Origin of the sequence: Asaia sp. W19, from assembly GCF_003994335.1 — a bacterium.
Classification (GTDB): domain Bacteria; phylum Pseudomonadota; class Alphaproteobacteria; order Acetobacterales; family Acetobacteraceae; genus Asaia.
On record NZ_PNQZ01000025.1, the window covers coordinates 57,672 to 234,187 of the forward strand.

The 176,516-nt window shown below is 60.9% G+C and carries 137 protein-coding genes, 2 pseudogenes and 1 riboswitch (1 of these 140 only partly in view); of the genes and pseudogenes, 72 read left to right on the forward strand and 67 right to left on the reverse strand.

What is annotated here, in order from left to right; all coding sequences use genetic code 11:
* The 3 genes from C0V97_RS06180 to C0V97_RS06190 form a co-directional block, all read right to left on the reverse strand.
* Nucleotides 1–387, reverse strand: the start of a protein-coding gene (locus C0V97_RS06180; RefSeq protein WP_127101754.1) for a hypothetical protein. It extends 987 nt beyond the left edge of the window; the window shows 387 of its 1,374 coding nt (coding positions 1–387); the start codon lies at nucleotides 385–387; its stop codon lies beyond the left edge, outside the window.
* Between the two features lie 311 nt (nucleotides 388–698).
* Nucleotides 699–974 carry a hypothetical protein gene (locus tag C0V97_RS06185; RefSeq protein ID WP_127101756.1) on the reverse strand — a complete coding sequence of 92 codons (276 nt, stop codon included), beginning with the start codon at nucleotides 972–974 and terminating at the stop codon, nucleotides 699–701.
* A 195-nt stretch (nucleotides 975–1,169) separates the two neighbouring features.
* Nucleotides 1,170–2,015, reverse strand: coding sequence for an aldo/keto reductase (locus tag C0V97_RS06190; protein WP_127101766.1), 846 nt, complete (start codon nucleotides 2,013–2,015; stop codon nucleotides 1,170–1,172).
* Between the two features lie 175 nt (nucleotides 2,016–2,190).
* On the opposite strand from C0V97_RS06190, the gene C0V97_RS06195 reads away from it, so the two are divergent.
* Nucleotides 2,191–3,156 (forward strand): cupin domain-containing protein, encoded by a 966-nt coding sequence (locus C0V97_RS06195; protein ID WP_127101767.1) that lies wholly within the window; start codon nucleotides 2,191–2,193, stop codon nucleotides 3,154–3,156.
* A 192-nt stretch (nucleotides 3,157–3,348) separates the two neighbouring features.
* On the forward strand, nucleotides 3,349–4,719 hold the full coding sequence (locus C0V97_RS06200; RefSeq protein ID WP_127101768.1) for an L-serine ammonia-lyase: 1,371 nt from the start codon (nucleotides 3,349–3,351) through the stop codon (nucleotides 4,717–4,719).
* A 66-nt stretch (nucleotides 4,720–4,785) separates the two neighbouring features.
* Here C0V97_RS06200 and C0V97_RS06205 read toward each other — a convergent pair whose 3' ends face one another.
* The 3 genes from C0V97_RS06205 to C0V97_RS06215 form a co-directional block, all read right to left on the reverse strand.
* Nucleotides 4,786–5,565, reverse strand: coding sequence for an acetoin reductase (locus C0V97_RS06205; RefSeq protein WP_127101769.1), 780 nt, complete (start codon nucleotides 5,563–5,565; stop codon nucleotides 4,786–4,788).
* Between the two features lie 234 nt (nucleotides 5,566–5,799).
* The gene (locus tag C0V97_RS06210) at nucleotides 5,800–6,246 is read right to left on the reverse strand and encodes a DNA polymerase III subunit chi (protein WP_127101770.1); all 447 of its coding nucleotides are present in this window, start codon (nucleotides 6,244–6,246) and stop codon (nucleotides 5,800–5,802) included.
* Nucleotides 6,243–7,742, reverse strand: a complete 1,500-nt coding sequence (locus tag C0V97_RS06215) for a leucyl aminopeptidase (protein ID WP_127101771.1) — start codon at nucleotides 7,740–7,742, stop codon at nucleotides 6,243–6,245. Before C0V97_RS06215 ends, C0V97_RS06210 begins: the two co-directional genes overlap by 4 nt.
* A gap of 187 nt (nucleotides 7,743–7,929) precedes the next feature.
* Between C0V97_RS06215 and C0V97_RS06220 the strand changes: the two genes are divergently transcribed.
* Nucleotides 7,930–8,715: a sulfite exporter TauE/SafE family protein gene (locus C0V97_RS06220; RefSeq protein ID WP_127101772.1), complete on the forward strand. Its 786-nt coding sequence runs from the start codon at nucleotides 7,930–7,932 to the stop codon at nucleotides 8,713–8,715.
* A gap of 106 nt (nucleotides 8,716–8,821) precedes the next feature.
* Here the strand turns inward: C0V97_RS06220 and C0V97_RS06225 are convergent, their stop codons facing one another.
* From C0V97_RS06225 to C0V97_RS06245, 5 genes are read right to left on the reverse strand one after another with little or no spacing between them, the layout of a single operon-like run.
* Complete coding sequence (locus tag C0V97_RS06225) at nucleotides 8,822–9,250, reverse strand: molybdenum cofactor biosynthesis protein MoaE (protein ID WP_127101773.1); 429 nt, start codon at nucleotides 9,248–9,250, stop codon at nucleotides 8,822–8,824.
* The gene (locus C0V97_RS06230; protein ID WP_233582008.1) at nucleotides 9,247–9,510 is read right to left on the reverse strand and encodes a MoaD/ThiS family protein; all 264 of its coding nucleotides are present in this window, start codon (nucleotides 9,508–9,510) and stop codon (nucleotides 9,247–9,249) included. Before C0V97_RS06230 ends, C0V97_RS06225 begins: the two co-directional genes overlap by 4 nt.
* Nucleotides 9,491–9,967, reverse strand: coding sequence for a cyclic pyranopterin monophosphate synthase MoaC (gene moaC, locus C0V97_RS06235; RefSeq protein WP_127101774.1), 477 nt, complete (start codon nucleotides 9,965–9,967; stop codon nucleotides 9,491–9,493). The genes C0V97_RS06230 and moaC overlap by 20 nt, the downstream gene beginning before the upstream one ends.
* A gap of 1 nt (nucleotide 9,968) precedes the next feature.
* Nucleotides 9,969–11,024, reverse strand: a complete 1,056-nt coding sequence (gene moaA / locus C0V97_RS06240) for a GTP 3',8-cyclase MoaA (protein ID WP_127101775.1) — start codon at nucleotides 11,022–11,024, stop codon at nucleotides 9,969–9,971.
* Nucleotides 11,014–12,213: a molybdopterin molybdotransferase MoeA gene (locus C0V97_RS06245; RefSeq protein WP_127101776.1), complete on the reverse strand. Its 1,200-nt coding sequence runs from the start codon at nucleotides 12,211–12,213 to the stop codon at nucleotides 11,014–11,016. The genes moaA and C0V97_RS06245 overlap by 11 nt, the downstream gene beginning before the upstream one ends.
* 536 nt (nucleotides 12,214–12,749) lie before the next feature.
* On the opposite strand from C0V97_RS06245, the gene C0V97_RS06250 reads away from it, so the two are divergent.
* From C0V97_RS06250 to cobJ, 22 genes are all read left to right on the forward strand, one after another.
* Entirely contained in the window at nucleotides 12,750–13,874 is a 1,125-nt protein-coding gene (locus C0V97_RS06250; protein WP_127101777.1) for an HlyD family secretion protein, read from the forward strand.
* The gene (locus tag C0V97_RS06255; RefSeq protein WP_127101778.1) at nucleotides 13,871–15,451 is read left to right on the forward strand and encodes a DHA2 family efflux MFS transporter permease subunit; all 1,581 of its coding nucleotides are present in this window, start codon (nucleotides 13,871–13,873) and stop codon (nucleotides 15,449–15,451) included. Before C0V97_RS06250 ends, C0V97_RS06255 begins: the two co-directional genes overlap by 4 nt.
* A gap of 62 nt (nucleotides 15,452–15,513) precedes the next feature.
* On the forward strand, nucleotides 15,514–17,067 hold the full coding sequence (locus C0V97_RS06260) for an efflux transporter outer membrane subunit (protein ID WP_233582021.1): 1,554 nt from the start codon (nucleotides 15,514–15,516) through the stop codon (nucleotides 17,065–17,067).
* 96 nt (nucleotides 17,068–17,163) lie between these two features.
* Entirely contained in the window at nucleotides 17,164–18,669 is a 1,506-nt protein-coding gene (zwf, locus tag C0V97_RS06265; RefSeq protein ID WP_127101779.1) for a glucose-6-phosphate dehydrogenase, read from the forward strand.
* A 110-nt stretch (nucleotides 18,670–18,779) separates the two neighbouring features.
* Nucleotides 18,780–20,588: a glycoside hydrolase family 15 protein gene (locus C0V97_RS06270; protein ID WP_199751678.1), complete on the forward strand. Its 1,809-nt coding sequence runs from the start codon at nucleotides 18,780–18,782 to the stop codon at nucleotides 20,586–20,588.
* Between the two features lie 266 nt (nucleotides 20,589–20,854).
* Complete coding sequence (locus tag C0V97_RS06275; RefSeq protein WP_127101781.1) at nucleotides 20,855–21,310, forward strand: NADH-quinone oxidoreductase subunit A; 456 nt, start codon at nucleotides 20,855–20,857, stop codon at nucleotides 21,308–21,310.
* 2 nt (nucleotides 21,311–21,312) lie between these two features.
* The gene (locus C0V97_RS06280) at nucleotides 21,313–21,954 is read left to right on the forward strand and encodes an NADH-quinone oxidoreductase subunit B (protein WP_023979422.1); all 642 of its coding nucleotides are present in this window, start codon (nucleotides 21,313–21,315) and stop codon (nucleotides 21,952–21,954) included.
* A gap of 64 nt (nucleotides 21,955–22,018) precedes the next feature.
* Nucleotides 22,019–23,746 (forward strand): NADH-quinone oxidoreductase subunit C/D, encoded by a 1,728-nt coding sequence (nuoC, locus tag C0V97_RS06285; RefSeq protein ID WP_127101892.1) that lies wholly within the window; start codon nucleotides 22,019–22,021, stop codon nucleotides 23,744–23,746.
* Nucleotides 23,733–24,242: an NADH-quinone oxidoreductase subunit NuoE gene (gene nuoE / locus C0V97_RS06290; RefSeq protein WP_127101782.1), complete on the forward strand. Its 510-nt coding sequence runs from the start codon at nucleotides 23,733–23,735 to the stop codon at nucleotides 24,240–24,242. Before nuoC ends, nuoE begins: the two co-directional genes overlap by 14 nt.
* Complete coding sequence (nuoF, locus tag C0V97_RS06295; RefSeq protein ID WP_127101783.1) at nucleotides 24,242–25,558, forward strand: NADH-quinone oxidoreductase subunit NuoF; 1,317 nt, start codon at nucleotides 24,242–24,244, stop codon at nucleotides 25,556–25,558. Before nuoE ends, nuoF begins: the two co-directional genes overlap by 1 nt.
* Before the next feature lie 13 nt (nucleotides 25,559–25,571).
* Nucleotides 25,572–28,283: an NADH-quinone oxidoreductase subunit NuoG gene (gene nuoG / locus C0V97_RS06300; protein WP_127101784.1), complete on the forward strand. Its 2,712-nt coding sequence runs from the start codon at nucleotides 25,572–25,574 to the stop codon at nucleotides 28,281–28,283.
* The gene (nuoH, locus tag C0V97_RS06305; protein ID WP_127101785.1) at nucleotides 28,280–29,242 is read left to right on the forward strand and encodes an NADH-quinone oxidoreductase subunit NuoH; all 963 of its coding nucleotides are present in this window, start codon (nucleotides 28,280–28,282) and stop codon (nucleotides 29,240–29,242) included. The genes nuoG and nuoH overlap by 4 nt, the downstream gene beginning before the upstream one ends.
* A 13-nt stretch (nucleotides 29,243–29,255) precedes the next feature.
* Nucleotides 29,256–29,768, forward strand: coding sequence for an NADH-quinone oxidoreductase subunit NuoI (gene nuoI, locus C0V97_RS06310; RefSeq protein ID WP_023979429.1), 513 nt, complete (start codon nucleotides 29,256–29,258; stop codon nucleotides 29,766–29,768).
* Nucleotides 29,769–29,770: 2 nt separating this feature from the next.
* The gene (gene nuoJ / locus C0V97_RS06315; protein WP_127101786.1) at nucleotides 29,771–30,274 is read left to right on the forward strand and encodes an NADH-quinone oxidoreductase subunit J; all 504 of its coding nucleotides are present in this window, start codon (nucleotides 29,771–29,773) and stop codon (nucleotides 30,272–30,274) included.
* Between the two features lies 1 nt (nucleotide 30,275).
* Complete coding sequence (gene nuoK, locus C0V97_RS06320) at nucleotides 30,276–30,587, forward strand: NADH-quinone oxidoreductase subunit NuoK (protein ID WP_023979431.1); 312 nt, start codon at nucleotides 30,276–30,278, stop codon at nucleotides 30,585–30,587.
* 10 nt (nucleotides 30,588–30,597) lie between these two features.
* Nucleotides 30,598–32,430, forward strand: a complete 1,833-nt coding sequence (gene nuoL / locus C0V97_RS06325) for an NADH-quinone oxidoreductase subunit L (protein WP_127101893.1) — start codon at nucleotides 30,598–30,600, stop codon at nucleotides 32,428–32,430.
* Nucleotides 32,427–33,929, forward strand: coding sequence for an NADH-quinone oxidoreductase subunit M (locus C0V97_RS06330; protein WP_336984976.1), 1,503 nt, complete (start codon nucleotides 32,427–32,429; stop codon nucleotides 33,927–33,929). The genes nuoL and C0V97_RS06330 overlap by 4 nt, the downstream gene beginning before the upstream one ends.
* Entirely contained in the window at nucleotides 33,929–35,380 is a 1,452-nt protein-coding gene (locus C0V97_RS06335; protein ID WP_127101787.1) for an NADH-quinone oxidoreductase subunit N, read from the forward strand. Before C0V97_RS06330 ends, C0V97_RS06335 begins: the two co-directional genes overlap by 1 nt.
* Nucleotides 35,381–35,491: 111 nt before the next feature.
* Nucleotides 35,492–36,604, forward strand: a complete 1,113-nt coding sequence (locus C0V97_RS06340; RefSeq protein WP_158625357.1) for a precorrin-3B synthase — start codon at nucleotides 35,492–35,494, stop codon at nucleotides 36,602–36,604.
* Complete coding sequence (locus tag C0V97_RS06345) at nucleotides 36,601–37,236, forward strand: precorrin-8X methylmutase (RefSeq protein ID WP_127101789.1); 636 nt, start codon at nucleotides 36,601–36,603, stop codon at nucleotides 37,234–37,236. The genes C0V97_RS06340 and C0V97_RS06345 overlap by 4 nt, the downstream gene beginning before the upstream one ends.
* The gene (locus C0V97_RS06350) at nucleotides 37,233–37,955 is read left to right on the forward strand and encodes a precorrin-2 C(20)-methyltransferase (protein WP_127101790.1); all 723 of its coding nucleotides are present in this window, start codon (nucleotides 37,233–37,235) and stop codon (nucleotides 37,953–37,955) included. Before C0V97_RS06345 ends, C0V97_RS06350 begins: the two co-directional genes overlap by 4 nt.
* A complete protein-coding gene (gene cobJ, locus C0V97_RS06355) occupies nucleotides 37,952–38,713 on the forward strand; it encodes a precorrin-3B C(17)-methyltransferase (protein ID WP_127101791.1) in 762 nt (253 codons plus the stop codon). The genes C0V97_RS06350 and cobJ overlap by 4 nt, the downstream gene beginning before the upstream one ends.
* On the opposite strand, the gene C0V97_RS06360 is transcribed toward cobJ, so the two are convergent.
* On the reverse strand, nucleotides 38,689–39,429 hold the full coding sequence (locus tag C0V97_RS06360; RefSeq protein ID WP_127101792.1) for a cobalt-precorrin-6A reductase: 741 nt from the start codon (nucleotides 39,427–39,429) through the stop codon (nucleotides 38,689–38,691). The two genes, cobJ and C0V97_RS06360, sit on opposite strands and share 25 nt — an antisense overlap.
* Before the next feature lie 3 nt (nucleotides 39,430–39,432).
* On the opposite strand from C0V97_RS06360, the gene cbiE reads away from it, so the two are divergent.
* The 3 genes from cbiE to cobM are packed head-to-tail and all read left to right on the forward strand — an operon-like array spanning nucleotide 39,433 to nucleotide 41,823.
* The gene (gene cbiE, locus C0V97_RS06365) at nucleotides 39,433–40,671 is read left to right on the forward strand and encodes a precorrin-6y C5,15-methyltransferase (decarboxylating) subunit CbiE (protein WP_233582009.1); all 1,239 of its coding nucleotides are present in this window, start codon (nucleotides 39,433–39,435) and stop codon (nucleotides 40,669–40,671) included.
* The gene (locus tag C0V97_RS06370; RefSeq protein WP_158625358.1) at nucleotides 40,665–41,036 is read left to right on the forward strand and encodes a cobalamin biosynthesis protein; all 372 of its coding nucleotides are present in this window, start codon (nucleotides 40,665–40,667) and stop codon (nucleotides 41,034–41,036) included. Before cbiE ends, C0V97_RS06370 begins: the two co-directional genes overlap by 7 nt.
* A 4-nt stretch (nucleotides 41,037–41,040) precedes the next feature.
* Nucleotides 41,041–41,823 (forward strand): precorrin-4 C(11)-methyltransferase, encoded by a 783-nt coding sequence (cobM, locus tag C0V97_RS06375; protein WP_127101794.1) that lies wholly within the window; start codon nucleotides 41,041–41,043, stop codon nucleotides 41,821–41,823.
* Between the two features lie 234 nt (nucleotides 41,824–42,057).
* Here cobM and C0V97_RS06380 read toward each other — a convergent pair whose 3' ends face one another.
* Nucleotides 42,058–42,504, reverse strand: a complete 447-nt coding sequence (locus C0V97_RS06380; protein ID WP_127101795.1) for a helix-turn-helix domain-containing protein — start codon at nucleotides 42,502–42,504, stop codon at nucleotides 42,058–42,060.
* Nucleotides 42,505–42,841: 337 nt separating this feature from the next.
* Here C0V97_RS06380 and C0V97_RS06385 point away from each other — a divergent pair, with 337 nt between their 5' ends.
* From C0V97_RS06385 to C0V97_RS06400, 4 genes are read left to right on the forward strand one after another with little or no spacing between them, the layout of a single operon-like run.
* On the forward strand, nucleotides 42,842–43,543 hold the full coding sequence (locus C0V97_RS06385) for a pirin-like bicupin family protein (protein WP_127101796.1): 702 nt from the start codon (nucleotides 42,842–42,844) through the stop codon (nucleotides 43,541–43,543).
* A 42-nt stretch (nucleotides 43,544–43,585) separates the two neighbouring features.
* Nucleotides 43,586–43,852, forward strand: coding sequence for a metal-sensing transcriptional repressor (locus C0V97_RS06390; protein ID WP_127101797.1), 267 nt, complete (start codon nucleotides 43,586–43,588; stop codon nucleotides 43,850–43,852).
* Nucleotides 43,853–43,864: 12 nt separating this feature from the next.
* The gene (locus C0V97_RS06395) at nucleotides 43,865–45,046 is read left to right on the forward strand and encodes an efflux RND transporter periplasmic adaptor subunit (protein ID WP_127101798.1); all 1,182 of its coding nucleotides are present in this window, start codon (nucleotides 43,865–43,867) and stop codon (nucleotides 45,044–45,046) included.
* A gap of 7 nt (nucleotides 45,047–45,053) precedes the next feature.
* Nucleotides 45,054–48,170, forward strand: coding sequence for an efflux RND transporter permease subunit (locus tag C0V97_RS06400; RefSeq protein WP_127101799.1), 3,117 nt, complete (start codon nucleotides 45,054–45,056; stop codon nucleotides 48,168–48,170).
* On the opposite strand, the gene C0V97_RS06405 is transcribed toward C0V97_RS06400, so the two are convergent.
* Both C0V97_RS06405 and C0V97_RS06410 read right to left on the reverse strand, forming a co-directional pair.
* Nucleotides 48,158–48,538: a VOC family protein gene (locus C0V97_RS06405; RefSeq protein ID WP_127101800.1), complete on the reverse strand. Its 381-nt coding sequence runs from the start codon at nucleotides 48,536–48,538 to the stop codon at nucleotides 48,158–48,160. The two genes, C0V97_RS06400 and C0V97_RS06405, sit on opposite strands and share 13 nt — an antisense overlap.
* Before the next feature lie 346 nt (nucleotides 48,539–48,884).
* Complete coding sequence (locus C0V97_RS06410; RefSeq protein ID WP_233582010.1) at nucleotides 48,885–51,422, reverse strand: TonB-dependent siderophore receptor; 2,538 nt, start codon at nucleotides 51,420–51,422, stop codon at nucleotides 48,885–48,887.
* A 694-nt stretch (nucleotides 51,423–52,116) separates the two neighbouring features.
* Between C0V97_RS06410 and C0V97_RS06415 the strand changes: the two genes are divergently transcribed.
* Nucleotides 52,117–54,207, forward strand: a complete 2,091-nt coding sequence (locus C0V97_RS06415) for a S46 family peptidase (protein ID WP_127101801.1) — start codon at nucleotides 52,117–52,119, stop codon at nucleotides 54,205–54,207.
* A gap of 490 nt (nucleotides 54,208–54,697) precedes the next feature.
* Here the strand turns inward: C0V97_RS06415 and C0V97_RS06420 are convergent, their stop codons facing one another.
* Both C0V97_RS06420 and C0V97_RS06425 read right to left on the reverse strand, forming a co-directional pair.
* Nucleotides 54,698–55,561: an SDR family oxidoreductase gene (locus C0V97_RS06420; RefSeq protein ID WP_127101802.1), complete on the reverse strand. Its 864-nt coding sequence runs from the start codon at nucleotides 55,559–55,561 to the stop codon at nucleotides 54,698–54,700.
* Nucleotides 55,562–55,691: 130 nt separating this feature from the next.
* A complete protein-coding gene (locus tag C0V97_RS06425; RefSeq protein WP_127101803.1) occupies nucleotides 55,692–57,062 on the reverse strand; it encodes an NAD-dependent succinate-semialdehyde dehydrogenase in 1,371 nt (456 codons plus the stop codon).
* A gap of 246 nt (nucleotides 57,063–57,308) precedes the next feature.
* Nucleotides 57,309–57,524: riboswitch (cobalamin riboswitch) on the forward strand.
* Nucleotides 57,525–57,637: 113 nt separating this feature from the next.
* Between C0V97_RS06425 and C0V97_RS06430 the strand changes: the two genes are divergently transcribed.
* Nucleotides 57,638–58,672, forward strand: a complete 1,035-nt coding sequence (locus C0V97_RS06430) for a HoxN/HupN/NixA family nickel/cobalt transporter (RefSeq protein ID WP_127101804.1) — start codon at nucleotides 57,638–57,640, stop codon at nucleotides 58,670–58,672.
* Nucleotides 58,673–58,808: 136 nt separating this feature from the next.
* Here the strand turns inward: C0V97_RS06430 and C0V97_RS06435 are convergent, their stop codons facing one another.
* The 7 genes from C0V97_RS06435 to frc form a co-directional block, all read right to left on the reverse strand.
* Nucleotides 58,809–62,102 carry a TonB-dependent receptor domain-containing protein gene (locus C0V97_RS06435; protein ID WP_127101805.1) on the reverse strand — a complete coding sequence of 1,098 codons (3,294 nt, stop codon included), beginning with the start codon at nucleotides 62,100–62,102 and terminating at the stop codon, nucleotides 58,809–58,811.
* A gap of 201 nt (nucleotides 62,103–62,303) precedes the next feature.
* Nucleotides 62,304–64,157, reverse strand: coding sequence for a hypothetical protein (locus tag C0V97_RS06440; protein WP_127101806.1), 1,854 nt, complete (start codon nucleotides 64,155–64,157; stop codon nucleotides 62,304–62,306).
* A 204-nt stretch (nucleotides 64,158–64,361) separates the two neighbouring features.
* Entirely contained in the window at nucleotides 64,362–64,649 is a 288-nt protein-coding gene (locus C0V97_RS06445; protein WP_127101807.1) for a GNAT family N-acetyltransferase, read from the reverse strand.
* A 104-nt stretch (nucleotides 64,650–64,753) separates the two neighbouring features.
* Entirely contained in the window at nucleotides 64,754–65,476 is a 723-nt protein-coding gene (locus C0V97_RS06450; RefSeq protein ID WP_127101808.1) for a YoaK family protein, read from the reverse strand.
* Entirely contained in the window at nucleotides 65,473–66,666 is a 1,194-nt protein-coding gene (yfdE, locus tag C0V97_RS06455; RefSeq protein ID WP_127101809.1) for a CoA:oxalate CoA-transferase, read from the reverse strand. Before yfdE ends, C0V97_RS06450 begins: the two co-directional genes overlap by 4 nt.
* An 8-nt stretch (nucleotides 66,667–66,674) precedes the next feature.
* Nucleotides 66,675–68,396 carry an oxalyl-CoA decarboxylase gene (oxc, locus tag C0V97_RS06460; RefSeq protein ID WP_127101810.1) on the reverse strand — a complete coding sequence of 574 codons (1,722 nt, stop codon included), beginning with the start codon at nucleotides 68,394–68,396 and terminating at the stop codon, nucleotides 66,675–66,677.
* A gap of 108 nt (nucleotides 68,397–68,504) precedes the next feature.
* Complete coding sequence (gene frc, locus C0V97_RS06465) at nucleotides 68,505–69,815, reverse strand: formyl-CoA transferase (RefSeq protein WP_127101811.1); 1,311 nt, start codon at nucleotides 69,813–69,815, stop codon at nucleotides 68,505–68,507.
* Between the two features lie 302 nt (nucleotides 69,816–70,117).
* On the opposite strand from frc, the gene C0V97_RS06470 reads away from it, so the two are divergent.
* The 5 genes and pseudogenes from C0V97_RS06470 (at nucleotide 70,118) to C0V97_RS06490 (ending at nucleotide 79,268) form a co-directional block, all read left to right on the forward strand.
* Nucleotides 70,118–71,881, forward strand: coding sequence for an NAD(P)-binding protein (locus tag C0V97_RS06470; RefSeq protein ID WP_127101812.1), 1,764 nt, complete (start codon nucleotides 70,118–70,120; stop codon nucleotides 71,879–71,881).
* A gap of 21 nt (nucleotides 71,882–71,902) precedes the next feature.
* Nucleotides 71,903–75,655 carry a pyruvate:ferredoxin (flavodoxin) oxidoreductase gene (nifJ, locus tag C0V97_RS06475; RefSeq protein ID WP_233582012.1) on the forward strand — a complete coding sequence of 1,251 codons (3,753 nt, stop codon included), beginning with the start codon at nucleotides 71,903–71,905 and terminating at the stop codon, nucleotides 75,653–75,655.
* Nucleotides 75,656–75,931: 276 nt separating this feature from the next.
* Nucleotides 75,932–76,883, forward strand: a pseudogene (locus tag C0V97_RS06480) (bifunctional enoyl-CoA hydratase/phosphate acetyltransferase).
* Nucleotides 76,884–77,199: 316 nt separating this feature from the next.
* The gene (locus C0V97_RS06485) at nucleotides 77,200–78,183 is read left to right on the forward strand and encodes a putative oxygenase MesX (protein WP_127101813.1); all 984 of its coding nucleotides are present in this window, start codon (nucleotides 77,200–77,202) and stop codon (nucleotides 78,181–78,183) included.
* A gap of 44 nt (nucleotides 78,184–78,227) precedes the next feature.
* Nucleotides 78,228–79,268 (forward strand): methionine synthase, encoded by a 1,041-nt coding sequence (locus tag C0V97_RS06490; protein WP_127101814.1) that lies wholly within the window; start codon nucleotides 78,228–78,230, stop codon nucleotides 79,266–79,268.
* A 62-nt stretch (nucleotides 79,269–79,330) separates the two neighbouring features.
* Here C0V97_RS06490 and urtE read toward each other — a convergent pair whose 3' ends face one another.
* From urtE to urtA, 5 genes are read right to left on the reverse strand one after another with little or no spacing between them, the layout of a single operon-like run.
* On the reverse strand, nucleotides 79,331–80,026 hold the full coding sequence (gene urtE, locus C0V97_RS06495; protein WP_127101815.1) for an urea ABC transporter ATP-binding subunit UrtE: 696 nt from the start codon (nucleotides 80,024–80,026) through the stop codon (nucleotides 79,331–79,333).
* 10 nt (nucleotides 80,027–80,036) lie between these two features.
* Entirely contained in the window at nucleotides 80,037–80,777 is a 741-nt protein-coding gene (urtD, locus tag C0V97_RS06500) for an urea ABC transporter ATP-binding protein UrtD (protein ID WP_127101816.1), read from the reverse strand.
* The gene (urtC, locus tag C0V97_RS06505) at nucleotides 80,774–81,898 is read right to left on the reverse strand and encodes an urea ABC transporter permease subunit UrtC (RefSeq protein WP_127101817.1); all 1,125 of its coding nucleotides are present in this window, start codon (nucleotides 81,896–81,898) and stop codon (nucleotides 80,774–80,776) included. The genes urtD and urtC overlap by 4 nt, the downstream gene beginning before the upstream one ends.
* Nucleotides 81,895–83,508, reverse strand: a complete 1,614-nt coding sequence (gene urtB / locus C0V97_RS06510) for an urea ABC transporter permease subunit UrtB (RefSeq protein ID WP_127101818.1) — start codon at nucleotides 83,506–83,508, stop codon at nucleotides 81,895–81,897. Before urtB ends, urtC begins: the two co-directional genes overlap by 4 nt.
* The gene (gene urtA, locus C0V97_RS06515) at nucleotides 83,501–84,829 is read right to left on the reverse strand and encodes an urea ABC transporter substrate-binding protein (RefSeq protein WP_127101819.1); all 1,329 of its coding nucleotides are present in this window, start codon (nucleotides 84,827–84,829) and stop codon (nucleotides 83,501–83,503) included. Before urtA ends, urtB begins: the two co-directional genes overlap by 8 nt.
* 125 nt (nucleotides 84,830–84,954) lie before the next feature.
* On the opposite strand from urtA, the gene C0V97_RS06520 reads away from it, so the two are divergent.
* Nucleotides 84,955–88,374, forward strand: a complete 3,420-nt coding sequence (locus C0V97_RS06520) for an ATP-binding protein (protein WP_233582013.1) — start codon at nucleotides 84,955–84,957, stop codon at nucleotides 88,372–88,374.
* Nucleotides 88,371–89,258 (forward strand): response regulator, encoded by an 888-nt coding sequence (locus tag C0V97_RS06525; RefSeq protein WP_127101820.1) that lies wholly within the window; start codon nucleotides 88,371–88,373, stop codon nucleotides 89,256–89,258. Before C0V97_RS06520 ends, C0V97_RS06525 begins: the two co-directional genes overlap by 4 nt.
* A 19-nt stretch (nucleotides 89,259–89,277) precedes the next feature.
* On the opposite strand, the gene C0V97_RS06530 is transcribed toward C0V97_RS06525, so the two are convergent.
* The 12 genes from C0V97_RS06530 to gspG are packed head-to-tail and all read right to left on the reverse strand — an operon-like array spanning nucleotide 89,278 to nucleotide 100,651.
* Entirely contained in the window at nucleotides 89,278–90,099 is an 822-nt protein-coding gene (locus C0V97_RS06530; RefSeq protein ID WP_127101821.1) for a general secretion pathway protein GspK, read from the reverse strand.
* Nucleotides 90,096–92,525: a type II secretion system secretin GspD gene (gene gspD, locus C0V97_RS06535; protein ID WP_199751684.1), complete on the reverse strand. Its 2,430-nt coding sequence runs from the start codon at nucleotides 92,523–92,525 to the stop codon at nucleotides 90,096–90,098. The genes C0V97_RS06530 and gspD overlap by 4 nt, the downstream gene beginning before the upstream one ends.
* The gene (locus tag C0V97_RS06540; RefSeq protein ID WP_127101822.1) at nucleotides 92,522–93,250 is read right to left on the reverse strand and encodes a hypothetical protein; all 729 of its coding nucleotides are present in this window, start codon (nucleotides 93,248–93,250) and stop codon (nucleotides 92,522–92,524) included. The genes gspD and C0V97_RS06540 overlap by 4 nt, the downstream gene beginning before the upstream one ends.
* Nucleotides 93,247–93,855 carry a type II secretion system protein GspM gene (gene gspM / locus C0V97_RS06545; protein WP_127101823.1) on the reverse strand — a complete coding sequence of 203 codons (609 nt, stop codon included), beginning with the start codon at nucleotides 93,853–93,855 and terminating at the stop codon, nucleotides 93,247–93,249. The genes C0V97_RS06540 and gspM overlap by 4 nt, the downstream gene beginning before the upstream one ends.
* Complete coding sequence (locus C0V97_RS06550; RefSeq protein ID WP_127101824.1) at nucleotides 93,852–94,949, reverse strand: PilN domain-containing protein; 1,098 nt, start codon at nucleotides 94,947–94,949, stop codon at nucleotides 93,852–93,854. The genes gspM and C0V97_RS06550 overlap by 4 nt, the downstream gene beginning before the upstream one ends.
* A gap of 19 nt (nucleotides 94,950–94,968) precedes the next feature.
* Nucleotides 94,969–95,556 carry a prepilin-type N-terminal cleavage/methylation domain-containing protein gene (locus tag C0V97_RS06555; protein WP_127101825.1) on the reverse strand — a complete coding sequence of 196 codons (588 nt, stop codon included), beginning with the start codon at nucleotides 95,554–95,556 and terminating at the stop codon, nucleotides 94,969–94,971.
* Nucleotides 95,553–95,948: a type II secretion system protein J gene (locus C0V97_RS06560; RefSeq protein ID WP_127101826.1), complete on the reverse strand. Its 396-nt coding sequence runs from the start codon at nucleotides 95,946–95,948 to the stop codon at nucleotides 95,553–95,555. The genes C0V97_RS06555 and C0V97_RS06560 overlap by 4 nt, the downstream gene beginning before the upstream one ends.
* Nucleotides 95,945–96,409: a prepilin-type N-terminal cleavage/methylation domain-containing protein gene (locus tag C0V97_RS06565; protein ID WP_127101827.1), complete on the reverse strand. Its 465-nt coding sequence runs from the start codon at nucleotides 96,407–96,409 to the stop codon at nucleotides 95,945–95,947. Before C0V97_RS06565 ends, C0V97_RS06560 begins: the two co-directional genes overlap by 4 nt.
* The gene (locus C0V97_RS06570; protein WP_127101828.1) at nucleotides 96,399–97,637 is read right to left on the reverse strand and encodes a type II secretion system F family protein; all 1,239 of its coding nucleotides are present in this window, start codon (nucleotides 97,635–97,637) and stop codon (nucleotides 96,399–96,401) included. The genes C0V97_RS06565 and C0V97_RS06570 overlap by 11 nt, the downstream gene beginning before the upstream one ends.
* An 8-nt stretch (nucleotides 97,638–97,645) precedes the next feature.
* The gene (locus C0V97_RS06575) at nucleotides 97,646–99,355 is read right to left on the reverse strand and encodes a GspE/PulE family protein (protein ID WP_233582014.1); all 1,710 of its coding nucleotides are present in this window, start codon (nucleotides 99,353–99,355) and stop codon (nucleotides 97,646–97,648) included.
* 52 nt (nucleotides 99,356–99,407) lie between these two features.
* Complete coding sequence (locus C0V97_RS06580; RefSeq protein WP_127101829.1) at nucleotides 99,408–100,196, reverse strand: A24 family peptidase; 789 nt, start codon at nucleotides 100,194–100,196, stop codon at nucleotides 99,408–99,410.
* An 8-nt stretch (nucleotides 100,197–100,204) separates the two neighbouring features.
* On the reverse strand, nucleotides 100,205–100,651 hold the full coding sequence (gene gspG, locus C0V97_RS06585; protein ID WP_127101830.1) for a type II secretion system major pseudopilin GspG: 447 nt from the start codon (nucleotides 100,649–100,651) through the stop codon (nucleotides 100,205–100,207).
* Nucleotides 100,652–100,746: 95 nt separating this feature from the next.
* Here gspG and C0V97_RS06590 point away from each other — a divergent pair, with 95 nt between their 5' ends.
* Complete coding sequence (locus C0V97_RS06590) at nucleotides 100,747–101,160, forward strand: lytic transglycosylase domain-containing protein (RefSeq protein WP_127101831.1); 414 nt, start codon at nucleotides 100,747–100,749, stop codon at nucleotides 101,158–101,160.
* A gap of 5 nt (nucleotides 101,161–101,165) precedes the next feature.
* On the opposite strand, the gene C0V97_RS06595 is transcribed toward C0V97_RS06590, so the two are convergent.
* The 5 genes from C0V97_RS06595 to C0V97_RS06615 all read right to left on the reverse strand — a co-directional run bounded on the left by C0V97_RS06595 (nucleotide 101,166) and on the right by C0V97_RS06615 (nucleotide 111,824).
* Nucleotides 101,166–102,851, reverse strand: coding sequence for a glycoside hydrolase family 32 protein (locus tag C0V97_RS06595; RefSeq protein WP_127101832.1), 1,686 nt, complete (start codon nucleotides 102,849–102,851; stop codon nucleotides 101,166–101,168).
* 150 nt (nucleotides 102,852–103,001) lie between these two features.
* Entirely contained in the window at nucleotides 103,002–104,741 is a 1,740-nt protein-coding gene (locus tag C0V97_RS06600; protein ID WP_127101833.1) for a glycoside hydrolase family 68 protein, read from the reverse strand.
* 430 nt (nucleotides 104,742–105,171) lie between these two features.
* Nucleotides 105,172–106,086, reverse strand: coding sequence for a LysR family transcriptional regulator (locus C0V97_RS06605; protein ID WP_127101834.1), 915 nt, complete (start codon nucleotides 106,084–106,086; stop codon nucleotides 105,172–105,174).
* A gap of 342 nt (nucleotides 106,087–106,428) precedes the next feature.
* Complete coding sequence (locus C0V97_RS06610) at nucleotides 106,429–110,541, reverse strand: Hint domain-containing protein (protein WP_127101835.1); 4,113 nt, start codon at nucleotides 110,539–110,541, stop codon at nucleotides 106,429–106,431.
* A 17-nt stretch (nucleotides 110,542–110,558) separates the two neighbouring features.
* The gene (locus C0V97_RS06615) at nucleotides 110,559–111,824 is read right to left on the reverse strand and encodes an autotransporter strand-loop-strand O-heptosyltransferase (protein WP_127101836.1); all 1,266 of its coding nucleotides are present in this window, start codon (nucleotides 111,822–111,824) and stop codon (nucleotides 110,559–110,561) included.
* 365 nt (nucleotides 111,825–112,189) lie between these two features.
* On the opposite strand from C0V97_RS06615, the gene C0V97_RS06620 reads away from it, so the two are divergent.
* The 4 genes from C0V97_RS06620 to C0V97_RS06635 all read left to right on the forward strand — a co-directional run bounded on the left by C0V97_RS06620 (nucleotide 112,190) and on the right by C0V97_RS06635 (nucleotide 116,435).
* Nucleotides 112,190–113,122 (forward strand): LysR family transcriptional regulator, encoded by a 933-nt coding sequence (locus C0V97_RS06620; RefSeq protein ID WP_127101837.1) that lies wholly within the window; start codon nucleotides 112,190–112,192, stop codon nucleotides 113,120–113,122.
* 191 nt (nucleotides 113,123–113,313) lie between these two features.
* Entirely contained in the window at nucleotides 113,314–114,579 is a 1,266-nt protein-coding gene (locus tag C0V97_RS06625; RefSeq protein ID WP_127101838.1) for an NAD(P)/FAD-dependent oxidoreductase, read from the forward strand.
* On the forward strand, nucleotides 114,572–115,717 hold the full coding sequence (argE, locus tag C0V97_RS06630; protein WP_127101839.1) for an acetylornithine deacetylase: 1,146 nt from the start codon (nucleotides 114,572–114,574) through the stop codon (nucleotides 115,715–115,717). Before C0V97_RS06625 ends, argE begins: the two co-directional genes overlap by 8 nt.
* Before the next feature lie 40 nt (nucleotides 115,718–115,757).
* Nucleotides 115,758–116,435, forward strand: coding sequence for a DUF1028 domain-containing protein (locus C0V97_RS06635; RefSeq protein WP_127101840.1), 678 nt, complete (start codon nucleotides 115,758–115,760; stop codon nucleotides 116,433–116,435).
* Between the two features lie 38 nt (nucleotides 116,436–116,473).
* Here C0V97_RS06635 and C0V97_RS06640 read toward each other — a convergent pair whose 3' ends face one another.
* The 7 genes from C0V97_RS06640 to C0V97_RS06670 all read right to left on the reverse strand — a co-directional run bounded on the left by C0V97_RS06640 (nucleotide 116,474) and on the right by C0V97_RS06670 (nucleotide 125,926).
* A complete protein-coding gene (locus tag C0V97_RS06640; RefSeq protein ID WP_127101841.1) occupies nucleotides 116,474–118,096 on the reverse strand; it encodes a GMC family oxidoreductase in 1,623 nt (540 codons plus the stop codon).
* Nucleotides 118,097–118,135: 39 nt separating this feature from the next.
* Nucleotides 118,136–120,523, reverse strand: coding sequence for a TonB-dependent receptor (locus C0V97_RS06645; protein WP_127101842.1), 2,388 nt, complete (start codon nucleotides 120,521–120,523; stop codon nucleotides 118,136–118,138).
* Between the two features lie 80 nt (nucleotides 120,524–120,603).
* The gene (locus tag C0V97_RS06650) at nucleotides 120,604–121,017 is read right to left on the reverse strand and encodes a RidA family protein (protein WP_127101843.1); all 414 of its coding nucleotides are present in this window, start codon (nucleotides 121,015–121,017) and stop codon (nucleotides 120,604–120,606) included.
* Nucleotides 121,018–121,231: 214 nt separating this feature from the next.
* A complete protein-coding gene (locus C0V97_RS06655; RefSeq protein ID WP_233582015.1) occupies nucleotides 121,232–122,656 on the reverse strand; it encodes a cytosine permease in 1,425 nt (474 codons plus the stop codon).
* Entirely contained in the window at nucleotides 122,653–124,017 is a 1,365-nt protein-coding gene (gene hisD, locus C0V97_RS06660; RefSeq protein ID WP_127101844.1) for a histidinol dehydrogenase, read from the reverse strand. The genes C0V97_RS06655 and hisD overlap by 4 nt, the downstream gene beginning before the upstream one ends.
* A 29-nt stretch (nucleotides 124,018–124,046) precedes the next feature.
* The gene (locus C0V97_RS06665; protein WP_127101845.1) at nucleotides 124,047–124,814 is read right to left on the reverse strand and encodes an SDR family NAD(P)-dependent oxidoreductase; all 768 of its coding nucleotides are present in this window, start codon (nucleotides 124,812–124,814) and stop codon (nucleotides 124,047–124,049) included.
* On the reverse strand, nucleotides 124,811–125,926 hold the full coding sequence (locus C0V97_RS06670) for a zinc-binding dehydrogenase (RefSeq protein ID WP_127101846.1): 1,116 nt from the start codon (nucleotides 125,924–125,926) through the stop codon (nucleotides 124,811–124,813). Before C0V97_RS06670 ends, C0V97_RS06665 begins: the two co-directional genes overlap by 4 nt.
* 300 nt (nucleotides 125,927–126,226) lie before the next feature.
* Here C0V97_RS06670 and C0V97_RS06675 point away from each other — a divergent pair, with 300 nt between their 5' ends.
* The 3 genes from C0V97_RS06675 to C0V97_RS06685 all read left to right on the forward strand — a co-directional run bounded on the left by C0V97_RS06675 (nucleotide 126,227) and on the right by C0V97_RS06685 (nucleotide 130,913).
* Nucleotides 126,227–127,612 carry a cytosine permease gene (locus C0V97_RS06675; RefSeq protein WP_127101847.1) on the forward strand — a complete coding sequence of 462 codons (1,386 nt, stop codon included), beginning with the start codon at nucleotides 126,227–126,229 and terminating at the stop codon, nucleotides 127,610–127,612.
* Complete coding sequence (locus tag C0V97_RS06680) at nucleotides 127,612–129,240, forward strand: amidohydrolase (protein ID WP_127101848.1); 1,629 nt, start codon at nucleotides 127,612–127,614, stop codon at nucleotides 129,238–129,240. Before C0V97_RS06675 ends, C0V97_RS06680 begins: the two co-directional genes overlap by 1 nt.
* Before the next feature lie 188 nt (nucleotides 129,241–129,428).
* The gene (locus tag C0V97_RS06685) at nucleotides 129,429–130,913 is read left to right on the forward strand and encodes an aldehyde dehydrogenase (protein WP_127101849.1); all 1,485 of its coding nucleotides are present in this window, start codon (nucleotides 129,429–129,431) and stop codon (nucleotides 130,911–130,913) included.
* Between the two features lie 147 nt (nucleotides 130,914–131,060).
* Here C0V97_RS06685 and C0V97_RS06690 read toward each other — a convergent pair whose 3' ends face one another.
* Entirely contained in the window at nucleotides 131,061–132,485 is a 1,425-nt protein-coding gene (locus C0V97_RS06690; RefSeq protein WP_127101850.1) for an aminotransferase class III-fold pyridoxal phosphate-dependent enzyme, read from the reverse strand.
* Nucleotides 132,486–132,600: 115 nt separating this feature from the next.
* On the opposite strand from C0V97_RS06690, the gene C0V97_RS06695 reads away from it, so the two are divergent.
* A complete protein-coding gene (locus C0V97_RS06695) occupies nucleotides 132,601–133,380 on the forward strand; it encodes a helix-turn-helix transcriptional regulator (protein WP_199751687.1) in 780 nt (259 codons plus the stop codon).
* Between the two features lie 299 nt (nucleotides 133,381–133,679).
* A complete protein-coding gene (locus C0V97_RS06700) occupies nucleotides 133,680–134,171 on the forward strand; it encodes a lipocalin-like domain-containing protein (protein ID WP_233582016.1) in 492 nt (163 codons plus the stop codon).
* A gap of 39 nt (nucleotides 134,172–134,210) precedes the next feature.
* On the opposite strand, the gene hutG is transcribed toward C0V97_RS06700, so the two are convergent.
* A complete protein-coding gene (gene hutG, locus C0V97_RS06705; protein ID WP_127101853.1) occupies nucleotides 134,211–135,011 on the reverse strand; it encodes an N-formylglutamate deformylase in 801 nt (266 codons plus the stop codon).
* Nucleotides 135,012–135,030: 19 nt separating this feature from the next.
* On the reverse strand, nucleotides 135,031–136,410 hold the full coding sequence (locus C0V97_RS06710) for a formimidoylglutamate deiminase (protein WP_127101854.1): 1,380 nt from the start codon (nucleotides 136,408–136,410) through the stop codon (nucleotides 135,031–135,033).
* A gap of 105 nt (nucleotides 136,411–136,515) precedes the next feature.
* Here C0V97_RS06710 and hutI point away from each other — a divergent pair, with 105 nt between their 5' ends.
* The 5 genes from hutI to C0V97_RS06735 all read left to right on the forward strand — a co-directional run bounded on the left by hutI (nucleotide 136,516) and on the right by C0V97_RS06735 (nucleotide 143,304).
* On the forward strand, nucleotides 136,516–137,802 hold the full coding sequence (gene hutI, locus C0V97_RS06715) for an imidazolonepropionase (RefSeq protein ID WP_127101855.1): 1,287 nt from the start codon (nucleotides 136,516–136,518) through the stop codon (nucleotides 137,800–137,802).
* A gap of 96 nt (nucleotides 137,803–137,898) precedes the next feature.
* Nucleotides 137,899–138,624, forward strand: a complete 726-nt coding sequence (gene hutC, locus C0V97_RS06720) for a histidine utilization repressor (protein ID WP_199751689.1) — start codon at nucleotides 137,899–137,901, stop codon at nucleotides 138,622–138,624.
* Between the two features lie 242 nt (nucleotides 138,625–138,866).
* Complete coding sequence (hutU, locus tag C0V97_RS06725; RefSeq protein WP_127101857.1) at nucleotides 138,867–140,591, forward strand: urocanate hydratase; 1,725 nt, start codon at nucleotides 138,867–138,869, stop codon at nucleotides 140,589–140,591.
* Nucleotides 140,592–140,605: 14 nt separating this feature from the next.
* On the forward strand, nucleotides 140,606–142,153 hold the full coding sequence (gene hutH, locus C0V97_RS06730) for a histidine ammonia-lyase (RefSeq protein ID WP_127101858.1): 1,548 nt from the start codon (nucleotides 140,606–140,608) through the stop codon (nucleotides 142,151–142,153).
* A complete protein-coding gene (locus C0V97_RS06735) occupies nucleotides 142,150–143,304 on the forward strand; it encodes an alpha-hydroxy acid oxidase (RefSeq protein ID WP_127101859.1) in 1,155 nt (384 codons plus the stop codon). The genes hutH and C0V97_RS06735 overlap by 4 nt, the downstream gene beginning before the upstream one ends.
* Here the strand turns inward: C0V97_RS06735 and C0V97_RS06740 are convergent.
* The 4 genes from C0V97_RS06740 to hisC are packed head-to-tail and all read right to left on the reverse strand — an operon-like array spanning nucleotide 143,259 to nucleotide 147,481.
* Nucleotides 143,259–144,233: an isopenicillin N synthase family oxygenase gene (locus C0V97_RS06740; RefSeq protein ID WP_127101860.1), complete on the reverse strand. Its 975-nt coding sequence runs from the start codon at nucleotides 144,231–144,233 to the stop codon at nucleotides 143,259–143,261. The genes C0V97_RS06735 and C0V97_RS06740 overlap by 46 nt on opposite strands.
* Complete coding sequence (locus C0V97_RS06745; RefSeq protein WP_127101861.1) at nucleotides 144,226–144,930, reverse strand: HutD family protein; 705 nt, start codon at nucleotides 144,928–144,930, stop codon at nucleotides 144,226–144,228. The genes C0V97_RS06740 and C0V97_RS06745 overlap by 8 nt, the downstream gene beginning before the upstream one ends.
* Nucleotides 144,927–146,318 carry an FAD-binding oxidoreductase gene (locus C0V97_RS06750; RefSeq protein WP_127101862.1) on the reverse strand — a complete coding sequence of 464 codons (1,392 nt, stop codon included), beginning with the start codon at nucleotides 146,316–146,318 and terminating at the stop codon, nucleotides 144,927–144,929. The genes C0V97_RS06745 and C0V97_RS06750 overlap by 4 nt, the downstream gene beginning before the upstream one ends.
* Entirely contained in the window at nucleotides 146,315–147,481 is a 1,167-nt protein-coding gene (gene hisC / locus C0V97_RS06755; protein ID WP_127101863.1) for a histidinol-phosphate transaminase, read from the reverse strand. The genes C0V97_RS06750 and hisC overlap by 4 nt, the downstream gene beginning before the upstream one ends.
* 207 nt (nucleotides 147,482–147,688) lie before the next feature.
* On the opposite strand from hisC, the gene C0V97_RS06760 reads away from it, so the two are divergent.
* The 13 genes and pseudogenes from C0V97_RS06760 to ureG all read left to right on the forward strand — a co-directional run bounded on the left by C0V97_RS06760 (nucleotide 147,689) and on the right by ureG (nucleotide 159,970).
* Nucleotides 147,689–148,498 carry a phytanoyl-CoA dioxygenase family protein gene (locus C0V97_RS06760; protein ID WP_127101864.1) on the forward strand — a complete coding sequence of 270 codons (810 nt, stop codon included), beginning with the start codon at nucleotides 147,689–147,691 and terminating at the stop codon, nucleotides 148,496–148,498.
* Nucleotides 148,499–148,500: 2 nt separating this feature from the next.
* Nucleotides 148,501–149,376 (forward strand): ABC transporter substrate-binding protein, encoded by an 876-nt coding sequence (locus C0V97_RS06765; protein WP_127101865.1) that lies wholly within the window; start codon nucleotides 148,501–148,503, stop codon nucleotides 149,374–149,376.
* A gap of 7 nt (nucleotides 149,377–149,383) precedes the next feature.
* Nucleotides 149,384–150,085, forward strand: coding sequence for an amino acid ABC transporter permease (locus tag C0V97_RS06770; protein ID WP_127101866.1), 702 nt, complete (start codon nucleotides 149,384–149,386; stop codon nucleotides 150,083–150,085).
* On the forward strand, nucleotides 150,082–150,843 hold the full coding sequence (locus C0V97_RS06775) for an amino acid ABC transporter ATP-binding protein (protein WP_127101867.1): 762 nt from the start codon (nucleotides 150,082–150,084) through the stop codon (nucleotides 150,841–150,843). Before C0V97_RS06770 ends, C0V97_RS06775 begins: the two co-directional genes overlap by 4 nt.
* Before the next feature lie 323 nt (nucleotides 150,844–151,166).
* Nucleotides 151,167–153,569, forward strand: coding sequence for a TonB-dependent receptor (locus tag C0V97_RS06780; protein WP_127101868.1), 2,403 nt, complete (start codon nucleotides 151,167–151,169; stop codon nucleotides 153,567–153,569).
* 230 nt (nucleotides 153,570–153,799) lie between these two features.
* Nucleotides 153,800–154,762 carry a HoxN/HupN/NixA family nickel/cobalt transporter gene (locus tag C0V97_RS06785; protein WP_127101869.1) on the forward strand — a complete coding sequence of 321 codons (963 nt, stop codon included), beginning with the start codon at nucleotides 153,800–153,802 and terminating at the stop codon, nucleotides 154,760–154,762.
* Nucleotides 154,763–154,787: 25 nt separating this feature from the next.
* Nucleotides 154,788–155,672: an urease accessory protein UreD gene (locus C0V97_RS06790; RefSeq protein ID WP_233582018.1), complete on the forward strand. Its 885-nt coding sequence runs from the start codon at nucleotides 154,788–154,790 to the stop codon at nucleotides 155,670–155,672.
* Nucleotides 155,673–155,729: 57 nt separating this feature from the next.
* A complete protein-coding gene (locus C0V97_RS06795) occupies nucleotides 155,730–156,032 on the forward strand; it encodes an urease subunit gamma (RefSeq protein ID WP_127101870.1) in 303 nt (100 codons plus the stop codon).
* On the forward strand, nucleotides 156,016–156,360 hold the full coding sequence (locus tag C0V97_RS06800) for an urease subunit beta (RefSeq protein ID WP_127101871.1): 345 nt from the start codon (nucleotides 156,016–156,018) through the stop codon (nucleotides 156,358–156,360). Before C0V97_RS06795 ends, C0V97_RS06800 begins: the two co-directional genes overlap by 17 nt.
* Entirely contained in the window at nucleotides 156,357–158,063 is a 1,707-nt protein-coding gene (ureC, locus tag C0V97_RS06805; protein ID WP_127101872.1) for an urease subunit alpha, read from the forward strand. The genes C0V97_RS06800 and ureC overlap by 4 nt, the downstream gene beginning before the upstream one ends.
* Nucleotides 158,063–158,566 (forward strand): annotated as a pseudogene (locus C0V97_RS06810) (urease accessory protein UreE); the annotation flags it as partial. The gene ureC and the pseudogene C0V97_RS06810, both read left to right, overlap by 1 nt.
* A gap of 106 nt (nucleotides 158,567–158,672) precedes the next feature.
* On the forward strand, nucleotides 158,673–159,359 hold the full coding sequence (locus tag C0V97_RS06815) for an urease accessory protein UreF (protein WP_127101874.1): 687 nt from the start codon (nucleotides 158,673–158,675) through the stop codon (nucleotides 159,357–159,359).
* Nucleotides 159,356–159,970, forward strand: a complete 615-nt coding sequence (ureG, locus tag C0V97_RS06820) for an urease accessory protein UreG (protein ID WP_127101875.1) — start codon at nucleotides 159,356–159,358, stop codon at nucleotides 159,968–159,970. Before C0V97_RS06815 ends, ureG begins: the two co-directional genes overlap by 4 nt.
* A gap of 124 nt (nucleotides 159,971–160,094) precedes the next feature.
* Here ureG and C0V97_RS06825 read toward each other — a convergent pair whose 3' ends face one another.
* The 3 genes from C0V97_RS06825 to C0V97_RS06835 all read right to left on the reverse strand — a co-directional run bounded on the left by C0V97_RS06825 (nucleotide 160,095) and on the right by C0V97_RS06835 (nucleotide 163,431).
* On the reverse strand, nucleotides 160,095–161,159 hold the full coding sequence (locus C0V97_RS06825; RefSeq protein ID WP_127101876.1) for an ornithine cyclodeaminase: 1,065 nt from the start codon (nucleotides 161,157–161,159) through the stop codon (nucleotides 160,095–160,097).
* Between the two features lies 1 nt (nucleotide 161,160).
* On the reverse strand, nucleotides 161,161–162,099 hold the full coding sequence (gene rocF, locus C0V97_RS06830; protein ID WP_127101877.1) for an arginase: 939 nt from the start codon (nucleotides 162,097–162,099) through the stop codon (nucleotides 161,161–161,163).
* A 198-nt stretch (nucleotides 162,100–162,297) separates the two neighbouring features.
* A complete protein-coding gene (locus C0V97_RS06835) occupies nucleotides 162,298–163,431 on the reverse strand; it encodes a major royal jelly family protein (RefSeq protein WP_233582019.1) in 1,134 nt (377 codons plus the stop codon).
* A gap of 508 nt (nucleotides 163,432–163,939) precedes the next feature.
* Between C0V97_RS06835 and C0V97_RS06840 the strand changes: the two genes are divergently transcribed.
* Together C0V97_RS06840 and C0V97_RS06845 are read left to right on the forward strand one after the other, a co-directional pair.
* Complete coding sequence (locus C0V97_RS06840) at nucleotides 163,940–164,629, forward strand: response regulator transcription factor (protein ID WP_233582020.1); 690 nt, start codon at nucleotides 163,940–163,942, stop codon at nucleotides 164,627–164,629.
* A 1-nt stretch (nucleotide 164,630) separates the two neighbouring features.
* Complete coding sequence (locus C0V97_RS06845; RefSeq protein ID WP_158625359.1) at nucleotides 164,631–166,013, forward strand: sensor histidine kinase KdpD; 1,383 nt, start codon at nucleotides 164,631–164,633, stop codon at nucleotides 166,011–166,013.
* Here C0V97_RS06845 and C0V97_RS06850 read toward each other — a convergent pair.
* The 4 genes from C0V97_RS06850 to C0V97_RS06870 all read right to left on the reverse strand — a co-directional run bounded on the left by C0V97_RS06850 (nucleotide 166,003) and on the right by C0V97_RS06870 (nucleotide 174,093).
* Nucleotides 166,003–168,399 carry a TonB-dependent siderophore receptor gene (locus C0V97_RS06850; protein WP_127101879.1) on the reverse strand — a complete coding sequence of 799 codons (2,397 nt, stop codon included), beginning with the start codon at nucleotides 168,397–168,399 and terminating at the stop codon, nucleotides 166,003–166,005. The genes C0V97_RS06845 and C0V97_RS06850 overlap by 11 nt on opposite strands.
* A gap of 355 nt (nucleotides 168,400–168,754) precedes the next feature.
* Nucleotides 168,755–169,504 carry a hypothetical protein gene (locus C0V97_RS06855; protein WP_127101880.1) on the reverse strand — a complete coding sequence of 250 codons (750 nt, stop codon included), beginning with the start codon at nucleotides 169,502–169,504 and terminating at the stop codon, nucleotides 168,755–168,757.
* Complete coding sequence (locus C0V97_RS06860) at nucleotides 169,504–171,738, reverse strand: TonB-dependent siderophore receptor (protein WP_127101881.1); 2,235 nt, start codon at nucleotides 171,736–171,738, stop codon at nucleotides 169,504–169,506. The genes C0V97_RS06855 and C0V97_RS06860 overlap by 1 nt, the downstream gene beginning before the upstream one ends.
* Nucleotides 171,739–173,335: 1,597 nt before the next feature.
* A protein-coding gene (locus C0V97_RS06870; RefSeq protein WP_127101882.1) for an IS5 family transposase occupies nucleotides 173,336–174,093 on the reverse strand; the annotation gives its coding sequence in 2 pieces (ribosomal slippage) (nucleotides 173,336–173,760 and nucleotides 173,760–174,093; 759 coding nt in all).
* A 704-nt stretch (nucleotides 174,094–174,797) separates the two neighbouring features.
* On the opposite strand from C0V97_RS06870, the gene C0V97_RS06875 reads away from it, so the two are divergent.
* The coding region (locus C0V97_RS06875) for an AMP-binding protein (RefSeq protein WP_158625360.1) at nucleotides 174,798–176,516 on the forward strand (1,719 nt) is incomplete at its 3' end.

Sequence of the window (176,516 nt, forward strand, 5' to 3'; positions counted from 1 at the left end):
CGCCAGGGCGGGGACGAATGGAAGCAGGGCAAGGAGACAGGAGGCCGGCGCCAGCAAGCCCAGCCGCCAGGCTGAGTGGGGCGGCGCCACGTCTGCATCCGGTATCTGTCTGTGTGTCTGCGCGAGACAGGGCAGAAAGCAAAGCAGGGCGAGCGTCGTGCTATCGCAAAGCAGGCCAAGCCCGCCCAAGGCCTCTGTCAGGGCATTCTGTCTCGCGGCGTGAGGGATGCGCGACACCGTCCAGAGCAGCAGCCAGCAGGCATTGAGCGGGTCGAGCGTCAGGGCGGAAAGATTGGCTTCATGCGGACTGAGCGCGCCACAGAGCGCTGCAATTGCTTGCAGGCCAAGAACGACGCCGCGCAACACTGCCGCTGTCGGTCCCTTCAAAGGTGCCGATACCAGGCGCACGACCAGGCAGATCAGCAACAAGGCGAGGGCGAAAGCTGGAAACAGGGGAAAGTCCTGACATGGCCGGGGTGTTCAGGACCTGTCTTAACGCAATTCCCGGTCGAGCCCAATTCCTGCGTGGGAAATCCGGGGATGCGAAGCTTCCTCCGGCGCGTCCCGTATCCGGCGCGGTGGGTGGAAGGCGCTTCGCTAAAACCAGTCGATCCAGTGCGCCAATAGGTCCTCGGAGGGTCCTGAGCGCCTCGCCGTCATTTCAGAGCGTCGGATCACGCGCTGTTCACCATGGCGCTTCAGAGCGGACCGTATTCCCCGGCGCGCTGCTGCGCGAGCGTCAGCAGATCATTGCTGCCATTGCCTGCGGCTTCGGGGTCGTAGAGCACGAATTCCAGTTCAGGCTCGATCTGCCTGAAGGCGAGAGTCATACCAAGACGCTCGCCAAGAAATGCCGTGAAACGCTCTATCTGGGTGCTGGGAAGGCTCGAAACCCAGACCCGGCGCTCACGCTCCAGATCACGGGAAATCTGGGGGTGTGCCACGAGATAGGTCTCAAATTCTGCTTTCGTCATCCCGTTTCTCCGCCGGAGATTGTTTTATGTCAGGATTATCGCGCGGGGAATGTGCGTTATCCAAGTAAACAATTCTATGACTTCAAGCATTGCAGGCTATTCTACTGGTATGAAACGTAGGCAAGGAGCGATCGGAACGCATCTCGCACCTGGATTGCGTCTGCCAGTCCAGGTTGCCTGCGTCATTCTGTGGTGTCAGATCATTTCGAGAGGCCTCTTTTCATCAGGTGGTGTGAAATGCGCGTCCAGCTGGGCCAGATCCTCTGACGTCAACTCTATGGACAGCGCCGCTATGTTTTCACGCAGATGGCGGCGTGAGCCTGCCTTGGGGATAGAGAGAAGGTTCGGATGCCTGATCGTCCAGGCAAGGGCGATCTGGGCCGGTGTGGCAGGGCCGTTTTTCGTCTCATGGGCGCGGGCTATGGTGGCAAGTACGGGCTCGTGCAACAGGGCGCCCCCCTGACCCAGGGGCGAGTAGGCCATCGAAACGATCTGCGCCTGCCGGTCGCGCGCCAGCAGGTCATGATCCACGCCGCGCGCTTCGAGATTGTACAGAATCTGGTTTGCGGCACAGTCCTCGTTGAGGCTGTCCAGCTCCTCCATATCTTCCGTGTCGAAATTCGAGACCCCCCAGTGTCGGATCAATCCCTGATCCTGCAGATGAACGAGCGCATCCAGCGTTTCCTCAAGCGGTACGCCACCACGCCAGTGCAGCAGATAGAGATCGAGATGATCGGTTCCCAGCCTTTCGAGCGAGGCCGTGCAACTGCTGAGCGTTCCCTCATAGGTGGCATTGGAGGGCAGAACCTTGGAGACGAGAAAGACCTGATCCCGCCTGCCGCGTATGGCCTCTCCTACCAGCCGCTCAGACCGGCCACCGCCATACATCTCCGCTGTGTCGATCACGCTGAGCCCCAGATCGAGCCCCTCCTGCAGGCTGGCGATCTCCTCAGCGCGCGAGGCCACCGAGTCGCCTATGTTCCAGCTGCCCATTCCCAGTGCTGGAACCGAGAGGCCATCGCGAAAAACCACCTGTTTCATGAAAACTTCCTTTTCATTCCAGGGATCGAAGCGCCAGATGAGGAAAGACGTTTGTTGACGTGCTTCAGCGACCGATCACGACTCCGTGAATATTAGGCGTTTCTTTCCGGCCTGACGTTATCCTGCGCGCGGGGAATCATGGAGATCGCAGCCGAACCAGAAAAGGAGGCCAGCCATGGCGTCTTTCGACCATCGCGTTATCCAGCGACTGTTCGGGCTGAACGGGTCGATGGCTGAACCGTCCAGCGAGGGACGGCCTGGTCCGTTCTGGGCGACGCGTTTTCGTGACAGAGCGCGCTGTCGCGTGCGGTCGCCAGGCGCAGGAACCGAGGGATGGGCGTGGTCTGAACGCGTTGCCCCTTATGGCGTGCCCGATGTCAGGGTCGAACATCATCATCTCGGTGCCGGTTCGGATGAGGGGGCTTCCCGCTGCAAGGCCAGAGGTTGGGGGATGGTGATCTCCGGTTCTGCCCGGCTCGAAATGGCGTATGGAAGCTTGGGTGATCACCGCCATGACATGCTCGAGGCGGGTGACGTCTGGAGCGTTCCCGCTGATGCAGAGGCATCTTTTCACGCCCATGGTCCAAGCGGGGCGAGTCTCATAGCCTTCATAGGAGGTCGCGAAACCCAGGATAACGCGCTTGGCGAGCCCTGGGGACGTGAGGACAGCTATGGCCATAAGGGCGCGCTGCGCCATGGTCTGCTGTCCCAGGAGGCCGAACGGACGGGCTGGGGCAGCATCAGGGTGGTCGAGGCCGACGTCTTCAGCGATCCCGATGCGCTTTCTGCAGCCTTCGTTGAAATCATGCCGGATTGCCGGACGGATCTGCATTGGCATCTCAATACGGCGGTCTGGCAGATCTGCATTGAAGGCACTGGCCTGTTGACCCAACTCGCATCAGGACACAGAGGCGAAGTCACGCGTCTCGCACCGGGAATGGTGTGTCATGTGCCCCGTGGGGAGGGGTATCATCTGCGGAATGATGGAGAGACCACACTGACAGTGTTGGAAATCTTCCGTTCGGATCATTATCACGACCTTTCCCTGCCACAATGGCTTGCCGCCGCCTCCCCTGAGGCGATCGCCGCGCATCTCTGTGTCGATGTGGGCACGATCGCCCGTCTCTCCCGCGCAGGCTGACGGATCGAGCCCGTCAGCGCGCGGACCGAAGCTGGAAACAGGCATGGTCAGCTGAGGCTCAATCTGAAGGCAACATGGGGCGGTCGGCTGACGGTCGGGTCCCGTCTCTCTGGCTGGACCTCGGGAGACGGAATAGGGTAGTCGTGAGGACAGGCTTCCTGGTCCATCGGACCGTCTGTCGATGAGTCCTGCATGATCAGCCTGTTCGATCTCTTTAAAATCGGTATCGGTCCGTCCTCCTCACATACGGTTGGCCCCATGCGGGCAGCGCAGCGTTTCATGGCAGGGCTTCATGACCTTGCTTCTGTCGCAAGCCTCCGTGTCACGCTCTATGGCTCTCTGGCCTGGACGGCCCAGGGTCATGCGACGGACAAGGCGGTGATTCTCGGCTTGTGCGGCGAAATGCCCCAGAGCGTCGACCCTGATGCTGCCGACGGGATCGTGTCACGCGTTGCCGAGATGAAACAGATCAGTTTTCAGGACTGCTTCATCCCTTTCGATCCGGAGAAGGATCTGGTGCTTGACCGGGAAACCGTCCCACCTGTCCATCCGAACACCCTGCAATTCGAAGCGCTCGATGCGGACGGTGACGTGCTTGATCGCGCGCGTTTTTGCTCTGTCGGCGGTGGGTTTATCGTTTCCGAAAGCGTGACCGAGAGCGCGGGCTATGCCCAGCCCGTCGTGCCTCACCCTTTTACCAGCGGGGCGGAGCTGCTGCATCACGCTAGGACCAGCGGGCTCAGCATCGCTGCCCTGGTTCTGGAAAACGAATGTGCCCTGCGGCCAAGGCAGGAGGTCGAGGCGTATCTCGATGAAATCATCGCCGTGATGATGGCCTGCATCGCGCGTGGCATGGGTCAGACCGGTATCCTGCCGGGCCGGTTGAAAGTACGGCGTCGCGCTGCCGCCCTGCATGAAAAACTGATCGAGCGCGAACGTGCCAATATGCGTTCGGCCCATGGGATCATGGACTGGATCAGCCTCTTCGCCATTGCGGTGAATGAGGAGAATGCGGCGGGGGGCCGTGTGGTTACAGCCCCAACAAACGGGGCGGCGGGCATCATTCCATCTGTCCTGCGCTATTATCGCGATTACTGCATGCCGTTACCCCCTGCGAGTACCCAACAGGGGATGCGTGATTTCCTGCTGACGGCGTCAGCCATTGGAGGGTTGTTCAAGCTCAATGCCTCGATTTCGGGCGCCGAGGTCGGATGCCAGGGTGAGGTCGGTGTGGCCTCCTCCATGGCGGCGGCGGGGCTGGCGGCAGCCCTGGGCGGCACGCCCGAACAGATCGAAGATGCGGCCGAGATCGGCATGGAGCATCATCTGGGTATGACCTGCGATCCTGTAGCGGGCCTCGTGCAGATCCCATGCATCGAGCGTAATGCCTTCGGTGCGGTGAAGGCCATCAATGCGGCCTCGCTTGCGCTGAATGGCGATGGTGCCCATCTCGTCTCACTCGATCAGGTTATCCGCACCATGGCCGAAACCGGGCGGGATATGAACCAGCGCTACAAGGAAACCTCGCTGGGCGGGCTCGCCGTCAACCTGCCGGAATGCTGAGCTTCTGAACGGATAATCGCCTGGCGGGGCCGGCATGGTTTGCGGACCCCGACGATGGATCTGGACTTATCGATAGACGATTCCGCCATCGGTCAGGATCGACTGGCCGGTGATATAGTCGGAGTCCGCGCTGGCCAGAAACGCGACGAGGGCTGCCACGTCATCCGGCGTCTGGGCCCGGCCAAGAGCGATGCCATCGACATATTTCTTGTAGGTCTCGCCTTTGGGCGTCCCTGTCAGCGTCGAGAAGCGCTCATCGATTTCGACCCACATATCCGTACCCACGATACCCGGACAATAGGCGTTCACCGTAATGCCTGAGCGCGCATATTCCTTGGCTGCCGATTGCGTGAGGGCGCGTACCGCAAATTTCGTCGCGGAATAGACACCCAGCAGGGCAAACCCGTCATGCCCGGCGATCGAGGACGCATTGATGATCTTGCCTTTCTGGCCGCGTGCCTTGAATTTGGCCGCTGAGGCCTGAATACCCCAGAGCACACCCTGGATATTGATGCGCAAGATGCGCTCGACCTCCTCGGGCATCACATCGGCAATCGGGTTCACCTGCGCGATCCCGGCATTATTGATCATCACATCAAATCCGGCGAGTGCAGTCTCGGCATGATCGATGGCGGCATAGACCGCATCGCGCTGGCTGACATCAGCAGCAAAGACGCTCGCCTTGCGGCCAAGAGCCTCGATCTCGCCGCGTACGCTCTCAAGCTTGTCCGTCTTGAGATCCACAAGGGCAATGTTTGCCCCTTCGCTGGCCAGTCGCAGCGCAATGCCGCGCCCGATCCCCTGAGCCGCACCGGTGACCAGAACGATTTTTCCATCGAGACGCATGGGTGGTTTCTCCCTCATCATGGGCGGGCAACACCCGTGATGGCGTCGCATGGCCCCGTGTCCGAGAGGGAAACGGCGGAACCCAGGCTCAGGTCAGGGTCATGAGCGTCTTGTGAACTTCGAGACAGAACATGTCATGACCTGGGATGAAGGTTCTTGATTCAAGAAGGCAGAAACGGGTGTTCTGGCGTGGAGCTCGTTGTGACGGGGCAGGAGGGGCCCGTTCAGTCAGGCTCAACCGGCTTTCTGCCAGCCCCGTTCCTGCTGCTGCCAATAGGCCAGGTCATGTCCGGCCTGTTTCGCGCTGCTCCACAAGCTGCGCGCGCGACTGACGGCCTGAGTGTCATTGCCATCGAAAAGGGTGAAGATACGTTCGAAACGCTCGAGCGCCGTATCGATGCCGCCATCAAGCAGAAACAGAAAACGCGCCTCATTGGGCACGTCATCGCCCTTTGTAAGCCAGATGGGCTGTCTTGGACCATGCCCCATGCTCTGGCTGCCATGAGGCAGCCAGAGGGGGGATTTTGCTTTCCACAGGGCTTCATCGAGTTGCTTGACCTGTGCGGCATCACGGCACCGGATCACGGCGCGCTGCCCGGAGTCGAGCGTCCGCCCCAGAAGGGGAGGCAGCGCGTCTTCCAGCGTTGTGCGCGTCAGGTGATAGAAGCCGATTGCGCTCATGAAGCGGCTGTTTCTCCCTGCTCGTGATGGCGCACGAGCGCATCGAGCAAACGCACGCCGAAGCCGGTTGCGCCCTTGGGGCATTGCGGTGCCGCGTCGGAGCGCCAAGCCACCCCCGCAATATCGAGATGCGCCCAGGGCGTGTCGCCGACGAACCGCGCAAGAAACTGGGCGGCGGTGATGGAGCTGCCCGGACGGCCCGTGATGTTCTTCATATCGGCAATATCCGAGCGCAGCTGTCGGTCATAGGCCTTGCCCATCGGCATGCGCCATACGGCCTCACCCGTTGTCTCGCCTGCTTCGAACAAAGCCTTGGCCAGCGCGTCGTCATTGCTGAACAGACCCGCGCGCACATGGCCCAGACTGACCACAATGGCCCCGGTCAGCGTGGCGAGATCCACCATCAGGCGCGGCTGGAAGCGCTCCTTTGCATAGGCCAGCACATCGGCAAGAACCAGACGCCCCTCAGCATCGGTATTGAGCACTTCGATGGTCTTTCCAGCATAGCTGCGCACCACGTCGCCGGGGCGTTGCGCATTGCCTGACAGCATGTTCTCGACCAGACCGACGACCCCGATCACATGGGTGGTGGCCTTGCGTCGCGCCACGGCCTCGAGCGCGCCGACCACGGCGGCGGCCCCGCCCATATCGGTCTTCATCTCATCCATGCCAGCGGCTGGCTTGATGGAGATACCGCCGGAGTCGAAGGTCACGCCCTTGCCGATGAAAGCGATCGGTGCGTCCTCCGAGCCACGATAGCGCATGATCGCAACCCGGGCTTCCTGATCGCTGCCCTGGGCCACGCCCAGCAGCGCTCCGAAACCCAGCTCGCGCAGACGCGCGGCATTGAGGATCTCCACCTCCACGCCTAGATCGCGCAGTGTCTCGATGCGGCGGGCGAATTCCGGCGGGTTGAGCACGTTGGGCGGCTCGCTTACCAGATCCCGAGCGCGGAAGACGCCCTTGGCCACGGCCTGCAGGCTCTCCCACTGAACGCGCACGGTTTCGGTATCATCCACACCCAAATGCAGGCGCTGAAGCTGCGGCGCGTTCTCGGCTTCATCCGTGTGATAGAGGTCGAAGCTGTAGCGTCCCAGTGCAGCGCCATAGGCGGCATGGGCAGCAAACTCGGCGCATCGACCGGCGAAGGCAAGATCGGCATGGGTCGTGTCGCGCACGGCACGCGCCGCCTGACCTCCGGCGGCTTCCATGCACGGGATATCCAGTTCGTCCTCCGGTCCGCAGCCGATCAGCACGATACGCGCGAGTGCGGCGCAAGGAGCCAGCAGCGTGCAGCTCTGATCGCGCTGGCCCTTGAAGCGTGAAATGGCAACAGCGCGACGAAGAGCCCCGCCAGTCGCCGCATCGAGATGGGTGAACGGTCCGTGCGCCACATCGAAATCCGGTCCGGTGAGCAGTACCAGCGTCTGTTCCGATTCCGGGGCACCCTTGCCCTGCAGGATTGGAAACGGCGCCTGAATCTGGATGTCGAGCATGGTTCGTCCGGTCAAAATCTGAGAATTCCGCCACTATTGGCATGCCTCGTGCAGATGGCAAGGCGGGACATGAATAACAACGATATTGGATCGTTCATTAAATTCAAACCACTATGAGCGTTGATTGTTGACTGGAATTATGGCCTAGTCGCGCCTCACGCCACCCGACGCCCATCAAGGCCCCGCCATGTCATTGCTTGCCGATCTGAATCTGCTTTTCGTCCTCTCTGGTCTCGGGGTTGGCTTTCTGGTCGGTATGACCGGAGTCGGCGGCGGCTCGCTCATGACCCCGTTGCTGATCCTGTTATTCAAGGTGCATCCCCAGGCGGCAGTGGGCACCGACCTGCTCTATGCCGCGATCACCAAGTCCGTAGGAACGCTGGTTCATGGGCATCGTGGCGCTGTGGAGTGGCGTGTGGTGCTGCGCATGCTGGCAGGCAGCCTGCCTGCCACGGTAATATCCCTGATGTTTCTGCACTGGTATGGCAGCCCGTCTCACGACACGACCCGTCTTGTCTCCACGGCTTTGGGCGTTGCCCTTCTGATCACCGCGCCGAGTGTGTTCTTTCGCAAGGAATTGCAGGAATGGTCGCATCGCCATGCTGGTGAGCTGTCGGCGCGCAGTGCGGCGGCGTTGACCGTCATATTGGGGGCCGTGCTGGGTGTGATGGTCACGCTGTCTTCGGTGGGCGCCGGGGCAATCGGCATGACCGTCCTGATCCTGCTCTATCCCAATCTCAGCACCGCCCGTCTCGTGGGGTCCGATATCGCCCATGCCGTGCCGCTGACGCTTATTGCCGGTATGGGACATTGGTGGCTGGGCGCGGTCAAGATTCCCATGCTGGTTTCGCTGCTTTGCGGCTCGATCCCTGGCATCGTGCTTGGCAGCCTTTGCGTCGGGCAGGTCAATGAGCGCGTTCAGCGTACAGTGCTTGCCGCCGTTCTCTTCATCGTCGGTTGGCGCCTGGTCTGACCTCCCCTGAAAAAGGGTCGCGGGAGCGCGATGGTCCTTCGGCTGGGAGTGGCGCATAGCCTTCTACACGCCACGCGGAGAGGGAGTGGTCCTTCCTCTGCGTGTTTCAGAGTTCGGTATCGTGACAGGCAATCCATTCAGAATGACCGTCGGCATAGCGTTCACGTTTCCAGATGGGCACACGGCGCTTGAGTTCGTCGATCACGAAGCGGCACGCCAGAAAGGCGCCGTCGCGATGCGCGGCTGAGACCCCGATCCAGACGGCCATATCCCCTATCGCGAGACTGCCGAAACGGTGAATGGCCGAAGCGGCAAGGATCTCAAAGCGCGTTTCGGCCTCGCGCAACACGGCCAGAGCCTCGGCTTCGGCGAGGGGGCGGTACGCCTGATAATCCAGCCCGAGCACATCCTGCCCGTCACTGTGATTGCGCACCCAGCCTTCAAAACTGCAATACCCGCCTGCCTCGTCGCGTCTCAAGGCGTGAGCGAATGCCGTGGGATCGATGGGCTGATCTGTCAGAAGGAACGCGCTCATCCGCCGGATACCGGTGGAATGAACACGATATGATCGCCCTCACTGACGGGCTGATCCCAAGGGGCAAAACGCGCATTTACCGCCACGCGCAAACGCGCGCGCGGCAGGGTGAAGCCGCGCGAGTGCGCGAGAGCATCGTAAAGCGCGGCGAGATCCGGTGCCTCGGTCCGCAGCGTTTCGCTCTGACATCCAGCCTCGTCACGCAAAAGGGCAAAGTATTCGAGTGTCACGCTGGCCATGTCAGCCTGCTCTGAAATCACGCTTGCCACCGCTCTTGCCCATGAGGCGAACATTTTCGATCACCATGTCATGGCTGAGTGCCTTGCACATGTCATACAGGGTGAGGGCGGCAACGGTGGCGCCGGTGAGGGCCTCCATTTCCACACCCGTCTTGCCTTCGCATTTCACACGGCAATCGATGAGCGCGGTGCATCCCTCAATGGTAATGTCGAGCTTGCATCCGGTCAGGGCGAGGGGGTGGCAGAGCGGAATGAGCTGCGCGGTCGATTTGGTTCCCATGATCCCGGCAAGCTGTGCCACGGTCAGCACGGCGCCCTTGCTGGTCATGTAGCCGGACTCGGCAAGGGACTGGGCGACATCGGGGGGGAAACGCAGCGTGGCGCGCGCATGGGCCTCGCGCCGGGTCACCTGCTTGTCGCCTATCTCGACCATGCGAGGCCGTTCGCCGTTTTCATCCACATGGGTCAGGGATGTCATCTCAGCCTCCTATATAATACATCTCGATGCGCTCTTGCGGGTCATGCGCCCCTCCCGCCCGTGACGCAGGCGCCCCGTCATGGCGTTGTTCACTATAGCGATCTGCGCGGGCCTGCCAGATAGCGCGCAGCACTGCCTCGAGGTCTTCATCCGAGTTCTGGGCCAGGGCCGGGCGCAGATCTGTGCCCTGGCTGGCGAAGAGGCATGTGAAGATCTGCCCCTCCGATGAAAGGCGCGCACGCGAGCAATCGCCACAGAACGGGGCGGTGACAGAGGAAATGAACCCGATCTCACCGCCGCCATCCACGAACCGATAGCGCCGCGCCACCTCACCTCGATAGAGCGGGGCCAGTGCCTCGACAGGCCAGGTCTCAGCGATGCGCGACAGGAGCTCGGCTGAGGGCACCACCTCTCCTTGCGACCAGTGATTGCGGGTGCCAACATCCATGTATTCGATAAAGCGCAAGGTGACCCCGCTATGGCGGAAGCGCGCCGCCAGAGGCAGGATTTCGCTTTCATTCACCCCGCGCTGGATGACGGTATTGATCTTGATCCCGCCGGAGAAGCCGCGTTCCGCCGCCTGGTCGATGGCGGCCAGAACGGTCTCAACCTGAGCACGCCCGCCGCTCATGCGACTGAAAATTGCGGGATCGAGGGCATCGAGACTGATCGTGAGCCGGGTCAGACCAGCCTCGTGCAGCGCGTCGAGATGGCGGTCGAGGAGAACCGCATTGGTCGTGAGCGCCACATCATCAATACCCTCGAGCGCCACGAGGCGGGCAACCAGATCGGGCAGCCCCGGTCTCAGGAGCGGCTCCCCTCCGGTCAGACGCAATTTGCTGACACCCAGCCCCGCCGAGACACGCGCTATGCGGGTGATCGCCTCGAAATCGAGTCGTGCTGCGGGGTCGAGAAAGGCGAAATCGTCATGGAACACCGATTGCGGCATGCAATAGGGGCAGCGAAAATTGCATCGGTCCATGACCGAAATGCGCAGATCATGCCAGGGGCGCGCAAGACGATCACGCGGCGCCGCTCGGGTCGTCTCACCACGCATGAAAAACCAGGCCGGTCCCTGCGGACAAGGGCGTATCGCCCGGCGGCAAGGTCACAAGACCATCGGTCGCGCCGAGCCGATTGAAATCGCCGGAAGTCGTCATGGGGCATGGATAGGCAAGCGTCCGGCCTTGATCGTCATGACCGAGACGCACAGGGACGAAGCGCGTCATGGTGGCGATGGGGGTGAGCGGCGCAGCGAGCATAACGTGGCGGGGCGGCAGATTCAGGCCCTGGGCATGCAACAGCGCCGGCACGACATGACGGCTGCAGCAGGCCAGAGCGGAAACAGGATTACCCGGAAGGGCGAAGACCGGCTGGCCGGATTTACCGATGCCGAACCAGAACGGCTTGCCCGGGCGCTGGGCCACCTTATGGAAAATCCGTTGCACGCCCAAGGCTGCAAGCACCTTGGGAACGAAATCGAAATCGCCCATGGAGACACCCCCGCTGAGCACCACGGCATCATGGGTATCGAGCGCTTCGTCGAGTTTGAGCGTCAGGATCGCCAGATCATCGGGCAGTGTCAGCAGGGTCTGTCGGGTGAGACCCCGGCGGGCGAGCGAGGCTGCGATGGCGTAGTCGTTCGAGCGTCTGATCTGCCAGGGAGCGACGGGCGCGTCGGGCGCTACCAGTTCATCCCCGGTTGAAATGACCGCGATAGAAGGAATTGCCGAAACCAGAGGCTGGCTGATCCCGTTCGCGGCCAGAACCGCCATCTCGGGCGGAGACAATATCAGGCCGCTTTCGAGTAACGCCGCACCCGCAGCGCAATCGGCTCCCATGGGGTGGATGTGCTGCCCACGTTTTGGAGAGACACCCTTCTGCAGGATGAGCGTATCTCCTTCCCGACGGTAATCCTCACGCGGGATAACGGTATCAGCCCCACGGGGCAGGACCGCCCCTGTCATCACGGCCAGTGCCGCCTCATGGCCTGGGTCAAGGGTCAGAGGAGGGTGCCCGGCCGCCTGGGTACCGCTCAGAACCCAGGCTGTCTGTCTGTCACGCCAGGCGACGGCGATCCCATCAAGTATCACGCGGTCATAGGGAGGGAGGGCGCGCTCGGCATGAACTGCCTGGCGCAGGACACGCCCGTACGCGGCTTCCAGCGGGACAGCCTCAACCGGAAACGGCGTCATGGCCTGCCGGATGAGTCGTTCGGCCATAGTTAGGGGCAGGAGATCACTCATGGGCGTTCCATATGGGCATTCCGGCAGGGCACGCCAATGCGCCCGACCAGCATCCTGCGTGAGAGAAAGGTGATGCCCGACGATCCGCCGGGCATCAAGTGCATCAAGAAAAGAGGGGCAGCGCATCGATGTCCTGCGGGAAGGGCCCTGTGCGTGGGCCGAAATGGTGGTGAGAAACGCTGCCATGCCGATTTACGGTGTGCCGGGCAGGGTGTGCCACATGAGAGCTTCTGTGCTGCGCGTCGGTCTGTGTCTTTCCCGTAACAGAAAACGCACTTCATCAAATGGCAAGTTTTGCAGGTGCAACCTATTCTCATCACAGCGCCTTGATCTGCGGAACGAAGGGTGAGGGGCGTGTGACAGTTCCGCGAAAGGCCAGACATTCTCTGCAACGGATGATTGATGGCTTCTGGAAGCTATGCTAGTTCGTGACCGAACCGAACGGTCATTTTCAGATCAGGCGATGAGATTTCGGGGTAACGGACCCAAAAACTGAGTTGCTTCGGACAAAGCGGGGCAACGCCGAGAGGATGCACATGGCGCAGGGCGACGAGCAGGATAATCGCGCATCGCAGGGTGATGACGGTAAGAGCGACAATCAGAACAACAAGAAGAACGGGGGCAAGAAACGCAGCCCGCTTCTGCGTGTGATCCTGATTCTCGTGGTCATCGTCGTGGCGATCGCCTGGCTTGGATACTGGTTGCTGACACGCAACCAGATCGAAACGGATGACGCATACACGACAGGGCGCAAGGTCTCGATCGCCCCGCATGTGAACGGCTATGTCACGCAGCTTCTGGTCAATGACAACCAGTTCGTCCATGCCGGACAGTTGCTGGTCAAGATCGATGATCGCGACTACATCGCCTCGCTGCACAAGGCCGAGGCCAGCATCGCGCAGGCCCAGGCCAATTTCTCGGCTGCCCAGCAGATGCTTCAGGTGGCGCAACAGAACTATCCCGGTCGTCTGATCGCGGCAAAGGGTGCGCTGACCTCCGCCCAGGCCCAGCTTTTCAAGGCCGAAACGGATTATCGCCGCCAGCACAGCGTGTCGCGTGCAGCGACCACCCAGCAGGATATCGATTACTCGAAGGCAGCACTCGACCAGGCCCGCGCCGAAGTCATGCGCGCCGAGGGTGAATTCCAGCAGGCTACCCCGGTCAAGCCGAATATCGAAAACCAGCGCGATACGATGGCGCAGCAGAAAGCGGCTCTGAAGGCCGCCGAGGCCGATCTGGTGCAGGCCCAGCTCAATTATGGCTGGACTGAAGTGCGCGCGCCGCATGATGGCTGGATTTCGCAGCGTAATGTCGAGCAGGGTGATTTCGTCCAGACGGGTCAGAAGCTGTTTTCGATCGTCGAGCCTGAAGTCTGGGTCGTGGCCAATTACAAGGAGACGCAGATCACCAAGATGCGTCCCGGGCAGAAGGTCGAGATCGACGTCGACGCCTATCCCGGTCTGACTCTGCATGGCCATGTGGACTCGATCCAGCTTGGGGCAGGCTCGGCCTTCAGTGCCTTTCCGCCCGAGAACGCGACGGGCAACTTCGTGAAGATCGTCCAGCGCGTACCGGTCAAGATCCTGATCGATAGCGGGCTCGATCCCAACGTGCCGCTGCCTCTGGGTGTTTCTGTCGTCCCGACGGTGACTGTCCAATGAGCGACGCGTCCAGCGAAAACAACCATGCCGACTGGAAGCCCAAAGCCAACCCCTGGTTGATTGCAGTGGTTGTGACGCTGGGCGCCTTCATGGAGGTGCTCGACACCACCATCATCAACGTGGCGCTCCCACATATTTCGGGCGCGCTCGGCAGTTCCTATGACGATGCCACCTGGGCGCTGACCTCCTATCTGGTTGCAAACGGGATCGTGCTGACCATTTCCGCATGGTTCGGCAAGCTTCTGGGGCGCAAGCGTTACTTCCTGATCTGCATCGCCATGTTCACGGTCTCGTCCTTCCTGTGTGGATTGTCGACGAGCCTGCCTATGCTGATCATCTTCCGCCTGATGCAGGGCTTTTTCGGGGGCGGTCTGCAGCCGAATCAGCAATCCATCATTCTCGACACCTTCCCGCCGGAAAAGCGCGGCGCGGCTTTTGGTCTGACCGCCATCGCCACCATCGTGGCCCCCATTCTCGGACCGCTGCTCGGGGGCTATCTGGTCGATAACTATTCCTGGCGCTGGATTTTCTATGTCAATGTGCCGTTCGGCATTCTCACCCTGGTTGGTGTTTCGGCCCTTGTCGAGGATCCGCCATGGGAAAAGCAGAAGCGTGAGAAAGTAGACGTCATCGGGATCTGCCTGATCTCTCTCGGTCTGGGTTGTCTCGAAGTCATGGCCGATCGTGGCGAAGACGATGACTGGTTCGGGTCGAATTTCATCATCACCATGGCGGCGCTCGGTGTGGCCGGTGTGGTGGGCGCCGTCATCTGGCTGCTGCGCGCCAAGAACCCGCTTCTGAATCTGGCCATCTTCAAGGATCGCAATTTCGCGGTCGGGACGTTCCTGATGGCCATGGTCGGCGGGCTGCTCTATGCCTCCGCCATCATCGTGCCCCAGTTCGCCCAGCAGGTCCTGGGCTATACCGCCACGATCTCGGGTGAGGTTCTGGCACCTGGCGGCGCGGTCATCATCTGTCTGATCCCTATAGTCGGGAAGTTGATGGGCTTCATTCAGGTGCGCAACCTGATTGCCTTCGGCTTCTTCCTGATGGGGCTGGCGATGTTCTATTCGGCTCAACTCGTCCCCACCACAAGCTATGCCCATCTGGTCGAATACCGAATCTTCCAGACCTCGGCCCTGGCTTTTCTCTTCGTGCCGATCTCGACGATCGCCTACTCGACCCTGCCCAAGGAACTGAACTCCGATGCGTCGGCCATGTTCAGCATGTCCCGCAACTATGTAGGGTCGCTGGCAATCTCTCTGGCCACGGCGGCAATCACTGAAACGAAGCAGGTGCGTCAGAGCCTGATGGCCCACTGGTCATCAGACTACAACGCCAATGGACAGGACTACCTGAATACGGTGCAGAAAGTCGCCACCGATGCAGGCATGACCTCATCGGCAGCGCATCAATATGCCATCCACAGTTACTATCAGAGCTTCATGCAGCAGGTTTCCATGGTCGCCTACAACCAGACATTCATGGTGATCGGCATCATGGCGTTCTTCGTTGTTCCCTTCTGCTTCCTGCTCTCCCCTGTGGCCAAGAAAGGCCCGGCCGGAGGTGCCCATTGATGACCCCCTTCATGATTTTCCGGAGCTTCGCCTTGAAGACAGGCCGTTCCCCGCGCGCGCTCATGCTGTGCGGTGCTTCCCTCGCCATGGCCATCTCGCTTGGGGGCTGCGTGGGGCCCAAATACCAGAAGCCCGATCTTTGGTCGCCCAGCCAGTATGACATGCATGCTCACGCAGGTCAGGCAGGCAGTCGTACAACACCCGACGCCCCCGATCCAAACTGGTGGAAGATCTTCAACGATCCGACCCTGACCTCGCTCGAAACGCGCCTGGCTACACAAAATCTGAGCATTCAGCGTGCCACGGCCCAGCTTGCCCAGAGCCGTGCCCAGCTGCTGATGGCGGGTGCCGAGCGTTTTCCGGGGCTGTCAGCCAGCGGCTCCTATACGCGCTCGCAATACAGCACCAAGTCGCTGCAGCGCATCCTGTCCGGTGTCGCAAAGGATAACGCTACGGCACTTGGCCAGCAGAACGCCAATTTGCTCGATCAGAGCGTCGGTAGTGCCACGATCCCAGTGCTGAACCAGTGGAAATATTCCATCGACGCCCAATACGAGATCGATCTGTGGGGGCGTGTTGCACGGCAGTATGAGGCGGCAAAAGCCGATCTGCAGGCGAGCGACGAGCAACGCCGTGGCGTGCTGATCGCGCAGCAGGCCGACATGGCGAATGATTACCTCACCCTGCGTGGCTTGCAGGAGCAACTGCGTATCACGCGGGCGAACCGGGACACGCAGGTCCGGACGCTTTCCCTGGCAAAGGAGCGTCAAAAGACCGGTCTGGTGACCGAGCTCGACGTAACCAGTGCAGAGAGCCAGCTTGACTCGACCACGGCCCAGATCGCCCAGCTGGAGCAGCGCGTTGACCAGCAGATCAATGCGATCAGCCTGCTTCTGGGCTCACCGCCAGGAACGCTCAATGACGAGCTGACCCGTACGGCAGGCATTCCGGTCGTGCCGCCGCGTGTGCCGGTGGGGGTGCCGTCCGAGCTGGCACAGCGCCGCCCGGATATTCGTCAGGCTGAAGCGCAGCTTCACGCCGCTGTGGCGAATGTGGCTGAGGCAGAGGCCGAGTTCTATCCCAAGGTCACGCTCAACGCTGATTTCGGACTGCAATCGCTCTCCTTCCGCGATCTCGGGTTCTGGAATGCGCGCGCCTGGAATATCGGGCCGTCCATCTCATTGCCGATCTTCCAGGGCGGACGGTTGCGCGGGCAGCTGATGCTCAACCGCTATGCCCAGAAAGCAGCGGCCATCACCTATCGTGAGACGGTGCTCGAGGCCTGGCGCGACGTCGATAATGCGCTCATCGCCTATCGTGACGAGCAGCATCGCCGTGACGGGTTGCAGGCCGCCGTGGAGGCGGGTCAGCGCGCGCTCAGCCTGTCTCAGGACCAGTATCGCAGCGGTCTGACGAATTACCTCAATGTCCTGTCAGCCCAGCGTGACCTGCTGTCGGCGCAGCTGCAGCTGGCGGATAGCACGACCACCATAGCAAGCAATCTGGCCCGACTTTACAACGCATTGGGTGGAGGCTGGGAAACGCAATTCCCGCAAGACAAGCCTGAAGACGCCACCATTCGCCAGCTGGGGGGAGATAGTCCCCGTCACGGCTGATCACGTTATTGTTTGAGATCGCGAAAATAATTCGACGATCTATTGGTGTCGGATAAGCTTTTCCATCTTGCTCATTGAGAAAGATGGAGGAGCATCATGTCGATAACCACTGACCAGCTTCAGAATGTCATCGGGCAAGCCTCCGGATCTCAACCCTGCAAGCTGGTCATTTTCGGGGCAGGGGGCGATCTGACGCGCCGCCTGCTTCTACCCTCTCTTTACGATCTCGCCGTGGCCGATGCCCTGCCGGCCGATTTCCAGGTCATTGCCGTCGACCGACCCGAGCAGACCGGAACCGAATGGGCTGCGCGGCTTTTCGGCTTGGCCGAACAGGACGCCAGGGATCCCTCCGCCGAGTTCTCCTGCCCCCATCTCGACCGTGATGTGTGGGACAAGGTGACAGCGCGGGCGCTCTATCTGCCCGGTGATTTTACCCGACCCGATATCTTTGCTGCACTGGCCACGACCCTTGGGAACAGCAATGTCATTTTCTACATGGCGGTGGCCTCGCGCTTCTTCGCGCAGATCGCCTCCGGCCTGGGTCAGGCTGGCCTGCTCAAGGAGGATGGATGCTTTCGCCGCATCGTGGTCGAAAAGCCTTTCGGTCATGACCTGACGTCGGCACGGGAGCTCGACGGGCAGTTGCGGGCCCAGGCGCAGGAAAGCCAGATCTACCGGATCGATCATTTTCTGGGCAAGGAAGCCAATCAGGGCATCATGATCGCGCGTTTCTCGAACGTGCTGTTCGAGCCGATCTGGCGCCGCGAATATATCGATCATGTCCAGATCACAGCGTCGGAGACGATCGGTGTCGAGCAGCGCGGAGCGTTTTACGAGCGGACGGGCGCGTTGCGCGATATGGTGCCCAATCATCTTTTCGTCTTGCTCAGCCTGATTGCCATGGAGCCGCCAGCCTCCCTCGCAGCCGAGGCTGTCAGGCAGGAAAAGACGCGGCTCCTGCAGGCTATCAGACCGATCACGCCCGATGATTACGTTTCAGGGCAGTATGCGGATGGCGTTCTCAACGGAACCAAGGTGCCGGGTTATCGCAATGAGCCTGGCGTGGCATCTGACAGCGAGACCGAAACCTACGCCTCGATGCGGCTGTTCATAGATAACTGGCGCTGGGGCGGCGTGCCTTTTTATCTGCGCACAGGCAAGCGGCTCTCGGGGCGTCGAACAGAGATCAGTATTGTCTTCAAAAAGCCACCTTACGCTCTCTTCAATCAGGACATGAACGATCCGCGCATCGGCAATGTCATCCGGTTCCTGCTGGATCCCGTAAGGGGGGTATCGATCAATTTCGATGCCAAGCAGCCCGGACTTGAGGAGGCGATAGCCCCCGTGCGCAGCACGTTCCTTTATGATGATTTCTTCAAAAAGGAGCCGAATGTGGGCTACGAGGCGCTGCTGCACGACTGCATGGCAGGGAACCAGATGCTGTTCCAGAGTGCCGAGACCATCGAGGCCTCCTGGGCTGCGATCGATCAGATCGTCGATCCTGCCAAGTCTCCATGCCTCTATCCTGCAGGGTCACAGGGACCGGACGAGGCAGATGCCCTGCTTGCACGCGATGGTCGCCGCTGGCTTCCTGTCACCTGAATGAATTCGGCATGTTGTCGCATGGGGGCGATGTCCCCGCGACAATGCTGCTTATCCTCCCCCTTATCAGCCTGATGAAAAGGGCTGGGTCGAAAGAACTGATGATGAGTATGGCGATCGAGAATCATGCCGTGATCGGCGATCTGAGAACGACGGCGCTGGTGGCGCTCAACGGATCGATCGACTTCATGTGCTGGCCCCGTTTCGACTCCCCGAGCGTGTTTGCCTCCCTGCTGGAGCCGAATGCCGGGTTCTTCGAACTGGCGCCCGTGCTGGAAGGGGGGCGTTTTCGCCAGTTCTACGTGCCGGACACCAATGTTCTGCTCACACGGGTCCTCTCGCCGGAAGGGGTGAGCGAGATCTCCGATTTCATGACGCTTGCCCCCGATTACCCCGAACAGCGTGTGATCCGCCGGGTGAAGGCCGTACGGGGTACACTGAAGTTCCGACTGCATTGCGCGCCGCGTTTCGATTACGCCCGTGTGGGGCACCGGACGCGCGCGCTCAATGACAAGGTGATCCTGTTCGAGCCGCTGCGGTCCGACCTGCCGACGCTGCGTATCAGCTCGACAATTCCCATGCGGATCATCGAGCAGGATGCCTGTGCGGAATTCGTGCTCGAGCTCAACGAAACCGCCATCTTCATGCTCGACAGCGTCACCACCGACGAGAATCTGTGCCTGGAAGATCACTGGACCTCAAACGCCTTCAAGGCCACGGCCAATTACTGGACCGACTGGGTGGCGCGTGCGGAATATCATGGGCGCTGGCATGATCACATCACGCGTTCCACCCTCGCGCTCAAGCTGCTGACGTCTGCAGAATATGGCTCGATGGTGGCGGCAGCGACCTTCGGCCTGCCAGAAGACCCCGGCGGGGTGCGCAACTGGGACTATCGTTACTGCTGGATCCGTGATTCCTCGTTCATGGTCTACGCCTTCATGAAGACCGGTCACACCGAAGAGGCGACCGCTTTCATCCGATGGCTCCATCAACGGCGTCTCGAGGCGCAGCCCGGTGAGGCCCGCCTGAAGGTCATGTACGCCATTGATGGCAAGGCCTTCGTGCCCGAAACCGATCTGACCCATTTCCGCGGTTTCAGGGAGTCCCGTCCGGTGCGTATCGGCAATGGGGCCGAGGACCAGCTTCAGCTCGATATCATCGGCGAGATGATGGACGCGGTCTATCATGCCGATCGTCACTGCGAGCGCATCAGCTGGAAGGCCTGGGAGTCGATCGCCGAGGGGATCGACTGGCTGTGCGTGAACTGGAACCAGCCCGATGAAAGCATCTGGGAGGTGAGGGGCGGGAAGAAGCACTTCCTGTTCTCGCGCATCATGTGCTGGGTCGCTCTGGATCGCGCCATTCGTCTCTCGGAAGAACGGGGTTTGCCAGCGCGCATTGCAGTCTGGGTGCGTGAACGCAATGCCATCTACATGGATGTCCAAAATAATTTCTGGAGCGACGAGCTTCAGTATTACGTCCAGTACAAGGGCGGTACTGCAATCGATGCGTCCTGCCTCCTCATGCCGCTGATGGGCTTTATTGGCGATCACGACTCCCGCTGGAAGGCCACGCTCAAGGCAGTGGGTGATCAGCTGCTCGATGACAGCCATGTCTTTCGTTATCACGTGGCCGAGGGCGATAACGAGGACGGGCTGGAGGGCCGTGAGGGCACGTTCACCATGTGCTCTTTCTGGTACATCGAGTGCCTGGCGCGGTCGGGCGACCTGCTCATGGCGCGCTTCCTGTTCGACAAGACCCTCTCCTACGCCAATCACGTCGGCCTGTTTTCCGAGGAGATCGGGCCTGCGGGCGAGCATCTGGGCAATTTCCCCCAGGCTTTCACCCATCTGGCGCTGATCAGGGCTGGTCAGTATCTGGACCAGGCCCTGTCCGGCGAAAAAGCGCGAAGTTGAGAATAAATATCAACAAGTTTCTGGACGAATTTCGTCCAGAAAAGGAGCAAGTTGATAACTGATATCAACAAAAAGAGGACTGTTTAAATACTAATAATCACGGGTTCGTGTGCTCCCCTTCAGGTGATAGGCAGGGACTTGATGTGATGCTAGGCAATGGCGCAGAAAAAAACCTCACGACCACTGGCAACTTGCATGCGGATAGGCGTTTCACGCCCTGAGCACACGCAGGCCTGTGGTCCCGTCGGGAATAGGTGGTTGCGCCAGTGTCTCAGTTTCTCGCAGATCATGCTCTAGCGATCTACGTGGCCTTTACGGTCATTTTCCTTTGCATCGTGGTGGCGCTGTCAGCTGCTCTTGGCCCTCGTCGTGTCGGTGCGGCACGCGGTCGCTCGATGAGCCTCCCTTATGAATCAGGTATTCTCTCCACCGGTTCGGCGCGCATTCGCCTGCCGGTGCAGTATTATCTGCTGGCCGTCTTCTTCGTCATTTTCGACGTCGAGGGCGTGTTCATCTATTCATGGGCCTCCGTGGTGGTCGAGGCCGGCTGGGCCGCCTTCATCTCGGTCGTGACCTTCGTCGTCTTTCTGACGCTTGCTCTGGTCTATCTCTGGCGCAGCGGCGCCCTCGAATGGGGCCCCAAGCACCGCCGCATGCCGGTCAAGGTGCCGCCCAATTCCCCCGTCGAACTTGTCAAAATCCCCGAGCGCGAGGTCGTATAACGATGACTTGGACTCTTACCTCCGCCGTCGGCGAGCCCCGTCTGCAATCCCCTGAAGAACTTCTGGCGCACGAGGACGTGCGCCGTAATCTTGTTGTGGGCAAGCTTCAGGATTTCATTTCCTGGGGGCAGAAGAATTCGGTCTGGCCGTTCAATTTCGGCCTGTCCTGTTGCTATGTGGAAATGGCGACGGCCTTCACCAGCCGCTACGACATCGCGCGCTTCGGCTCAGAAGTGTTGCGCGCTACCCCTCGCGAGGCCGATCTGATCGTGATCGCCGGTACCGTGTTCCGCAAGATGGCCCCTATCGTGAAGTATCTGTACGACCAGATGCTTGAGCCGCGCTGGGTCATTTCCATGGGCTCCTGCGCCAATTCGGGCGGTATGTACGACATCTACAGTGTCGTGCAGGGCGTCGATAGCTTCCTCCCCGTCGACGTATACGTGCCGGGCTGTCCGCCGCGCCCCGACGCTTTGCTCGAGGGGTTGATGCTGCTCCAGGATTCGATCGGCAAGCAGCGTCGCCCGCTCAGCTGGATGGTGGGCGATCAGGGCGTCACCAAGGTGACCCCTGCCAGCATGCGCGACCTCAAGCGTGAAGAGCGCATGGCGGTCACCAAGCTGCGTACGCCCGACACGATCTGAGGAGCCTGCAGCAATGAGCGAAGTTTTCGACAACAGCCGCGCAGCAGGCACGGTCACGGGCAGCATGGGGGCTTCGGTCGCTGCCTTCCCGCCGCACATGATCATGATGGAAGAGGCTACGCGCGACGGCGTGCCCACTTTCTGGGTCTCGCGTGGCCAGATCCGCGCCGTGCTTCAGGCCGTCAAGGCCGGCGGCGCGCTGCGCATGCTGCTCGACCTGACCTGTGTGGATGAGCGTCAGCGTATCCATCGTGACGGCCTTCCAGCATCCGACTTCACGGTCATCTACCACATTCAGTCCTTCGACGGGCCGATCGATGAAGTGCGCTTCAAGGTGCCTCTCGCCGTCGATGACGCCAATATCGCCTCCATCACTGATATCTGGCCGAATTCGAACTGGCTGGAGCGCGAAGCCTGGGATCTGTTCGGTGTCGTGTTCGAGGGGCACCCGCATCTCTCGCGCATTCTGACACCGCCGACCTGGGTCGGTCATCCCCTGCGCAAGGACCATTACGCCCGCGCAACCGAGCGCCCGCCTTACACGCTCTCCGAAGACCAGGTTTTCGACGAGCAGGAAGCGCTGAAATTCGACCCCGAATCCTGGGGCATGAAGCGTCACTCCGACAATAGCGACTTCATGTTCCTCAATCTCGGCCCGAACCATCCTTCGGTCCATGGCGTGTTTCGCGTCGTGCTGCAGCTCGAGGGTGAGTTCATTGTCGATGCGGTGCCCGATATCGGCTTCCATCATCGCGGCGCCGAGAAAATGGCCGAGCGCCAGACCTGGCACAGCTACATCCCCTATACCGATCGTATCGACTATGTCGGTGGGGTGATGAACAACTTCCCCTATGTGATGGGTGTCGAAAAGCTGGCTGGCATCACCGTGCCGCCGCGTGCGCAGCTCATCCGCATCATGCTGGCCGAGTTCTTCCGTATCTCCAGCCATCTCGTGTTCTACGGAACGATGGTGCAGGATCTGGGCCAGCTCTCGCCGGTCTTCTACATCTTTACCGACCGTGAGCGCGTTTTCGAAATCATTGAAAAGATCTGCGGCTTCCGCATGCATCCGGCCTTCTTCCGCATCGGCGGCGTGGCGATGGATCTGCCGCAGGGCTGGGATGGCGAGGTTCGCGCCTTCCTCGATTATCTGCCCAAGCGTCTGGACGAGTACAACGAACTCGTCATGAAAAACCCGATCTTCAAGGCCCGTACCAAGGGCGTTGGCGTCTATAATACCGAAGAGGCGGTGGATTGGGGCGTGACGGGGCCGGGGCTTCGCGCCACGGGTCTGGAATGGGATTATCGTCGCAAGGCGCCCTATTCGGGCTACGACCAGATCGATTTCGATATTCCGACAGCTGTCAACGGCGATTGCTATGACCGCGCAGCGGTGCATATCGAAGAGATCCGCCAGAGCCTGCGCATCATTCGCTACTGCCTCGATAACATGCCGGGCGGGGCCTACAAGGCCGAGCATCCGCTGGCCATGCCGCCGCCGAAGCCGCGCACGATGCATGACATCGAGACGCTCATCCATCACTTCGTGGGCGTCAGCTGGGGGCCGGTCATTCCGCAGGGCGAAGTGCGCTCCTGCATCGAGGCGACCAAGGGCCTGAACCAGTATTACCTTGTGAGCGATGGCGGCACGATGTCCTACCGGACGCGTATCCGCACACCGTCGTTCATTCATCTGCAACAGCTTCCGATGCTGTCACGCGGCACCATGATTGCCGATCTGATCGCCATTATCGGAAGCATCGATTTTGTGATGGCCGATGTCGACCGCTGAACTCACGGCGCAGGACGCCGAACTCCCTCAGGATCTCGTCGATACGTTCATCGACATGGCCGCCCACGAGCATCACCCTCGTGGCGCCGCCATCGAGGCGCTGCGCCTCGTGCAGGAGCGTTTCGGCTGGATCAACGATGCGCATCTCGCCCATACGGCACGCATCCTGGGCATGTCCCAGGCCGATCTGGATGGGATTGCCACCTATTTCAACCTGCTGTTCCGCAAACCGGTCGGCAAGAACGTGGTCATGCTCTGTGACTCCGTTTCCTGCTACATCATGGGTGCCGAGCAGACACGCGAGCGGCTGTGCAAGAAGCTGGGCGTGAAAATGGGCGAGACGACACCGGACGGTGAATTCACCGTTCTGCCCATCGTCTGCCTCGGTCATTGCGACCATGCGCCGGCCATGCTGGTCGGCAAGGACCTGTTCGGTCCTGTCCGTCCGGAAGATATCGACGGCATCATCGACGACATTCGGGCGAGGAAGAAGTGATGACTGGTCTCAACCCCGAAAAGCAACCGCTTCTGGCGCTCGTCAATCGCGAGACACCGCTTGATCCGGCTGGCTACGACAAGAAGGGTGGCTGGCGCGGTCTGCGCCGCGCCCTGGGCATGAGCCCTGCGGAGATCATCACCGAGGTGACGGACTCCAAGCTGCGCGGACGCGGCGGCGCCGGGTTCAGCACCGGCATGAAATGGAGCTTCGTTCCCAAGGAATCCTCCAAGGACCGCCTCAAATACATCGTCGCCAATGGCGACGAGATGGAGCCGGGCACCTTCAAGGATCGTATCCTGGTCGAGGGCAACCCGCTTCAGCTCATCGAAGGCATGATCATCTCGGCCTATGCCATCCAGGCACGGCACGGCATCATCTTCCTGCGCGGTGAATATCATCTCGGTCTGGAGCGTCTTCAGCAGGCGGTCATCCAGGCGCGTGAGGCCGGTTTCCTTGGCGAGAACATTCTCGGCTCGGGCTTCGATTTCGATCTTCACGTCCATCCCTCCGCAGGGCGCTATATCTGCGGTGAGGAAACGGCTCTGATCACGGCGCTGGAAGGCCGTCGCGCCAACCCGCGCGCCAAGCCGCCTTTCCCCCAGATCGGTGGTCTTTGGGGCGCGCCGACGGTCGTGAACAATATCGAGACCTTCAGCAACATCCCGCATATCCTGGCCAATGGCACGGAGTGGTATCTGGGACTGAGCGCCTGCGCCGATGGTGGCACGAAGCTCTACGGTGTCAGCGGTCGCGCCAAGCGTCCGGGTGTGTTCGAGTTGCCGCTGGGCACGTCGCTGGGCGTGATCCTGAACGAGTGTGCGGGCGGCATGCAGGATGGCTACAAGCTGCGCGCCTTCCTCCCCGGTGGTGCCTCGACAGCGTTCCTCGGGGCCGAACACGCTGACATCATCATGGACTATCCGACGCCGGAAAAGGCGGGCAGCCGCCTCGGCACGGGTCTGGCCATCCTGCTCGATGACAAGACCAGCCCGATCGGGATGATCCGCAATCTCGAGCATTTCTTTGCGCAGGAATCCTGTGGCTGGTGCACGCCCTGTCGTGACGGGCTGCCCTGGGTTGAGCGTCTTCTGATTGCCATTGAGGAAGGGCGCGGCACGCCGGAGGATATCGATCGCCTCCATGACGCAGCCCGCCTGATCGGCCCGATGGGGCGCACTTTCTGCGCCCATGCGCCGGGTGCGATTGCACCTCTGGCCAGCGGTCTGAAGATGTTCGCCGAGGATTTCCAGCGAATGGTTAGCAAGCCCGCCTCCGGCACCGCAGAGAGCGGCGCCGCAGGGCAGGCGGCGTAGGAGGAACGGCCCGATGGCAAAAATCGTAATCGACGGCCGCGAGGTTGAAGCACGTTCAGACGTGAACCTTCTGCAGGCCTGTCTCGAGGCAGGGGAAGACCTGCCCTATTTCTGCTGGCACCCGGAACTCGGGTCTGTCGGTGCGTGCCGTCAGTGCGCCGTCAAGCAATATGCCAATGCCGACGACACACGCGGTCGTATCGTCATGGCCTGCATGACGCCGGTGACTGAAGGCGCGATCATCTCGGTTGAAGACCCTGAAGCCAAGGAATTCCGTGGCGAGGTGGTCGAGTGGCTCATGACCAACCACCCGCATGACTGCCCGGTCTGTGAAGAAGGTGGTGAATGCCATCTTCAGGACATGACCGTCATGACCGGTCATCGCGAGCGTCGCTACCGTTTCGACAAGCGCACCCACAACAACCAGGAACTCGGTCCTTTCGTGAAGCACGAAATGAACCGCTGCATCGCCTGCTATCGTTGCGTGCGCTTCTATCGTGACTACGCGGGCGGCCAGGATCTGGGCGTGTTTGCCTCGCATAACAACGTCTATTTCGGACGCCATGAGAGCGGCACGCTGGAGAGCCCCTTCTCAGGCAACCTCATCGAGGTCTGCCCGACCGGCGTGTTCACCGACAAGCCGTTCTCGAAGATGTACAGCCGCAAATGGGACATGCGCGGCGCGCCGTCCGTCTGCTCCAACTGCGCAACGGGCTGCAACACCATCATCAATGAGCGCGCCGGCAAGGTTCGCCGTACGCTCAACCGCTATAATGATGAGGTGAACCGCTACTTCCTGTGCGATCGCGGTCGCTTCGGTCATGGCTGGGTCAATGCCCCGACGCGCCTGCGTTCGGCTGGTTATGTGATCAATGGCGACATGACGCCGGTACCGGCCCAGGCTGCTCTGGATCATTTCGGCAAGATCGCGGCTTCGGGCAAGCTGGTGGGCATCGGCTCGCCGCGCGCCTCGCTGGAATCCAACTACGCCCTGCGCAAGCTCGTCGGTGCCGAGAACTTCTCGACAGGCATGGCCGAGCCGCAGCACAGCCTGGTCAAGCTGGCCGTGTCGCTTTTGGCCGCTGGTCCGGCACGCATCGCCACCATGCATGAGATGGAAACCGCTGACGGCGCCCTGATCCTGGGTGAGGATGTCTCGGCAACCTCGCCACGCATGAGCCTGGCACTGCGCCAGATCAAGCGCACCGCCTTCAACAAGGCGGCCGATCAGGCCCGTGTCCCTCACTGGATGGACGCCTCCGTACGGACGCTGGGTCAGGACACGATCTCGCCGCTCTTCGTCGTGTCCCCCACCGTGACCGATCTGGACGGTTTCGCGCAGGACGCGATCCGCGCCATGCCGGAAGATGCCGCGCGTCTCGGGTTCGCCATCGCGCATCGTATCGACGCGTCGGCTCCCGATGTGGCTGGACTGACCGAGGCCGAGGCGGCTTCCGCTTCGCTCATCGCTGATGCTCTGCTGGCTGCTGAAAAGCCGCTTCTGGTTTCGGGCCTGCAATACGCCTCCGCTGCCCTGCTTCAGGCAACGGCGAACATCGCCTCTGCCCTGGCCGCCAAGGGAAAGACGCCGCTCATCAGCTTCGTCCTGCCGGAAGCCAACTCGATGGGCCTCGCGCTGATGGACGGGCTCTCGCTCGACACGATCGCGGCCCGCGCCGCCAATGCCACGCTGATCGTTCTCGAAAACGATCTGAGCCGCCGCCTCGATGGCGCGCAGTTCGAGGCGCTGGTTGAAAGTGCCGCCAATCTGGTGGTGCTCGATCACTCGGTTACGCCGACGGCTATCCGCTCTCAGGTCACCTTCCCCTCGGCAGCCTATTCCGAGACGGATGGCACGCTGGTCAGTGCAGAAGGCCGCGCCCAGCGCTTCTTCCAGGTGGTCTATCCTGACGCGCCGCTTCAGGCGGGCTGGCGCTGGATTGCCGATATGGCGCAGGCCGCTGGCCTCAGCCATGTGCAGCCCTGGGGCAAGCTGGATGATCTGATTGCTGAAATCGCGACGACGATGCCGGCTTTCGCCCGCATCCCCGAGGCGGCACCGGGTTCGGATTACGAGCTGGAAGGCACGCCGCTCCGCAGCCAGACGCATCGCGTCAGCGGACGCACGGCTATTCGCGCCAATATCAGCGTGCGCGACATTCCGCCGCCGAGCTCGCCCGACACACCGCTGCATTCCACGATGGAAGGCTCCTACAGCACCGACATGCCCGGCACGCTCGTGCCGTTCTACCAGGTGCCCGGCTGGAACTCCGAGCAGTCGCTGAACCGCTTCCAGCAGGAAATCGGCGGCAAGATGCGCGGTGGTGATTGCGGCGTGCGTCTGGTGGAAGGGGGGACCAATGCGGCTGGCTCCTATGCCATGGACGTACCGTCGGCTTTTGCCCCCCGCACCGGTCAGTTCATGCTTCTGCCCGAAGCCCGCGTATTCGGCACGGATGAGATGAGCATGATGGCCCAGCCGATTGCCGAGCGCGCTGCCCCTGCGGTGGTCCGTATCGGTGGTGCCATGGCCAAGGGCGCACAGGTTCGTCTGTCGCTGAATGGCGAGGTCTTCACGGTCGATGCCGTATCCGATCCGGCCCTTCCCGAAGGTGTCGCCACCTGCCCGCCGCATATGGTGTCCCGCTCCTGGTCGGCTCCGGGCTGGGTCTCGCTTGAAATCACGGCGCCTGCCGAGCGTATTGGAACGGAGAGCGCGGTATGATGCCCATCGTGTGGCCAATTCTTGTGATCGTCGTGACCGTCTTCGGCGTTCTCGGCGTCGCAGCGGTCTCGACCATGCTGGAGCGTCGCCTGCTTGGCGTGTTCCAGGATCGCCCCGGCCCGAACCGCGTCGGCCCGTTCGGCCTGTTCCAGGTCATCGCCGATGCCATGAAGATGCTGTTCAAGCAGGACTGGATTCCGCCTTTTGCGGACAAGCCGGTCTTCCTTGTCGCGCCGATCATCGGCTTCCTCGCCGTTCTGCTCTGCTTTGGCGTCGTGCCCATCACGCCCATCTGGGGTGTAGCGGGTGAGCTGAATGTCGGCCTGCTCTTCATCTTCGGCATGCTGGGGCTTGGCGTGTATTCGGTGGTTCTCGCCGGATGGTCGTCCAATAACAAATACGCCCTGCTCGGTGGCATGCGTGCCGCCGCGCAGATGATCTCCTATGAAGTGTTCATGGGCCTGTCCGTCATGGGCGTGGTCATGGCGGCAGGTTCTTTCAGCATCCGTGATATCGTCGAAGCGCAGACCCATTGCTGGTTTATCATCCCGCAATGCCTCGGTGCCGTGATCTTCCTGCTGGCCGGTATTGCCGAGACGCATCGTCTGCCTTTCGATTTCCCTGAAGGTGAAAACGAGATCGGCGCAGGCTTCCATACCGAGTATTCGGGGATGAAATTCGGCATGTTCTACCTTGCCGAATATGCCGGTGTCGCGCTCAGCTCGGCCCTGATCACCACGCTTTACCTCGGTGGTTGGCATGGTCCGTTCCTGCCGCCCTTCCTGTGGTTCGCGATCAAGGTCTTCCTGCTGATCTGCTTCTACATCCTGCTTCGTGCAGCGCTGCCGCGTCCCCGTTACGACCAGTTGATGTCGTTCGGCTGGAAGGTTCTGCTGCCGCTGTCTCTTCTTAACATTCTGGTCACCGGCGCGGTCATTCTGCTGCGCGCGGGCGTCTGAGAGGGGGCGCGCCATGCTCGGTATTCTCCGCACTATATGGATGACGTTCCTGCACATGTTTCATCGCAATGAAACGGTGCAGTATCCGGACGTCAAACCCTACCTGTCCCCCCGCTATCGCGGCCGTATCGTCCTCACCCGCGACCCCAGCGGCGAAGAACGCTGCGTGGCCTGCAATCTTTGCGCCGCAGCCTGTCCGGTGGATTGCATCAGCTTGCAGAAGGGCGAGAAGGAAGGACGCTGGTATCCGGAATTCTTCCAGATCAATTTCTCACGCTGCATTTTCTGCGGTTTCTGTGAGGAAGCCTGCCCGACCTACGCCATTCAGCTCACGCCCGATTTCGAGATGAGCGAATATGTGCGCCAGAACCTGGTTTACGAGAAGGAAGACCTCCTGATCAGCGGACCCGGCAAGGTACATGATTACAGCTTCTATAATGTGTCGGGTCTCAAGATCCCGGGCAAGAACAAAGGTGAAGCCGAAAATGAAGCCAAGCCCATCGACATTCATGCGCTGATGCCCTGATCATGAATATCATGCTTGAACTCTATGGGCTGATCGCCATCGGCGCGACCGCGTTGGCGATCACCCGCACCATTCCCGTGCACGGCCTGCTTTATCTTGTCGTGTCGCTTCTGGCCCTGGCCTGCATGTTTGAAGAGCTGGGCGCGCCTTTTGCCGCCATGCTCGAGATCATCGTTTATGCCGGCGCGATCATGGTCCTGTTCGTGTTCGTGGTCATGATGATCAATCTTGGCCAGCCCGACCAGCTTCGTGAAAAAGGCTGGTTCGCCGGGGGCGCCTGGGTCGGACCGGGTGTGATTTCGATCCTGTTGATGGGTCTTCTGGTTTATGGCGTGAGCCACAACACCATGGCAGTGGGTACCGTGGGCGCGCCGATCGGCCCCAAGGCTGTCGGCCTGACGCTTTACGGCCCCTATATCCTGACCGTCGAGCTCTCCTCGTTCCTGCTTCTGGCGGGGCTCGTGAGCGCCTATCACATCGGCCGCCGGATCGGAGGGAAATCCTGATATGACTGCTGCCGATCCCAATGGCGCGCTCATCGTCGCCGTCATTCTCTTTTCACTCGGAGCGTTGGGCGTCCTCGTGCGCCGCAACCTGCTCTTCATGCTGATGTCGACCGAGATCATGCTCAATGCCGCCTGCCTCGCATTCATTGCGGCGGGTAATCGCTGGCATATGGCAGATGGTCAGGTCATGTTCATCATGGTGGTTGCCTTTGCCGCTGCGGAATCCGCGGTAGGCCTGGCCATCATCCTGCGCATGCATGCAGCCGGACGCTCCACGCTTGATGCCGATACCGGCAATCGTCTGGGGGGTTAGTCACGTGGCTATGCTGCTTCCGCTCGTCATTTTCTGCCCCCTGGCGGTCTCCATCATCCTGATGCTGACCGGGGGCAAGCTCCCGGCACGGGCGACGACACTTCTCGTCGGCGCCGGTATGGGGCTTTGCGCGCTCTTCGCCGTGATTTCGGCCTATAGCTTCCTCTCCGGTCCGGATTCCCTCGGTTCGCTGCACGTCGTGCTGTGGAACTGGATGAATGTCGGTTCCTTCAACGCCCAGATCGCGCTGACGCTCGACCGGCTCTCGCTGGTCATGATGCTTGTCGTCTCCTGCGTCGGCTTTCTCATTCTCGTCTATGCCTGCGCCTATATGTATGACGACGAGGATATCGCGCGCTTCTTCACCTATATGACGCTCTTCGTGGCCTCCATGCTGCTGCTGGTCCTGGCTTCGGACCTTCTGGGCGTCTTCATCGGGTGGGAAGGCGTGGGGCTGTGCTCCTATCTGCTCATCGGCTTCTGGTATGGCGAGCAGGCTAATGCCATCGCGGCGCGCAAGGCCTTTGTGGTCACGCGTGTAGGTGATGCCCTGTTCCTGCTTGGCATGCTGCTGATGGCAACCGCCGTTGGCTCGCTCGACATCCCGACCCTGCTCGCGCTCGGCCCGCATGCCGCGCCGCGCACGCTCACGCTTGGCATGTTCCTGCTGCTGGGTGGCGCCATGGCCAAATCGGCCCAGGTGCCGCTTCAGACCTGGCTGCCTGACGCCATGGCTGGCCCGACACCGGTTTCGGCGCTCATTCACGCTGCCACCATGGTGACGGCGGGCGTGTACCTTCTGGCGCGTCTGCATGGTCTGTTTGTGCTCACGCCGCTGGCGATGTTTGCCTGCGCCATCGTGGGTTTCGTGACCATTCTGCTCGCTGCGGGTAGTGCTCTGGTACAGACGGACATCAAGCGTATCCTCGCCTATTCCACCATGAGTCAGCTCGGTTACATGTATCTGGCGCTCGGTTGCGGTGCCTGGCATGCAGCCATGTTCCATCTCGTCACCCACGCATTCTTCAAGGCACTCCTCTTCATGGCGGCAGGATCGATCATTCTGCGCGTCCATCACGAGCAGGACATCTTCAAGTTGGGTGGGCTGCGCAAGGACATGCCCTGGGTGTTTGCCGCGTTCCTTGCCGGTTCGGCTGCTCTGGCTGGTCTGCCGCTGATCACGGCCGGTTATTTCTCGAAAGAACTCATCCTTGGCAGCGCGTATGATCTGAGCCCGATCTTTTGGGCCGGTGCGCTTTTCGGTGCCTTCCTGACCTCGATCTATATCTTCCGCTGCGTGTTCATCGTGTTCTGGGGCGGTCATCGTACCCATGCTCACGGCAAGTCAGGTCTGGCGATGGCCCTGCCCATGGCGATCCTGTCGGTTCTGGCCATCGGTGGCGGCTGGATGGAAATGCCGGACGCCATCGCCAACGTGCATATCTTCTCCAACCTTCTCTCCCCTGTGCTCGGGGCCCTGCCCGAAGAGCACAATACCAGCCTGCTCATTCTCGGCTCTCTCGTGCCGATTGCCGGCGTGACCATTGCCTGGACGCTGTGGCGTCCCAAGGGCGAGGCACCGGTTGCAGCCCAAAGCCCCGCCATTTCGACGCTCCGCGCCGATTGGGGCTTCGACACGCTGTATGACTGGGTTTTCGTGCGGCCGTTCATGGTGCTTGCCCACCTGAACCGTCGCGATTTCATCGATCGTTTCTATGATCTGGTTGCAGCCCTGACCCAGGGCAGCGGATACGCTGTTGCGAAGCTGCAAAGCGGCCAGGTGCGTCGCTATGCCGGCTGGATCGCAGCAGGAACGGTTGCAGCTCTTTGTCTGGCGGTATGATGATGTTGGCACTTCCCGCTCTCGTTCTTATCCCGTTTATCGGGGGCCTCGCCGCCTGGCTCGTCGGGCTGCGTGGCGCTTCACGGGCTGCCTGGGCCTCGTCGCTCATCACCCTCGTTCTCATGGTGGTCCTGCTCGCGCAGGTCACCATCAGCAGCCTTGCCGCCGGGGCAGGCACGGGGGGATGGTTCGGCCATTTCTCCATGGCCTGGGTCCCGATGCTGGGTATCAATGTCCGTTTTGACATCGACGGCCTGAGCCTGGTCATGCTGTGGCTCAACGCGCTCATCTCCCTGCCTTGCGCTCTTCTGAGCGCGCGCAACGTGGCTGATCGCGCCGGATTGTTTCACTGCCTGCTTCTTGCAACGGTGGCCGGGATCAATGGCGTCTTTATGGCGACCGATCTGTTCCTGTTCTTCTTCTTCTGGGAACTGATGCTTCTGCCGCTCTTCGGGATCATCCTGATCTGGGGCGATGCGGGCCGCCAGCGCGCCGCGCTGAAGTTCTTCCTGTTCACGCAAGGTAGCGGTCTCCTGATGCTGTTGGCCATTCTCGGCCTCGTCATCGTCAATGCGCAGCGCACCGGGGTGATCACCTTCGATTACTTCGCCCTGTCGCAGACGGCTCTGATCGCTCCGATCGCGCCCGTGCTGATGCTCGGCTTCTTCATCGCCTTTGCGGTCAAGCTGCCGATGGTACCCTTCCATGCCTGGCTGCCTGACACCTATGCCGCATCGCCCGCCGCTGCGAGCATTCTCCTTTCAGGTGTGCTGGCCAAGACGGGTGGTTACGGTCTGATCCGCTTCGTGGTCATGCTCTTCCCTGGTGCGTCGGCGCATCTGGCACCCATCGCCATGACGCTTGGCGTGGTGGGTATTCTGTACTGTGCGTGGCTTGCAGTGGCGCAGGACGATATCAAACGCCTGATTGCCTATTCCTCCATCAGCCATCTCGGCTTTATCCTGCTGGGTGTGTTCTCGGGCACGCGCATCGGCATGGAGGGCGCGATCGCCCAGATGGTGGCCCATGGTCTGAGCACCGGCGCCCTCTTCGTGATCGCCGGGCTTCTGGAAGAGCGTCTCGGTACGCGTGACATGTCCAAGATGGGCGGGCTGTGGCCTGCCATGCCGCAATTCTCGGCGCTCGCCATGTTCTTTGCCGCTGCTTCGCTTGGCCTTCCCGGTCTGGGCAACTTTGTCGGTGAGTTCCTGGTGTTGATGGGAACGTGGCAGGTCAGCCATACCATGACGTTCTTTGCAGCGGCTGGTCTGGTTCTTTCCTCGGTCTATTCGCTCACCATGATGCTGCGTGTCTTCTACGGTCCGAAAAAGACCGATGCGGTGGCACCGCTTGGTGCGCCTTCGGTTCCGCATCTGGCCGTTCTCGGTGTGGCAGCCCTTCTTCTCCTTGCGCTTGGCGTCTATCCGCAGCCGGTTCTGAACCTCTCGGCACCGGCCAGCCCCCATGTCGTGAGCATCGCTCAGGAGCAGGCCCAGTAATGTCTTTCTCGTTCCTCCCCAATGCGGTGCTGGTGTTGTGCCTTGGTAGCCTGGTGCAACTCGCAGCCATCTCCTGGCGGCGTCATGTGGCACGCGACGCCATTCTGTGCGTGATCGTGCTGTTGGCGGCTCTCGCCTCCATCATGATGCCGACCTTCCTGATCATGACCGGCACCACCCCGCTTTTTGCGCCGGACACCTGGGCGTCCTTCTCAGGCGCACTGATTATCCTGTCGGTTCTGGCCATCGTTCTCATGTCGCGCCACGGCGCGATCAGCGCCGATCCGAGCGTGAACAGCGAATATTTCCTGCTGCTCACACTGGGCACGCTGGGTGCGGTAGCCATGACAGGCGCCGTCCATTTCGTGTCGTTCTTCCTCGGTCTGGAAACGCTCAGCCTGTCGCTTCTGGGTCTGATTGCCTTCCGCAACCAGCGCCTTGATGCGGGCGAAGCAGCGATGAAATATCTGCTGCTTTCCGGCGTGGCCTCGGCCGCCATGGTGTTCGGCTTTGCGCTGATTTATGCCGAGACGGGCGCGCTGCGTTTCGCCGCTCCGGATCTGAGCCATGCCCCGGAGCCGATCATCGGCGTCATGGGGGTCATCCTGATCCTGACTGGCATGTTCTTCAAGCTCTCTGCCGTGCCGTTCCATCTCTGGCTGGCGGACGTTCTTGAAGGCACATCCGTGCCGGTGGCGGCACTCGTGGCTGTCACTTCCAAGATTGCCCTCTTCGCTGCCATGCTGCGCTATTTCTCGTCGGTCAATCTCTATGTGCCCAGCGCTCAGGTGAACGAAATCCTGATCGTTGCGGTGCTGAGCATGTTGGGTGGTAACCTGATGGCGGTGGTGCAGACCGATCTGCGCCGCTTGTTGGCGGGATCGTCCATCGCCCATGTTGGGTATCTGCTGGTGGCGTTCCTCTCACCCGGACCGTTCGGTGTGGCTTCGGCAGCATTTTATCTTGCTGCCTATGCCATCTCGACGCTCGGCGTATTCGCCATCATGAACGGCGTGCTGCCGCAGGGCACAGACATCCGCGAGTGGCACGGCCTCTTCCGTCGCAAGCCTGCTGCGGCTCTGGCCATGTCGGTGATGCTGATCTCGCTTGCCGGTATCCCGCCTGCCGTCGGCTTCTTCGCGAAGTTCTATGTCGCGGCGGCCGGTGTATCGGCTCATCAGACGCTCCTGCTTCTGGTGCTCATCCTGAGCAGCACCATCGGCCTGTTCTATTATCTGCGCCTGATCCTGATCATGGTGACCCCTGCGCCTGCCGACCGCGAGACGCGCGCCGAACTGACGGCGCCTACGCCGGTCAACGCTGCGCTGATCACGGTTCTCGCCTGCGCCACCATTCTGCTGGGCATCTGCCCGAGCACCCTGGTGCAGCGCAGCCAGGGCCTTGTCGTGGCTCCGACCTTGCCGGTAGCGGCTCCGGCCCAGCTTCCCTGAGCCAATTCGGGTTCATGGGTCTCAGAAAGCTGCATGTCGCAAGGCATGCAGCTTTTTTTGTGAGCGCGAACGGGCTTTGAGCGCTATCAGGCAGTGATGAGCCCCGACGTGATGAGAAGAGGCTGGTGCCCGAGCCTTCATGCCCCCATGCAGACGCATGATGGGTGGCTTGTGCGCGTCACCCCCGATCTTGAGGGGCTCGGTCCGGAACAACTCGCTTTTCTGGCCAAGTATGCAGCGCGTTTCGGCAACGGACGCATGACGCTCACGTCGCGCGGTAACCTGCAACTGCGCGGCCTCGATGAGGTGAGTGCGCGGGATTTCCCCCAGCTCGCTGCTGCACGGGGCCTTGGCCTGGCGGATCCAGAGGCGGAATCCCGAAGGCGTATTCTCTTCGTGTCCCCCCTCGCTGGGAAAGATTCCAGTTGCGCGCCCGAGACGCTCCCCCTGGCGCGTGCGCTCGAGGCGGCGCTGATATCGTTTCCCCCTCTGTGGCGTCCGCCCGAAAAGTTCTCCCTTGCTGTCGATGGGGGCGGCCATGTTCCGGTAGGCGCGCTGCGGGCAGATATCGCTCTGCGCCATGATCGCGGGACGTGGAGGTTGTGCCATGGCCCGTCTTCCGACCTCCTTCAGCCGCATGAACTTATCGGCGCGACTGTGGCGCTTCTGAAGCGTCTGACAGCGCGCATAGGGATGCCGCGTGCCCTCCATTTGGCGCCGCCATTCATGGCGGAGGTGCCGCCTCTGATGGGGCAGTTTCTGCCCGGTTGCCATGGCGTGAAAGCGGTATTGGGCGAGGTGAGTGCCGCAAGCTGTGCTGGCATGGCGCGCGCCGGAATCAGTGCGCGCCTCACACCCTGGCGTGGGCTCATACTGGATCAACCGTTCGAGGCCCCGGACCTCATGCATGACCCTGCCGATCCGCGTCGTCTGGCGGAGGCCTGCGCCGGGCAGGGAGGCTGTGCGCGGGGCCAGGCACTGACGCAGCGCGATGCCCTGTCTCTCGTTCCCGACCTCGGGGGAAGAACCCTCCATGTTTCGGGCTGTGCCAAGGGCTGCGCCGTACGCGATACGCGTGATGTGACGCTCGTGGCGCAGAAGGACGGGTATGATCTCATATGGTACGGCACGACCGCAGACAGACCGGTAGAGTCTGGTCTTGGCGTCGAGGACGTGCGAAGGCGTCTGCGTCAGAGCCGACACGAAGGAAGGACACCGCCATGACCGAGGCGCATTACGAGTATAGTCGCGATGGCGCGGCAATTTATGCGCAGTCCTTCGCCACGATCAGGGCCGAGGCCGATCTTTCGGGGTTCTCCGCCGAGGAAGCGCGTGTGGCAGTGCGGGTGATCCATGCCTGCGGTATGGTGGAAGTAACGCGCCATTTGGCTTTTGCCCCCGGATTTGTTTCCGCAGCCCGAACGGCGCTCCTGAATGGCAAGCCGATCCTCTGCGACTCCGAGATGGTTGCCCATGGTGTGACACGCGCACGCCTGCCTGCGGACAACCAGGTCATCTGCACCTTGCGTGACAGGCGCACACCCGAGGTGGCGCAGTTCATCGGCAATACGCGCTCGGCTGCGGCAGTCGATCTCTGGGGCGCCGATCTCGATGGTGCGCTTGTGGCGATCGGCAACGCTCCGACGGCGCTGTTTCGCCTGCTTGAATTGATGGCGCGCGGCGGTGTGCGCCCCGCTGCGATCATCGGCATGCCGGTCGGCTTCGTGGGTGCCGCTGAGTCGAAGGAGGCGCTGGCGGCGCTCGATACCATCCCGTGGGCGATCGTGCGCGGCAGGCTGGGCGGCAGTGCCATGGCGGCTGCCTGTGTGAATGCGTTGGCCAGCGAGAAAGAATGAGCGGTATCTGCCAGATTCTGGGAATGGGTCCGGGCGATCCGGAGCTCCTGACCCTAAAGGCCGTGCGTCTGCTTGCCGGTGCTGACTGCGTGGCGTGGTTCGCCGCCTGTGGGCGCCCCGGCCATGCGCGGGTAATCGCAGGCGCGCATGTGCCCGATCACGCCGAGGAATTGCGGTTCGACTATCCCTTCACGACCGGAGTGTCCGTAGAGGACCCGCGTTACCTGATCGAGATGGCGGCATTTTATGATGACTGTGCCGCCCGCCTCGCCAGGGAGCTTGAAAGAGGGCGGCGTATTGCCCTGCTTTGTGAGGGTGACCCGTTCCTGTACGGTTCGGCGATGTATCTTTTCGACCGGCTGAGCCCGCATTTCCGTTGCGAGATCGTGCCGGGTATTACTGGTATGAGCGGATGCTGGTCGGCGGCATCGCTCCCCATGGTGCACGGCGATGACGTGCTGAGCGTGCTGCCTGCGACCATGGATGAGGAAAGCCTTGTCACATGGCTGTGCAAGGGGGATGCGCATGTGATCATGAAGATCGGGCGTAATCTGGACAAGGTACGCGCTGCGCTGGCCAGGAGCGGGCGTGAAAGCAAGGCGATCTATGTGGAGCGGGGCACGCAATCGGGCCAGCTCTGCCTGCCGCTTGAACGCGCGCCTGAGAAAGCCCCCTATTTCTCGATGGTGCTCGTCCCCGGCAGGGCGCGCGCGCGGTGAGTGGCATTCTGTTCATCGTCGGGCTCGGGCCGGGTGCGCCTGGACAGATCACCGATGACGCGCGTGATGCGCTGTCCCAGGCGAGCGATCTCCTTGGCTACGGGCTGTATGTGACGCGGGCGCGGGCGTTAGGGGCCTCGCCACAGGCAGTCTCCCATGAAACCGATAATCGCGAGGAACTGGACCGGGCCCGTCACGCGCTCGATCTCGCTGCGCAGGGGCGGTGCCCGGTTGTCGTATCCGGTGGGGATGCAGGCGTGTTCGGCATGGCGAGCGCCGTGTTCGAGGCTGTCGCAGAAGGACCTGTCTCGTGGCGTGGGCTCGATATCAGGGTTATCCCCGGCGTGACGGCGGTGCTCGCGGTGTCAGCTCGGCTGGGTGCGCCCTTGGGGGGAGATTTCTGCGTGATCTCGCTTTCCGATAATCTGAAACCCTGGGAGGTCGTGGCGCGGCGGCTTTCTTTCGCAGCTCAGGCCGGGCTGGTGATTGCGCTTTACAACCCCCGCTCCCTGGCCCGCCCGGACCAGCTCGACAAGGCGTTCGATGTGTTGCGCGATGTGCTGCCGGCTGAGACGCCGGTCGTCTTCGCACGTGCCATCGGACGTGAGAACGAGCATGTGCTCGGCGTTCCCCTGTCTGAAGCGCGGGGCGAGGCGGCTGATATGAGCACGCTCGTGCTTGTCGGGTGCGCCCAGACGCGGCTGATCGAGCGTCCGGGCCTGAATCCGTGGCTCTATACGCTGCGTCGCATACCCTGAATCCAGGCAAGGACTTCCTCCACACTGGTGCATTCGTTGGCTGGAGGCAGAAGGGGGCGGTCGACCATCACCACTTCGATGCCGAGTTGCCTGGCGGCTTCCAGCTTGGGGGCGGTCGCGTCAGAGCCAGCATTTTTTGTCACGAGACAATCGATCTCGTGATGACGCAATAGGGTGATCTCTTCATCGAGTGCGAAAGGCCCGCGTGCGAGAATGACCAGACTTCGTCGGGGCAAGGGAAGGGGCGGTCTTTCGATGCTCCGGACGACGTAAAAATGGGGCGTATCGATGAAGGGATCCAGATCCTTGCGACCCGTCGTCAGGAAGACTCGGCGCGGTGTCTCCCCCAGAGCTTTGGGCACCTCAGCGATCGCCGCGACATGAGTCCAGTGTGCGCCCGTTCCGGGACGCCAGGCCGGTCTGATGAGACGCAGGAGGGGCAAGGCGCAAAGCGCGCAGGCTTCTACCGCATGCCGGCTCATCTGCGCGGCGAAAGGATGGGTTGCGTCGATGACAAGATCGATCGCAGCGTCGCGCAGGGTGCGCGCGAGGCCGGCAATGCCGCCAAATCCGCCGATGCGGGTCTCGACAGGCACAGGCAATGCCGAGATTGTGACCCCGGCGAGTGAAAAAATGATATGATGCAGCCCTCGGGACTCGAGCGCCTCGCAAAGAAGCCGCGCTTCCGTGGTTCCTCCAAGGATCAGGATTTTCATCTCTTGCTTTCTCCCCTCTCCCCGACAGGCGCATCACCGTGGCTGACACTGGTCGGTCTTGGCGAAGACGGGTTTGCGGCGCTTTCCCGGTCAGCGCAACGGGCAATCGCTGAAGCGGATCTGGTCATGGGGGGCAGGCGGCATCTCGCGTTGATCGAGGGGCATAACACGGGGGCTCTCATTCCGTGGTCTACTCCCTATGCGCAGTCCCTGGACAGGATCGAGGCGCATCGGGGTAGGAGGATCGTGGTTCTCGCTTCGGGAGACCCGTTCTGCTTCGGTATCGGCAGCCTGATCATGCAGCGTTTCGGACGTGAGGCGCTTGATGTTCTGCCGGGACGATCCTGCTTTACCCTTGCTTGCGCGCGGCTGGGTTGGAGCGGGCAGAATACCGGCTACGCTTCCTTGTGCGGTCGCCCACTGGCGCGCCTCGTGCCGTTGATCCAGCCGGGGGCTCGCCTGATGATCCTGAGTGCCGATGAAACGACCCCCGGTCTGCTGGCCGAGTGGCTTGTTGCCCGTGGGTGCGGCGGCAGTATCCTGCACGTGCTCGAGGCCCTGGGAGGCCCGCATGAGCGCATGCGCTCTCTGACAGCCAGTGATCCTGTTCCCCCTGATATCGCACGGCTCAACATGGTGGCGCTGGAGATCGTGGCGGAGAGCAGTGCGACTTTGCTGCCTCTGACCAGCGGATTGCCTGACTATCTCTTCGAGCATGACGGCCAGATGACCAAGCAAGAGGTCCGGGCCGTCACCCTGGCCGCGCTTGCTCCGCATCCAGGAGAGACCTTGTGGGATATGGGGGCAGGGTCGGGATCGATCGGTATCGAATGGATGCTGCGCCACCCCTCAAACCGCTGCATCGCGATCGAGCGCGATGCAGGGCGCGCAGCACGTATCCTGCGCAATGCCGAGGCGCTGGGCGTGCCCGAGCTTCACGTGGAACAGCGTGCATTGCCTGTCGATCTCTCGGATCTGCCCCGGCCCGACGCCGTTTTTATCGGTGGGGGTGTCGGGACTGCGGGGCTGCTCGATTCAGGCTGGAACGCTCTGGCGTCAGGCGGGCGTCTCGTGGCCAATGCGGTGACGCTTGAGGGCGAGCAGCGCCTCTTCCAGGCTTTTCAAGCATGGGGTGGTGCGCTATCGCGCATCGGCGTAGAGCGTCTAGGACCGATAGGAAATGTGTTTGGATTCAAACCGGCCATGACAGTGACCCAGTATCAGGCTGTCAAGACATGCTGATCGGAGGATTGGGCTGCAAGCTCGATGCCTCTCCCGAGGCCATGATTGCCGTGGTGCGTCAGGCGATTGCGGTCTGGGGTATGCCGCATAGCTTTGCGGTGCCGCCGTTCCGCCAGCATCACGCAGCGGTCGAGGCCGTTTCTGCCCTGTTTGGCCTGCCCGTCGAGATCGTAGATCTGATGGCGCTTGCCAAGGCACAGCCGCGCTGCCTGACGCATTCAGAGCGTGCGCGCATCACCATGGGATTTGGCTCCATCGCCGAGGGCTGCGCCCTTGCGGCACTCGGCCCGCAGGCACGTCTGTTGGGTGCACGCCTGGCTGGCGATGGCGTCACCTGCGCCTTCGCCATGCTCGGGGCGGAATGAGCCCGTGACGGTTCATTTCATCGGGGCGGGGCCGGGTGCCGCCGATCTCATGACCCTCCGAGGGCGTGATATCCTGGCCAGCGTCCCGGTCTGTTTGTATGCCGGGTCAATCGTGCCGAGAGAGATTCTTGGGTTCTGCGGGCCCGAGACGCATTTTGTGGATACGGCGCCGCTTTGCCTGGACGAGATCGAGACGCAGTTCCGTGAGGCCCATGAGCGCGGCCAGGATGTGGCCAGACTGCATTCAGGAGACTTGTCGCTTTACAGCGCGGTGGCCGAGCAGGTGGCGCGGCTGGAAAAGCTAGGAATACCCTACACCCTCACGCCGGGGGTGCCGGCCTATGCTGCGGCGGCCTCGATACTCGGTCGTGAGCTTACTGTGCCGGGCGTGGCGCAATCGCTGGTGCTGACGCGGCTCTCCGGGCGCGCCTCGGCCATGCCCGCGCGCGAAGCACTGGAGTCTTTCGCGGCGACGGGAGCCACTCTGGCGATACATCTTGCCATTCACCGTCTGGATGAGGTGGTGCGCCGCCTGCTGCCTCTTTACGGCGCTGATTGTCCGGCTGCAGTGATTGCCCGCGCGAGTTGGCCCGATGAACGCGTCGTGCAGGCACCCCTAGGTGCTATCGCATCAGCCCTGGCCGATGCGCCCGAAACGCGCACGGCACTCATCCTGGTGGGCAGGGCACTCGATCCCGTTCTCGTGCGCGAGAGCGCGCTTTATGATCCGAACTATCAGCGACGATATCGCGGGCGTGACGAGGCATTTCCCACGAGCAGTGTCTAAAACACGCGCAGCGGAAAGACCCAGGCGGTATCTTGGCGAGGCAGCTCTATTGTTCCGGATCCGGTGAGCCCAGCCTCACCCGTTTTGACAGGCCAAGGTAGACCGATACCTGTTTCCCAGCTGCGCGATCCGTTGGAGACATCAAGCGAGCGTGAGCCCCATGCCTGGCAGGGAACGTTTCATCGTACTGCGAGCACAGGGCAATGTCGCTGCCTGGAGAGGGGATCGTCGGCGTCAGGAAAGGGTTTTGGCCTTGGCGCGAGGGGAAGGGGAGAGCCCTTCGCGCGCCTCTTTCTGACGTGCTTCCTTCTGACGGGCGGCATTCTGCTTGTGCACCTGACGCTCCATCCATTTCTGAGCAGTCAGTTTCAGCTCCGGGTCAAGCAGGCGATAAAGCCGCAGCAGGTCATCTTCATCTGGGGTCAGAACCGCGGGAATATCTTCCTCGATCATGCCCGTCAGGAAGGCCTCCGTCGATACGCCGAACAATACCGCGAGCTTGGGAATATATTTTCGCAAACTACCGACGCGCCCTGTTTCCCAAAAAGCAACAGCCGAGCGTGATACCCCGAGCGCATCGGCAAGTTGTTGCTGACTAAGCCCCTGACTCTTGCGCAGCATTGCAATCCGGCGTGTCAGAGCAAAGCTTGGCGAGATTTCTCCCTTCTGGTCGATCGGCATATTTCTTGTTCTCTGTTCTTCAGGAGACGTGACTTTGTTCAATATAGCACTTGATCACCGCAGAGATCATCCCCCCGGATGTGTTTCGTCATCGAAATCGACCTCACCTTGTCGTAGCGTGAGCGCAAATTCAGCCTCGTATCCGGTTTCATGAGAAGTCTATGATGGTGAGTCAGGCCGCCTGAACAACGAGCGCCAGGCCGAGCCATCGCGGCGACTGTCAGGCGATTCATCTGGAATGGAAAGAATCGCTTTCCATTATTTCTATATAATCTGGACTCCCTGCTTCGTAAGGTCGTTGCTGCAAAGACCATCGACCCAGTTGGAGGCTCTTCTCATGATCGAACTACGTCCTTTCGCCTCTCTCGGCCATGCTGATCACGGCTGGCTCAAGGCCGCCCATCACTTCTCCTTCGCCGAATATCGTGATCCGTCCCGTATGGGGTGGGGGGCGCTGCGTGTCTGGAATGACGACGAGATCGCGCCCAATACCGGTTTTCCTGCTCACCCGCATCGCGACATGGAAATCATCACCTATGTCCGCACAGGGGCCATCTCGCACAAGGATTCCCTGGGCAATGAAGGCCGTACCGAGGCAGGTCAGGTTCAGGTCATGTCGGCCGGGACGGGTATCGTGCATAGCGAGGTCAATATCGAGCCGGTTACGACCACGCTGTTTCAGATCTGGATTCTCCCTGATCGGCGCGGTCACGCTCCGTCCTGGGGTACGCGCCCTTTCCCGGTCGAGGCACGGGATAACCGTCTGGTGACTCTCGCCTCTGGCGTGGAGGGCGACGAGGACGCCCTCAGGATCAATGCCACGGCACGGGTCAAGGCCGCTACGCTGCGCGCCGGAAGCGCTGTGCAGTGGGAACTCGCGCCTGGCTGGTCTGGCTATGTCGTCCTTGCCTCAGGCGCGGCTCGTCTGCGTGATCTGATGCTGCACAAGCGAGATGGCGCCGCCATACGCGACGAACGCACTCTCATCATCCATGCCGAGCAGGATTCCGAGATCGTCATCGTCGAGACGATTGGCTGAGAGTGCTTTCCTATACCCTACCCCCTAGGGTATAGGGGGTATATGAGCGCACCGAATCACAAGAAGATCACCCACCGCCTGAAACAGGCTCATGGTCATCTCGCGACCATTCTCGACATGATCGAGGCCGAGCGAAGCTGCGCTGATCTGGCGCAGCAGATCCAGGCGGTGGAAAACACGCTGCGCAATGCCAAGCGCAGCCTTATCCAGGATCATGTCGAGCATTGTATCGTCGAAGCGCTCGAGGATGGCGGGGTCAGTCGCGATTCTGCCATGCAGGAATTTGCCCGTCTCGTGAAATATCTCTGACAGGGACGGGGAATGGCGATGGGCTCTCCCTCAATGCGTTGCGCGATCCTGGCTTTGGCCTTTGGTGCGGGGTTTGGCTTTTCCTCGGCGCCGGTCAGGGCAGCCGAGCCCTGGCGTCATGATTATGTCCTGTCCGATGAAGCCCAACGCAACGAGCATGTCACGCTTGTTGCGTTGCGTCAGGGCAGGGTGTTTGCCCAGGTACAGGCCATGGCGCGCGTGGACGCCGATACGAGCCGGGTGATCGATATCCATTCTGCCGGATCGGGCAAGGTGACGGCGGTGCACGTGACGCCGGGCGAGCCCGTCATCCAGGGGCAGGCGCTCATTTCCTATACCGATCACTCCTTGCACGAATTGCAGCTGCAGCGTGAACAGGTCGAGGCAGCTCTGGCCTCGGCACGCGCGGGGGAAACCGAGGCTGACCTGCTCTACAAGCGTGGTCTGGCCCTCGCAGGGAGCGCCGTCTCGCGCGGCGAGCTTGAACGCCGCCGCATGGTGCTCGAGCAGCAGCGCGGTCTGGTGACGGCGCGCAAAGCTGATCTGGCGACGCTTGAGCATAGGCAGACGGAAGAATTCACCTCGGTGACCGAGCGGATCGTTCAGGATGAGGCTTCGGACCTCATCAGCCCCGTCAAGGGGGTGGTGCAGGCGGTCAGGACTTCAGTCGCGGCCGATATCAGCGCGGGTGATAATCTCGTGACGGTTGTTGATCTCTCGCGTCTATGGCTCGTCGCTGATCTCTCGCCGGAAGACGCATCCGGCCTCGCACCGGGGGGCGCGGCCGAATTCCGCCTTGCAGGGCAAAAATCCGGTGTCGTGCTGGCAGCCCGTATAAGCACGATTGCCGGTCTGGCAGACCCGGCAACCGGGCTTGTGCGTGTGGTTTGTGTGCTCGATCACCCGCCTGTCTCTCTTCGCCCCGGCATGATGCTCGATGCTGCTTTCCAGACCGGAGAGGGTACGCCCGGTCTCGTCGTGCCTGTCGGGGCACTACAGCAGATCAATGGCGAGGACGTGGTCTTTCTCCGCAAGGACCCTACGCACTTCACCCCAATCTCGGTGCAGATTCACGTCCAGGATGACGATCATGCCGCTATCAGCGGAGCGTTGAAGGGGGGACAGGTCGTTGTGGAGCAGGGGAGCTTTGCGCTCAAATCGATGGCGTTGCTTTCCTCAATGACGGCGGACTGACGCCGCCATGTGGGATTTCCTGCAAGCCAATAAGTTGGCGGTTTTGGGCCTGTGCGTGTTTCTCGTTCTGGCGGGGCTGTTCGTCGTGCCGGATCTGCCGGTCGAACCCGTGCCCGATATCTCGCCGCAGCAAGTGCTCGTTTCGGTCACTTCTCCCGGTCTGGCCACCGAAGAGGTCGAGAAACAGATCACCTTCCCGCTGGAAGCCAGCCTGACCGGGCTGCCTGATCTGATTGATCTGCGCTCCGTGTCCCGGACCGGCGTCTCGGTTGTCTATCTGCAATTCGACGATCATTCCGATCTGGATCTCGACCGCACCCGGGTGACGGAACGTCTGCAAAAGGCCCGTGAGTCCATTACCGCCTCGGTCAGTGTCTCGATGGGGCCGCTCGCAACGGGCATGGGCGAGATCATGCAGATCGAGATCGCTGGAGACCGGCGTTATTCGCCCATCGCCCTCAATCGCCTCATGACCTGGACCGTGGCACCACAACTGCGCCTTGTGCCGGGTGTGGCCGATGTGAATGTCAATGGAGGCGCAGAGGAGACCTATACGCTCACGCTCGACCCGGCGCGTATGCGCGCGCATGACGTGTCGCTCGGCCAGATCTCGACCGCGATCGACAGCAATAACGCGTCTTCAGGGGGGGGATGGATCAGCCACCAGGCCGAGCAGCAGGTGGTGGTGGGGCGCGCCATGGTTGGTTCACTGGCCGATTTCGCCGCGATCCCGGTCAAGATGACGGGTAATGGTGTGGCGGTCAGACTGCGTGATCTGGGCAGCGTCGCGCTGGGCGCGCGGTTGCGCCTCGGTGCCGTCACGCGTGATGGCAAGGGCGAGATCGTCAATGGCGTCGTGCTCATGCAGAAAGGAGCGAGCTCGAACGCGACCCTTGCTGCCATCAACAAGGCGCTTCCCGCCATCAACCAGACCCTGCCGCCCGGCGTGACGCTCAGGCCATTTTACAGTCGGGCCACCCTGACTGACGAAACGATTCACACCATCAAGGAAAACCTCATACTCGGAGCCATCCTGGTGTTCGTGACACTTCTGGTGGTTCTGGGGAACTGGCGCGCCGCTCTGGTGATCATCTCGGTCATCCCCGTTTCACTGGTCATGGCATTCGTCGGCATGCGTGTGTTCGGCATATCGGCCAATCTGCTGAGCCTTGGCGCGATCGATTTCGGCATGATCGTCGATGGCTCACTCGTGGTTGTCGAGCATCTCATGGTCGAACGTGCCAATGCGCGTGTCAGCGCCGGTGTGGGCGGGGACGTTGACGAGCGACTGGAGACTCTGGCGGTTCATACGGTGCGCGTCGTGCTGCGTCCTGTCACCTTCGCCATCTTTGTGATCATCATGGTCTACCTGCCCATTCTCACCCTTCAGGGTGTTGAGGGGCGGATGTTCAGGCCAATGGCGCAGACCATCATCATGGGACTGCTGACCTCGCTCGTCTACGGCTTTATCGTCGTGCCGGTTCTGTCCGCGCTTCTGATGCGCAATGCGCCGCAGGATCGCGAAACGCGTTTCGTCCAGTTTCTCAGGCGGCGTTACGAGCCTGCCCTTGATTGGTGCGCTGCGCATACCCGCAGCGTTTTCATGGGCACAGCCTGCATCTTCCTGCTCGCCCTCGTGCTGGCCTCGCGGCTCGGCGGCGAATTCGTGCCCCAGCTCGAAGAGGGCGCGCTGGTGGTCAATGCCATGCGCCTGCCGAGCGCTTCTCTGCCTACCGTTCTGGCATCGGTCACGGAAGAGGAGCGCCTGTTGCGCAGTTTCCCTGAAGTCGAGACGGTAGTGAGCAATACGGGCACTGCTGCGATCCCGACCGATCCCATGGGGACGAACGAAACGGATAGTTTCGTGTTTCTCAAGCCTCGTCGGGACTGGCGGCCGGGCATGACGCAGGCCCGGCTCGTCAGGGCCATGAGCGATAAGCTGAGCCATGGACTGCCCGATTCAGCCTATTCCTTCACGCAGCCGATCGAGATGCGCATGGATGATCTGCTTTCCGGTGTGCGGACGCAGCTTGCCATCTCGATTTATGGCGATGATCTGGCGATGCTCGATCGGCTCGGTGCGAAGCTTGTGGGCGTGATCGCTTCCGTGCCTGGGGCCGCCGATGTTGCCCAGCAGGGCGAGGGGTCTGTGCCTTACCTGCATATGGACATCAATCGTGATGCTGCCGCGCGACTGGGCGTGAGCGTGCCCGAAATCCTGGGAACCATCGAAGCGGTGGGCGGGCATATCGGCCGCCCGGTGATTGTCGATAATGCGCTCATACCGACCCAGATCCGCTTTCGCGAAGAGGCAACCTCCTCGATCGCGCGCCTGGGCGGGTTGCAGGTTCGGCGTGAAGACGGGACAGGCTGGGTGCTGCTCAAGGATGTCACCCATATCGCGCTTGATCAGGGCACGGCGCGTATCGATCGCGACAGCCTGCGCAGGCGTGTGATCGTCCAGGCCAATGTGCGCGGGCGCGATGTGCGCTCTTTCGTGACCGCCGCGCAGGAGAAGGTCGCGCGGGAAATGACCCTGCCTTCGGGGTATCGCCTCGCCTGGGCGGGGCAGTTTCGCAATCTCGACTCTGCCATGAACCGCCTGACACGCGTGGTGCCCATCGCGCTCGTGCTGATCTTCATGTTTCTCGTTCTGGCACTGGGGTCACCGCGCGCGGCTCTTCTGGTGTTCATCAATCTGCCCGTTGCTGCAACGGGGGGCGTTTTCGCTCTCGCTCTGCGCGGTCTGCCGTTCAGCATCGCGGCGGGGATCGGGTTCATCGCGCTTTTCGGTGTCGCCATTCTGAATGGCGTTGTGTTGGTAAGCCAGATCCGGACCTATCGAGAGGCAGGCCTTGCCGCGGCCGAGGCGGCCTTCACCGCAGCACGGTCACGCTTCAGGCCGGTACTGGCAACGGCTTCAGTAGCCAGTCTCGGTTTCTTCCCCATGGCATTTTCGGGCAGTGCGGGGGCAGAGGTCGAGCGTCCCCTCGCTACGGTGGTGATTGGAGGGTTGATGACCTCAACCCTTCTGACGCTTCTCGTTCTGCCCCTGCTTTACGCCCGGTTCTTCAGCCACGAGGATGGGCCCGAGACGCTGAATACAGGCGATCAGCCCATGTGATAGAGGGCGCAGAGCTTGTTGCCCGACGGATCACGCAGATAGGCCAGATAGAGCGTGCCGATGGCGGAGTCACGCGGGCCGGGCGGGTTTTCAATGGCGGTGCCACCATGGGCCACGCCAGCCTTGTGCCAGGCGTCGACCGCCTCGGGTGATGGCGCCTTGAAGCCGATCGTGCCGCCATTCGCGCCAGTCGCTTCCTCGCCATTCAAGGGGGTGGTGATCATGAGTCGGCCGCCGTCATGCGTATAGAAAAGGCGGTTCTGAGGCGCGATCGCTCCCGGCGGACAGCCCAGTGCGCCGAGCGTGGCATCGTAAAATGCCTTCGAGGCTTCAAGGTTGTTGCTGCCGATCGTGATGTGACTGAACAAGGCATGTCTCCTTTTCTGGCGGTCTCGGTCTCGCCGGAGACGCGCGCTTCGTGTCTGTCGGGCAGAATGCTCTGCCGGCGCGAAGGATCGGGAGAACGCAAGACGCTGTCAATTGTCCTGCCAGGCAGGCGCCCTGTATCAGGCGATCATGGCGGTCCGCTGACTCGGTACTTGCGCAGGTACGGCTGTCTCGCATTGTTTTCGCACGATCTTGGCGCTGGCAGGGCGCGCAATTGGGCAGAACGGGTCGAGAAGCGTGTTTCGTATCGAGAAGGCCTCGGACCTTGAAGGACAAAAAGCCGGAAGCGTCTCCGCTCCCGGCTTTTTACCTGTCCTGTCACCCGTTTCAGAGGCTGGCGCTGACACGACCGAAATAATAGCCACCGGTAAAGGGGACCTGGTTGGAAAACTGATCATACATCGAGCCACCCGCCGGGACGAGATTGCCCGGAAGACGACGGGGGCGAACATTGAACACGTTGTTCACACCGATCGAGGCATGGACGCGCGAGGTGATCTTGTAGCCGATCTCCAGATCGGTCAGCCAGCGCGGGGTATTCTTGAACTGGCCGAAGCAGGAATTGGAATAGCGCAGGGCACCGCCACTGGCGCATGTGGCGGAGGCCGGGGTCCAATCCTGATAGGTCATCATATTGGTGGTTTCACCATAGCGGCTCTGGCGGATATTCACATCCCATTTGCCGATCGTCCACAGGGCATTGAGGATGATCTTGCTGCGCGGTGTCGCGGTGGTGATGTAGGCGATGGTCTGCTCGTTCAGCAATGGCTTGCCGATGGTCGAGATGCCGTTGTGATGCAGACGCGTGCGGTTGAGGTTGAAGGCCGCCATCAGTGCCAGATTGCCGTATTGGTGCATATGCACCAGATAATCGGCCTTGATATCCAGCCCCTGTGTGCGCGTGCTGGCCCCGTTCGACAGGAAGTAGGCTGAGGAGGCTGCCGCATTGGTGGCCGTGGGAGAGACATCGAAGCCAAAGGAGCGGATGGCGTCCAGCGCCTGCGCTCCGCGTACCGTGCCACCCTGAACGATGCGGTCACGCAGATTGATCTGGTACACATCGGCCTCGACATGCAGACCACGCACCGGCTCCATGGTGAAGCCCGCACTGGCATTGACCGAACGTTCAGGCTTCAGGCCCTGAGCACCCAGCGAGCGGGCGGCTGCCGATTCAACTGGCAACTGGCCGCCGACACTGCCCGTACCGGCGAAGATGTTCAGACGGCTGAAATGGGATTCCTGCAGCGTCGGCGCACGGAACCCGTTGGCGATAGTGCCGCGCAGCGCAAAACGATTGGTGAAGTCATAGCGCGCGGAAAGCTTGCCGTTTTCGGTGTTGTCTGTGTCGGTATAATATTCGTAGCGGCCTGCCACATCGATGGAGAGCTTGCGTGTGGGGCGGAAGGTCGCGTCCACATAGGCTGAGTAGATGTTGCGATACCATGTGCCAGCCGATTGCGGCGGAATACCGGCATGCTCTACCGGACCACCATCGAGATAGGATTCCGGATTACCCGAGATGATCTGATAGGAATCCAGACGATGCTCGCCGCCAAAGGCGAGGCTGACCGGCATGGACCAGATTTTGAACCCGCGACGCAGATCGAGATTATTGGTCCATTGCGTGTTTTTCTGGGTGTAGTCCCAGAATTTGCTGGGAGAGTATCCTGTACGGGCGAGTTCGCCCAGATTGACGACGTCTTGGATGCTGATGCGGGAATTATCACCGCCATACACGGTCGAGAGATTCCAGTCGAAACCGAACAGGTTCTCGCCCTTGAGGCCCAGTTCTGCAGCGTAATCAAGTTCGTCATCGCCCGTAATGGGGCGGAGTTCGCTGATGCCTGCTGCAGGCACGATATAGGGATATTTATAAGCGCGCATTTCGGCATGGCGATAGCCGAGCGTGGCCTGTCCGTAGAGCTCGATGCCAGCTGCAAGCGGCTTGCCGAAATTGAGCGCAAAGGTCTCGCGCGTCTCCTTCGGCGTGCTCAGATAATCGGTCTTGCGACCGCGCCAGCTCTCGGAACCAGGCTTGACGCCCACGAAGTAATTCTTGGTATCGGCACCGGCAGGCCAGTAGCCGAGCAGAGCATGATCCGGCCCCCACGCAATGGCATGCTGCGTCTGATAGAACTGGGCACCCAGATGCACATAGCCGTCCTTGCCGAGCTTGAATCCGCCATCGGCGTCCAGCTGATATTGTTCGCCACTGCCAAGATAGGCATTCGCACCACCCTGACCGCTGAGCGTCAGCCCGTGATCCTTTTTCTTGGTGATAATGTTTACCACACCGGCGATGGCGTCAGAACCATACATGGCGGCAGCACCATCTTCGAGCACTTCGATATGGTCGATCATGTTGCCAGCCAGCATGTTCAGATCGACGCCCGAGGAGGCAAACTGGGGACCAGGCTTCTGCACGATATTGGCGGTCGAGTGACGGCGCTTGCCATCGACCAGAACCAGCGTCTCGTTCGGCCCAAGGCCGCGCATCTGGATGGACGACACCAGAGAATTGGTGTTCGATCCGCGGGCGCTCATGGTGATCGATGGATAGGTGCGTGTGAGCGCATTGGCCACGTTCAATTCGCCTGAGCGTTCCAGCGTTTTGGACGAGATGACCACAACGGGGCTGATGCTCTGGCGGGCCTTTACATGGCTCTCACGCGTACCGGTCACGACCACCTGCTCGGCGTCATCCGAGCCTTTGACGAATTTGTTCTTCTTCGTCAGGGCAGTGGTCTTGTCAGCTTTTTTCTGCGCGACTTCCTGCGCCTCGGCGGCGCTTGCGGCATCGGCAGCGCGGCTCACGAAAGGCGTGCAGGCAGTCGTTGCAACGAGGAACAGGGCAAGTCTTTTCACCAGTCTCTCCGACACGTGTCTTGATGTAACGCGTCGCAAAAGCGTTACCGAGTGGGTCGGAGTAAAGTTAAGCTTTTATGGCAATATGTCGTAACATTTCTGTTTCTTGTTTCAGTATTTCAAGCGCTTCTCTGGCGCATGAACGACACTGACAGGGAAATATCTCAAATCGACGGTGAAGTAACAATACTATAATAACTTCTAGAAAAATACCGCTTATCCTAAGTTCATGAAATGATACTAAAGTGAGTGACAATGTGCTCCTTGTGTATTGCATTCGTCCGGGAGCGTTTCTCGAGGCATCGATTACCGTTAATCGTCCAGAGCCAATGGGCCTCGATCATACGAAACGATGCGTAACTACTTAGTAAAAATCTTTTTATGAGGATGAAGGACGCATGCTGCCCCTTGTTCGGCCGTGACGAGATGTCCTGGGGATTTCTGGGAGTGTCATCAAACTGTCATCGGTTACGATCGGTCCGGGGTGCCGTGCCTGAAAGGTTTTGCGTTGTCCCGGGGCGCGGCGAACCAGCAGAGCCGATCACATGATACGTGCACTGTCGGCGATTCCGAAGCGATGTTTCCTTAGCTTTATCGTAATGTTCCGATCCCGGATTGCTCCCGTTTCGAATTTGCATATTCAGCCATCTTATGGATTGATACATTATATCATAATCGAGACGAGATCCTGCCCATGTCCCAAGCCCGGTCTTCCCTCCTGCTCTCTTCAGCGCTGCTTGGCGCGTTTGCCTTTGCCAGTACCGCCCATGCCGATGAAGGCATGTGGACCTTCGACCATCTGCCGAAGGCTGCCCTGCAGAAGGGATATGGCTTTACCCCGGATGCACGCTGGATCCAGCATGTCGTGCAATCTTCGGCTCGTCTGGCCGAAGGCTGCTCTGCGTCCTTCGTATCGGGCGACGGTCTGGTGATGACCAATCATCACTGCGCCAATTCCTGCCTGGCTGCCTTGTCGGACAAGGGTCATGATTATTTCCGCGATGGGTTTTACACCAAGGAGCTCGCTGATGAGCGTCAGTGCCCCGGTATGGAGCTCGACCGTCTGGACACCATGAGGGATGTCTCCGCCCCTGTCGCCGAGGCCACCAAGGGCAAGCAGGGCGCTGCCTATTCGGCAGCCTTGCAGGAAGTGGAGAGCAAGCTCACCAAAGACTGCATCGGTGGTGATGACGAACACTGGCGTTGCGACATGGTGCCGCTCTACCATGGTGGCCAGACTGCGCTCTACCGGTATCGCCGTTACAAGGACGTACGCGTCGTGATGGCCCCCGAGCAGGGGATCGCCTTTTTCGGCGGGGACCCGGATAATTTCGACTACCCTCGCTATGATATCGATTTGTCGATGTTGCGCGTCTATGAGGGCGGCAAGCCGGTCCATACACCGTTCCTGCAATTCGACCCCAATGGCCCCAAAGCCGATGATCTGGTCTTCACCTCGGGCAATCCGGGGCGCACGCAGCGCGGTCTTCCCGCTTCTGCTCTCGCCTTCCAGCGGGATGTCGCCAACCCGGCCATCATCTCTGCCCTGACCCTGCGCGAGGGGATGCTCTGGCAGTATAGTCGCGAGAGCGCGGAACACGAAAAACAGGCTGAGGACGCGCTCTTCTTCATCCAGAACGGGATCAAATCCTATTCCGGCACGCAGGCTGCCCTGCAATCAGGCGATATCGTCTCGCGCCGTGTGAAGGAAGACGCCGCGCTCCAAGCCTGGATTGACGCCGATCCAGCACGGCGCGCGGCCTACGGCCAGCCTTTCAGGACCGTCGACAAGGCCATCGCGCTCGAGAAAGATCTCTTTTCGCGCAATCTCGCCATCGGCATGGTGTTTCGCGGGTTCCTCGATGACGTCATGACACTGGTAGAGGGGGCGCATGAGCGTGAGAAGCCCGATGCCAAGCGCCATGCGGGGTATCATGACGCCCAGCTCGGGGAAATAGAAACGGCTCTCGCTGCCAAAGAACCTTTCTACCCGGACCTCGAAACTGCCTCTCTTGCGCTCAGCCTGACCAGCCTGCGCCAGATTGCCGGAGCGGATGATCCGTTGGTTCGTCTTACTCTTGGCAAAGAAGCCCCCGATGCCCTGGCGGCAAGTCTGATCAAGGGTACAAAGCTTTCTGACCCGGCTGCGCGGTTGGCTCTCTGGAAGGGCGGTCTCAAGACGATCGAAGCCTCTACCGATCCTCTCATCGTGTTCGCGCGCCGGATCTACCCCAGCTACACGACGCTGCATGACAAGATGCGCGACGACGTTTCTGCCCCCTTGCACAAGGCGCAGGGCGATATCGCCCGCGCGCGTTTCGCTCAGGCCAAGGCCGAGGGGCGTCTGGATGCTCTTTATCCTGACGCAACATTCTCGCCACGCCTGTCCTATGGCACGGTCAAAGGCTGGCGCAAGAATGGCGTCGATGTTGCGCCCTTCACCGATTTTGCAGGCATGTACGGTCACGCGACAGGGGCAGAGCCTTTTGCTCTGCCCAAACGCTGGCTCGACGCGAAGGCGCGCCTTCCCCTGTCGACCCATCTTGATTTCGTCTCCACCAACGATATCGTCGGTGGCAATTCAGGCTCACCGGTGCTGAACCGTGAGGGCAAGGCGGTCGGACTCATTTTCGACGGCAACCTGCCGAGCCTCGCGGGTGACCTCTACTACGACATCAGCAATAACCGCGCCGTCGCTACCGATACGAGCGCCATCATCACGGCCCTCAAACTCGTCTACAACGAGGAAAGTCTGGCGAACGAACTCACGAACGGCCATCGCTGACAGGGAGGGAGCCTCTCAAGACGAATATGTTCCAACGTGCACTGTGATGGAGCCCCATGGCGGAGAGGTTTCTTTGGAAGAGCGCTCTGCGGGGCTCTGCCCCGCTCCCCGGAAAGGGGCTCGCCCCTTTCATCCCTTTTTCGCAACCAGGTTTTCAAAGGACGACTGTCCTTTGATGGGGCATGGGGCGAAGCCCCACGATAACAGGGGGCTTTGAAAGAGCGCTCTGCGGGGCTCTGCCCCGATCCCCGGAAAGGGGCTCGCCCCTTTCATCCCTTTTTCGCAACCAGGTTTTCAAAGGACGACTGTTCTTTGATGGGGTATGGGGCGAAGCCCCACGATAACAGGGGGCTTTGAAATAGCGCTTTGTGGGGCACTGCCTCGTTCCCCGAAAAGGGCTCGCCCCTTTTATCCCTTTTCAAAAACAGGTTTCCAAAGGACGACTGTCCTTTGGTGGGGTTTGGGGCGAAGCCCCATGCCCTCTCCCCCCTCAGATGACGGGTGTACCGCCTGTCACAGCGATGGTTGCGCCGGAGATATAGCTGGCTTCGTCGCTCGCCAGCATTACATAGGGCGCGATAAGTTCGACTGGCTGGCCAGGGCGGCCTAATGGGGTGTCTTCGCCGAAAACATGGACATGGTCACCATGCATTGTTGCAGGGATGAGCGGTGTCCAGATCGGGCCGGGGGCGACAGTGTTGGAACGGATGCCTTTCTCGCCCAGAAGCTGTGCAAGGCCGCCGCTGAAATTCTGGATCGCGGCCTTGGTAGCGGAATAAGCGAGCAGGCGCGGTTTGGGGCTGTCGGCATTGACCGAGATCGTGTGGATGAGCGAGGCCCCGCTTTTGAGATGGGGCAGGGCATTACGGGTCAGGCGGAAACTGGCGCCAATATTGGTAGCGAAGGTGTCATCCCATTCGTCTTCGGAGATGTCATCGAGTGCGAGGCGTTCGATCTGGAAAGCTGCATTATTGACCAGAATATCGAGCTTGCCGAAGGTCTGGATGGTTTTCTCAATAATGGTGCGGCATACTTCGCGGGATTTCAGATCGCCGGGGAGGAGCAGCGCATTGCGTCCCGCCTTTTCGATCCAGACTGCAGTTTCCTGAGCGTCCGCTTCTTCCTCTTCCAGATAGGAGAGAGCGATATCGGCACCCTCGCGGGCATAGCCAATCGCCACAGCACGACCGATGCCGGAATCGCCCCCGGTGATCAGGGCAACTTTACCCGTAAGGCGCCCCGAGCCCTCATAGCTGGTTTCGCCATGGTCGGGCTTGGGCGTCATGGCAGCTGTCTGACCGGGAATTCGATCCTGAAGGGGGGTATCGAAAGGGGGCTTCGCGAAATTTGTCATTGGGGACATCCAGCAGGAGGGGGCACGCTGCCTGAGCAGGGCACGAACCTGTAGTCATCGCGAAAACGTGAGGTAAGGTTGCATGGCAAAGGATATCAGGGACTGAGCCCTGATATCCTGAGCAGCGCAATCAGGCTGAGCGGATCAGCTTGTGATTGACGAATTCCTCGATGCCATTCGAGGAGAGTTCACGGCCATAGCCTGAGTTCTTGACGCCGCCGAAGGGGAGTTCGGGAGCTGTACCGGTGATATCGTTGATGAATACCATGCCGGTTTCAATGCGCTCTGCCAGCTTGCGGCCACGCTCGATGTCGCTGGTATGGACCGATCCGCCCAGACCGAAGGGTGAATCATTGGCCAAGGCGACAGCGGCGTCGTCGTCTGACACCGCATAGACGATGGCGGCCGGACCGAAGATCTCTTCGTAAAAGATCGGATTATCCTTGGTCACGCCGGTCAGGAGGCCAGCTTGCATGAAAAACCCTTCGCGATCGAGCTTCTTGCCGCCGGTGACGAGCGTAGCGCCGTGCTGCACGGCCTTCTCGACCTGACTGATGGCCAGCTTCATGGCGTTCTCGCTGCTCATGGGGCCATGGGTCACCCCTTGCTCGAGCGGATCGCCGTAGCGGAAATCGGCCAGGGCATCGGACAGGCGACGCACGAAATCATCAGCGAGGGATTCGTGAACGATCATGCGCTTGGCCGCGGTGCAGACCTGACCGTTATTGGACATGCGCCCGGCGACGGCACGGGGAATAACCTCGTCGAGATTGGCATCATCGAGCACGATGAACGGGTCAGACCCTCCGAGTTCGAGTGTCGTTTTCTTCAGGGCCTTGCCTGCCTGCGCAGCCACCGCACTGCCAGCGCGCTCACTGCCTGTGAGGGCAACGCCGCGTACCTCCGGGCGGGCGATCAGTTCCTCGGAGACGTCGTTATCGATGAAGAGATTGGTCCAGGCACCCTTGGGGGCGCCAGCTTCAAGGAACAGGGATTCGAAGGCGAGGGCGCATTGCGGCACGCCAGGGGCATGCTTTGCCAGCACGACATTGCCTGCCATCAGATTGGGGCCTGCCACCCGGGCGAGCTGATAATAGGGGAAGTTCCACGGCTCCACGCAGTAGATGACACCGAGAGATTGGCTCAACACTGTTGCGCGCCCCTCGCTCACCTTGATCTCCCGTGGCGCGAGGAAGTCTTCGGCATTTTCGGCATAGTAGGCCAGGATTTTGGCCGAGAGCTCGGTTTCGGCAATCGCCTCGGGTAGGACCTTACCCATCTCGATCGAGATCAGACGGGCATATTTTTCCTTGCTCTGCTCGAGGATCTGCGCGGCTTTGCTGATGATTGCTCTGCGCTCGGCAAAGCTGCGATGGCGCCAGTCACGCTGGTAAAAATCATGGGCGGCTTCAAGCTTCTCGAAAGCCTGCGCCTTGGTATGAAGCTCGAATTCGCGCTCGGTCTTGCCCGTGGCGGGGTTGATCGTACGGTAGAGACTCATCGTCTTCTGCTCCTGTCTTTTCATGCACCCGATGCGTAACCGGGCCAGTGTCACGGTTTCAGAAAACCTGAGCCGGCTCATGGTTTCGTCGGAAATCATCTGCCCATGAGCCGCCGGTCCGGTGGAGGCGCTGCATCTGGGGCTGATCGCCGGTCGCATCCGGACAAGCGGAGGGGGCAACGTTAGCCGCGAAAAAGCTCCAGGCGTAAGGTCAAAAGAGGCTTGGCTTGCGGGGGCGGGAGCGGCTACGACCGAGGGGTCGAAGGTCTTGCGCGAGCAAGTGAATAGGGAATGCCGGACGGGCTGGCTGATCGTCATGGGATCGGGTTCGAGGCGGCAGCTGTCCCCGCAACTGTGAGCGGCGAGTTTTTCCGCACAAACCACTGGGTGCCTGCACCTGGGAAGGGGCGGAAAAGCGATGAACCGCGAGCCAGGAGACCTGCCTTCGTCCCATCAGACTGTCAGGCCGGACGGGACGATCCGCCAGAGGGAGAAAAAGCGCGTGAGCCGACCAGCCCCACCCGTTCCATTTCTGTTCAAAGCCCAGGGTGACATCAAGCGATCGGGGAGGGGTCATGCAAGCTGACCTCATCGCCCAGCCCACGCGCAGCCTGAGGCTGCGTATCAGCCTGCTCGGTGCCGGATTGCTGCTGGCCAATATGGCGCTCTGGATATGGACGTTCATCATGTTCCATGACAGGCCGCTGCTGCTTGGGAATGCACTCCTGGCCTATGGGTTCGGATTACGTCATGCGGTCGATGCCGACCATATCGCCTCCATCGATAATGTGACCCGAAAATTCATTCAGATAGGGCGGCAACCTCTGCTGACCGGGTTCTGGTTTGCCATCGGCCATTCGATGATCGTGGTGCTGGCCGCGCTGGGAACGGCTCTGTTGTCCCAGGCCATGCAGGATCGTTTCGGCGCCTGGCGCGATATTGGTGGCGTGGCGAGCACGCTTGTGTCAGCGGGTTTTCTCTTTGCGCTGGCCATCACCAATTTCATCGTGCTGCGCGGTGCGTGGCGGGCCTGGCGGCATGTCAGGGCCGGGGGCGCGGTCGAGGAGGTCGATATCGATGCGCTGATGAGCAAGGGCGGCCTCCTGTCGCGTCTGCTCTATCCGCTGTTTCGCCTCGTCTCGCGTAGCTGGCACATGGTGCTGTTGGGGTTTCTGTTCGGGCTCGGATTTGACACGGCGACCGAGGTTTCCCTGCTCGGACTTTCGGCATCCCAGGCGAGCCGGGGCGTTTCTGTCGCGGCCATCATGATCTTTCCGGCCTTGTTCGCTGCCGGTATGGCGCTGATCGATACGGCTGACGGTGTGCTGATGCTGGGGGCCTATCGTTGGGCTTTTGTCGATCCTTTGCGCAAGCTCCGCTACAATATCATCATCACGCTGATTTCTGTCATCGTGGCGGTCGGGATTGGAAGTATCGAGACGCTCAAGCTGCTGGGGGATCAGATCGGGTTCCAGGGGCGCTTCTGGCAGGCTGTATCGGCAGTGAGCGACAGTTTTAATCAGATCGGTTTCATCGTAATCGGGTTATTTTTACTGGCCTGGATGCTGTCGCTCCTGTTCCACCGCGCCGGCAGGAAGCGCTCCCGATGAGACGGACCGGCCCCTGTAGCACACCCTCTTCATGAGCGAGGCCGCAGGCGTCCGTCCGGAAATCCCGTCTTGCGGTTGTCTGCGGAGAGAAGCGTCTGCAAGTCCCTCCGCGCCCGGTTCTTTCGAAAAGGGCGCGTCAGAAGTGAGCGCCCACACGCATCTGGAAATTGCGTCCGATCAGAGCCTCGTAATAACGCGCCGGATCATAAATTCCGGAATCCCGTGGCAGGGCATCAATAATATTATTGACGACGAAGCCCGCCGAGAGATTACGGGTGATCTCATATCCGACAGAGAGATTGAAATAGGCAAAGGCGGGGCGCTTGTTGCCCTGATAGCGGTTATTCGGCACCTGCTGCATGAAGACACTGGGCCCGTACCAGAGTGTCTGCCATTGCGCGCTGAGTGCCCCGCGTTGCCATGTGGCGTTCAGGGTCATGTTGTCCTTGGGTGAGGCTATGCGTCCCGCCAGAGGATAGCTGCTGCCCAGATAATCCTGCTCGCTCCTGAAATAATGAACGTAGTTACCCTGCAGATCGACCAGTCCCCAGGACTCGCTTAGGCCAAAACGTGTAAGCGGCGTTCCATATTCCGCCGTTGTCTGCAGCGCCTGCGTCTCGTATCGCGCGATATTATAATAGCCGGACTGGAAATCGCTGATCTGCCCGGTTGCGTCACGACTGACATGCGTACAATAGGCGTTATCGGGATAGGTCGAGGAATCGTAACACGCGGCTAGAAGCTCTGCCGCCCCGAGATAGGTGATGGCATCCGCGATCCGGACATCGACGAAGGACGCTTTCACATCCAGGCCTCTGGCGAAATGAGGTCTGAATTCGAGGCTCGCCGTATAGCTCTTCGATCGCTCATTACGAAGCGCGGAATTGCCCCCCGCTGTTCCCTCGACGGGGAAATAGTTGAAATTCGATATGAAATTCCGACCGATCCCGGCCTTGGCGCAATTGGCTGCACGGGTCGCGGGGTTCGGCCCCGAACCGAGACCGACATCCGAGCATGGATCGGTCCCGCTTTCATAGCTGAGCGAGCGTGGCGAAAAGAGTTCGCCCACAGAGGGATTGCGAACGGAGACGGCATAATTGCCGCTGAAACCAAAATCCCGCATTGGCCACCACGAGCCGCCCAGCATATAGGTCCAGTATGTGCCGGTCATGCTGTTATGGGTCAGCCGGCCATTGGCCGTAAGGGACAGGTGATACACCCCCTTCACGGCCATACCCGGCGATATGACGGGAATATCTAGTTCCCCGAAGGCTTCATGGGTGTGATAGGCACCGCCGGTCGCGGGGAGAACAGAATTGCTGCCATAAGGCAGGGTGGTTCCGTCGGGTTGCTGCCAGCCGAGATAATACGTGCCAGGGTCGAAGCGATAGGCCTCTCGTCGGTGTTCGTAGCCCAGATCCCATTTGACATCGCCCGCTGGCAGCGTCAGCACCGTTGAGCTGATCTCCGCCTGGAGGTCGCGCTGGGCGTTGACGTTGGTTGAGCGTGCATCCGCCGTGACATAGTCACGCGCTGCCGGTGTCATCTGGTTGTAGCCGAAGGGATTGAGTGGCGCACAAACGCTGCTGCGCGTCGCGATAGGCGCATTCTCATACCCGCTTGCGCAGGAAATCGTGCCATCCGCATTGGTAACGGCGTTCAGGGCATTGACCAGATTGGGAATGATGATGGAGGGCTGGGTGGTGACGTTGTGATAGCGCATGTATGCGCCACGGAGCTTCCAGTCGAAACGGCGGTTGAATGCGCGGAAGTCACCGTTGAGCCCGCCTGCAAAACGATAGAAATCGAGTGACGTCCGGTAATATCCCGGATCGAGATCCTGATTGAGGCGGTTGAGATAAAAACGATCCGTGGGAAGGCCGTTTTCGGCCAGAGCCTGCTTGATCGTGCTGCGCTCGGTGGCGGTGAGAAAAGGATTATCGGTGCTCAGGGCCAGAGGGCCGGTCACCACGCTGTTCTGAAAATAGCTGCTGCTTCGCGGCCCTGCATCATTCGGTGTCAGGGCGTCGTCAAAGCTCGTCGTGCTCCATGTCCCTTGTCCGACCTGATTGGCGGCGTGGCTGCGTCCATACCAGCCCTGCCAGCTGGCATGAAGATGATCAGTAAGGTCGTAATGGCTGAGAAGGGTCAGATTGAGCTTGTCGTTGGGGGTCATGAGCTGCATGTAGTCGCGCAGGGCAATCCCGTTGCCGCCCAGGCCATAAGTGTTATCGCCTTTGAGCAATTTTCCGCTATCCAGAGAGACGAGTGACTGGCCGTCACGGCTGAACAGGAGCGGAGCGCCATTGGCCCCTGCAATGCCAGCATTTGTCTGACCGCCAAGCGTTGCGCCGTAGAGCCCGCCATAAACAGGCATGTCGCCGTAACTGCCCGTCAGAAGTGGCATGCCGGTGACGGAATTCTGAATGTAGCGCGTGCCCGCGCCCAGAACATAGGTGTAAGGGGCGCTCTGTCCGAGTGGCACGCGATGATAAGTGGCCGCATCGGCACCCATGGCGTCAGGGCGATCGCGCGAGGTCAGTCCGGCCTGATTGCGGTACTCCACGTCAAGAACAACCCCGCCCCGGTCGTGATCGAAGCCCGTACCCGCCTTGAATGCGACCTTCTCGCCCGACGCGTCCATTTTCTGAGACCAGTTGCCCTGGCTCTCGAGCGAAACGCCCTTGTAATGGTCATCCAGCGTATAGTTGATCACGCCTCCGACGGCATCGGCACCATAGGCCGCCCCGGCGCCACCAAGCCGGGTATCGACTGTCTTGATCAGGGAGCTGGGCAGGATACTGACATCCACCTGTGAACCGGGAGCCACGCCGTAAATCGAGGCTGTCGCACCGCCCGCCATGCGCATGCCATCCACCAAGGTGAGGGTCCGTTGTGCCCCGAGATTAAGCAGACTGACGAAGGACTGGCCCGCTCCAAAGCTGTTCTGGGTTCCCATGGGGGAATTGCCGCCCACGCTGGCGGCCGGATTTTCGCGCAGCAGCGCCGTCCCCAGATCGTAATAGCCTCTGCGTCGGATCTGAGTGCCATCGAGGGTGGACCCTGCCATGACATTGGTCAGGCGAGTCTGAGACAGGCGTGTGCCGGTCACATAAATCGTTTCGGTCGGGAGGGTCGGTGCGCTGGCCTGTGTCGTCAGGACCGTCGCCCTGTCGTTACGGCTGGTCGTCGTGGTCGCGGCCCTTTTCTTTTTCCGGACAGGGGTAGGGCGGGAGGAGGCCTGAGCCCTCTGCCCGGCAGGGTTGCCGACCATGCTTGCAGGGCCGGTGCCTCGCGCCCGATATCCGTCCTGAGCACGAGCCTGGGCGAGAGAAACGGACGAGGCGCAACCGGAAAGAAAAGCCGCAGCCAGCAGGCCACGCCTTCTACGGCTCTTGCCCCGGCGTGTCTGCGTGTCCGATTGTCTCATGCGCCTCTTTTCCCCTCATCTGCCTGATATCTGATTTCGCCTTTCCATGTACTGAACAGGGATGGCTGAGAACCGATAATGCACGGCGTGACTTCGGAAAGAACCGTCATGTTGTAGAATGAGCACAGTCGAGCGGAATGTCTCTCATTCTACCATTGTAACGTAATGCGGGGGGCGAGAATTATGAGGTCGAGGTTTCCTTTACTGGAACGGGAGATATCTGAAGGTCGCATACACCGTATTGCCGAAAGTGGTGGGATAGACGGAATTTCCTTTGCCGTCATTGCCACGGAAGGCAAATTTGCGGATGTATGTATACTGTACGCCACCCATCAGACTGCCGTAGCTGCCATCGAGGAAGTGCCACCAGCCGCCTGCCGTCATGGAGGCGAGGGTTCGGGTTTGCGCTGTGCAGGTGCCAAAGGCGACGGAGCATCCCGAGAGGTTCTGGTCGGTCACCCCATAGCCATATTGCCGACCATCGCCAGCAAGATAGGAACGACGGGTATTCGCCTCGACACCGCCATAGAGATAGACGAGCACGGAGGGATCAGGATGTCCGATGAAGCCCAAAGCACCGCGGATCTGTGGGATGGGGGACAGGGCGCCGCGTCCGTTGAACGTTGCGTCGGGCAACTGCGAGGCTCCGTAGCGTCCAATACCCTGACCGGCGATAATATTGCCTGTAATCTGCAAGTCCGGCGTGAAGAAGGGCGCCGTGACGCCTGCGCCGACGCCGCCACCGAATTTGGTTTCCTTGTGGCTGCCGACGGAGTCCGGTGATTGGACGACGGAGCGGAACCAGCGGCCAAGACCAAATACTTCATAATGCCCTAGAGACGTGTCCACAGCGCCCTTGACCACCATATCAGGGACCGGATTATCGCTGTATTGCGTATTGGGGTTCAGCAGCAGGCCACCGGGATTGCTGTAGAAAACGCGTGGCCCTTCCTTGTATCCCGCGAGGGCCGGAAGCCGGCCTCCCGAGGCGATATCGGATGAATAGGCGACCGTGGCCTGAGGGTCTTCCACGGACAGGGCCAGCCAGTATTTCTGGTTCCAGTCCTTGCCAATCCGGATCTGGGGAACGCGGGTATAGGTGATGCCGGGTATCTGGTTGTTATCGACCACCGCCGGGAGCTGCTCGTTTCTGGGCTGCATGCCCTTCTGATAATTTGTGGCTAGGCTCCATGCCTGACCCATGAGCACGTGAAAGCCCCAATCCTTCTTGGTGAAGGTGAAATAACCCTGTCTCAATCTGGGCGTATATCCGCTTACCTGCACCGAGTTGGTCGTGCCGGCCGAGCCTCCGAAATCGGACTCGATATAGGCTTGCAGACGGATATCCCGCGTGGGGTTGGCTTCAAGCAGCGTGGAAAGGCGGGTCAACTGCGCCGAGAGACGCTCCTCGCTCAGACCATGATTGGGACTATTGGCATACGGGAAGGTATTCCATGCCGTGGCGGGGCCACTGGTCACGGTTGAGTCTCGCCAGACATTGGACAGATCCACAAATCCGCTCAGACGCACCGAAATATCCCCGATGCTGAAAATTGGCGGCAGGCGATCGACCGAGGTCTGGGTAATGGCAAGCGGGCTCGAGGAACTCAGATCGATGGATGAGGGTCTGTTCTGCCCTGCCTCGCTCGCCGATCGATTATCGGCCAGTTGGACGTCGGACCCGCCATGCTGCCCCTTATGCGCGAAGTTACCCTTGCTCCGGGACGACGCCGGGACACCGGTATGCGATGCGGAGGCCAGTCCCGTCGCGGGAGCGCTGAAAGGCTGACCGGCAGAAGGGGGCGAGCCCACAGATGTCGCGGTGGCGAGATCTGGAGTGTTGCCATGCCCCGTTTGGCGCAGGATTTTGCCGCTCTTCTTGATGCCATTGCGTGTCTGTTTGCGCTGCTCGATGGCCATGACCCGTTTTTCGAGGGCGCGTATCTGGTCCCGGATGAGCGTAAGCTCTTCGTCATCGCTCGCGGCGAAGGCAGGAACAGGCAGGGAAATCGCAAAGCCGAGCCCGGCTGCTATCAGGGGGATCCGGACGGCCAAACTAATCCGCTCTCGCACAGGGCCTTACCTTCTTCTTTTTATTGTCCAGGTTACTCCCGGAATGGCCCCCCCATATCAGGTAAAAGCATCGTCGTTTTTATCATTTGAAGTCTGACACTTGTTGTGATCACTGCGATCATTTCCAGATCCTCAACCGCAGTGCCGCTGACCAGGGCGATCCTGCTCCAGTGCAGGGATCCACGGTCAGGAGGAGCTGATGCGTGTCAGGCGTGTCGCGAGTGCCGAATTTTCATGCAGGATATGGCGTATGAACGCGCATCGAATGTCGACCACGTTTTGCGCCTCGACGAGCCGCTCCAGCACGCCGCAGACCAGGGCGCGCCCGATACCCTTGCCCCTGAAGATCGCGGGGACTTCGGTGTGCAGCAACACCAGCACCGTGCCATGCCACAGATAGGTGATAAAGGCTGTCGCCCCGTCCTGCGTCATTTCGAAGCGGTGCATTGCTGTGTTGTCAGTAATCGGGGGCATTGTCACTCCATGGTTGGGCCGGGTCGGAATAGGCTACGCTGGCGGGTTGGGAGCGTGATCCGCGCTAGAAAAGCCCCCGCCGGAGGGGCGGAGGCGTACACCGTTCATAGATCCCTATGGAGATCGATCACGGTCAGAACGAGCACCACGACGGGAAGCAGAAGACCAAGGCTCGAAACCTGGCCAATGGTCGCCCCCACCATGGCGGAAAGCACATAGGTCACCCAGGAACAGGCTGGCAGAGCGACCTCCTTCAGCGCCGGGCGCTTGTCGGTCGGACGGACCAGGCCCAACCACTTCAGGAGATAGCGTCCCGTGAAGGCCTCGGAGAATTTGACGATGTTGTTGGTGACGACGATCGTCTGGAGCGAGACACCGCCAAATTTCGCCAGAGTTTCCCCCTGTATGCCCAGAGCAAGCGCGATCAGCGGCAGTTCCACACTCAGGCGCAGATCAGGGACGAGGCGAATGAAACTCACCACGGCCAGAATTGCCGCCATGATCAGCAGCCCCCAATAGGGCCAGCTCAGGAAACGCTTGATCAGGCTTGCCCCGATACATCCCAGAAAAAACAACCCGATTGCCGTGCCGATCGATCCTGCATTGGCCCAATGGTGAAGGGCCACCGCGCGGCCGAGTTGCACGGTATTGCCGGTCATGATGCCGGGGTAGATTCCCCCGACATCGACATAGGTCGTCACCTCGACAACGGAGACGACGAATGTCAGGCAGATCACCCGTCGAAGCAGGACGGCGAGAGAGACCTCCTTTTCCGGTCGGGCCGATGCGGCAGACACTCCGCCGCCCTGTGTCAGGACATCGGTCATGAGGGAGCCTTCTGCGGTGGTGCGAACTCGGCACGCAGCGACGTGGCGTGCTCGTCGAGCGCGGGTGCGCCCGCGCGTACCAGCGGGTCGTCATAGCCGCTGATCTTGACCGGATTGCCCGGCATTTTCAGTCCGCCTGCATCGATCACCATGTTGCGTGCCGCTGTCTGGGGCAGGGCTGCTGCCTCGGCTACGCTCAGCATCGGGCCAACCGGAACCCCCGCTTTTGCAAGCGCCTCCAGCCAATAGGCTGAATCCTGTTGCATCAGGGCTTGCTCAAGTACGCTCTTGAGCGCATCGAGATTCGTCATGCGGTCGCTGTTGTCGATGAAACGCGGGTCCGTGGCGATACCGGCGATACCCAGTGTGGCGCAAAGCTCGGTGAAGAGATGATTATTGCCACAGCAGATGACGATATGGCTGTCCTTTGTACGATACACGTCGAATGGCGCCATGGAAGGGTGGCGGTTGCCGATGCGTGGCCCCGCCTGACCGGTCGCCGACCAGTTCATGAGTGCATGTTGCAGGAACGCGAAGGTACCATCGAACATCGACACATCGACATGCGCGCCCTTGCCGGTGCGCTCACGCGCATAAAGCGCGCTCGCAATGCCGCAGAACATGAATGTCCCTCCACAGAGATCCGAGAGCGAGGTGCCCCCGACACGTGTGGGAGGGCCATCCGGAAATCCGGTCGCTTCCATCATGCCGCTCATGGCCTGGACGATGGTGTCATAGGCCGGGGCATGGGCGAGCGGTCCGGTATGGCCGAACCCGGAGGATGACGCATAGACGAGGCGTGGATTGAGTGCAGAGAGCGCCTCATAGGAGAATCCGAGCCGGTCCATCACACCCGGACGATAATTTTCGCACAGCACATCGGCGCGTTTGACCATTTCGAGAAAAACGGCACGATCCTGCTCGTCCTTGAGGTTGAGGACGATGCTCTCCTTGCCGCGATTGACGAAGGAGAAATAGAGCGAGCGCTCTCCCACATAGGGGCCGTAGGTGCGCGTGTCGTCACCGTGGCCGGGCGCCTCGACCTTGATGGTGCGTGCACCCAGATCCGTGAGAATGGTGGTGCCAAACGGGCCGTTCAGCACATGGGTAAGATCGATGACGAGCAGCCCCTCGAACGGCCCTGTCGCGCGATGCATAGGGACCTGGGCGGGTGTCTTGTCTGCGGACATGGTCGTTCTCACTTGCGCGCGTCGGTTTTCGGGTTGAGCTTGCTCAGATGGCCGCTTTCCGTGCCCACATGAGGATCGATCGCGACCGTGATCATGGCAGGCCCCCCGGAGGCGAAGGCGGTGTCGAGCGCCTTTTCGAGGCTGTCGGGCGTGTCGGCGTAATAGCCTTTGCCCCCGAAGGCCTCGATGATCTTCTCATAACGGCCATTGACCTCGAGCACGGTGACGCCGGGATCATTGCCGCCCCCACGATTGATGTCGTCTCCCCGGTAGATCCCGCCATTATTGAGCACGATCACCACGACATTCAGGCGGTAACGGCAGATGGTTTCGACCTCCATGCCGCTAAAGCCGAATGCGCTGTCACCCTCGATGGCGACCACGGGCTTGCCGGTTGTGATGGCGGCTCCGATGGCATAACCGAGCCCGACGCCCATCGTTCCCCAGCTTCCCGGATCGAGGCGGCGGCGTGGCTTGTCCATGTCGATGATATTGCGGGTGATATCGAGCGTGTTTGCCCCCTCATTCACCAGTACGTAATCACGCCCTTCCAGCTTCGACCGGATGGTCCCGATCGCAGTGAAGAAATTCATGGGCGTGGTCTTGGTGGCGAGGCGCTGCGTCATCTTCTCGGTATTGATGCGGCGTTTGTCTTCGATACGCGCCAGCCATTCCGCGGGCGCCCTGACCCCGGCCTTCTCCAGGGCCGCGCCAAGGGCCACCACGCAGGTGCCGATATCGCCGGCAATCGGCGCGGCGATCGGTCGGTTGCTGTCGAATTCCTCGGGGTTCACGTCGATCTGGATGAACTGGGCCGCAGGAGACCATTGCGGCGGCTTGCCATGGCCCAGCATCCAGTTCAGGCGCGCGCCGATCAGCAGGACGACATCGGCCTGGCCGAGCACGAGCGAGCGCGCAGTGGCAGCGGAGGCAGGATGCGTATCGGGCAGCAACCCCTTGGCCATTGACATGGGCAGGAAGGGAATGGCGGTGGTCTCGATTAGGCTGCGAATGGCGTCATCTGCCTGTGCATAGGCCGCGCCCTTGCCAAGGATGATCAGCGGAGTTCTGGCATTCTGCAACAGGGCGGCCGCACGGGTGATCGCCTCTGGAAGAGGTTGCTGTGCGCTGGCCGGGTCGACCACCTTGATCAGGCTCTGCGCCCCGGTCTCTGCGTCGAGTGTCTCGCTGAGCACGGCGGAGGGCAGGTCAAGGTATACGCCGCCCGGCTTGCCCGAAACAGCGGCGCGCAAGGCGCGGGCGACTGCAATGCCGATATCCTCGGCACGATTGACGCGATAGGCCGCCTTCGCGAAGGGCTTTGCCGCCGTAAACTGGTCGAGTTCCTCGTAATCACCTTGTTGCAGATCCACGATCGCACGATCACTCGACCCGCTGATCAGGATCATGGGATAGCCATTGGTGGTGGCGTTGGCGAGGGCCGGCAGCGCGTTGAGAAAGCCGGGAGCCGAAGTGGTGAGGCAGACGCCGGGCTTGCGTGTCAGATAACCCGCGATCGAGGCCGCATGGCCCGATGGCTGCTCGTGACGAAAGCTGATGAAGCGCATGCCCTTTTCCTGCGCCAGTCGTGCCAGATCCGTGATGGGAATGCCCACGACGCCATAAAGGGTTTCGATCTCATTGAGCTGCAGCGCATCGATGACGAGGTGGAAACCATCTGTCTGTGCTGGGCCATTCTCGACCCCGGCCGATGATGTTGTTTCTGACATGGAATAAATCCTCCCGATCGCCCTCCCGTATCGTCGGGACGAAGGGGAGGGCGCGCGATTATGGGGAAGGGAAGGGGATGCCCCGTATCGGGCATCCCCTGGCGTCTGTCAGGCGCAGACGACTTTCTTCTTGCGCAGATCAGCGATCTGCTCGGGCGTGTAGCCGAACTCGCCCAGGATCTCGTCCGTATGCTGGCCCAGGAGCGGCGCAGCCTTGATGTCCGGGGTAAATTCGCTGAACTTGATTGGATTGATGGTCAGGAACGAGCCGCGCACTGGCTGCTGAACCTCAACGATCGTCCCGGCATCGCGCAGATCCTTGGACTCCGCGATTTCCTTCATCGAAAGCACAGGGGCGCAGGGTACGCGATATTTGGAAAGATGCTCGACCGCCTCGTATTTGTTCTTGTCCGCCAGAGATGCTTCGATTGCGGCGAAGATCTCGAACATATGGGTCTCACGTGCCTTGGTGGTGCTGTAGTGGGGATCGGTCGCCCATTCGGGCTTGCCGATAGCCTCACAGGTCGGGCCCCAGTCCTGCTCCTGCACGGTGCAGTAGATATAGGCGTTCTCGTCCGTCTCCCAGCCCTTGCATTTCAGGATCCAGCCCGGTTGGCCACCGCCACCGGCATTGGCACCACGCGGAACCGTATCGCCGAATTTTCCATCGGGATATTGCGGGTATTCTTCCAGATGCCCCACGCGTTCCAGACGCTGCTGATCACGCAGCTTGACGCGGCAGAGATTGAGCACCGAGTCCTGCATCGAGACGCTGATCTTCTGACCACGTCCAGTGCGCTCACGCGCAAAGAGGGCGGTCAGAACACCGATCAGAAGATGGTTGCCGGTATTGCTGTCACCCAGCGCAGCGGCCGAAATCAGAGGGCCGTTCGCGTTGCCGGGCGCCTGACCGTCCACATGGGGCAGTCCGTTCCAGTACCCGGTGGTGGAGGCAGCGCCACCCGCACATTGCGCCACGTTTTCATAGGCGCTGATATGCGACCACGGAGAGGCCTCACCGAAGCCCTTGACCGTGCCATAGATCAGGCGCGGATTGAGCGCGTGAAGGACATCCCAGCCAAAACCCATGCGGTCCATGGCGCCAGGACGGAAATTCTCCAGCAGGATGTCGGCCCATTTCAGGAGCTTCTCGAATACTTCACGCCCTTCAGGTGTTTTTGTATTCAACTCTATGGAACGCTTGTTGCTGTTCAGCATGGTAAAATAAAGCGCATCCGCATCAGGGATATCCCGTAGCTGACGACGTGTCACATCGCCCACGCCCGTGCGCTCGACCTTGATGACATCTGCGCCGTACCAGGCGAGCAGCTGGGCTGCTGACGGGACGGATTGCACGCCACCGAAGTCGATGACCTTGATACCGCTAAGGGGCTTCGTGTTTTCCTGTACTGCATTCATGATCGAGACTCCTGGTTCTTTCTTTTTTCTTGTCTGGTTCTTCGGAGATTCAACTCAAGACCCATGATGATATGGATAACTAAACGTCCGTGGGAATAGCGTTCAGGCTATGAACTATGACAATAAATGTTGATTTCAAAAATGATATTACGAGGGAACTTCTACCCAAAGAGCGGTTTGCAAGGGGGTGTTCCGTGAATTCGCGGCGTCGAATTAGGATGTTGATTTGCCTCAATGAAAATACCGTCAATAAGAGTATATGATCACTTCTTGCAATAACGAATTCCATCATTTGGGATTCGATGATCGTTCGATTGGCTGTCGTTCAAATTCGGGCGAGTGAAAAACGAAAGAACAAGGAAAGCTTCCCGATGACCGAAAGGCTGCGAGACCTCAATCAGGCGCTTCATGTCAGAACCCGGATCGGTGTCGGCAGTCACCGGTCGCGACTGCCCCGTTATGTGTCCTTCATGCCGCCATGCAATCATGCCTGCCCAGCCGGGGAGAATATCCAGGGCTGGCTCGCCCATGCCGAAAAAGGGGCCTTCGAAGCGGCCTGGCGTCTCCTGGTGCAGGAAAATGCGCTTCCTGCCATTCATGGGCGGGCCTGCTACCACCCATGCGAGGGGCAGTGTAACCGCGCCGGGCTGGATGAACCCATCGCCATTCACGAAGTCGAGCGTTTTCTCGGCGATCTGGCCCGCGAGAACGGTTGGAAAGTGTCGTGTGGCGCGGCGACGGGCCGGCGTGTGCTCGTGGTCGGATCGGGGCCTGCGGGTATTGCCTGCGCCTATCATCTCGCGTTGCTGGGCCATGCCGTCGAGATCAGGGAGGCCGCGCCACGGCCGGGGGGTATGATGGCATATGGCATTCCTGCCTATCGCCTGCCCATGGCGGTGCTCGATGACGAGATTGCCCGCGTTCTGGCCATGCCCGGCGTGACGCTGCGCTGCAACAGCCGGGTCGATGACCTGTCCCGGCTGATGGACGAGGGAAAATTCGATGCTGCCTTCGTCGCGGTTGGTGCCTCGCGCGCCCTGACCATGACGCTTCCGGTCGCGCAGGGGCGTCAGGCCGTGGAGGCAATCGACCTTCTGCATGCGGTTCGGGAGGGAAAACGCCCCGTCCTTGGGCGCGTGGTTGCCGTGATTGGTGGGGGCAATGTCGCTATGGATGCCGCGCGAACGGCGCGCCGTCTCGGGGCGCAGGAGGTGATCATGATCTATCGCCGTGATCGCGATCACATGCCCGCCCATACCGAAGAGCGCGAGGCGGCCGAGGCCGAGGGCGTGACCATACGCTATTGCAGCATTGTCAGGCGTTTCAGCGCACAGGGTGTCGAGATTGAGGCCGTCAGCCTCGACAGGGATAATGGCCTCACCCCAACGGGGGAAATCGACTGTATCCCTGCCGATACCGTCATCCTGGCCATTGGCCAGCACGCAGACCTTTCGCTCTGTGCGGGTTTCACGGACATCGTGATCGATCGCGGCGATGTGCTCGGGGTCGATGAGACCTTCATGACCGGACATCGCGGTGTTTTCGCCGGGGGGGATTGCGTTCCCGGGACACGTACGATGACGACCGCCACCGGGCATGGCAAACATGCGGCCCGCGCGATTGATGCCTATCTGAGCGGGCTTTGCCTGCCCGTCAGGCACAAGCCCGAGATCGTGACCTTCGATATGATGCACATGCCCCTGCTCGTGATGGCAGGGCGCGCAAAGCCCCCCGAACTGCCCGCGGCACAGCGCGCCGGGTTTGAGGAGATCGTAGCCGGGCTGGTTGAAAAATCCGCCCGACGCGAAGCTGGGCGGTGCCTCTCCTGCGGAAATTGTTATGAATGCGATAACTGTTTTGCAGCCTGTTCGGAACAGGCCATCACGCGCCTTGGCCCGGGTAGGGGTTACGTCATCTCCGCAGCGCTGTGCACGGGATGTGGCGATTGTGTCGAGCAATGTCCCTGTACGGCTCTGGCCATGCGCCCCGAGCCTGTGGGCGCGGTCCCGGATGACGGGGCAATCGGCGAACCGCTTTCACCCGCAAAATTCATGGTCAGAGCCTGAACGAGCCGAAAGGGCAGAAAAATGAGCAGGAAAACAGCCGCCCCTGAAGCGCGCGATCGGAAGGCAGCGGAGATGGGCGCGCAAGACACGACGCCCAGCAGAAGTCACGAGGCAGCCGCGCCAGCGGACAAGGTGACGGGCAAGATTTCTGCTTCGGGGTCAAGCCAGGGCGCGCCCTCGACCTCGGCCAGACTGACCACGCTCGATGGCAATTCCGCGGTGGTGCATGTGGCCTATCGCGTGAACGAGATCTGCGCCATCTATCCCATCACCCCGTCGTCGCCCATGGCCGAAACCGCCGATAGCTGGGCCAGTGCAGGGCTGAAAAATCTGTGGGGCAACGTTCCTATCGTGCAGGAGATGCAGGCGGAAGGCGGTGCTGCAGGATGCGTGCATGGCGCCCTCCAGAGCGGCGCGCTCACAACTACCTTCACCGCCTCACAAGGCCTGCTGCTCATGATCCCCAATCTGTACAAGATTGCGGGCGAACTGACCTCGACGGTCGTGCATGTGGCAGCGCGCGCGCTCGCCGCAGGGACCTCGTCCATTTTCGGCGATCATCAGGATCTGATGGCGGTGCGTCAGACCGGCTTCGCGCAAATCGGTGCGGCCTCGGTGCAGGAGGGGCACGATCTGGCGATCATTGCCCAGGCTGCGACCCTCGAATCCCGTGTGCCGTTCATTCATTTCACGGACGGATTTCGCACGTCGCATGAGTATAACTCGCTTGATGTCGTGCCAGATGGGCAGATCCGCGCGATGATCGATGAAGATCAGGTTCGCGCCCATCGTGAGAGAGCCCTCAGTCCCGACAGGCCATTCATTCGGGGAACCTGGCAGAACCCGGATACCTATTTCCAGACCCGCGAGGCAGTGAACACCTATTATCTGCGTACTCCCGGCATTGTCAGGGCGGCGATGGACCGGTTCGCGGCCCTGACGGGGCGTCAATACGGCCTGTTCCGCTATGAGGGTGCGCCCGATGCCCGCCATGTGGTGATCGCCATGGGGTCCGGTGCGGAAGTCGTACGCGAAACGGCACTCTGGCTGAACGCCCATGATACGAAGCGCAAACTGGGGGCGCTGCAAGTCGTGCTCTATCGCCCTTTCGATGCAAAGGCATTTCTGGAGGCACTCCCAAAGACGGTCGAACGTATCGCCGTGCTCGACCGCACTAAAGAACCCGGCGCCCCTATGGAGCCGCTTCATGCCGATATCGTGGGCGTGCTCGCCGAGGCCGTGGCGACCGGGCAGTTCCCGCATATGCCACGGGTGATCGGTGGGCGTTATGGCCTGTCATCGCGTGACTTTCATCCCGGCATGGCGCGGGCTGTATTCGACGAACTGGCCCAGCCGACCCCGCGCGCCGCGTTCACCATCGGGTTGATCGATGACGTTACCCATCTGAGTCTCGAGTACGATGAAGGGTTCGATATCGAGCCTGCTGGCACGACGCGTTGCCTCTTTTATGGCGTGGGGGCAGATGGAACGGTGGGTGCCAACAAGAACAGTGTCGAGATCATAGGCGCTCTGAAAGGGCGCTATGCCCAGGCCTATTTCGATTACGACTCCCATAAATCAGGGGCAGAGACGGCGTCTCATCTGCGTTTTGGCAAGGCACCCATCACAGCCCCCTATCTGATCCGTCATGCCGATTTCATCGCCTGCCATAAATTCGAATTCCTCTTTCGGCGCGACCTGCTGGGGGCTGCCAATGAGGGGGGCATCTTCCTGCTCAACAGCCCTTACGGACCGGACACCGTCTGGGAGCAACTGCCCCGCAAGGTCCAGGATCAGATCATCGACCGGAAGCTGCATTTTCACGTCATCGACGCCTCGCGTGTCGCCCTGGAAATCGGGCTCGGCCCGAGGATCAACACGATCCTGCAGACCTGTTTTTTTCATCTGACAGGCATTCTCCCTCAGGAAGAGGCCATCGCAGCCATCAAGGCGTTCATTCAGAAATCCTATGGAGCCAAGGGCGGAAATATCGTAGCGCTGAACAACGCTGCGGTGGATGCCGCTGTGGAGGCGCTGCACGCGGTGCCTGTGCCGCAGCGCGCCGAGGGAACGCGCGCCATGCCGCCTCTCGTGCCGGAAGACGCCCCTGATTTCGTGCATCGTGTCACGGCCGAGATCATGGCGGGGCGTGGCGAGATGATTCCGGTCAGCGCCATTCCGGCCGATGGTACGTTCCCTGGTGGTACAACGCGTTTCGAGAAGCGCAATATCGCCGTCGAGGTGCCGGTCTGGGAACCCGAGCGCTGCATCCAGTGCGGGCAATGCAGCGTCGTCTGTCCGCATAGCGTCATTCGGGCCAAGACCTTTGAGACGACCTGCCTCGATCACGCACCGGCGGCGTTCAAATCGGCTCCGGTCAATGCAAAAGGGTATCCCGATACACGCTATACGCTGCAATTCTACGTCGAGGATTGCACGGGATGTGCAGTCTGCGTGGAGAATTGCCCTGCCATCGACCCCGAAACGCAGGAACGCGCCATCAACATGGCCGAAAAGATGCCGCTGCTTCAAAATGAGCGTCGGAATATCGGGTTTTTTGAGACCATTCCGGAGCTGGAGCGCATGAGGGTCAACCCCTCGACCGTGCGCGGTGTGCAGTTTCTCGAGCCGCTTTTCGAGTTCAGCGGTGCCTGCGCGGGATGTGGCGAGACACCCTATCTCAAACTCGTCTCGCAGCTATTCGGCGACCGGATGCAGATTGCCAATGCCACCGGCTGCTCGGCTATTTTCGCAGGCAATACCCCGGCGCACCCATGGAAAGCCAACGCCGAGGGGCGTGGTGTCGCCTGGTCGAACTCTCTCTTTGAGGATAATGCGGAGTTCGGTCTCGGCTTTCGTCTGGCCATCGACAAGCAGACAGAGCTCGCCCGCGCGCTGACAGAAACACTGAAAGCGCGTATTGGTCCCGATCTCGCCCGGGCTCTTCTGGATGCGCCTCAGGAGACGGAATGGGATTTTTCGCTGCAGCGCGCGCGCGTCAAGGCGTTGAAGAGCACGCTTGCAGCCTTGCCTGATGAGGCGCGTCAGGGCGAGGCCGAAACCCTGCTGAGCGTGGCCGACCACCTCGTACGTCGATCTGTCTGGATCATCGGTGGCGACGGGTGGGCCTATGATATCGGCTATGGGGGGCTCGATCACGTACTGGCGCAGAATCGCAACGTGAATATTCTGGTGCTCGATACCGAGGTTTATTCGAATACAGGCGGTCAGTCATCCAAGGCAACGCCGATCGGGGCTTCTGCCAAATTCGCCGCTGCTGGTAAAAGAGCCCCGCGCAAGGATCTCGGCCTACAGGCCGTGTCGTACGGGAATGTCTATGTGGCCCAGATCGCCATTGGCGCTGATCCAGAGCAGGCGCTGACGGCCATACGTGAGGCAGAGGCCCATGACGGGCCGTCACTCATCATCGCCTACTCCCAATGTATCGCTCACGGCATCGATATGCGTGATGGCATGAAGCAGCAGGCCCGCGCCGTAGCGTCAGGATACTGGCCACTCTTTCGTTTTGACCCGGCGATGCGCAAGGAGGGCCTCAATCCGTTCCAACTCGACTCTCCGCGTCCGCGGATACCCTTCGAAGACTATGCCTATCGCGAGCTGCGCTACAAAACCCTGTCGCGCACGGCGCTGGAAGAAGCAGAGCATCTGTTGCATCAGGCTCAGGCCGCAGCCTTCGAACGTTATCGCCTCTATGAGGATATGGCGGAACGCGACGGCAGGCGCTTCCTGCCTCACTGGGAGGACGTGGAGTAACGAAGGTGTGCTCAGCTGAGCGCGGCCTTCGCGCTCCCTCGGCATGGGGGCGTTTTCTGAGGGGATACGCGCTGCTCCCGTTGGGCAGGAGAGGATGGGCGAGCCGTAATCACCGTGGCTCGGGCTGTTTCCCTGCCTCACGGGCCCATCAGATTTCCCCTGGGGGCACCCTTCCCCTCGAGATTGGCCGCGGGGCCTCCACGCGTCGTTTCCCGCCCCCTTTATTCGGGGAACGACAGGGATGTTTCCCCACGGGCATGATCAAGAGACAAGACGATGACAGAAACACGCCTCAATAGCGCGTCAGATACACGGCACACGGCTTTCGATGCGTTGATTGCACGCGCCAGAGCTTCGGGCGCCGTGCCCTACGCCATTGTGTGGCCCTGTGAAGCCCACGCCCTTGCCGGGGCCATAGAGGCGGCGCGCCGGGGAATTCTGATGCCTGTGCTCGTGGGCAACAGGGTTCTGATGGAAAGGGCCGCTCAGGAGGCCGGGCTGTCGCTTGTTTCGTATCGCGTGGTCGAGGCGGCTACACCCGAAGAGGCCGTGAGCGCGGCTATCGCTTTGGTTCATGAAGGGACGGTGCACGGGCTGGCCAAGGGCAGTCTGCACACGGATGTGCTCATGCATGGGGTCGTCGCGCAGGAGAGCGGTTTGAGAACCGATCGGCGTATGAGCCATGTGTTCATGATGGCGGTCAGAGGCCGGGCAGAGCCGCTTTTTCTGACAGATTCCGCCATCAATATTGCGCCCGATCTGACGACGAAACGGCATATCATTCAGAATGCCGTCGATCTGCATCACGGTCTGGGTTTCGGAACACCGCGTGTCGCCATTCTCTCAGCGGTCGAGACGCTCAATCCCAGGATACAGGGAACGCTCGACGCGGCCTGTCTGAGCAAGATGGCGGAACGCGGCGAGATAACCGGTGCCATCGTGGATGGTCCCCTGGCCATGGATAATGCGGTTGATGCAGAGGCGGCACGCATCAAGGGTCTGACGTCGCCCGTAGCGGGGCGCGCAGATTCTGGTCATGCCCGATCTCGAGGCCGGCAATATCGCGGTGAAGGCGCTCAGTTTTCTGGGGGAGGCCCGTTGTGGAGGGCTCGTGATGGGCGCGCGCGTGCCCATTCTTCTCACCAGCCGGGCCGATACCATCGAGGCGCGGCTTGATTCCGCCGCCATGGGCGCCGTCTATGCGCGCTTTTTGAACCAGAAAGCCTGAGAATGCGGCCTCAGCAATCGAGGCAGGGCATTCACCCCGCGTTGTCCGATGTGGCTGACGCATGACACGCTATACGATGACCCCGCCCTCTCACTCATTACGATGAGCTGTGCCGTCACGCATGAAATATGAAGATTCCTCATGGATTGATCAGAACAAATCATTTCCGCTCACGATAGCGCGCAGGCATAAACGGGACGCGCCCTGAAAACCGGTTCCCCGACATCACCAGCCAGGGCAGCGCAGGTCTTTCGGGTCATTCAGGTCTCGTTTCAGTGAGGCCGGACCGCGACCGGGTTTGGGAGGAAAGAACGACATGCAGCCCAGCGTCACATTCGACATCAGGAAAACCCGCTTCGATACCGGGTATTGTCCTTCTGATCAGACCCGGATCACCACCAACTTTGCCAATCTGGCACGGGGCGCCAATCGCGAGGAGAATCTTCGCAGCGTATTGCGCATGATCGACAACCGCTTCAACGCAGCAGCGCATTGGGATAATCCGGCGGGTGATCGCTATGGGCTCGCACTCGAAATCATCTCAGCGGAAATTCTGATCGATGAAGGAGGTACCCAAGCGCGCTTTCCTGCCATCGAAATGCTCAACATCGATATCCTGGATCGACGGGAAGACCGGCGGATCAGGGGCATCGTCGGAAATAATTTCTCGTCTTATCTGCGTGACTATGATTTCAGCGTGGCCTTGCCTGCCCATAATGCGCAGCGGGCCGCGTTTGCGGTGCCGGATGATTTTGGTGTGCTGCATGGGCGTATCTTCAGGAATTTCCTCGCATCGGAAATCTATCGGAAGAATTTCGATAAATCGCCGGTGATATGTCTGAGCGTGTCCAGCGACAGGACCTATATCGCGACGCCAAACCGCCATCCGGTCCTGGGCGTGGAATATAGCCAGCATGATCCGTCTCTGACCGATCATTATTTCGGTCAGATGGGGCTGCGGGTCCGGTATTTCATGCCGCCTCAGGCAGTGGCACCGCTGGCATTCTACTTCCAGGGCGATCTGACGGCTGATTATACCGATCTCGAACTGATGGGCACGATCGCCACGATGGAAACCTTCCAGAAAATCTATCGCCCTGAAATCTATAACGCGAACTCCGTTGCGACGGCGCGGTATCAGCCCAGCCTGCGCGCTCAGGATCACTCGCTGACCCGTATCACCTATGATCGCGAGGAACGCACGAGGCTCGCGATCGAGCAGGGCAAATATGCCGAGACGCATTTCGTCACGCCCTATCGTGATCTCCTTGCGCAATGGTCCGGGGCCTGTACCGCCTGATTTTTGCCACTCGCAATGCGACTCTTCATTCAAAGGCCTCGACCATGAATAAATTCCTCCCTACTTCCACGGCGGGTAGCCTGCCCAAGCCATCCTGGCTGGCCCAGCCCGAAACACTCTGGTCAGCCTGGCGATTGGCGGATCAGGATCTGGCAGAAGGGCGTCAGGACGCGCTCTCTCTGTCATTGCATGAGCAGGATCTCGCGGGGATCGATATCGTCAGCGATGGCGAGCAGACGCGCCAGCATTTCGTGACCACCTTTATCGAACATCTGAACGGCGTCGATTTCGAGAAGCGCGAGACTGTCCGGATACGCGATCGATACGATGCCAGCGTGCCGAGCGTGGTCGATGCGGTATCCCGATCCAGACCGGTTTTTGTCGACGATGCCAGATTCCTGCGTAAGCAGACGCGCAAGCCGATCAAATGGGCGCTCCCCGGTCCCATGACGATGGTCGATACCCTGTACGACAACCACTACAAGAGCCGCGAGAAACTTGCCTGGGAATTTGCCGGAATTCTCAATCAAGAGGCCCGGGAGCTGGCCGCGGCAGGGGTGGATATCATCCAGTTCGATGAACCTGCCTTCAACGTGTTCTTCGATGAAGTAAACGACTGGGGTATCGCCGCGCTGGAGCGAGCAAGCGCAGGTCTGACCTGCGAAACCGCCGTGCATATCTGCTACGGCTACGGGATCGAGGCCAATACCGACTGGAAGGAGAGCCTTGGCTCGGAATGGCGTCAGTATGAGGCGATCTTCCCGAGACTGCAGCGCTCGCATCTCGATATGGTGTCGCTCGAGTGCCATAACTCCCGCGTGCCGATGGATCTGATCGAGCTTATCCGCGGCAAGAAGGTGATGGTGGGGGCGATCGACGTTGCCAGCAGGAGCGTCGAAACCGCTGAGGAGGTGGCGAGGACCCTGCGCAATGCCCTGCGCTTTGTCGATGCCGACAAGCTGTATCCGAGCACCAATTGCGGCATGGCGCCTTTGCCGCGCGATGTGGCGCGCGGTAAGCTGAAGGCTCTGAGCGCCGGTGCGGCGCTGGTGCGCGCCGAACTGACAGGGAACCATGCAGCCTGAACCCGCTCCCCTCGGTCGGGCTTTTCGAGCAACCGAAAGCCCGGCCTTTCGAGGAGGTGCTTTCAGATAGCCACGTAGCGCCGGACCTCTTCGGCTTCCAGCGTCGCCGCGGCACCGGACACGACCACGCGCCCGCGATCGAGCACCACAATCTGCTGTGCGAGTTCGAAGGCGAAATCGAAATACTGTTCCACGAGCAGGATCGCCATATCGCCCCGCCGACGCAGGGCGTCGATCACCCGGCCGATATCCTTGATGATGCTGGGTTGAATACCCTCGGTAGGCTCATCCAGCACCAGAAGACGGGGCTTGATGACGAGTGCGCGCGCAATTGCAAGCTGCTGTTGCTGACCGCCCGAGAGATCGCCGCCGCGCCGTGTCATCATCTTTCCCAGCACTGGAAAGAGATCGAAAATCTCCTCCGGCAGGCGTCTCTCGCCGCGTGGCAGCAAGGCAAGCCCGGTTTCAAGGTTTTCACGTACTGTCATGAGCGGGAAGATGTCACGTCCCTGTGGAACCGTCGCAATTCCCCGTCGTGCCCGCTCATAGGCAGGCAGCGCGGTGATGTCCTCGCCCTCCCAGGTGATGCAACCGGAGGAGACCGCATGCATGCCGGTCACGGCGCGCAGGGTGCTCGTCTTGCCCACGCCGTTGCGCCCCAACAGACAGGTGACCGATCCGGGCTCGGCCTTGAGCGAGACACCGCGCAGGGCGATCGCAGCACCGTAATGCAATTCGATCTGATCGACATTCAGCATGACTGATCCCTCACCGTCCGAGATAGACTTCAATGACGCGCGGATCATTGCTGACCGTATCGAGCGGCCCTTCCGCCAGAACCGCGCCTTCGTGAAGCACCGTCACGGTCACATCCAGCGCCCGCACGAAATCCATGTCATGCTCCACCACCACAACGCTGCGCGTACGATTGATCTCGCGCAGCAACTCGGCCGTTTCGGCAGTCTCTGCATCGGTCATACCGGCGACAGGTTCGTCCACAAGGAGCAGATCGGGCTCCTGTGCCAGCAGCATGCCAATCTCGAGCCATTGCTTCTGGCCGTGACTGAGCCCACCCGCAGCGCGCGTACTTTCGGCACCGAGGCGAATGGTGGCGAGAAGCCCTTCGATACGCCGGATCTCATCAGGGGTCAGCCGGGCGAAAAGCAGCCTGTGCGGGCGTCGGAGGCCCTTGAGGGCGAGCAGAAGATTATCCCAGACGCTCAGGGCCTCGAACACGGTCGGTTTCTGGAATTTGCGCCCGATCCCTAGTTCGGCAATGGCAGGTTCGTCCAGACGGGTCAGGTCATGACCCCGAAAGGTGACGCTCCCCGTATCAGGACGGGTCTTGCCGGTGATGATATCCATCATTGTCGTTTTGCCAGCGCCATTAGGGCCCACGATCGCGCGCATTTCGCCCGGTGCAAGGGTGAGCGAGAGGCCGTTGATGGCCCTGAACCCATCGAAGCTGACGGAAACATCCCGCAAGTCGAGAAGAGCGGCGGTCGTCATGCATTCGATCCTTCAGGATTGGTGATTTCGGGCGTTACCTCCTCGTCGCGCTTGCGTGGCACATGGCGCAAAAGCCCCATGACGCCATTCGGCAGGAAAAGCGTGGTGGCGAGAAACAGGGCGCCGAGCCCGTAGAGCCAGAATTCAGGCAGGATGGCGGTGAAGAGGGTCTTGCCGAAATTGACCAGAACTGCCCCGATCACAGCGCCCGTCAGCGTGCCACGTCCCCCGACCGCTACCCAGATCACGGCCTCGATCGAGTTGGCCGGAGCGAACTCGCCCGGATTGACGATCCCGATCTGAAGCACATAGAGCGCGCCACCCAGCGCTGCGATAAGGGCCGAGACGATCCAGACCACAAGCTTGACCTGCTCCGGACGATAGCCAAGAAAGCGCGTGCGCGATTCAGTATCGCGTACTGCCACCAGAACCCGGCCGTAGCGTCCTCCCATCAGAGCGCGCGCACCCATCAACACGGCGCCGAGGATCACGCCGGTCAGCGCCAGAAGCACGGCCCGCGTGCTTGGCGCGGTGAGGTCGAAACCCAGCACATCCTTGAATCCGGTCAGACCGTTATTGCCGCCGAAGCCAAGCCCGTTCTGGAAGAAGGCGAGCATGAGCGCATAGGTCAGCGCCTGGGTGATGATCGAGAGATACACCCCTGAGACGCGGGAGCGGAAGGCGAGCCAGCCGAACAGCCCCGCCAGCACAGCCGGGACACCCAGCATAAGCACCACGCCAACCAGAAAATGGTCTGATCCCCACCAATACCAGGGGAGGCGATGCCAGGAGAGGAACACCATGAAATCGGGCAGGTCTGCATTGCCATAGACCCCGCGTGCGCCGATGGCGCGCGTCAGGTACATGCCCATGCCATAGGCCCCGAGGGCGAAGAACGCGGCGTGACCGAGGGTGAGAATACCCGCAAACCCCCAGACCAGATCGACCGCAAGGGCAAGCAGGGCATAGGAGAGATATTTTCCGCAAAGCGTCACGACGAAAGGTGAGACGCTGAGTGCGCTGCCCTGGGGCAGCAGGCTGGTCAGCGCCAGAACGAGGGCGAGAACGACTACGAGGAGCGCCGTCCAACGCGCGCTGCGGAAGCTGAAATCGGTGCTCATGATTCGATCCCCCGACCGCGCATCGGGAACATGCCGCGTGGATGGCGCTGAATGAACAGGATGACGAGGACCAGCAGCAGGATCTTGCCCGAGACCGCACCGATCAGCGGTTCGAGTCCCTTGCCGCCAAGTCCAAGTGCGAGCGCCGCCGCCAGACTGCCCCAGAGATTGCCAACCCCGCCGAAGACAACGACGAGGAAGCTGTCGATGATATAACCCTGCCCGAGATTGGGGCTGACATTATCGATCTGACTGACCGCAACACCGGCCAGACCGGCAATGCCCGAGCCCAGACCAAAAGTAAGCGCGTCGACACGCGCCGTGCGGATCCCCATCAGGGCGGCCATGCGTCGGTTCTGGGTGACGGCACGCATATGCAGTCCGAGCGGGGTGCGTCGAAGCACCAGCATCAGGGCGGCCATGACAGCTATGGCGAACAGGAAGATGGCAAGGCGCACCGTGGTGATTTCAAGCCCCCCCAGTGCGAAGGCACCCCCGAGCCAGCCCGGTGTGGTGACGGCCACATTACTCGGGCCGAAAACGGAGCGCACGGCCTGCTGCAGAATGAGTGAAACGCCCCAGCTTGCAAGAAGCGTCTCGAGCGGTCGCCCATACAGGAAGCGGATCACGCCGCGCTCGATCAGGATACCCAGCCCGCCGCTAACGACGAAGGCAGCGGGCAGAGCGAGAATCAGACTGAACGGCGAGAGCGCCGGGATATAAGCGGCAATCAGACGCTCGACGACGAAGGTCGTATAGGCGCCCACCATCATCAATTCACCATGGGCCATGTTGATTACGCCCATCACCCCGAAGGTGATGGCGAGCCCCATGGCCGAGAGCAGCAGGACGGAGCTCAGGCTCACCCCGTAGAAAAGATCCTGGGCGTAACTCCAGAGCCTGAGCCGGAAGTCGATGGAGGCAACGGCTTTTTTTGCGGCCTCGCGCGTTTGTGGCGCAAGAGCCTCAAGGGCTGCGGCCCGCGTCAGCAGCGATCTCGCGCCCAGTCCGCCTGTTTTTTTAATGGCGGAGACGGCGGCAAGCTGCGCGCTCAGGGCGACGGGCGGAGCGCCAGGGCTCAGTAGAATAGCCGCGCGCGCAGCCTCGAATTCCGCGCGCAGGGATTTGTTGGCCGGGTCGGCGCTGGCGTGATCCAGGGCGGGCAGCATCGAGGCATCGGGATGGGTGAGCATGCGCGACAGGGCGTCGTGCTTTTCGGCCCGGCTGCCCTGCGCCAGCAGGAGTTCGGCCCGCGCCGTGGCGAGAACCAAACGTACGCGGTTATTGACACGAACCGGATGCAGGGTGGCGGGGTCGATGTCCGCATTCTGCTGGCCCGTGCGCGCATCGACCAGACCCGTTCCTGCATGGATGTACACGCCCCCTGACCCAGCCATGAGCTTATGGGCGTCAAGTGCCTGCAGTGTCGCGAGGGCCTTGTCATCGCCGGAATGGCCGAGCGCCTCGATCCCGGCGATGATGGCGTCGAAATGCGGGGAGGCCAGCTGGGCGTAGGGATCGGGAGTAGCCTCCTGAGCCCCGGCGGGGGCACAAGGCGCGCCGAGGACCAGCGCGAGGCACAGGGTGAATGCGAGACCTGCCTTACGCATGATGCGATCCGAGGCAGGCCTTTTTCTGGGTGTCGTAATTTCCGCAATTGATGGGAGCGGTCCAGTCGCCTGTCAGATGCGCGGTTTCCGGCACATAAGGCGACCAGGCCTGGCCCGGCACCTCGTGGGGCGTCTGCCACACCACATTGAACTGCCCGTCATCCTGGATCTCGCCAATATAGACCGGCTTGGTGATGTGATGATTGGGCAGGACCTGCGCGATCCCACCGGTGAGGTTGGGCTGGCGCAGCCCCACCATGGCGGCAATGACCTTGTCATGATCGGTCGTGCCCGCCTTTTCCACGGCCCGCACCCAGAGATTGAATCCGATGTAATGGGCTTCCATCGGGTCGTTGGTTGTCCGTTTCGGGTTCTTGGTGAATTTATGCCAGTCGGCGATAAACGCCTTGTTAGCGGGCGTATCGATGCTCTCGAAGTAATTCCAGGCCGCAAGCTGCCCGACCAGGGGCTTGGTATCCATGCCTGCCAGCTCCTCCTCACCGACGCTGAAGGCCATGACCGGAATATCGGTGGCGGTGATGCCCTGGGCCCCAAGCTCCTTGTAAAAGGGCACATTGGCATCGCCATTGATGGTCGAGATGACAGCGGTCTTCTTCCCGGCCGAACCGAAGGCCTTGACCTGCGAGACGATGGTCTGCCAGTCGGACTGACCGAAGGGCGTATAATTCACCATGATGTCGGAATCCGCCACGCCCTTGGATTTGAGATAGGCCTGCAGGATCTGATTGGTGGTACGCGGATAGACGTAATCCGTCCCGATCAGGGCAAAGCGCCTGGCGCCGCCGCCATCCTCGCTCATGAGATAATCGACCGCCGGAATGGCCTGCTGATTGGGGGCCGCTCCCGTATAGAATACGTTGCGGCTGCATTCCTGCCCCTCATATTGCACGGGATAGAACAAGATGCCGTTCAGCTCCTCGAAGACAGGCAGTACCGATTTGCGTGAGACGCTGGTCCAGCAGCCAAAGACCGAGGCCACCTTGTCCACACTCAGAAGCTGACGGGCCTTTTCGGCAAAAAGCGGCCAGTTAGAGGCGGGATCGACCACCACGGGCTCGATGGGACGCCCCAGCAGCCCGCCCTTGCGATTCTGGATATCCACCAGCATCAGCATGACATCCTTGAGCGTCGCCTCGCTGATTGCCAGTGTACCCGAAAGTGAGTGCAGAATGCCGATCTTGATGGGCTCGCCCGAAGGCGCGGCGGCACGCGCGCGGCCGGTCCCGGCCAGCATCGCAGCGGAAGCGGCGAGGGTGAAACGGGCAAAGGCGCGGCGTGAGACGGGCGGGAGGGAGGTCATGGTGATCGGGTTCCTTCTCGGATGCTTCCCGATTTGGTCCCAAAACACCGCATTCGGCCTATACGCAGTCTTGCGTATCCTGGGCTATGTTGCGTCTTTCAAAAGGCTGATGAGAAGGTTCCGGAATGAAGATGCCGCTCAATACGCCGCTTCGCGGGGACACGGCGCGCCTGCGCATCGTCCGTATGCGCCGCGACTACAATGCCTGGGTGGCTGATCAGTCAACCGAGGATTATGCCTTGCGCTTCACCGCCCGGAGCGCACGCGCCGCCACGCCCTGGCGTGCGGCCCTGACGGCTCTGGGGTCCATATCCTTTATGGCGCTTGAGGCCGTGGGTGCCACATTGACCCTTGCGTTCGGGTTCGGGAACGTTGCGCTTGCCGTTCTTGTCGTATGCGTGGTGATTTTTCTTGTCAGCCTGCCCATCACCATTGCGGCGGCAAGGAGCGGGCTCGATATCGACCTGCTTACGCGGGGCACCGGGTTCGGATATATCGGCTCGACCCTTACCTCCCTGATCTATGCCAGCTTTACCTTCATCTTTTTCGGGATCGAAACGGCCATCCTGGCGGCCATGCTGGCCCGCATCGACTCACTACCCACCTGGCTGACCAATGTCATCGCGGCGCTGATCGTCATCCCTCTCGCAACGGGAGGTTTCCGGTTTCTCGCACGCTTCCAGAGTCTGACCATGCCGGTCTGGTTCGCGCTCAATACGGTTCCCCTCGTGGCGGTGTTGTGGCTTCACCCGGAATGGATCGGAAGCTGGGTCGGATTTTCTCCCCCCTCGGTTCAGGGAATCAGTCTGATTGCGGTAGGGAGCGCCGCCTCCGTCATGATGGTGCTGATCTGCCAGAGTGCGGAGCAGGTCGATTTCCTGAGGTTCCTCCCGGAGCGATCCGGCCGGAACCGCATAGCCTGGTGGGCCTCGGCCCTGATTGGCGGCCCCGGATGGGTGGTGCTCGATGCCGTCAAGATTCTGGCGGGTTCCTTTCTGGCCTGTGCCGCGCTGCGCCTCGGTATGGCGCCCGATGACGCCACCCAGCCCCAGGCACTCTACACGCTGGCCTATGGCACACTGCTTCCGCCACCTCTGGCATTGACGGCCACGTTTTTCCTGATCCTTGTGGCCCAGACGCGTATCAACCTGACCAATGCCTATGCAGGCTCCCTGGCCTGGTCGAATTTCTTCTCCCGCCTCACTCACGGACATCCGGGGCGGGTGTTCTATATTTTCTTCACCATTGGCATGGCTCTGATCCTGCTGGAGTCAGGCATCGTGAATTCGATCCAGACCGGACTGGTGTTTTATGCCGTTCTGGCCGCTTCCTGGATGGGGGCTATCGTCTCCGATCTGGTGCTGTGCAAGCCGCTCGGACTGAGCCCCCCGCGAATAGAGTTCCGGCGCGCGGCATTGCCGGACATCAATCCTGTCGGACTCGGCGCCATGCTCGCCGGGGTGGGGCTTGGCCTTGCCGCACTCTCGGGTGTGCTCGGCGCCATCGCTCATGCCTTTGCGCCATTCATGGCTCTTGGCATGGCGCTATGCGTGGCCCCTCTTATTGCTGCCGGTACGGGCGGCCGCACCTATCTGGCCCGGCGCCTGCCGCGCAGCCGGGCGCAGGATCGGGCACAGGATCGGGCACTGACCTGCGTGATCTGCGAGCGCGTCTATGAGGCGCCGGACATGGCGCATTGCCCTGCTTATGGGGGAGTGATCTGCTCGCTCTGCTGTTCATTGGATGCGCGTTGCCATGACCGGTGCAAGCCTCCCGCCACGCGGCTGGCCGCCCAGCTCACCCGGCCTCTCGATTATCTGCCACCTTTCGTCGGGCGGGCGCTGCGCCACCCTGCCGGGCGTTTCGCCCTCATCTTTGCTCTCGTCTTCACCATGCTGGGAAGTGTGGCGCTCTCGTCCTTCGCCCGGAACCATCCTTATCTATTGCTCGGGATGGGAGCAGCGATCGGCTCCATGCTGGCGGTCCTTGCGCAGCAGAGCCAGCGCGCCGCAAGGGAAGAGACCACCCGTCAAACGCAGTTGCTGCTCAATGAGATAGCCGCCCATGAGCGAACGGACGCCGCGCTGATACGCGCCCGTGAAAAGGCCGAGGCGGCAAGCCACGCCAAGACACGGTTTCTGAGCGGGATCAGCCACGAGATCCGGGCACCGCTCAACACGATCATGGGCTATGCCCAAATTCTCGAAGCGGACCCGCGTTTACCCCCTGATCGGCTGAATGCGCTGAGAACCATTCGCGAGAGTGGCGATCATATGACCGCGCTTCTGACCGGGGTGCTCGATATCTCGCGCATCGAGGCGGGGCGTATCGAAATCTATCGGGATCGTATTCCCTTCGCGCAATTCCTGGACTCGGTGGTGCAGATGGTACGTCCCCAGGCTGCGGCGAAGGGGCTGGAATTTGTCTATAAGCCAGGCACTCTGCCCCAGATGGTCAATGGCGATGCCCACAGGTTGCGCCAGATTTTGCTTAATCTGCTCTCCAATGCCATCAAGTTCACCGAGAGCGGCCGGGTCACGCTCAGCGTCATCTGGCAGCGTCAGATTGCCGAATTCGTGATTGAGGATACCGGGCCAGGCATTGCTCCGGAGGATCATGAGCGTATTTTCGAACCATTCGAACGCGCCGCGGGCGATGCCATACCGGGCACAGGGCTCGGCCTGACCATCACACGTCTGTTGACAGAGATCATGGGGGGAGAGCTGACCTTTAACGCGTCACAGGAGATCGCATCGCACGGCACCCGCTTCCGGGTGCGCCTGTTTCTTTCCGATCGAGAGGAGATGGCGGCACCCCGTCTCACGCAATTGCCAGTCGCATATGAGGGCAAGCCGCGGCGCATTCTCGTGGTCGATGACAATCCTCGGCATTGCGAAATGCTGACCGAAATGCTTGCGCCTCGGGGATTCGAGGTGGAGAGCGCGGCCAATGCACGGGACTGCCTTGAGCGTCTTGCCCGGTTCAGCCCCCATCTTCTGTTGCTCGACCTGTCCATGCCAGGGATGAACGGACGCGACCTGGCGCTATCGATACGCGAAACCCATGTGGGGGCGCTGCCGATCATCTTCATCACCGGGAATATGGCGGAACTCGCGGCGCAGCGCGTGTCCTCACTCGACGACTGTCCCGTTCTCGGCAAGCCCGTCGATTTCGTGGCGCTTTTTGAGGCGATGGGGCGCCTCCTTGGGCTGGAATGGACGCTTCGCGCACGGCGCGATGACAGTCCTGTGCCAGCTCCAGTGACGCGTTCTCACCCGGACCCGTCCCCCGCCATCGCTGATGCGCAGACGGCGCTCCCCCATGGGGCGGCGGATGCGTCAGCGGGTCAGGTGCTGCCGAACGTAGCGCGTCTGCGTCTGCTCCATCATCTCGAGCGCGGTGATCTGCGCGGGTTTCGCGTAGCGCTGGAAGATCTTGCAGGCGCGCACCCTGCCTTGGAGCCCCTGCTGCATCCCCTGCGCGAGGCAGCAGGTGGTTATCGCCTGGCAGAGCTCTCCGCATTGCTGGGCGGGGAGCGCCCATGACCACCGAGCGTCCCGTCATTCTGGTCATGGATGATGATCCGGCAGCGCTCGGGATGATGGATGCCGCGCTGGATGAGGCCGGGTTTGGTGTGCTTCTGGCCCAATCGGGTCAGGCGGCTTTTGCGATCATGACGCATCAGACGCCGGATCTGGCTCTGGTCGATGCGATGATGCCCGGCATGAATGGCTGGGAAGTCTGCGCACGTATGGCCTCGGAGCCGGAACTGGCCGCCATTCCGGTCATCTTCATGACGGGGCTGACCGAAATCGAGCATGTCCTGCGTGCCTTCGACGTAGGCGCCCAGGATTACGTGACCAAGCCCTTTCATTTCGATGAGGTACTCGCGCGTATCCGGGTCCGTCTTGCGGCCAGTCAGCAGGTCCGTGCAGCGCATGCGGCCCTTGATCGGGCCGGGCGCTATCTCTTTGGTCTCGATCTGCATCGCCGTCAGATCGTCTGGAGCACGCCACAGGCGGCGGAGCGCGTGGCGCAGTTGCCGGTCGATCTCGTGGAGGAGCTTTCGGTGCCGGAACTGGACGATCTGGCGCCAGGGTCCCTGCTGGGCCATTGGATGATCGGTGAGTCGCCCTACAAGATCCTGTTCGTGGGGCGAGAGGGACCGGAAACCCTTGTTCTGAAGATCGCGCCCGTTCCGGCCGCACCCGAGATCGTCTTGCAAAAGGCACTCGGCCTGAGTGCGCGCGAGGCCGAAGTATTGCTCTGGATCAGCAGGGGCAAGTCGAGCCGTGACATCGCTGATATTCTCAAGGTCAGTTCGCGCACGATCGATAAGCATACGGAGCAGCTTTACAACAAGGCTGGCCTCAGCGGCCGCGCTGCCGCTGCGGCGACAGCCTCCCGACTTCTCCGCGAGGCCGAATGAGGCGTTTGGCCGTTTCGGCCTAGTCTGGCGCTGACGCCAGACGCAGGGGCGTCGAGCCGGTGCCGGGGGCGATCAGCCAGGTTGCGGCCCGGCGTATCATGCCGCCCTGACCATCCTGCACGTCAACGGTAATCTCGATGCTCTCGGCGCGGTGTCCGCCTGGCCGCGCAGCAGGGAGGGGAGACCCGCCTGACCGGGTATAAGCGGCACGGATCACCGGATCAGCAAGCGGTGTATGGGGCGCTTCAGGCTGCGTGGCCGAAAGATGGGGACGCAGGCAGGCGAGAAGCGCGGGCGTCATACCAGAAACCAGGCCGAGTTCCCCGATCGTCTCGAATGCCGCGTGCGGGGGCTGATACGGCAGGCCAGCGGCGAGATAGGCGTTGCGCTCGCTCGCGGTAGTGGAGGAGGCAGGGCTGCGCCAGGCGATGATATTTGCGGCCAGGGACTCGGCGCGCGCAGCGTCGGCCCCGCACTGAGCGATCAGCGCCTGAAGAAGAGGGCGCTCGACGAGGGAGGGGTTGATCAACCCGGCCTCGGAACGGAGCCGGATCGTCAGGATCATCCCGTCTACGTTTTGCTGATGCGGCGCGTTATCTCCTGCCCAGTGTTGCCCGGACGAGGCCATGGCGTGGAACACCCCACTCCATAAGGCGCCTTCGGCGAGCGTCTGCATCTGGGTGGTCCGTCGCGCGAGGCGCATTTCGCGGAGCTCCGAGCCTGCTGCAGCGAGAATCATGGTCACCAGAAAGGCCAGCCCGGCGAGCGTCCAGAGCGTGATCAGCAGCGCAAAGCCGCGTTCATCGGCTTTGCGCGCTCCGGAGAAGGGGGGTGCGCTCACCGATCCAGATGGAGGGATTCGCGAATGCGCTTTTGCGGATCGCTGCTGCCCGTACCATGCATCGGGGTAAGTTCATCCGGCACATTGGCCGCGTTAGGGTGGGTGTCGCGCAGATCTTCCATCAGATTGACCGCGTCGCGCTGGTCGTGAATGACATGAGGCGTGATCAGGATCAGCAATTCGGTACGTTGTCGGTTGTTGTTCTGGGATCCCGCCAGGAAGCCAAGCACGGGAATATTCTTGAGCCAGGGTATGCCGCTATTGGCGCGGCTCGAATTCTCGGTAATCAGCCCGGCAAGCCCGACGGTCTGGCCGTCCTGCACCACCACGCGCGAGTTCACGGAGCGATCGTTAAAGGTCGGGTTTGCGGCACTGCTGGTATTGCTGGCGGCATTGGCACTGACCGAGCTGACCTCCTGCGAGACGTCGAGCGTCACCAGACCGCTCTGGCTCACATGAGGGGTGACCTCCATGATCACGCCGGTCGGCTGATAGGTAAACTGATTATAGACCGACGTGCCGATGGTGCTGGATTGCGAGCCGATCTGGACCGGTACGAGTTGCCCCACCTGCAGGCGCGCGGCCCTGTTATCCTGCACCATGAGCTGGGGCGAGGAGAGGACATGCACGGTCGTGACGTTCTGAAGCGCGTCGATGGCGAAGGGTGCGCCACCACCACTGGCCCCACCGATGATGAAGCCGGGCAGGGTATGGCTGAACGCCGCTGTGGCGAGAGTTCCTGCGGTGATGCTCTGGCTGTTATTGCTCAGCACCCCGTTGATGCCGCCTGATTTGAAAAAGAACTGTGTGCCGTATTGCAGCGCATCGTTCAGCTGGACCTCGGCGACCACCGCGTCGATCCGGACCTGGAGCGGCATGACGTCGATACGGCGCATCATCTGCTCGATATTGTCGCTTTCCTGATCGGTGCCGTAGACGAGTACGGCGTTGTGCTGCGCGTTTGAGAGAATGCGCAACGTATTGGTGTCGTGGCTGCCGCCCGTTCCGCTGCTGTCGAGCCCACCCAGAAGCGGGTTGTTGAGCGCGGGATTCTGCTGCGCGCCACCTCCCAAAGCCTGACCCGCGTTCTGGCCGCCATTTTGACCCGTCCCGGCGCCGAGGCCGGTCAGGCCCCCGGCCAGACCGCCACCGCCCAATCCTCCTGCACCGGTCGCGCCGCCGAGACCGCCCGTGCCGCCATTGCCACCACCCATGGCGCCATTCATGGCCCCAGTGAAACCCGTCTGAGTGTTCTGGCCGGACGTACTGCTGCCGGGCGGCAGGGCCGTCACGTTATCCGGGGTGAAAGCCTGTTGGAGGGTATAGGTGACGTCGTTCACGCTGGAATTCTGGACATAATAGATGTGCCAGCTTCTGATCGTGGCGCGTCGATGGCGCTCGATCAACGCGAAGAGCCTCTGTGCATCCTCGATATAGCGCGGTGCGCGCGCGACGACGAGCACGGCGTTCACACGTGCCAGAGGCAGGACCTGGACAAGCTGTGAAAGCGAATTTCCTGTGCCGTGCAGCGCCGATTGCAGGGCGCTCGCCATGTCCTTGGCATTGCCGGAGTCCACGGGAAGGAGCGCGTAGGATTGGGCGCTCAGCCAGTCTACGTCAAAGGCGCGTATCACCTCGATCAGCGCGTTGCGTGCCGAGGGATCGCCGCTGACCAGCAGGGCATTGCTGCTCTCGACCGGGGTGATCCGTGCGCCTCCCTGCACAAAGGGTGTGAGGGCGTGGGCGAGGGTGCTCGCCTGCGCATAGCGCAGGGGAATCATCGCTTCTCCCCCGACAGAAAGACTATCGGCCATCCCTGCTACGGCGCTCTGGGCGGCGCCCGGCGCCGCCTGGCTGGGTACGACGCGATAGAGTCCGTCCTGATGGATCAGCACGGCGTGAACCTGTGAGAGAAGAACCTGCAATGCGGGTAATATCTGGGCGTTGGTGAGGGGCTCACTCGTGCGCAGGGTCACCTGGCCCCGAACCGCCGGATCGATCGCATAATTCACATGCAGGATATCATTGAGTATCTGCGCCACGGCATCGCGTATGTCGGTATCGGCGAAATTCAGTGAAATCTGCCCTATGCCCGTTGTCTGGCCTGAAACGGCCAGTCTTGGCACGGCTTCGCGGCCGAGGCTGTAACGAGCGCCCTCCGATGCGGCAGTTGTCCCAAGCCGCCCCTCGGTCATATCGACAGGGTAGCCTGTCAGGGGCAGTTTCTCCGCCAGGGGCTTTGGTTTGCCCGGACCCTTGTCGCAACCGGAGAGCGCCAGACAGAGCGCGAGTGGTAATGCCGGACCGGACGCCAGACCGGATGGTAAAGCCGGACGAAGACACAGGCCTGGCGCCGTCAGGCGGGTGGCGGAGCGCAGCCATGTGAGGGAAGAGCGAAGCGCGGCGGCTCGGGGCACAAGGATCATTGAGGCATACCTGAGGGAACTTGATCGATCGGGGCAGGGTTGGGCGCGGCGGGGTCTGACGGCGGTGAGGGGAGAGGCGCAGGGCCGGGAGGAGGTGACTGAAGTGTGGACTGCCCCGAAGAGGGTTGATCCGGGACTACGGCATCCGGATTGGCCGGGGGGGCGAAGTCCAGCGTGGGAGTTGATCCGCCCCCGGAGGGAGGCGCGAATCTGTCTCCTGGAGACGGGCCGTTTCCTTCCCTGTCGCGGTCGGGGGCAAGAACTTTCTCGCCCTGCGCATCACGCACGCGCACCCGGCCTTTCTCGATACCGGTCACGTGCCAGGGGCCAATATGGCCCCCCAGAGGAACGACAATCCCGCGGTCATGGCCAGGAACCATGAAAATGGCGCGCAGCGGGCCCGTTCCTTCAATGATGCCCGACAGGCGAGGCACCCCGTCCAGCTTGTCATCGGAGGGTGCGGGGCGACGGCTGGGGCTGAAAAGGGGGCGCGCCAGGATCTGCGCACGCCAGGCCTGAGCGCGCTCGGCAGGGGATGCCGCAGTTCCTGGCGCGGGCATGGCGGTGCTTATGCTTGTGCTTGTGCTTGAGCTCGGCGGCTGCGCCAGTGCCTTGCCCGACAAAACCGGTGAGGTGCCTGTGAGGAGGGGGTGGACAATGCTACCCGTCAGCAAGGCCAGTGCCAGCCACCCGGCCTTTCCCTGCGGGTAGACGAAGCGCGTCATAATGCGTTCGCCTTGCCGGAGCGGAGCAGTGTATCACTGCGATAGGCATAGACATTCATCTCGCATGCCATGCGGTCGGTCGTGCCATCCTCGCTCTCCGCTGCATGAAGGTGCAGCGCATCGACGGCCATGGCCGGGGCCTCCGTCTCGAAGGCAGTCAGCACCTGGATGAGTGCGGCATAAGGGCCGGTGAGCGTGACATGCAGGCCGATCCGCCGGTAACGTCCCTCACTGAGCGGGGGAAGGGTTTCGCTGCTGCTTAATTCGACGGAAAACGCGGTAGAAAGATGTTGAAGCCGGTCCTGCAGATTGGCCCCCGCAATGGCATCGCTCCCCCCCGTGATAAGGCGGGATTCGCCGGTGGCACGACGCGCTGCGGTCTGACGCAGATGGGGGAGCGTCTCTTGCAAGCGGGTCATGCGGGCCAGTGTCTCGCGCTTCTGCGCTATATGTGCCGCGCGTCCGGCATAGAGCCCGATGAGGGGGCCGAGACACAGAAGCCAGACGAGCGCCAGGCCGCTCAGCAACAGTCCGATGGCCAGTACCTGCCCTCGCCGTCCTTCAGGGAGATCGCGGCTCAGCCGTTCCGTCAGCCGCAGGCTCATGGCGTGCGCCCCTTGACTGTGCCGATCTCGGCCCGGATCGAGAACAGGCTGGCTCCGCCCAAGCCTGCATGGGCGGTTCCCTGCGTTGAGAGCCGCGTGACCGGTGCCACGAAATCCGGATTGCGAAGAACCGGCGTGCGGCTGAGCGCCTGAATGAGGGCCGTTGGCTCGGTAGATTGTCCGCTGATCAGCACCTGTCCCTGCCTGAGACTCAGATCGGTCAGAAAGCTGGCGTCCGAGAGCGCGTCGGTGAGCGCTGCGAGCACGTCAAGCGGATCGCCCCAGCGCGCACGCGCATGGCGCATCAGGGCATCGCCTGCCTGTCGGTCCTCGATCTGCCGGCGCAAGGCGCTCGCCTCCAGTGCGGCCGGACGCAGCGCAGTAATGCTTGTATCGAGCGAGGCAAGGCGCGCGGACTGGGCCTGCAAGCCGAGCCCCATGACTGCGATGAGGACGCATAGGGCGCCCAGCGCGATCAGGCGCGGATTGCGTGCGCCCTTGTCCCGCCAGCTCGAGGCTTTCGATGCGAGCGGGATCTGCCGGGTACTGCCAGTTTCGGCGATGCTGTCGGGTGCCTGGCCCAGAGGGGCCAGGCGTGCAAGGACTGGAGTCACGATCTGGCGTGGCACGAGCGAAAGCAGCACCGTGATCTGCCCAAGCGCCACATCCCGACGCGTAATCTCATGTGTCCAGAGAACCATGTCCGGCGCGAAAGGGGTCAGACGATCCATTTCATAGCCAAGCGCGGCATCGAGCGCGCCCTGTGCGGCCAAAGGCAGGGTCACACTGCGCTGCATGATGCGTCTGCCTTGCAGGACGAGGATGCATCGTGCCCGGCGGCGCGTTCCTTTGAGCGCCGTGCGGCAGCGGGCCAGTATGTCGGAATCCTGATCTGTAGTTCCCTCCAGCATGCCGCAGAAGCGCGTCTCTCCCTGATCGAGCAATGCGAGTGCGAAGCCGGAAGGAATTTCACGGATCTCGAGGAGGGGGCGTGGCGGCAGGATGCGAAGCCGCCCCAACCCGTCCTTCAGGTGTTCAGGCACCAGAGACACAAGCTGTCGGCCCCACCAGTCGAGAAAGATGCGGCCCGTCATGCGCGCCGTTCCGCGCCGGTCACGGGCGCGGATCCAGCAGCGGGGCAACGACGATATCGGGCCAGTGCCGTGAATCGCCGGGTGGAAAAACCAGTCGAAGCTTCACCAGAGCGGGCAATCTGCTGCCGTACCATGTCGTGTTCCAGTGTCCGTCCGAATAATAGCTGCAGTCGAGGCGCGCCACGCCGTCGAGCAGGAGGCGCGTCTGCGGGGGAGGGGCTGGCTCGATCACGTGCCTGTGAGGTGTCCAGATCAGCACAAGCCGGTGGTCTTCAGCAACAGAGAGTCGCAAATCTGCCCGGCCATCAGGGCGATCATCCAGCGCCCGTGGCGCGGGGCCACGCAGCACAAGGCCATGGGCCTGCCCGACAAAGAGGGGACCGGCCTCCGTATTTCCCGGATCGGCATGCGCGAGGATCTGGCGCAACAGACGATCGAGTGACCCGAGATCGCCCTGCGCGGACAAGGCCATACGCTGGCGTTCGAAAACCCGTGTCGCCGCGTCGAAGCCCTGACGCAGAACCACAAGAAGCAGGGCGAAAACCGTGAGAGCGATCAGCATTTCAAGCAGGGTGAAGCCCTGCTCGGACTGGGGTCTCCGGCTCATGGCGTTTCAGCCTTGCCAAGACGCAGGCTGGTCAGCGTGATCGATCCTCGTCCTGAGGCGGTGAGCGGATCGGGCCAGGATTCCGTGACGGCAACATGATACAGCACCAGAGAGCCCGAGACTTCTCGCGGCGTCATTACGACATGCCAGGCAAAGCCGCTGCCATCCTCACCACTTTGGGCATAGCTGCCAGGTCGCATGCCATGGCCGATCGCCGCCATATGGGATTGTGCGCGTGAAAGCGCCTCATGTTCCGCATTGGCGCGATGGGTGGCCCCCACGCCATCCAGCATACCCTCGTAAAGCACCCCCAGCGAGAAGGCGACGATGATGAAGGCGATCAGGACCTCGATCAGGGTGAAGCCGGATTCGGCATCGGCGGGCGCACTCATCCGCCATGCGCCTCTACCGCGCCGGTCAGCCAGTTTACCCCGATGGTCATGCGATAGGGGCCGCTGAAGAGCGCGATCACAGACCCCCTCGCGCTTCCATCGGGGTAGAACACGAAGCGGCTGGGCGTGAGAGGGCTTATGCTGTCGAGCTTCAGAGCGTGGGCCGCCTGTCCCGAGATCTGATAAAGGCCTGCCTGCGGTGCGACGACAAACGCGACCTCCTGACCGCGATAGAGTGCGGCGGCATGGGCCTCGCGCATGGCAGAGGCGATTTCGCGCGCGGCGTTGCGCAGATCGAGGCGTGCCGAACGCGGCGGCCCCCTGCCGATAAGCAGGGCGGTGACAAAACCCATGATCACAAGCACCACGAGCATTTCAAGCAGGGTGAATCCTCTCTCCCCGCGACTGGGGTCGCCCTGCGCCCCTGATTGGATCGGAAGAACGTCGCGCTTACTGGGCAAGGTCGTTCAGGCTCAGCATGGCGAGCAGGAGCGAGGAGACGATACCGGCCACCATCAGCCCCATCACGATGGTAATGGCGGGCACCAGCACGGCCACGAGACGCTGTATGGCCAGGCGAGCCTGATCTTCGTGGATATCGGCGGCGCGCAGGGCCATGGGGCCGAGCTGGGCCGTTTCCTCCCCCAGTTGCAGCAGATGCACGAGGCGACGCGGAAACAGGCGGGATTCTTCCAGAGGTCGCGCCAGGCGCCCGCCCGACTTGACGCTTTCGGACGCTGCCGCAAGGGCGTCGAGCGCTGCCAGATTGCCAAGAGAGTCGCGTACAATCGCCAGAGCGCCGAGCAGGGGGACGCCATTGGTCAGCAATGTTCCCAGAATGCGTGCCAGGCGTGCGGCCAGAATTTCTGCCAGAAGCGGCCCCAGGCCAGGCAAGCGAAGCATCACCCCGTCCACGGCGCGCCTCGGCGTGGGCAAAGCGAGGACGCGCCGGGCGAGCACAACAGAGACCCCCACCGCCAGGAGCATGGCCCATCCATAATGGCCAATCAGGGCGCCCGACTGCACGAGCATCTGCGTCGAGCGCGGCAGGGCGACACCATTTTGAGCAAAGAGCGGCGTGAACTGGGGCAGGACTTTCGTGAGAAGCAGCGTCACGGAACCGATGGCCGTCAGGGTCAGGATCGCCGGATAGATCATCGCCGATTGCACCGTGGCGGCCAGGGCGCGCTCGCGTTCGAGCAGATCAGCCAGTCGCGCCATGGTTGGAGCCAGATCCCCCGTAGCTTCGGCTGCGCGAACCATGCCGAGATAGAGTTTCGGAAAACTGTCCGGATGAGCGCCCATGGCCTGATGCAAAGCGCGCCCATCCCGCACCTGATCCCGCACGGCCCCGAACAGCGCAGCGCTGCGCGTGCCGCCGCGCGTCGTCTGTGCTGTCTCGATCAGAAAGCGCAGGGCGCGATCGATATCCTGTCCCGCGCCGAGCATGACCGCGAGCTCGCGTGTGGCGGCAGCCAGTTCGTTGCGTTTGAGCCCGCGTCGCACGAGCGCGAGAGACGGGCCGGACAGGCCGCGCAACAGGCCGGGTCGGGCCGAGGGGCCAACGCGTATCGGGATATGACCGAGCCGGCGCAGAGCGGCTACGGCCTCGGCTTCGCTCGCCGCTTCGAGCGACCCCTTGATGAGCGCGCCTTGCGTATCGATGGCCTGATAGGCGTAGCGTGACACGAGGCCGCTCACAGCGTGGCGCGGACGCTGCGCGTCACGTCTTCGATCGTGGTTTCACCCGCCAGAGCCGCTCTGAGCCCTGCCGTGAAAAGCGGCACCATGCCCGCCTCGATCGCCGCGCGCTCGATGGCAAGGTGATCGGCACGCGCAAAGACGAGCTTCTCGATCGCCTCATCCGGCTCCAGCAATTCGGCGATGGCGAGCCGTCCCTGATATCCGGTCTGCCGGCACTGATCGCATCCTGTCGCATGGTGCAGCACCACAGGCGCGTCACCCGCCAGAGCGCGCAGATCGAGGCGATCGATCAGGGATTGTGGCGGCGTGTAGGGTGTCTTGCAGGCCGGGCAGAGCCTGCGCACCAGGCGCTGCGCTAGCACACCGCGCAGCACGGCGGTCATGAGATAGTCTTCGACACCCATGTCGCGCAGGCGGATGATCGCGGCGGAGGCCGAATTCGTATGCAGCGTGGACAGGACCAGATGCCCTGTCAGCGCGGCCTGCACGGCGATCTGCGCCGTTTCGCCATCACGGATTTCACCGACCATGATCACATCGGGGTCCTGACGCAGAATGGCGCGCAGGAGGCTGGCAAAGCTCAGCCCGATCTGGGGGCGGACCTGCACCTGATTGATCCCGGTGAGCTGATATTCGATCGGGTCCTCGATCGTGACCAGCTTGCGCGTGACCGCGTTGAGATCTGTCAGACCGGTATAGAGCGTGGTGGTCTTGCCTGAGCCGGTGGGTCCTGTGACCAGCACGATACCATTGGGCAGATCGAGCAATCGACGCAACCGCGCTACCAGATCGGGCGCGAGCCCGAGTGTGGTGTAGTCGAAGCGCACGCTCGACCGGTCGAGAATACGCAGGACCAGTGTCTCGCCATGCAGGGACGGAATGGTCGAGACACGAAAATCGATCTCATGGCCGCGCACGGCCAGCTTGATGCGCCCATCCTGTGGCAGGCGCCGCTCGGCAATATCAAGGCGCGCCATGATCTTGATGCGCGAGAGAATGGCCGGGATCAGTTGGGGCGAGAGGGTCTCGACCTCATGCAGTACGCCGTCATGACGATAGCGGATACGCAGCCTGTCCTCGAAGGGCTCGATATGGATATCAGAGGCCCGTCTCTCGACCGCGCGACCGATGATCTGATTGACCAGCCGGATAACGGGGGCCTCCGAGGCCAGATCCTTCAGCCGTTCGGCATCTTCTTCCAGAGGGGCCTCTTCGCCCTCCTGTTCCTGTGAGGCCGTGCTCTCCCGCGGGTAGAGGCGTTCCAGCGCCGCCTCGAGCTCGACCGGCAAGGCGACGAGCGCCACGACCTCGCGCCCCGTTGCCGCCTGAATGGCATCGGGGGTGAATTGATCGAGGGGGTCTCGCATGGCGAGTTGCAGCGTCGTCGCATCTGCCGACAAAGGAACGACATGGGCATCGCGCAGGAAACGCGCATTCAGCAGATCGGGGAGAACGGGATCGGCCGGGTAGAGGGTCGGGCTGACGCGTTCGACGCCTAGAAGCTCCGCATAGCTCTGGGCCATCAGCGCCTCGGATACGAGGCCGAGCTGCAGGAGGATCTGATCCAGCCTGCCATGATTCTGTTCGGCGGCGCGCGTTGCGCGCTCGATGCCACGCCTGTCGCAACGCCCTGTCTCGATGAGCAGGCGCTCCAGTGCGTCGAGAAGGGGAGGTGCCGAGGGGCCCTCCACTGGACTATTCACCGGGGCAGTCTCCGGGGTAGTCACCGGGGCATTCATCGGGGCCGTCGTGGGGTCAGCCAAAGGGCCAGCCGGCAGTCTGACAGAGCCACCCTCCCCAGAGCGCGAGAGCCAGACCGGGGCCGAAAGGAATTCTTTTCGAGGCGTTCAGGGATTGTCCTCTGACAAGGGCATTGAGCGCTGCTCCGGCCAAAGTTGCCAGCGCCGCAAAGAGTATGATTTCGGGCATGAGCATGGGGCCAAGCCACCCTCCTCCAGCGGCAAGCAGCTTGGCATCGCCTCCGCCCAGCCCGTCCCGGCCGCGCAGCCAGCGATAGAGCATGGCAATGGCGGCGAAAATCATCCAGGCGAGAAGCGCTGTCAGGGCATGGATGTGAAAAACCGCCTTGCCTTGCAACGCGGCGAGTATGAGGCCCACGGCCAGTAAGGGCTGGGTGAGGGTATCGGGCAGGGTCATGCTTCGGAAGTCGAGCGCTGCCAGCAGAAGCAGGACCCATCCGAATACACAGCCTTGAAGGATGGGTGACACAGGGGAGGCCACGAACCCGTGGGCGTGGACGGCCAGATCCGCACTTCCCGCCACCGCCAGGGCCCCGAATTCGATGATGGGGTGGAATGGATCGATGGAGGCTGCGCATTGACGGCATTTGCCCTTTTGCAGGGCATAGCTCACCAGAGGCACCAATTCCCGCGCGCTCAACACCGCGTTGCAGACCGGGCAACGCGATCTTGTGAACCAGGGTGACCGGCCCTCAGGCAGGCGCCATGCCAGAACCCCCATGAAAGAGCCGATTACGGGCGACACGACCAGAAGCGAGGCGGAAACGGGCGGGAAATGGATCATGACCGGGCTCAGGGGTTGCAGATCATGGCAGCGCGATCGGTGGTGACGTTCCTGGCTCCGCCGGAGCAGAGATCGTAATCATGGCCAGGGCGCTCCGAAGGGGCACTATAGATATAGGGGTGATGCCAGGGGTCCTTGGGGTCTGTCCCATCCTTGAGATAGGGGCCGTTCCAGTTTTCCGCGCCTTGTGGCCGTTCGATCAGGGCATGCAGCCCCTCTTCCGTGCTGGGATACCCCCCCATGTCCAACCGATAGAGATCGAGTACTTCGCCCAGACGCTGGATGGATTGATGGGCCACGGAATTACGCGCGCCTCCGAGCTGCCTGAGCGCGGCCGGGGCCACGAGCCCGATCAGGAGCCCGAGGATCGCGATGACCACCAGCAATTCGAGCAGGGTGAAGCCCGCTTCATCGACACTGTGTGCGAGGGGGCGCTCATGGTTCTGCTGGGGCATGGTTTTAGGCGTTCCGATCCCGGTTGATTGTGTTAGCGTATTGAAAAGGCGCATCAGAATCGATCCCGAAAAGAGATAAAGGAGGAAGGCGCATCATGGCAGTCGCCTATGCCAGCTGCATGATCTTCGTCGCGTCGCTTTATCATCTGCCGCCGCGCATCCTGCCCTCCATCCTCTCTGTCGAGCAGGGGCAGGTCGGGCTCGTGCATCACAATACCAACGGCACGGATGATCTGGGGCTCATGCAGGTGAATACGCGCTGGGTTGAACCGATTGCCCGCTTCACCCATGTGGCGCCCGAGGTGGTCTATCGCAATCTTCTGTCCCGGCCCTGCTACAATATCAGCGCGGCGGGCGCGATCATGCGTCTCTATCTGAACGAAACGCATGGGGATCTGATGCGCGCCATCGGTAATTACCATTCCCATACTCTCGCCCTCAATCTTGCTTATCAGCAGCGCGTTCTCGGGTCGGCACGGCGCCTGTTCGAGCCCCCGCATCCCGGCTGACGTTCTCAGGGGGCCAGTTCCGCCACGCGTAACCGATCGATCGTGATCGCCGCCCTGTCTGCGGAAAGGCTGAGCCCCGTGCTGTGACTGTCAGGGAAAACCAGATCGGTCATGCGCACCTCACCTCCATTGGCGAAGACCTCGACCGAGCTGCGGTCGATCGCGACGTGCAGGGTCAGAACGCCCCGTTGCGGGGCGATGTGAGCGATGTGCACGGGACTGAAATCGGGAGAGAAATCTGTTCGGCCCGAATGACTGCGATCCAGCGTCAGAAGCTGATTTCCGAAATCATAGCGGAGCGTCGTGCCTTCATGCCCGTCATCGGAACGGCGCAGAATCAGCTCCGCTACGCCCTCTTTTTCGCTGCGCAGCATCAGGCTGATATCCTGTACCCTCTGCTTCATGCCGATCTGCATCGTTTCGCCCGGGGCGATAACGCGGCTCGGAAAGGCGCGTGGCGCGTGGGACTGGACGAGGCGCGCATAGTCCGGCACCGGCGCCTGCAGCAGGACGGGCTGTCCTGCGCGGGTTTCGAGGCTCAGACAGACTGGCAGGGACATCTGGCCGCGCCACGGGAAGCTTGGCAGGCGGTCGGCATAAGCCCAGTTGTTCATCCAGCTGACAAGACAGCGCGCGCCGTCTTTTGTATTGGCCAGGCGAATGGCCGCGTAGTTATCGGCGCCATGATCAAGCCAGTGATAGGCGGAGGGGTCTGCGCCTCGCGGTGGCAGGTCATCAGCCGTGAAATGCGTTCCGTCGAAATGGCCGATGAAATATTGAACGCCTGAGCCCCCGGCGATGCTCCACGGATTGACACTGACGATCATGATCCAGCGCATGTCGCGGGTCCGGCCGTCCAAAGGCAGGGGAATGAGCACCGGCATTTCCCACAACATACCCGGCTTGCGATAACCATTGGGCTGGAAGTCGCTCAGAAAATCCCAATGGATCAGATCTTTCGAGCGATAGAGTTTTACGACCTGCGCATCGGCGACGACCGTCGTCATGACCCAGTACTGGCCAGGCGCGTACCAGATCACGGATGGATCGCGGAACTGTTTTGAGTCCGGGTTCAGGGTAAGGACGGGATTGCGGTCATGAGGCTCGAAATGCCCGCCCTGATCGCGGCTGATCGCCAGGGATTGGGCCTGCGTTCCATCCGGGTGGTTCGGGTCGCGGTTGAAAACAGTGGTGTAGAGCGCGAGCAGCGCCGGTTTGCCGGGAGTGCCCAGTCCGGACCGGTTGCGCTCATCGAGTACGACCGAACCCGAGAAGATATCGCGACCGGGGGAGGCGGGCAGCGCCACTTTCTGCTCCTGCCAATGCAACAGGTCGCGGCTTGTGGCGTGCCCCCATGAGGTATGACCCCAGACCATCCCCGCCGGATTATACTGGTAATAAAGATGCCAGAGCCCGTTGAGCAGGATGGGACCGTTCGGATCGTTCATCCAGTGCGCAGCCGGGCTGTAACGCAGGGCAGGGCGCCACTGTGCCGTCTCGGTTTGGGCAGCAGCAGGCGCGGCATGGGCGCCGGAGAAGGATCCGCTGCCAAGGCTGGAAAAGAAGGGAGCACAGGCGAGAAGAAGCGGAGGAACACGCCTCCTGAATCTTCGTGTCTTGGCAGAAGCTCGGATCGTATCGAGGAGGAGAAGAAAGCCGTTCACTCGGGGCTGCATCGTCACCTTCAGCATGGGCGTGGCGGTCTGATGTCATATGTCCCTGAGGGCCGCAATCCGGGCGGTTCAGGGCTCGTGTCCAGGGAACGCAAGCGGCCCGCCGGATAAGTCCGACGAACCGCTCTTGTCCCTGTGGTTGGTGTTGCCGCCGGCAACCAGCAAGGGTTACTGGCTGGTTTTCAGGAAGGACTGCATGCGGGCATTGGTATCGGCCCCGAATGCCGTTCTCTGGCTGATAAGATCCTGAATGAAACCAACGATGTTGATATCAGCGCGGTTCGCGGAGATATCGCCATAGCCGCCAAGTCCGTTATCCCCATAGCGCGTGTCCACGATGGAGGCATCGCCACGGATGCGGACTTTGACCGTTGGAGAGAGCGCGCCGCCACGACGCCCCTCGACCGTATCGATGAAGGATTCGACCAGGCCATCGGGCATCACGTAATGCGAGTAGGACTGGAAGGCGCGGGGGTTCTGGTTCGGGTTCGCGTCATAATCGGTGCCCGCTGCCTCATTCAGATCGGTCGGATTGCCGAGCATGAGACCACTGCCGTAATTCATGGGCTGGAAATCGCTGCGAATACCATTGCCCACGAAGCCATAGACGCCATCAGGTCCATCGACACCGGCCGCATAAGTCGTACGATGGCTGATGGTGAAGATGTAGTACTTGCCGTCCTTGATATACATCTGGGGACGTTCGGTCTGGTCGTTCACGCAATTGGCCGAGATGAGCGGGGGCAGGAATTTCCATTTGGAAAGGGAGGAATCCTGCGCCACGGCGAGGCCGATCGCGGCCTTCTGGTAATAGGCGCCGCTATCGAGAACCTGCTGCACCGTCTCTGCATGCGGGTCATTGGCACGATAGCCGAGATCTTCAGCCGTGCAATTGGCTACACCGCGCTGACCGGCCGTATTGCCCTCGAACACCATGTAGTTCACGCCAGGATGCTGCGGATCCTCGAAGGTGAACGGGTCACGGAAGTTGTAATAGGGGTTCTGCGCGCCATTCTGATAGAGCACGCCATCGGGGCGCAGCAGCGGGGTATGCTTCGTGAAGCCCGTGAACCACACGTGCGTGAAATCGGCGTGGATCTGGCCAAGGCTCTGAGTGATCACAGCCTGGGAGGGCGTGATGTCCTGACCTGAAGCGTCACGATTGAACGCCATATCCGTGTAGAACAGCGAGACCTGGTTGCTCGTCGGATCGAGCAGACGCATCGAGCCCGACCATTCTGCGGTGATCGTGTAGGTCGTGCCGGCGAAGACCTGCTCTTGTGCGCCTTCGGGGATCAGGTGACCGCCATAGATCCAGCCACCATTGACTGGACGCTGGCTCGCCGGGATACCTGCGCGACGATAGAAATAGCCGATGCGGGCATGGGTATGACGGTCGTCGAAGCCGTATCCCGCATTCTTGTCGGCGGTGAGACAGAAAATGACTTCCCAGCCATTATAGCTGAACTGATTGGCCTTCTTGTCGATGAGCGTCCACGTGTCCCAGACCCAGACATCGGGGTTGGTAGCCGGGAAATCCGCGGGAACATTCGGCATTACAAGCTGACCCGGCAGCGAGTTCTGGCCTGCTCCGACGGAGGTGTCCGAATGCGCTTTTATCTGCATGGCATCCGCACGCGTCCACTTTGCGGTGAAGCTGTCCTGAGGATCATAGGCCTGCTGGCTGTGAATCGTCGGGAGTGGGAAACCAGGCACGCCGTTGAGCGAACTCCCAGGGAAGATCCGTCCGCCATGGGGCATCATGCCCGGATGGGGCGATACGCGCAGGGATTCACGCAGTGCCTGCGGGCTGATCTGGGCGGACGCATTCTGTCCAGCAAAGGTTGCGACCACAGAACCGGCCAGCAACAGATTGAACACAGACTTTGTTCTGGATTTGTTCAGCATGTCACCCTCGATTGGTTAAGTCTCTCTGCCCAAGCGTTCTGCGACGTCGCAATCGAGGCAGGAATAATTTCCCACCGTGATTATGGGCCAAGGCCGATCATCGCTCGAGGACTTGATCACGAATCCGTTATGAGAGTCAATCGCACTTTAACGACAGTTTAATGGCAGAAAAGAGACGGCTTAAAGGCTCAAATCTGGCGCCCTGACACTACGATGGTATTTGGATGATATTATCTCTATTTACTTGGGGTAAGATAATATTTTTCATGAATATGAAGCGTATAAATTGTGACGATACGCCATCATTCCCGTTATAAAATGATACCCATCAAGATCTATGTAGGGATATGAACACCCCTCTCGGGAATTTTGCGAAGTGCGATGACAAAGGGAGGCGCTTTACCAGGGAAGTGCCGGGTTCCTCGATGCCTCAGGTCAATGGCGTTTCGACGCCATGGTCGATCGATTTCGCGAGTTTGATGAAGGCCCGGAGATAGGCGATGGCCTCATCATGTTCCCGATGGCCGAGGAAGATCTGCTTCGCAAGTCCATGTTCTCCGAGACGCACGGGATGAAGGGAAAACTGCTCTCGATGCTCCTCGACCAGCCAGCGCGGCAGCACGGCTACGCCGCGTCCATGAGCCACCATCAGCAGCATGATATCCGTGGTTTCGATCGGTCTGTGCGCTTGCGGCGTGATTCCGGCCGGGTGCAGGAACTGGGTGTAAATATCCAGACGCTCGATCGGTACGGGGTAGGTGATCAGAGTTTCGGATGCGATCTGTTCCGCAGAAACCCATTTCTGCCCACGCAGCGGGTGATCGGGCCCGACGACCAGTACCAGTTCGTAGTCGAATACAGGGGTGAAACGCAGCCCTTCCTCGTACAGGGGGTCCGGGGTGACGAGCAGATCGATATCATGCCCCAACAGCGCGCCCAGTCCGCCGAACTGGAATTTCTGACGCACATCCACATCGACATCGGGCCAGAGATCGAGATAGGGCGCCACCACTCGCAGGAGCCACTGATAGCAGGGATGGCACTCCATACCGATACGCAGCTTGCCACGTGCGCCAAGGGCGACCTGCCTGATACGCTCTTCAGCCAGAGTAAATTGCGGCAGAACGCGTCGGGCAAGCGTCAGGAGCGCCGTTCCCGCAGGTGTGAGGACCAGCTTTCTGCCTTCACGTCGCCAGATCTCCACCCCGAGCGCGCGCTCCAGCTTGCGAATGGCGTGACTCAGGGCGGGTTGGGTGAGGTTCAGCCGCGCGGCCGCCTTCGTGAGCGAACCCTCGCGCGCCACTTCATCAATGATCTTCAGGTGATCGCGATCAAGCTGGCTCATAAATGGTCCTGACATAAGAGATTTTCATGCTGAGCCAGCAGGATATCAGCAATGTTCATGGAAGCAATCTCGTCATTGGCTGCATCCTGGACGCAGGGCGCAGTATGGCCGGGCGCAGTATGGCCGGGCGCAGTATGATTGAGAGCGCAAGAGGGTGGACGTTATCTCCGCCGGTCACGATCGTGTGGGGAGCTTGTCGGATCACGCGGGCACCTGCATGCGAGATCGAGGATCGCAGGGGATGATCCATGAGGGGGATGGGCAGCTTGAGATAACCTTCCAATCGGTCCTGCAGACCTGTTCCCGCCCGGTAGGGTTGACCGGGCGGGTGACAGTCATGGATCAAGCCTGCGCGACTCTGATGCCCGGCGCGTCGGCAGCGATGATCGCATGATCGTCTGTGTCATCATCGAGCAGATAAGGCCCGCAAGCAGCAACCTCGATACTCAGGATTCCCATGCTATCCGGGTCACGCCTGCCGAGCGCGAGCTGTCCAGCACCTGTGGTCCAGCGCAGGGAGGATTCATCGGCCGCGTACCATCCCTCCTGCGGGAGAGACTGGAGATGGGATGAAATCTGCTTCTGGCTCGCGGCGTCGAACAGGGAGATTTCTCCGATCAGAAGTCCCAGCATGCGTCTGTCATCACAGAATGGACCGATCGTATCGCTCGGCCTTGATGCCCGCGAGCAAAGGGTCAGTCGCTCTACGCCCGCAGGTACTCGGAAGACGTGTCGGCGTTCAATGACCCGCATTGCCTCGATCTTCTCGCCCGAAGGGGTGAGCAGATGAAATGCGGGGTCATCGGTCATGGGAGGCAGAGAGGTCGGCGGTTCACCGTCCCGGCCCAGGATCTGCCGATATATTGGCTCGACAAACGCCCGGGACGTCTCGATCGGGGCGGCAGCGTCAAGCGCCCAGCTTTTCGGACGGAAAACGTCGCCAACGCGGATGACATTTCCCTCCCGGCGGTAGGCAGCCTGGTGGAAACTCGCGCGATTGCCGGTGTCGAGATAGCTCTCTGTCAGCAGACCATTGGCCGAGATCACCGCGTGTTCTTCGGTCTCGATATGGAAATACTCGAACTCCGCGATGGAGGTGTCATAAAAGATCGTCCGCCCATTCACGAGCATCCGGACGGGTACGAAACAGCCATTGAGAAAGAGACAGTGCTCGGCCGTGATGAGCAGATCCTGATTGGGAACGTTTTCCGCAATGGCATCCTTGCGGATACGTACCGGATATCCTGCCATATCGGGCTTGCATTCGTGACTCACGCGATGATGGCGTGAGCCGATCCAGCTCAGCGAGGCCACACCCTGCACCCCGTCACGCCAGACATGCACCAGATCGCCGACACTCAGTGTCTCCACCGCTGCCGGGCCATTCGGGGTGCTGATCAGCGATCCGGCCAGGAAGCAGACGAGAAGCAGATATCCCGAACCGCTCGGCTCTTCGATGAAGGCGCCGCCTTGCCCGTTATAGTCGCTATTGGCCAGTGTGACCGTGGCGACGGCCTTGCCAGCGCTGAGGACGGTCAGCGTGTTGCCCACGACCGTAGTGCTGTAGGCGTCGTTGCCCGCCGTCAACTCGGGGAAATAGAGATAGCTGCCCGATTGGAGAGAGGCGTTCATGACGCGGGTGAGGGTTTCATTGGAGAGTGAGCCATCAACGACCAGCGTCCCGCCGGACTGGACCGTCACTCTGCTGAGGGTGGTGCCGCTCGCGACCGCACTGCCGCCCGCTGAAACGATGACATCGCCCAGAAGCTTCCCTGCCGAAGAGGCGATGGTCACATTTGTGGCGATCCCCCCGGAGGAGACATAGACATTCCCACCTGAGAGGGTGAGGTTGGAGAGTACGTTGCCGCCCTGCGGGCGCAGCATGGCGATCGCACTGCCACCCTGGAGAACGGTAACGACTCCTCCCGGATTGGCGAGGCTGTTGATGATCGTGCCCCCGGCGCTGACATTGACGACACCGCCGCTATTGATGGCCCAGTCGACGGCCACGCCGCCATTGATATTGGCACTTCCGCTGGCATCGACCAGCGCGCCATACGCCGTCCCCCCATTGACGTTGAGTTCACCCTGCGCTCCGACATAGCTGCTCGTCGCAGACCCGCCCATGACAACCTGAATGCCGTAGCGACCGATCTGCGTAGCGTTGGCCATACCTCCGGCCAGAACATTCTCGACACCGCAAGTATTGGTATCTGAGCCGGTCAGGACCGTTTTCGAGGTTGTGCCTCCTGCTGCAACATTCAGGATCGCGGCTTTGCCTGACACCGTGGCATTCTGGATGACACTCCCCGAACTGGTGAAGACCGTCACACTGGTCGTGATCGCGATGTTCGAGGTCACGTTGCCCGAGCCGACGAGGCTGGCACTCGCTCCCTGAAGGAAGGTGACATTTGCCAGATCAGTCGAATGGGTGGTCGAGAGTGTCGCCCCCGCGCTGAAGGTTGCGCTCGCACCGGGGGCGACAGTGATGTCGGTTACTGTGCCGCCCTTGGAGACATAGAGGGCACCCGCATTACCGCCAGACGTGCCGCTGATCGTTAAATTGGAGGCAGCCCCCCCGTTGAGGATAACGGCTGACCCTCCGTGATCCAGCGTGAGGCCTGATGCGATACCCCCATTGCTGACGGTCTCCACCCCGCCGTTACGCACGATCGTGCCGATCGACTTGCCCCCGGCCAGCAGGATTTCCTGACCATAGCTGTCAATGATATTGCCGTTGGCAACGGCGCCGTTAGAGAGGGTGATGGTTCCGATGCCATCGGGTTGCAGAAAGCCTCCGGCGGAGCCGGTAGCCGTGACTCCCGAGAGAACGCCTCCCGATCCGGCAGTGATCGAAGCCGCCAATCCGGATACGACGCCACCCGACATCAGACCGCCTGCGGCAATCGTGACATTGGCGCTGGTCGTGACCGTCGTATTGAGCGCGGTCCCGCCCGAAGACAGGGTCTGGACGCCGCCTGAAGAGACCACCGTATCGCGCGCAACACCTGGACCGGTCACTTCCTGCCTGCCACCGGCAAGAAGCGTCATCGATTGCGTAATACCGCTATTGGTAATGACGGTGCCGCTGCCACTGGCGCTGGCAAAAGCGCCAGTATCGACGATGGGGTTGTAGGCGGCGCCTCCGCTGATACCCAATGTGCCCCCTGCCTGTACATGGGCCGCATCGAGCGTCCCTCCGGTCTGCTGGATCGTGCCGCCCGAAAGGATCGTTGCAGATGTGGTAATCCCGCCCGCAAGGGAAAACCTGCCTCCATTGCCGATGACCGGCAGAACGGCAGAGGCCCCGGCGGCCACGATTGCGGATCCGTTGGCGATCAGGGTCGTAGCCGAGGCGATGCCCCCGGACGACACCATCATCAGGCCGCCATTCTGAACGCGATCCTCAATGGTCGTGCCTCCGGCGCGGACATTGATCTGCCCATAGCCATTGACGATGTTGTCTCTCGCGACAGCACCATTGGACACGTTGAGCGTCCCGACACCGACAGGTGTCAGGCCGAAGGCGGAGGTTCCGCTCAGGGTCAACCCTACGGCGCTTCCGCCAGACTGAAGCGTGACGACGGCATTCATTCCGGAGACGAGGCCACCCGAAACCACACCATTCAGGCTGACCGTTACTGTTGCGCTCGAATTGACTGTGTTCCCAAGCGCGGTTCCGCCAGAAAGAACAGCCTGGGCGCCGCCGGAAGAGAGCACCGTGTTGAGTGCCACGGCCGCATTCGTAATCTGAGCCGAGCCGCCGGCTGCAAGAGCGACACCCTGTATTGCAATGCCGTCCGCTATGAGGGTGCCGGAGCCTGTCACGCTCGTGGTCGCACCGGAAGCGACGTTCGGGTTGTAGTTTGTGCCGCCCGTGATGTTCAACGCGCCCAGGGTCTCGATCCTGGCTCCGCTGACGAGGCCACCCGACTGGTTCAGTGCGCCGCCTGCATGGATGGTATCATCCAGGCTTGTGGCGCCCGTCTCCACGTTGAGCGTTCCAGTGATCTGGTTTTCCCGGCTCGCGCCCCCCGAGCCGATCGCGGCGCTGGCATTCGCCATGATTTCGGTCTGAGCGAGCGTGCCGCCCGTGGTGACCACTGCCGTGCCGCCTGACAGGATGGTATTGCCGGTAGCCAGTCCGGCATTCGCGACGAGGAGCGATCCTCCTGACGCTATGGTGACATTGAGGCTCGTCCCGGCAGAAGTGACCTCGGTCGAACCCGAGGCGATTGTCGCCATGCCTCCCGGAGCGACCTGAGTGTTGACGGCGGTGCCGCCCGAATAGACAGGAATAACGAGATTGACGCCCCAGGCGCCATTGACGGACAGGGTTCCGGCGCTTGCGATCTGGGTGTTCGACACGGCGCCACCCGATACACGGATGACATCGCCGGCCCCGGCCGAGAGATTGCTGGAGCTCTTGCCGAACCCCACGGTTGTACTGGTCATGCCTACCTCTTGATTTTTTAATTTTTATTCTTGTTTTTCAGGTGAAGGGCGGAGTTCAGAACCTTGATCACATGACCGGGCGTGATGAGCCGCGTGCACTCGAATTGCCTTTCGGTGTTCTTGTGACGGGGGCACCAGAGAAAATCATGGTGATCGAATTTCTCGCTGGCGTCGTTCCAGCAAGAATTGCATGAGTGCCAGTTGATCACCCGGAATTCGGTGTCGAATTCATTCGTCGGGTGAGTAAAACCGGAAATCATGACAACTGGCGTACGGCTCGCCCAGGCGAGCCAGGAAAGTCCGGAAGAGAGGCCGACAAAGGCGCTTGCATGGCGCAGCCAGCGCACGCGCTCACTCAGAGGCCGATCACCTGTCTGATCTTCGGCGCCATGGGGGATGCGGTTCCACATGATGCCGGCACCGTAATAGGGCGACTTGTCGATGCAGATGACCCGATAACCCTGCGCGCGTGCCCAGACGACCAGAGACAGCCATCCCTCGGGGTTGTTCCAGTATTTGCATTGCGTGCTCGCCTGGGTCGCGATGCAGATATAAGGTTCTCCGATCGGCGGTGTATCTGTTTCGGGAGAGCAGACAATCGGCCGTGTTTCCGCAGTCGGGACGCCAAGGATATAGGCAGCCGTCTTGTGAAGGCCGACATGGCGGAAATCAGTGGGCTGATTCAGATATTCGGGGTCATCGAAGAAAAGCCCCAGGGAATAGCTTGCATAGGCATCGTCCATGATGGCGCAGGCGCGCGCGTCACTCGCGGTCAGAAACCGGATTTCGGGATAATTCCCTGCTAGAAGCGCGATGAGTGCGGCATCCATGATGCACACAAGAGTCGCACCATGGATCTCGCCGAAGCGCGCAGCATAGGGAAACCAGGCCAGCGCATCCCCCAGCGTACTGACCGGCATCTGGATAACCACGATTTTCCCGGCGCAGTCATAGGCATGGCTGAGCACTTCCGATCTGATGCCGGTCTCATCCGTTTCCTCGACGAGAATATGGAAGCGGTTGAAATAGCGCTTTGACGAAGTGATGAAGCTGCCGCAGGAGCAATGGGAAAAGAGGATATTGCCGCTATCGAGATCGCTCAGTGTCAGGCACCATTCCCCGGTGCCGCGCGTGGGCAGACTGATGCGGGCGCCTGCATTGAAATCGAAACGTATGCCCGAGCTATGGGCAAGGGTGGGCAGGGTTGAAGGGGGCAGATACCCGCCATGCGGGGGCAGCTCGGGCGCTGCCTGACGTTCGATAACCTGTTCATCTGTGCCCATGACTCGCTGTTCGTCCGGATGGTGCTTCTATTCGCCCTGCCGTGCCCTGCGTTTTCTGCCCTATGGGGATGATCGCGATGGCACGATCGAGATACGAAGACGGTGGACAGGGTGGACGCGGTGATTCAGGAGCGGCCGATCACGGATGCGTGTGTTCGGCTCAGTCGCTGTTCCTTCGATCGGATGTGTCACGCATCGAAACCCGGTCTTCTGTTACAGCGGATATACGCCGGTAGAAGAATACGTGGGGCATGGCGCACAAGCCGGAAAGGGTTTCCAAACGCGGTTGTTGAAGACATGCTGCAAGGTGCGGCTGTCGATCCTGGCCTGACGCTGTGCCGCACAGCCTGCGCTGGAGTTTCCCGATGCGTTATACGTTGCGCCAACTCGAATATTTCGTCGCAGCGGGTGAGGCCGGATCGATCCGTCATGCCTCCGAGAAACTGTCCATTTCCCAGCCCTCGATCTCGACGGCGATTGCCCATCTTGAAATCGAACTCGGTGTGCAGCTTTTTGTCCGACATCATGCTCAGGGCCTCTCCCTGACGGGCGTTGGCCAGATACTCCTGGTCGAGGCCAAGAAAGTGCTTTCCATGGCTGAAAGCCTCCATGCCATTGCAGCCGAGGCCACCGGGCAGGTCAGGGGGCAATTGCAGGTCGGGGCGATGGTCACGCTCGCTCCCATGATTATGCCGGAGCTCGCCTATAATTTCAGGCAGACCTTTCCCGCAGCGGAGATCAGCCAGCGCGCTGCCAACCATGAATGGCTCGGTGAAAAACTGAGCAAGGCCGAACTCGATCTGGCCATCACTTATGATCTCGCCTTGCCTCCCGGCATCGCATTCGAACCTCTGGCCAGTCTGCCGCCCCATGCGCTGGTTGCTCAGTCTCACCCTCTCGCCGAGAGGGGAGAGGTCACGCTCGAGGAGCTGGCAGCAGAGCCACTCATCCTGCTCGACCTGCCCCTGAGCCGGCACTATTTCAATGAGCTGTTCGAGCGAGAGGGCCTGCGTCCGACCGTCTATGCGCGAGCGGCCGAGCAGGAAATCGTGCGCACCATGGTCGCGAATGGTTATGGCTATACGCTGGCCAATGTGCGCCCCCGCTCCGATCGCGCGCTGGATGGCAAGCGTCTTGTCCGGTTGCGGCTGAAGGGCGCCCATCGCCCCATGGTCATCGGCATGGCCATGCGCCAGGGAGAACGCCAGTCGCGACTTCTGGAGCATTTCATTGTGCATTGCCGTGCCTCGATTTCGGATCAGACGATTCCCGGAATGTGCCCGCTCGATGAGGGGTAGCGAGTTCGTGCGGCGGGGCGGGGCCTGTCGGGCAGAATGGCGCGGTAAAATCGGTCCGGGTGAACTCTTAGGAAAAGGCTAATCAAGGCTAATCAATTCGATTGTTTCGGCTGGCAGATCATTTCAATACAAGAACGGAAAGATCTTCTGAAAATTGGAAGAACAGATCTTTTCAACGGGAAATCTCTGACATGAAAGTTGAAATCGTCGATACTCTCGTCATTGGCGGTGGTCAGGCCGGCGTGGCGATGAGCGAGCATCTTCGCCTGCACAATGTACCGCATCTCGTTGTCGAGCGCGGGCGTATTGCCGAAAGATGGCGAAGCGAGCGCTGGGATTCCCTCGTGGCCAACGGTCCAGCCTGGCATGACCGCTTTCCCAACAGGCATTTTGACGGTACCGCGCCTGATGGCTTCGTGCCCAAGGAAGAGATCGCCGCTTATTTCGAGGCCTATGCACGCCAGATCGATATGCCCGTTCGCTGTGGGGTCCAGGTGCGCAAATTATCCCGTGCGTCGTCGGGGCAGGGGTTCGAGGCTCAGACGGATGCGGGTACCATTCAGGCGCGTAACGTCGTTGTGGCAACTGGCCCTTTTCAGAGGCCCCTTGTTCCTGCTCTTATCCCGCAGACCCCCAACCTGTTCCAGACCCATTCGCAGGGATATAAGAATCCTTCCCAGCTGCCTGAGGGCGGCGTGCTGGTGATCGGCGCAGGGGCATCGGGCGTACAGATTGCCGAGGAACTCAAGCGTGCGGGGCGCGCCGTCTGGCTTTCTGTCGGGCCACATGACAGGCCTGCACGGCGCTATCGCGGCAAGGATTTCGTCTGGTGGCTGGGCGTTCTGGGTATGTGGGACATGAAAACCCCGGGCCCGGGAACGGAACATGTGACGATTGCCGTCAGCGGCGCGCAAGGTGGCCACACGGTCGATTTCCGTACACTCGCCGCAAGCGGTATCACGCTCGTAGGCCGTACGCTCTCCTGCCATGAGGGTGTGCTCTCTTTCGACACGGATCTGCAGAAGAACATAGAGGCAGGCGATGCCAATTACCTCGCCATGCTCAATGCGGCTGATGCCTATGTTGCCGCCCAGGGGCTCGACCTGCCCGAGGAGCCGCAGGCGCATCGGATTGGCGAACTGCCGGAGTGTGTAACGGCGCCCCTGACCGAACTCGATCTGGCAAAGTCGGGGGTAACCAGCATCATCTGGGCGACTGGCTATGGCTATGACTATGGCTGGCTCGATCTGGACGTTCTGGATGCGCGCGGTGCGCCGCGCCATGAGGGGGGCGTCTCGGTTGAACCGGGGCTGTATTTCCTCGGATTGTCCTGGCTTACCCGCCGTGCCTCGCCTTTCATCTGGGGTGTATGGCATGACGCGGCCCGCCTAGCCGCGCATATCGCCCCCGACCATTCCGCGCCGGGCCAGGCGCAGGATGATGTAATGCATGTCTGATCTTATTGCGCTGCTCTCGACCCTCGTCGGGTTTCCCAGTCTCTGCGGCACTCCGAATGGGGAAACCATCGACTGGATTGAGGCGCAGCTCCTTGCTGCGGGCGCGCGCGTACAGCGTATTCCAGGCGAAGTGCCGGATCGGTTCAGCCTGTTTGCGATCATCGGACCTGAGGCGCCGGGGGGGCTCGTACTCTCGGCCCATGCCGATGTCGTACCCGTGGCGGGTCAGGACTGGTCGAGTGACCCGTTCATCCTGACGCGCCGGGGTGACAGGCTTTATGGCCGGGGAAGCAGCGACATGAAGGGGTTTCTGGCCTGTATGCTCGATGCCGCGCAACGCGTGGCCGCGCATCCCATACCGCTTTCCAGACCGTTATACCTTGCGATTTCCCATGATGAGGAACTGGGCTGCCTGGGTGTACGCTCCCTGCTGCAGGCTCTGAGCGCGGGGCCGGACCGTGCCATACAAGGATGTATCGTGGGGGAGCCGACGCAAATGCAGGTTGCGCTCGCGCACAAGGGCAAGACAGCGTTCACGATCGCCTGTCATGGCGTCGCCGCCCATTCTGCCAATCCGGGACAGGGGCTGAACGCCATTACATTGGCAGGCTCCATGATCCATGCGGTTTCCGCGCTCCAGGAAAAGATAGAGACAAGCGAGCGTCGGGACGGCCGCTTCGCCGTGCCATTCTCGACGGTACAGGTCGGTCTGGTGTCGGGCGGAGCAGCGCTCAATATCGTGCCCGATCATTGTGTTCTTTCTGCCGAGATGCGTCTGCTGCCGGGCTATGAACCTGGCCCCTATTTGGACTGGCTGCGGGACGCGGGCGCGCGGGCCGTGGCGGATCTGGGCGGTGGCAGGGTCGAGATTGAGGTCACGAACGCCTATCCGGGTCTGGATATGGAGCCGGGTGGCGCACTCTGCGCCACCGTTCTGCGTGAGGCCGGACGCAATCATACCACCACGATCGATTTCGGGACCGAGGCGGGGTTGTTTCGGGAAATTCTGTCTCTGGATTGCGTGGTGTGCGGCCCAGGCTCGATCGATCGCGCGCATAAGGCGGATGAATACATCACAGAGGCCGAGCTCGAAGAGGGCGCACGTTTTGTCGATGCGCTCGTCGCGCGCCTCAGATAACCGCGATACCGGAATTTCCCGGCAGGCAGGAGGGTCACCCATGACGTTTTCCATCATCGCGCGCTGCGCCAGAACCGGGCAATTCGGCATGGCGGTGGCCTCGTCATCACCCGCAGTGGCCAGCCGCTGTGCTTTTGCCCGTGCCGGTATCGGGGTTGTGGCAACGCAGAACGTGACCGATCCGAGACTGGGTCCCAAAGCGCTTGCTCTGCTCGAATCAGGGGCCTCTGCGTGCGAATGTCGTGACATCATGATGCGTACCGCCGCTTTCAGTGCCTTCCGGCAAGTGTTGATTCTCGATGCGTCGGGCCGTTCAGCCTATTGGGCAGGAGAGCGTATTCTGGGGCGTCACGGTCAAGCCTCCGCAGACGATGTTTCAGCGGCCGGAAACATGCTGGCGGATGAGGAGATTCCTCGGGCCATGGTCGCGTCATTCAGCGCATCCTCCCCTGAACTCGAGCTCGGGGAGCGTTTGCTTCTCTCGATGGAAGCTGCGCTCGCCGCTGGAGGTGAAGAGGGGCCTGTCCATTCAGCAGGATTGCTCATCGTCGAGGCACAGAGCTGGCCGTTGACCGATCTGCGGGTGGACTGGAGCGAGGCGCCTCTTGCGGCCCTGCGCGGGCTGTGGGCCCTCTGGCAACCTCAGATGCATGATTACGTCACGCGGGGGCTGGACCCGACGACAGCCCCTTCTTATGGCGTGCCCGGCGATTCCTGAGTCGCTCAATCGAGACGCAGGCCCACAGGGCTGGCGTCTCAGTTGCCCTGCGCCAGAATCATCCTGGCGGCCATTTCGCCGATCATCATGCTGGGCGCGCTGGTATTGCCGCTGATCAGGGTTGGCATGATCGAGGCATCGGCGATACGCAGGCCGCCTATCCCGCGCAGTTTCAGATCCGGCGTCACGACCGATTGCTCATCGATCCCCATGCGGCAGGTTCCTGCCGGGTGAAAGACCGTTGCTGCGCTCGCCCTCAGATAGGCCATGATCTCGGCAGGCGTTGTGACCGACGCACCCGGGGCGATTTCGATACCTCGCGCGCGTGCGAAAGGCGGCTGGGAGAGAATGTGGCGGGCGATCCCGATCCCTTCGCAAAGCGTTTCGAGATCATGGGGATCCGATGCGAAATTGAAATCGATCTGAGGGTTCAGCGTGCCGTCGGTGGCCAGCCGGACTGTCCCTCGGCTTTTGGGACGGAGCACGCAGGTATGGATGGCAAATCCATGCCCCCATTCAAAGAGCCGACCACGTGGGCTGCGATATCCCGGGACGAAATGGAACTGGATGTCCGGCACCGCACCCTCGGCCAGCTTCGTCCGGGCAAAGCCGCCGGCCTCAACATAATTCGTGGTCAGCCAGCCCTTGCGCCCGAGCGCGAACTGCCAGGGCGCGCTTAGGACCTTGGGCAAAGCGCGCGTTGAGAACCCCAATGTGCGTGGGTCGGTGGAGCGCAGGGTCACCAGACCATCCAGATGATCCTGGAGGTTCTGGCCGACGCCCGGCAAGACATGAATGGGAGAAATCCCGGCGGCGATCAGATTGGCGCCTGATCCGATGCCCGATGCCATCAGGATCTGGGGAGATCCGATTGCGCCGGCACAGAGAATGACCTCGCGGCGGGCGCGCAATGTCTTCACTGTGCCTTCATGTTCGATCGAAATTCCGCATACGCGGCGGTTCTCGATCAGGAGGCGACGTGTCTTGGCTCCCGACAGAACGCATAATCCTGGACGCTTTCGTACAGGATGGATGAAAGCGCGGTAGGCGCTCAGGCGCAGGCCGTCGCGCTGCGTGACATCATAAATGCCCACGCCCTCGAGCTGTGCTCCGTTGAAGTCAGGATTATGCGCCAGCCCGGCTGCGATGCCCGCTGCGACGAAATCACGCGAGAGGGGGTTGATGTCGCGGGGAGTGACGACATCGAGCGCCCCGTCGCGACCGTGGAATTCCGCTCCTGGCGCATCGACCGTTCGATGGCTGCGTTCGAGCGACCTGAACGCATCGAGCACCTGGGGCCATTCCCACCCTGTACAGCCGAGAGACGCCCAATGGTCGTAATCAGAGCGATCCCCGCGAATATAGATCATGCTGTTGAGCGTGGTGGAGCCGCCCAGGGCCTTGCCGCGTGGTACGTGAATGCGCCGATCGAGAAGGTGATGCTGCGGGGTGGAGTAGAACTGATAGGCTAGTTTCCGGCTGCGATAGAGCGTAAGGGTGCCGGCCGGGATGCTGATACGCGGCGTGCGGTCGCTCCCGCCGGCCTCGATCAGCCCCACCCGAAAGCGCCCGTCGGCGCTGAGTCGATTGGCCAGAACGCAACCGGCCGAACCAGCGCCGATGACGAGGTAATCGAAGGTCTGGGTGAGATCATCGGACATGGCATCCTCCTTCCTGCGTGGGGCGGGGTTCGCCTCGGTTCAGAACCCGGTCGAGAAGGTAGCGAGACAGGCAAAGGACGGCGCGACGTAATAGGTCGAGGTGCCCGCGACCATTCCCGTGCTGTAGACACCCGAGAGGTAGTGGCTATCGCCAAGATTGACGATATTCAGGCGCAGGCTCGGCTTTTTGAGAAAACCGATGTCATGGGCGCGTGCGCCCAGCATCATGTCGACCTGCTTGTGTCCAGGGATACGTTCATCATTCATGAATGTCCCATATTCCTTGTCGAGATACTTCATCGAGACGCTCCCGAAGAATGTGCCATCGTCATATTGCACGCCGATCGCGCCCATCCAGCGCGGTGCGGATGGGGCGACCTTGCCACGGGTGGCATAGGTGGTCGCACCCATGGTGATATTATTATCGGTGGTGGCGTAGAGATATTCGCCCGACAGATAGGGCGAGAGATGGTGCCAGGGGGCCAGGCCGATTTCCGCATCCACGCCACGTGTGGTCAGCCCGCCCGCATCGAGGAAGTAGGGGACGGCATCCACATACTGGTTGATGGCGTGGTGAGTCATGTTGTTGTTGAACAGCGTGACAGACCCCGTCACCCAGCGATCATGGTACCGCGCGCCCAGCTCCTCGGCGATGCTGTATTCATCGCGCAGATTGGTGCTGGCGGTTTGATAGAGGCTCGGGTCATAAGGGCTGTTGTACTGGTTATAGAAGGCCGAGCCGATCGGTATACGAAAGCTTGTCGTCGCGTTCGCAAAAACCTGTACATGATCATTGATCTTGTAGCTGATCGACATGCGCGGCAGAGGCTGGGCGGTATTGTAGCTGGTGGCGTATTGGGGGCCCGGCTGTTGCAGTGTCCCGTTACGCGCGGCCATGACTTCCTTGAACGCCAGATTGATCAGCAGCCGGTCATTCAGCAGCCGCAATTCATCGCCGATATAGAGGCTGACCATCTGCGTGATGGTGTGATAGCGCCAGCCGCTCAACTGTGTGCCGTCATCGAGATGCAGATAGGATTTCGACACATTTCCGGCTGAGTCGATAGCCGAGAAGGGTTCATTCACGTTCATGTCTGTGTAGCCATACCAGGCACCGAAAACGAGATGGTTGTGCCGCGTGTCGTAATGGAGCGCGGCATTGAGCCCGGTCAGGCTCTCATGCTCGTCAAAATCCCAGCGCGCCGCCACCGAGCCGTCCTGGGCATAAGGCGCGCCTGCTATCGCGCCATCGACGGGCTGCGTACCGTTATAGAATGTACCGCTCGTGGGGAGGGTATACACCCCGAGAGGATAATTGCCGAAACCGCGATAGAAATAGGGCGTGACGTTGAGGGAAAGGCGGTCGGTCAGGGCAAAATGCGACTGGCTGCTCAGGAAGTAGTTGGTCCAGTTGGTTCCGTAGCCCTTGTAATAATTGGCATCCCCAAACTTGTAGATGCCATCCAGGTTTATGCCGCCCCCCAGTCCTTTTGCCTGCCAGTCGGACAGGGTTGGCGTGCTGTACCAGGCTGTATTTTCATTGTTATAGGTGAAGGAGAGCGCCGTATTGCTGTTTGGCGCCCAGTCCTTGATGGCCTTAAAATCGACGTGCCGACGGTTATTGCGGCCCGGGCCGCGCCAGGCCTGACTCGTCAGGTTCGAGAACGAGGCAAAGGCGCGCAGGCCGGTATGGGCAATCTCGCCACTATCATACCGTATGTATTGGCGGTTCATCTGGTGCGAGCCATAACTCACATCGACCTGGCCCGAGCGCGTGTATTGCGGGTCGCGCATGCGTACATTCATGGTTCCGCCCGCGGAATATACGGTGGGCATTTCGATATCGGGCGCACCCTGCTGAAGCTGAACCGCTTCCATGTTCTCCGTATCCACCCATTCGGAGGAGTTGGGCGTGTAGTTATCGGGGTCATTCATGGGAACGCCCTCAAACAGAAAGCCGATTTCCTGCTGGTTCAGACCGCGCACGCTCACGGCAGACTGATCGGTCACGCCAAAGGGGTCACCCATGGCGACATTGGCGCCGGGCGAAAGATTGACCAGAGCCAGAGTATTGGAGGCCGGGGATTGCTTGGCGATATATTCATGCTCGACAGTACTGATCGAGCGTGCCGCTGTTTCCGGGCGGATCAGCCCCCCACCCGGGCGATGGCGATTAGCCGAGATGCTGATGGTCTCGCCTGGGCCGCTTGCCGTACGGGGAGAGGCTTTCTTTGCTGACCGCGATGCGGAGGACTGACCTAGCGTCGTGGCTGTTGGCGCCCCGACAGCAGAGGGCGTGCGATGATTGCGGGTCACATGGGGGCTGGAATGCTTGCCAGAGGTGACCGCTGCCGCCTGCGCATATCCCCCGAGCAGGAGGAAGGTCGATGACAGGAGCAGGCAAGAGCGCGTGGGTTTCGTCTGCATGGCGGTATCTCTGAGCGGGAGGTTCCCCCGGCCTGTGAGGCGCGGGGCAGGGGTGTGAAAAGGCTTAGGGGGGGCACCCCTCAGTCTGGCAGCACCGCGATCACATCGACCTCGATCAGCCATTCCGGCCGCGCGAGGGCCACCACCACCAGCCCCGTGAATACCGGGAACACGCCTTTGAGATGCTTGCCCAGGACGCGATAACACGTCTCGCGATGGCGGATATCGGTGAGATAAACCGTGACCTTGCAGATATGTGAGAGGGTTGATCCGGCCTCCTCCAGGAGAAGGGTGATGTTCTGCATGACCTTTTCGGCCTGCCCGGCGGGATCGCCGATCGCGATATTTTCCCGGGTGTCGAGATCCTGAGGAACCTGACCGCGCAGATAGACGGTCTTACCGGCTACGACCGCCTGACAGAGATCGTTATCGAGATTCTGTTCCGGATAGGTATCTTTCGTGTTGAATGGCCGTATGCGGGTGTGAACGGGCATGGAGGTCTCTCCCCTGACTTGCGATTTTCTACCGTAATTCGGTGCGATGAAGTAATGATCGCAAGGTGACGGCCTGAATGAAAGAAGGGAGATATGGGGAAGAGCTTCGGAAAAAACTAAGAAGACACTAACGCGGGAACGATCCCCGATTGGCCCCGGCAATAATGGCCTTTTGGCGCGCTGCAGGGCGCAGCGAGGGGGGGCGTTATTCCCTTTACGGTCGCGTGCGGGCCCAGGCCCAGTAAAGAGCGCCAGGGACAAAGATGCCGAGTATCCATGAAAGATCGATCCCGTCCAGAGAGCGGGCTATGCGGCCAGTATAGAGACCATTTGACAGGAATGGGATCTGGACGAGCACGCCCAGCGCATAGCATGAAAGTGCCGGGCGATTGGCCGTGCCGTAAATGCCGCCGTCGCGGCGAAAGAGCGATTCCATATCGTAATGGCCGTGACGGACCAGATAATAATCGACCAGATTGATCGCGGTCCAGGGCGAGAGCACGGCCAGAAGGAGCGCAATGACATTATCGAGAATGGTCAGCACATTGCCACTCAGCATTTCGGTGATCAGCGCGCAGAGCAGAAGCAGGATGAGGGCGGCCATACCGCGTGCATGACCGGTCGGGTGCCAGTTCTGGCGAAAGGTCTGCAGGAAGGTGAGGGAGGACAGGGCCGCGCAATAGATCTGCATCGTACAGCTCACGAGTGTCGAGATCATCACGACCAGAAACAGGATTGCGGGGAGGATCGCACCCCAGGGGCGTATCGCATCATACATCGATCCGCTGAACCCGGTGCTGCCAATGAAGGCCCCGATGACCATGGGGTAGGCCGTGCCCAGAACACTGCCAGCGAGGCAGACCACGAAGGCCGTTCTCTCGCCTGTGCTGGAAGGAAGATAACGCGTGTAATCGGAGACGTAAGGGGCATAGGCGATCTGCCACAGCACACCGAGAGAGAGGGCCTTGAGGAAGTCATGCGGGGCAGGCGCTGCCCAGATGGCCTGGGCCAGATGCCCCTGGGCCAGATCCAGATAGGCCAGTCCGACCAGAAGGAAGGCCAGCGAGGCCACAGGGATGAATCCTGCTATGAACCGCTCGATCAGATCATGACCGATCATGCAGAGAAGGGCCGTGATAAGCACGGTGCCCCAGATGGGAAGCTGCCCGAACCCGCTGCCGAACAGGCTGCGCGCCTCCTCTCGCCCGATCGCGAAAAACGTGGTGGTGAAGCCGACATACATGATGATGATCACTGCAATGATCAGCAGGCTTCCAGTCGATCCAAACTGTCCGCGGGTCTGCTGCATTTGGGGAATGCCGAGATGAGGTCCCTGGGCGGCGTGAAGCGCCATGAACACGCCTCCGACGATATTCCCCGTCAGAATGGCAAGAAGAGACCAGCCGAGCGAAAGATGGCAGATACCGGGATAGAGCAGCCCTGTCATGACTGCCATGACATTCTGGTTGGCCCCCACCCAGACCTTGAAAAGCGACCAGGCGTTGCCGTGGCGACGTGCCTCGGGAACGGGAAAGATCGTCTCGTTCTCGATGGAAAGGGGAGGGGCGTCGTCCATCGGTCGGGTCTCATTCTGTCCGGCAGGGGAAAGGTTCACGGTGGTGGGCAGGGCGCGGCTCATGACGTCGGCATATTAGCGGCAGGAGGAGGCAGGTAATCCGATCCGGGGGTCGGCTGTGGGCGCGCCGCTGAGACAGCACGGGCATGACCCGGGAATTGCTCATACTGTGCCAGTCTCTCCGCATGGCGCGCCGCCTCAGGGTAGGCATTCTGCGCGACACGCGCGAAGGACATGCGCTTGGTGAAATCATGCACGGAGAGCGGGGAGTGGGTTCTGGCCGCCCGGTTGGTGGGAAGCACCGCATTGGGACCCAGTACGTAATTGCCGAGCGTGACGGGCGTTGAGGTGCCCAGCAGAACCTCGCCCGCATGCCTGATGCGCCCCAGGTCGGCCATCGGATCGGCAGTGAGAATTTCCAGATGCTCGGGCGCATAGGCATTGGTGAAAGCGATGGCGGCCTCCATGGTGTCGGTGAGGAGTACGCCACCATGCGCGCCGCAGAGCACCGCGCGCGAAAAAGCGGCCCTTCCCGGATCCATGGCGGCCCAATGCACGGGCAGGGCCTCCATGACGCCTTCAGCCACGCGCCGACTGCTGGTGACGAGCCATGCGGAAGAATCAGGACCGTGTTCGGACTCGATGATCAGGTCCAGGGCGGCCAGAACAGGGTCGACGCTGTCATCGGTCAGGATGATGCTCTCGCTCGGCCCTGCAGGAACGCCAGGGTCGAGCCGGTCGCTCAGAAGGCGTTTGGCCGCGACCACATAGGGGCTGCCCGGTCCTACGATCTTGTCACAGGCCGGAATGGTCTGCGTGCCATAGGCGACAGCTGCGACGGCCTGGGCTCCGCCGCTCTTGTAGATGTCAGTTACGCCAATCAGCCTTGCTGCGGCGAGCGTGCCGATATCCACGCTGCCATCGGGGGCAGGAGGGGTGATGATCACGAGGCGCGGTACGCCCGCGACCATGCCCGGGATGGCGGTCATGGCCACCACGCTCGGAAAGCATCCCTTGCCGCGCGGCACATAGCAGGCGACCGATTCAATGGGGATCGTCCGATCGCCCGCCCAGACGCCTGGACGCACTTCGATCATCCAGCTCTCTTCGGGTTTCTGAGCTTCGTGAAAGCGCCGTATGTTGCCGATGGCATAGCGCAGGGAGTCCAGAATCTCCGGGTCCATCGCCTCGATGGCCGCGTCGATCTCGGCTTCAGTGACCTTGAGTGCGAGGTCGGGCTGCGTCACCTTGTCGAATTGCCGGGCAAAATGACGCAGGGCGTCATCACCTTCCTGGCGGACGCGCTCGATGATGGGCGCCACCCGTTCGAGATAAGGGGTGAGGTCGCTCTCCGTGCGGCGCAGCAGCTCCGCGGGAATGGAGGCTGCCCCTGAAAAATCATGAAAACTGATCCTGTCGGTCATGAGGCGCATTTCCGGATAGAAGGAGGGAATCAGAGGGAGGCCAGCGCACCGCCATCGACATAGAGGGTCTGACCAGTCACGTAGGCAGAAGCATCAGAGCACAGGAACTGGAGAGGCCCGGCGAGATCCTCGCCGATACCGAAGCGACCGAGCGGAATGCGCGCGCGCATCTTTTCCTGCCATGTGGCATCCTCGAAAAACGGCGCTGTCATGGCTGTTTGAAAATAGCCGGGCGCCAGGGCATTGACCCGTATCCCTCTGGGCGCCCATTCGACGGCAAGGCTACGCGTCATGCCAAGAATGCCGGATTTCGATGCGCTATAGGGTACGGCGCGCGCGATGCCTGTGGCTGCAGCAAGTGAGGCGAGATTGACGATGCTGGCCCCCGATCCCATCAGACGCGCCGCGCGCTGGGCGACGAAGAAGGCCCCTCTGAGATTGGTATCCAGTAACTGATCCCAGAGCGCCTCATCCACGGCGTCGCTTGCACAGAGTTTTTCATCCCCGGCATTATTGAGCAGGATATCGAGCGGGTGGCCGGAAGCTGCAACGGTCGAGAATGCGGCTTCAATGGAGGAAAGCGCCCGGACATCCATCACCAGAGCGTTCATCACGCCGCCTCGCGCCGTGGCCATCGCACAGCACTCCTCGAGCGCGGAGGCATGACGCCCCGTGACCCATACCTGGGCACCGGCAGCGGCCAGATGAAGCGCCATGGCCCGGCCAAGGCCCCGACCGGCGCCCGTCACCAGGGCAGTTCTGCCCGCGAGAGAAAACAAGGCGGATGCCTGGGTCATGGATGCGCCTCCCAGGGGGCTGCGCGCAGGTCAGAATCCTCCCCGTTCGGGGCGATCAGGATCTTGGGAGCGTTATCCGGCGCTGTGTCCTCAAGAGGGGCGCCCTTTGCGTCAGTCAGGCGGGCATAGAGCATGGGGAGTGCCTCAAGCGGAAAGGCAGGGCTCAGAAAATAGTCGAGATGGGGCGCAAGCTCAGACAGAAGCGCAAGCGCTTCGGTCATTTCATGTGCGTACGCGCTCACGCCCAGGAGAGTCAGTTCGCGCTCCACAATCCGGTTGAGATCGAGAGGAGAGGCGCTGTCGAAGATGCCCGCCAGCACGAGCCTGCCACCCGGAACGAGCTGGTCGCCAAGCATCTCGATCACGCCATGAGATCCGGTCGTGTCGATAGCCAGCGCGAGCTCTGCCTGTGACGCCTGTGTCTCGTCGGTCCCGCCGGCACTCCCGCGCAGACACGCAGTCCAGAGCTCGGGCTCGGGCGGCAGGGAGCGCGTACCGAGAGAGGTCTCGAGCATGCGGCTGCGTCCCGCATGACGCTCCAGCAACCAGACAACGTGCCCCCTCCGCCTCAGGAGAAGGGCGCAGAGACCGCCTATCGTTCCGCCCCCGCAAACAAGAACGGGCTGAGCTGGCATGGGATTCAGGCGGTTCAGCGCATGAAGCGCCACTGAGAGCGGCTCGACCAGGGTCCCGTAGCGCAGGGGGAGCGCGACGGGATAAGGCAGGAGTTGGGTGGCCGGAAGCACGACCTCCTGGGCGAAACCACCTTCGCTTCCTTCCCCCACAAAAGCAAGATCCGGGCGAAGATTGGCTTGCCCGGCGCGACATCGGGTGCACGCGCCGCAACCAAGACGGGAATCGGCGATGACGGCCTCGCCGCAATGCCGCTCACCGCAATTCGCGGAGATTTCGGTGATGATGCCGCAAAATTCATGGCCGGGAATTCGGGGCGTTGCGGTCAACCAGCGCCCTGTGCGGTAATTATGCAGATCCGATCCGCAAATCCCGGCATAGGCCACACGGATGCGAACATGGCCCTCGGGAAGAGGGGAGAGGCGGGGTATTGGCGCGATGCGAATATCGCCTGCGCCATACAGGCGTGCTGCCAGCATGTAATTGGCCTCCGTCCCGGCGGGAAGATGCGCTCGATTTGGCTCAAGCAGTTATAAATATAATGTCATCGAAATGAAAAGAGAGGCGGCCAAGTCAGGCGCATAGGTTTTTCCGGATCAAGGCTTCAGGAAATATGCACCAGAAAGCGGGGGCGCCCACTTCTAGTCGCGATCCTGTATTGATATGATTTCATAATGATCCGAAACGGCAACGTGAGAGCGCGGGATTTCTGCGGTTTGGCGTGGTTTGTCGGTGTTTCACCAGAATAACCATCTGCAAAACGGGCAGGGAGTGACAGGATGGAGCGTATCGGCACAGTGGAAGCAGAAACGATTTATCCGATTCCCGCCGCCAGACGTCATGGCCGGCCCAGAGACCTGTTCACGGTCTGGTTCGGTCCCAATCTGATGATGCTGACCGTGGTGACGGGGGCGCTGGCGACAACCCTGTTCGGGCTCTCGCTGCTCGAGGGGCTGCTGGCGCTTCTGATCGGCAATCTGGTGGGGGGCGTCTTCATGGCGCTTCATGCGGCGCAGGGGCCACGGCTCGGCGTACCGCAGATGATCCAGACGCGGGGGCAATTCGGGCTCTATGGTGCTGTGCCGATCACGGCCATCATCGTGCTGATGTATGTCGGATTTGCCGCGTCCAATCTCGTGCTTGGCGCGGAAGGACTACAGGCCTGTTTCCCGACGCTCGGACGCTTTCCCGCGATTGTCATCATCCAGATCGTATCGATCGCGCCTGCGATCCTGGGTTATCACGTCATCCATGTTGCGGCACGCATTCTCACCGTGGTTTGCGGCGCTGCGGTGCTCGTCTGCCTGGGCTATGTCGCGCTCTATCATGGGGAGATGCACGGCGCGACGGCCTTTACCAATGGGTGGACCGGCTTCCTGCGCACGCTGTCCCTCGCGGCGCTCTGGCAGATCGCCTATGCGCCTTATGTTTCGGACTCATCGCGCTATCTTCCCGCAGGGCCGGCTAGCGAACGTCACGCTTTCCTTGCCTGTTTCTCGGGCTCCATCTCGGGCTCAATGCTGGCCATGGCGTTGGGCGCAGTCGTCGGCAGTCTGGCCGGAGGGCAGCATGTGGTGCAGTCGCTCATGGGGGTACTGGGCGTGGCCGCCATACCCGTGCTGCTGGCATTTTCTCTGGGGATTGCGGTGGCCAATGCCATGAACGTGTATTGTGGCGCGCTCTCGACCCTGACGGTAGCGCAGACCTTCAGCACGCATCGCCATCATGGTCAGGGCATGCGTCTGGCCGTGACAATCGTGCTCCTGGTTTTCGCCTTCTGCATGGCCACGCTCATGGCGGATGGTTTCATGGCCGCTTATAGCGAGTTCCTCGAATTGCTGATGTGCGTCATGATCCCATGGACCGCCATCAATCTCACCGATTACTACCTGCTGCATCACGGCGAATATGACGTGGCCTCGTTCTTCAAGCGCGATGGCGGGATCTATGGCCATTGGAACCTGCCCGCCCTGATCTGCTACGTGCTGGGGCTGGTCATCCAGTTCCCGTTCCTTTCCACCGCACTCTATACGGGCAGCATGGCGCGAATCCTGGGGGGCGTCGACATCTCCTGGGTAGTCAGCCTGCTCGTTACACCGCCGCTTTACCTCCTGAGTGAGCGGCATTTCCGGTCCAGGGTACTGCCGGGCGGAGAAAACGCATAATGCTGCTTCATAACGCACAATTCATCATGCCGGATCAGACGCGTCTGGGCGGGGCCATGCTCATACGCGATGGCCGTATCGCTGCAATGGGGCCCGATGCCGAAATAATCGCGCAATGTCCCGACGGGATCGAGCGCCGCGATCTGAAGGGGGCCGTTGTCCTGCCCGGATTCATCGATAGTCATCTCCATTTGCGCATGGGAGCGGAATATCTGTCGAATATCGGCCTTCGCGACTGCCGGAGCATGCGCGATGTCCTGTCACGCGTTGCGCGCTTTGCGGACGCGCATCCCGAGCGTCCCTGGCTGATCGGTCTGGAATGGAGCTACGGCTATCCAGACCTGCCGCCCGAGGGTTTCGATCGGGCCATGCTCGATGCCATTGTGCCCGATCGCCCAGTGTTCCTGTACTCGGGTATGGCTCATGCGGTGTGGGTCAATAGCAAGGCGCTCGAGTATGCCGGGATCGATGCCTCCACACCCGATCCAGAAGGGGGCGAGATCATGCGACGCCCTGATGGCACGCCTTCGGGCTGGCTAAAGGAATGGGCCGGTCGGCTTGTGGCCCGTCACGTGCCGCCCATGGATGAGGCGATGCTGCGCGATGGCATGTCGAGCGTTCTGGCCGAGATTGCCGCATGCGGCATCACTCGGGTGGAAAGCGCAGCTTATGATGAGGGGCTGTTCCCGATCCTGCACGATCTTGAGCGTCAGGATGCGCTTACCTGTCGTATCGGCATCATGGTCGAGATGCCGCCTCCCGCCTTTTCTGCCGAGCGTCTCGCACAGGTCGCGTCGCTGCGCCGGACTTATGCCTCGCCAGCCTTGAGTCTCGATGGCGTGAAGTTCTTTCTGGATGGTGTGCTCGAATCCCATACGGCTTCCATGCCGCAGGGCTACCGCGATCGCCCGGATGAGCAGGGGACGCTGGTCTGGCCGGTGGCCGCCTACAAGCAGGCTGTGCAGGCGGTTTCAGAGGCGGGATTCCAGATTTGGACCCACGCCATAGGCAGCGGCGCCATCACGCTTGCGCTGGACGCCTACGCCCAGACCCCGGACGAGACCCGCGCGCTCAGGCACCGTGTCGAGCATGTCGAGATTCCTCTCGAGGCGGATATGGCGCGCTTCGCCTCCCTCGGTGTGGTGGCCTGCCTGCAGCCAGTCATGGTGGCGCCTTCGGATGAGTGGATGGGTATGGGTGGCGTGTGGGCGCAGCGCGTTCGGCCCGAGGAGCATGAGCGCGCTTTTCCCAATCGCTCGCTGCTCGATCAGGGCGCTCTGGTTGCTTTCGGCACGGATTGGCCGATCGTCTCGCTTTCGCCTTTACGCGGTGTGGCCAAAGCCGTGACACGGCGCAGCAGCGAGGACGGGACGGTGTTTGTGCCCGGTCAGGCCATCGGCCTGGATGAAGCGCTCAACGCCTATAACGCCGCCGGGGCGTTTGCCTGCCATCGTGAACAGGATGAGGGCGCGCTGCGTGTCGGGAACTGGGCGGATCTCGTGGTGCTGGCGCGCGATCCCGCAGCCTGTCCGCCCGACGCAATCCGGGACATTCCGGTGTTGATGACAATGCTCGCGGGAAAGCCGGTGTTCGAGCGCGAACGTCGGGACGTCGCAGCGAACGCCTGAGAGACGAGGGTCATCCGGCCCAGCGTCATTGGATTGATGCCCGGGGGGCGCGCTCTCCCAATCCCGGGCGTTGAGAGGAACTTGTGCAGCAGATGCGCGGGTCTTGGCGCAGGGCCTGTCCGGGCCACCATGAAGGGCGACTCGTCGGTCTGTTTCGGGACATCCTGCAGGAAGAAGAAAGAGAAATCATGAGCCGGACAGTTGACCATTTCACGACAGCCGCAGCGGTGCTGTCTTTCAGGACAGGATGCTGGATCGACGGGCGGTTCATGCCCGCCCAGGACAATGCGCGTTTCGAGACCATCAACCCGGCGACTGGCGAGGTTCTGACTGATATCGCCCGGGGCAAGGCCGCCGATATAGAACTGGCCGTGGCCAGTGGGCGCAAGGCGTTCAGAAGCAGGGTATGGTCGGGCATGACCCCCGCCGGGCGCAAGACAATCCTGTTGCGTCTTGCGCAATTGCTGCGCGATCATCTTGAAGAAATGGCGCTGCTCGATACGCTCGACGTGGGTAAACCCATCGCCGATACGCTCTCGATCGACGTGCCGGGCGCAGCAGATATCCTGCAATGGCATGCCGAGGCGCTCGACAAGATCTATGATGAGATCGCGCCCACAGGTGGGCGTGATCTGGCCATGATACGCAAGGTGCCTCTTGGGGTGGTGGGCGTGGTGGTGCCGTGGAACTTCCCGCTCGATCTTGCCATCTGGAAAATCGCGCCCGCCCTCGCCGTGGGTAATTCGGTTGTGCTCAAGCCAGCCGAGCAATCGCCGCTTTCGGCCCTGCGTCTGGCCGAGCTTGCCGCCGAGGCGGGTCTGCCAGAGGGAGTGCTCAACGTGGTGCCCGGTCTGGGCCATGAGGCCGGGCAGGCGCTTGGACTGCACCGGGATGTCGATTGCCTGGCCTTCACCGGTTCGACGGAGACGGGAAAACGCTTTCTACGTTATGCGGGAGAGAGCAACCTGAAGCCTGTCTGGCTCGAGACGGGGGGTAAAAGCCCTTCACTCGTTTTTCCCGATGCCGATCTGGAGGCCGCGGCGGAAAGAGCGGCGTGGGGAATTTTTTTCAATCAGGGCCAGATATGCTCGGCCAATTCACGTCTCATCGTGCATGAAAGCCTCGCGGATGAAATGATCGCCCGTCTCAAGGGCAAGGCAGAGGCGCTCGTGCCGGGAAATCCCCTCGATCCGGCGACACTGCTTGGCCCCATGGTCTCGAATGAGCATGCCGATCGTGTCGCCGGCTTCATTCAATCGGGCAGGGAGCATGCGCGCCTCGTTGCCGGAGGCGGTCAGATCAGCATCGGGCGCTCACGAGCCTATGTCCAGCCCACGGTGTTTGCCGATGTGCCCCCCGATTGCGTTCTGGCGCGCGAGGAGATTTTTGGTCCGGTACTGGCCATCCAGACATTCAGGGATGAAGACCATGCGGTCGCTCTGGCCAATGACACCGTCTATGGTCTGGCGGCGTCGCTCTGGACCCGCGATCTGGGCCGGGCGCTCTCGCTTTCCGAGCGACTGGAGGCGGGGACGATCTCGGTGAATACGGTGGATGCGCTTTCACCCATGACGCCTTTCGGAGGGCTGAAGCAATCGGGCTACGGGCGTGATTTGTCGCTGCACAGCTTCGATAAGTACACCGCGCTCAAGACGGTCTGGGTCAAATACTGAAATTCCCAACGGAAGGTCCATTCGGGGGATGGCTTCCTCTACCCCGGAGACGCTGCCAGCCTCGGATGCGGCACATGCGCTCGCCATGGCCGGCAGGGGGTAGGGGGGGGGGGGAAGCCGGGGCCTGAGCCCCGGCGCCGCGCGTCATCACCGCATGAGTGAAGGCAGGTCTCGCATTACGTCCAGGATGCTCTCGCGCAGAATGCTGCCGATCCTGGCAATTTCCCCCTCTGTCAGGACCAGTGGCGGAGAGAGGATCAGGATATGGCCCAGAGGGCGCGCAATCAAACCTTTCTCCTGGGCCTTGCGGGCGACCAGCATGCCGATATTGAGTGCTTCGGGGAACAGTACCTTGCTCGCCTTGTCCCGGACGAACTCGATTCCGATCATGAAATGGCTGCCGCGTACTTCGCCGACGATGTCGATATCTCCCAGGGCGCGTAGGGTGTTTTCGAACAGCTTGCCGGTCACCCGCACACGCTCGGGAATCTGCTCGGCCTCCATCAGGGCGATATTGGCCAGACCGGCCGCTGCTGCTGCGGGGTGGCCCGCATAGGTCATGCCATGGGTGAAGACACCGTCCGGGCCTGAAATCACCTCATGGATTTCATCGGTCATCAGGGTTGCGGCGAGAGGCTGATATCCTGACGTCACACCCTTGGCGACAGTGATCATGTCAGGCTGTGTTTCGAAGACGGCTTCCGATGCGAAGAAATGCCCCAGACGTCCGAACGCCGTGACCACCTCATCGGCCACGAATTTGATCTCGTAGCGTCGGCACAGCTCCTGAATGCGCTTGTGATAGCCGGCGGGCGGTACGATGACCCCTCCGGCTCCCATGATCGGCTCGCCAATGAAACAGGCGATGTTCTCGGCCCCCAGGCGTTCGATCTGCGTGCGCATGTCGTCGATCAGGGCATCGAGGAACTCGGCCTCGGTCATGTCCGCCCCTTCACGCCAGTAATGCGGCTTTCTCAGGTGATGAACGATCCCCTCCGCCTTGGACCATCCCTTGGAATAGGGCGGAGTTGTCATGGCGATCGAGAGATAGGTCGAGCCATGATAGGCCCCATGACGGCTCAGGACGAGCTTCTTGGTCTTGTGACCGAGACGTTCGTAATAATGATGCAGGATACGCACGGCGCCGTCATTGGCGACCGAGCCGGAATTGGAGAAATGGACGCGGTTGAGATTGCCCGGCGCCAGCGTCGCGAGTTTTTGCGCCAGCGCTGCGGCGGCGGGATGGGTGAAAGTGTAGAAGGTCGAATAGAAGTCGAGCGTCGAGAGCTGCTGGGCGATCGCGTCGATGATTTCGCGTCGTCCATGGCCGACATTGACGCACCACAATCCGCCAATGCCGTCGATCAGGTCACGGCCGTCGCTGTCACGAACCATGGTTCCCTTGGCCGACACGATGGCCGTACGGGCTCCGGGCTTCTTGAGCCCGTTGAGATCGGCCCAGGACTGGACGAGATGGGCGTCGGCGGCGAGAATGGCCTCGGTGGTCTGGGGCAGGACAGGACCGGCTGATCCGGCATTGCTGGCGCCGGTTTCGAAGTTTGTGTCGGGCATGGTTTCTCTCCCTGGACGAACAGGGCTGCGACAGGGCGCAGCGCAACGGATCGAGACTAGGACTGTGAGAAAGGGCGCGTATATCGCCCGAAAGGGGTATGCGCGGATGGAGGATATGCGGCCCGGTCTGCTTGGTGCGGCGATTTCGTGTCTCAGTGGGCCGGATTTCCCGGAGGCATTGCGACTATGGCTCGAGGCCTGTCTGCGTTCGGATAATCTGACCATTCTTGCCTGTGCGCCTGATGCTGCACCGCGTTGTCTTTATTCGCATGCGCAGAGCCGCGCCGTTCATGCCGGGTTCGAAAGCACCTACTGCACCGGGCTTTATCTGCTCGATCCGTTTCACACTCTCGATCGCAAGGCAGCACCGTCCGGGGTGTATCATCTGCAGGACGTGGCTCCAGATCACTTTCACAAATCGGAGTATTACACGCAGTATTATCAGAAAACGGGAATCGTAGATGAGATGGTCTATCTCGTCCGGATCGGTTCTGCGTATTCGGTGCATCTTTGTCTCGGTCGGGACGAGAGCTCGGGCGTCGCGTTCAGCGCCGAGCAGAGAGTAACGGCTGCGTTACTGACCCCGGTGATCCAGGCTCTGGCGATGCAGCACTGGTCCGATCTGGAAATGCACGGGCACGAGCGTGAAGTAGACCGTGCGAGCCTGTTCTGGGCGCGTCTGAAGGAGGGAGAGGGAATCACCCTCACACCGCGACAGGCGCAGACGGCACTATTGATTCTGCGCGGCCATTCATCTGAGTCAATTGCCACGATTCTCGGTGTCAGCCCGCAGACGGTGAAGGTTTTCAGGCGGCAGATCTACGCACGCTGCGGCATTTCCTCCCAGGCCGAGCTTTTCTCGCTGATGATGCCGGTTCTCCTGCGTCTCTCCTGATCGGGAGAGAGGGGGAGACTATTCGTTGGCGCGGGTTCCAGCGCCACACACGCAAGGCTGCTGCGCGGGAGATGACGGGGCGCATTGTTCAGGGCCGGGGCCTGTCGTTACGCGGGTGCGCCGGTGTGCTACCTGGGCTGAGCGCAGGGATGTACTGGCAGTGTTGCGGAGCACGCTCTTGTGTAGGGCGCCCGGGAGCGCCTATCAGATATCAGAACAGGAGATCTTGCGTCGAGGTCGTGACGGCTGTTCGGGCGCACTATAGATCAACAATGCCAATAATGAACGAGACAGACAGCATGGCTGATGAGACGATCGAAGAAAAGCCGCTAATCGGCGATGCCCTGTATCGGGCGCTGATCGGGACCTGGCAATTGCTCTCCTACAGCGTCGAGGAACAGGGCACCGCCTGTATGGTACCTGCCATGGGCGAGGCCCCGCGCGGCCGGGTGATTTTCACGCCTGATGGCTGGGTCGCCTTCAATCTCGAAGGGGAAGGGCGGGTGCCCGCCCAGACCGATGCCGACCGGGCGGCGCTGCTTCAGACCCTCGTTTCCTATATCGGTCGGTATCGTATCGAGGGAAATGCCTGGATCACTCATATCGAGACTGCCTGGGTGCCGGAATGGGTGGGGTCGGAACAAAAGCGTTTCGTCTCGATCCGCGGAGAATTCGCCGACGTATCGACCCCCTGGCGTTTCATGCCCAATTGGGCCCCCGACCGGCTGACCCGCAGCCTTATCCGCTTTCGCAAGATCCAGTCAGACCCTTCCGCCCTGCATATCGCCTGAAGCGGTGCGTTTTCGCGCCCGATGCAGTCAGAAGAGCCGTTATGGTCGCCAGGAGGCGACCTGCCGGAGCACGGGCACGAGCACGGACTGGCAGCGTTTCGTACCGGCGCTGCTGATTGTCCAAGGAGCCTCCTCGCGCTCGAGATAGGTGCTCTGCGCCATTTCCATCTGCAAGGCATGGATATTGTCATGGGGCTGCCCATAATGGCGCGTGGTATAGCCCCCCTTGAAACGGCCATCGATCACATGGCTGAACAGGCTTTGTGACTCGAGCTCCTGTGCCACGAGGTTGCGCAGCTTGGGCGCGCAGGATGCGCCGTCATTCGTCCCCAGATTCAGATCCGGTAACTTCCCCTCGAATAGCCGGGGTACCCGACTGCGTATCGAATGCCCGTCCCAGAGCACGGCCCATCCCCAGAGCGCCTTGAGACGCGCGAGTTCAGCGGCAAGGGCATCGTGATAGGGTTGCCAGAACAGGGCGCGCCGCGCAGCAATTTCCGTCGTATCGGGGCCCATACCCTCATGATAGAGCGGTGCGCCATCGAAGCTGGCCTCGGGTACGAGCCCCGTCTTGGGGCGGCCAGGATAGAGCGTGGCATCGTCCGGGCCGCGGTTGAGATCGATCACGTAGCGGGAATGCGTCGCGGCCAGCACACCGATGCCCAGTTCGGGCGCGAAATCATAGAGCTGCGTCATGTGCCAGTCCGTATCGGGTCTGGCCTGCCCTGTGGCGGTCATGCGCGCCTCCTGGCCGGGAGCAAGAGCCAGCCCGGTATGGGGGAGGGCGATCAGGACGGGCAGTTCGCCCCGGGTGAGGGTGAAGAAGACAGTCTCTGTCATGATGGGGCCTTTTGCGTTTTCAGTGCTGTAACCGTCTGACGACGTCGCGAAAGCGCGCCTGAATGGAGGCTTCCTGAGGATGGTGGCCGTTTTCAATCACCCAGCGGCCTCCCGCCAGGACATTCCGGACAGGAAGCGTGGCGCGGGCGAAGATCATGCCATCGAAGAGCGCGTCATTCTGAAGGTCGGGCAGGGCAAAATCCGCTTGATCCAGAGTACAGAGATCGGCGCGATGATGGAGGGCGAGTTTGCCGCCCCCATGAGCGCAGGCCTGCGCGCCACCTTTGAGCGCAGACTCGTACAGGAAGCGTCCTACCGAGCCGAGCATGCCCTCCGGCAGGGCACAACAGCGCTTTTGGGTGGCCAGGCGACGCCCGTATTCCAGCAGGCGCAGTTCCTCGGCGACCGAGGGCAGGACATTACTGTCCGTCCCGATCCCGAAACGCCCATGGCGGGCGATATACGGCTCCAGGGGGAAGAAGCCGTCGCCCAGATTCGCTTCGGTCACGGGGCAAAGACCCGCCACGGCGCCGGAAGCAGCCAGACGCAGGGTTTCGTCGTGATCCAGATGGGTGGCGTGAACGAGGCACCAGCGATGATCGACCGGAACCTCATCCATCAACCAGGCTACCGGTCGCCTGCCGAGATAATCGAGGCACTCCGTTACCTCACGCTGCTGCTCGGCGATGTGGATATGGATCGGCAGATCGGGGGCGATCATGCCCAGCATTTGTGCAAGATTCTGTCGGTCGACAGCGCGCAGGGAATGCAGGGCCAGCCCGTGCTGCACCATGATATCGCCCCCATGCCGGGCAGTGATGGCGCCCAGGATTTCGGCAATGAAATCGGGATCGCTGCGGAAACGCGCCTGTTCGGGGGCCAGGGCGCGACCGAACCCGGCATGACTGTAGAGCGTGGGCAGGATCGTGATGCCGATACCGGCTTCTTGCGCCGCATCGATGACGGCCAGGGCCATTTCCGCCTTGTTATCGTAGGCGTTTCCATCGGGCGTGCGGTGTAGATAGTGAAACTCGCCAAGCTGGGTGAACCCGGCCTTGAGCATTTCCAGATAAAGCTGAGCAGCAATGGCGCGCATGTCGTCCGGTGTGACACGCAACGCAAGAGCGTACATCTGCTTGCGCCATGTCCAGAAGGAATCCGCCGGGTCCCGCCTTGTTTCAGCCAGTCCCGCCATGGCGCGCTGAAAGGCATGGGAGTGGAGGCTGGCGAGAGGCGGCAGGGCGATATCACACAGGGTGTCGCCGGGCTGCGGCTTCTGATTGGCCTCGATATGGGTGAAGCGGCCATGGCTGTAGGACAGGCGTACATCGTGCCGCCAGCCTGACGGGAGAAAAGCCTGCCGCGCGAAAACCGCGCCACCCTGATCGGTCTCACCCATGACATACCCCGAAATGGCTGGTCAGCGCGATTGTCGTTGCGCGTTCATACTCTAATAACTAGACATGTATAGATAAGTCAGGTCAAGAAGAAGGTTGCCGATCATATGTGGGACAGGCTCTGGATCGATGTGCATCTGGCCACAATGGATCGCGGCGTGGCTACCGGCTTGGCTTCTGGTATGGCCACCGGCCTGTCTCCCGTGTCCGATCGCGTTACGGAAGCGGACGGAAATCTCGGTATAGTGCGTGATGGTGCCCTTGCCGTCCGGAACGGGCATATCGCATGGGTGGGGCCGCGCAGCGCCTTGAAAGCGGCTCCGGAAACCCTGGCACGCGAGGTCATCTCCTGCAACGGCCACTGGATGACGCCGGGTCTGATCGATCCGCACACTCATCTGGTTTATGCGGGCGATCGCAGCGGCGAATTCGCCGAGCGTCTCGAGGGTGTTTCCTATGAGGCCATCGCTCGGCGCGGGGGCGGGATCCTCTCTACCATGAGGGCCACGCGTGAAAGCAGCGAAGACGAGCTGCTCGCAGTTTCCCTCAAGCGGGCGCGGGCTCTGGTGGCGCAGGGTGTTACTACCGTCGAAATCAAATCCGGCTACGGTCTGACCCTGCGGGACGAGATGAAGCAATTGCGTGTGGCGCGTCGTATCGGTGCATCCCTTGGCCTGCGTGTGCGGACCAGCTTTCTGGGGGCTCATGCTGTTCCACCCGAATATGCCGGGCGTCGCGCGGCCTATGTTGCGCATCTCTGCGAGGATATTCTTCCAGCCGTGGTCGAAGCCGGTCTGGCTGATTACGTCGATGGATTTTGCGAGGGAATCGCCTTCCAGCCTGAGGAGATTGCGCGCCTGTTCGAGACCGCTCAGGCTCTGGGACTGTCGGTGCGTCTTCATGCCGATCAGCTCTCCGATCTGGGGGGAGCCGGGCTGGCTGCCCGTTTCGGGGCGCTGTCCGCCGATCACGTGGAATATGCCAATGAGACGGGGATCAGCGCCATGGCGCAGGCCGGTACGGTCGCCGTGCTTCTGCCGGGGGCATTCTATTTCGTCCGGGAGACGCGCCTGCCGCCGATCGACGCGTTTCGTCGTTACGCTGTGCCGATGGCGCTGGCGACGGATTGCAATCCGGGGACATCGCCTGTGCTTTCTCCTACGGCGGTGATGAACATGGCCTGCACCCTGTTTCGCCTCACCCCGAGTGAGGCCCTTCTCGGGCATACGCGCCATGCAGCGTCGGCGCTCGGGCTTTCCGCTGTTTGCGGAGCGCTGGCGCCTGGCCTGGCAGCCGATATGGCGGTGTGGGACGTGAGCGCCCCGCATGAATTATCCTACTGGATTGGCGGCGTGCGCCCCGTTGGGCGGGTGTTCGGGGGGCAGCCCGATTGACGGCGCATTTCGCCAGGCTGATGGACCATGGCCATGATGCGCCGCGACCCGGTATAGACGGTAATGATTCCTGACCATGATGAGAGGCGCAAACGGGTGAGCACAGTTCTGGGCAAAGACAGGCCGGCCGCACGATACGAGCAGGTGAAAGCCTATATCATGGAGCGGATCGAAGGCGGCGAGTGGGGCGTGGGTCATCGCCTGCCCTCCGAAAGCGAGCTTGTCGAGATTCTGGGTGTCTCGCGCATGACCGTGCATCGCGCCCTGCGCGAACTGACGAGCGAGGGGATCGTAACGCGGGCTCAGGGTGTCGGTACCTTCGTGGCCGAACCTGCCCAGCAGGTGGAATTGCTCGAGCTGCGTGATATTGCCGAGGATATTGCCGCGAATGGTCATCGCCACACCACGCGTATCGTCACGCTCGAGGCGATACGCGCTGACAGCGATCTGGCCATGGCCTTCGGGCAGAGGCCGGGCGCGCGGCTCTTTCATTCCATCATCGTGCATTACGAGGACGAGACCCCGCTTCAGGTGGAGGAGCGTTTCGTCTCGCCTCACTTCGCGCCGGATTATCTCGAACAGGATTTCACTCTTTCGCATCCGCATCGTCATCTTTCGGCCATCGCCCAGCCCGAGGAAATCGAGCATGTGGTTTTCGCCGTGACCCCAAGCCTTGCCATCTGTTCCCTGCTCGACCTCGATGAGCCAGAGGCCTGCCTGCAGCTCATGCGTCGCACCTGGGTGGATGGGCGCGTGGTGATGAAGGGGATTTTCACCTATTCCGGCAGCCGATACAGTTTCGTTGGGCGGTATCGTCCCTGATCCCTAGTCAGAAAGTGTTTCTGCCACGAATCTACGCGCCGTTCGTAGCCCGCATGGTAAGGCGGCGCGTCCTGGCTATCGGGCACTTTCAATAGCCTCCATAGCTGTTGGTTCAGCGCGTCTGTGAAGGCGCGGGGTGGGTGACGTCCGGTCGTTTGGATGTCGTGACAATTCCTGATTGACAATCCTCGATCACCTGAAGCACCTTAACATGTATATACAAGTTAAGGTCAGGAATTGTCATGTGCTCCCGGTTTGCCTCACCCGACACTGCGTCCCTTCCCGCATCCTCTCCCCGTCTTGCCAATGACCGCGTGATACGCGCGGCCACGGGCACGACGCTCAGCGCCCGTTCCTGGCAGACAGAAGCGGCCTTGCGGATGTTGATGAACAATCTCGATCCGGACGTGGCCGAAAAGCCCTCCGAACTCGTCGTCTATGGCGGTATCGGGCGGGCAGCACGCAACTGGGCGTGCTACGACCGGATCGTCGAGTCCCTGACTGCGCTGGGCGCCGATGAGACCCTCCTGGTCCAGTCGGGCAAGCCGGTCGGCGTGTTCCGGACCCATGAAAATGCGCCCCGGGTGCTGATCGCCAACTCAAATCTTGTGCCGCATTGGGCAAATTGGGACCGGTTCAATGAACTCGATCGTGCCGGGTTGATGATGTACGGCCAGATGACGGCCGGTTCATGGATCTATATCGGCAGCCAGGGTATTGTGCAGGGCACCTACGAGACTTTCGTCGAAATGGGGCGCCAATCCTATGGCGGTTCCCTGGCAGGGCGCTGGATCCTCACGGGCGGGCTCGGGGGCATGAGCGGGGCTCAGCCTCTGGCAGCCGTCATGGCCGGGGCCTCGATGCTGGCCGTGGAATGTGAAGCGAGCCGTATCGAGAAGCGTCTCGAAACGGGTTATCTGGACCGCAAGACCCAGTCGCTGGATGAGGCGCTGGAGTGGATCGACGCGGCCTGTCGGAACAATCGGCCGGTTTCGATCGGATTGCTGGGGAATGCGGCCGAGATCTTTCCCGAGATATTGCGGCGGGGGATCCGACCGGATGCCGTAACCGACCAGACCTCGGCGCATGATCCGCTCAATGGCTACCTGCCTGCCGGATGGACGCTCGATCAGGCCGCACAGAAACGCGTCACGAACCCCGCCGAGGTCGAGCAGGCCGCGAAGCAGTCGATGCGGCTTCAGGTCGAGGCGATGGTCGGCTTCCACCGGCTGGGTGTGCCGACCTTCGATTATGGCAATAATATCCGGCAGATGGCGTTCGAGGTGGGCTGTGAAGAGGCGTTTGCCTTCCCCGGCTTTGTACCCGCCTATATCCGGCCGCTTTTCTGTCGCGGTGTCGGACCGTTCCGCTGGGCGGCGCTTTCGGGCGATCCGGAGGATATCTACAAGACCGATGCCAAGGTGAAGGAGCTGCTTCCGAACGATAAGCATCTTCATAACTGGCTCGACATGGCCCGGGACAAGATCCAGTTCCAGGGTCTTCCGGCCCGTATCTGCTGGGTCGGTCTGGGTGATCGCCATCGTCTGGGCATGGCCTTCAACGAGATGGTTGCCAAAGGGGAGCTCAAGGCCCCCGTCGTCATCGGCCGCGATCACCTCGATAGCGGCTCGGTGGCCAGCCCCAATCGAGAGACCGAAGCCATGCGCGACGGCTCGGATGCGGTGTCGGACTGGCCCCTTCTTAACGCCCTGCTCAACACGGCTTCGGGTGCGACCTGGGTCTCGCTGCATCATGGCGGTGGCGTAGGCATGGGCTTCTCGCAGCATGCGGGAATGGTCATCGTGGCGGACGGAACGGAAGAGGCCCGGTCGCGGCTCGAGCGCGTCCTGTGGAATGATCCTGCGACAGGCGTCATGCGCCATGCTGATGCCGGTTACGAGATAGCGACCGATTGTGCGCGTGAGCAGGGGCTGAACCTGCCGATGATCACCTCCGTCAAGTCGTAAGGAACACGCCTGTCATGTCGGATACGATGATTCTTACCCCCGGTGCGCTCGATCTGGCGGGTCTGCGGCATTTCGTCGCTCATGCCCCCGCAATCCGGCTGGATGACGAAACCGAGCAGCGTCTGCGCGCGGCGGCACGCTCGGTCGATCGGATCGTTGCGGGGGGTGCTGCGGTCTATGGGGTCAATACGGGGTTCGGCAAGCTCGCCAAGACCCGTATTCCAGACGGAAAGCTGCGCGACCTGCAACGCAATCTGGTGCTCAGTCACGCCGCCGGGATCGGCAAGCCGATGCCCGAAACAGTGGTGCGACTGATCCTGTTGCTCAAGGCCAATGGTCTGGCCCGTGGCTATTCGGGCGTGCGCTTCGAAATCGTCCAGCTGCTTCTCGACATGCTCGACTACGGCGTGATTCCCATGATCCCCGAGAAGGGATCGGTCGGTGCCTCCGGCGATCTCGCCCCGCTTGCGCATCTCTCTGCCGTGGTGATTGGCGAGGGAGAGGCCTTCTACAAGGGGGAACGCATGGCCGGGGCCGAGGCTCTGGCCCGTGCCGGTCTCGCGCCCATCGATCTCGGCCCCAAGGAGGGGCTGGCGCTGCTCAATGGCACCCAGGCCTCTACCGCCCTTGCGCTCGCAGCCCTGTTCGACGCCGAGACGCTCCTGCAATCGGCGCTCGTCACCGGCGCGCTGACGCTGGATGCCGCGCGCGGTACCGATGCGCCTTTTGACCCCAGACTGCATGCGTTGCGGGGGCAAAAGGGGCAGATCGACTGTGCTGCGGTCTATCGGGCGCTCATGGCAGGGTCGGCCATACGGGCCTCACATGAGATCGATGACGAGCGTGTCCAGGACCCGTATTGCCTGCGTTGCCAGCCCCAGGTCATGGGCGCGGCGCTCGACTCCCTGCGTCACGCGGCAGGCGTGCTGCTGATCGAGGCCAATGCGGTTTCCGATAATCCGATCCATTTTCCGGATACGGATGAAATGATTTCGGGTGGAAATTTCCATGCGGAGCCAGTCGCGATCGCGGCGGATCTCATGGCGATCGCCATATCGGAAATCGGGGCCATCGCCGAACGGCGTCTGGCGCTGCTGGTCGATCCGAGCATGAGCGGCCTGCCGCCCTTTCTGGTCGATGATAGCGGGGTCAATTCCGGTTTCATGATCGCCCAGGTCACCGCAGCGGCGCTGGCTTCAGAAAACAAGACGCTCGCTCACCCCGCCAGCATCGACAGCCTGCCGACTTCTGCCAACCAGGAGGACCATGTCTCGATGGCAACCTTCGCTGCGCGGCGTCTGGGCGATATCAATGACAATGTGCGCTGTATTCTAGGCATCGAATATCTTGCCGCGGTGCAGGGGCTGGATTTTCTCGCGCCGCTCACCTCTTCCGCTCCTTTGGTCGCGGCCGCCAATTTGTTGCGGGGTGAGGTACCCTTCTATGCGCAGGATCGTCTTTTCACGCCGGATATGGAAGCTGCCAATGCGCTCATTCGTAGCGGTGCCCTGACTGCGCGCGTTTCGGCGCTCATCGCCTTGCCCAGCCTTGACCCGGCATGACGCGTGCTCTGCCCGATGACGGCGCATTCGCGGATATGGCCCGGCAGGCCCGGCGGCGTCTGCCGCGTCTCTTTGCCGACTATCTGGATGGCGGTGCGCATGGTGAGGCAACGCTCCATGCCAACAGGGCGGCTTTCGGTCGTCGTGTACTCCTCCCGCGGGGTCTGAGGGACGTCTCGCAGATCGATCTGACGAGCCACTTATCGGGAATGACGCTCGATGCGCCGTTTCTGCTCTCTCCGGTCGGCTTTGCAGGGATGTTTCATCGCGATGGCGAAACCGGCGCGGCGCAGGCCGCCCGGAATCACGGCGTGGCTTTCGGGGTGTCGAGCTTTGCCATCGACCCGATGGAGCGTATCGCGACCAGTAATGCGTCTCTTCTGGCGCAGATCTATGTGCTGCGCGACCGCGCGGTGACGCGTGACATGCTCACCCGCGCCCGTAATTGCGGGATCAGTAACCTGATCCTGACCATCGATACCCCCATCACCCCGCTACGTGAGCGCGATAGGCGTAACGGCTTTCGCGACCGCACCCGCCCCAGTCTCAGGCAGTGGCTTGGTCTGGCCTCCCGCCCGGCCTGGCTTGTCGACAGGATGCTTGGCCGGGGCAATATCATCGGCAATATGGCCTCCTATACCAGCGCAAGAGGGGTGCTCGCTCAGGCGCGCGATATTGCCGGTCGGATCGATCCGACCCTGGTCTGGCATGATCTCGACTGGTTGCGTCAGGAGTGGCAGGGGGCGCTTCTGGTCAAGGGTATCCTGCACCCTGACGATGCCCGTCAGGCTGCTTCCTGCGGGGCCGATGGTTTGATCCTGTCCAATCACGGCGGGCGCCAGCTCGATCCGGCGCCTTCGCCGCTTGACATGCTCGAGGAAATCCGTGAGGCGACCGGGGACGCTATTCCCCTGATCGTCGATGGCGGCATACGTCATGGCGGTGATGTCGTCATGGCGTTGGCCCTTGGGGCAAGGGCCGTCTCTTTCGGGCGACCCTGGGCCTGGGGGCTTGCTGCGCGTGGCAAGGCTGGTGTGGAGGACGGGCTCGCCCGGCTCAGGCGGGAAACGGTCGATATCATGGCCCTGACGGGCCACACCACGATTCACACCCTACGAGGTGCCGGCGCCTCGGTGCTGCGCGCTTTCTGAGAGTCGCGGATACGCCCGATAATATAGTCGCCAGCGAGAACAGGAGGGTCGCAAGGCACTTGTGAGACGGGCAAAGCCAGATCGCGGGGGTCGATCACGGCGTCATAATCGGGATCATAGAATGTCGCGAGGGAGACGCGCTCCCGTCCCGAGCGGTTGGTGACACGATGGGGGGTCGAGACATAACGCCTGTTCGACCAGCGGCTGAGCAGATCCCCGATATTGATGACGAGCGTGCCCGGTATGGGCGGCGCGGCCATCCAGGTTCCGGTCAGGTCCTGCACTTCCAACCCCCCGGTCTCATCCTGCCAGAGCAGCGTGATGCAGCCATAATCCGTGTGGGGCGCCACGCCGAACTGGTCCGCTAGGCGGTCGGCAGGATGGGGCGGATACCAGATAGCCTGGCTGCGCTGCAGCGGGCGGTCATATTTCCGCGCAAAGAAGTCCGGCGCGATTCCTAAAGACGCCGCCACGGCCTGAAGCAGCACGCGACCGCACGCGCCGATCGCTTCAAAATAAGCCTCCATTGCGGCCCGGAATGCGGGGCGGTTTTCAGGCCAGAGATTGGGACCGCGTAAAGGCTGTCCGGCGAGTACGGCGGGATCATCTGCTGGCAGATCGAGCCCGATCTGGAAGAATTCCTTGTAATCGGGATTTTGCGCTCCCTGCATGGTGGTGCGATTGAGTGCGTTGAAGCCGCGAACCGCCTGTTGCGGTTTGCAGGTCAGTTTCTCGGTCATGGGAGCGTGGAAGAAATCGAGCGCCTCGTCATGGACGGCGCGGATCAACGCCTCATCGACCCCGTGATTGCGGATATAACAAAATCCCGATCGGGAAAACGCGGCGCCGATGGCCTGACCTGTTTGCGCGAATTTACCCTCTCGTGCCGGAGCGAGATCGATGACGGGCAGGAAATCGGATTCAGACATGACGAGCTCCATCTGACGGAACAGAGGCGGGCAGGGCGATGCACAGGCAGAGCGGGGCGGGGGGCCGTATCCTCGCGAGAACGATTTTCCCGGTGGCTACGGTGTCATGGGGGGAAAATTCAGGTGCGGGCGTGACACTCAGTGAGGCCGTGCAGCGCAGCGTCTCTCCGGGGCGCAGGAGACGGGTCTCGACCCTGGGGACTGGATTCGGGGGAGGGGCTTCTCCGTCTGCCGAGGCAGAGCCGGTTGAAACAGCATCGAGTTGCCACGTGCCTGTGAGGGGAAAAAGCCATGATTCCCCCTCAGCCGGGGTGTCGAAACGTGCACCATGACAGATGAACCTGGATGAGCCACTGCCTGTTGGACCCGTCGCCTGAGTGACCATGAGGTTGATCACGCTCAGGATTTTGCCATGGCACTTCGCCTCCATCGGCTCACCGCCCGCAAACTGCGCTGTGGCACCGCAGCCTCGGAGCAAAATTGGAAGACCCCCGGCAGGGATGAGATCAAGCGCATCATCACCCGTCAGTGCCAGAGAGCGCGTCATGCCGGGAAAGAGGGAAAAAGCACCATCCTTGGCGATCTCGGCCAGGCTGAGCCGCCATCCGGCGCCCTGAGCGATCACGCGGGTAACGCCCCCGCCATTGCGCCAGGGCTCGGCAGGAAGCGTGGCGAGGTTCAGGGGGGGCGGAATCATGGCTCCGGGAGCAGCTTGCCCGGGTTGAGAATGTTCCTGGGGTCCAGGGTGGCCTTGATCGCGCGCATGATATCGAGTGCCACCGGGTCATGTTCCGCTCCCATGAAGGCCTTTTTGGCGAGGCCTATGCCATGCTCCCCGCTTGCCGACCCGCCGAGGGAGAGGGCGCGCGCCACCAATTTGTGATCGAGTGCCCGTGCGCGTTCCAGCCCCGCCTCGCCGGGCGGGACGAGCATGACGGTATGAAAATTGCCGTCTCCGATATGGCCGACGATGGGGGCGACCAGACCTGAAGCGTCGATATCCTGTTTCGCGCCCAGGATCATGGCGGTGAGCGCCGAGATCGGGACGATGGCATCTGTCGAGATCCCGATATGACCCTGTCGGTAGGCCAGGCAGGCCCAGTAGACAGCATGGCGCGCCTTCCACAGAGCAGCCCGTTCGTCATCACGCGTGCTCCACAGAAAATCTGCCCCCCCATTATCCTGACAGAGCCCTTCGATAGCGCTGATCTGCTCATTGACAGAGTCCGGCCCCCCTGAAACCTCGAAGAACATGGTGGGCAATGCGCGATAGCCCTCAAGGCGAGAATAGAGGATGCAGGCCTCCATCTGCACGTCATCGAGCAGTTCCATGCGCGCGATGGGAATGCCCATCTGCATGATCTGAATGGCGGACTCCACGCAGCCACCGAGCGTCTCGAACTGGCAGATCGCAGCTGCGGTCACTTCCGGGATACCCTGTAGCCGCAGCTGGATTTCGGTCACGATTCCGAGCGTGCCCTCCGAGCCGATCATTAGATGCGCCAGATCGTAACCCGTTGCAGATTTGCGCGTGCGTCCCCCCAATTGCGTGACCCGCCCATCGGCCAGAACCACGGTCATGCCCAGAACATTTTCCCTGATAGTCCCATAGCGTACCGCCGCCGTGCCCGAGGCGCGCGTGGCGCACATCCCCCCGATCGTGGCTTCGCCTCCGGGATCGACCGGAAAAAACAGCCCTTCATCGCGCAGGTGAAGATTGAGGGCCTGTCGGGTTACGCCCGCCTGCACCCTGCAATCCAGATCGGTGGCATTGACTTCGATGATGGATGCCATGCGCGACAGATCGAGCGAGATCCCGCCTTCCAGAGCGTTTACCTGCCCTTCGAGCGAGGTCCCGCCGCCGAACGCCACAACCGGCAGGCTGTGCTCATGACATAAGGCGAGTGCCGCCGAGACATCCTCTGTGCTTTCAGCGAAAAGGACGGCATCGGGTTCATGGCTCAGGTGATAGCCCTCGCCATGGCCATGCTGCTCGCGCAGCGCTGCGCCGCGTGAAAACTGCGTGCCAAAGCGTGCTTCCAACGCAAGCAGGGCGGTTTCCCGTCCTTCGGATGCTTCTCTCATGCCACAATTTCCCCAGTATCACGCGCCGTGGCCGCGAGGGCAATCAGGGTGTTTTTCAGCGCGGCCAGAAAGCGATCATTATCCTCGGGCAGGCCGATACTGACACGGATGCGGTTGCGGAATCCGCTTTCTTTCCACGGTTTGACGATCACGCCTTGCGTCAGCAGATGCTCGGCCACCCGATCGGCGTCATAGCTCAGCCGGAAAAAAAGGAAATTCGCACAGGAAGGCGCGATCTCGGCCACGACAGGCGCGAGCGCTGCCCGCACCCGTTCGCGCTCGGCCACGGTCCGGGCTACGCTGTCGCGCATATGGTCCTGCCCCTTCAGCGCAGCAATGGCGGCGATCTGTGCGGCGATATTGGTATTGAACGGATCGCGCACTGCCTCGAGCGCCTGAGTGACATCCGGACTGCTGGTCATGGCATAGCCGATGCGCAGCCCGGCGAGCCCCCAGGCCTTCGAGAACGTTCCAAGCACGATCCAGGGGCGGGACTGCGCCCGAAGCACCGTGCGCGCATCGGGATAGGTGGGGTCATGCTGAGCGTATTCCCGATAGGCTTCATCGATCACGAGAAGGCAGTCCTCGGGGCAGGCAGCAATGAGTTCGGCCAGAGCCCCGGCCGTCATCATGCAACCTACGGGATTGGACGGGTTGGAGAGGATCAACATGCGCGTTGGGCGGGAAACGGCCTCGATGAGCGCCGATAGATCGAACTGCGCATCTTGTGTGACCGGTATGGCCTCTACCCTTGCGCCCATGACTTCGGCATTGAGAATATGCAGCCCGAAAGAGGGGAGTACGGTCACGACGCGGTCGCCCGGCGAGACGGCGCCTTGCATGATCATGCGGATGAGTTGCTCAGAACCGTTGCCGAAGACAAGAGAAGCGGGGTCCTGATCCAGAAATGCCGCAAGCGCCTCACGCAGCCGGGACTCGGATTCGGGATAGAGAGCAATGCGGTCGAGCAGGGTGCTGAGCGCCTCACTTATGCCAGGCGGTGGCCCGTGGGGATTTTCGTTGCTGCCGAGCTTGACGATACGATCGATTCCGTAACGTTCCCTCACCATATCGGCGGCAAGACCTGCGTTATACACGGGGAGCGATTCTATTTCGGGCCGACAGCGGAAAAGCGGGGTGTGTTCCGAAGAGCAAGACGACACGGGCGAATCCCATTCTGTATTTGTATATACAAGTCTAAGGAGATTTGGAACGTAATTGCAAGCATCCTCATGCTGGCGCCTCGTGGGAATGATCACGCGTAGTCGGGGGAAGGGTGGGACGAATTTTTCGTTGCGAAATCACATTGACCTTTCCTGTCTAGACAACATAGGCTGATCTCGAATGATACCCGTGAAGAGGCCGTTTCCATGAGATCCTCCTTCGTTCCTTCATCAGATGAGATTGCCGGTTTTCAGAATGACGGGGCGGTTGTGCTCCGTGGCGCATTCGCACCCTGGGTGGAAACGCTGAGAGAGGGTGTGGCGCGTCTCATGGCCGATCCGAGTCCGCTCGAGCGGTCCTATCATCCCGAGAATTCGGCGCCATTCTTTCAGGATCTGTGCAACTGGCAACGTATCCCCGAATTCCGGCGTTTCGTCGAGGATTCACCGCTGGGTGCGCTCGGCGCAGCGCTGATGGGCGCGCATCAGGTTCGGTTTTTTCATGACCATGTGCTCGTCAAGGAGCCAGGCACGTCGCTTGTGACACCCTGGCATCAGGACCGCCCCTATTATTGCGCGCGTGGTCCCCAGACGGTCAGCTTCTGGATACCGCTCGATCCTGTCCCGGCCGCTGCCGCGCTGGAATGCGTCGCAGGCTCCCATCGCTGGGGCGTGGACCATAAACCCATGCGTTTCGATGGGACCCCGCTTTATGCGGGCGATGAGAGCACCCCGATGCCCGATATCGACGCCCATCGTGAGCGGTACCGCATCATCTGTGCCGATATGGCGCCCGGCGACGCCGTAGCGTTCGATTTCGGCACGGTTCATGGCGCCGGGGCCACGATCGGAGCCAGCTTCAGGCGGCGTGTCTTCTCGGCGCGTCTCGTAGGCGATCATGCCTGCTTTGCTGATCGTGGCGGGAAAGGCTCTCCTCCCTTCGCCCATCTTGCCCTTTGTGAGGGTGACCCGTTGACCGGCCCGGATTTTCCCATTCTCTTCCAGGATGCCGCCTGAGCATGAAATGGCTCGGGATGCTCTGCGCCGGCGCCATGCTGCTGACAGCGCCCGGCGCTTATGCGGGGTGCCTCGAGCGCGTACGCACGGCGGGAGTGCTGCGTGTCGGGAATGGCCTTCTGGGCGCACACCCCTCACTCTGGCAGGACGCAGAGGGGCGATATCACGGGATCGATGCCGATCTTCTGGCCGAGCTGACGCGTCGACTGGATATTCCGAAATCGGAGTTCATCATTACGGAATGGTCGACCATCGTGCCGGGGCTCAAGGCAGGACGCTGGGATATCGTGCTGTCGGATGTCAATATCTCCGAGGAGCGCCATCTGCGGGGGCATGTCCTGTTCTCGACGCCCTATTTCATGCTGTACGACTATGTGATCGTGCTTGAGAACTCGCCCATACGGCGTCTCGAAGATCTGCGTGGCAAGACGGTTGGCTCCGTCATGGGAACCAATGATTCGGCTACGGCGCACAGGCTGGTGGAGCAGGGTTACGCGCAGGACGTGGCCGATTTTGAAACATTCGGCGATCCGTTCATCGCCCTCAAGAACGGCCAGGTCGCGGCGGTTATCGTCGATCAGGGTACGCTCCACGCCCAGAAGGAGCATTTTCGGAATCTGCGTACCGTCGGTGCGCCGCTTTTCTATACGCCCAAGACTCAATGGGCGCAGGTGCAGGCCAGGGCGCCCTATCGTCTGGGCAGTGAGGGGGTGGTGGTGCCTGAGTACTGCCCCGATCTTCTCGCAGCCATCGATACCGCCCTCGACGCCATGCGTAAGGATGGCACGATCAGGACCATCCTGAAGCGCTACGGCGTATGGGAACCCCAACAGGATCATCTGATCGTCAGCCAGGCGGATTCGTCTCACAAGGAGTAGCGCGTCCATGCTCGATTTTTTTCTGGAAGCGCGCGATCACCTGCCCTTCCTGCTGCGCGGGGCAGGGGTGACGCTGGAATTATCCAGCATCGCCATGGTGATTGGCACAATCCTGGGATTCGGAGTGGCCATCGGTCGACGTTCGGCGAGCCGCTGGATACGCTATCCGCTCAATGTATTTGTGGAGATCATGCGCGATACGCCGCTGATCGTGCAGCTTCTGCTCATTTATTTCGCCCTGCCCGAATGGGGACTGACGCTCAGCGCCTTTACTGCCGCGATTGTCGGTCTGTCGCTCAATCTGGCGGCCTATGTCTCCGAGGTTTTTCGCAGTGCGATCGAGGCGGTGCCTCTGGGGCAGAGAGAAGCGGCGCTCTCGCTTGGCATGTCCGGATTCATGCTGTACCGGCGGGTGATCGTTCCCCAGGCGGGGTTGGCCAGTGTCCCCATTCTGGGCGGATATTTCATCGCCCTGCTCAAGGATTGCGCCCTGGTCTCTTTCATCTCGGTCAATGAGCTTCTGCGCCATGCCACGATCGTGATCTCCGATACGTTCGACAGCATGAATATCTATCTGCTGGTGGCCATCATTTATTTCTGCATCAGCTTCGTCTGCTCGCGCCTGATCCACAGGCTGGAAAAGCACCTCACACCCGCAATGCGACCGATACCTGTTGCGCCGACCATGGAAAAGGAGGGCGTGCGATGAGCCCGGTTCTGGTGGTTCGGCAGGTAGCCAAACGCTATGGGGAGCATGAAGTGCTCAGGAGCATCGATCTCTCGGTAGAAAAGGGGGAGGTCGCCTGCCTGATCGGCCCGAGCGGTGCAGGGAAATCGACCCTGCTGCGTTGTCTTAATTTCCTCGAGAAGCCGAGCCAGGGCGAAATCACCTTTCTGGGCGAACGGCTCTGCGCGGAAGACGGCAATCTGTTCCGGATAGCGCCGCCGCGTACCTTGCAGGCCGCCCGCGCGAGAATGCCCATGGTCTTCCAGCACTTCAATCTGTTCACGCATCGGACGGCCATCGAGAACGTCATGGAAGGTCCGGTAATCGTGCTGCGCCGCCATCGCGATGAGGCGCGGGAGATCGCCCGGACCCATCTGGCACGCGTGGGGATGTCGGGTTTCGCCGATCATTATCCGGATCAGTTATCGGGGGGGCAGAAACAGCGCGTCGCCATCGCGCGCGCTCTGGCCATGTCTCCCGCGCTGATGCTCCTCGACGAGCCCACGAGTGCCCTTGATCCATCACTCGTGCGAGAAGTGGAAACCGTGATTCGCGATCTTTCTGCCGAGGGTATGACCATGGTTGTGGTCAGTCATGACATGCGTCTCGTGCGTAGTATCGCCACGACGGTGCACCATTGCGCAGGAGGACATATCACGGCGAGCGGTGCGCCTGACCGCCTTCTTGGGGGAGAGAACCCTTCCTTCAATATTCCGGTTCCTGCTGCTGCGGCAGGCTGAAGGGGCATTTTTCCCAACCCATCGTTACTTGTCTAGACAGGCAGAAAACAGCGATCTCCTCACCAGATTTTTGCTCCGAGCGTCCTTCAGGTGGGAATTTTGTTCGCGATTCGCAAAGCGACATAGCGATTCGGAATCGTTACGAATAATATTGACCATACTCGTCTATACATCTTAATCTTCAGATAACGAGCCGCCAGCATGGCAGTCTCTCCCTGAAACAGCGTCGGCCTCACGCCATCGGGTCGTGAGCCGTTTGCCCCAAGCGACGGTATTCTCTCATGCGTATCATTTCGTTTTCGAAACTGTGCCTGATATCGACGATGCTTGTTTCCGCAGTTTCATTGCCTGCTCATGCGACAACAGCTACCCAGCCCGGAAAGACAAAAGCGGCCCATGGCAAACGCGGTGCCGCGACTGAACGGAGCGGTATTCCCGCCGCAACACCGAAGTCTGTCGGAAAATCCGCCGTCTATCTGAGTTCGACCTCTGAGACGTTTGACGTGAAGGCCGCCCATATCACGCGCGGCGCTCTGGTGACCGTCAGCCAGAAGCTCCTCTCCCAGGCGCCTGCAGGGACCAACCCGTTAAAGGTCCTGTCTCAGTTGCCTGGGATCATGTTCCAGTCTGCTGAACCCCAGGGCGTTGATATCTGGTCACAGCAGCTTTTCATGCACGGATTTCAGCAGCAGCAAATTGGCTTCACTCTGGATGGCATGCCTTTGGGGGAGCAGACGCTGCGCATGTATAACGGGCTGAACTCGCTCCTCGCCATTTCAGCCGAAAACGTCGCGCGTATCGATATATCGCAATCAGCAGGGGCAGAGGAAATCGCTTCGACGAGCAATCTGGGCGGATCTTTTGCCTATGTCTCGCGCGATCCGGCGCATAAGCTGGGGGGAACCATCAATCAGGGCTTTGGCAGCTATGCCAATTTCCATACTTTCCTGCGTCTTGATAGCGGAGATCTCAACAAGACGGGGACGCGGTTTTTTACGTCCTATAGCCGTCAGGATGGTCAGATCTGGAAGGGGACGGGAGACCAGTTCGTGCAGCAGGTCAATGCCAAGCTGCTTCAGCCAATTGGTCATGAAAGTTACTTTTCGGCCTATTTTGACTGGGCAGATGAGCATCAGTTTTCGACACCCGACACCTCGCCCGAGATCATCCAGAAGGTCGGGTATGGCGTGACCAACTACTATAACGGCAAGCAAAGCGGGCTTCAGGCGGCAATCAATGCGGCCAATGGGATCTTTCCGGCATCCTTTGCCGGCCTCGCTGATCCGGAGGACTCCGCATATTATGATGCGACGCTCAACAGCGCCGATTATCTGGCCGGCATGCGTGCCCATTTGCAGATGACCGATCACCTGGTCTGGGACAGCACGGCCTATGGCCACGGTGCCATCAACCAGTCGACCTGGACCACGCCCTATTATCCCTCTCCCAATGGGTCGCCGCTGTCCGAACTGCGCAAGGCGCCGGGAGTCAAGCGCGTGGGTTTCCTCTCGCGCGTGCAATACCAGACCCACGAGAATACGCTCGGGGGCGGCGTCTGGTACGAAAACAACAGCTATCAGACCCCGCAATATGTCTTTGAAATGCCCAACATCGTGGACGGCAAGCTGACGTCGCCACTGCCCAACCCACTTGAGTACTGGAAGCACCCTTTCGCCCAGATCTTTAATCAGGACTACAGCACGAACACGTTTACGGCTTTCGTGCAGGATACGTATCGGCCGATCGAGCATGTGGCGCTTCATTTCGGCTTCAAATCCGTGCTCCACACCACTCGTGTCGGGAATGGTTATGCGAATCCTGACTATTATTCCCCCACAACCGTGCTCGCGAGCGGCGTCGGCCTGACCACAGCCAAGGCCTTTCTCCCGCATATCAGCGGAGACTGGCACTTCCTGAGCCATCACGAGCTGTTTTTCGACATCTCGGAGAATGTCCATACCTATGCGCAATGCGGCTACAAGCTTTGTGCGTCCCCCTTTGCCGTTACCCAGACCGCGTTCGATCAGGAGCGCAAGTCGATCCGTCCCGAAACGGCCTGGACCTATGCTGCAGGGTATCGTTATTCGAGTGAGAAAGTCGGTCTGTCGATCTATGGCTACCGTACGAATTTCAATAACCGGTTGCAGCAGGTCGCCTCGGGTTCATCGGTCAATCCAATTTCCGCAGTTTCGAATGTGGGCGGCGTGACCATGAATGGTGTCGATACGGCTTTGACCGTCATGCCGATCCATAATCTCGTTTTCACCAATAGCTTCAGCTATGACCACGCGACCTATGATCAGAACCTGACGGCGGCCGGAACGACCTATGATCTCAAAGGTGTACAGGTCGTCAATTATCCACGCTACATGTATAAAACGCGCCTCTCCTATGACTGGCAGGGTCTGACGGCCTATGTGGACGCCAGCTTCAACAGCAAACGCAACTATTCCTATACAGGCGATGTGAAGGTGCCGTCCTATTGGCTCTCCAATCTCGGCATCCAGTATAATCTGATGCGTATTCCTTCCATCAAGCGCAGCCTGCAGCCGGTCAAGGATTTGACCCTCTCGCTCAGCATCACCAATCTGCAGAACACCCATTACATTGCGACGATGGGAGAGAACGGCAATCCGCTCAGCATTGCCAGCGGGGCCATGGCCTATCAGTCCTTCCTGATCGGCGCGCCCCGCATGGCATTTGGTTCCATCAGCGCGAATTTCTGAGCGGTTTCCGCTTCCTTGGACGGGCAAGCGCGCCGGGTGGGCAGGGCCGCCGCGAACCCGGCAAGCTGTTGTGATCGCGATCCGGCTGCGTGAACGCGCTAGCGCATTGTAAAACCAGATGAAATGGCTCAAACTGCTCCCAGTCGCATGGGCGGGGGGGGCGAGTTCTGGATATCAAGCGTGTCGATCTGCGCAGGCGAGCCTTCTTCCTTCTTGGGGGGCTTGGGCTTTTGAATGCCCTGGTCTGGCTTGGGGCATTTTCCCTTTTCTCGGGGCATCCGCTCCTTATGGGCGCTGCGGCGCTGGCCTATGGTCTGGGGCTGCGTCACGCGCTGGATGCCGATCATATTGCGGTCATTGATAACGTGACGCGGGCCTCGCTCCGCGAGCAGCGCAGTGCTCAGGCGGCGGGACTGTTCTTTTCCCTTGGCCACTCCACGATAGTCTGCCTCGCCACGCTTGGCGTTGTGCTGGCCGGGCAGCATTACCGGGCCAGCCTGGCGGATATTGCGGCGCGAGGAGGTCTCATCGGCGGCTGGGTTTCGATCCTGTTTCTCGTCCTGATCGCCGCGATCAACGGGCTGACCTTGCGGGATTTGTGGGGGCAGCGTGGCCAGATCGTGTCGGGTTCGGAAGGCACCCTTCCGTCTCGTGGCATTGCCCGTCTGGTCGCTCCTGTGCTCGCCCGCGTCTCGGTCAGTTGGCATCTTTATCCGATCGGCTTCCTGTTTGGGCTCGGTTTCGATACCGCATCGGAAATCAGCCTTCTGGGTATCTCGGTTGCCCAGGGGGAGCGTGGTTTGCCGCCCTGGGAAATCATGATGCTGCCCCTGCTCTTCGTGAGCGCGATGGCATTGCTCGATACGGTCGATAGTGTGCTCATGCAGGGGCTCTACTCCCGCGCGAGACAAAGGGCGCGGCTCAATCTGGGCCTTACACTTGTTTCCGTTTTGCTTGCCCTGTCGATCGCGGGCGTCGAACTGGTTTCGATGCTGTCCGACCATCTGAGCCTGTCTGGCCCTGCCAGCGTTGCGGCGGAATTCGTTTTCAGCCATTTCGAGATGATCGGCGCCCTGGTTTTCGCCTTGTCGGTTTTCTGCTGGCTATGGCTCCGTTTGACGCGTGTTCAGGCTCCCCTGACCGATGCGGCTTTGTCCGATCCGCTCTTCTGCATTACGGGAAAAGATCGATGAGATCTCGGAATCGCCGGAGCTCGGCATGCTCACTGCGGCTCGCGTCATGACGGCGCCTTCCGCAACCCGGCCGCTCACGGCGGTGACCGAGCCGGGGTTGCAACGTGCAAGAGGCTGGTTCGGGCTCGACGTCAAGCAGCGTGACGGGCGCACAGTCATGGCAGATCTGGTGCAGGGGGGCTGTTGTCGCCTGCTTTTCCCCCGCGTGGAAACGCCCATGCTTGAGGCCGTCACGGTGAATATCTCGGGCGGTATGGCAGGAGGGGATCGTATCGAGGGGCGTATCGGCTGTAGGGCGGGAACGCAGTTACTCGTTACCTCACAGGCCGCCGAGCGTGTCTATAGGGCGCGGGCAGCGGACCCGCCCTCGGAGATCGATCTGACCTGTCGCCTTGAGGCAGGAGCCTGCCTCGACTGGCTGCCTCATGGCACATTGTTTTTCGATGGAAGCGTCATGCGCCGGGTCATGCGGGTCGATATGGCGGCGACAGCCCAATTTCTTTATCTTGAGAGCCGGATTTTCGGGCGGACCGGATCAGGCGAGATCGTCGAAACTCTTGCGCTGCGCGATCGGCTGACAATTCGCCGTGAGGGCAGGCTCATCCTGGAAGATCTCCTGCGGCTTGAGAGCAAGACCGTGTCTGGCCTTCTCGCCTCCAAGGCCGCTGGCGACGGCGCGCCCGCCAATGCTACGCTGATTCTGGTTTCTCCCCGGGCAGAAGCGTTGCTCACCCCGGTGCGAGAGGCATTGGAAGCCGGGTATACTGGCAGTTTCGCCGCCTCGGCCTGGAATGGCATGCTGGTGGTGCGCGGGATTGCATCGGGCGGTTGGGCGCTGGAAAAGACGATCAGGCATATCCTGCCGATCCTGCGTGATGGTCGCTCCATGCCCGCCACGTGGAGATCGTGAGCTGATGGCTGTATTCGACGATCATGACCGCATATCTGAGATGGAGTTGAGCAGGACATGAAACTGACCCCTCGGGAAAAGGACAAGCTGCTGGTGGCCATGGCCGCGCAGGTGGCCAGACGGCGGCTCGAGCGGGGTGTTGTGCTCAATTATCCCGAGGCCGTAGCCCTGATCACCGACCACGTGGTCGAGGGCGCGCGCGATGGCCGAAGCGTGGCGGAACTCATGGCCAGTGGCGGCCGGGTTCTCACGCGCGATCAGGTCATGCAGGGCGTGGCCGAGATGATTCACGACGTGCAGGTCGAGGCAACCTTTCCCGATGGTACAAAGTTGGTGACTGTCCATGACCCGATACGCTGAAACTTTGCCCCCCGGCGCCGTCCCCGGCGAATTGCTGCCGACGGAAGGGGATATCGCGCTTAATGAGGGCCAGCCACGCCTGCTCGTTCTGGTGACCAATACGGGAGATCGTCCGGTGCAGGTGGGAAGTCATTATCATTTTGCCGAGGTCAATCCAGCGCTTGTGTTCGACCGGGACAGGGCGCGTGGCTGGCGTCTTGATGTTCCGTCCGGTGGGGCAATACGCTTCGAGCCGGGGCAGGATCGGGAGGTCACACTGGTCCCGCTGCGCGGCCTGCGCCGCGTGATCGGGTTTCGGGGGGATGTCATGGGGAGTGTTGATCCATGATGCGTCTTTCCAGACATGACTACGCTGCCCAGTTCGGTCCCACGACCGGTGATCGGCTCAGGCTGGCCGATACGGCCCTCATCATCGAGATCGAGCGCGATCATACGATCTACGGCGAGGAAGTCCGTTTCGGCGGAGGAAAGACCATTCGTGATGGCATGGGCCAGTCGCAGCGCACGCGCGCCGAAGGGGCCATGGATACCGTGATCACTAATGCGGTCATCATCGACCATTGGGGGATCGTGAAGGCGGATATCGGCATTCTCGACGGGCGGATCGCCGGAATCGGCAAGGCGGGAAATCCCGATATTCAGCCCGGCGTGGATATCATCATCGGGCCGGGCACAGAGATCATTGCCGGCGAGGGCAAGATCGTCACGGCGGGCGGCATCGACAGCCATATCCATTATATCTGCCCGCAGCAGATCGAAGAGGCCTTGTCCTCAGGCGTTACGACAATGCTGGGTGGCGGCACCGGACCGGCGAGCGGCACCACCGCGACCACCTGCACGCCGGGGCCTTGGCATCTGGAACGTATGATCGAGGCGGCCGAAGGTTTTCCCGTCAATCTCGCTTTCGCGGGCAAGGGCAATGCCTCGCGGCCCGAGGCGCTGGAGGAGATGATCAGAGCCGGCGCGAGTTGTCTGAAGCTGCATGAAGACTGGGGTTCCACTCCGGCCGCCATCGATTGCTGCCTGAGCGTCGCAGACCGGATGGATGTGCAGGTCATGATCCACTCCGACACGCTCAATGAGAGCGGTTTTGTGGAGGACACGATCGCTGCGTTTCAGGGGCGCACGATTCACGCGTTCCATACCGAGGGCGCCGGAGGGGGGCATGCGCCCGACATCATCCGCGTGGCGGGTCTGCCCAATGTGCTGCCGTCTTCCACCAATCCCACACGTCCCTTCACGGTGAACACGCTCGACGAGCATCTGGATATGCTGATGGTCTGCCATCATCTGGATCAGCAGGTGCCCGAGGACATTGCCTTTGCCGAGAGTCGCATCCGACGCGAAACGATTGCGGCGGAAGACATCTTTCACGATATGGGTGTGCTGTCGATGATGTCCTCGGACAGTCAGGCCATGGGGCGCGTCGGAGAAGTGCCGCTGCGCACATGGCAGACCGCACACAAGATGAAAATCCAGCGCGGCGCCCTGGCCGGTGATGGCGCGGCCGATAACGCGCGGGTCAAACGCTATATCGCGAAATACACGATCAATCCTGCGATCGCGCATGGGTTGTCCCATGAGGTCGGTTCGGTTGAAACCGGCAAGCTGGCCGATCTGGTACTCTGGGAGCCCGCATTTTTTGGCGTGAAACCCGAGCAGGTGATCAAGGGGGGCATGATTGTCTATGCCATGATGGGTGACCCGAATGCGTCTATCCCTACACCGCAGCCGGTGCATGGCCGCATGATGTTTGGCGGGTTCGGTCGCGCGCTTGCGCGGACCAGCCTCACATTCGTGTCCCAGGCGGCGCTTGAGGATGATATCGGTGCGAGGCTCGGGCTCGAGCGTCGCCTCTCGGCGGTGCGGAACGTGCGTGGCGGAATCGGCAAGCGCAGCATGATTCATAACGATTCCATGCCCTATATCGAAGTTGATCCCGAAACTTATGAAGTGCGGGCCGATGGCGTGCTCCTGACGTGCGAGCCCGCCGAAATCCTGCCCATGGCCCAAAGGTATTTTCTGTTCTGATGACCCGTATTCTCGAAATCCTTCCTGCCGGGAGCTGGCTTGAAGCCGATGCGAGCGGTATTTTTGCTGCTGATTATGAGGGGCGGCATCGCCGGAGAATGATGCTGACACTGGCCAGTGGCGAGAAGATCCGTCTGGAACTGGAGCATGCACGGCTTCTGCGCGGCGGTGACGGTCTGCGTCTGGAAGATGGTCGGACCATTCTGGTCAGGGCCTTGCCCGAAGAGCTCATGGAAGTAACCGCCCACGGAACGCTGCAATTGCTGCAACTGGCCTGGCATCTGGGTAACCGCCATTTGCCGGCGGCTATTGGCGAACACGCCATACTCGTGAGGCGAGACCATGTGATTGCGGACATGATCGGCGGGCTGGGCGGGCACGTGCGGGATGTCGAAGCACCGTTCGACCCGGAGAGCGGGGCTTATGCCGGTCGGTCAGGGGGGCATGCAGGGGGCGGACATGCTCATGACCATTCCCACGGGCATGAGCATGAACATCATCACCACCACGACCACCATCATGATCACGGCCACCATCACGCCCATGCGCGCGCCCAGGAAACTGACGACGGCGTCGGCCTGAGCCTGCAGGGTGGCCACGATCACGCGCATGGCTGAGGAGGAAACTCCGGACGGGGCAGGGGCATTTCTGCGTCTGCTCTCCTGGGTATCCCCTGCCTTTCCGACCGGCGGCTATGCCTATAGTCACGGGCTGGAATGGGCGGTGGAGACAGGAGATGTGCATGACGTCGCGACGCTTTGCGCCTGGATTACCTGTCTGTTCGACCATGGCGCGCCCGGTAGTGATCTGATTATCCTCCAGGAGGCCTGGCGCATGGGCGCAGAGATCGAGCCCTTGAGAGAGCTCGCGGCTTTCGCCTGCGCGTGCGCCTCTTCGCGCGAGCGTTATGAAGAGACGATCTATCAGGGGGAGGCTTTCCTGAAGGCAGCCAACTCCTGGCAGGTTGCCCCCGAGCCGGAAGCCCTGCGGGGACAGCGCTGGCCGCTTCCCGTGGCGCAGGGCATGGTCTTCCGGCGCGGCGGGATAAGCAGGCATCAGGCGCTTCTGGCAGGAGGGTATGCCACGTTGGCCGCGCTGGTTTCCTCTGCCGTTCGGCTTGTGCCCCTGGGCCAGACGGACGGGCTGCAGACACTTGCCCGCCTTGACCCGTTGCTGGTCAGGCTCGTTGCGCTCACTGGTGCTCGAACACTCGACGATGTCGGAGGCGCCTGTTTCCGCTCCGATCTCGCTGCCATGCATCACGAAACCCAGACGACAAGGTTGTTCAGAACATGACCCAGGCAAAACACGGCCCACTGCGCGTGGGAATTGGCGGCCCCGTCGGAACGGGCAAGACGGCGCTGATGGATGCGCTATGTCGCGTTTTTCGCGATGGGTATAATATCGCCGCCATCACGAATGACATCTATACGCGCGAGGATGCCGAATTCCTGACGCGAGCGGGCTCGCTACCCTCTGAACGGATCATGGGGATCGAGACCGGCGGGTGCCCCCATACGGCCATACGTGAGGATGCCAGCATCAATCTGGCCGGCATCGCTGAACTGACCGAGCGCTTCGAGGGGCTGGATCTGGTTCTGGTCGAGAGCGGTGGCGATAATCTCGCGGCGACGTTCAGCCCGGAGCTGGCCGATCTGACGATTTACGTCATCGATGTCTCGGCCGGGGACAAGATTCCGCGCAAGGGCGGCCCTGGGATCACGCGCAGTGATCTGCTCGTGATCAACAAGATCGATCTGGCCCCTTATGTCGGCGCCGATCTTGGGGTGATGGATCGTGACAGTCGCAAGATGCGCGGCGCGCGTCCCTTTGTTTTCGCGAATATCAAGGCCGGTCAGGGCGTGGCCGAGATCGCCCGCTTCATTGTCGAGCAGGGAGGGCTCTGACGGCGTCCTGCCATACGCCTCGCCCGGTTTCCTGAATCTGGGCAGGCCATGACGATCCACATGATCGCTGGAATGCAGGCGTTCGGCGGGCCGGTTGCGGACGACTGCCCCGCGGAGCGTTGCTCTAGCTGATCCCGGTCGCGCGCTGCACCATGCCGAAGAGGTCGCGCGGATCATCCGGATCGGCCAGCATATCCAACCGTTCATAGAGCCCGGTCCCGGCGATATTATCGCGCACATAGCGCAGGGCCGAAAAATCCTCGATCGCAAACCCGACTGAGTCGAACAAGGTGATTTCGCTCTGGCTTCTCCGCCCGGCGGCATCCCCTGTCATCACCTGCCAGAGTTCCGTTACCGGGTGGTCCTCCGCCAACTGCTGGATTTCGCCCTCTATGCGGGTCTGGGGCGGATATTCAACGAAAATGGCGGCGCGCGTCAGGATGTCGCGGTGCAACTCGGTCTTGCCGGGGCAGTCGCCACCCACGGCATTGATATGCACCCCGCTTCCGACCATGTTGTCGGAGAGTATGGTGGCGCATTGCTTGTCGGCGGTCACGGTGGTGATGATATCCGCCCCTTCGACCGCCTTTTCGCTGCTTTCGCATATCGTGATGTCAAAGCCGAGCCCTGCGAGATTGCGTCGGCATTTTTCCGATGCGGCAGGGTCGATATCGAAAAGCCGCAACGTGGTGATCCCGAGCAATTCTCGAAAGGCGATCGCCTGGAATTCGGATTGTGCGCCATTGCCGATGACGGCCATTACCCGGGCGCCTGCCGGGGCCAAGTGCGTGGCTGCAACGGCCGACATGGCTGCGGTACGCAGCGCGGTGAGTACGGTCATCTCGGATAACAGCACCGGATAGCCCGAGGCCACATCGGCCAGCATCCCGAAAGCTGTCACGGTTTGCAGGCCTTCCTTCATGTTCTTCGGATGGCCGTTGACATATTTGAAGCCATAGAGCGTGTGATCGCTCGTCGGCATCAGTTCGATCACGCCCTCTGCCGAATGCGCTGCAATGCGTGGTGTCTTGTCGAATTCGGGCCAGCGTCTGAAATCTGCCTCGATATAGGCCGCCAATTCCCTCAGAAAACGATTGATGCCAAGGGTATGAACCAGTGCCATCATGTTCTGTACCGAGACGAAGGGCACGAAGGCGAGGGGAGAGGGAGCGGGACCCGTCAGCGCCATGTCAGTATGTCCTTGTCTTGCGTTCGAGAACGCGCCGCCCGAACAGGCTGGCCGCCAGATCAGTCATGAGGAGCGCCGTACGGGCCCGCACATCCAGAAAAGGGTTGAGCTCCGCGAGATCCAGTGACGTCACGAGGCCGCTGTCATGCAGGATCTCCATGATCAGATGAGCTTCACGGTAGGTCGCCCCTCCCGCAACGGTGGTGCCCACAGCAGGGGCGATTTCGGGGGCGAGAAAATCCACATCGAGGCTCACATGAAGCCTGCCTCCTGCTGCGCGTACCCGGTCGAGAAAGCCGTTCAGAGGCTGGACAACGCCTTGCTCATCTATTGCGCGCATATCGAAAACCGAGATACCGATTTCAGCGACATGGCGCTTTTCTGCCTGATCGACCGAGCGAATGCCCATCATGCACACATGATGCGGATCGACCGTCGCGACCGGGGGCGGGCACGCCTCAAAGCCGGGTTGCCCCGTGAAATACGCGACCGGCGTGCCGTGCAGATTACCGCTGGTGGTGGTGTGAAGCGTGTGCAGATCCGTATGAGCGTCTAGCCAGAGCACGAATTGCGGTTGTCCCCGTTCCTCGGCATAGCGGGCAACGCCGCTGACCGTACCCGCCGACATGGAGTGGTCTCCGCCCAGAAAAATGGGGAAATCGCAGCTGCGCGCCATTTCATAGGCCCGTGTGCTGACGGCTTCGGTCCACGCGATGATCGCATCGAGGTTGCGTACGGCGGGGTTCGAGTGGCTTACTGCGGTCAGGGCAGAAGGGGTGGCATCGCCCACATCGGTGACTCCCCAACCAAGTTCCTCCAGCATTTCGGGCAGACCGGCGATACGAAAGGCAGTCGGTCCCATGATGCATCCCCGTTCGGAGGTCCCGCTCTGGGTCGGGACCCCCAGGATCTGGCACGTCTTCGTCAGGGACGGTTTCATGATATCTCCTCATCGTGCAAGGCCGCGTGAAAGCGTGCCGGGGCCAAAGATCATATGCCCGTGGCAGGTACGGGGCGTCGTGCCGCTTATAGGCCATTCCTTGTTTGCGATCATACCGTCAAGAGAAGGATCTTTCGGGTATTGTCAGGGCGCTCGGTCGGGCGTCTTCCTCACCGTATTGCCTCGGCGCTGACATGATCAGGGCGTGAGGGGGACAGAATAAAGAGCAAAGGGCTGGCGTATATGCGATTTTCCTCCATTGAACCGGGAGAGGCGATCGAGTTGTGCGACTGGGAGCCAGAGCGTGTTATCCTTGTTCAGGAACGGCGCGTCGGCCCAGTGCAGTCGATGATCCCTGGCGAGCATGGTGATCTTGCCATCCGGGTCGCGGCGATAGAGCGTGTCGTCGCGCAGTGCGGTGAAATAGAGTCTTCCTTTGCTATCCATGGCGCTGCCCCCGATAGGCGGGATATCGGCCCAAGGTTCGACGGTGGCGGCCAGTTCCTTGTCGGAAAGGTTCGGATCATCGAGTGCAGCGGTAGGGATGCGTGACCAGGGGCCAGCAAGCGGACCGAAATACAGGAAGCGCCCGTCAGGACTCACCTCGAGCGGGTCGGCATTGATGAGCATCGGCGTGCCATCGCCCTTGCGCAGAACCTGCCCGTCAACAACGATGGGGCGCCCGGGCTGCGCCATAGCGGCGGGGTTGCCAGCCAGAACGCGGCGGACCCCGCCACTCGCCAGATCGAGCACCAGTAGCGCGCCGGTCCCTGCATCCGTCAGATAGGCATGCGGCCCGTTGAAGCGGATATCATCGACATAGCTGCCTACCGGTGCGACCTCCGGCCCCAAAGGGTAAATCCGCAGGATTGTCCCTTTGGAGGCGTCGATCCGAACGAGCTTGGCACCGTCCTTGACGGGAGGTCCGCCGAATTCCGGTGTGCCGGTATCGACAACCCAGACCGTGCCTTCGGGATCGACGTGCAGCGCGTTGACATTCACGAAGCGCTTTCGAGCATCCTGCCCGGGTGCCCAGCTATTCCATTCCTTATCAGGAAAGGGGCGTATTCTGCTCCCCTGAGTCACAAGGGCGACCGAAGGACCGGGGAAGCCCGTCCAGCGAGGCCCTCCCACCAGAACATGCCCACTGGTCAAGGCTACAGCATTCCAGTCCAGGGTAGTGCTCGTCGCCACAAGATTCAGCGCTACCCCTCGGGCAAGGGAGGGAGGGCAGGAGAGCAGCATGCCGGTCGTAAGCATGAGGCCACATATCGTCGCGATCGAGGGGCGCGCCTTGCCCGTCTCTGCAACTGTTCTTGAGGGGGGGATCATGGGAAAACTCCGGGTTGGCCATGGGCGGGAGGCAACGGGTCACCGCAGGAACGTGCGACAGCCCGCATTGTCTCCTGCCCACCCTCCCAAGCCCCGTCGGGTGATCGTCATCGGGAGGGATGGTATGGAGGAGGAAGTTGAGAAAAGGTTTCGGCAGACCCTATGGGATGAAGGTTGCGCTGTGTTCCCCGCAAGGGAGCGGGTTCCTTCGCAGCGCAGGGTTCATGGATTGCCTGTGCGTCCGGGCAATGCGGGGATGGGGAGAAGGGGGCGGGCATCCGTTTTTTTCCATCAGGGAATGAGCCAGAAATGTGACGTCATGACCGAATGATGCAAGAAGGCACATAAAGAACCCTTAGGGGCAGATATGATACTTCCATGCCGCCTTCGCCCGGCCCCGCCATGGGGGCTGCCCGCGCGAGAGGGGGTCAACGCCATGGCAGCCTGATCCCTATGGCATCTCCGCGCGAGGAACGATATCAGGATATCCTGCGCAACGGAGTGCCCCATGAACTGCGACGGCAAGCGCGTTCTCATGATCGAGGATGATCTTTCCCTTCTCTCCCATGCAATCGGAGCCATGGAGGAATGGGGGATGGACGTGACGATGGCGAGTGACGGCGCGACAGGGCAGATCCTTGCTCTCGACGCTGGATGGGATTGCATTGTCCTCGATCGTCGCCTCCCGATGACGGATGGACTGTCCATTCTCAAATCCATGCGTGTCGCAGGGCTCGAGACCCCGGTTCTTTTCCTGACCACGATGGACGGCATACGCGACCGTGTGGAGGGATTGCGGAGCGGTGCCGATGATTATCTGGTCAAACCCTTCGCGCTGCCGGAGCTCCGGGCGCGGATCGAGACGCTTATGCGCCGCGCGGATCAGCCTGCCAACCGTACCCGTCTGGTCTTTGGGGATCTGGAGCTCGATCTCGTAAGGCGGGAGGTGTTTCGTCGTGGCGTGAAGCTCTATATCCAGTCTCAGGAGCTGGCTTTGCTTGAATATTTCATGCGGCATCCACTTACTGTCCTCTCGCGCACAATGCTGCTTCAGAACGTCTGGGGGATGGATTTTCCGGTGCACACAAATCTCGTGGAAACCCATATCAGCCGCTTGCGCGAGCGGCTGGGGCGCGACGCCGCGCCAGTTCTGCATACCGTGAAAGGCCAGGGCTACGTGTTGCGTCACGATGGGTGACGTGCCGGGCCAGGATCGGCAAGGACAGGCCCTGCCGGTTCTCAGGAGTACGTCTTTCAGGATCATTGCGTCGTTTGCGGTCTGTCTCGTCGTCTGCGGTATGGCAGGGGTGGTCTGGTCCGGAACGAGGGGCATAAACCAGCTCGACGGACAGATGCGCCTGACCGTCATGAATGAATGCAATGAGGCGCTGAGCAATGCCGGTCAGCACGATGTGGCGCATCTCGCGCCGGTCATGCGCGATTTTGTCCGAAGCGAGCCCGGCTTCTACTATCTCCTTCAGGATCGGCCGCAGAATGTCGTGGTCGGCAACATGTTTCATCTGCGTCCGGTGGCAGGATGGCGGATGCTCTCATGGACGCATCGTACCAGGCCGCCCGAGCGGCGCCCGGTACTCGGCTTCGGTACGGTCCTGGATGATGGTGGTTATCTCTTCGTCGGCATGGAGGGCGCGCCGCTCCAGACGCTCAGACGAGGCTTCTTCATTACGCTCGTCTGGTGCATGGCGGGTTTCCTGCTGATCGGTGTGACGGGCGGCTATGGCATGAGCCGCATGCTGCTTCGCAGGATCGAGGTTATCAGTCGGACCGCGCGCGAAATCATGGAGGGCGATCTGTCGCGGCGCCTGCCCCTGACCGAAATGGATGACGAGTTCAATCACCTGTCGGCGAGTCTGAACGCCATGCTCGACCGAAACGAGGCGCTTCTGGCGCGGGTGCGTCAGGTTACGGATGATATCGCCCATGACATGCGGCGCCCACTTGCCGATCTCGGTCGTCATCTCGATAAGGCCGGACGCTCGATCACCGCGTCGGAAGGCGTGATCGCGCTGGATCTCGCGCGCGCAAGCCTGAATGAGGCTCTGGAGATCTTCGCGTCGCTGCTCAAGCTGGCCCAGCTCGAGGCCTATAAGGAAATCCCGGATTCCGGCCGGGTCGATATGACCGGAGTTCTCGAGACACTAGCGTCGCTCTACGGGCCTGTGATCGAGCAGCATGGCCAGTACTGGCACCAGGAACTGGCGGCGAAACCCTGCATGATCGAAGGCAGTCGCGTCCTCCTCACGCAGGCTTTGTCCAATCTGCTGGAAAATGCCACGCTGCACACGCCGCCGGGCAGCCATGTGAGACTCTCATCGCAACGGGGAGAGGCTGAAATGCTCATCCGCCTCGATGATACCGGCCCCGGCATCGCTACGGCCGATCAGGAGCGTGTTTTCGAGAAGATGGTGCGGCTCGATGCGAGCCGCCATGTGCCGGGCAACGGGATCGGACTCAGCCTGGTGCGCGCCATCATTACCCTCCATGGTGGCACCATCGCGCTGCATGACAACGCACCGGGGCTGGGTATCGAGATTTGCCTCCCTCTGGTTGTCACATCTTGAGCGTGAGCTGAAAGGTCACGGCGCGGCCCGCTGCGATGCGAGAGTAGTTGGTATAGACGCGGTCATAGTAGCGCTTGTTGGTCAGGTTCTGCAGATTGGCCTGCAAATCAAGCGTACGCGTGATCTGGTAATCCGCCACCATGTCGAGGCGGACATAGGCGGGCACCCAGGTCTGGTTATTCACATTGGTATAGCGCTTGCTCATATAGGTCAGGCCACCACCGGCCTTCAGGCGCGGCAGGATCTTGTAAGTGCTCCAGAGCGCAATGGAATTGCCCGGTGTGTAGGGGAAGCGCTTGCCCACATTGGCATGGGTCGGGCCGCCAAAGATGACCGTACTGTCCAGATACGTCCAGCCGCCGAACATCTCCCATTTCGGCGTGATGCTGCCTGCAACGTTGATCTCTGCGCCACGAACGCGCTGCGTCCCGGCGTCAATCTGGTTGCCATAGCCATCCGACACCTGGGCATTGGTCATCTTGCCGTCGAAGAGCGACCCTGTGATCGAGAAACGTCCGTTGAACAGATCGGCCTTGGCACCGACCTCGATATTCTTGCCGTTCTGAGGGGCAAGCTTGTTATTGGCGGTCGAGAGCGCGATCTGGCCATCCGCTCCGGCATCGACGCCGACGGGGTTGGAGGCAGTGGCGTAGGAGAAATACAGGCTGACGGGCTTGATGGGCTTGTAGACCGCCCCGGCCTGATAGTTGATGAAGCTCTGGTTATTGCTCAGCCCGACATTGCCCTGAACGGCAGAGGTCATGAAGCGGTCGAAGCGCACACCACCATTGATCAGAAGGTGGTCGCGCAGCATGCTCATCGTATCGAAGGCATAGGCCGAGCCGGTAGTGACATTGGTGTTCAGCGGGGCGATGCCCGGCTCGCCCAGCGTGTACGAGCCGAGCCAGGGATTATGGGCGCTCCAGCTGCCGAGATTCGTGGCCGAGATACAGTTATAGGCGATGGTGCAGGGGCCACCATTACGCAGATTATGACCGCCTGAATCGACAACATAATATTCGTTGCGTGTCAGGCGCTCGCGCGAGAGCTCGATGCTGGTATTGATGGCGTGGTGGATCGGCCCTGTGTCGAATGTCCCGGAGACCATGGCCTGTTCCTGGAAATTATCCGTATGGAACTTGCCGGATTTGGCTTCGAGCAGGATGGTCTGGTTGTTGACGGCCGTGCTCTGCCATTGCGGATTGGTGGCGATATAATCGTATTGCGTGCTGGTCCATTGGAGCGTGTTCCTGAACATGAAGTCCTTGAACAGGTCGCGTTCCAGAATGATCTGGCCGAGATCGGTTGTACTGCGCTCGAAATCGCGATCTTCCAGCCCAAGCACGGTGCTGCGGGGAATTTTCAGGGGCTCGTGGGTGATCTTGCTATAGGGTGCGGAATAATCCGGCATGTCGAAAGAATAAAGATGGTAATAGCCAAGGGTCAGGCGCGTCTTCGTGCCGAGGCCGAAAGCGAGTGAGGGGGAAACACCCCATTTATGGCCGCCAATCGGCGCACGACCCGCCGTGTCGCCATCGGCCCCCATCGCGTTGAGGCGAAATGCGGTTGTACGTCCGATCTGACGATTGATATCGAGCGTACCGCGCTTGTAGGCGGCAGTACCAAAGCCGATCTGGCCGGAGGTCAGATTGCCAAGCTGGGCTTTCTTGCTGGTGATGTTGATCTGCCCGCCCAGACCGCCGCGTCCGCCATAAACGGAGCCCGGTCCCTTGAGCACCTCCATTTCCTCGACGTCGAAGACTTCACGCTGGCTCACGCCGCTATCACGCAGCCCGTCGATGAACATGTTGCTGTAGGAGCCAAAGCCGCGAATGACCGGGTAATTGCCGCCCGGAATGGCATAGGCATCACCGCCGCGGAAGCTGACCCCGGGCACGGTGCGCATGGCGTCCTCGAACGAAGTCGCATTGACCAGTTTCATCTGCTCTTTCGTCACGACCGAGACAGAACGCGGCGTATCGAGCAGTGAGGCGGTGAATTTGCGATTAGGGGAGATCCCGGTCAGCAGGGGGTGTGTCTTGCCGATGACGGTCAGATCCTCGCGCCCCACGCCCTTTTTCTGCGAGGCATAATTCGCGGGGTGCGCCTCCGGCGGGGGCGTGGTGCCGACAGCGCTCGATGCCGTATCGCTTTCCCGGGTAAGCGCGTGGTGGACGTTGTCGTGCCCGGTTCTGCCTTGTTCCGGGCCTTTGTGGTGCGTGAGCCTCTGATGCGAGGTCGCGCGCTTCGTGGGGTGCCCGGTAATCGGCTCGCTGGCCTGTGTCGCGACTGCGGCGAATGAGGGAGAGGACAATCCTGTGCTCATGAGCGCCAGAGCAGCAAGTGTTGCGGATCGTCGGATAAAGGACGGAGCGAGAAAATTCATGACATCCTGCGAATATGATAATGCGTCGCAGTTGCTATGTGTCTTTCTGTTTCCAGGCAACGGAATTTGCGCGGGATTGGGAAAGCTTAATGAAACCAGAATTCCCAGCGTTCCCGATCCTCACGCCGGGGCAGATGATGCCAATCCTGGCCCGTCACGTTTGGCCCTGAGGCTATGGTTCAAGGAAGGAAGCTCGTGCCCAATCGGGATACGCGCTACCCGGCGTAAGCCGTGGTGCACGTTCCTGAATAGAGCTTTCGTATCGGGGCAGGGCGATCATCATCCTATCGGGAAGATCGCCTAATCCCGCGATGTGCTTTGACCGCTCGGCGCTTGTCATCTTGTCGCCCGGTGTTCAATCCGTGGACTTCGCCTTGCCTGACAGATGCGCACAGGAAGAGGCTCTCTCCTTGCGGCCAGCGGTCCAGAGGAGGGCGGAATCGAACAGGCACAATCCCTGCGGCGAAACCATGGTGAAGGTGGCATTATCGAGAAACATCATGACGCGCCGCGCGGGCGCCAGACTCTCGTAATCCATGGTCGCGCCTTTCTCATAGCCGAAGATCGCGACCTTTTCGGGTTGACCGTAAACCGTTGCGATGATTGTGGCTCCCAGCCCCGGCTTGCCCCAGCTCATGGGGCTTTGCTTGGTATAGGCATTCACCAGGCCGGCAGGCAGGCCGCCGCTCATCGGATGAGGGGCATTCACGAGCCAGAGATAGCGCTCCTTTTCTGTCTCGCCAAAATCGACGTCATGGCGCTTTCCTGTCATGGCAAGATCGTCGAGACTGTCATTCTCCCAGGTCAGGAGCGGCTTTGTGGTCTCGCGCCAGGCAGGGCTGACATTCTTGCCCGAGACGGTCGAGGAGAGAACGACCATATCCTCTGCGACTGCTTCTGGTCGGGTTTCTTCGGAAAGCGGATGCACCGTGAAGCCAAGCGAGGTGATATGGGCCATGGCGGCATCGTCCACCGTGCGATTGGGGCCGTCTGTCTTGCACAGATAGGCAATGCGGATGGGCTCAGCCTCGGCCCCGGTGATGAAGGCACAGGGGAGCAAGGGCAGGAGTGAGAGCGCGAGACGCCGAAGAGAAAAACGAAACATCAGAATTCCACCATGGTACGCAGCGAGAAGCGACGCGCGTCGCCCATCGAGACGAAGTAGCTGTTCACGGCCGAGGGATAATAGGTAAGGTTCGACAGGTTCTTGATATTGAACTGGACGTTGACCTTGTGTCGCGCGATGACCCGGTCATAGGTCGCAAACAGGTCGCCTGTCGTATAGGCAGGCAGGAAAAAGCTGTTCGCTGAGTCGCCGGCGCGCTGGCCGACATAATGGGCGTCACCGCCCAAACGCAGCCTGTCCTCACCGCAAACCGGACCGAGATCGTAAGCCAGTCCGAGCGAAGCCGTGTGACGCGCCGCGTTCCAGAGTTGCTTGCCTGCGTAGAGCGGGTCTTTGGTCGTGGCGCCGTCCATATAGGCGTAGCTTCCGATCATGCTCAGGCGCTTTGTCACCTGACCCGCCAGATCGAGCTCTATACCGCGTGACCGTGCTGCCCCTGCCGTGCGGTAATCGGTCAGGTTGGTGGTGGTGTTATATTGCGAGACCAGCACATTGCGCTTGTGTATGTCGTAAAAAGCCAGCGTGCCCGTGACGCGGTTGCGCAGGGCCATTTTCACGCCGAACTCATAGGAACGCCCTTTTTCAGGCTGGAATCCTGAAGTGAGAACCAGCCCGCTCGAGAGAGGGGCAATGGTCGAGGCGGGTCTGAGGGATTGAGTGTAGCTGCCATAGAGCGACCATGAGGGCGCCAGACGGTAGACGAGTCCCGCCTGAGGCAGAAAGGCCCCGTCGCCGATATCCGTATTGGCCTTGAATGGGCGTCCACGCCCGGCAATCTGCCGGTAGCTCAGGTAGCGCACACCACCCACGACAACCCATCGCTCGCCCAGCTTGAACGTGTCGCGCAGAAAGCCTGAATAATCATGCAGATTGTCGGTCTGGTCACTGTCGCTGGCCGATATCGTGCTGGACGGGTTCTCGAGCCCATAGACCGGGTGCAGGTAGCTGAAGGTGTATTTGCTCGACTGGCGCAGCAGATCGCGACGGTAGATCAGGCGGTATTCGCCATCCATACCGATCTGGAGCGTCTGTTTGAACCGGCCAATCGTAATGGGGCCATCCAGATAGGCGGTTCCATAAGTATCAGAACTATAGGCGCCATGGGTGGCATCATTGCTGCGGCTGAGTGTGCCCTTTGCGACATTGACGCCTGTCACACGCAGCTGATTGGCGTCGTAGATTTCCTGATTATAGCTGAAATTGACATGGGCCGACCAACCGGCCCCGAAGCGATGATCGAGCGAAATCTGACCCAGATGACTCTGTCCGGTCATGCGGTTGAAATTTTCATCCAGACGACGTGTGGCTGGAATGTCGAGCGGCTTGTTGGTGCGTGGATCGAGTGCGGTGCCGCGGTCAAACGGATAGAGATAATCGCGGAACTCGTACCAGGCCGTGACCTGCGTCTTGCGTCCCAGCCATGCCAGGGAGGGAGCAATAAGTGTTTCCTGATGCATGCCGAAATTGCGCCAGTAATCCTCGGCAATCCGATCGAGCACCAAGCGATAGGCTAGTTTGCCATTTCCGATTGGGCCAGTGGAGTCGAGCATGCCTTCGAATCCGTCCTTGCCTCTCCCGTAGGTCGAGCCCATCAGCGAGGCGACGGTTTTGGCTTCGAGACGGGGTTTCTTGCTGACGATATTGATGACGCCGCCAGGGTCCATGATGCCGTAAAGCAATGAGGAAGGACCCTTGAGCACTTCCACACTGTTTGCAGCAGCGTTGAAACCGCGACCTTGGACAAGCGGCATGCCGTTATGCATGATCGACCCGTCGCGATTGCCGCCGAAGCCACGCTTCATGATCGTGTCCTGCGTGCCGGCCAGAGTGTTGCCTTGGGTAATGCCACTGACATTGATCAGTGCATCGTCAAGGTTACGCGGCTCCTGATCGCGGATGACCTGGGGAGAGACAATGTTGACCACCTGCGGAATGTTCAGCACCGACGTTGTGGTGCGCAGGGTGGAGGCATCGGGGGTAGGCTGATACCGTGTATGCGTAATCTCTGGCGGCGGGGTGGCGCGCCCTGTGACCGTGATCAGCTCATCCGTTTTCTGAGATGTCAGAGCTTTCTGCGCTTTTGCTTGCCGGGTGGAGGTCTGATTAGGTGTTTGCATGCTGAGGGAAGAGTTCGGCGCTTCGCTGAGTGAGGCGGCTCGGACCGTCACAGGGAAAACACCCAGGCAGAGCAGGGGAAAGCAGTACTTTTTCATGACACTCCAGAGAAGGTGGCGGGCGTGGCTTGGCGCCCGGAGGGCGAAGAGAAGCACCCTCGTTTGTCTCGTATGGAGCGGGACTACATGCAAATGATTCGCATAAACATGATTATTGCCCGAGATTGGGAAAGTTTAAGGCAGCGTTACATTGCCTCCCGTAACGTCGTACCGGCGGGATCAATTCGCGCGCGACGTGGTCGCTGAGCAGGGGCGTATCTGCCGCTCGATGGGATAGTGGTGCGAACTATGGGACTCGAACCTCAATACTCTGGGTCGCCTGCATCACTATTTCCAACGATTTCAGGTTTCTTACTGTCTACGCGCTTCTTCCTGTGACTTTCTTTTCTTGTTCTTGGACAAATAATCCGGGAAGGCAAGAGCTGATTCCTAAGGTGCTTGTGGCTTGTGATTTGCTCGTCATGATCGGATGAGGTGCTGTTAGAGTTCGACATGTGGTGGCGGGTAGAGTGCTCGATACCCACGCCCTCTATCGATCACGATACGTATGTTTTATGATCGGTAAGCGATCCGGATTTCGATCACGCGCTGAATCCGGCAGCTTCAGGACTATGGACGTGTTTCCAGCCCGATAACGCGCTTTTGGACGAGGCTGAGAAGTGGCTTTTAGAAGGCTCAGGCATCGTCGTTGGGTCTATTTAACATCTAGATAACAACGCCGGTCAGCTGCTTGTCATGCAATCACCATCTCAGGAAACGGCCCAGTTTATCGATTACTATAACAGAACGGCGCCGGGTAGGGCAGACCCTTTACCTGCGATAGACCAAGTAGGGATGGCTAATCTCTGGTTCGAAAATATTCAAGCTCTCGAGGGTGGGAATGGTCGCCTCGGGCAGGTTCTTGCTGAAAAAGCACTGGCGCAAAGCCGCGAAACCTCGATAGGGACGGGGCTACCCGCAACCATAGATACTCATAAGAAAGTGTATCAATATGAGCTGCACCGGGCGAGTACATCCGGTAATATAGAGATAGATTGCATGGTTCGCGAGCATAGCTGTTGAAGCGCAATCTAGGACGAGTTCCGCCATCGGTTTCGTTGTCGAAAAGGTGCACCTGCTGGATGATTTGAGAGAACAGTGCAATCCTCACCAAGAGAAGGCCGTGCTTCGGATGCTGGCAGACGTGAATAACGCTTTCCAAGGTGGTTTGAGTACCCAAAACTATCTCGCAATCATAGAAGCAGCCTTCGCCACAGCTACGCGTGATCTGGCGGGACCGGTCGCGCTTGGTGCATTCCCCAGAACCGAGAAGAACCCCCTATGCCCGTTACTCCTTGAAGTTTGATCGCGATATTAAAACGAGCTGCTTGGGCTCGATCGGCGGGGCTGACGAACTGTCTTCGATTGGGGGTATTCTTGTTTATATTCGTTTCGGGCGTATTTAGTGCATAGCAGATTGTGGCAAAAGGTTAGATGCTTTGCGCTGGTGAGATCCGTTGTTGCTATCGCCTTAATGGTCAGTATGCGTCTAGTTAGCTGAACTCTGGGCTGAGAAAATTTTTCTCCGCTGGGAGAGGAAGATTCTCGATAATCGATACAGATCTCTCAAGCTCAAACGCGTTAGGGGCAGGACTCATTACGGCGTCCAATAGATGACTGTTGCGGCGAGGCAGAGTGCCGCGAAGAAGGTGTGGGCGCAGCGGTCGTAGCGCGTGGCAATGCGGCGCCAGTCCTTGAGGCAGCCGAACGTGTTCTCGACCTCGTGCCGCCGGCGATATCGGGACTTGTCGTGCGGGATCGGCACTTTCCGGCTCTGCGTGGACGGGATGCATGGCTCGATGCCTCGTTCGGTCAGATTGCGCCGGGAGCGATTGCTGTCGTAACCGCGATCGCCGACCAGGTGGCGAGCGGAGGGCAAGCGTGGCAGCAGCAGGGCTGAGCCCTTGTGGTCACTCATCTGACCTTCGGTGAGCAGCATCGCCACTGGACGGCCATGCCCGTCGCAGACGGCATGCAGTTTCGAGTTCAGGCCGCCTCTTGTGCGTCCGATCCGACGCGCAGCACCCCCTTTTTGAGCAGGCCTGCGGCAGTGCGATGCGCCTTCAGATGTGTGCTGTCGATCATCAACTCCTCCGGGACGCCAACATTATCCGTCAGGGAGGAAAAGATCCGGGTAAATACGCCAAGACGGCTCCAACGGATGAAGCGATTATACAGCGTCTTATGCGGACCGTAGCCCGACGGCGCGTCCTTCCATTGCGCGCCATGCCGGATCACGCAGACGACGCCGCTCAGCACGCGGCGATCATCTACGCGTTTCAGACCGCGCATTTTCGGGAGATATGGCCCTAACGTGTGCATCTTACTCACAGGCAGCGTCGGCGAATCAGACATCGGGTTTCTCTTCCGATGACCGTCGAATTACATAATCTCAGTCTCGGAATGGGTCATGAGCCTAGCTAATCCCGTTGCCAACGCATCTTCCGGCTCTTCCAAAGCAGCACCTGTCATATGCTTTGGCTTTTCGAGATGGCCGGTCAGCTTGCATTTCATGATCTCTGCCTGTGTGTCATGAGACGGTTATACTGGCGATATCCAAGATCGCCGCGAGCAGTGTCAGAATTGATCTGGCCTTGTGCACATGGAGTACTCGTCATGCGAGGGTCTCGTCTTGGCGGCATCTTCCCGTTCGATTGGCATGGGCGGGGAACGCGGCTCGGGTAATTTGGTGCCCAGGCTCAGATGCAAGAAGACGGTCTCCACCCGACTAAGCCATATCGCAACCAGTTACTATAAAAATGTTATGTCTCCAATAAGATCCCTGAGTATCGCTGCAATAAAATCGCGGCCTGTTTTTTTTATCGGCGAGGGCCAAGCTCGATTATCTAAGGCTGGGCAGCTGAACGGTATAAAGGAGAGATACGCGCGTTTCGATACGCAGTATTCTCCCTTAGCAAGCGCTTCCAAATCAGCGAGGGGGTCATCCTCAGGCTCCGTAATAGGGCATAAAAAAGATGGCATCGTAAAAATAACGTTATTTGCAATATAAAAATATCGTTATAGGAAGATTGCCGAAAAACCTGATGGCAATCATAAAAATGAATAACACCGAACAGGAATGGCAATCGATGCTGCAGAACGAAGATCGTGGGAATGCCATCGAATACAATGATATGCTCACGCGGTCGGATTTTTCAGTCCAGCAAAGGGAGATGTATTTATATAATAAACTAAATGACAGAGCAAATTTCTGCATTTCTGGCACCGTAACTATATTTAATATACCTCAAATAAATAAATTAATAGAATGTATAAACGGGATCATAAGAAACAGGTATTTCGTAGAAAAAATTTTCGTAAATAAGAAACCCTCTGAGGAAGAATATGGCGATATATTTATCGTCCATAGTGTTCCGTTATCCGACCCTGAGATCGAGGATATACTGGCTGCAGAAGACATTACTTCATTCAATGCAGAAGATAGCTTTCTATGTAAAATTATATTGTGCTTAACGAAAAATAACGGATTAGTTTTATATCAAAAATACCATCATATAATTGCTGACGGCATCACGATCTCTATCGTAGTCCGTGAAATTACTAACGCGTATAACGCGATGGTGGGCGGAGGTTCGTGCGGCTTCGCTATCGACGGTTCCGCCGAATGCGATTACGGGGACGAGAAGAGCCAGCTTTTCTGGAGAGATTACACAGCGAATCTTTCTGATACGCGTCTTCTTGAGCGGGTCCAAAGTGTCTCGGGAAACGATGGGCACCGAATTATTCCCAGCGAACCGGTGCGTCGTCAGCTTTTTGAGATGATACGCGAGAACAAGCTTACCTTCGCGACCTGCTCGATAGCATTCCTGATTATATATATGCACCTGGTGAGCAGAGCGAGCAGTGTAACTATAGGTCTACCAGTCGGTGGCAGGACAAAGAACAATCGCAATGCTATAGGGTTCTTCAGTAATATAATACCCATCACAATTTTTGTATCAGAGCTAGATTCTTTTAATTCCATCATAAACAAAGTGCGGAAAGAACTGAGGCGCGTTCACCTTCATTCGAGGTACAGGGGCGAGCATATACTTCGTTCTTTAGGTGGAAACGCAAAGTCCTTTGGGCCAACTGCAACTTGTATCGATATGAACGTCGATCTTACCTATGGGCCTGGGCGAGGTATATATAACAGCCGCCTCTCAGGTCCGAAGGCGGATCATGATTTTACTTTCTACCGGATAAACGGCGGGGCGGCGCACGATTTTGCAATCATCTATGCCCCACCGAGCGGCTCTGATCAGCAGCTTGATGGGCGGACGCTGGAAAGAAGTTTGCAAGCGTTGCTCATGAAGCTCGTTCTGAAGCCGGATGCGCTGGTAGGGGGGCTGGATATCCTGCTGCCCGAGGAGAGGGAGAAGGTTCTTGTTTCGTGGAACGACACAGCGATGTCGTATCCTGACACGCTGTGCCTGCATGATCTGATCGAGCAGCAGGTGGCGATGACACCGGATGCACCGGCGGTGAGCTTTGAGGGGCATACGCTCAGCTATGCGGAGCTCAATGTCCGGGCCAATCGTCTGGCGCATCATCTGATCGCGCTGGGTATCGGGCCTGACATGCCGGTTGCGGTCTGTCTGGACCGCTCGCCCGAGATGATGATTGCGCTTCTTGCGATCCTCAAGGCGGGCGGGGCCTATCTGCCGCTTGATCCGTCCTATGCCTCGGGCCGCCTGCAGCGTGTTCTTGACGATGCGCGCCCGGCGGTCCTGCTGCACGATGCCTCGGGACTTGCCGCACTGGGGGGCTGGGCAGCA

Bases quoted from the DNA above. Each gene is read 5' to 3' on its own strand.
- C0V97_RS06790 (WP_233582018.1), top strand. From the start codon at position 154,788: ATGCTCACTGCGGCTCGCGTCATGACGGCGCCTTCCGCAACCCGGCCG.
- C0V97_RS06600 (WP_127101833.1), bottom strand. From the start codon at position 104,741: ATGCTGAACAAATCCAGAACAAAGTCTGTGTTCAATCTGTTGCTGGCC.
- zwf (WP_127101779.1), top strand. From the start codon at position 17,164: ATGTCGATAACCACTGACCAGCTTCAGAATGTCATCGGGCAAGCCTCC.
- C0V97_RS06655 (WP_233582015.1), bottom strand. From the start codon at position 122,656: ATGAGCCGCGCCCTGCCCACCACCGTGAACCTTTCCCCTGCCGGACAG.
- C0V97_RS06215 (WP_127101771.1), bottom strand. From the start codon at position 7,742: ATGCTCGACATCCAGATTCAGGCGCCGTTTCCAATCCTGCAGGGCAAG.
- ureG (WP_127101875.1), top strand. From the start codon at position 159,356: ATGACCCAGGCAAAACACGGCCCACTGCGCGTGGGAATTGGCGGCCCC.
- hutH (WP_127101858.1), top strand. From the start codon at position 140,606: ATGTCGGATACGATGATTCTTACCCCCGGTGCGCTCGATCTGGCGGGT.
- nuoI (WP_023979429.1), top strand. From the start codon at position 29,256: ATGCTCGGTATTCTCCGCACTATATGGATGACGTTCCTGCACATGTTT.
- C0V97_RS06255 (WP_127101778.1), top strand. From the start codon at position 13,871: ATGAGCGACGCGTCCAGCGAAAACAACCATGCCGACTGGAAGCCCAAA.
- nuoE (WP_127101782.1), top strand. From the start codon at position 23,733: ATGTCGACCGCTGAACTCACGGCGCAGGACGCCGAACTCCCTCAGGAT.
- C0V97_RS06225 (WP_127101773.1), bottom strand. From the start codon at position 9,250: ATGAGCGCGTTCCTTCTGACAGATCAGCCCATCGATCCCACGGCATTC.
- C0V97_RS06445 (WP_127101807.1), bottom strand. From the start codon at position 64,649: ATGCCCCCGATTACTGACAACACAGCAATGCACCGCTTCGAAATGACG.
- C0V97_RS06450 (WP_127101808.1), bottom strand. From the start codon at position 65,476: ATGACCGATGTCCTGACACAGGGCGGCGGAGTGTCTGCCGCATCGGCC.
- yfdE (WP_127101809.1), bottom strand. From the start codon at position 66,666: ATGTCCGCAGACAAGACACCCGCCCAGGTCCCTATGCATCGCGCGACA.
- C0V97_RS06605 (WP_127101834.1), bottom strand. From the start codon at position 106,086: ATGAGCCAGCTTGATCGCGATCACCTGAAGATCATTGATGAAGTGGCG.
- C0V97_RS06260 (WP_233582021.1), top strand. From the start codon at position 15,514: ATGCTGTGCGGTGCTTCCCTCGCCATGGCCATCTCGCTTGGGGGCTGC.
- hutI (WP_127101855.1), top strand. From the start codon at position 136,516: ATGTGGGACAGGCTCTGGATCGATGTGCATCTGGCCACAATGGATCGC.
- C0V97_RS06680 (WP_127101848.1), top strand. From the start codon at position 127,612: ATGCTGCTTCATAACGCACAATTCATCATGCCGGATCAGACGCGTCTG.
- C0V97_RS06490 (WP_127101814.1), top strand. From the start codon at position 78,228: ATGAATAAATTCCTCCCTACTTCCACGGCGGGTAGCCTGCCCAAGCCA.
- nuoG (WP_127101784.1), top strand. From the start codon at position 25,572: ATGGCAAAAATCGTAATCGACGGCCGCGAGGTTGAAGCACGTTCAGAC.
- C0V97_RS06210 (WP_127101770.1), bottom strand. From the start codon at position 6,246: ATGAGCGCAATCGGCTTCTATCACCTGACGCGCACAACGCTGGAAGAC.
- C0V97_RS06400 (WP_127101799.1), top strand. From the start codon at position 45,054: ATGTGGGATTTCCTGCAAGCCAATAAGTTGGCGGTTTTGGGCCTGTGC.
- C0V97_RS06815 (WP_127101874.1), top strand. From the start codon at position 158,673: ATGGCTGAGGAGGAAACTCCGGACGGGGCAGGGGCATTTCTGCGTCTG.
- C0V97_RS06525 (WP_127101820.1), top strand. From the start codon at position 88,371: ATGACCACCGAGCGTCCCGTCATTCTGGTCATGGATGATGATCCGGCA.
- C0V97_RS06385 (WP_127101796.1), top strand. From the start codon at position 42,842: ATGATCGAACTACGTCCTTTCGCCTCTCTCGGCCATGCTGATCACGGC.
- urtA (WP_127101819.1), bottom strand. From the start codon at position 84,829: ATGACCTCCCTCCCGCCCGTCTCACGCCGCGCCTTTGCCCGTTTCACC.
- C0V97_RS06335 (WP_127101787.1), top strand. From the start codon at position 33,929: ATGTCTTTCTCGTTCCTCCCCAATGCGGTGCTGGTGTTGTGCCTTGGT.
- C0V97_RS06740 (WP_127101860.1), bottom strand. From the start codon at position 144,233: ATGTCTGAATCCGATTTCCTGCCCGTCATCGATCTCGCTCCGGCACGA.
- C0V97_RS06540 (WP_127101822.1), bottom strand. From the start codon at position 93,250: ATGACGCGCTTCGTCTACCCGCAGGGAAAGGCCGGGTGGCTGGCACTG.
- C0V97_RS06195 (WP_127101767.1), top strand. From the start codon at position 2,191: ATGGCGTCTTTCGACCATCGCGTTATCCAGCGACTGTTCGGGCTGAAC.
- C0V97_RS06670 (WP_127101846.1), bottom strand. From the start codon at position 125,926: ATGCTGGCAGCACGCCTGTATGGCGCAGGCGATATTCGCATCGCGCCA.
- nifJ (WP_233582012.1), top strand. From the start codon at position 71,903: ATGAGCAGGAAAACAGCCGCCCCTGAAGCGCGCGATCGGAAGGCAGCG.
- nuoK (WP_023979431.1), top strand. From the start codon at position 30,276: ATGACTGCTGCCGATCCCAATGGCGCGCTCATCGTCGCCGTCATTCTC.
- nuoJ (WP_127101786.1), top strand. From the start codon at position 29,771: ATGAATATCATGCTTGAACTCTATGGGCTGATCGCCATCGGCGCGACC.
- C0V97_RS06700 (WP_233582016.1), top strand. From the start codon at position 133,680: ATGGCTGATGAGACGATCGAAGAAAAGCCGCTAATCGGCGATGCCCTG.
- nuoL (WP_127101893.1), top strand. From the start codon at position 30,598: ATGCTGCTTCCGCTCGTCATTTTCTGCCCCCTGGCGGTCTCCATCATC.
- C0V97_RS06625 (WP_127101838.1), top strand. From the start codon at position 113,314: ATGAAAGTTGAAATCGTCGATACTCTCGTCATTGGCGGTGGTCAGGCC.
- C0V97_RS06695 (WP_199751687.1), top strand. From the start codon at position 132,601: ATGCGGCCCGGTCTGCTTGGTGCGGCGATTTCGTGTCTCAGTGGGCCG.
- C0V97_RS06190 (WP_127101766.1), bottom strand. From the start codon at position 2,015: ATGAAACAGGTGGTTTTTCGCGATGGCCTCTCGGTTCCAGCACTGGGA.
- C0V97_RS06860 (WP_127101881.1), bottom strand. From the start codon at position 171,738: ATGAAAAAGTACTGCTTTCCCCTGCTCTGCCTGGGTGTTTTCCCTGTG.
- C0V97_RS06735 (WP_127101859.1), top strand. From the start codon at position 142,150: ATGACGCGTGCTCTGCCCGATGACGGCGCATTCGCGGATATGGCCCGG.
- C0V97_RS06850 (WP_127101879.1), bottom strand. From the start codon at position 168,399: ATGAATTTTCTCGCTCCGTCCTTTATCCGACGATCCGCAACACTTGCT.
- C0V97_RS06250 (WP_127101777.1), top strand. From the start codon at position 12,750: ATGGCGCAGGGCGACGAGCAGGATAATCGCGCATCGCAGGGTGATGAC.
- C0V97_RS06425 (WP_127101803.1), bottom strand. From the start codon at position 57,062: ATGAGTCTCTACCGTACGATCAACCCCGCCACGGGCAAGACCGAGCGC.
- ureC (WP_127101872.1), top strand. From the start codon at position 156,357: ATGATGCGTCTTTCCAGACATGACTACGCTGCCCAGTTCGGTCCCACG.
- C0V97_RS06780 (WP_127101868.1), top strand. From the start codon at position 151,167: ATGCTTGTTTCCGCAGTTTCATTGCCTGCTCATGCGACAACAGCTACC.
- C0V97_RS06640 (WP_127101841.1), bottom strand. From the start codon at position 118,096: ATGTCCGATGATCTCACCCAGACCTTCGATTACCTCGTCATCGGCGCT.
- C0V97_RS06485 (WP_127101813.1), top strand. From the start codon at position 77,200: ATGCAGCCCAGCGTCACATTCGACATCAGGAAAACCCGCTTCGATACC.
- frc (WP_127101811.1), bottom strand. From the start codon at position 69,815: ATGAATGCAGTACAGGAAAACACGAAGCCCCTTAGCGGTATCAAGGTC.
- C0V97_RS06795 (WP_127101870.1), top strand. From the start codon at position 155,730: ATGAAACTGACCCCTCGGGAAAAGGACAAGCTGCTGGTGGCCATGGCC.
- C0V97_RS06665 (WP_127101845.1), bottom strand. From the start codon at position 124,814: ATGACCCAGGCATCCGCCTTGTTTTCTCTCGCGGGCAGAACTGCCCTG.
- C0V97_RS06775 (WP_127101867.1), top strand. From the start codon at position 150,082: ATGAGCCCGGTTCTGGTGGTTCGGCAGGTAGCCAAACGCTATGGGGAG.
- C0V97_RS06685 (WP_127101849.1), top strand. From the start codon at position 129,429: ATGAGCCGGACAGTTGACCATTTCACGACAGCCGCAGCGGTGCTGTCT.
- C0V97_RS06750 (WP_127101862.1), bottom strand. From the start codon at position 146,318: ATGAGAGAAGCATCCGAAGGACGGGAAACCGCCCTGCTTGCGTTGGAA.
- C0V97_RS06645 (WP_127101842.1), bottom strand. From the start codon at position 120,523: ATGCAGACGAAACCCACGCGCTCTTGCCTGCTCCTGTCATCGACCTTC.
- C0V97_RS06330 (WP_336984976.1), top strand. From the start codon at position 32,427: ATGATGATGTTGGCACTTCCCGCTCTCGTTCTTATCCCGTTTATCGGG.
- C0V97_RS06185 (WP_127101756.1), bottom strand. From the start codon at position 974: ATGACGAAAGCAGAATTTGAGACCTATCTCGTGGCACACCCCCAGATT.
- urtB (WP_127101818.1), bottom strand. From the start codon at position 83,508: ATGCGTAAGGCAGGTCTCGCATTCACCCTGTGCCTCGCGCTGGTCCTC.
- C0V97_RS06340 (WP_158625357.1), top strand. From the start codon at position 35,492: ATGAGAAGAGGCTGGTGCCCGAGCCTTCATGCCCCCATGCAGACGCAT.
- hutG (WP_127101853.1), bottom strand. From the start codon at position 135,011: ATGACAGAGACTGTCTTCTTCACCCTCACCCGGGGCGAACTGCCCGTC.
- rocF (WP_127101877.1), bottom strand. From the start codon at position 162,099: ATGAAACCGTCCCTGACGAAGACGTGCCAGATCCTGGGGGTCCCGACC.
- C0V97_RS06710 (WP_127101854.1), bottom strand. From the start codon at position 136,410: ATGGGTGAGACCGATCAGGGTGGCGCGGTTTTCGCGCGGCAGGCTTTT.
- urtE (WP_127101815.1), bottom strand. From the start codon at position 80,026: ATGCTGAATGTCGATCAGATCGAATTGCATTACGGTGCTGCGATCGCC.
- C0V97_RS06855 (WP_127101880.1), bottom strand. From the start codon at position 169,504: ATGTTTCGTTTTTCTCTTCGGCGTCTCGCGCTCTCACTCCTGCCCTTG.
- C0V97_RS06835 (WP_233582019.1), bottom strand. From the start codon at position 163,431: ATGATCCCCCCCTCAAGAACAGTTGCAGAGACGGGCAAGGCGCGCCCC.
- C0V97_RS06280 (WP_023979422.1), top strand. From the start codon at position 21,313: ATGACTTGGACTCTTACCTCCGCCGTCGGCGAGCCCCGTCTGCAATCC.
- moaA (WP_127101775.1), bottom strand. From the start codon at position 11,024: ATGCGTGGTGAGACGACCCGAGCGGCGCCGCGTGATCGTCTTGCGCGC.
- C0V97_RS06520 (WP_233582013.1), top strand. From the start codon at position 84,955: ATGAAGATGCCGCTCAATACGCCGCTTCGCGGGGACACGGCGCGCCTG.
- C0V97_RS06350 (WP_127101790.1), top strand. From the start codon at position 37,233: ATGAGCGGTATCTGCCAGATTCTGGGAATGGGTCCGGGCGATCCGGAG.
- C0V97_RS06245 (WP_127101776.1), bottom strand. From the start codon at position 12,213: ATGAGTGATCTCCTGCCCCTAACTATGGCCGAACGACTCATCCGGCAG.
- C0V97_RS06675 (WP_127101847.1), top strand. From the start codon at position 126,227: ATGGAGCGTATCGGCACAGTGGAAGCAGAAACGATTTATCCGATTCCC.
- C0V97_RS06345 (WP_127101789.1), top strand. From the start codon at position 36,601: ATGACCGAGGCGCATTACGAGTATAGTCGCGATGGCGCGGCAATTTAT.
- C0V97_RS06380 (WP_127101795.1), bottom strand. From the start codon at position 42,504: ATGCCGATCGACCAGAAGGGAGAAATCTCGCCAAGCTTTGCTCTGACA.
- C0V97_RS06220 (WP_127101772.1), top strand. From the start codon at position 7,930: ATGTCATTGCTTGCCGATCTGAATCTGCTTTTCGTCCTCTCTGGTCTC.
- oxc (WP_127101810.1), bottom strand. From the start codon at position 68,396: ATGTCAGAAACAACATCATCGGCCGGGGTCGAGAATGGCCCAGCACAG.
- C0V97_RS06435 (WP_127101805.1), bottom strand. From the start codon at position 62,102: ATGAGACAATCGGACACGCAGACACGCCGGGGCAAGAGCCGTAGAAGG.
- C0V97_RS06825 (WP_127101876.1), bottom strand. From the start codon at position 161,159: ATGGCGCTGACGGGTCCCGCTCCCTCTCCCCTCGCCTTCGTGCCCTTC.
- C0V97_RS06595 (WP_127101832.1), bottom strand. From the start codon at position 102,851: ATGCTGAAGGTGACGATGCAGCCCCGAGTGAACGGCTTTCTTCTCCTC.
- gspM (WP_127101823.1), bottom strand. From the start codon at position 93,855: ATGAGCCTGCGGCTGACGGAACGGCTGAGCCGCGATCTCCCTGAAGGA.
- C0V97_RS06390 (WP_127101797.1), top strand. From the start codon at position 43,586: ATGAGCGCACCGAATCACAAGAAGATCACCCACCGCCTGAAACAGGCT.
- C0V97_RS06690 (WP_127101850.1), bottom strand. From the start codon at position 132,485: ATGCCCGACACAAACTTCGAAACCGGCGCCAGCAATGCCGGATCAGCC.
- C0V97_RS06745 (WP_127101861.1), bottom strand. From the start codon at position 144,930: ATGATTCCGCCCCCCCTGAACCTCGCCACGCTTCCTGCCGAGCCCTGG.
- C0V97_RS06395 (WP_127101798.1), top strand. From the start codon at position 43,865: ATGGCGATGGGCTCTCCCTCAATGCGTTGCGCGATCCTGGCTTTGGCC.
- C0V97_RS06800 (WP_127101871.1), top strand. From the start codon at position 156,016: ATGACCCGATACGCTGAAACTTTGCCCCCCGGCGCCGTCCCCGGCGAA.
- C0V97_RS06760 (WP_127101864.1), top strand. From the start codon at position 147,689: ATGAGATCCTCCTTCGTTCCTTCATCAGATGAGATTGCCGGTTTTCAG.
- urtC (WP_127101817.1), bottom strand. From the start codon at position 81,898: ATGAGCACCGATTTCAGCTTCCGCAGCGCGCGTTGGACGGCGCTCCTC.
- gspG (WP_127101830.1), bottom strand. From the start codon at position 100,651: ATGCCCCAGCAGAACCATGAGCGCCCCCTCGCACACAGTGTCGATGAA.
- C0V97_RS06650 (WP_127101843.1), bottom strand. From the start codon at position 121,017: ATGCCCGTTCACACCCGCATACGGCCATTCAACACGAAAGATACCTAT.
- C0V97_RS06615 (WP_127101836.1), bottom strand. From the start codon at position 111,824: ATGGGCACAGATGAACAGGTTATCGAACGTCAGGCAGCGCCCGAGCTG.
- C0V97_RS06415 (WP_127101801.1), top strand. From the start codon at position 52,117: ATGTCCCAAGCCCGGTCTTCCCTCCTGCTCTCTTCAGCGCTGCTTGGC.
- nuoC (WP_127101892.1), top strand. From the start codon at position 22,019: ATGGGGGCTTCGGTCGCTGCCTTCCCGCCGCACATGATCATGATGGAA.
- C0V97_RS06550 (WP_127101824.1), bottom strand. From the start codon at position 94,949: ATGACGGGCCGCATCTTTCTCGACTGGTGGGGCCGACAGCTTGTGTCT.
- C0V97_RS06360 (WP_127101792.1), bottom strand. From the start codon at position 39,429: ATGAAAATCCTGATCCTTGGAGGAACCACGGAAGCGCGGCTTCTTTGC.
- C0V97_RS06560 (WP_127101826.1), bottom strand. From the start codon at position 95,948: ATGAGTGCGCCCGCCGATGCCGAATCCGGCTTCACCCTGATCGAGGTC.
- argE (WP_127101839.1), top strand. From the start codon at position 114,572: ATGTCTGATCTTATTGCGCTGCTCTCGACCCTCGTCGGGTTTCCCAGT.
- C0V97_RS06840 (WP_233582020.1), top strand. From the start codon at position 163,940: ATGAACTGCGACGGCAAGCGCGTTCTCATGATCGAGGATGATCTTTCC.
- C0V97_RS06200 (WP_127101768.1), top strand. From the start codon at position 3,349: ATGATCAGCCTGTTCGATCTCTTTAAAATCGGTATCGGTCCGTCCTCC.
- C0V97_RS06370 (WP_158625358.1), top strand. From the start codon at position 40,665: ATGCTGATCGGAGGATTGGGCTGCAAGCTCGATGCCTCTCCCGAGGCC.
- moaC (WP_127101774.1), bottom strand. From the start codon at position 9,967: ATGACATCCCTGACCCATGTGGATGAAAACGGCGAACGGCCTCGCATG.
- C0V97_RS06770 (WP_127101866.1), top strand. From the start codon at position 149,384: ATGCTCGATTTTTTTCTGGAAGCGCGCGATCACCTGCCCTTCCTGCTG.
- hutU (WP_127101857.1), top strand. From the start codon at position 138,867: ATGTGCTCCCGGTTTGCCTCACCCGACACTGCGTCCCTTCCCGCATCC.
- C0V97_RS06765 (WP_127101865.1), top strand. From the start codon at position 148,501: ATGAAATGGCTCGGGATGCTCTGCGCCGGCGCCATGCTGCTGACAGCG.
- urtD (WP_127101816.1), bottom strand. From the start codon at position 80,777: ATGACGACCGCCGCTCTTCTCGACTTGCGGGATGTTTCCGTCAGCTTC.
- C0V97_RS06270 (WP_199751678.1), top strand. From the start codon at position 18,780: ATGGCGATCGAGAATCATGCCGTGATCGGCGATCTGAGAACGACGGCG.
- C0V97_RS06420 (WP_127101802.1), bottom strand. From the start codon at position 55,561: ATGACAAATTTCGCGAAGCCCCCTTTCGATACCCCCCTTCAGGATCGA.
- C0V97_RS06590 (WP_127101831.1), top strand. From the start codon at position 100,747: ATGGCAGTCGCCTATGCCAGCTGCATGATCTTCGTCGCGTCGCTTTAT.
- hisD (WP_127101844.1), bottom strand. From the start codon at position 124,017: ATGACCGACAGGATCAGTTTTCATGATTTTTCAGGGGCAGCCTCCATT.
- C0V97_RS06430 (WP_127101804.1), top strand. From the start codon at position 57,638: ATGCAAGCTGACCTCATCGCCCAGCCCACGCGCAGCCTGAGGCTGCGT.
- C0V97_RS06580 (WP_127101829.1), bottom strand. From the start codon at position 100,196: ATGATCCATTTCCCGCCCGTTTCCGCCTCGCTTCTGGTCGTGTCGCCC.
- C0V97_RS06205 (WP_127101769.1), bottom strand. From the start codon at position 5,565: ATGCGTCTCGATGGAAAAATCGTTCTGGTCACCGGTGCGGCTCAGGGG.
- C0V97_RS06620 (WP_127101837.1), top strand. From the start codon at position 112,190: ATGCGTTATACGTTGCGCCAACTCGAATATTTCGTCGCAGCGGGTGAG.
- nuoH (WP_127101785.1), top strand. From the start codon at position 28,280: ATGATGCCCATCGTGTGGCCAATTCTTGTGATCGTCGTGACCGTCTTC.
- gspD (WP_199751684.1), bottom strand. From the start codon at position 92,525: ATGATCCTTGTGCCCCGAGCCGCCGCGCTTCGCTCTTCCCTCACATGG.
- C0V97_RS06635 (WP_127101840.1), top strand. From the start codon at position 115,758: ATGACGTTTTCCATCATCGCGCGCTGCGCCAGAACCGGGCAATTCGGC.
- C0V97_RS06555 (WP_127101825.1), bottom strand. From the start codon at position 95,556: ATGAGCCGGAGACCCCAGTCCGAGCAGGGCTTCACCCTGCTTGAAATG.
- C0V97_RS06470 (WP_127101812.1), top strand. From the start codon at position 70,118: ATGATCGTTCGATTGGCTGTCGTTCAAATTCGGGCGAGTGAAAAACGA.
- C0V97_RS06610 (WP_127101835.1), bottom strand. From the start codon at position 110,541: ATGACCAGTACAACCGTGGGGTTCGGCAAGAGCTCCAGCAATCTCTCG.
- nuoF (WP_127101783.1), top strand. From the start codon at position 24,242: ATGACTGGTCTCAACCCCGAAAAGCAACCGCTTCTGGCGCTCGTCAAT.